Annotated in this window: 210 protein-coding genes and 2 pseudogenes (2 of these 212 cut by a window edge); 131 read left to right on the forward strand and 81 right to left on the reverse strand. The window is 46.7% G+C overall.

Features of this window, described 5'->3' with window-relative positions; genetic code table 11:
- Both LEP1GSC061_RS04805 and LEP1GSC061_RS04810 read left to right on the forward strand, forming a co-directional pair.
- On the forward strand, positions 1–1,254 hold the 3' portion of the coding sequence (locus LEP1GSC061_RS04805; RefSeq protein WP_016544282.1) for an esterase/lipase family protein. Its footprint begins 612 nt before the window's first position; 1,254 of the gene's 1,866 nt are visible here — the last part of the coding sequence; the start codon falls outside the window, past its left edge; the stop codon is at positions 1,252–1,254.
- 377 nt (positions 1,255–1,631) lie between these two features.
- Positions 1,632–1,880 carry a hypothetical protein gene (locus LEP1GSC061_RS04810; RefSeq protein WP_016544998.1) on the forward strand — a complete coding sequence of 83 codons (249 nt, stop codon included), beginning with the start codon at positions 1,632–1,634 and terminating at the stop codon, positions 1,878–1,880.
- An 85-nt stretch (positions 1,881–1,965) separates the two neighbouring features.
- Here LEP1GSC061_RS04810 and LEP1GSC061_RS04815 read toward each other — a convergent pair whose 3' ends face one another.
- Together LEP1GSC061_RS04815 and LEP1GSC061_RS04820 are read right to left on the reverse strand one after the other, a co-directional pair.
- Complete coding sequence (locus LEP1GSC061_RS04815) at positions 1,966–2,646, reverse strand: TetR family transcriptional regulator (protein WP_016544992.1); 681 nt, start codon at positions 2,644–2,646, stop codon at positions 1,966–1,968.
- A complete protein-coding gene (locus tag LEP1GSC061_RS04820; RefSeq protein ID WP_016545058.1) occupies positions 2,624–3,619 on the reverse strand; it encodes an SDR family NAD(P)-dependent oxidoreductase in 996 nt (331 codons plus the stop codon). Before LEP1GSC061_RS04820 ends, LEP1GSC061_RS04815 begins: the two co-directional genes overlap by 23 nt.
- A gap of 222 nt (positions 3,620–3,841) precedes the next feature.
- Here LEP1GSC061_RS04820 and LEP1GSC061_RS04825 point away from each other — a divergent pair, with 222 nt between their 5' ends.
- The 3 genes from LEP1GSC061_RS04825 to LEP1GSC061_RS04835 all read left to right on the forward strand — a co-directional run bounded on the left by LEP1GSC061_RS04825 (position 3,842) and on the right by LEP1GSC061_RS04835 (position 5,558).
- On the forward strand, positions 3,842–4,033 hold the full coding sequence (locus LEP1GSC061_RS04825) for a helix-hairpin-helix domain-containing protein (protein ID WP_016544534.1): 192 nt from the start codon (positions 3,842–3,844) through the stop codon (positions 4,031–4,033).
- A gap of 207 nt (positions 4,034–4,240) precedes the next feature.
- Complete coding sequence (locus LEP1GSC061_RS04830) at positions 4,241–4,645, forward strand: DoxX family protein (RefSeq protein WP_040508176.1); 405 nt, start codon at positions 4,241–4,243, stop codon at positions 4,643–4,645.
- A 208-nt stretch (positions 4,646–4,853) separates the two neighbouring features.
- The gene (locus tag LEP1GSC061_RS04835) at positions 4,854–5,558 is read left to right on the forward strand and encodes a hypothetical protein (protein WP_156844497.1); all 705 of its coding nucleotides are present in this window, start codon (positions 4,854–4,856) and stop codon (positions 5,556–5,558) included.
- An 18-nt stretch (positions 5,559–5,576) separates the two neighbouring features.
- Here the strand turns inward: LEP1GSC061_RS04835 and ispG are convergent, their stop codons facing one another.
- Positions 5,577–7,577, reverse strand: a complete 2,001-nt coding sequence (ispG, locus tag LEP1GSC061_RS04840) for a (E)-4-hydroxy-3-methylbut-2-enyl-diphosphate synthase (protein WP_016544642.1) — start codon at positions 7,575–7,577, stop codon at positions 5,577–5,579.
- A 152-nt stretch (positions 7,578–7,729) separates the two neighbouring features.
- Here ispG and LEP1GSC061_RS04845 point away from each other — a divergent pair, with 152 nt between their 5' ends.
- The 4 genes from LEP1GSC061_RS04845 to LEP1GSC061_RS04865 all read left to right on the forward strand — a co-directional run bounded on the left by LEP1GSC061_RS04845 (position 7,730) and on the right by LEP1GSC061_RS04865 (position 12,554).
- Positions 7,730–8,065 carry a hypothetical protein gene (locus tag LEP1GSC061_RS04845; protein WP_040508067.1) on the forward strand — a complete coding sequence of 112 codons (336 nt, stop codon included), beginning with the start codon at positions 7,730–7,732 and terminating at the stop codon, positions 8,063–8,065.
- A 643-nt stretch (positions 8,066–8,708) separates the two neighbouring features.
- Positions 8,709–10,718 carry an NHL repeat-containing protein gene (locus tag LEP1GSC061_RS04855; RefSeq protein WP_156844498.1) on the forward strand — a complete coding sequence of 670 codons (2,010 nt, stop codon included), beginning with the start codon at positions 8,709–8,711 and terminating at the stop codon, positions 10,716–10,718.
- A gap of 178 nt (positions 10,719–10,896) precedes the next feature.
- Positions 10,897–11,214, forward strand: coding sequence for a hypothetical protein (locus tag LEP1GSC061_RS04860; protein WP_016545022.1), 318 nt, complete (start codon positions 10,897–10,899; stop codon positions 11,212–11,214).
- Between the two features lie 62 nt (positions 11,215–11,276).
- Complete coding sequence (locus tag LEP1GSC061_RS04865) at positions 11,277–12,554, forward strand: hypothetical protein (RefSeq protein ID WP_016544612.1); 1,278 nt, start codon at positions 11,277–11,279, stop codon at positions 12,552–12,554.
- Positions 12,555–12,591: 37 nt separating this feature from the next.
- On the opposite strand, the gene LEP1GSC061_RS04870 is transcribed toward LEP1GSC061_RS04865, so the two are convergent.
- On the reverse strand, positions 12,592–14,118 hold the full coding sequence (locus LEP1GSC061_RS04870) for a methyl-accepting chemotaxis protein (protein WP_016544424.1): 1,527 nt from the start codon (positions 14,116–14,118) through the stop codon (positions 12,592–12,594).
- A 239-nt stretch (positions 14,119–14,357) separates the two neighbouring features.
- Positions 14,358–15,761 (reverse strand): multidrug transporter subunit MdtD, encoded by a 1,404-nt coding sequence (mdtD, locus tag LEP1GSC061_RS04875; RefSeq protein WP_040508069.1) that lies wholly within the window; start codon positions 15,759–15,761, stop codon positions 14,358–14,360.
- Positions 15,762–15,938: 177 nt separating this feature from the next.
- Here mdtD and LEP1GSC061_RS04880 point away from each other — a divergent pair, with 177 nt between their 5' ends.
- The 6 genes from LEP1GSC061_RS04880 to LEP1GSC061_RS04905 all read left to right on the forward strand — a co-directional run bounded on the left by LEP1GSC061_RS04880 (position 15,939) and on the right by LEP1GSC061_RS04905 (position 26,733).
- Complete coding sequence (locus tag LEP1GSC061_RS04880) at positions 15,939–16,541, forward strand: hypothetical protein (RefSeq protein WP_016544962.1); 603 nt, start codon at positions 15,939–15,941, stop codon at positions 16,539–16,541.
- 314 nt (positions 16,542–16,855) lie between these two features.
- Complete coding sequence (gltB, locus tag LEP1GSC061_RS04885; protein ID WP_016544453.1) at positions 16,856–21,343, forward strand: glutamate synthase large subunit; 4,488 nt, start codon at positions 16,856–16,858, stop codon at positions 21,341–21,343.
- Positions 21,344–21,568: 225 nt separating this feature from the next.
- Positions 21,569–23,173: an OpgD/OpgG family glucan biosynthesis protein gene (locus LEP1GSC061_RS04890; protein WP_040508179.1), complete on the forward strand. Its 1,605-nt coding sequence runs from the start codon at positions 21,569–21,571 to the stop codon at positions 23,171–23,173.
- Positions 23,160–23,570, forward strand: coding sequence for a hypothetical protein (locus LEP1GSC061_RS04895; RefSeq protein WP_016544252.1), 411 nt, complete (start codon positions 23,160–23,162; stop codon positions 23,568–23,570). Before LEP1GSC061_RS04890 ends, LEP1GSC061_RS04895 begins: the two co-directional genes overlap by 14 nt.
- A complete protein-coding gene (mdoH, locus tag LEP1GSC061_RS04900) occupies positions 23,567–25,747 on the forward strand; it encodes a glucans biosynthesis glucosyltransferase MdoH (protein ID WP_016544607.1) in 2,181 nt (726 codons plus the stop codon). Before LEP1GSC061_RS04895 ends, mdoH begins: the two co-directional genes overlap by 4 nt.
- Before the next feature lie 71 nt (positions 25,748–25,818).
- Positions 25,819–26,733 (forward strand): bifunctional helix-turn-helix transcriptional regulator/GNAT family N-acetyltransferase, encoded by a 915-nt coding sequence (locus tag LEP1GSC061_RS04905; RefSeq protein ID WP_016544521.1) that lies wholly within the window; start codon positions 25,819–25,821, stop codon positions 26,731–26,733.
- 6 nt (positions 26,734–26,739) lie between these two features.
- Here LEP1GSC061_RS04905 and cfa read toward each other — a convergent pair whose 3' ends face one another.
- From cfa to LEP1GSC061_RS04945, 8 genes are all read right to left on the reverse strand, one after another.
- Positions 26,740–27,855 carry a cyclopropane fatty acyl phospholipid synthase gene (cfa, locus tag LEP1GSC061_RS04910; RefSeq protein ID WP_040508180.1) on the reverse strand — a complete coding sequence of 372 codons (1,116 nt, stop codon included), beginning with the start codon at positions 27,853–27,855 and terminating at the stop codon, positions 26,740–26,742.
- Positions 27,856–27,986: 131 nt separating this feature from the next.
- Positions 27,987–29,102 (reverse strand): glycosyltransferase family protein, encoded by a 1,116-nt coding sequence (locus LEP1GSC061_RS04915; protein ID WP_016544456.1) that lies wholly within the window; start codon positions 29,100–29,102, stop codon positions 27,987–27,989.
- Positions 29,103–29,105: 3 nt separating this feature from the next.
- On the reverse strand, positions 29,106–29,906 hold the full coding sequence (locus LEP1GSC061_RS04920) for a TrmH family RNA methyltransferase (RefSeq protein ID WP_016544551.1): 801 nt from the start codon (positions 29,904–29,906) through the stop codon (positions 29,106–29,108).
- On the reverse strand, positions 29,903–30,775 hold the full coding sequence (locus LEP1GSC061_RS04925; RefSeq protein ID WP_016544386.1) for a class I SAM-dependent methyltransferase: 873 nt from the start codon (positions 30,773–30,775) through the stop codon (positions 29,903–29,905). Before LEP1GSC061_RS04925 ends, LEP1GSC061_RS04920 begins: the two co-directional genes overlap by 4 nt.
- Before the next feature lie 51 nt (positions 30,776–30,826).
- Positions 30,827–32,101 carry a class I SAM-dependent rRNA methyltransferase gene (locus tag LEP1GSC061_RS04930; RefSeq protein ID WP_332248697.1) on the reverse strand — a complete coding sequence of 425 codons (1,275 nt, stop codon included), beginning with the start codon at positions 32,099–32,101 and terminating at the stop codon, positions 30,827–30,829.
- 4 nt (positions 32,102–32,105) lie between these two features.
- Positions 32,106–32,909, reverse strand: coding sequence for an Lp29 family lipoprotein (locus LEP1GSC061_RS04935; RefSeq protein WP_040508071.1), 804 nt, complete (start codon positions 32,907–32,909; stop codon positions 32,106–32,108).
- Between the two features lie 92 nt (positions 32,910–33,001).
- Complete coding sequence (locus LEP1GSC061_RS04940; RefSeq protein WP_016544902.1) at positions 33,002–34,288, reverse strand: citrate synthase; 1,287 nt, start codon at positions 34,286–34,288, stop codon at positions 33,002–33,004.
- Between the two features lie 156 nt (positions 34,289–34,444).
- Positions 34,445–36,700, reverse strand: coding sequence for a lytic transglycosylase domain-containing protein (locus LEP1GSC061_RS04945; protein ID WP_040508181.1), 2,256 nt, complete (start codon positions 36,698–36,700; stop codon positions 34,445–34,447).
- Between the two features lie 57 nt (positions 36,701–36,757).
- On the opposite strand from LEP1GSC061_RS04945, the gene LEP1GSC061_RS04950 reads away from it, so the two are divergent.
- The 8 genes from LEP1GSC061_RS04950 to LEP1GSC061_RS04985 all read left to right on the forward strand — a co-directional run bounded on the left by LEP1GSC061_RS04950 (position 36,758) and on the right by LEP1GSC061_RS04985 (position 45,678).
- Positions 36,758–38,044: a hypothetical protein gene (locus LEP1GSC061_RS04950; RefSeq protein WP_016544291.1), complete on the forward strand. Its 1,287-nt coding sequence runs from the start codon at positions 36,758–36,760 to the stop codon at positions 38,042–38,044.
- Between the two features lie 58 nt (positions 38,045–38,102).
- Positions 38,103–38,873: a hypothetical protein gene (locus tag LEP1GSC061_RS04955; RefSeq protein ID WP_016544440.1), complete on the forward strand. Its 771-nt coding sequence runs from the start codon at positions 38,103–38,105 to the stop codon at positions 38,871–38,873.
- A gap of 466 nt (positions 38,874–39,339) precedes the next feature.
- Entirely contained in the window at positions 39,340–39,798 is a 459-nt protein-coding gene (locus LEP1GSC061_RS04960) for a GNAT family N-acetyltransferase (protein WP_016544977.1), read from the forward strand.
- Between the two features lie 195 nt (positions 39,799–39,993).
- Positions 39,994–40,440 carry a bactofilin family protein gene (locus tag LEP1GSC061_RS04965; RefSeq protein WP_016544363.1) on the forward strand — a complete coding sequence of 149 codons (447 nt, stop codon included), beginning with the start codon at positions 39,994–39,996 and terminating at the stop codon, positions 40,438–40,440.
- Positions 40,441–40,458: 18 nt separating this feature from the next.
- Entirely contained in the window at positions 40,459–41,436 is a 978-nt protein-coding gene (locus LEP1GSC061_RS04970) for a PdxA family dehydrogenase (protein WP_016544273.1), read from the forward strand.
- Positions 41,436–41,900 (forward strand): hypothetical protein, encoded by a 465-nt coding sequence (locus LEP1GSC061_RS04975; protein ID WP_016544238.1) that lies wholly within the window; start codon positions 41,436–41,438, stop codon positions 41,898–41,900. Before LEP1GSC061_RS04970 ends, LEP1GSC061_RS04975 begins: the two co-directional genes overlap by 1 nt.
- Before the next feature lie 393 nt (positions 41,901–42,293).
- Positions 42,294–43,922 (forward strand): FAD-binding dehydrogenase, encoded by a 1,629-nt coding sequence (locus tag LEP1GSC061_RS04980; RefSeq protein ID WP_040508072.1) that lies wholly within the window; start codon positions 42,294–42,296, stop codon positions 43,920–43,922.
- A gap of 22 nt (positions 43,923–43,944) precedes the next feature.
- Positions 43,945–45,678 (forward strand): thiamine pyrophosphate-binding protein, encoded by a 1,734-nt coding sequence (locus LEP1GSC061_RS04985; RefSeq protein WP_016544193.1) that lies wholly within the window; start codon positions 43,945–43,947, stop codon positions 45,676–45,678.
- A gap of 80 nt (positions 45,679–45,758) precedes the next feature.
- Here LEP1GSC061_RS04985 and LEP1GSC061_RS04990 read toward each other — a convergent pair whose 3' ends face one another.
- Both LEP1GSC061_RS04990 and LEP1GSC061_RS04995 read right to left on the reverse strand, forming a co-directional pair.
- Positions 45,759–46,949 (reverse strand): NnrS family protein, encoded by a 1,191-nt coding sequence (locus LEP1GSC061_RS04990; protein WP_016544775.1) that lies wholly within the window; start codon positions 46,947–46,949, stop codon positions 45,759–45,761.
- Between the two features lie 59 nt (positions 46,950–47,008).
- A complete protein-coding gene (locus LEP1GSC061_RS04995; RefSeq protein WP_016544387.1) occupies positions 47,009–47,656 on the reverse strand; it encodes a Crp/Fnr family transcriptional regulator in 648 nt (215 codons plus the stop codon).
- Positions 47,657–47,860: 204 nt separating this feature from the next.
- Between LEP1GSC061_RS04995 and LEP1GSC061_RS05000 the strand changes: the two genes are divergently transcribed.
- From LEP1GSC061_RS05000 to LEP1GSC061_RS05030, 7 genes are read left to right on the forward strand one after another with little or no spacing between them, the layout of a single operon-like run.
- Positions 47,861–48,325, forward strand: a complete 465-nt coding sequence (locus LEP1GSC061_RS05000) for a c-type cytochrome (protein ID WP_016544516.1) — start codon at positions 47,861–47,863, stop codon at positions 48,323–48,325.
- A gap of 12 nt (positions 48,326–48,337) precedes the next feature.
- Positions 48,338–50,257 (forward strand): Sec-dependent nitrous-oxide reductase, encoded by a 1,920-nt coding sequence (gene nosZ / locus LEP1GSC061_RS05005; RefSeq protein WP_016544621.1) that lies wholly within the window; start codon positions 48,338–48,340, stop codon positions 50,255–50,257.
- An 18-nt stretch (positions 50,258–50,275) separates the two neighbouring features.
- Positions 50,276–50,884 (forward strand): hypothetical protein, encoded by a 609-nt coding sequence (locus LEP1GSC061_RS05010; protein WP_016545081.1) that lies wholly within the window; start codon positions 50,276–50,278, stop codon positions 50,882–50,884.
- Positions 50,874–51,299 carry a nitrous oxide reductase accessory protein NosL gene (locus LEP1GSC061_RS05015; protein WP_016544257.1) on the forward strand — a complete coding sequence of 142 codons (426 nt, stop codon included), beginning with the start codon at positions 50,874–50,876 and terminating at the stop codon, positions 51,297–51,299. The genes LEP1GSC061_RS05010 and LEP1GSC061_RS05015 overlap by 11 nt, the downstream gene beginning before the upstream one ends.
- A gap of 1 nt (position 51,300) precedes the next feature.
- Complete coding sequence (locus tag LEP1GSC061_RS05020; RefSeq protein WP_016544853.1) at positions 51,301–52,578, forward strand: nitrous oxide reductase family maturation protein NosD; 1,278 nt, start codon at positions 51,301–51,303, stop codon at positions 52,576–52,578.
- Entirely contained in the window at positions 52,575–53,288 is a 714-nt protein-coding gene (locus tag LEP1GSC061_RS05025) for an ABC transporter ATP-binding protein (protein WP_016544747.1), read from the forward strand. The genes LEP1GSC061_RS05020 and LEP1GSC061_RS05025 overlap by 4 nt, the downstream gene beginning before the upstream one ends.
- A complete protein-coding gene (locus LEP1GSC061_RS05030; RefSeq protein ID WP_016544976.1) occupies positions 53,285–54,070 on the forward strand; it encodes an ABC transporter permease in 786 nt (261 codons plus the stop codon). Before LEP1GSC061_RS05025 ends, LEP1GSC061_RS05030 begins: the two co-directional genes overlap by 4 nt.
- Positions 54,071–54,155: 85 nt before the next feature.
- Here the strand turns inward: LEP1GSC061_RS05030 and LEP1GSC061_RS05035 are convergent, their stop codons facing one another.
- Positions 54,156–54,830 carry a metalloregulator ArsR/SmtB family transcription factor gene (locus tag LEP1GSC061_RS05035; protein WP_016544768.1) on the reverse strand — a complete coding sequence of 225 codons (675 nt, stop codon included), beginning with the start codon at positions 54,828–54,830 and terminating at the stop codon, positions 54,156–54,158.
- Between the two features lie 73 nt (positions 54,831–54,903).
- Here LEP1GSC061_RS05035 and LEP1GSC061_RS05040 point away from each other — a divergent pair, with 73 nt between their 5' ends.
- The gene (locus tag LEP1GSC061_RS05040; protein WP_016544276.1) at positions 54,904–55,479 is read left to right on the forward strand and encodes a class I SAM-dependent methyltransferase; all 576 of its coding nucleotides are present in this window, start codon (positions 54,904–54,906) and stop codon (positions 55,477–55,479) included.
- Positions 55,480–55,527: 48 nt separating this feature from the next.
- Here LEP1GSC061_RS05040 and LEP1GSC061_RS05045 read toward each other — a convergent pair whose 3' ends face one another.
- Positions 55,528–56,343, reverse strand: coding sequence for a sterol desaturase family protein (locus tag LEP1GSC061_RS05045; RefSeq protein WP_016544402.1), 816 nt, complete (start codon positions 56,341–56,343; stop codon positions 55,528–55,530).
- Positions 56,344–56,450: 107 nt separating this feature from the next.
- On the reverse strand, positions 56,451–57,494 hold the full coding sequence (locus tag LEP1GSC061_RS05050) for a helix-turn-helix domain-containing protein (RefSeq protein WP_016544512.1): 1,044 nt from the start codon (positions 57,492–57,494) through the stop codon (positions 56,451–56,453).
- A 159-nt stretch (positions 57,495–57,653) separates the two neighbouring features.
- On the opposite strand from LEP1GSC061_RS05050, the gene LEP1GSC061_RS05055 reads away from it, so the two are divergent.
- The 3 genes from LEP1GSC061_RS05055 (at position 57,654) to LEP1GSC061_RS05065 (ending at position 61,643) form a co-directional block, all read left to right on the forward strand.
- Entirely contained in the window at positions 57,654–58,040 is a 387-nt protein-coding gene (locus LEP1GSC061_RS05055; RefSeq protein ID WP_016544616.1) for a DUF1304 domain-containing protein, read from the forward strand.
- Between the two features lie 108 nt (positions 58,041–58,148).
- Complete coding sequence (locus LEP1GSC061_RS05060; protein WP_016544930.1) at positions 58,149–58,817, forward strand: cysteine hydrolase family protein; 669 nt, start codon at positions 58,149–58,151, stop codon at positions 58,815–58,817.
- A gap of 183 nt (positions 58,818–59,000) precedes the next feature.
- Positions 59,001–61,643, forward strand: coding sequence for a SpoIIE family protein phosphatase (locus tag LEP1GSC061_RS05065; RefSeq protein WP_016545099.1), 2,643 nt, complete (start codon positions 59,001–59,003; stop codon positions 61,641–61,643).
- Here the strand turns inward: LEP1GSC061_RS05065 and LEP1GSC061_RS05070 are convergent.
- The 7 genes from LEP1GSC061_RS05070 to LEP1GSC061_RS05100 form a co-directional block, all read right to left on the reverse strand.
- A complete protein-coding gene (locus tag LEP1GSC061_RS05070) occupies positions 61,627–63,207 on the reverse strand; it encodes a HEAT repeat domain-containing protein (protein ID WP_016544995.1) in 1,581 nt (526 codons plus the stop codon). The genes LEP1GSC061_RS05065 and LEP1GSC061_RS05070 overlap by 17 nt on opposite strands.
- Before the next feature lie 17 nt (positions 63,208–63,224).
- Positions 63,225–63,905: a hypothetical protein gene (locus LEP1GSC061_RS05075; RefSeq protein WP_016544315.1), complete on the reverse strand. Its 681-nt coding sequence runs from the start codon at positions 63,903–63,905 to the stop codon at positions 63,225–63,227.
- An 88-nt stretch (positions 63,906–63,993) separates the two neighbouring features.
- The gene (locus LEP1GSC061_RS05080) at positions 63,994–65,268 is read right to left on the reverse strand and encodes a hypothetical protein (protein ID WP_016544533.1); all 1,275 of its coding nucleotides are present in this window, start codon (positions 65,266–65,268) and stop codon (positions 63,994–63,996) included.
- A gap of 295 nt (positions 65,269–65,563) precedes the next feature.
- Positions 65,564–66,139, reverse strand: coding sequence for a hypothetical protein (locus LEP1GSC061_RS05085; RefSeq protein WP_156844500.1), 576 nt, complete (start codon positions 66,137–66,139; stop codon positions 65,564–65,566).
- Between the two features lie 43 nt (positions 66,140–66,182).
- Positions 66,183–66,422 (reverse strand): hypothetical protein, encoded by a 240-nt coding sequence (locus tag LEP1GSC061_RS05090; protein WP_016544826.1) that lies wholly within the window; start codon positions 66,420–66,422, stop codon positions 66,183–66,185.
- Between the two features lie 17 nt (positions 66,423–66,439).
- Entirely contained in the window at positions 66,440–68,677 is a 2,238-nt protein-coding gene (locus LEP1GSC061_RS05095) for a hypothetical protein (protein WP_016544703.1), read from the reverse strand.
- Between the two features lie 302 nt (positions 68,678–68,979).
- A complete protein-coding gene (locus LEP1GSC061_RS05100; RefSeq protein WP_016544225.1) occupies positions 68,980–69,390 on the reverse strand; it encodes a hypothetical protein in 411 nt (136 codons plus the stop codon).
- 413 nt (positions 69,391–69,803) lie between these two features.
- On the opposite strand from LEP1GSC061_RS05100, the gene LEP1GSC061_RS05105 reads away from it, so the two are divergent.
- The 23 genes from LEP1GSC061_RS05105 to LEP1GSC061_RS05215 all read left to right on the forward strand — a co-directional run bounded on the left by LEP1GSC061_RS05105 (position 69,804) and on the right by LEP1GSC061_RS05215 (position 92,228).
- Positions 69,804–70,982: an MFS transporter gene (locus LEP1GSC061_RS05105; protein WP_016544382.1), complete on the forward strand. Its 1,179-nt coding sequence runs from the start codon at positions 69,804–69,806 to the stop codon at positions 70,980–70,982.
- Positions 70,983–71,414: 432 nt separating this feature from the next.
- A complete protein-coding gene (dapA, locus tag LEP1GSC061_RS05110; RefSeq protein WP_016544637.1) occupies positions 71,415–72,299 on the forward strand; it encodes a 4-hydroxy-tetrahydrodipicolinate synthase in 885 nt (294 codons plus the stop codon).
- Positions 72,300–72,309: 10 nt separating this feature from the next.
- Positions 72,310–73,116: a 4-hydroxy-tetrahydrodipicolinate reductase gene (gene dapB, locus LEP1GSC061_RS05115; RefSeq protein WP_016544748.1), complete on the forward strand. Its 807-nt coding sequence runs from the start codon at positions 72,310–72,312 to the stop codon at positions 73,114–73,116.
- 10 nt (positions 73,117–73,126) lie between these two features.
- Complete coding sequence (gene cdaA / locus LEP1GSC061_RS05120; protein ID WP_016544629.1) at positions 73,127–73,951, forward strand: diadenylate cyclase CdaA; 825 nt, start codon at positions 73,127–73,129, stop codon at positions 73,949–73,951.
- Positions 73,944–75,002 (forward strand): CdaR family protein, encoded by a 1,059-nt coding sequence (locus tag LEP1GSC061_RS05125; RefSeq protein WP_016544494.1) that lies wholly within the window; start codon positions 73,944–73,946, stop codon positions 75,000–75,002. The genes cdaA and LEP1GSC061_RS05125 overlap by 8 nt, the downstream gene beginning before the upstream one ends.
- Entirely contained in the window at positions 74,999–75,379 is a 381-nt protein-coding gene (gene acpS / locus LEP1GSC061_RS05130) for a holo-ACP synthase (protein ID WP_016544667.1), read from the forward strand. The genes LEP1GSC061_RS05125 and acpS overlap by 4 nt, the downstream gene beginning before the upstream one ends.
- A gap of 5 nt (positions 75,380–75,384) precedes the next feature.
- On the forward strand, positions 75,385–75,606 hold the full coding sequence (locus tag LEP1GSC061_RS05135; protein WP_016544217.1) for a tetratricopeptide repeat protein: 222 nt from the start codon (positions 75,385–75,387) through the stop codon (positions 75,604–75,606).
- A gap of 9 nt (positions 75,607–75,615) precedes the next feature.
- Entirely contained in the window at positions 75,616–75,999 is a 384-nt protein-coding gene (locus tag LEP1GSC061_RS05140; RefSeq protein ID WP_016544932.1) for a bactofilin family protein, read from the forward strand.
- A 22-nt stretch (positions 76,000–76,021) separates the two neighbouring features.
- Complete coding sequence (locus tag LEP1GSC061_RS05145; RefSeq protein WP_052006495.1) at positions 76,022–76,282, forward strand: hypothetical protein; 261 nt, start codon at positions 76,022–76,024, stop codon at positions 76,280–76,282.
- A 7-nt stretch (positions 76,283–76,289) separates the two neighbouring features.
- Entirely contained in the window at positions 76,290–77,165 is an 876-nt protein-coding gene (rpsB, locus tag LEP1GSC061_RS05150; RefSeq protein WP_016544742.1) for a 30S ribosomal protein S2, read from the forward strand.
- A gap of 11 nt (positions 77,166–77,176) precedes the next feature.
- Complete coding sequence (tsf, locus tag LEP1GSC061_RS05155) at positions 77,177–77,776, forward strand: translation elongation factor Ts (protein ID WP_016544466.1); 600 nt, start codon at positions 77,177–77,179, stop codon at positions 77,774–77,776.
- A 3-nt stretch (positions 77,777–77,779) separates the two neighbouring features.
- Positions 77,780–78,535 carry a UMP kinase gene (pyrH, locus tag LEP1GSC061_RS05160; RefSeq protein WP_040508075.1) on the forward strand — a complete coding sequence of 252 codons (756 nt, stop codon included), beginning with the start codon at positions 77,780–77,782 and terminating at the stop codon, positions 78,533–78,535.
- Positions 78,525–79,079 (forward strand): ribosome recycling factor, encoded by a 555-nt coding sequence (gene frr, locus LEP1GSC061_RS05165; protein ID WP_016544665.1) that lies wholly within the window; start codon positions 78,525–78,527, stop codon positions 79,077–79,079. Before pyrH ends, frr begins: the two co-directional genes overlap by 11 nt.
- Position 79,080: 1 nt before the next feature.
- A complete protein-coding gene (locus LEP1GSC061_RS05170; protein ID WP_016544990.1) occupies positions 79,081–79,806 on the forward strand; it encodes an isoprenyl transferase in 726 nt (241 codons plus the stop codon).
- Positions 79,799–80,713 (forward strand): phosphatidate cytidylyltransferase, encoded by a 915-nt coding sequence (locus LEP1GSC061_RS05175; RefSeq protein ID WP_016544355.1) that lies wholly within the window; start codon positions 79,799–79,801, stop codon positions 80,711–80,713. Before LEP1GSC061_RS05170 ends, LEP1GSC061_RS05175 begins: the two co-directional genes overlap by 8 nt.
- 7 nt (positions 80,714–80,720) lie before the next feature.
- A complete protein-coding gene (gene dxr / locus LEP1GSC061_RS05180) occupies positions 80,721–81,890 on the forward strand; it encodes a 1-deoxy-D-xylulose-5-phosphate reductoisomerase (protein ID WP_016544211.1) in 1,170 nt (389 codons plus the stop codon).
- Positions 81,884–83,575: a site-2 protease family protein gene (locus tag LEP1GSC061_RS05185; RefSeq protein ID WP_016544200.1), complete on the forward strand. Its 1,692-nt coding sequence runs from the start codon at positions 81,884–81,886 to the stop codon at positions 83,573–83,575. Before dxr ends, LEP1GSC061_RS05185 begins: the two co-directional genes overlap by 7 nt.
- Before the next feature lie 9 nt (positions 83,576–83,584).
- Complete coding sequence (locus LEP1GSC061_RS05190; protein ID WP_016545039.1) at positions 83,585–85,321, forward strand: proline--tRNA ligase; 1,737 nt, start codon at positions 83,585–83,587, stop codon at positions 85,319–85,321.
- Positions 85,322–85,339: 18 nt separating this feature from the next.
- Entirely contained in the window at positions 85,340–86,554 is a 1,215-nt protein-coding gene (gene trpB, locus LEP1GSC061_RS05195; protein WP_016544974.1) for a tryptophan synthase subunit beta, read from the forward strand.
- Positions 86,551–87,354 carry a tryptophan synthase subunit alpha gene (trpA, locus tag LEP1GSC061_RS05200; RefSeq protein ID WP_016544888.1) on the forward strand — a complete coding sequence of 268 codons (804 nt, stop codon included), beginning with the start codon at positions 86,551–86,553 and terminating at the stop codon, positions 87,352–87,354. Before trpB ends, trpA begins: the two co-directional genes overlap by 4 nt.
- Positions 87,355–87,455: 101 nt before the next feature.
- A complete protein-coding gene (locus LEP1GSC061_RS05205; RefSeq protein WP_016544477.1) occupies positions 87,456–89,774 on the forward strand; it encodes an adenylate/guanylate cyclase domain-containing protein in 2,319 nt (772 codons plus the stop codon).
- A gap of 20 nt (positions 89,775–89,794) precedes the next feature.
- A complete protein-coding gene (gene dxs, locus LEP1GSC061_RS05210) occupies positions 89,795–91,708 on the forward strand; it encodes a 1-deoxy-D-xylulose-5-phosphate synthase (protein ID WP_016544699.1) in 1,914 nt (637 codons plus the stop codon).
- A 49-nt stretch (positions 91,709–91,757) separates the two neighbouring features.
- The gene (locus tag LEP1GSC061_RS05215; RefSeq protein WP_016544287.1) at positions 91,758–92,228 is read left to right on the forward strand and encodes a tetratricopeptide repeat protein; all 471 of its coding nucleotides are present in this window, start codon (positions 91,758–91,760) and stop codon (positions 92,226–92,228) included.
- A gap of 256 nt (positions 92,229–92,484) precedes the next feature.
- On the opposite strand, the gene LEP1GSC061_RS20790 is transcribed toward LEP1GSC061_RS05215, so the two are convergent.
- Positions 92,485–93,030 (reverse strand): DUF1353 domain-containing protein, encoded by a 546-nt coding sequence (locus LEP1GSC061_RS20790; protein ID WP_084680465.1) that lies wholly within the window; start codon positions 93,028–93,030, stop codon positions 92,485–92,487.
- Positions 93,031–93,217: 187 nt separating this feature from the next.
- On the opposite strand from LEP1GSC061_RS20790, the gene LEP1GSC061_RS05225 reads away from it, so the two are divergent.
- The 3 genes from LEP1GSC061_RS05225 to LEP1GSC061_RS05235 all read left to right on the forward strand — a co-directional run bounded on the left by LEP1GSC061_RS05225 (position 93,218) and on the right by LEP1GSC061_RS05235 (position 95,993).
- Positions 93,218–93,841 (forward strand): GNAT family N-acetyltransferase, encoded by a 624-nt coding sequence (locus LEP1GSC061_RS05225; protein WP_040508189.1) that lies wholly within the window; start codon positions 93,218–93,220, stop codon positions 93,839–93,841.
- A gap of 104 nt (positions 93,842–93,945) precedes the next feature.
- Positions 93,946–94,920, forward strand: coding sequence for an alpha/beta hydrolase (locus LEP1GSC061_RS05230; protein WP_016545082.1), 975 nt, complete (start codon positions 93,946–93,948; stop codon positions 94,918–94,920).
- Positions 94,917–95,993 carry an alcohol dehydrogenase gene (locus LEP1GSC061_RS05235; protein ID WP_016544368.1) on the forward strand — a complete coding sequence of 359 codons (1,077 nt, stop codon included), beginning with the start codon at positions 94,917–94,919 and terminating at the stop codon, positions 95,991–95,993. Before LEP1GSC061_RS05230 ends, LEP1GSC061_RS05235 begins: the two co-directional genes overlap by 4 nt.
- Here LEP1GSC061_RS05235 and LEP1GSC061_RS05240 read toward each other — a convergent pair.
- Complete coding sequence (locus tag LEP1GSC061_RS05240) at positions 95,959–96,477, reverse strand: hypothetical protein (protein WP_016544215.1); 519 nt, start codon at positions 96,475–96,477, stop codon at positions 95,959–95,961. The two genes, LEP1GSC061_RS05235 and LEP1GSC061_RS05240, sit on opposite strands and share 35 nt — an antisense overlap.
- Positions 96,478–96,479: 2 nt before the next feature.
- Complete coding sequence (locus tag LEP1GSC061_RS05245) at positions 96,480–96,953, reverse strand: hypothetical protein (protein ID WP_232218367.1); 474 nt, start codon at positions 96,951–96,953, stop codon at positions 96,480–96,482.
- A 172-nt stretch (positions 96,954–97,125) separates the two neighbouring features.
- On the opposite strand from LEP1GSC061_RS05245, the gene LEP1GSC061_RS05250 reads away from it, so the two are divergent.
- Entirely contained in the window at positions 97,126–97,812 is a 687-nt protein-coding gene (locus LEP1GSC061_RS05250) for a Rossmann-fold NAD(P)-binding domain-containing protein (protein ID WP_016544222.1), read from the forward strand.
- Between the two features lie 162 nt (positions 97,813–97,974).
- Positions 97,975–98,853: an SDR family oxidoreductase gene (locus LEP1GSC061_RS05255; protein ID WP_016544390.1), complete on the forward strand. Its 879-nt coding sequence runs from the start codon at positions 97,975–97,977 to the stop codon at positions 98,851–98,853.
- Positions 98,854–98,885: 32 nt separating this feature from the next.
- Here LEP1GSC061_RS05255 and LEP1GSC061_RS05260 read toward each other — a convergent pair whose 3' ends face one another.
- Together LEP1GSC061_RS05260 and LEP1GSC061_RS05265 are read right to left on the reverse strand one after the other, a co-directional pair.
- On the reverse strand, positions 98,886–100,043 hold the full coding sequence (locus tag LEP1GSC061_RS05260) for a glycosyltransferase (RefSeq protein ID WP_040508076.1): 1,158 nt from the start codon (positions 100,041–100,043) through the stop codon (positions 98,886–98,888).
- A 28-nt stretch (positions 100,044–100,071) separates the two neighbouring features.
- Positions 100,072–101,658, reverse strand: coding sequence for a glycosyltransferase family protein (locus tag LEP1GSC061_RS05265; protein ID WP_198014241.1), 1,587 nt, complete (start codon positions 101,656–101,658; stop codon positions 100,072–100,074).
- Positions 101,659–101,794: 136 nt separating this feature from the next.
- Between LEP1GSC061_RS05265 and LEP1GSC061_RS05270 the strand changes: the two genes are divergently transcribed.
- Positions 101,795–103,606, forward strand: coding sequence for a PQQ-dependent sugar dehydrogenase (locus tag LEP1GSC061_RS05270; RefSeq protein ID WP_016544858.1), 1,812 nt, complete (start codon positions 101,795–101,797; stop codon positions 103,604–103,606).
- On the opposite strand, the gene LEP1GSC061_RS05275 is transcribed toward LEP1GSC061_RS05270, so the two are convergent.
- On the reverse strand, positions 103,553–105,112 hold the full coding sequence (locus tag LEP1GSC061_RS05275) for a hypothetical protein (protein ID WP_040508078.1): 1,560 nt from the start codon (positions 105,110–105,112) through the stop codon (positions 103,553–103,555). The two genes, LEP1GSC061_RS05270 and LEP1GSC061_RS05275, sit on opposite strands and share 54 nt — an antisense overlap.
- 167 nt (positions 105,113–105,279) lie before the next feature.
- Positions 105,280–107,808 carry a cyclic nucleotide-binding domain-containing protein gene (locus LEP1GSC061_RS05280; RefSeq protein WP_016544704.1) on the reverse strand — a complete coding sequence of 843 codons (2,529 nt, stop codon included), beginning with the start codon at positions 107,806–107,808 and terminating at the stop codon, positions 105,280–105,282.
- Positions 107,809–107,986: 178 nt separating this feature from the next.
- Here LEP1GSC061_RS05280 and LEP1GSC061_RS05285 point away from each other — a divergent pair, with 178 nt between their 5' ends.
- Positions 107,987–109,123: a DUF1343 domain-containing protein gene (locus LEP1GSC061_RS05285; RefSeq protein WP_016544874.1), complete on the forward strand. Its 1,137-nt coding sequence runs from the start codon at positions 107,987–107,989 to the stop codon at positions 109,121–109,123.
- Positions 109,124–109,173: 50 nt separating this feature from the next.
- Here the strand turns inward: LEP1GSC061_RS05285 and LEP1GSC061_RS05290 are convergent, their stop codons facing one another.
- Complete coding sequence (locus LEP1GSC061_RS05290; protein ID WP_016544753.1) at positions 109,174–109,413, reverse strand: hypothetical protein; 240 nt, start codon at positions 109,411–109,413, stop codon at positions 109,174–109,176.
- Between the two features lie 10 nt (positions 109,414–109,423).
- Positions 109,424–110,020, reverse strand: coding sequence for a hypothetical protein (locus LEP1GSC061_RS05295; RefSeq protein ID WP_016545077.1), 597 nt, complete (start codon positions 110,018–110,020; stop codon positions 109,424–109,426).
- 224 nt (positions 110,021–110,244) lie between these two features.
- Here LEP1GSC061_RS05295 and LEP1GSC061_RS05305 point away from each other — a divergent pair, with 224 nt between their 5' ends.
- A complete protein-coding gene (locus LEP1GSC061_RS05305; protein WP_016544980.1) occupies positions 110,245–110,871 on the forward strand; it encodes a CDGSH iron-sulfur domain-containing protein in 627 nt (208 codons plus the stop codon).
- A 48-nt stretch (positions 110,872–110,919) separates the two neighbouring features.
- Here the strand turns inward: LEP1GSC061_RS05305 and LEP1GSC061_RS05310 are convergent, their stop codons facing one another.
- The gene (locus LEP1GSC061_RS05310) at positions 110,920–111,411 is read right to left on the reverse strand and encodes a GNAT family N-acetyltransferase (protein ID WP_016544359.1); all 492 of its coding nucleotides are present in this window, start codon (positions 111,409–111,411) and stop codon (positions 110,920–110,922) included.
- A 129-nt stretch (positions 111,412–111,540) separates the two neighbouring features.
- Between LEP1GSC061_RS05310 and LEP1GSC061_RS05315 the strand changes: the two genes are divergently transcribed.
- Positions 111,541–112,365 carry a hypothetical protein gene (locus LEP1GSC061_RS05315; RefSeq protein ID WP_016544604.1) on the forward strand — a complete coding sequence of 275 codons (825 nt, stop codon included), beginning with the start codon at positions 111,541–111,543 and terminating at the stop codon, positions 112,363–112,365.
- On the opposite strand, the gene LEP1GSC061_RS05320 is transcribed toward LEP1GSC061_RS05315, so the two are convergent.
- Positions 112,366–113,763: a glycine--tRNA ligase gene (locus tag LEP1GSC061_RS05320; protein WP_016544850.1), complete on the reverse strand. Its 1,398-nt coding sequence runs from the start codon at positions 113,761–113,763 to the stop codon at positions 112,366–112,368.
- Between the two features lie 120 nt (positions 113,764–113,883).
- Between LEP1GSC061_RS05320 and LEP1GSC061_RS05325 the strand changes: the two genes are divergently transcribed.
- From LEP1GSC061_RS05325 to LEP1GSC061_RS05340, 4 genes are read left to right on the forward strand one after another with little or no spacing between them, the layout of a single operon-like run.
- Positions 113,884–115,557, forward strand: a complete 1,674-nt coding sequence (locus LEP1GSC061_RS05325) for an energy transducer TonB family protein (RefSeq protein WP_040508192.1) — start codon at positions 113,884–113,886, stop codon at positions 115,555–115,557.
- The gene (locus LEP1GSC061_RS05330) at positions 115,554–116,330 is read left to right on the forward strand and encodes a PrsW family glutamic-type intramembrane protease (protein ID WP_016544293.1); all 777 of its coding nucleotides are present in this window, start codon (positions 115,554–115,556) and stop codon (positions 116,328–116,330) included. The genes LEP1GSC061_RS05325 and LEP1GSC061_RS05330 overlap by 4 nt, the downstream gene beginning before the upstream one ends.
- Positions 116,327–117,238, forward strand: a complete 912-nt coding sequence (locus tag LEP1GSC061_RS05335) for a 50S ribosomal protein L11 methyltransferase (RefSeq protein WP_016544437.1) — start codon at positions 116,327–116,329, stop codon at positions 117,236–117,238. Before LEP1GSC061_RS05330 ends, LEP1GSC061_RS05335 begins: the two co-directional genes overlap by 4 nt.
- Before the next feature lie 34 nt (positions 117,239–117,272).
- A complete protein-coding gene (locus LEP1GSC061_RS05340) occupies positions 117,273–118,268 on the forward strand; it encodes an adenosine kinase (protein ID WP_016544786.1) in 996 nt (331 codons plus the stop codon).
- A 40-nt stretch (positions 118,269–118,308) separates the two neighbouring features.
- Here LEP1GSC061_RS05340 and LEP1GSC061_RS05345 read toward each other — a convergent pair whose 3' ends face one another.
- From LEP1GSC061_RS05345 to LEP1GSC061_RS05360, 4 genes are all read right to left on the reverse strand, one after another.
- Positions 118,309–119,574 carry an LIC11270 family surface protein gene (locus tag LEP1GSC061_RS05345; RefSeq protein WP_016544950.1) on the reverse strand — a complete coding sequence of 422 codons (1,266 nt, stop codon included), beginning with the start codon at positions 119,572–119,574 and terminating at the stop codon, positions 118,309–118,311.
- The gene (locus LEP1GSC061_RS05350) at positions 119,571–120,395 is read right to left on the reverse strand and encodes a hypothetical protein (RefSeq protein WP_016545061.1); all 825 of its coding nucleotides are present in this window, start codon (positions 120,393–120,395) and stop codon (positions 119,571–119,573) included. Before LEP1GSC061_RS05350 ends, LEP1GSC061_RS05345 begins: the two co-directional genes overlap by 4 nt.
- Positions 120,392–121,222, reverse strand: a complete 831-nt coding sequence (gene truA, locus LEP1GSC061_RS05355) for a tRNA pseudouridine(38-40) synthase TruA (protein WP_016544196.1) — start codon at positions 121,220–121,222, stop codon at positions 120,392–120,394. Before truA ends, LEP1GSC061_RS05350 begins: the two co-directional genes overlap by 4 nt.
- 89 nt (positions 121,223–121,311) lie before the next feature.
- Entirely contained in the window at positions 121,312–122,193 is an 882-nt protein-coding gene (locus LEP1GSC061_RS05360; RefSeq protein WP_040508080.1) for a DUF2225 domain-containing protein, read from the reverse strand.
- A 135-nt stretch (positions 122,194–122,328) separates the two neighbouring features.
- Here LEP1GSC061_RS05360 and LEP1GSC061_RS05365 point away from each other — a divergent pair, with 135 nt between their 5' ends.
- From LEP1GSC061_RS05365 to lsa25, 6 genes are all read left to right on the forward strand, one after another.
- Positions 122,329–123,435, forward strand: coding sequence for an LIC11274 family protein (locus tag LEP1GSC061_RS05365; protein ID WP_016544397.1), 1,107 nt, complete (start codon positions 122,329–122,331; stop codon positions 123,433–123,435).
- Between the two features lie 222 nt (positions 123,436–123,657).
- Complete coding sequence (locus LEP1GSC061_RS05370; RefSeq protein WP_016544517.1) at positions 123,658–124,455, forward strand: lysophospholipid acyltransferase family protein; 798 nt, start codon at positions 123,658–123,660, stop codon at positions 124,453–124,455.
- A complete protein-coding gene (locus LEP1GSC061_RS05375; protein ID WP_016544627.1) occupies positions 124,452–125,924 on the forward strand; it encodes an acetyl-CoA carboxylase biotin carboxylase subunit in 1,473 nt (490 codons plus the stop codon). The genes LEP1GSC061_RS05370 and LEP1GSC061_RS05375 overlap by 4 nt, the downstream gene beginning before the upstream one ends.
- Positions 125,921–126,397: an acyl-CoA carboxylase biotin carboxyl carrier protein subunit gene (locus LEP1GSC061_RS05380; RefSeq protein ID WP_040508194.1), complete on the forward strand. Its 477-nt coding sequence runs from the start codon at positions 125,921–125,923 to the stop codon at positions 126,395–126,397. Before LEP1GSC061_RS05375 ends, LEP1GSC061_RS05380 begins: the two co-directional genes overlap by 4 nt.
- Positions 126,398–126,679: 282 nt before the next feature.
- Complete coding sequence (gene omp85 / locus LEP1GSC061_RS05385; protein ID WP_040508195.1) at positions 126,680–128,140, forward strand: Omp85 family outer membrane protein; 1,461 nt, start codon at positions 126,680–126,682, stop codon at positions 128,138–128,140.
- 9 nt (positions 128,141–128,149) lie between these two features.
- A complete protein-coding gene (gene lsa25 / locus LEP1GSC061_RS05390; RefSeq protein ID WP_016544781.1) occupies positions 128,150–128,833 on the forward strand; it encodes a surface adhesin Lsa25 in 684 nt (227 codons plus the stop codon).
- 81 nt (positions 128,834–128,914) lie between these two features.
- Here lsa25 and nadB read toward each other — a convergent pair whose 3' ends face one another.
- On the reverse strand, positions 128,915–130,531 hold the full coding sequence (gene nadB / locus LEP1GSC061_RS05395) for an L-aspartate oxidase (RefSeq protein WP_016544896.1): 1,617 nt from the start codon (positions 130,529–130,531) through the stop codon (positions 128,915–128,917).
- Between the two features lie 56 nt (positions 130,532–130,587).
- On the reverse strand, positions 130,588–132,399 hold the full coding sequence (locus LEP1GSC061_RS05400; protein WP_415751826.1) for a S41 family peptidase: 1,812 nt from the start codon (positions 132,397–132,399) through the stop codon (positions 130,588–130,590).
- A 97-nt stretch (positions 132,400–132,496) separates the two neighbouring features.
- Between LEP1GSC061_RS05400 and LEP1GSC061_RS05405 the strand changes: the two genes are divergently transcribed.
- Positions 132,497–133,450: a hypothetical protein gene (locus LEP1GSC061_RS05405; protein WP_016544471.1), complete on the forward strand. Its 954-nt coding sequence runs from the start codon at positions 132,497–132,499 to the stop codon at positions 133,448–133,450.
- Here LEP1GSC061_RS05405 and LEP1GSC061_RS05410 read toward each other — a convergent pair.
- Positions 133,401–134,156 (reverse strand): pyridoxine 5'-phosphate synthase, encoded by a 756-nt coding sequence (locus LEP1GSC061_RS05410; protein WP_016544277.1) that lies wholly within the window; start codon positions 134,154–134,156, stop codon positions 133,401–133,403. The two genes, LEP1GSC061_RS05405 and LEP1GSC061_RS05410, sit on opposite strands and share 50 nt — an antisense overlap.
- A 112-nt stretch (positions 134,157–134,268) precedes the next feature.
- On the opposite strand from LEP1GSC061_RS05410, the gene LEP1GSC061_RS05415 reads away from it, so the two are divergent.
- The 8 genes from LEP1GSC061_RS05415 (at position 134,269) to LEP1GSC061_RS05450 (ending at position 141,236) form a co-directional block, all read left to right on the forward strand.
- Positions 134,269–134,706, forward strand: a complete 438-nt coding sequence (locus LEP1GSC061_RS05415) for a TIGR02300 family protein (RefSeq protein ID WP_016544646.1) — start codon at positions 134,269–134,271, stop codon at positions 134,704–134,706.
- Positions 134,706–135,602: a tRNA (adenosine(37)-N6)-dimethylallyltransferase MiaA gene (gene miaA, locus LEP1GSC061_RS05420; protein ID WP_040508081.1), complete on the forward strand. Its 897-nt coding sequence runs from the start codon at positions 134,706–134,708 to the stop codon at positions 135,600–135,602. The genes LEP1GSC061_RS05415 and miaA overlap by 1 nt, the downstream gene beginning before the upstream one ends.
- A gap of 15 nt (positions 135,603–135,617) precedes the next feature.
- Complete coding sequence (hfq, locus tag LEP1GSC061_RS05425; RefSeq protein WP_008592014.1) at positions 135,618–135,869, forward strand: RNA chaperone Hfq; 252 nt, start codon at positions 135,618–135,620, stop codon at positions 135,867–135,869.
- Positions 135,870–136,748 carry a hypothetical protein gene (locus LEP1GSC061_RS05430; RefSeq protein ID WP_016544218.1) on the forward strand — a complete coding sequence of 293 codons (879 nt, stop codon included), beginning with the start codon at positions 135,870–135,872 and terminating at the stop codon, positions 136,746–136,748.
- Complete coding sequence (locus tag LEP1GSC061_RS05435; protein WP_016545074.1) at positions 136,749–137,810, forward strand: mannose-1-phosphate guanylyltransferase; 1,062 nt, start codon at positions 136,749–136,751, stop codon at positions 137,808–137,810. It abuts the gene before it with no gap.
- A 289-nt stretch (positions 137,811–138,099) separates the two neighbouring features.
- Positions 138,100–138,831, forward strand: a complete 732-nt coding sequence (locus LEP1GSC061_RS05440; RefSeq protein WP_016544920.1) for a hypothetical protein — start codon at positions 138,100–138,102, stop codon at positions 138,829–138,831.
- 9 nt (positions 138,832–138,840) lie between these two features.
- Entirely contained in the window at positions 138,841–139,305 is a 465-nt protein-coding gene (locus LEP1GSC061_RS05445) for a chemotaxis protein CheW (protein WP_016544467.1), read from the forward strand.
- A complete protein-coding gene (locus tag LEP1GSC061_RS05450) occupies positions 139,302–141,236 on the forward strand; it encodes a hypothetical protein (RefSeq protein ID WP_016544346.1) in 1,935 nt (644 codons plus the stop codon). Before LEP1GSC061_RS05445 ends, LEP1GSC061_RS05450 begins: the two co-directional genes overlap by 4 nt.
- Here LEP1GSC061_RS05450 and LEP1GSC061_RS05455 read toward each other — a convergent pair.
- A complete protein-coding gene (locus tag LEP1GSC061_RS05455; RefSeq protein ID WP_016544784.1) occupies positions 141,230–141,742 on the reverse strand; it encodes an LIC_12238 family plasminogen-binding lipoprotein in 513 nt (170 codons plus the stop codon). The two genes, LEP1GSC061_RS05450 and LEP1GSC061_RS05455, sit on opposite strands and share 7 nt — an antisense overlap.
- 454 nt (positions 141,743–142,196) lie before the next feature.
- A complete protein-coding gene (locus LEP1GSC061_RS05465; RefSeq protein WP_016544181.1) occupies positions 142,197–142,637 on the reverse strand; it encodes a CBS domain-containing protein in 441 nt (146 codons plus the stop codon).
- 344 nt (positions 142,638–142,981) lie between these two features.
- Here LEP1GSC061_RS05465 and LEP1GSC061_RS05470 point away from each other — a divergent pair, with 344 nt between their 5' ends.
- From LEP1GSC061_RS05470 to LEP1GSC061_RS05485, 3 genes are all read left to right on the forward strand, one after another.
- Positions 142,982–144,475, forward strand: coding sequence for an ATP-binding response regulator (locus LEP1GSC061_RS05470; protein ID WP_016544922.1), 1,494 nt, complete (start codon positions 142,982–142,984; stop codon positions 144,473–144,475).
- 106 nt (positions 144,476–144,581) lie between these two features.
- Complete coding sequence (locus tag LEP1GSC061_RS05475; protein WP_016544947.1) at positions 144,582–145,637, forward strand: class I fructose-bisphosphate aldolase; 1,056 nt, start codon at positions 144,582–144,584, stop codon at positions 145,635–145,637.
- 158 nt (positions 145,638–145,795) lie between these two features.
- Positions 145,796–146,776, forward strand: a complete 981-nt coding sequence (locus LEP1GSC061_RS05485) for a cysteine synthase A (RefSeq protein ID WP_016544739.1) — start codon at positions 145,796–145,798, stop codon at positions 146,774–146,776.
- Here LEP1GSC061_RS05485 and LEP1GSC061_RS05490 read toward each other — a convergent pair.
- Positions 146,773–147,771: an LA_0442/LA_0875 N-terminal domain-containing protein gene (locus LEP1GSC061_RS05490; protein ID WP_016544212.1), complete on the reverse strand. Its 999-nt coding sequence runs from the start codon at positions 147,769–147,771 to the stop codon at positions 146,773–146,775. The genes LEP1GSC061_RS05485 and LEP1GSC061_RS05490 overlap by 4 nt on opposite strands.
- Before the next feature lie 144 nt (positions 147,772–147,915).
- Between LEP1GSC061_RS05490 and LEP1GSC061_RS05495 the strand changes: the two genes are divergently transcribed.
- On the forward strand, positions 147,916–148,197 hold the full coding sequence (locus tag LEP1GSC061_RS05495) for an LIC_11321 family protein (RefSeq protein ID WP_016544800.1): 282 nt from the start codon (positions 147,916–147,918) through the stop codon (positions 148,195–148,197).
- A 94-nt stretch (positions 148,198–148,291) separates the two neighbouring features.
- Here the strand turns inward: LEP1GSC061_RS05495 and LEP1GSC061_RS05500 are convergent, their stop codons facing one another.
- The 6 genes from LEP1GSC061_RS05500 to LEP1GSC061_RS05525 form a co-directional block, all read right to left on the reverse strand.
- Positions 148,292–149,314, reverse strand: coding sequence for an LIC11086 family outer membrane transporter (locus LEP1GSC061_RS05500; protein ID WP_232218368.1), 1,023 nt, complete (start codon positions 149,312–149,314; stop codon positions 148,292–148,294).
- Complete coding sequence (locus tag LEP1GSC061_RS05505; RefSeq protein WP_016544548.1) at positions 149,305–150,204, reverse strand: hypothetical protein; 900 nt, start codon at positions 150,202–150,204, stop codon at positions 149,305–149,307. The genes LEP1GSC061_RS05500 and LEP1GSC061_RS05505 overlap by 10 nt, the downstream gene beginning before the upstream one ends.
- A gap of 13 nt (positions 150,205–150,217) precedes the next feature.
- Positions 150,218–151,366, reverse strand: coding sequence for a methanobactin export MATE transporter MbnM (locus tag LEP1GSC061_RS05510; protein ID WP_016544633.1), 1,149 nt, complete (start codon positions 151,364–151,366; stop codon positions 150,218–150,220).
- A gap of 43 nt (positions 151,367–151,409) precedes the next feature.
- Positions 151,410–152,384: an MbnP family copper-binding protein gene (locus LEP1GSC061_RS05515; RefSeq protein WP_016545019.1), complete on the reverse strand. Its 975-nt coding sequence runs from the start codon at positions 152,382–152,384 to the stop codon at positions 151,410–151,412.
- Positions 152,385–152,539: 155 nt separating this feature from the next.
- Positions 152,540–152,983, reverse strand: a complete 444-nt coding sequence (locus LEP1GSC061_RS05520) for an LIC_11090 family protein (RefSeq protein WP_016544934.1) — start codon at positions 152,981–152,983, stop codon at positions 152,540–152,542.
- Complete coding sequence (locus LEP1GSC061_RS05525) at positions 152,980–153,291, reverse strand: hypothetical protein (protein WP_016544378.1); 312 nt, start codon at positions 153,289–153,291, stop codon at positions 152,980–152,982. Before LEP1GSC061_RS05525 ends, LEP1GSC061_RS05520 begins: the two co-directional genes overlap by 4 nt.
- A 127-nt stretch (positions 153,292–153,418) precedes the next feature.
- Here LEP1GSC061_RS05525 and LEP1GSC061_RS05530 point away from each other — a divergent pair, with 127 nt between their 5' ends.
- Entirely contained in the window at positions 153,419–153,961 is a 543-nt protein-coding gene (locus LEP1GSC061_RS05530) for a nucleoside 2-deoxyribosyltransferase (protein ID WP_016544246.1), read from the forward strand.
- A gap of 2 nt (positions 153,962–153,963) precedes the next feature.
- Here the strand turns inward: LEP1GSC061_RS05530 and LEP1GSC061_RS05535 are convergent, their stop codons facing one another.
- Positions 153,964–157,332, reverse strand: a complete 3,369-nt coding sequence (locus tag LEP1GSC061_RS05535; RefSeq protein WP_016544297.1) for a methylmalonyl-CoA mutase family protein — start codon at positions 157,330–157,332, stop codon at positions 153,964–153,966.
- Positions 157,333–157,625: 293 nt separating this feature from the next.
- On the opposite strand from LEP1GSC061_RS05535, the gene LEP1GSC061_RS05540 reads away from it, so the two are divergent.
- From LEP1GSC061_RS05540 to LEP1GSC061_RS05550, 3 genes are read left to right on the forward strand one after another with little or no spacing between them, the layout of a single operon-like run.
- Positions 157,626–158,600: a phosphatase PAP2 family protein gene (locus LEP1GSC061_RS05540; protein WP_016544486.1), complete on the forward strand. Its 975-nt coding sequence runs from the start codon at positions 157,626–157,628 to the stop codon at positions 158,598–158,600.
- Positions 158,601–158,603: 3 nt separating this feature from the next.
- Positions 158,604–159,899, forward strand: coding sequence for an oligosaccharide flippase family protein (locus LEP1GSC061_RS05545; RefSeq protein ID WP_040508083.1), 1,296 nt, complete (start codon positions 158,604–158,606; stop codon positions 159,897–159,899).
- Positions 159,896–161,350 carry a hypothetical protein gene (locus tag LEP1GSC061_RS05550; protein WP_016544988.1) on the forward strand — a complete coding sequence of 485 codons (1,455 nt, stop codon included), beginning with the start codon at positions 159,896–159,898 and terminating at the stop codon, positions 161,348–161,350. The genes LEP1GSC061_RS05545 and LEP1GSC061_RS05550 overlap by 4 nt, the downstream gene beginning before the upstream one ends.
- Here the strand turns inward: LEP1GSC061_RS05550 and LEP1GSC061_RS05555 are convergent.
- The 4 genes from LEP1GSC061_RS05555 to LEP1GSC061_RS05570 form a co-directional block, all read right to left on the reverse strand.
- Positions 161,347–162,246: an ATP-binding response regulator gene (locus LEP1GSC061_RS05555; RefSeq protein WP_016544655.1), complete on the reverse strand. Its 900-nt coding sequence runs from the start codon at positions 162,244–162,246 to the stop codon at positions 161,347–161,349. The genes LEP1GSC061_RS05550 and LEP1GSC061_RS05555 overlap by 4 nt on opposite strands.
- A gap of 103 nt (positions 162,247–162,349) precedes the next feature.
- Positions 162,350–163,729, reverse strand: coding sequence for a PDZ domain-containing protein (locus LEP1GSC061_RS05560; RefSeq protein WP_016544738.1), 1,380 nt, complete (start codon positions 163,727–163,729; stop codon positions 162,350–162,352).
- A complete protein-coding gene (locus tag LEP1GSC061_RS05565) occupies positions 163,726–165,204 on the reverse strand; it encodes a S1C family serine protease (RefSeq protein ID WP_016544658.1) in 1,479 nt (492 codons plus the stop codon). Before LEP1GSC061_RS05565 ends, LEP1GSC061_RS05560 begins: the two co-directional genes overlap by 4 nt.
- Positions 165,197–166,087, reverse strand: a complete 891-nt coding sequence (locus LEP1GSC061_RS05570; protein WP_016544812.1) for an LIC11113 family protein — start codon at positions 166,085–166,087, stop codon at positions 165,197–165,199. The genes LEP1GSC061_RS05565 and LEP1GSC061_RS05570 overlap by 8 nt, the downstream gene beginning before the upstream one ends.
- A gap of 186 nt (positions 166,088–166,273) precedes the next feature.
- Here LEP1GSC061_RS05570 and LEP1GSC061_RS05575 point away from each other — a divergent pair, with 186 nt between their 5' ends.
- Together LEP1GSC061_RS05575 and LEP1GSC061_RS21405 are read left to right on the forward strand one after the other, a co-directional pair.
- Entirely contained in the window at positions 166,274–167,122 is an 849-nt protein-coding gene (locus LEP1GSC061_RS05575; protein ID WP_040508084.1) for a sulfurtransferase, read from the forward strand.
- A 155-nt stretch (positions 167,123–167,277) separates the two neighbouring features.
- Positions 167,278–167,439 (forward strand): hypothetical protein, encoded by a 162-nt coding sequence (locus LEP1GSC061_RS21405; protein WP_156844502.1) that lies wholly within the window; start codon positions 167,278–167,280, stop codon positions 167,437–167,439.
- Positions 167,440–167,459: 20 nt separating this feature from the next.
- Here the strand turns inward: LEP1GSC061_RS21405 and LEP1GSC061_RS05580 are convergent, their stop codons facing one another.
- Positions 167,460–167,672: a hypothetical protein gene (locus LEP1GSC061_RS05580; RefSeq protein WP_016544205.1), complete on the reverse strand. Its 213-nt coding sequence runs from the start codon at positions 167,670–167,672 to the stop codon at positions 167,460–167,462.
- 168 nt (positions 167,673–167,840) lie between these two features.
- On the opposite strand from LEP1GSC061_RS05580, the gene LEP1GSC061_RS05585 reads away from it, so the two are divergent.
- From LEP1GSC061_RS05585 to ccrA, 5 genes are read left to right on the forward strand one after another with little or no spacing between them, the layout of a single operon-like run.
- On the forward strand, positions 167,841–168,848 hold the full coding sequence (locus LEP1GSC061_RS05585; RefSeq protein WP_016544500.1) for a 3-oxoacyl-ACP synthase III family protein: 1,008 nt from the start codon (positions 167,841–167,843) through the stop codon (positions 168,846–168,848).
- Between the two features lies 1 nt (position 168,849).
- Positions 168,850–169,629: an SDR family NAD(P)-dependent oxidoreductase gene (locus LEP1GSC061_RS05590; protein ID WP_016544840.1), complete on the forward strand. Its 780-nt coding sequence runs from the start codon at positions 168,850–168,852 to the stop codon at positions 169,627–169,629.
- Positions 169,630–171,183 carry an AMP-binding protein gene (locus LEP1GSC061_RS05595; RefSeq protein WP_016545083.1) on the forward strand — a complete coding sequence of 518 codons (1,554 nt, stop codon included), beginning with the start codon at positions 169,630–169,632 and terminating at the stop codon, positions 171,181–171,183.
- A gap of 3 nt (positions 171,184–171,186) precedes the next feature.
- Positions 171,187–172,317: a DUF1574 family protein gene (locus tag LEP1GSC061_RS05600; RefSeq protein ID WP_016544787.1), complete on the forward strand. Its 1,131-nt coding sequence runs from the start codon at positions 171,187–171,189 to the stop codon at positions 172,315–172,317.
- On the forward strand, positions 172,314–173,525 hold the full coding sequence (gene ccrA / locus LEP1GSC061_RS05605) for a crotonyl-CoA carboxylase/reductase (RefSeq protein WP_040508085.1): 1,212 nt from the start codon (positions 172,314–172,316) through the stop codon (positions 173,523–173,525). Before LEP1GSC061_RS05600 ends, ccrA begins: the two co-directional genes overlap by 4 nt.
- Here the strand turns inward: ccrA and LEP1GSC061_RS05610 are convergent.
- A complete protein-coding gene (locus LEP1GSC061_RS05610) occupies positions 173,522–174,973 on the reverse strand; it encodes an MBOAT family O-acyltransferase (protein WP_016544666.1) in 1,452 nt (483 codons plus the stop codon). The genes ccrA and LEP1GSC061_RS05610 overlap by 4 nt on opposite strands.
- 117 nt (positions 174,974–175,090) lie before the next feature.
- Between LEP1GSC061_RS05610 and LEP1GSC061_RS05615 the strand changes: the two genes are divergently transcribed.
- The 6 genes and pseudogenes from LEP1GSC061_RS05615 to LEP1GSC061_RS21815 all read left to right on the forward strand — a co-directional run.
- A complete protein-coding gene (locus LEP1GSC061_RS05615) occupies positions 175,091–176,137 on the forward strand; it encodes a 3-oxoacyl-ACP synthase III family protein (protein ID WP_016544573.1) in 1,047 nt (348 codons plus the stop codon).
- 72 nt (positions 176,138–176,209) lie between these two features.
- Positions 176,210–176,620, forward strand: coding sequence for a thiol-disulfide oxidoreductase DCC family protein (locus LEP1GSC061_RS05620; RefSeq protein ID WP_016544376.1), 411 nt, complete (start codon positions 176,210–176,212; stop codon positions 176,618–176,620).
- A 407-nt stretch (positions 176,621–177,027) separates the two neighbouring features.
- Positions 177,028–177,846, forward strand: a complete 819-nt coding sequence (locus tag LEP1GSC061_RS05630) for a M23 family metallopeptidase (protein ID WP_198014248.1) — start codon at positions 177,028–177,030, stop codon at positions 177,844–177,846.
- 5 nt (positions 177,847–177,851) lie between these two features.
- Positions 177,852–178,679, forward strand: coding sequence for an HAD family hydrolase (locus LEP1GSC061_RS05635; protein ID WP_016544884.1), 828 nt, complete (start codon positions 177,852–177,854; stop codon positions 178,677–178,679).
- A gap of 42 nt (positions 178,680–178,721) precedes the next feature.
- Positions 178,722–178,972: pseudogene (locus LEP1GSC061_RS22085) on the forward strand (ribbon-helix-helix protein, CopG family).
- Positions 178,969–179,259, forward strand: a pseudogene (locus tag LEP1GSC061_RS21815) (type II toxin-antitoxin system VapC family toxin); the annotation flags it as partial. The pseudogenes LEP1GSC061_RS22085 and LEP1GSC061_RS21815, both read left to right, overlap by 4 nt.
- A gap of 42 nt (positions 179,260–179,301) precedes the next feature.
- On the opposite strand, the gene LEP1GSC061_RS05645 reads toward LEP1GSC061_RS21815, so the two are convergent.
- Positions 179,302–180,147 carry a Rossmann-fold NAD(P)-binding domain-containing protein gene (locus tag LEP1GSC061_RS05645; protein WP_016544554.1) on the reverse strand — a complete coding sequence of 282 codons (846 nt, stop codon included), beginning with the start codon at positions 180,145–180,147 and terminating at the stop codon, positions 179,302–179,304.
- 29 nt (positions 180,148–180,176) lie between these two features.
- Positions 180,177–180,884, reverse strand: coding sequence for an RluA family pseudouridine synthase (locus LEP1GSC061_RS05650; protein WP_016544445.1), 708 nt, complete (start codon positions 180,882–180,884; stop codon positions 180,177–180,179).
- A 98-nt stretch (positions 180,885–180,982) separates the two neighbouring features.
- Between LEP1GSC061_RS05650 and LEP1GSC061_RS05655 the strand changes: the two genes are divergently transcribed.
- Positions 180,983–181,597 (forward strand): helix-turn-helix domain-containing protein, encoded by a 615-nt coding sequence (locus LEP1GSC061_RS05655; protein WP_016544611.1) that lies wholly within the window; start codon positions 180,983–180,985, stop codon positions 181,595–181,597.
- Entirely contained in the window at positions 181,563–182,606 is a 1,044-nt protein-coding gene (locus LEP1GSC061_RS05660) for a hypothetical protein (RefSeq protein WP_198014249.1), read from the forward strand. The genes LEP1GSC061_RS05655 and LEP1GSC061_RS05660 overlap by 35 nt, the downstream gene beginning before the upstream one ends.
- Positions 182,607–182,646: 40 nt before the next feature.
- Here LEP1GSC061_RS05660 and LEP1GSC061_RS05665 read toward each other — a convergent pair whose 3' ends face one another.
- Positions 182,647–184,122, reverse strand: a complete 1,476-nt coding sequence (locus tag LEP1GSC061_RS05665) for a sodium:proton antiporter (RefSeq protein ID WP_016544845.1) — start codon at positions 184,120–184,122, stop codon at positions 182,647–182,649.
- A gap of 230 nt (positions 184,123–184,352) precedes the next feature.
- Between LEP1GSC061_RS05665 and perRB the strand changes: the two genes are divergently transcribed.
- Positions 184,353–184,805, forward strand: coding sequence for a peroxide-responsive transcriptional repressor PerRB (perRB, locus tag LEP1GSC061_RS05675; RefSeq protein ID WP_016545065.1), 453 nt, complete (start codon positions 184,353–184,355; stop codon positions 184,803–184,805).
- 14 nt (positions 184,806–184,819) lie between these two features.
- Here perRB and lpdA read toward each other — a convergent pair whose 3' ends face one another.
- Complete coding sequence (gene lpdA / locus LEP1GSC061_RS05680) at positions 184,820–186,238, reverse strand: dihydrolipoyl dehydrogenase (RefSeq protein WP_016544343.1); 1,419 nt, start codon at positions 186,236–186,238, stop codon at positions 184,820–184,822.
- A 140-nt stretch (positions 186,239–186,378) separates the two neighbouring features.
- Positions 186,379–187,122, reverse strand: a complete 744-nt coding sequence (locus tag LEP1GSC061_RS05685) for a class I SAM-dependent DNA methyltransferase (protein ID WP_016544444.1) — start codon at positions 187,120–187,122, stop codon at positions 186,379–186,381.
- A gap of 67 nt (positions 187,123–187,189) precedes the next feature.
- Between LEP1GSC061_RS05685 and LEP1GSC061_RS05690 the strand changes: the two genes are divergently transcribed.
- The 4 genes from LEP1GSC061_RS05690 (at position 187,190) to LEP1GSC061_RS05705 (ending at position 191,592) form a co-directional block, all read left to right on the forward strand.
- Positions 187,190–188,251: a hypothetical protein gene (locus tag LEP1GSC061_RS05690; RefSeq protein WP_016544192.1), complete on the forward strand. Its 1,062-nt coding sequence runs from the start codon at positions 187,190–187,192 to the stop codon at positions 188,249–188,251.
- Positions 188,242–188,754: a chemotaxis protein CheX gene (locus LEP1GSC061_RS05695; RefSeq protein ID WP_016544819.1), complete on the forward strand. Its 513-nt coding sequence runs from the start codon at positions 188,242–188,244 to the stop codon at positions 188,752–188,754. The genes LEP1GSC061_RS05690 and LEP1GSC061_RS05695 overlap by 10 nt, the downstream gene beginning before the upstream one ends.
- Positions 188,755–188,813: 59 nt before the next feature.
- Positions 188,814–189,839 carry an alpha/beta hydrolase family protein gene (locus tag LEP1GSC061_RS05700; protein ID WP_016544329.1) on the forward strand — a complete coding sequence of 342 codons (1,026 nt, stop codon included), beginning with the start codon at positions 188,814–188,816 and terminating at the stop codon, positions 189,837–189,839.
- 262 nt (positions 189,840–190,101) lie between these two features.
- On the forward strand, positions 190,102–191,592 hold the full coding sequence (locus tag LEP1GSC061_RS05705) for a DUF342 domain-containing protein (RefSeq protein WP_040508088.1): 1,491 nt from the start codon (positions 190,102–190,104) through the stop codon (positions 191,590–191,592).
- On the opposite strand, the gene mtnA is transcribed toward LEP1GSC061_RS05705, so the two are convergent.
- On the reverse strand, positions 191,576–192,664 hold the full coding sequence (gene mtnA, locus LEP1GSC061_RS05710; protein ID WP_016544640.1) for an S-methyl-5-thioribose-1-phosphate isomerase: 1,089 nt from the start codon (positions 192,662–192,664) through the stop codon (positions 191,576–191,578). The genes LEP1GSC061_RS05705 and mtnA overlap by 17 nt on opposite strands.
- Positions 192,665–192,825: 161 nt before the next feature.
- Here mtnA and LEP1GSC061_RS05715 point away from each other — a divergent pair, with 161 nt between their 5' ends.
- Together LEP1GSC061_RS05715 and LEP1GSC061_RS05720 are read left to right on the forward strand one after the other, a co-directional pair.
- On the forward strand, positions 192,826–193,839 hold the full coding sequence (locus LEP1GSC061_RS05715; protein WP_016544818.1) for a rhomboid family intramembrane serine protease: 1,014 nt from the start codon (positions 192,826–192,828) through the stop codon (positions 193,837–193,839).
- Positions 193,840–193,987: 148 nt separating this feature from the next.
- Complete coding sequence (locus LEP1GSC061_RS05720) at positions 193,988–194,428, forward strand: LIC11177 family protein (protein ID WP_016544727.1); 441 nt, start codon at positions 193,988–193,990, stop codon at positions 194,426–194,428.
- Between the two features lie 5 nt (positions 194,429–194,433).
- Here LEP1GSC061_RS05720 and LEP1GSC061_RS05725 read toward each other — a convergent pair whose 3' ends face one another.
- The 3 genes from LEP1GSC061_RS05725 to LEP1GSC061_RS05735 form a co-directional block, all read right to left on the reverse strand.
- Positions 194,434–195,045 carry a hypothetical protein gene (locus LEP1GSC061_RS05725; RefSeq protein ID WP_016544937.1) on the reverse strand — a complete coding sequence of 204 codons (612 nt, stop codon included), beginning with the start codon at positions 195,043–195,045 and terminating at the stop codon, positions 194,434–194,436.
- A gap of 89 nt (positions 195,046–195,134) precedes the next feature.
- Complete coding sequence (locus tag LEP1GSC061_RS05730; RefSeq protein ID WP_016544875.1) at positions 195,135–196,124, reverse strand: HpcH/HpaI aldolase/citrate lyase family protein; 990 nt, start codon at positions 196,122–196,124, stop codon at positions 195,135–195,137.
- A 99-nt stretch (positions 196,125–196,223) separates the two neighbouring features.
- Positions 196,224–197,159 carry an ornithine carbamoyltransferase gene (locus tag LEP1GSC061_RS05735; protein ID WP_016544220.1) on the reverse strand — a complete coding sequence of 312 codons (936 nt, stop codon included), beginning with the start codon at positions 197,157–197,159 and terminating at the stop codon, positions 196,224–196,226.
- 293 nt (positions 197,160–197,452) lie between these two features.
- Here LEP1GSC061_RS05735 and LEP1GSC061_RS05740 point away from each other — a divergent pair, with 293 nt between their 5' ends.
- Both LEP1GSC061_RS05740 and LEP1GSC061_RS05745 read left to right on the forward strand, forming a co-directional pair.
- Positions 197,453–199,081 (forward strand): peptide chain release factor 3, encoded by a 1,629-nt coding sequence (locus tag LEP1GSC061_RS05740; protein WP_016544463.1) that lies wholly within the window; start codon positions 197,453–197,455, stop codon positions 199,079–199,081.
- An 84-nt stretch (positions 199,082–199,165) separates the two neighbouring features.
- A complete protein-coding gene (locus tag LEP1GSC061_RS05745; protein ID WP_040508089.1) occupies positions 199,166–199,510 on the forward strand; it encodes a DUF4180 domain-containing protein in 345 nt (114 codons plus the stop codon).
- Positions 199,511–200,313: 803 nt separating this feature from the next.
- Here the strand turns inward: LEP1GSC061_RS05745 and LEP1GSC061_RS05750 are convergent.
- Positions 200,314–202,395 carry a heterodisulfide reductase-related iron-sulfur binding cluster gene (locus LEP1GSC061_RS05750; protein ID WP_016544798.1) on the reverse strand — a complete coding sequence of 694 codons (2,082 nt, stop codon included), beginning with the start codon at positions 202,393–202,395 and terminating at the stop codon, positions 200,314–200,316.
- 291 nt (positions 202,396–202,686) lie between these two features.
- On the opposite strand from LEP1GSC061_RS05750, the gene mqnC reads away from it, so the two are divergent.
- Both mqnC and LEP1GSC061_RS05765 read left to right on the forward strand, forming a co-directional pair.
- On the forward strand, positions 202,687–203,787 hold the full coding sequence (mqnC, locus tag LEP1GSC061_RS05760; protein WP_016544626.1) for a cyclic dehypoxanthinyl futalosine synthase: 1,101 nt from the start codon (positions 202,687–202,689) through the stop codon (positions 203,785–203,787).
- A 78-nt stretch (positions 203,788–203,865) separates the two neighbouring features.
- Positions 203,866–204,264 carry an LIC11299 family lipoprotein gene (locus LEP1GSC061_RS05765; protein WP_040508091.1) on the forward strand — a complete coding sequence of 133 codons (399 nt, stop codon included), beginning with the start codon at positions 203,866–203,868 and terminating at the stop codon, positions 204,262–204,264.
- On the opposite strand, the gene LEP1GSC061_RS05770 is transcribed toward LEP1GSC061_RS05765, so the two are convergent.
- The 3 genes from LEP1GSC061_RS05770 to LEP1GSC061_RS05780 form a co-directional block, all read right to left on the reverse strand.
- A complete protein-coding gene (locus tag LEP1GSC061_RS05770) occupies positions 204,212–205,459 on the reverse strand; it encodes a GGDEF domain-containing protein (RefSeq protein WP_016544718.1) in 1,248 nt (415 codons plus the stop codon). The two genes, LEP1GSC061_RS05765 and LEP1GSC061_RS05770, sit on opposite strands and share 53 nt — an antisense overlap.
- Before the next feature lie 183 nt (positions 205,460–205,642).
- Positions 205,643–206,470, reverse strand: a complete 828-nt coding sequence (locus LEP1GSC061_RS05775; RefSeq protein ID WP_016545012.1) for a GerMN domain-containing protein — start codon at positions 206,468–206,470, stop codon at positions 205,643–205,645.
- 58 nt (positions 206,471–206,528) lie between these two features.
- Entirely contained in the window at positions 206,529–207,200 is a 672-nt protein-coding gene (locus LEP1GSC061_RS05780; protein WP_016545037.1) for an HAD family hydrolase, read from the reverse strand.
- Positions 207,201–207,300: 100 nt separating this feature from the next.
- On the opposite strand from LEP1GSC061_RS05780, the gene LEP1GSC061_RS05785 reads away from it, so the two are divergent.
- Genes LEP1GSC061_RS05785 through LEP1GSC061_RS05795 form a run of 3 tightly spaced genes read left to right on the forward strand, consistent with a single transcriptional unit; the run spans position 207,301 to position 210,358 of the window.
- The gene (locus LEP1GSC061_RS05785) at positions 207,301–208,575 is read left to right on the forward strand and encodes a KamA family radical SAM protein (RefSeq protein ID WP_016544286.1); all 1,275 of its coding nucleotides are present in this window, start codon (positions 207,301–207,303) and stop codon (positions 208,573–208,575) included.
- Entirely contained in the window at positions 208,572–209,684 is a 1,113-nt protein-coding gene (locus LEP1GSC061_RS05790) for a D-alanine--D-alanine ligase family protein (RefSeq protein WP_016544410.1), read from the forward strand. The genes LEP1GSC061_RS05785 and LEP1GSC061_RS05790 overlap by 4 nt, the downstream gene beginning before the upstream one ends.
- Entirely contained in the window at positions 209,681–210,358 is a 678-nt protein-coding gene (locus LEP1GSC061_RS05795; protein WP_016544202.1) for an iron-containing redox enzyme family protein, read from the forward strand. The genes LEP1GSC061_RS05790 and LEP1GSC061_RS05795 overlap by 4 nt, the downstream gene beginning before the upstream one ends.
- Before the next feature lie 42 nt (positions 210,359–210,400).
- Here LEP1GSC061_RS05795 and LEP1GSC061_RS05800 read toward each other — a convergent pair whose 3' ends face one another.
- From LEP1GSC061_RS05800 to bfr, 4 genes are all read right to left on the reverse strand, one after another.
- Positions 210,401–210,745, reverse strand: a complete 345-nt coding sequence (locus tag LEP1GSC061_RS05800) for a DCC1-like thiol-disulfide oxidoreductase family protein (protein ID WP_016544542.1) — start codon at positions 210,743–210,745, stop codon at positions 210,401–210,403.
- On the reverse strand, positions 210,745–211,929 hold the full coding sequence (locus tag LEP1GSC061_RS05805) for an acetylglutamate kinase (RefSeq protein ID WP_040508092.1): 1,185 nt from the start codon (positions 211,927–211,929) through the stop codon (positions 210,745–210,747). The genes LEP1GSC061_RS05800 and LEP1GSC061_RS05805 overlap by 1 nt, the downstream gene beginning before the upstream one ends.
- A gap of 19 nt (positions 211,930–211,948) precedes the next feature.
- Complete coding sequence (locus tag LEP1GSC061_RS22090; RefSeq protein WP_084680477.1) at positions 211,949–213,001, reverse strand: THUMP domain-containing class I SAM-dependent RNA methyltransferase; 1,053 nt, start codon at positions 212,999–213,001, stop codon at positions 211,949–211,951.
- A 1,179-nt stretch (positions 213,002–214,180) separates the two neighbouring features.
- Positions 214,181–214,648, reverse strand: coding sequence for a bacterioferritin (bfr, locus tag LEP1GSC061_RS05815; RefSeq protein WP_016544862.1), 468 nt, complete (start codon positions 214,646–214,648; stop codon positions 214,181–214,183).
- 130 nt (positions 214,649–214,778) lie between these two features.
- Here bfr and LEP1GSC061_RS05820 point away from each other — a divergent pair, with 130 nt between their 5' ends.
- From LEP1GSC061_RS05820 to LEP1GSC061_RS05835, 4 genes are all read left to right on the forward strand, one after another.
- Positions 214,779–215,903, forward strand: a complete 1,125-nt coding sequence (locus LEP1GSC061_RS05820) for a thiolase family protein (RefSeq protein WP_016544722.1) — start codon at positions 214,779–214,781, stop codon at positions 215,901–215,903.
- Entirely contained in the window at positions 215,904–216,926 is a 1,023-nt protein-coding gene (locus LEP1GSC061_RS05825) for a glycosyltransferase family 9 protein (protein ID WP_016544951.1), read from the forward strand.
- Between the two features lie 2 nt (positions 216,927–216,928).
- Complete coding sequence (locus tag LEP1GSC061_RS05830; protein WP_016545038.1) at positions 216,929–218,218, forward strand: aminopeptidase P N-terminal domain-containing protein; 1,290 nt, start codon at positions 216,929–216,931, stop codon at positions 218,216–218,218.
- Between the two features lie 241 nt (positions 218,219–218,459).
- Positions 218,460–218,909 carry a hypothetical protein gene (locus LEP1GSC061_RS05835; RefSeq protein ID WP_016544618.1) on the forward strand — a complete coding sequence of 150 codons (450 nt, stop codon included), beginning with the start codon at positions 218,460–218,462 and terminating at the stop codon, positions 218,907–218,909.
- On the opposite strand, the gene LEP1GSC061_RS05840 is transcribed toward LEP1GSC061_RS05835, so the two are convergent.
- Positions 218,906–220,084: a M20 metallopeptidase family protein gene (locus LEP1GSC061_RS05840; RefSeq protein ID WP_016544339.1), complete on the reverse strand. Its 1,179-nt coding sequence runs from the start codon at positions 220,082–220,084 to the stop codon at positions 218,906–218,908. The genes LEP1GSC061_RS05835 and LEP1GSC061_RS05840 overlap by 4 nt on opposite strands.
- A gap of 183 nt (positions 220,085–220,267) precedes the next feature.
- Between LEP1GSC061_RS05840 and LEP1GSC061_RS05845 the strand changes: the two genes are divergently transcribed.
- Positions 220,268–221,494, forward strand: coding sequence for a PQQ-dependent sugar dehydrogenase (locus LEP1GSC061_RS05845; RefSeq protein WP_084680478.1), 1,227 nt, complete (start codon positions 220,268–220,270; stop codon positions 221,492–221,494).
- A 33-nt stretch (positions 221,495–221,527) separates the two neighbouring features.
- Here LEP1GSC061_RS05845 and LEP1GSC061_RS05850 read toward each other — a convergent pair whose 3' ends face one another.
- Positions 221,528–223,102 carry an FAD-dependent thymidylate synthase gene (locus LEP1GSC061_RS05850; RefSeq protein ID WP_016544807.1) on the reverse strand — a complete coding sequence of 525 codons (1,575 nt, stop codon included), beginning with the start codon at positions 223,100–223,102 and terminating at the stop codon, positions 221,528–221,530.
- A 395-nt stretch (positions 223,103–223,497) separates the two neighbouring features.
- On the opposite strand from LEP1GSC061_RS05850, the gene LEP1GSC061_RS05855 reads away from it, so the two are divergent.
- From LEP1GSC061_RS05855 to LEP1GSC061_RS05870, 4 genes are all read left to right on the forward strand, one after another.
- Positions 223,498–223,905 carry a hypothetical protein gene (locus tag LEP1GSC061_RS05855; protein ID WP_156844503.1) on the forward strand — a complete coding sequence of 136 codons (408 nt, stop codon included), beginning with the start codon at positions 223,498–223,500 and terminating at the stop codon, positions 223,903–223,905.
- Entirely contained in the window at positions 223,902–224,339 is a 438-nt protein-coding gene (locus LEP1GSC061_RS05860; RefSeq protein WP_016544428.1) for a hypothetical protein, read from the forward strand. Before LEP1GSC061_RS05855 ends, LEP1GSC061_RS05860 begins: the two co-directional genes overlap by 4 nt.
- A 173-nt stretch (positions 224,340–224,512) precedes the next feature.
- The gene (locus LEP1GSC061_RS05865; RefSeq protein ID WP_016544725.1) at positions 224,513–225,502 is read left to right on the forward strand and encodes an aldo/keto reductase; all 990 of its coding nucleotides are present in this window, start codon (positions 224,513–224,515) and stop codon (positions 225,500–225,502) included.
- Between the two features lie 3 nt (positions 225,503–225,505).
- Positions 225,506–226,102 carry a TetR/AcrR family transcriptional regulator gene (locus tag LEP1GSC061_RS05870; protein ID WP_016544624.1) on the forward strand — a complete coding sequence of 199 codons (597 nt, stop codon included), beginning with the start codon at positions 225,506–225,508 and terminating at the stop codon, positions 226,100–226,102.
- Positions 226,103–226,149: 47 nt separating this feature from the next.
- Here the strand turns inward: LEP1GSC061_RS05870 and LEP1GSC061_RS05875 are convergent, their stop codons facing one another.
- The 3 genes from LEP1GSC061_RS05875 to LEP1GSC061_RS05885 all read right to left on the reverse strand — a co-directional run.
- Positions 226,150–229,446, reverse strand: coding sequence for an efflux RND transporter permease subunit (locus tag LEP1GSC061_RS05875; protein WP_016545001.1), 3,297 nt, complete (start codon positions 229,444–229,446; stop codon positions 226,150–226,152).
- A gap of 126 nt (positions 229,447–229,572) precedes the next feature.
- Complete coding sequence (locus LEP1GSC061_RS05880) at positions 229,573–230,301, reverse strand: class I SAM-dependent methyltransferase (protein ID WP_016544650.1); 729 nt, start codon at positions 230,299–230,301, stop codon at positions 229,573–229,575.
- 19 nt (positions 230,302–230,320) lie between these two features.
- A protein-coding gene (locus LEP1GSC061_RS05885) for an adenylate/guanylate cyclase domain-containing protein (RefSeq protein ID WP_016544306.1) crosses the window boundary here: on the reverse strand, positions 230,321–230,686 show its 3' portion. It continues 939 nt past the right edge of the window; 366 of the gene's 1,305 nt are visible here — the last part of the coding sequence; its start codon lies off the right edge, out of view — the gene reads right to left on this strand; it ends in the stop codon at positions 230,321–230,323.

Consider the following 230,686-nt stretch of genomic DNA (forward strand, 5'->3'; position numbering starts at 1 on the left):
AAAACCGAAGGTTTCGATAACCAGATCAATAAATACGGAATCGGGACACCGTTAATTCTAATCCGTAAGGAATCCGAAAAAGAACCTCCGGAGAGAAAAAAATACGAATTCGTAGCCGGTGTGGGGCAGGCCTATCCTGGAACCGCATTTCTTAGTTTAGAAGATTCTTATTTAGAAAATCGAAATCTGAATCTGAATGCGACCATCCATCTTTACGACCCTGTGCATAGGGACAGAATCCAATTCGCAGGTATGGATCTTCCTATGGAAAGCGATACTACTACGCCTCTCGCATATATGCTTTCCAACGCGGAAGAGAGGGACGGATTTTTCGCGAAATTCGACGGAGAGGCCGGGCTGGAAAGAAAGGGGCTCTATCTTATCTATCCTTACAAAAAGAATAAGATCCCTGTGGTATTCGTTCACGGCTTAGCCTCTTCTCCTTTTATTTGGTTTCCTATGATCAACGAGCTTTTGGCCGACCCTAAGATCAAGGATAAGTATCAATTTTGGGTCTACTGGTATCCTACCGGAACGCCCATGCCCTTGTCCGCAGCCGATCTGAGGGATACATTAAAGGATTTGAGAAACGTGTACGATCCGAAAAAGGAGGATAAGGCCTTCGAGCGGATGGTAATCGTGGGCCATAGCATGGGGGGGCTACTCGCTAAGCTAATGGTGACACGCACTTCCAGAGAGGATTGGCTTCGTTCGGTCAATATACCTCTTTCAAAATACGAATCTTTAAGTCCGGATCTGAGAGAGGAATTCGATCGGATCATACAATTCCAACCCTTGCCGTTCGTGAAAAGGGTCGTGTTTATCGCTACGCCTCATAAAGGCTCCAATCTTGCCGAAGGCATCTTGGGATCCATAGCGAGGATTTTATTCGTTTTACCTAAAGGACTCGCTACGAATGTCGCTAAAGCTTACAAGGCCTTAATACCGGACGGAAAAGACGATTTGAATCTACGGGAATCTTACGGTCTGGATGGCCTTTCGCCGAATAGTTATTTCATGAAAGTAACTGGTCATCTGAAACCCGAAGTAAAATTTCATTCCATCATCGGAAATTCGAAATTTAGAGATTTAGAATGGATCAACGACTCAGTTGTTCCTTACGATAGCTCCCATCTCGACGGGGCCGAATCCGAACTTTTAGTGGAATCCGATCATTCCGTCCAGGAACATATGCCTACGATTTTGGAGATCAAACGGATCCTATTGGAACATATCTCTCAATCGGGAAATTAAGACAAATTTTTCCGATTTTTTTCTCATTCCGTTCGGAATAATTTTCTATCTCCTTCTATATATCCCAATTTGAATATAAATCCGTTCCGATGCGGCCGATATTTTTAGGATCGCGGTCGGTCGTAGCGAAATCCAATTTTGTTTTTAGATTAAATAGGGACAGAGTCTCCCATTTATCCAATTTGGGATATTTGTATTACAAATACATTGTTTATCGAAAATTAATTTAGTTTATAGGATTTTTATTTGCATAGAATGAGGTGCCGATCTTTTGTTTCAAAAAAAATAAAGTGAGAATCTCTATGATTAGATTTTTAGTTTCTATGTTTTTGGTGCTGAGTGTGAGTTTTGCGAGTATCTCGTGCGCGGATAGCGAGTTGAACCCTTTTAATACCAAAGACGATCAGGATAAAGCTTTCGATAATTTTCTGAAGCTTTGGGTTTTGACGACCGCTGCCGCAAATGCCGCAGCAAGTTCTCCTCCCCCATGGTGGACTCCTACTTCCTTCGATTCCAAGCAGGCTAAGGAGGAGTGGAGTCGGTTGGATCCGACTCAAAGAGAGGAGATCTGCGTTCTTGCTTTAGGAAACGGCACGGTTCCTCCGGAAGGTTTCTGCGATAAGTAAAAAGGTATAAGAGGGCGGAGTCCGGTCTTCTTCCTATAGGAAGGGAGTTGCGGATTCCGTCTCGAAATCCGTGTCCAAAAGTTTTTTAACCGGGGAGCATTCCTTTCCAGAGCCAGTCGAAAGATTCGCTTAAGGAATGTTCCAAATCTCCCTCCAGCATCCAAAGGTTTTTGGAGGCAAAGGCCTCCTTGATTTCTTTGGGAGGATTATGATGTTGCCAAAGCATGAGTCCTAAGAAATAAAAACGTAATATGAATTGTCTTGTGACGGCGATCGTCAGCCTCGGCTCTCTTTGTACCCAGGCTCGGGCTAAAGCGTCCATTCCTTCGGAGCTTTTTAGTTTGAACTCGTAGAGAAAATCCGTATCCACATTACTTTCTAGAATCCCTGGAATGATGGATCCTAGAAACATGAATACGTCGTTTTGGGTGAATTGCTTCAGAATCTTCTTCTTTAGCGTGTCTAAGCTATAATTCTTTTCTTGGAGTGCTTCGGCAATTTCTTGGAAAAAAATTTCCGTCTCCCTGAGGTGGAGACTAAGGAAGATTTCTTCCCTAGTCTTGAAGTAGAAATAAATCACGCCTTTCGTGACCCCCGCTTCTTCTGCCACGTCTTGGGCGGTGGGGAGCGGGTGTTTGGATTTTTCCAAGAGAGTCCGCAAAGCGGTCACGATGGATCGCTTTCTGACCTCTTTTTCCTCGGGATTGCGGGCTCTTTTCTTGTCCACTTCCTGGAAACTATACTCAAACGGAGAGTATCCAGTCAACCGTCTCTCGCAGCGAATTTCGTACAGGCATGGGTTTCCATTTGAATTCCTTAGCGAGTCGGTCCGAATTATATGCCTGCTTTCTCTGCAGATAGTCTTGGACGATCTTTGCGTTCACGGTTCTCTCCGCGCCTGTGATCTTATGCTTTAGATAATCCAGGGCAGGCATGACTCGAACGATAAAAGAAGGTAATTCTTTCCCGGTTGTAAATGTCTTAGGTCGGATTTCCTTGATCGCCTGGCAGACTTCGGAAACGGAAAGACTTTCCGCAGTGGCAATGTATCGCCCTTTGGCGGAAGAATTCTCGTATACGTTTAGATGGGCCAGGGCTACGTCTCTTACGTCCACATAGGAGAAAGTCATCTTGGGAGCGAAAGGCACCTGTCCTTGCAAAACGTCTCGGATCAATTTCAGGGAGGAGGTGGGCTGCGAGAATTGAGGTCCTAAGATCGTTCCCGGTAAAACGGTGACTAGGTTCAGTCCTAATTTTTCGGCGAGTTCCCAGGCCAGTTTTTCGGAAAGAGTCTTGGAGATCGCATAAGGCTCCTTTGCTGTGTCGTTCCAGCTGGACTCGTTTAAAGGGGCCTCGTCTTCTCCTACGGTTCCAACGGCGGCTATACTGGAGGTATAGACGATCTTTTTAATTCCGGCTGCATGAGCTTCTTCTAATATGTTTTTGGTTCCTTCGATATTCGGCTTGATTACATCCTTTTGCGGATTCTTCGCATTCAGATCGAATACCGCCGCTACTTGGAAAAGACCGTCCTGGCCGGCCAATGCCTTGCGCAAGGATTCACGATCGTTTAAGTCCGCACTTACCAGTTTTACTCCTAGTTTATGAAGCTCGGCGGTTTTCTTGGAATCGTTCGCATTCCTTACTCCGGCCGTTACGTTATACCCTCTTTCTTGGAGAAGTTTTACTAAGGAGAAGCCCAGATGGCCGCTTGCTCCCGTTACCAATACGTTTTTCATACAGGTCCTCGTTTCTTTAACAATATTCTATTGGACAGTAAATAATATACTAATAGTCAATTAAATTTCAAACCAATTGTTCTTTTATCTTGGAATCATGCCATAATGGCGCATTTGGGTGAAAAATACTGAATTTGGTTGAAATTTTCGGAATCAGACTTCCTCTTTGGCTCCGACCCGCTTGGATAGAGCAGTTCATCTGAAAACATAGGGAGGCAAAAAATGAAACCGACGGAATTTCCCAAAGGAATCCCTGCGCCGGCCTTGAGGGGATTGGCTTCGATCGGAATTCAGCGACTAGATCAACTGATCGGAAAAAAGGAAGAAGAACTACTGGAGCTACACGGAGTCGGGCCGAAGGCGATTCGCTTGATTCGCGAGGCATTACGGACGGAAGGAAAGGATTTATCCTGATACGAGCGATCATTTGAGCCGAAGGTGGAAATTTTCATATTCTATTCTTCTATGATAATTTCATCTATCCAGTGTGAGGTGGGCAACGGAAGGGCGAATTACCGTAACATCCTTCCAGAATGGGATAAGGTTTGCGATTTTGCTTGTCATTCTCCTTATTTTTCCGGAAAATAGTCGGCCGATCGAAATTGCGATCGGAGGATGATTATGACATCTGAATCGATTCCCAAGTGGCAGTTATGGACCGGGAGAATACTCAGCGGCATTTCCATAGCGTTGCTATTATTTGATGGGATTATAAAATTTTTCCTGGATAGTATGGGCCCCGAAGCGAAGGCGGCCGGAGCAATTCTCGCTTATCCTGATAGTGTGTTACCATGGATCGGCACCACTCTGATCGTATGTACTCTCTTGTATGCGTTTCCAAAAACGTCGGTCTTCGGAGCTGTGCTTTTGACCGGATATATGGGCGGGGCAATCGCTTCCCATGTTAGAGTTTTAAATCCTTGGTTCAGTCATATTCTCTTTCCCGTTTATGTGTCTCTTTTCTTTTGGGGGGGCTTATACTTGCGGAGCCCGGAACTTAGAGCTCTTTTTCCTTGGCGCAAATAATCGAACCTATCTTGCGATCGAAGCATTCCTTCGGTCGCAAGCCACGATGAGATATATCAACAAATAGAAATTTAAAATTTTAGAATTCGTTCTTTAGATCGGACCGTGGTCTAACGCATATCGGACTCGGGGATCGTTTCGATAAATTCCTTGAGTTTTCCCACCGGAGTCGAACTCTTTACGTAAATTCCGATAGGCGCCCACTCAAATGAGCCATTTCCTTACCAGGCCAATTTCGTTTCTACTGCCATTATACATGTTCCTACAAGCCTGTGGCGGCACGGATAGCAACCTGGCTAAAAATCTGTTACTACTCATGCAAATGGAAAAATCGAATCCCTCCAGAGGATCTTCCGGGACCACCGATCCAGGAGGAGAAGCGGATCCTACTCCCTCTGCTGTGATTTATATATACCAAGGAGGCTCCACTACCGGAGCTTTTGCCGATTCGTTGCTCGGCGGTAGATGGGGAGCCGATATGAATTGCTTTGAAAATCGACCTTCCTCTCTTCTTGGTATGTGCAATTATTATAAAGCGCTCGTGAGCATAGATACGAACGACGAGATCCGAGACATGCCTATCGTTCATGATGTTCCTACTGATCGTGCCATAACGAGTAAGTCCGGAACCAAGATTGCGGAAAATTGGGCGGACTTACTGGATGGGTCTCTTCCGGTTTCCTTGCAGAGCGCCGGTATTGCCAGCGGGACCGTATGGTGGAGTTTTAGCCAATGGGACGGGCAGATTTATTCGGGAACCGATTCTTTGACATGCAATTTCGGAACCTCGGGCTCTAGTTCCTATAGCGGAAAGCTGGGTCGGTCCGATTCGACGAGTACGGATTGGATCGGAACTTCCAGCGGAAGCGGGCTTTGCAATATAAGTGTACCCGTTATGTGTATTTGCTACTGAAATTCGGGAACGGTTCCGTTAACCGATACTTCCTACTGATTCCCGTTCCGCCCACATTCCGGAGTCCTTGATGAGCTGGACCAGCTTTTCATCCGCTTCCTCGTAAGGCACATTTTTCACCACGATTTCCTTTCCCTTGTAGAGATGAACCTTTCCGGGGCCCGCGCCGACATAACCGAAGTCCGCATCCGCCATCTCGCCGGGGCCGTTTACGATACAACCCATGACTGCGATCTTGACTCCTTTCAAATGTCCGGTCTTTTCTTTGATCCTTGCTGTGGTGGTCTGTAAGTCGAAGAGGGTCCTTCCGCAGGAAGGGCAGGAGATATATTCTGTTTTTGTAAGACGAAGTCGGGTTGCCTGGAGAATATCGAAACCTAATTGCAATACCTGCTCCGGATCGCTATCTAGGATTCTAATTCTTACCAGATCTCCTATGCCGTCCACAAGCATCCCGCCGATCCCGATCGAAGACTCGTACAGTGCTTGCTGGGAATCCGAATACTCCGCAAATAGAACGATCGGATAATCGAAATCGCTCAGGATTCTCGCTAACTTTCTGTAGTCGTGGAGAATATGAGGAGTCTGAACGGAGAATGCGACGGATTCTATTCCGGCCTCTTTGAATAGTTCCGGAAGACCTTTCAGGCTTTCCAGTTGGTAGGATTGCACGCTGAGTTCCGTGAGCCCTCTTCCTTCTCTCTTGGAAAGAAAAGCGATCAGATCGTCTCCGTTTTGGAAATGGTGAAAAGGATCTATCGTCACTTTAGGAAAAGGCAGGAGATCTTCCAACACGGGTTCCATGAGTAATTCGTTTTGTTCTACGATCACTCCCATGGCGACGGGAGAAGATTTGGACGCGTTCAGACATTCTTCTCGGAGAATCTGGTCCGAAGGAAGAGCTACGGATACCATCTCCAAATCCAAAGAACGGAGCTTGGCGTAATTTCGAAGCGAATTCAACGCTTGGGAGAATTGGCTTTCGGATTCGAAAGGAAGATAGGACTCTACTCGAACCGGCTGTGTATCGCCTAATGCAAGATTCGCTACTTGCTGGGCGCGACTATAGAATCTTTGATAAGAATAAGGATTTCTAAATTCGGAATATCCCTGCACCGCCGATTCGGGGAATCGGATTCGATTGTATTTGTCCGCGAGAAGCTTCGCTACCGGAATCTCATGGATCGGATCTTCCGTGAGGGAGACCCGGATCGTATCTCCGAGACCGTCTTCCAGCAAGGATCCGATTCCGATTGCGGATTTGATCCTCCCGTCTTTGCCGTCTCCCGCTTCGGTGACTCCTAAGTGCAAAGGGTAATCCATCTGCAATTCCAGAAAACGACTGCATAGAAGGCGATAGGCTTGCACCATCACCTGGGGATTCGAAGCCTTCATGCTTACTATGATGTCTTTGTAAGAAAGGCTTTCGGCGATACGAATAAATTCAATCGCGGATTCCACCATTCCTTGGGGAGTATCGCCGTAACGATTCATGATGCGATCGGATAGGGAACCGTGATTGGTTCCGATTCTCATCGATACTCCGAGTTCCTTGCAGCGGAGCACCAGGGGAGAGAAGACTTCCGCGATTCTCTCCATCTCTTCCTTGTATTCGGAATCCGTATAATCTCGGACAGCGAACTTCTTTTTATCTGCGAAGTTTCCCGGATTGATCCGCACCTTTTCTACCCACTCGACCGCTTTCATCGCTACGCTCGGAGTGAAATGGATATCGGCTACTAAGGGCACTTTGCTTCCCAATCTCTTTAATTCTTTTCTAATATTGGGCAGGTTATCCGCGTCGGGTTGGGAAGGAACCGTGAGTCTAACGATCTCGCAGCCGGTCTCTTCCAATTCCAGAATTTGTCGCACAGAATTTTCCGTATCCCTCGTGTCCGCCGTGATCATGGATTGGATACGGATCGGGTTGTCCCCGCCGATACCCACGTCTCCGACCTTTACTTCTCTGGTCTTACGTCGTTGGTAGGAAAAGGGGGAATGGTTATAACGGAAGTTCATGGCTTTCTACTCCTATTTAGAGCCGGGCGGAACCCTTGTCATGTACGATTTTTCGGAAAAAATCCGAACCTTCTGGCCTTTTTCCTCCAGGATTTCGATAGATTCCGAGAAGGGAAGTTTCTGGAAACCGTTTAGGATATGGGAGATCAGCAATGAAGGATAGATGCGGCCTATGGATTTTCATCTGCATTTTATTGCATACGGTTCCTATTCTATTGCAGGTCACAGATTCCGGAGCAGGAGTGGCAGACTCGAGTTCTCTAGTCCAAACCACCTTTTTCACCTTTATCTTTTACGGAGTAATTTTGGATCTGTCCGATATTTCCGTTTTCACTTACTTGGGTGTCAGGATGATAAAAGGGCAAGGGCGAATCCAAGGATTCGGGTTGCTTCACTGGTTTCTCTTCGCCTTGTTAGTATTCTGCAATCTTCTTTGGTATCAAAGGGGTTGGCCTGTCAGCTGGATCGTCGAATTCTTACGTAGGTAAAGCTAAGAATCTAACATGAATACAAGGACGACTCGCTGCATTTACTGAGCGGAATTCCATTCCGATTGCTTTGGTATCCAAGCAAATACCCGCGAGCTAACGCTGAAACGCTTTACAGATCCGGAATTTTTGAAGAAAATAATTCGGAATCGAAAAGGATATCACCTAACTACCGTTTGATCCGATCGCTATTTTTATCAAAAAACCGACCTTGGTAGAAAGTCGATACGGAAATAGTTTTGGTAAGAAATGATTCTTTACGGCATACATAATGTTTTCGGGAAATTTCCTTTTTGAAAATTAAGGATTTCTGGTACAAAAAATGCGAAAAGAATCGGAAATCGATTGTAGTGCGGGTAGATTTCGAGATTTATCCGACGAGCTTAGTGTAACGTAATTTCGCTCCCGGATATGTAGTGTCCATTCCGAAACCCGCAGGATAGTCTCGCGATTCGTGGACATTTTTTCCCGGTATTTCGGGATAGATTGAAAGTAGGTTTCCTATTTCACCAAGGAAACGATATGCGAAAGTAATGAATCCGACTAAAGTCATTTAGGGAATGGAATGGGATCCGTTAGAGTTTCGTTATTTATTTTTTTCATATTCTTATCTTTAGCAAATTGCTCCTCGGAGGGAGGAGGGTTGAGTCCCATCGTGGCCCTTTTAGGGGGAGGGGGCACGAATCCCGGAAACCCGGGCTCATCGGGAGCCCCTTCTTGGGTAAAGGCGACGGACGCCGCTTATGCAGATAAGGTCCAATTGGAATGGGAGCCTATCGCGGGAGCGAGCTATCGTATCTTTCGTAGATTGTCCGGGCAGGCCGATTTCCAGCAAATCGGGACTAACGACAATTCCAATTTCACGGATGCGACTTCCGAATCCGGCAAGTCCTATCAATACTCGATCCAATCCGTTTTGGACGACGGAATTTCTTCTTTGAGTTCTTATGATACCGGGTGGCGCGCTTCTTCATCCGGTTGCGCTGCAAAATTGAATCCTTCCGGAATCGTTTCTTCCATGATAGCGAGGTTTAAAGGAGCTTTTAATTCCAATTTGAGTTCCGTCGCGGCCTTCGGGGATTTTTTATACGTAGGAAATGGGAGTAAAATCAATCTATTGAATCGAAACCGGGATTTAGTCGGAGTATGGAACGGAATTGCGTCACTCTCCATTGTTGTGGACGGGGCCGGGAGCGCTTACGCGCTTAATTCTTCTTCCCAGATTTATAAACTTCGTTCCGACTGCGAGGCTACTCTGATTGCGACTCTTCCCGCCGATTCCGTTCCTACGGATCTGGCTATCGATTCCACCGGAAACCTTTATGTAAGCGAATCGAATTTTTCCACCGGAACGGATCGAATTTTTAAATTGAGCTCGAGCGGAACATTGCTCAAGACCTGGGATTTACCGGGAAATCAACAACCTAAGGCGATTTATATTCCTCCTGGGGATACTTCCATTCTAATCGCGGACTCGTCCAATTTCGATTTGGTCCAATACGATATCAATGGGGACCAATTGGATTTCGTAATCTCCAAAAATATCCAGATCGGAACCATCGTGGACATCGCTATGAGCGGAGTTCAAATTCTTGTCGTGACCCATTCTAATACCTTCGGTGCGGATTACGGTCCTAACGTTACCAGATTTCATAGCGGTATCACACAAGGTGCCGCGATCTTCCAATTCAATCCGGACGGTCAAACCACCAATTCGCATCGAGTCAGCGGAATCGCCTTGGATCCGAATACATTAGGTATTCTTGTTACGGATAGTAGCAACGGAACCGTTTATTCCTGTCCCGCGCCTTTGTTTCTAAGTTGCGGAGAAGTGGCTAAATCCTCCTCTCCTATTCGTATGGTAAGAGACGGAGGCGGAAACCTTTACGTATTGCATTCGAATTCCATCTCTAAGCATAATCCGAATGGGGCTCATCTAGCTAGTGTCGCACTGCCCAATTTTTCCGGAACGACGATCTCCGGAAAAGATATGGAGATTGATAAGGATACGTTATACGTTTCCGCAACGAGCGCTTCCGGAGTCGCCGTGCTTTCCAAAATCAAAACGGATCTGGCTTCCTCGCAGACAGGTGCATTTCAGTCCGATGTGGGACTTGGAACCACGAATATAGCCGTATCGAGCGGAACCGTATACAATGATGTTTTAGGATATGGGGATACGGATACGTTCATCTATATAGGTTCCATTCTTCCCGGAGGAGGGGTCGAAAATTATCCCGACTTCACTTTCCGAAAATATTTCCTACTAGATACCTTGGAGTTGGAAACGGACGGGGCGGGGAATCTTTTCTCCTTCTCGGAAGGCTTCAACGAGGATAGCAGTTCCTTTACAGCGGTCGCTAAATTCGATCTGCAAACGACTAGTTGGCTTCCGTTGGCAGACGGTCCTAATTTGCCTCATTTACAAATCGGCACGGATCTGGCGGGCAATTTATATTCCGTGGATATAAATGCCGGGAACACCGGGATGGACCTTGTCCAAAGGGATTCCGGCTTTGCGGAGAAGAAGAGGCTTTCTTTGGGAGCCGGTCTGAATTCAGGAACATTATGTATCGGTAATTCGGATCAGGAAATCTTTTTTGCCAATTCCGACGGTTTGCATAGATTCTCCTTTCCGGTCGCCCTATTCTAAGGGACCGATTTTAGGATATTCGGTCTCATTTCCTTTTTGTATTGGAGCGGTTCTTGTCGGCTGAAAGGAAAATTTCCCAAAGGAAAAAATTTCCTAACTCTCAATTTTAGATCCGGGGGGCCGAGGGCCGATACTTGGGTTATAGGAATCGGGCTTCGATTCCCCCAGAGACGAAGATATGGAATTCTTGGAAAGCAAAAGCCAACTCGAGGACAAATCGTATCGCATCCGTTTAACCGTCGCTATCTATAGAAATAATATCCTTTCCTACAAAAACGATATCGTAGTTCCTTCGGTTTATAATCGCAGAAACGAAGCGAGAGCTCATATACGCAAGGAAGTCTCGGAACGTTTGGCTCATTCTTCTTTTTTTAGATCTCCTCGTCCCGACTACGATTTGGTCCGCTATTCCGAAGAGGCTACCTGTAATACTTTCTTGCGATACAGGATCATCAGCGGAAATCCCAGCGAAGAAAGCCTTTCTCGCCGAGGCTGAGCGGGATTAATTGTCTTGTGTTCCGGTCTACGGTTGGAAAAACTTGACCGCAAATCCGGATTATGGCTGGCCCAGAGAAAAAGGTCATCGAAAGAAACGCTCACGGGGAGAATGTTCTAACTCCCTACGGAGAATTTTTAAGTTATTATCATACTCATATCCAGCTCTTCGGGACTCTGATCTCCGCTAAAAAGATTTCCCCAAAGGACCAAGAGGCTCTTAAGTCCAAAATCCGTTCTTATATTTCCTCGAATATCCAGAAAACGGATCATTTCTTCGATCAGCTCCCCCAATTCGCGCAGTTTCTAGGGATTAGCGCGCAGGAACTCTCTTCCTACATGAATCGGAATTTTCTGGGGGCCTTGAATAAGGTTAAGTCCAAGCTCATCGAGCAGGAATCCGCTCTCGAAAGCACTCCTAGAAAGAAGAAGTTCGCTAAGATCACGGAAGAGATTTTGGACGGCCTTGGTTTCAAGTTCCCGGAAGGCCATAGGTTCGAACAAGAAGAAGGTATCATCTATCTGGTGGAAATCGCCACCGGGAAAAAAAGAGAGGCACAAGGACTTGCGGAGGCCGCAAGAGAAGGGCAACAGGCTGCCGTCGCCGCCAAGCCGGTCGCCGCTCCCGTTAGGAAAGGACCGGAGACTCCGATTCTTTCCGAGATCCTGGCCAAATACGGCGAGTTGTTCTCCGGCAAACCCTTGATCCTTCAAGCGGAAGAATTGGAAGAGGACGATACCCCCGTACAAGTGGGAGATGAGATTCTTTCCGATGTGGACGATCTGCATTTCGACGGGGATTTCGGTTTCGACGATTCTCCTGCTCCTGTAGAACCTCCGGTTAATATTCCATTTTCTAAATATATGGACCAGGTAAATAAGGTCCGCGCCTACCAGAAAGGCGGACAACTGGACGAATACAAACGTTGGGTCGCATCTCTTCCTGTGGAGGAAAACGCGTTAGTCCAACTGCAAGCCTTTCTTCTGAAAGAATCCAAGGGAGAAGTGGTGGAATGGGACGGAGCTCTCGGACAATTGGGTTCCCGAACGGGACTCTCCGAATCCAGACTGAGAAAGGTTTTGGAATTAGGGCGGGATTATTTCAGGATTCGTATCCAGTTGGAAGCTTCCTGGAACAAGGCCAGAACCGCTAGTCCTGCCGTATCCGAATTGGTAAAGAAGGCTTGGCCTCATATTCTTCGCGTAATGGACGAATACCCGGATTTCGTTCTTTTAAAGGGAAAGATGGACCAACTTCTCTCTAGGATACCGGATTCCAGCCAAAGAAAAATTCTTTCGGATTTATTTTTGAATCCGATCCTATCCATTCGTAAAAATTAATATTTAGCGAGGACTCCCGCCGTTCGAGGGGAGATTTCTAATTCAACTCGTTCGCTTCTCGGGTCAACGCCTCTATTTGAACCTGCAATTCTTTCGTGTTTTCCGCAATTTGTAGAATGGAACCGTCTATCACGTGCATTGCATGGGTTACTTCCTGGTTCCTTTCCCTTTGACCCTTGGCTACGTCCTCCAATCTGGAGGAGATTTCCGATAGATTTTTTAAGGCTACAAGCATCCTGGAATTCAGATCGTTCTGCTTTTCGATTTGGGTTTTTAGGCTGAACGCATTCTCGTCTATGCTACCCAATTCGTTGGATTGGAATATCACTTTTTCTGCAACTTCTATGGCGCTGCTATCTCCCGATTGGAGGGCTTTTGCGGAATTTGCAATCGTTTTGGAAATCACCGACGCGTTTTGCGCGGAGCTTTCGGCTAATTTGCTTACTTCTGTCGCCACTACGGAGAAACCTCTTCCGTGTTCTCCCGCTCTGGCGGATTCTATGGAAGCGTTCAGGGCCAGCAGATTGGTTCTATCCGCGATTTCTTTCATGATTGCATTCACTTCCTCCACTTTGCGGAAGGATTGCTTCACATCTTCCAGGGAGAGTTTGAGTTTTTCCACGGACTCGTTGACTTGTTTGGAGTATTCGGAGGATTTTCTGACGCGGCTCGTGATATTCTCCGTATTCAAGGAGGTCTGGTGCAGGATTTTTTCCAAGGAATCGCTTTCGTGATTCAACTCCTCGATCTTTCTATTCTGATCCAACACGAGCGATGTGGAATTTTCTATATTTCTATTGAGTTCCACAAGGGAGGAGCTGATCTCTTGGATGGAGACCGCTTGTGTTTGGACTTGGTGGTTCAATCCTTCTCCGAATTTTTGTAAGGATTCCGCGGAATGCAGAAGTTTCTTAGCTATGGATTCCATTTGCTTTTTTCTGGACTCGGTCAACTCCGCGTTCTTCGCAGCTTCTTTCGCTTTTTCAGCGTCGGCGCTCGTTTCCTTGAGTAGATTTACGATGGATCCCGTGACCATGGATCCTAAAAATAAGAACGCGACTTTGAAGAATTCTGTCTGGATACTTAAGTTAGTGATAACACCGGTCTCCGTATTCTTTCTTACGAAGCCTATGCCCATTTGAGAGGCGAGAACCAAGGCTATCGCGTATACGAATGCGGAATATATTCCGAGAGAAATCGTGATTTTTCTGGAGGCTAAGAATCCGGAATACATCAAGAAAAAGAAAATAGTAATATAATTGATTCCGTTTTTGATCGCTAATGCTCCCACTTCCGGTCCAGAGAATATGCTGGAGACTAACATGAAACCGACCAATGTCGCGTCCGTGAATAGGAAGAATGGAGCGTATTTCTCTCCGATGGAACCCATTTTGAGCAGAATATGCTGTAGGATCGCGAATACGAGAATCATGGCCACGGTTGCGATCGTGATGGAGAAGACGAGAACGGAATAAACTTTGAAAGAGGCAAGGATGGCCAGGAAGAAGAAGGATCCCAGACTGAATCTAATTCTGTTTATCTTATAGGCGCCGCTGTTTTTCATTTTTTCCCTTTCAGTTTCGGGTTCACAAATCGCATTTCAGAGAAAAGGTATTTGCGACCGGTATATTTCCCGTCCCTGATTCCGGGAAAGATTCGTCAGAAAGGGAGCTTCCGGCAAGGATATTTCCTGCGAAAAGGGAATATTTTGGGATTCTTCTCATATCCGAGTAAAGAATAATAAACGAAGAATTAATATTTCAATAATTAGTAATTCCTGTATTTCTGAAGTGCCTTTGCGGATTAGTCCACCAGGGAATCCTTGATGTGGACGATTCTTCCGTCCTCTTTTCTCAATTGCCAGAAGATCATGCTGGAGGAGAGTGTGACGAGTCCCATGCAGGCGAAGGTTCCCTTGAACGCGAGGATCATATTCTCGTTTCCGAATAGATCCGTAAACGCTTCCAGAACTCCGGCGGCTAAAGCTACTCCCATCCCCATCGCTAACATTTGCACCATAGAGAGCATGGTGTTTCCACTGCTCGTGAAATCGTCCTCCAGGTCCTTTAGGGTGAGGGTGTTCATGGCCGTGAATTGCAGGGAATTGACGGCACCGAAGCAGAATAGCTGGACCGAAAGAAACCACCAGTTTCCGGAGGAATCGATCCAGAAAAAACTGCTCATAGAAGTCCCTATTAGGAGCGTATTCAGAACCAGGACGTTTCTATATCCTAATTTATAAATCAATAATGGAGCGAATCGTTTGATCCCTATCCCCGCGATCGCCATGGGAAGTAGCATGAGTCCCGCTCGGAAAGGAGAATAACCCATATTCACCTGTAGGAAAAGAGGAACCAGAAAGGGCATGCTCGAACTTCCTAATCTGGAAAAAAGGTTTCCTAATAATCCGATGCTCAGCGTAGGTACGGAAAATATCTTGGGAGAAAAAAGAGGGCGGGGAGAACGAGCCGCATGGATCCAATATGCCGTAAGACTGGATAGTCCGAAAACGAGTAAGAGCAGCACCCCCGCTCTTTTGAGACCCATGCTATATCCGGCATCCAAGGCCATGGAAAATGCGACCATGCCGAAGGCGAGTAACGCGTATCCGATTGCGTCGAATCGGAAAGCTTCTCTTGGAGAATCGCTTTTCATATATAGAATGGCGGCCAGGATTCCCACCGCCCCCACAGGAAGATTTATTAGAAAAATCCAATGCCAGGAAGCCGATTCGGATAGCCAGCCTCCTAACACCGGGCCGATAAGCGGCCCTATGAGTCCGGGAATGGCCACAAAGCTGATGGCCTGTAGGAACTGATCGTGGGGAACGGATCGAAGTAAGGCCAATCGTCCCACGGGGAGAAGTAGGGCTCCGCCCATCCCTTGGACGATGCGGGACAGAATCAATTGGGTTAGATTCTGAGAGGCTGCGCAAAACAAGGAGCCTATTACGAATAAGGCAAGCGCTCCTATAAAGACCCGCCGGACTCCGAATTTATCCGAGATCCAGGCGGAGGCAGGGATGATCATTGCCATGGTGAGAAGGTAGGCCACTACCACGGATTGCATTTTTAACGGGCTCGTATCCAGGCTCTTGGCAATGGCGGGGAGAGCGGTGTTGACGATCGTGCTATCCAAGGTTTGCATGAAAAAACCGCAAGCCACGAGCCAGAGAAGGGCTTTGGTTCCTTTGGATTCCGTTGTCATAGGTAGTTAGACGGAGGAGACAGGCTTTCTTCTCGGATATACCGAGATCTCGATTCTAATTTTTCACGTTATCGAGTATCACCTCGGCCTCCGTCTTCTAAATTTGCCTAAAATCGAATTTGCCTTTGACTCATTGGAGCAGTACGAATTTCTTATAACCCGTTTTGGGAGGAGCCAATGTTTTCTATCAAGTTTGCGGTTCTTATTCTTTGTTTGGGATTATTCACTTGCAAATCGGTCGGAAAGCCGATTCGAAATCTATTTCGATCCCAGGAATGGAAAGCCGTCGTGAATCCGGACGAAGCCTATATTGTGGGGAACAACGGAGATCAAATCGTCGAGAGGGATCTCAAACAGGCTCTCCATTATAATAAAACGGAAGATCATCCGGAACTTTGCGTGGTGTTTAGCGAAAAGGATAAAAACGTAAAATTCATCTTTTCCGGCACGGATTCCAAGGATTTCAGAGAGAAGCCGTTATTAAAAATCGCAGAATATACGTATTCGGTGAATTTGGGAGGTCGTGAATTCTTCCTGAAAAGATACGTCCATCGGGATAGATTCGATAAGTACGATAAGGGAAGGCCCCAGCTGTTCATAACATCCGATTTGAACGGAATCGATTCGGATGAAGAAGTCATGGAGGCTCTCAACGACGATAAAAGAAAGAAAATCGATACCGATGGATTCCCGTTTGAGACACCGGATATAAGTCGTTGTGCCTGGGAGCTTTATAAAAGGCAGCAATTCCGAGAAGAGTCCAGTCGCTGTTGTCGTTAGCCCTCCGGACCGGAATTCCGAAAGCGATTTAGATTCGGTGGGGGGTTCTTCTCCCAGGTTCCGGTCTTCCGGTTCGTCTTTCTCCGACTTCTTTTCCCTTTGGAGGGAATTATAAGGGAAATCTAGGTCTTCTCCGCCGCCTTACCCCAAAAAGATCGTTTTCAAAGTAAGCACTCGCAAATTTACTGGTCTAAGAATCGGACACGCCGCACAAAAATCCAGCCAAACCGTGCAACAGGGTGGGGCATTCCCCTCTCGTGGACCTAGCTCGCCGTGTCCCGACTCAAACCAACCCTAAAGAGGAACCTTAGCGGATGTTAAAACTCGACGAACAGTTGCGGATCCAAAAGTACTTGGAGGAGAACGGTCTCTATGAGAAGTCCTTCGAGCGCGATAACTGCGGTGTAGGCTTCGTCGCTTCTTTCAAGGGCGAGTCCAGCCATCGTATCGTATCCAAGGGTCTGAAAGCGGTCGCAAGCCTGACCCACCGTGGGGCAGTCGACGCAGATATGCAAACCGGCGACGGAGCCGGGATCATGATCCGTATCCCCAAGAGACTGTTTGCGAAGTACATCGAAGAAATGGGGCACAGACGCCCCGAAGAGGATTCCATCGGAGTAGGGATGGTCTTCCTACCTAGAGAGGACATAGACAAACAGGACGTTTGTCGCAGCCTCATCGAATCCGCACTCATGCAATTCAACTTCAAGCTTTACGCTTGGAGATACGTTCCCGTAAATCCTGAGGTTCTCGGACCTAAGGCGAACTCTTCCCGTCCTCAGATCGAACAGGTGTTGATCGGAAAGCCGGAGGGAATGTCCAACGACGAATTCGAAACCAAATTATTCCTCATCCAAAAGAAAGTCATGAGAGACGCTCTCAAACTTTCTATGAGCGAGGACTTCTATATTTGTTCCTTCTCCTCCGAAAGAATCGTCTTCAAAGGACTATTTAACGGAAATCAGGTCTCTCAATTTTACGAGGATCTGAAAAGCGAGGAGATGGTTTCTCCCTATTGTATCTTCCATCAGAGATATTCCACGAACACATTCCCTAGCTGGGCGTTGGCACAGCCTTTCCGTATCCTTGCGCATAACGGAGAGATCAATACGATCGTAGGGAACAGAATTTGGATGCTCGCGAGAGAAGAGGAACTCGCCTGCGAAAAATGGGGAGAATTCCAAAAAGAAATCCACCCGATTATTCGCCCTCATCTTTCCGACTCCGCAAGTTTGGACAACGCTATGGAGGCGCTGGTACGTTCCGGAAAGGACGTGCTACACGCTAAGGCGATGCTCATTCCGAACGCTTGGAGTAAGAACGTCCAGATGTCGGAAGCTCTTAAGTCTTTTTATGAGTACAATAACACTCTGACCGAGCCATGGGACGGTCCTGCAGCTCTTGCATTCGCGGAAGGCGATTGGGTCGGCGGTAGTTTGGACAGAAACGGACTTCGTCCGGCTCGCTATGTGACCACCGAAGACGGACTCGTGATTATGGGATCAGAGACCGGACTCGTGCATGTGGACGAGGAAGTAATCACTAAGAAAGGACGTCTCGGTCCGGGCGATATGCTCGCGATCAACCTGAAAGAAGGAAAAGTATATTTCAACGAGGATATCAACGGTCTCTTCGAGAAAAAATACGATTATAGAGAATGGTCCAAAGAGAATGTGGAATATCTGGACCAAACCATCGACGAGTCTATCGTGAATACTGTCACGTATTCGGGAGACGAGCTGAGAAGAAGGCAGATTCTATTCGCATATTCTCCTTACAAACAAAAGGCGGTCATCAAGCCTCAGGCTCTTGCCGGTAAGGAAGCGATCGGTTCCATGGGGGACGATACTCCTCTCTCCATCCTGATGCTTTCTAGGATCGGATTATACACTTATTTCCGTCAGAGATTCGCGCAAGTAACCAACCCTCCTATCGACTATTTGAGAGAGAAGGGGGTTACATCGCTTTATACCCGTTTGGTTAAAAAGACCAATCTATTCGCGGACGAGAAGCCACAGAACTGTCTAGTTCTATCCCATCCTTACCTGACCAATTTGGGACTACAAAGGATCCGGGAAAAGGACGGAAAACAGTACAAGATCCTGACTTTGGACGCCACTTTCGAGGCTCACCACGAGGAAGGCGCAGCCAGAAATTATCTGGAACGCGCGTTGGATCAACTTCTCGCGGATGCGATCAAAGCTGCAGAGTCCGGAGTGAATATTCTTATCCTCTCCGACAAGAAACTGAATAAGGAAAGAGCTCCGATTCCTATGGAATTGGCTGTGGCTGCGGTTCATAACCATTTGATCCGCAATAAAAAACGTGCGGCCACTAGTATCCTGGTCGAGACCGGATCCGCATTCGAAATTCATAATGTGGCCGTGTTACTCGGTTACGGAGCTTCCGGAGTCAACAGTTATCTGATCTGGGACACTCTTCACGATCTTTGGCAGAAGGGAGACTTCGATTCGGAAGACGGAACTCGTCCTTCGTTCGCAACTCTTTCCACCAATTACCGCGCGGGAGTGGACGACGGACTTCTGAAGATCATGTCCAAGATGGGAATTTCCATCATGTCTTCCTACGTGGGCGGACAGGTATTCGAGGCAATCGGACTCTCTAGAACTCTGATCTCCAAATACTTCCCGGGAACATATTCCAGGATTTCGGGGATCGGTATCGGCGGTATCGAGCAGAATATTCTTCGAAACCACGACTCCGCATTCAATAAGGAGATCAATCCTGAGGATTTCGTCTCCGAGAAGGACGACCAACCTCATAGATGGTCTCCGAAAGTCGTGAAATTCATCCGTAAAGCCGCGGTGGATAACGACTACGAAGCATTCTTAGAAGCTTCCAAATTGATGGAAGAAAGCGATCCGATCAATATCCGAGATCTTTTCGATTTCGTAGAACGTTCTCCGGTTCCTATCGAAGAAGTGGAAACCGTTTCCGAAATCCAGAAACGTTTCCTCACCCCCGGTATGAGCCATGGAGCTCTTTCCATCGAGGCGCATACGGATCTTGCCATCGCGATGAACCGCTTAGGATCCAAGTCCTCCTCCGGAGAAGGTGGGGAGAATCCATCTCGCTACGTAGTGGACGAGAAAGGAGATCTTGCGAATTCCTCCATCAAGCAGGTGGCGTCCGGAAGATTCGGCGTGACTTCCGAATATCTGAACTCCGCGAAAGAATTGGAGATCAAGATCGCGCAAGGTGCGAAACCGGGAGAAGGCGGACAGCTTCCGGGTAAGAAGAATAACGAGGAGATCTCGACGAATCGCCATACCCCTCAGGGAATCGATTTGATTTCTCCACCTCCTCACCACGATATTTATTCGATCGAGGACCTGTCACAGTTGATCTATGACTTGAAGCAAGTGAACCACACCGCTCAGGTCTCCGTAAAACTGGTCTCCGAGGCGGGAGTGGGAACCATCGCCGCAGGTGTCGCGAAAGCGAATGCGGACGTGATTCTGATTTCCGGGCACGTGGGTGGAACGGGAGCGGCGTCTCTTACTTCCATCAAGCACGCAGGATCTCCTTGGGAACTTGGACTCTCCGAAACGCATCAAGTATTAGTAATGAACGGACTCCGCGACCGCGTGGTTCTTAGAACCGACGGAGGAATCGTTTCCGGTAGGGACGTAATCATCGCTGCCTGCTTAGGCGCCGAAGAATACGGAATCGGAACCGCTTCTCTCGTGGCATTAGGTTGTATCATGGCGAGAAAGTGCCATTTGAACAATTGTCCTACGGGAATCGCAACCCAGGATCCTAAGTTCCGAGCCAAATACAAAGGCTCTCCGGACCAGGTCGCTACACTAATGACTCTTCTTGCAATGGAAGTCAGGGAGTATCTGGCTAAGTTGGGATTCCGTTCCATGGACGAAATTATCGGAAGAACCGATCTTCTGAAACAGATCACTCGTTATGAGCAAGACCGTTTGGATTCCTTGGATTTGAACCCGATTCTGGTTCGTCTTCCTCTTCTCTACGATCCTAAAAAGAAGAAAGACAGATTCGTAAGAAGAGAATCCGTCGGAGAAGTTCTGGACGATCGTATCTTGAAAGATGCGGAGCCTGCATTGGAAGGAAAGACCTCCATGTCTCTTTCTTATTCCGTTAAGAATACGAACAGAACCGTGGGAGCGAAAGTCTCCGGTATCATCGCGCGTAAATACGGATCCAAAGGACTTCCGGGAAAACTGGAAATCATTTTGGAAGGAACCGCTGGACAGTCCTTAGGAGCTTGGCTTGTAAAAGGAGTGCAAATCACTCTGCACGGAGACGCGAACGACTACGTGGGCAAAGGACTCTGCGGAGGAACCATCGTGATCCGCAAACATCGCCGTTCTAAACTGAAAGCGTACGAAAACGTGATCATCGGAAACACCTGTCTCTACGGAGCTACTTCCGGAAAACTTTTCAGCTCTGGCAGAGCGGGAGAGAGATTCGGGGTCAGAAACTCCGGAGCAGACGCGGTAGTCGGAGGAGCGGGAGACCACTTCTTGGAATACATGACTAGCGGAACCATCGTATGTCTGGGCAGCGTAGGAAAGAATATGGGTGCCGGTATGACCGGAGGAAAGGCTTACTTCTTCCAAAAGGATTGGGAGCTGGAGCCTCTGATCAACAAGGAATACGTGAAAATCGTGGATCTTGAAAACGAAGATTACGATATCATAAAGTCTTTGATCAACGAGCACACGAAACTGACCGGGTCCGAATTGTCCGAAGAACTACTTAAGAATTGGGACGATTCCAAGAAGTATTTCGTGAAGGTGACTCCTAAATAAGCCGCTTTCGCGACTCTGCGTAACAGATCCAGGGGCAAGGGTTGGTATTCCGAGGATTCGGAGTGCAAAACACCTTGCCCTCTTTCTTTTTAGCCGGTATATTGGTCCTAACGCTTGTTCTCCGGTCTTTTCGAATCTAGATCGGAGGAACCATTTCGATTCGAAATGGGTCTCACTAAGCCTTCGCCTCTTCGGACGTGGGCGCCTCGAGGAAAGGAAGAACCTGTGTTACGAGTTCATATCGTTTTGGCATTTGTGGCGACCGCCTTATTATTCGCGGTGGCCGATAGACAGCAAAGGAGAGATAGGGAGGAAACCGATTTCTCCTCTTCTCCCTTCTTAAGCGTCATGGAAGGGGAAAAGGACGGGCGTGTACCTCCTCCTACTTTTAAATTCTCCTTCAACGATCTAAAAGTCAAAGCCAGAAATCTTTCCAAGCAGCGTTATTCTCCTCCCAAACTTTCCACGACGGATTTTCTGAAAGGCCTTCCCTGGAACCAGTACAAGAATATTTCCTTTCGAGCGGAGAAATCCATCTGGAAGAAGGAAGGAAATCCTTTCCAGCTACAGTTCCTACATCCCGGGCATCTCTACAATACCAACGTACGAGTGTATGAAGTCAGGGGGGATTACGCCAGGGAGATCGTTTACGATCCTAACGCATTCGATCTCTCCAAACTGAAGGGTGTGGGAGAGTTGCCTCCCGACCTGGGATATTCCGGTTTTAAGGTTCATTTTCCCATTAACACTCAGGAGCATACGGACGAATTCGCGGTGTTCCAGGGTGCGAGCTATTATAGGATCATTTCCAAGAAACAATGGTACGGTCTTTCCGCCAGGGGAATCGCGGTCAATACGGGCATGCCGTATCCCGAGGATTTTCCAGCATTTAGGGAATTCTATGTGGTAAAGCCGGATAAGACGGATTCTTCCATTACCGTTTATGCGTTGTTAGACGGTAGGACCGCTACCGGCGCTTACGAATTCCAGATCACTCCCGGGAAGGTTTCCGCGGTAAGAGTAAGCGCGGAAGTGACCCTGAGAACCAAGGTGGATCGCCTGGGACTCGCTCCTTTGACTAGCATGTACTGGTACAGCGAAACTCGAGGGATTCCGAAAGGCCAGGCATATCCGGAATCTCACGACTCCGACGGGCTTTTGATCCATACGGGAAAAGGGGAATGGGTATGGAGGCCCTTGGATAATCCTAAGAAAAGCACGGTATATTCTTTCCCGGACGAAAATCCAAAGGGCTTCGGGCTGATACAAAGGGATCGAGACTTTCATAATTACCAAGATATAGAAATGAAATACCAGCTTCGCCCGAGTGCCTGGGTGGAACCCGAAACGTCCTGGGGAAAAGGAAGCGTCCAATTATTGGAGAACCCGACAGTCCGAGACTCCGACGATAATATGGGAGCCTTCTGGGTTCCGGATCCATTACCCCAGCCCGGAACTCCATTCGAATTTTCTTATACGGTTCGTTGGCCGGACGCCGATCCCCTTCCTGATTCCATAGCGAAGGTGGTCGCAACTCGTATCGGGGACGCACAGGGAGATCCGGACCTAAAGATGTTCTACGTGGATTTTAAGAGTTCCTCCTTAAGCTCCTTGGATCCCTTCGCTTATATTCAGGCTAGGATAGAGACTGGAGAAAACGCGGAGCTTTCCGAATACTCCGTTCAGAAGATAGAGGAATCCGGGGTTTGGAGATTGACCTTCGGAGTGTATCTAAAAAATCGCTACCGCCCCTCGGAGCTTAGGGCGGCCCTGAACCGGAACCAAGAGATCATTTCCGAAACCTGGAATTTCACACTTGAGCCGAACTAAAAAGAAGATCGAGGAAAGTCCCGAATCCCCGTCTCCCAAAGGGGAGGATATCTCCAAAGAATGGGATCGGCTGGAAATCTATCTGCGAGGAATGGGCGTCTCCAGTAGTTTAGAAATTAATAATGTATTGTCCGGCGTTTTCGATAAGGCGGAAAAATCGGAAGAACCTTTATTCGAGGTTTTTAAACGTGAGGCCGGCGCGAAATTATCCAAGGATTGGGAGACGAATCTTCCTCCTATGGAGCCCGGTTCCATGGTTCCGCGTCCCATCGATTTCGGACCTCTCGCGGATTTGGCCTCTCCTTCCGCGGAGAAGCCGGAGCCTGTAGCTCTAATCCTCACGGCACTGTTCTGGGCTTCCGTATATATTTCTTTGGCGGTCTGGTATTTCTCGTGAGATCCGACGCATTTTCTCCTACCTTGCCCGGTTCCGAGGCGATACTGAAAGAAGCCTTCGATTCTCGCAAGTTCACTTACCGAAGACTCGGTTTCGTAGGTCTCTTGGGACTGATTTCCCTGTTCGGAATTTATTTAGAATATCGTTTTTTACTCATAAATGGGATCTCTCCCCTGGAGTGGGCGACTCTATTGCTATTCTCCCTACTATTTCCTTTATTGGCCTTCGGCGCCACGACGGCCATATTCGGAGTCGCGCAAAGAATAAGAGGAGGAGATCCCACGAGGATTTCCAGGTTGATAAGAGAGCAGGAGACGGAGCCGAAGAATCTTCCTCCTACTGCAGTCGTCGTTCCGATCCACTGCGAGGACGTAGCCCGCGTTTCCGCCGGCTTGGAAGCCATGATGAAATCGGCGGATTCCGTGGGACTAGGAAAGAATTTGGACTTCTTCCTTCTTTCGGATACAACCGATCCGGATATATGGGTGCAGGAGGAAAAAGCTTTTTCCAGACTATCCACAAAACCGGAAACCAAGGGAAGGGTATATTATAGAAAACGTAGGATCAATCTGAACAAGAAATCGGGCAATATCGCCGATTTCTGTAGGAGATGGGGAAGAAGATACAGATACATGATCGTTCTGGACGCCGACAGTCTTTTGACCGGAGAATGTATGCTGAATCTGATCAAACTTATGGAAGCGGTGCCTAACGCGGGGATCATACAAACCGTTCCCAGGCTCGTGAGAGGAAAGAGCCTATTCCAGAGATTGGCACAATTCGGAACCTGGATGGGAAATCCCATTTTCGGCGCGGGATCTTATTATTGGCAGGTATTCTCCGGACCTTTCTGGGGGCATAACGCGATCGTGAGATTGCAACCGTTTATGGAACATTGCGGTCTACCCGGTTTGCCGGGAGAAGGAGCCATAGGAGGAAAAATTCTTTCCCACGATACCATAGAGGCCGCCTTAATCCGTAAGGCGGGTTATACGGTATGGTTCGCCTACGATCTGGAAGGTTCCTACGAGGAATGTCCCCCCAATCTACTGGAAAGCCTGAAGAGGGACAATCGTTGGTGCCAGGGAAATCTACAGCATTTCTGGTTCTTATTCGTAGGAGGACTTAGGATCTCCAGCCGCATCCATATTCTTCTCGGAATATTATCCTACGCCAGTTCTCCTTTGTGGGCGCTGATGCTTCTTGCCACAAGTTTTACCGTGATGGCGGATACGGATTATTTCAGATTAGCATCCGTTCCGGAAGAATGGGCCAAGTTTCAGGAAGGTCTTTACCTTCCTATATTCTACGGCCTCCAAATCTACACCATTCTGATACTCTTTCTTCCCAGAATATTATCTTTTTTTGATGGTCTGTTGTTTAGGAGGAAGGAAAGCGGTATCGGGTTCTTTAGGTATACTCTATCCTTCCTGGCCGAATTCTTCCAGTCCGTAATTTTGGCTCCGGCGTATATGGTGCAGTACAGCCGGTTTCTATGGATGACATTCTGGAATCGTAAAATAGAATGGGGAGCGCAGAATCGTGACGCCGAGAGCGGAATCGATAGGATGAGTGCTGCGAGAGCGCTTTTGCCTCAGGCGTTTTACGGTACCGGTATCTCCGTTTGGTTATTCGTATATTATCCCGTTTTATTCTATTGGCTTCTTCCTATCACCTTGGGATGGTTGCTTTCCTATTTTTGGTCGATATGGACCGCTTCTTCGGAGCAAGGAAATATTTGGAAGAAGGCGGGGCTCCTTCTGGTTCCGGAAGAAACGATGCGTAATCCGATACTAACGGATACCGAGGTCCTGGAGAAAGAATACTCCGCGTTTTTGGGAGATATGGGAGAGGGGAAAGGAATTTTTCTATCCATCGCGGATCCTTTATTACACAGATTTCATACTTCTCGTTTGAGAGCTAGAAAGAAGGAATCCCAAGCCAGGATCAAGTATATGGACGGACTAATCGATTCTTGGAAAGAAAACGGTCCGCAGTCCTTGGATCGAAAGGAGTTGTTAAGACTTCTCTGGGATAAGAGAAGTCTGATCGATCTGCATAATTGGTTCTGGGAGGCGGATTTGGACGGCACCCATCCTTGGTGGAAGGATATGTTTCTGGAATACCAAACGAATATCCGAACGGAACAAATCAGCAGTTGGTTCACAAAAGGGTAAATTTCTATTTTGCCGAGATTTGCCGGTCTTATTTAGTTGCCTAAGTCAACTAAATAGTGTAATATTTTGGCATGTCCGAAAAATCCAAACAGGTCTACATAAACGGAATCCGCGAGTTCAACCGTTATTATACGAACGTTCTCGGTCTTTTGGATAAGAAGTTTCTCGATAGTGACTACTCTATTACGGAGGCCAGATTATTATTCGAGATAGGAAATTCTTCGGGAATCACTGCTAGCGATTTAGCGAAGTTATTGAATATAGATAAAGGGTATTTGAGTAGGATACTGCATCAGTTCGAGAAAAAAGGATTCATAGTTAGAAGCAAGAATTCCCAGGACACTCGGATTCTGAATTTAAAATTGAGTCCCAAAGGAAATCGCGTCTTTAAAGAATTGAATATCGCCTCCAATAAGAGAGTGGGCGGGCTTATAGAGAACTTCTCCCCGGAGGAAGGAACGGAGTTACTTTCGTCAATGTCGAGCATTCGAAGAACTTTGGAACGGAGAGAGAAGAAATTCCTCGTCCGAGAAAGAAAGCCGGGTGATCTAGGATTTATCGTGTATAGGCATGCGGTTCTTTATGAGAGAGAATACGGATTCAATTCTTCTTTTGAAGAATACGTAATACTCGGGATGGCGGATTATTTAAAAAGTGATTCCGGCCACGGTAAGGTCTGGGTGGCCGAGTCCGAAGGAAAGATAATCGGAGCCGTTGCGATCGTAGATTCGGGGGATAGGAATTCTCAGCTACGCTGGTTTTATACGGAACCGAGCCATAGAAATCTAGGAATCGGACGTAAATTATTGGATAAAGCGATCGAATACGGTCGTAAACGATTCTCAAAGATATCTCTCTGGACATTAAGCAATTTGCCCGCCGCTCGGAATTTATACAAACGGAGCGGCTTCGTGCTTGTTGAGTCCAAGCCGAATCGGCAATGGAAAGCAGGCTTAACGGAGGAGAGGTGGGAACTTATTTTTTAAGAGTTTCTAACGCACCGCTTCGTAAACTTCTTCTTTTCCTCCCTTGGAAAATACGAATTGCCATAGCTGGATTTTACGCGAACGAAAAGCACCTGCGCAACTGAGCAGATAGAATTTCCACATTCGATGGAATCTTTCTCCATATTTTTTCTGGATATTCTCCCAACCCGCCTCGAAATTCCTATACCAAGCCATTAAGGTCTTATCGTAATCGGGACCGAAATTATGTAAGTCCTCCAAAACGAAAAGACTCTCCGCGGACTTGGTGATCTGTGCTGCGGAAGGCAGATGAGAATTCGGAAATATGTATTTTTCGATCCAAGGGTCCGTAAAGGTACTGGATTCGTTCGAGCCTATCGTATGGATTAGGACCAGACCTTTTCCTTCGATACATCGATCGATGATGTTCATATAGGTTTTGTAATTCTTATACCCGACATGCTCCATTTGTCCGACCGAGACGACTGCGTCGAATCGTTCGTTCACGTCTCTGTAATCGGAAAAGCGATATTCTATATTCAAGCCCTTGGATTTTTCCCGAGCGAGTTCCAATTGTTCCTTAGATACGCTGATGCCGGTCACTTCCGCACCGTAATTTTTGACTGCGTATCTTGCTAAACCGCCCCAACCGCAACCTATGTCCAATATTCTCATGCCTGGCTGCAATTTCAGCTTTCTGCATATGAGATCCAATTTTTTTTCCTGAGCTGTATCCAGGTCTTCGGCTTCCTTCCAATAAGCACAGGAATAGATCATTTCTTTGTCCAACATGATTTCGAATAGATCGTTGCCTAAATCGTAATGCTTTTCTCCCACTACGAAGGCCCTTTTTTTGGATTGTCGATTTAGAATCAAAGCCTGCAGGTAAAGAGAAATATTGCCCCATACTCTCGCGGCGTTTTGTATACCGTTTCCGAGCAGTCTATACACTGTCTCGTCGAAATGTTCGCACTCGAACCATCCGTCCATATAGGCTTCGCCTAAACCTAAAGAGCCGTCGCTGAGAATCTTACCGTATAGTCTATCGTCTTTTACTTGGATATCCCAATCGGAGTTTCCTCCGAAGCTGACTCCAGCTTTCTCGAATAAGCTTTCCACCTTATCGCGAATCTTATCCCTCATACATTCCTCCCGAGATCCAACGATCGAACTCGAAGAAAATACAGGATTTTCAAGGATCTGGAAAGTAAAATCCGGATGTAGGAAGAAGAAAACGACGGTTAGGCGGAATCCTTTCGGTATCCGCAACGGCTTTAGGAGAAAATAGACTCCAGTCTTGTCAGGATATCCATAACCCCATCCCTAGATAAACGATCGTCCGTTTGGGGAAGTTTATCTAGAGCGGTTCTCGACGCTTTCTCCCATTTAAATGCGTATAACTCATCTTGGGAAAGATAACAAGATCTGAATTTACTCCTCAATTCTCCTACAAGATATTCGTATTCGGGGAAATTTCCTCTGTCTGTGTAAAGAATAGGAGTTCCAGCGTAATAGGCTTCGCTTAGGATCCCGTATCCCGGCTTTGTTAAGACATAATCACAGGCCCGGAGTAGGTCCGGATAATGGCAGTTGCCTACATTCAGGATTCCTAAAGAATATTCCGAAGGAACTTTCCATTCCAGACCTCCGACTACGATTCTCTTTCCTTGAGGATTCCAGGATTTCCAATCGAATCCGGAAGAATCGATACCGTAGGCCCCGAAGGAGAATAGATAGTATTCTACTCCGTCTTCCATTCCGAAATAACGGCGAGCCTCGTCTTTGGAAAGATTCGGTCTTCTTCCTATGAGACCGATATCCTTCGTATTCGGAATCGATGTGACCGGGCAGGAGAGAGGAAGAATGAAACCGAAATCGCAAAGAGAATATTCCTTTTTCATCTCCGTTTCGAAGGTTTGGAATATATCGTTTTCATAATGAGAATAGATAAAATCCCAAGTGAAGCTCCCCAAGAAGAAAGAAGGGATCTTGAATCGATCCGAAAGGACGAAGGGTAAGGACCCGGAATCGGAGAATAAAAGATTCGGTAGGTTCTTTCGGATTTCCTCTTTTTCCGTTTCCAAGAATCGATCCCTGTTGTTTCGAAAGGTCTTGATGGATAGAGCTGTGGCTTCCAAATCCATTCCCAGGGAATCCTTTTGCACGATTCCCACATCGGGAGAACCTTTTCTAAATTTAACCCGATCTTTGATCTTTCCCCAGACGGAATTCGGATCCAAGGTACGGGTAAATTCTTCGGCGCGTTCCGAAACGATAGTCGCCGACCAATCCTCTTTTTTTGCAAGAATGCGGGAGACGGTTTCCATGGACCGACTTACATGCCCGAATCCGTGGCCGCTGATATAAAAGAGCAGATTTACCCGGGACATTTCTTAACGATTTTGTCTGAGGACTTCGTACATTAGGATACCGGCGGACATCGCCAGATTCAGGCTGTCCGCGACCCCTTTCATAGGCAAGGAAACGTATTCGTCGCTTTGGGTTCGGACGAAATGGCTAAGGCCGTACTGCTCGCTTCCGAACACTAAGGCGGTCTTTCCCTTTAGGTTTCCGTCCCAATACAAGGATTTAGCTTCGGGAGTCACCGCTACCGTTCTGTATCCTTGGTTCTTGAATAGAGGATATAATTCCTGAATTTCTCCCTGGTAAACGTTCAATGTGAATAAGGTTCCGGTGGAAGAGCGTATAACGTTAGGGTTCAGCAGATCCAATCTAGGGTCTGCGACGAATACGTTATGAAAGCCCGCTCCTTCGGCGGTGCGGAGGATGGTACCAAGATTTCCGGGTTTCTCGACTCCTTCTATCACGAGAAGGGGAGCTCCGTTCAGCTTCAGATTGACAGGTACCTGAAAGTCGGGAAATTTAGCGGTTGCAATAAGGCCGTCCGGTCGATCCCTGTAAGAGATTTTTTCGAAAATCGATTTAGGAACCCGGATGATTTTTGCGTTTAAGGATCTGACGAGTTCGTCCTCGTTTTCCCCCAGATAGCAGTCGGGGGAAGTAAGAACGAATTCGAATCGAATTCTATCCGAGGCCTTGGCTCTTGAAATTTCGCGGTAGCCTTCTATGAAGAAGTTTCCGGATTTCTCCCGGTTCTTCTTTTCCTTTAGGCCGGAGATATACTTCAGCTTCTCGTTGGAAAAACTGGTAATTTCCAGAATCTCGTTCTTCAAAGTTGTAACCTATCGGAATAAAAAATACAGTTGGAACCTGCGGGATGAATTCTCCCGGAAGACTCGGGGATCGTCAATTCTTCCGTCAGATATTTTCCGGACGTCTTGATCCTTCCTTCCAAAATTCTTCGGAGTGCGAGAGGGCTGAAGCCCGCCGAATGGCAGGTGAGAAATACGAATTCTGGTTTGGAATCGCATAGCTTCATGAGTAGATCCATCATTTCCGGGAGGTCTTTTTCTATTTTAAAGACTTCTCCGCTGGCTCCCCGCCCGAATGTGGGAGGATCCAGAATAAATCCCGCATAACGTTTGTTTCTTCGAATCTCACGATTCAGGAATTTTAATACGTCTTCCACGATCCAGCGAACTTTTTTGTCGGCGAGCCCGGAAACTTGCGCGTTCTCTCTGGCCCATTCTACCATTCCTTTGGAAGCGTCCAAATGACAGGCATCCATTCCTCCGGCTAATACGGATAAGGTGGAAAGTCCGGAATATGCGAAAAGATTCAACACTTCTCCTTGTCCGGCTAATTGGGAGGATACGTTTCTGATTCTCTCCCAGTTAGCTAATTGCTCCGCGAAAATACCCAGGTGCCCGAAAGGAGTGAAACGGATCTTGACAGTGAGAGACGCCACTTGGATGAGAAACTCGTCTTCCGGATCGGGTCTAGACGGTCCTTTCCAACTCCAATTTCCACCGCCTTTATCGCTGCGATGGTATTCTCCGTCGGGATCCTTCCATAAGGAAGCTTGGGTGGGAGGCCAGGCGGCTACAGGAGAAGGGCGGACGATTTTATAGGGACCGACCTGTTCCAATTTTTTGAAATTTCCGGAGTCGATGAGTTGGTATGTATTTTTGGTTGAGTTCATTCTAAGCGCCGAAGCTCGGATGTTTCCGTCCGATATCAATCTCCGAGGAGATTATTTTGCAGGACTTTCTATTTTCCTTATATTATGGTAGATATGGACTTTAAAGTATTTTCCTTCCGGGAATTCCTTTCTGACGGGATGGTCCGGTTCCGGATCCAAACGCTTCCATTCTCCTAAATTCCATCCTTGGGCCCTTAGGGTTTCTCGGCCAATCTTTTCAAATTCGGACTCTCGGATTCTTCCGGAGCAGGAGAGAAGAATAAGATCTCCTCCCGGTTCCAAATGCTCCAAGGCTTTCGAAATCAGGCTTCGATAGGCCTTTTTCGCGGAAGGGAGGGACGCTTGATTCGGGGCCAGATTGGGAGGATCCAAAACTATACACCCGTATTTTCCGCTTTCTAAAAATTCCCAGTCACGGAATAGGTCGGCTCTTACCAGATGATGTTTGCCTAAGACTTGGATCTTATTCTTCTCATCGAACGAGGCGGGTGATTCCGATAAGAAGGAAGCGAATTCTTCCAGAGCTTCCTTACCTCCATCCACGGATGTGACCGATTTTGCTTTCGAATATTCCAGGCAAACGGAAGTCAGGCCGGTATGGGAGAATAAGTGCAGGCATTCCCGATTTTCAAATAATTTAGGATTTTCTAAAATATACCTTCTTAGATTTCTAACGTCCAAGAAGAATCCTCCTTTCTGTCCGGGGAGTCTCGTTTTCCATTCCAAACCGAGTAACCGTATTTTTTCGAAGTAAGGGAGTTCTCTTTTTCCTCTTAAAAAACGGGTGGGAGACGCTTCCTCCTTGCCTCTTCTTTCCGGCGAAAGACTAAGAATATGTTTCGGGACCGGCTCTCCCGCGGAAGGAGCGATTTTATATGCGATTCCCTGGACCAAGCGGGAGAAGGCTTTCAAGGATCGGGAATAAGTTTGCACCACCCAGGTATCTCCGTAGCGATCCAAGGTGATTCCCGGAAGAAAATCGTTTTCTCCGTGAAGAATTCTATACGCATTCGTTTCGGATCTAAGCGGTTTACGAAGTTCTAATGCTTTTCGGACGGTCTCTTCCAATCTTTCCAAGGAAAAGAATTCTCCGATTTGGACGATTCTGATTCCTATCGGACCGGAGGAGGAAAAAATTCCGAAGCCTAAAGTCTCGTTTTTTCCGGATACGAGACGCATCCAATCTCCATCTCGGAAAGCGGAGACGGCTGTGGAAAGATTGCCGGTCAGAATCCAAGGATGGCCGGATTTCAGAACCGCTTCGGAGGTCTTATTGAGTTGGTATCTTCGGAAGCGGTCCCGTTTTTTCAGAGAAGTAGCTCTTATTAGTTTATCTGGTTAGAAATTGGAGAGGATCTGGACCGCTCGTTTTCTGGCCTTTTTCGTAGGCCTCTAAAGTAGGCACTAAAGCGGCACCTAGATCGTTTGCATCCGGGGTATATATCTTTTCGTAGTTGGGTGGTAGATTATAACTGCGCTCTCCCCACCAGGTAAAAATTCGATTAACCTTATAGTCTGCCGAAAAGAATCGCACTAAATTTAGCTTATTGTCATAAACTACGAAGTGATTCAAATAGAATTCGTCTTCCCACAGCGGAATCGTCGAAAGGGTAGCAGCCGCAGGGAACATAGTGAGCAATTTAAGCATCGAAACGAATTTAGCCGAGGATGTTTGCATTTTGTGGCCTTCGATCGGGGTCGGTAATTGGGCTACAATATAATAATCCACATTTCGACGTCTCAGGGTATAAGCGTCCTGGCCATTGGATCCCTTGTGTATCTCGAAAATTTTCTCCAATTCCGTTTTGGCGCTATCCTTATAAATCCCGAACGAAGCTACAAATTTCTTAATATTCTCCGGAGGGACAGACGTATCGGTTCCTGTAGAAGGGATGGTGTCGATTCTCTTCCCATAAGAAAATAAAGAACTCAGATCGGAGGAATAGACGAGCCCCCTCGAGAAAGTGGAACCCTTGGCCTCGGAATAAATGATATGTTCTCGGATCGGATAAAAAGCTATAAGCGCTATTTTTTTACCGGTAGGTGAGGCTGAGTTCGGATAGGTGTTTTCACGCGGAAAATGCGTTATGCACGCGTTTAGCAATAGTGCAAAGAATACTAGGATTTTTTTCATGTAAGATCTTGCTTTTGTAAGCGGGGCGTTTGCGACGGAAAGGAACCCCGATCCCGGTATTAACAACCTGAGATCGGGTCGGAAATGTTACGTTACTTTTTCTTGGCGTCGTCGTAAGATGTGTCGGTGGCTCCGGTATAGATCTGACGAGGTCTTCCGATTTTCATATCGGTCGATTCGATCATTTCTTTCCATTGAGCGATCCATCCCGGCAGACGTCCCATTGCGAACATCACGGTGAACATGTTTACCGGAATTCCTAAGGCACGATAGATGATACCGCTATAGAAGTCCACGTTAGGATACAGCTTTCTTTCCACGAAGTAAGGATCTTTGAGAGCGGCTTCTTCCAATTCTTTGGCGATATCGAGAAGAGGATCCTTGACTCCTAGTCTGGAAAGGACCGCATCGCAAGCCTTCTTAATGATCTTAGCGCGAGGATCGAAATTCTTATAAACCCTGTGTCCGAATCCGGAAAGACGGAAAGCGTCGTTTTTGTCTTTTGCCTTTTCCACGATTTTTTTGACAGGAAGACCGGAAGCTTGGATTTCCAAAAGCATTTCCAATACTTCTTGGTTGGCTCCTCCGTGACGAGGCCCCCAAAGAGCGCAGATACCTGCCGAGATCGCTCCGTATAAGTTCGCGAGAGAGGAACCCACCAGACGAACCGTGGAGGTGGAACAGTTTTGTTCGTGATCCGCATGTAGGATCAAGAGTAGGTTGAGCGCCTTCACGATTTCAGGGTCGATATAATAATCTTCGCTAGGAACGGAGAACATCATGTTCAGGAAGTTGCCGCAATAATCCAGATGGTTGAGCGGATGAATCGTAGGTTGTCCCAGGGATTTCTTATAAGCGAAAGCCGCAATAGTGGGGAATTTGGCCAATAGACGAATCAAGGAAATCTGTCTATGTTCCGGATTTTCGGGATCGTAAGAATCCTGGTAATAAGTGGAAAGGGAACCGATCATGGTGGACATGATCGCCATGGGGTGACCGTCTTTAGGGAATCCGTTATAAAGACGTTTCAGATCCTCGTGGATGAGGGTATGCATGGTCAGTTCTTTGTCCCAATCCTTGAGCTCGGTCTCGGAAGGAAGATGACCGTAGATCAAAAGGTAGGCGACCTCGGTGAAGGTGGCTTTTTCGGCTAATTGTTCGATCGGAATTCCACGGTATCTTAAGATTCCAAGCTCTCCGTCTAGAAAGGTAATCGCGCTCGTGCAGGCTCCGGTATTCAGATATCCGTTGTCGAGGGTGATATATCCTGTCTGTTGTCTGAGTTTGGAAATGTCGATGGCCTTTTCGTTTTCGGAACCGACGATGATGGGGAGTTCGTATTCTTTACCGTCGATTTTTAAGATTGCGGTGTTTGCCATTTCCTTCTCCTAAAGGTTGAATTTTAAAGATTTATAGGACGGGTCTTTTCTCGACCCGAAGACTAAGATCGTTCGGGTTCGGGAAGTTTCGCTTAGTACTATCCTATGAATCTGAATATCTAGACAATCCAAAAAAATAGGAGGCCTTGCATCTTCTCAGCGGTTTTTATACTGCCTGAGACTTTGGTAATTATAGTAGTTCGACGTTACGATCCTGCAATAATCACGGGGTTCCTTGAGAGGAAGTTCCTCCAAGAAATGGTTAAAATCTCCGTGATAATGGTTTCGTTTCCATTTTCTGAGATTTCCCGGTCCTCCGTTATAGGCGATCGACGCCCATTTCAGATCGTTTTCGTTTGAGGAAAGAAGATATTTCAGGAATTTCGCACCCATTTGGATGGAGATTTCCGGGTCGAATAGGGAATAAGGTCCGAGCCCCAATCCTTGGGCGAGCCCCTTTCCGGTAGGTCCCATAATCTGCATGAGCCCTCTAGCGTTGGAAGAAGAGACCGCATTCTCCTTGAAAAAGGACTCCTGGCGCATGACCGCGTAAACGATATCCTCCTCGATTCCGAACGCCTGAGAGTAACGGGAAACCAGATCCCTATGCGGGCGAGGATAGATTCTGGACGCGAGTTTGGAGGGGAGAAGGATCACGTCGTCCGGGATTCTTCTTTTTTTCATAAGGCTGCGAGTATGAAAGACAGTGAGATATTGATTGCCGGATAGTTCTCCCAAGGCCGCGAGAATCTCGTCTTTTTCCTCCTCGGAGGTTCCGTTGGAAAGAGCGTATTTGTCCACCAAGGAGTTTGCGAAGGCCATTTCTCCGATTTCCAGATATTCTTTAGCATTTTGTAATAAATGATTTCCGCGAATTCGGCTATGAGCGGAATCTATGCGAACATCGAGCTGGAAGGAGTCGGGAAAATAGGCGAATTCCAGATCCCTATCCAGAATTTTTCCGGAATATTTGGGGTCTCCCGAGGTCAGGGAAAGGTATTCGAAAAGGGAGTCCTTGTTTCTGAGAGGATTGTCCGGTTGTGGAATGGAGGATATTTCGGAGGCGAATTCTTCGCGAATCACTCTCGTGTAATAGGAACCCGGAATGAACTTGTAATAGGACTTGAGCCAATTTACGAGATCCGATTGTCTTCCCTTGGATTTTAGGTTTCGGAGATACCAGTATACCAATCTTCCCTTTACAGGAAGATTCGGGACCCTTTGCAGGGCTTCCTTCCAATAATTCTCCTCCAGGAAATGGGACTGGTCTCCTATGAGTAAGTCTATTAGCTCGTCTTGTCGGATCAGATTATACGGATTCTTTTCGAGGGAAGAGAGTAATTTATGGAAATATTTATCCTTATCCCCTAATCTTTTATACGCTCTTGCATAAGCGTATTCGATTTCTTCGGAAGAAGGTAGATTTGATTTTTCCAAAAGATCTATACCTAGGCGGCCTAGATTCTGATTGGAGAGCTCTCTGGAAATGGAGGCGGTGAAATCGGAGAAATACTCCGCAAAATTTCTATGCCTGTAAAAAAGGGAGGGGACCCTTTCCGGATAGAATGCGACTAGGTTTCTTGCGGCCGCCTTCCAAGACTCCGCTTTCTCGAAAGAGGCGCCTCCGAAATAGGAATGCTCGGATAGATAGGATTTACGATCCGCAGTACCTAAAAAGGAAAGAAAGAGAACCCCTTTGTCCAGGGAAAGATTTTTATAAAAGGATTCCCCCTTCCAGGTATGGAGATCGGTATAGATATCCTTTTTAACATAGGAAGGAACGTTGGGATCTTCCATGAGGGAGTAGAATAAATTCTCAGCCTTGGGAATTTCTCCGAATTTGTAGAGAGCCTTCGCATATCTATAATAGGCCATGGCGCCGAAATATTCTTTGCGGTCTTTTTCGGAAAACGCTTCCGCATACTCCTTGGCCTGCTTGAATTCTCCCGACTCGTAATGGATTCTTAAAATTTCTCCGATCGTGTTCCTGTAGATCGGATCGTATTCCGGAGGAATTTTTTTGAGGTAGGCGATGAGGTCCTCTGATCCGAGACTCTTTCGTTTTACCATTTCCTCATATAATTTCCAATAACCGACCTTTGTGATCGCGTTCAAAGGGGGGAGAGGGTTTTTAACGATTTCCTTGAGATCATCTCGACTGACCGATGCGACCATTTTGCCTTTTAAAAGAGAGACCAGGTATCTCGTCCTGGAGTTCTCATCCCCGTCCGGATGGGTTTCGTGGAAGCGAACCAGGGCGAAAACTTCGGATTCGGTGGAAGGATGCTTTTCACGGAAAATTCTACGTATTTTTTCCAGGCTAAAGGATTTGATTAGGTATTTTAGATCGCTGTCCGCGTTCAGGTTGCCGACAACTAGAAATAGGAGAATCCCTAGGATCGTTTTTTTCATGCGATTCTTCTCTCTTAATCCGCCCGAACGAGGGTTCAACTCCAAAAAGGAGTCTTTATGCAGTTATCGGTAACAGAAACGGAATGGCCTGAAATAACTTTACGACACCCCGACTGGGATAAGAAGAATGTGGGAGCTCCCACATCGGCGTCCTCCGCGGAGGCTCTAAGGATCAAGGCCAAAATCCTGGATAATTATAGCGGTAGCATTCTGACCCATCTGAAACCGGGTGAATGTTTTAGAGCGGATCTATTCGGAAATTTCGTATTTCGTTCTCCTCGCTTCGATTGGATCAACGAGGAAGGGATCACGGAAAGAGAAGAAAGACTACTTAGGCTTTTCTTCCAGGAACTATTGGAGGAATTGAAGGGTAAGGTGGTATGGGATTCCGAATTATTCTACCTATGCTCCGCTTTCCTATTATGCGAGGAGAGAATCCAGGAATACAAGGATCTTTTGGATTCCTTCGCCGAGGGCTTGGAAGAAGCCAAAGAAGGAAGAAGATTACTTTTCTATTTAGGACTTCTCCCCCAGGGAGAGATTCCTAAATACGAAGGAAAGGATTTAAAGGAGAAATTCGCTTACGCGCACAAGACTAGAGGATTGAATCCCGAGGAGCAGAACGAGCTCTTCGACAAGGTGGTTTCTTCCGAGACCACCTCGTTATTGGGTCTGGCTTTTCATTATTTCCGGGAAAAGACGACGGGACTAAGAAATGTATCCGTACTCGAGACTATGATTGCCCGTAAGATTCGAGCCTTTAAGGCTCCAGAAAGAGAAGTCTTTCTCCGCCAATATGAGGTCCGGCATTCCATCTGGGACAGATTCTTTCTGATCAAGAAGATCCAACCTAGGGACAAAGTGACCGAATGGGTTCGGAACGAGAAGAAAAGAAACGGAAGAGAAGAATTGTCCGAAACCCTAAGGGATTCAATCCAGGAAGGAACGGACGAGTCCTTATATGAAAGATTTCGCATATTAAAGGAACAGGGACTTGCCCACACACTCCGTCCCTTCGAGCTATTAGTAATATGGAATTCCACACTGGCCTCCGATTTGGACGCAGAACTCTTGGGTCTGAGATCCCAGACTGTATCTTATTTAGGAGAAAGAGCCTTGGCGGTCCAGGCCTTCAAGGACAAGAAGTTCGAGGTTTTCCAGGAAAGGTCCTTATCGACCGGAAGATTCCAGTATTCTCCAGAGATGATCTACCTAAAGGCGATTTCCTTTTTGGAAACCGGAAAGGTAGAGGAAGGAGTCCGGCTCATGGAATCCTTGGTGTATAAATTTCCACAGTCGGATTTTCTTAGACTCGTGCTGGATCGATATAGAAAGAAGAGCTAATAAGATCCGGAATTTTCTTGCTTCGGCAACCAGGTTTTCTTAAGATCAGTTCGGCATCATGGCAATCACCCAGGAACAAATTCTAGAATTACAAAGACACCAGAAGATGATCCTCCAGTTGGAAAAGATTCTGAGGCTGTCCAAGAACGACGAACAGAAATATCGGGTGACCCGGGATCTGGAAAAATACCGAACCAAGATGAGGGAAATTTCCCCGGAAGGGATTCCGGACAATCTGGAAACGGCCGCGGAGCAGATCCGAATGTTCCGGGAAAATCCGGAGGCCGCCGGCAGAATTCTCGCAAAATATCCTATCATGAAAATCTCTCCGAATTCCAACGATTCGGAAGTGAATCAAATCGGAACCTGGATCAATGTTCTGGATAGAGAATATCTTCCTATTCTAAACGAGACTCATATCCGCTTCGACTTCTCCCACGGAAACGAGAAGGACGGAGTCGTGAAGCATATGGAGAATATTCGCAGGAACATCAAGGTTCTTACGGAGACCATAGAGGAATACCAGGCCGCGGAGAAGCAGGAATTTAGGGAACAGTTGAGTCGGATGAAGAATAAGCAGACTCGTATCTTCATTGCGGAAGCATTCGAGATGTTCCAAAAATTCAACGAATTCCTCACAAAGGTCTTGGGAGAATATAAGGCCGGAGGAGGAGTGATCATGAACATAGAGGACAGGATCACATTTAACTCTAGGTTCGAAAAAGCCACGGAACTGGAAGGTAAGTCCATACCGGACGCCCTTGAGGAATTTAGAGAATTCACTGTCGAAGTCCTGGATCGTATCAACGTCCCGAATATTAAGCATTAGGAAATTATTAAACGATTTCGAATCCATGGCAAGCAAGACCCGCGTTATTTCGAGGAGCGGGGGCTACGGAAAAAGCCGGAGTTTAACGGGGTATAAAGAGAAGGTATGCAGTGCGGAGTCTGATTTTTTATTGCTTTTCGATTTGATTTTCTTTTAGTTCCGAAATTCTGAACGGAAATTCCGTTCCTCCGACGTGTTCAAAACGGGCCCCCGCCCGAGTTAGGGTGGAGGAGGCGGGCTTGCGGGAGAAGGGGGGCGATTTTCCTTTATCAGAAAAGTCCCCTTTTTGCAATCCGAAAAGTTTTGCGGTTTTTCTGTAGGAACTAGCAAGATCTTGACTAAGATTCGAGTGAAATCTCTCCGAGGATCTCCGCTCGTTTTTTTTCCTATCTTGTGCTTTTTCGAATCCTTAATTTAGAAATAGATTTCCTACATTTTCCTTCCTAAGAATCGTATCGATCGACACATGCCCATTTTTCGAAGACTCAGACCCGACGAATCTCCATCCATACATCTTCTACTCTTGGCAGATCCAAGCGAGGTAGAAATTCGCTCTTACTTGGATAGATCGGATTGCTATGTGCTGGAAAGGGAAGAGGGAGAACGGATAGGTCAGGTTCTGATCCTCCGAAAAGATGAATCGAAGATGGAAATCATGAATCTTGCCGTGGAGGAAAAATTGCAAGGCCAAGGTTTCGGGAGAATTCTTCTAGAAAATTCGATCCAAGTCGCGAAGGACGCCGGAGCTCGGACCCTTACGATCGGGACCGGAAATTCAAGCCTCTCTCAATTGGGCCTCTACCAAAAATGCGGGTTCGAGATATTCTCCATCGATAAGGGATTTTTTCTCCGGAACTACAAGGAACCGATTTGGGAGAATGGAATCCGGTGCAAGGACAAGATTCTGCTACATCTGGATTTGTAGGAAGTCCTACAAATCAAACAAAAGGACGGGTCTTAAAGAATCGGGGCGTTGGAATTCCCCGAAAAAGGGGACCGAAAGACGAAACTCGGAAAAACCCGAGGAGATATAAAAAATTCCTTTTCCTATGCCCTGGGCCCGTTTATTTGTGTTTACACCGGATCTTTCCCGATCCGAGGCATATAGGATTCTGAATTCATGGCACTTGTAAAGAACTCTTCCGAAGTTACCAATTCCACAATCGGCGAAAATTCCTACTTTAACGGAAAATTCTTTATCAACGGATCCTTAAAGATCGACGGTAAATTCGAAGGAAAGTCCCTACAGGCGGAACAACTTTATATCGGAGCTTCCGGAAAAGTCCGCACTAATATCACCGCAGCCAGCGTGATCGTAGAAGGAATCGTAATCGGCAATATCACCGCAAGAAACAGAGTGATGCTTCTTCCTACTTCAAGGATTCTCGGAGATATCCGCACTCCTGAGTTGATCATCCAAAACGGAGTGGTTCTGGAAGGACGTTGTATCATCTCCAGCGACCTCAAACATTCCAATAAGGACCATATCGAGCTGGAATACGCTAAAGATTCCCTTACTTTGGAAAGACTTTTCGGAAAGCAAACGGCTAGCGCAAGGGAAGCCTAAACTTCCCGGGTTTAGGCCTTGGTCCCTATCCTAATCACAGAAGGAGATCCCTGCGGGATCGGTCCGGAAATCCTAGAATCCTCTCGAGAGAAACTCGAAACCTTAGCCAGGGATCGGGTTTTTCTTTTTATCAGCTCCCATTCTTCTAAATCCTATACTGGCTGGAAGGAAGTCTCGGATCCCAAGAACCTATCCGGTCCGGGGTTGTATCTTTGGAGAACTTCCGCTCTTTCCGGATCGGAGGAGAAGAAGCTGGAGACCGGAAAACCCAGTGAGGTCTCGGGAAAGTCGGCATTCAAGACTTTGGAAGCAGCAGTGGATCTGCAAAAGAAAATCGGCGGTAATCTCATTACGCTTCCTTTAAGTAAGGAATGGGTCTTAAAGTCCGGAGTAAAGGGATTCCGAGGACATACGGAATATTTGGCGGACCGATATAAGCGTCCCACCTATATGTTGATGGCAGGTCGACAATTATGCGTGCTTCCATTAACCACTCACGTGCCCTTGAAAAAGGTGCCTTTCTACTTGAAAAAAATCCATATTCCCAGTTTAATCTCCGCGATTCGATCCGCTCCTCTTCGCAAAGGAGGAGAAATCGCCTTCTTGGGTTTAAACCCTCATGCGGGAGAAGGGGGGAAGGTGGGAGACGAGGAGAAAAAGATTCTCTCTCCCATGATATCCAAGATGAGAAAGAAAGGCCTAAGCGTTACGGATCCGATTTCCGCCGACGGAGCCTTTAGCGAGTCGGGTAGGAGTAAATATTCTCTTTACTTGGCATGCTATCACGACCAAGGATTGATTCCTTTCAAGATGTGGGAGGGAAAGTTCGGCGTGAATCTCACTTTAGGGTTGGATTTCGTGCGAGTTTCGCCGGACCACGGAACCGCTTTCGATATTGCGGGTAAAGGAAAGGCTGATCCGGAGAGTTTGATCCAATGTTTGGATTGGGCCTCGGGCGTTCATTCTTCCGAAGATGATCTCAGGAGGTTCTACTAATGTTTCTTGCCCAGGCGGCTCCCAGTTTCTTGGATCAGATCGTTTTTCCTATCTTTCTACTTTGGTTCGTGGGCCTTACTCTTGTTCTCATCCGAAACGATATAGAGATCATTTGGAAAATCGCGACCTTCTTCGTTTTCGTTTTCTATTTTTTCCAATTCTTTCCGGAGCTGAAGGAATCTTACGGAAGATTGTCCAAATCTTATCCTACCGAAATTCTAAATTGGTTCTACGGGGTTCCCAGGGCGGTGTATTTCTTTTTGCTATTCGTTTGGCCCATCGCGGTGATTCGGATGTATTATACCGCTTCTCCTACCCTAGCCAACCTCTCCGCAAAAATGCTTGTGGGAGCCACTTTGGTTTATTGGATCCTATTTCTCGCTTACCATCAATTTACGGCACCGATCGATGATTTCCTTCGAGTCAAGTTCGTGGATTGGATTACGATTACCGGCGGTAAGTGATCGCGTAGGATTTGCTATAATCCCTTTAAAAGAGGCGATTGAGAATAGCCGAAAATAAGGAAGTAAAACTAATAACGATTCCTTCGCCTATGACGATGATCCGGATTTCCATTCATGAAAAATTCATATTAGTTTCGTAAGTCCCGCATGCCGTGCTGCCTTTGCAATTGATGCGGCTTTGACTTTGATTGATTCTAATAATTCTTCTAATCTTATCTCCCTCTTACATTCCCCTTATCGAGATGTATGTCCGCTTGTGCGAAGTTTAGAGAACCCTCCCAAACTGGGAAACATTGACATATATTAATAAATATTTAAGTACTATTTCGGCCCCAATTTGATAAGCATCAATTGGAAGATTGGGGGATTCCGTTATATAATTCTGCGGATATCATGCAGAAAAAGAACCAAAAGAGAGACACTTACGTATCCGATACAGTGATTATCGGCGGAGGGCTTGCCGGAATCGTGGCCGCCTTGGATTTATTGGACGCAAATCGTCGCGTTCTACTCGTGGATCGAGATCAGCAGGAAAGGCTGGGCGGACTTGCGAAGCTTTCCTTCGGGGGTATCTTTATGGTGGACACTCCCGTCCAGAGAAGGGGAGGGATTCGGGATAATGTCTCGTTGGCTTTATCCGATTGGAGAGCCACAGCCGAGTTTTCCGCAAAGGATCTTTTGCCCAATCTATGGGCGGAGAATTATATTCATCGTTCTAAAGAGGATATCTATTATTATCTTCGGAGACATTCCGTGAACTTCTTCCCAGTCGTCCATTGGGTGGAGAGAGGATTGTATAAACCCGGCAATAGCGTTCCTAGATTTCATATGGTATGGGGAACGGGCCATGGTCTCATAGAGGCTTTGGTCAAAAAACTTTTAGGTCATAAAAATCGGGACAAGCTAGAGATGGTTTTCCATACCCGGGTCAAGAGTTTGATTCGATCCGGTAAAAGAGTATGCGGTTGCGTGGGCATCGATGTGAAAACGGGGAGAGAATCCGAATTTCATGCGGAACATGTAGTGATCGCTTCCGGAGGGATCGCAGGGGATCTGGAACTTGTTCGTAAATACTGGCCGAAGCATATGGGCAAGGCTCCGGATACATTATTGAACGGATCGCATCCGTTCGCTTTGGGAGATCTTCATGTCGAGGCCAAGAAATTAGGAGCGAATATCACTCATCTGGATAAGATGTGGAATTACGCTGCGGGAGTTCATCATCCCGATCCTAAAATGGAACACCACGGACTGAGTTTGGTTCCGCCCAAGTCCGCTCTATGGTTGAATTCTTACGGAGAAAGAATCGGTCCCCAACCTTTGATCACGGGTTTCGATACCAGATTCTTAGTAGAAGAAGTCTGCAAACAAGGAGAAAAATACTCCTGGCAGGTATTGAATTGGAAGATCGCCGTAAAAGAACTGGCGGTCTCCGGTTCCGAATTCAACGACGAAATACGTAATAAAAACTTAATGGGATTCTTGAAAACGGTGGTTTTCGGTAACGAAAAACTCGTGAAGACTTTGACGGAGAATTGCGTGGATTTCGTGACTGCGGATTCGATTCCCAGACTCGCGGAAAAGATGAACGCTCTCACCGGAAAGGATTCCGTGCAACCCGAAGTTCTGGAAAGATCCGTACGGGCTTACGACGATATGTTGGATCGGGGCCCCGTATTCCGGGACGACGATCAGTTGAGAAGGATCGCCCAATTGAGAGCGTATCGCGGGGATAAGATCCGGACCTGCGACTTCCAGAAAATCGTGGATAAGAAAGCGTTCCCGCTCATCGCGATCCGAGAATTCGTTCTGACCCGAAAGTCCATGGGAGGGATACAGACCGATCTGAAATCCAGAGTCTTGGACCAATCCGGCAAGACGATCCCTGGTCTATATGCCGTGGGAGAAGCGGCAGGTTTCGGAGGAGGGGGAATCCACGGCAAAGGCGCCTTGGAGGGAACTTTCTTGGGAGGTTGCATTCTCACTTCCCGATCCGCTGTTCGGAACATTTTAGAAAATTAGAATATTTATTGGATGTAATGATATGAAAAAGACCGGCGCTTCTTTAGCCGTATTCGCATTGGAACAAATAGGGGTAAAATATACGTTCGGAATTCCGGGCGTCCATAATACCGAACTCTACGACGAATTGAATAATTCCGATAGCATCACGCCGATTCTAGTGACCCACGAAGGTGGAGCCTCTTTTATGGCCGACGCAATCAGTAGGTCGACGGATTCCATCGGAACCATAGTCATCGTTCCCGCGGCGGGTATGACTCACGCGTTAAGCGGAATTGGAGAGGCTTTCTTGGACGGGATCCCTATGCTCGTAATTTCCGGCGGAGTGAGGACCGATTCCGGAAAAAAATACCAACTCCATCAGTTGGACCAGGCGGAGATTCTTAAAGGAATCACGAAGAAAACGTATTATATACGGGAACATCGAGAAATCATCCCTACGATTTACGAGGCTTATAAAACCGCGACCACGGACGAATGCGGTCCGGTCTTTGTGGAAATTCCGGTAAATATCCAATTATTCCGAGGAGAGGTGGATTCTCTCCCGACCTTCCGAAAGGAAGTTCAGGAGAAGAATGCGGATCGGGAGAAGATAGAACGCGCTTGTGAGATTCTTGGCTCTAGCCGATCTCCCGGAATTTTTGTAGGATGGGGAGCGAGAGACGCAACGAGAGAATTGGTGAGAATTTCCGAAATTCTGGACGCACCGGTGGCGACTACATTGCAGGGACTCAGCGTATTCCCGGCAAATCATCCGAATCATACTGGCATGGGTTTCGGGACCTATTCCGTTCCTGCAGGAGAAGAAGCTTTTGCGGATTGCGATTGTCTACTTGCGATCGGGACTCGCTTTTCTGAAATTCCTACCGGAAGTTTCGGAATGCAGGTGCCGAAGAAACTGATCCATATCGATATCAATCCAGAAGTATTTTCTAAAAACTATCCTGCGGAAGTCGGCATAGAAGGGGACGCGAAGTATGTTCTATCCCAACTGATCGAAATTCTGGAAAAGAACAAGGATCTACCGAAACGAAAGAATAAGATTGCGGACTTAATCCAAGAAAAGAAGAAGAGCTACGAAAAAGAATGGGAAGCTCATATCGTACCGAATCGAATCAATCCATCTCTATTCTTTAAAGAACTGAGAAAGCAGATGGAAGCCTCCGACATTTTGGTCGTGGACGACGGAAACCATACCTTCCTTGCGGAGGAATTGTATCCCGTCTACCAGACTAAGACATTCTTCTCCCCTACGGATTTTAACAGCATGGGATACTGTGTGCCGGCTTCGATTGCGACCAAAATGGCGAATCCGGAAAGAAAGGTGGCCGGTATCGTAGGAGACGGCGCATTCCTAATGACCGGACTGGAACTTCTTACCGCCTCCGCTCATTCCGTAGGAACAGTAATATTCGTATTCTATGATGGAGAATTGTCCCAAATCTCCCAAGGACAGGAAATCCCTTATAGAAGAAAGACATGTACCATTCTAGGCGAATTACAATTAGAAGGGATTGCGAGAGGGACGGGAGCCGCTTACGTATCTTTACAATCCAACGATCAGATAGAAAGAACGATCCGGGACGCGTTCCTGATCGCCGATACGGGACGACCGGTGATCGTGGACGTAAAAATCGATTATTCCAAAAGAACACGGTTCACTAAAGGGGTGGTCGGAGTGAATCTGGGAAGATTCCCATTGGGAGAAAAATTCCGATTCATCGGACGGGCCTTGGTCCGAATGATCACCGGTTAACGCGGATTAATTAAAAAGAAGTGATTGAATGGGAGCGGAGGAGTCTTTAGGACTTCTCCGCTTTTTTTAATCGGGAAGGATTAAACTCTGGGCTTGGATTGGAAATCCACCCTAGGTCTGATCAGTATTTTTGCATATTGAAGGAAGAATATTAAGAAAGAAACGATCCAGAATATTGCCGAAAAGAAATACGCCTCCCTGTATAGATTCCAAATCGGTAAGAATACCCGAGTGATCACCGCTAAATTAATCAGCAGATACCCGACAACTGTCGCTTTAGAGGCACGGATCAATCTTCCGGTGTGACCCAGGGAAACTCTAGTGATCATGCCGTAGATAAAAACGCCTATCGCTCCCGCGTTGAATAGGTGGAACGCCGAGGATGCCGACCAAACACCCAAGTGATAGAGACCGAACCCGAAGAATCCGAAACATAACCAAAAATATCCGCTATGCAAAATCCAAAGAATCGGAGTGCGTACCGATTTCCAAGGTTCCCAAAAATACCAGCGTGCGAAGTGCAGTATGGACAGAAAGAAGCAATAAACTCCCACAAAAGGAACGATTCCCGGATTGGAATGCGTTACGGTTTCCAGAATCAGAAATATGAAGCCCGAATATTGGATCGCCGTCTCTAAATGAGGAAACCTTCGAGGGTTGGAGCCCGCGACAGCCACGGATGTGAAAAAGGGTAGGATCCTTCCCGCGATGATCGCCACGAATTGTAGGACCACGAAAATGGAAAGATGGATGAGATGCATGCTCCAGTCACTTGGAACCACACCCAAAAAGGAAAATGCTGTAAGAAGATGCAGTAAGGAGAATAGGAAATACGTTATTGCGACGACTCGGTTATGCTCTTGTCCTTTTTTGAATAGGGCGGGGAGAATATAGAATAAAACGAGTATATCGAAATAAAGATCGAAAGTAACCGCGGCATAGGAAAGCGCCGGAGAGGCGAGAAAGCTGAATCTTCCCAAGAACCAAAGGGAGAACAAAAACGCCAGGGCCTTTCCTTCGATCAAAACGCTTTTGGTCCAGTATTGTCCGGCTGTGAAAATAAAGCCGACTACGGCCGCTCTCCCGAACCCGTACACCATTTCGTAAGAGTGCATTTGAATGCCGCCTACCAAAAAAGGAGAAGGAATTACGGAGAATAGGATGAGGACCCAGATGAGAAGAGCGAAAATCGCATGTAACGAAACGGCTAGGAAGAAGGGACGAAACGCCACCGTCCATACGTCGGAGCGAAATTGGGGAATGAACTTCATATTTTCATGATAACCGAAAACATGGGCAAGTCTTTGATCTGAGTCAAAAAAAATTAAGTTTACTCTATAAATTTTAAAAGTCCTTTTCGGTCTATAATTATGATTTCTCCCCTCTTAGGATCTATGATATTTAGATCCTTCAGTTGTCGCAAAACTCGGGAAAAAGTCTCTGGCCGAAGGAAAAGCATGGAAGCGATCTGGACATGGCTGAGCGGGGGATAATTTTCCGGTAAGTGGTATAAGAAATGGGCCACTCTCTGCAACGCCTCCATCGTGAGTCCACGGTTGATCGTCATATTAAGGATCTGTATCTTCTGATAAAGCGATTGGATCAGAAGATGACAAAGTTGAATATTCGAATTAACCTTTTTCTTAAATAAGGCGATGGGCATTCGAAGTACGACCGAGTCCGAGATAAAGCGTCCCGAAGCGGGATAATGGATTCCGTTCATGAAAGCCGACTCCGCCACCAAAGAATAAGGAGAGAAGAAATTTAAAGTTATCTCGCTGGAGTTCGCGTCGTATTTGAAAATCTGCAAGCCTCCTTCCACGAGTAGATCGAGAGACTCCGCCTTATCTCCCTGGTGAAACAGGAATTCTCCCTTTTTGTATTTCCTTCTTTTTCCGTCGGAGAAGATGCTGAACAACTTCTCTTCCGTAACTTCCTCTAGTATCTTCGGGCTCATCGTATCGGCTCTATCTAACATTTTCCTATATCCTAACGTACTGCATGTGCCTCTTCGAATTCATTTTAGTTTATTCCGTTTGACAATTATCACTCGTGCATTCGGGCGCAACTTGATCCGGATCAAGGAGAGTAATCGACTTATGAACTCTGATACTTGTGTCGGGTAGAAAACGTTAAGCAAAGCGAATACGCTTCGTCTCGGCAACAAAGGAGATACCGCATTATGAATCTAAAGTTATCGTATGATATTTTTACGGAAAGGATCGCGAGCGGGGTCGCTCTGCTTCTCCTTCTTTCCACGACTCTTCTTTTTTGCGGAAAAGAGAAAACGAACGAGGGAGAGGCTGCAGCGGGCCCGAGCAAGGGAATCGGACCGGTAAGTTCCGTCGTTTTAGGACCTATTGATGCGGCTTCCGCCGAGAAAGGAAGAAAGCATTTCGAAATGAAATGCAGCGCCTGTCATAAGTTCGAAGAGAAGGTCGTAGGACCTGCGCTAAAAGGCGTTACCGAAAGAAGGACTCCGGAATGGATCATGAATATGATCTTAAATCCCCAGGAGATGACTCAAAAGGATCCGATTGCGATGGAGTTGCTGGCCGAGCACCTCACTCAAATGACTTTCCAGAACGTGCAAGAGTCGGAAGCCAGGGAAATTTTGGAATATCTGAGGAAATTGGATAAAAAATAAGAGAGGTTGCGTATGAATATTAGAATATTAAAAATCGTTACTGTAACCTCCTTAGTGCTGTTTGGGATTTTGTTCCTGACCTGCGGTAAGGGGGCTTCGACTGCGACTTTGGCTTCGGATGCGGCTAAAAAGGTCTATGTAGCACCGGGAGAGAAAGACGAAGTATATGCCTTCCTTTCAGGCGGTTTCAGCGGACAGATGTCCGTCTACGGAATCCCTTCCGCAAGATTGTTTAAGATCATTCCCGTTTTCTCGGTCTTTCCCGAAAACGGATATGGTTACGACGAGGAAACCAAGAACATGCTCCGTACCACTTCCGGATACGTACCTTGGGACGATAGCCATCACGTGGAAGCTTCCATGACCGATGGAAAGCAGGACGGTAGATGGTTGTTTTTAAATGCGAACAATACTCCTAGATTGGCTCGTATCGACCTGAGAGCTATGGAGACCAAAGAAATTTTGGAAATTCCGAACAGCGCGGGAAACCATGCATCTCCTTTCGCCACCGAAAACACGGAATATCTGATGGCAGCCACTCGATTCTCGATACCGATTCCTCAGAAGAGCGTGCCTATAGAGAATTTCGGCAAAGAGTTCCAAGGAACCGTAACTATGGTCAAAGTGGAGCCGAAGACGGGAAGACTTTCCATAGAATTGCAAGTTCTCGTTCCCGGTTTCGACTACGATCTTTCCCACTGCGGTAAGGGTAAGTCCCACGATTGGTGCTTCTTCACCTCCTATAACTCCGAGCAAGCTTATAAGATGTTGGAAGTCGGTGCCTCTAAGAACGACAAAGACTACATTCTCGCTTTCAATTGGGTCCGTGCAAAACAATGTCTGGATCAAGGAAAGGCCACTAACTTTGGAGGAGAATATTACAATAACTTCCTACCTGAGAACAAGCCGGTCGTTTCCGAGAAGTTGAGCGGAGTGAAAATGCTCCTACCGAAAAATTGCGAAGGCATGATGTACTATATGCCTACTCCTAAAAGCCCTCACGGAACCGACGTGGATCCTACGGGAGAATATATCGTAGGTGGAGGTAAATTGGCTACGGTGATTCCGGTCCATTCTTTCAGCAAACTGATCGAAGTGAAGGATAAACCGGAACATAGAACCGGAGAGATTATGGGAATCCCCATCCTCAAATACGAGTCCACTCTTGCGGGAGAAGTTAAGAAACCTTGCCTCGGGCCTCTACATACGGAGTTCGACGGAAAAGGATACGCTTACACTTCTTGCTTCGTAAGTTCCGAAGTCGTAAAATGGGAATTGGGAACCTGGGAGGTGGAACAGCATCTACCTGCATATTATAGTGTGGGACACCTTTCCATCGTAGGAGGAAGTTCCAAGGAACCTTACGGAAAATATCTGATCGCTCTCAACAAGATTACGAAAGACAGATATTTGCCGGTGGGAATGGAGCTGCCTCAGAGTGCTCAGCTTTACGATATCTCCGGAGGCAAAGCGGAATTGCTTTCCGACTTCCCTACGGTGGGAGAGCCTCACTATTCTCAGATGATTCCCGCAAAACTCATCATGGATAAGATGGCGAAGATCTATCCTTTGGAGGAAAACAAACACCCTTACGCGGTGAAATCCGAAAAAGACGCGAGAATCGTACGTGAAGGAAATGTGGTCCGAGTTTATATGGCTCAGATCAGATCCCACTTCAAGCCTGATACCATCGAAGTTCGGAAAGGAGATACGGTCTACTTCCACGTAACCAACCTGGAACAAGACTTCGATATTCCGCACGGATTCGCGGTAGGCGGAGCGCCGGAAATGCCGAACCTTCTCATCATGCCCGGACAAACCAGAACGTTTAAATGGCAGGCTGCGAAGGCGGGTATCTATCCATTCTACTGCACGGACTTCTGTTCCGCTCTTCACCAAGAGATGCAACAGTATATTCGGGTAACTCCCTAACGGAAGGCGGATAGAAGAATGAAAGAATTGCTTCTTCATAAACTATCCGCCAGAAACCGGCTCCTAATATTAGGAGTCGGTTTCGCTTTGGCTGTGATATTTCTGGTACCTATCTGGTATATTTCGCTTGCGGCGCCTCAGTATCCGGAAGGATTGGGGATGAAGATTTGGGTCCATAAGTTGACCGGGGCTGCCGAATACGATTTGCAGAATATTAATTTACTGAACCATTATATAGGAATGCACGAGATAGTGTCCGATTCGATTCCGGAACTGCTCTTTATGCCGTATGTTCTGGGATATATGGTGTTCGGCGCGCTTGTCACTTTCTTCCTTCCAAGGATATTCATGGCCGCCTTGGGTATTTTTAATTTCGTGATTCTGGGAATCGCAGGACTTTACGATTTTTGGAGATGGGAATACAACTATGGTCATAATCTGAATCCGGAAGCTCCTATCGTAGTTCCCGGAATGAGTTACCAACCGCCTCTACTCGGTTGCAAGGAAATGTTGAATATCACAGCCTGCAGTTTCCCCTCATACGGAGGATGGATCCTGTTTTTGTGTCTTGCGATTCTTATTTTCATCATCTGGGAAGAGAGGAGGAAACTGCGACATGGAATTTAATCGGATCGTATTGTCCTTGGTTTTGATCGCTTTTACCGGCATATCCTGTGTGCGTAACGAACCGATTCTTCCGGAAACGGGAAAGGAACATTGCGCACATTGCTCCATGGCGATTACAGACAATAAATTTCATTCGCAGATTCTAACATCCAAGGGTCGTAGGATCTATTTCGATTCCCTGGAATGTCTACACGCGTACGTAAAGGAAAAACGACCTTCGATTCAATCTGCCTGGGTTGCGTTATACGATTCTCCCGGAAAGATGGTCTCTATAGATTCGGCGAGTTATATCCAATCCGAGAATATTCGGACCCCTATGGGAGAGGGTATTGCTGCTTTTTCCGATCGCTCCTCCGCGGAAAAATATTTGAAAGAACATAAGGGAAAATTGCTAGGAAGGATATTAGAAGAATAGAATGGACTATATTCCGAAACGAGGCTTCCAGGCTTTTACCCGATCGAGTTGGATCGCCGTCTTCTTTTGTCTCTCCTACTCGATTCCCTCCCGTCTAATCGCCCGTGAAATAACCGTCTGTCCCGAATGCAAAGTCTCCAAAATCTCCCAAGCGTTAGATCTATCTCGCGACGGGGATTCCATTCTTTTGGGCAAAGGCTTGTACAGGGAAGGCGGCCTTATCATTTCTAAGAAGATAGGAATTCGCGGGGTCCCAGGAAGCATAGTCGACGGAAATAAGGAAAAGCACGTGTTCGATGTCCGTTCCGATGGAGTGAGCATACTAGGGTTGAAAATCGTAGGGAGCGGAATTTCGGACATTACGGAGTATGCGGGGATTCATGCGGAAGGCGTTCAAGGCTGTCGATTCGAGGAGAATACTTTCGAAGATACGGCTTACGCCGTCTACTTGGCGAATGTGGACGGATGTTCCATACTCGAAAATACCGCGATCGGTAATGCATATAACGAGGTGTCGGGAGGGAACGGAATTCATCTTTGGTCTTCCAAAAACGTCCTCATTCGCGGAAATAAGATTCGAAAGCATCGGGACGGTATCTATTTGGAGTTTTCGTCCGGATTGAAGATGGAGGATAACGTTTCCGAATACAATATCCGATACGGAATGCATTTTATGTTCTCTTCGGATAACGATTTTAGAGGAAACGAATTCTCTAATAATTCCGCCGGGGTCGCGGTGATGTACAGCAAGAACATCCTGGTGGAAAATAATAAATTCGTAAATAACTGGGGAGACGGAGCCTACGGACTCCTACTGAAGGAGATATCCGACGGCATCTTTGTGAAAAACGAATTTTATGGAAATACGGTGGCTATTTTCTCCGACGGCTGCAATCGGAATTATTTCACTCACAACAGAATCGGTAACAACGGTTGGGGTATTCGAATCTTAGGAAACAGCGATTCGAATACGTTTGCAAAGAACGATTTTCGGGACAATGTTTTCGATGTCAGCACGAACGCCAAAACCACCAGTAATCGGTTCTTACAGAATTACTGGGACAGATACAAAGGATACGATTTGGATAGGGATACTTTCGGAGATACTCCTTATAAACCGGTGCACTTCTTCGGATACTGGGTCGCGGAATATCCATTTTTGATGATATTATACGAATCCCCGGTCGTTCTATTTCTACAAGGGTTGGAGAAGGCGTTTCCGATCGTTACGCCATTGGACTTCGAGGATGCGACCCCATCTATGCGGGAGATTTTATGATATCTGTGGAAAATTTGGAAGTTCGTTTCGGAAATACGAAAGTGTTGGATAATATATCTTTTGTCGCTAGGCCTGAAGAGATCGTTTCCGTGATCGGGCCGAACGGATCCGGAAAAAGCACGTTGCTCAAAAGTATTCTGGGACTCGTAAAGCCTTCGGGAGGAGGAGTTCGTTGGAACGATCAGGATGAAGGCCTTTCTCGCGAGCTCGATGTTGGTTATATGCCCCAAACACCTTTCTTTCCTAAGAATCTGACCGTTTCGGAATTGATATCTTTCTTCCGAAAATTGGAGGAGTTCGAGGAGGAAACCTATCATAATCTCTACGAGACTCTCGGGCTCAAAGCGGAGGAGGGAAAGAAATTCGGATCTCTTTCCGGAGGAACAAAACAAAAATTGAATATACTCCAATGTTTTTCGGTAAAAAAGCCGGTTTACTTAGTGGACGAGCCTACGGCGAGTTTGGATCCGTACGTATCCCATATATTAAAGGAAATTTTAAAAAAGAAAAAAAAGGACGGAGCATTACTCCTATTCTCCACCCATATTCTGAGCGAAGTTGAGGAAATTTCGGACAGATTCCTACTTCTGGCGGAGGGCTCTCTTCTCATAGACGATTCTCCCAGGAATTTCGTAAAAAAGGGGGGATTCGAGAATTTGCAAACATCCCTCATGGAATTCTGGAATCGGGAATACGAGGAGGGGAAATGAAGGAGATATTACTTTTCGAGATCCGTGAAAATATAAGAAATAAATGGATCTTCGTGTTCTCCGGATTCTTGACGATCAGCGTCTCGATTCTAAATTATTTCGGAAACGAGAACGGAATCAGATTGATCACTAGCCTCATGAACGTGGTCCTACTTATCGTTCCTCTTTTTGCGATCACGTTCGCCGGGCTGTCTTTTCTGGACTCTCTTCCTTTTGCCGAAGTGCTGCTTTCCAAATCGGTCACTCGATCCGGATATTTTTGGGGAAAGTATTTGGGAATTTGCGCCTCTCTTTCCTTGAGCCTGGTCGTTGGTATCGGGATTCCCGGCTTTTTATCTTTCTATACGGATTTAGGTTTTATTCTTTTATTCCTGGAGTTGATCGTTTTCGGGATTATTCTAGTGATGATCTTCGTGGCCTTGGCGTTTCTTTTGGGTTCTTTTTTTAAAAAAGGAGAATTGATTCTCTCCGGAGCCTTACTCATCTGGTTGTATTTTTTCATCTTATTCGATTCTTTCGTGTTCGTATTGAGTCTTTATCTGGGAGAATATCCGGTGGAAATTCCGGTTTTATTCGTGGTTTTATTGAATCCGATCGACCTGATCCGGATCGCATTGGTTTTGCAGACCAAGACTTCCGTTCTTCTAGGTTTTTCCGGCGCATTTTTATTGAAAACACTCGGAACGATTCCGGTGCTTTTTTTGAGCCTGACGGTTTTGGCGGCTTGGATCGTTGTTCCGTTTACGATCTCTTATCGCAGATTTTTGAATCGGAATTTCTGAAGGAAGAATTCGGTAATATCTACCGGCGGTCTTACCGCATTGGAGTGAAACCTACTTAGTTTTCGTAAAAAAAAGAAATACTAAATTAGGGTTCTTTGCTGAGTTTCACTCCATGGTTTGCAAATTCCAAAGGGCCTTCGGATATTCTGTAGGCCTGGAAACCTTCCGATCTAAGGATTTTTACTGCTTCCTCGGAAAGAACGCAGTATTTTCCTCGGCAGTACGCGAAGATCTTTTTGCGTCTAGGTAATTTAGCCAATTTGGATCTGAGCTCTTTCAAGGGAAACGACAGGGAACCGGGAAAATGTCCTGAGTTGTATTCGTTCTCGGGTCTAACGTCGATGAGAACGACTTCCTTAGAGATTACGCTCTTTAAAAAATCCTTATATTCCAATTCCTTCCATTCTTGTTCCGAATCGAAGAAAGCGTTCATTTCCATTTTAATCTCGGCGTTGAATTCCTCTCCTGCGGAAGAAATCGTATCGAATATCCGAATGCCCGCCCGGTCTATCTTATAAAAGATATTTCTGCCTTCCCGTCTATCCAGGACGAGTTTGCATTCTTTCAGAATTTGTAAGTGATGCGAGGTTGCCGCCATGCTCATTCCGATCCCTTGAGATAGCAGCTCCACATTCTTTTCGGATTGGATTAAGAGATCCAATAATTCTATCCTTTTGGGGTCTGAGATTGCTTTTCCGTATTTCGCTAAACCGGAATACACCAGATTCTTAAATTCTCTGCCCGTTTTTTTAGATTTCATAATTGCTCAAATATTCAAATATATATTTGAATATTGATTTGACTGTGGGTCAAGCCGATTTTGCATATGGGATATGAAGGTGAGAGATAGCGGAATGCCGGATGCGAAATATTGGGATTCTCTTTTCGATTTACCCTTAGTTCTGGAAAAAATGGATCTTTTGAACGTAAGGGGGAGGATAGTGGAGTTCGGATCCGGATACGGGACTTTTACTTTTCCATTGGCTAAAGAGAATAAGAGCGAAATTTTAGCGTATGAAATCGAAGAGAGTCTTGTCTTCGATCTGGAAAGAGATGCGAATCGACTCGGCTTGGATAATATCCATCCCATCAAAAAGGATATAGTAGAAGAGGGAACGGGACTCGGAGGCGACTTCGTTGATTACGTCATGATCTTCAATTTATTGCATCATGAAGATCCGGTTTCGATCTTAAGAGAGGCCTTTCGAATCCTGAAACCCGGCGGTAGATCGGGTTTGATGCATTGGAACTACGACCCGAATACACCGAGAGGTCCTAAAATGGAAATCCGGCCTAGGCCTGGGAATATTTACCTGTGGGCAAGGGAGGCAGGATTTAGAATCGAGTCGGAGAAGCCGATCGATTTGCCCCCTTTTCATTACGGATTCGTAGTCAAGAAACCGATATAGAAAGACTCGCACCTAGACGGATGCGAATCTTTCCAAGGCTTATCGCGATTATACACTCTCTTGTAGTTTATTTTTTTCGGCGCTCCTAGTCGTGATCTCGGCAAAAGTTCTTTCATACTCCGGATGGATCGTCCCGAAAATGGAATCCCAAATCGTAGTATAGAGTCCGTAGTTATAGCGGAAGCTTTGGTGGTGCATATCGTGGTTAGTATTCGTATTAACCAGTTTTAATATTTTATTAGAGAGCATCCAGCTCGGAAATATCTCGTAACCGCTATGACCTAATACGTTTCGTGCGATCTGGATCGTCATGAAGATCATAAGAGCCAAAGGGTGAACGGGAAAAAGCGTTGCCACAATAGGCATGATGAAGGAATGAATCAAGGCCTCCCAAGGACTGAAGGAGTATGCGGTCCAAGGAGAAGGAGTCACCGATTCGTGATGTATCTTATGTACTCTTTTATAAAACCAAGCGGTATGCATAAGCCTATGAGTCCAATAAAAGTAGAAGTCTTGGATCGCTAAGATCAGTAAAACGCTAAGTATTAGGTAACCCCAGCCGTAGTCCTCGATTCGCTCGTAAAAACGAAAGAATCCGTATTTCCGAAACAATAACACTACGAGAGTCACCGCAGTATATACGATCACGGAAAAGAGAGAATATAGAAATTCCCTTTTGAATTGGGACTTTGTCGCGCTCTTGGTTTGGATTTTTCGATGTTGAAACGGATGTTTCCAAACGTAGAACACCGAAAAAGCCAAGCCGGCGAATATGAGATATCTTACGAAATCTATCAGAAATATCGCCGGTATCTGATGGACCAGATCCGAAGCATATTGAAGTAATTGTTTATGGAAGCACATAATGTCCTTTTTCTCCTTTAGAGGATTGGATGGATCATTTAAGCACGGCTTCGGTTTATATTCCGATGGATATCCGACAAATGCTGATCGATTCCGGATTCGATCGATTATTTCGTGGAATTTCTCCTCTTTCTGAAATCGCTAGGGGTCATTCCCACTATTTCGCGGAAGGCCCGATTGAAAGGAGCAAGAGAACCGTAGCCTAAATCCATGGCAATTCTAAGCACTTGAAAATCGTCTTTTGATGTATCGGAGAGGATCGTCTTGGCCTCTTGGATCCTGAAATGATTCAAGAATTCGTTAAAATTCCTATACCCCATGCCCTTGTTGATCAACTTTCTTACCTTCTTTTCTGGAACGCTCAATTGGTTGGCAAGGGATAGGATCGTTAGGTTTTCCTGCAGAAAAATCTTTCGGTCCTTTAGGAGGGAATTCAGACTTTTTAATAATTCCTCGTCAATCGGTTCCTCTTCGATCTTGGTTTCGGATACAGGAAAGACGTTTTTTCTGAATTCGAAGATTCGAAAAGAAATGAAAAACACCAGTACGAAAATAAAGGAAGAATTGATCAGATCCAGTTGCGTGGAGTATTCGGATTTTTTTGTGATCACTTCCATGAGTACGACGGATAGACTGTACATCCCCGTCACCCAGGAAAATATCACGCGAAAGTCCCGTCTATACTCCAGTAAGTCCGCATTCTTATCCTTTAAAACTTTCGCCAATGTGAATAAGATCAGGCTAAGATATACTACCTGAGGCATGCTGAATAGAACTTGGGAAAATACGGAAGTTTCGTTTTTCAGATCGGATATTAGAAAAATATAAAAACAAAACGAATTAACGAATAGGAATAAGAGTCCGTGTCGAACTTTAAATTTGAAATCGTCTTCGAATAGGCTGGAAACGAATAAATAGAAGAATACGGATACGGAAAAGCATCCTGTATGCACTAAGACGATCCAAAACAAATTGGACGAATGATCCAAAAGTGGACAAATAAAATACGCGATCAGGGAGGCGGAGAAAAGGCTTCCTAAAACGCTTTGGTAGCCGATTTTCACCCGCACTAGAAAGTTCAAGATAAGAAAACTGAGCTGAGCTATCGTGGCCGCCTTTAAATATTGAATCGAGTCCGTTTGAGTAAACATTCGTACTTATAGAGAGGGAAATTGCGAGATTCGATACTTCTCCGCGATTCTACTCCTCTTTCAATCTAAAATTGATTCTTATATGGATTCGTCTTTACAAAACAAATTCATTCTGATACATTCCCAGGGCCGATCTAAAACGAAATTTGGAGAGAATGCATGATAGTAACGGCAAGAATACTAGCTACACTCGTAGGTTTATTGCATGTTTGGATTTTCATTATGGAAAGCGTCCTATGGATGAAGCCCAGAATCCACAGAAGATTCGGAGTCACGGACACTAAGTCCGCGGAGGCGATGAAAACCGTATTTTTAAACCAGGGATTTTATAATTTATTTCTGGCAGTCGGAGCCTTATTCGGTGCGATCTTTTTCGATTCGTTTCCGTCTTACGCGCCTGCGATTCTTATATTCTCCTGCTTATCGGTGTTCGGTGCAGGACTCGTGTTGGTCGTTTCCAAGCCTGCGATGGCTAGAGCCGGGATCATCCAAGGATTACCTCCTTTGATTGCTGTGATCTTGATAGCTCTATCTTTACAGCAGTAAACCGAATCTAAGCGGGATCCGGTTATCCGGAGTCGGCTCTGGGCTCTATACCTCGGTCGCTTCTTCCAAAATGGATGACGGAAACTTCGGAAATGTTAAGCTTCGATCATGTTTCGTATTTCAATTCTAACTTTGATCGTCGCTTTCCTAATTCCTTTCGAGGAAAATTTAAAGGCGGATCCCAAACCTTCCTTGGATCCAGGAAAGACCGCCGTTTTGATCATGGACTACCAAAACGCGATCATTAACGGCGGCTATGTAAAGGACCCGAGCCAACTTGTAGAGAAGGCGAATCGGGTTCTCTCCGTCGCCCGCAAAAAGGGTTTACCGGTCATCTATATCGTCGTAGGATTCCGTCCGGGATATCCGGAGATTCATCCGAATAATTCGATGTTCGGTGCGATCAAGAAATCGGGCGGCCTAGGAGGAAAGGATCCCAAGGCGTTGGATATTCATCCCGGAGTTTCCCCCCAAGCGGAAGATATCATCGTCACCAAACATAGGGTAGGGGCTTTCCTAGGAACCGACCTGGATATGATTCTTAGAGCGAAAGGAGTAAATACCTTGGTATTCTTCGGAATCGCCACCAGCGGGGTGGTTCTTTCCACCGTCCGGTATTCCGCGGATGCGGATTACAAAAATATAATCCTAACGGATCTATGTTCCGATCGGGATCCGGACGTGCACAGGACTTTAATGGAGAAAGTCTTTCCGAGACAGGCGGATCTGATAGGTTCCGACGAATTTCTGGATCTTCTCTCATCTTCTTCCAAATAAGAGTATATTCAGGGCGGCGGGATTACGAACTCGATTGGGAAGATACCAACTTGTAATCCTGCAGTTCCGAAATTTGCTTGTAGTAAAATCGTAAAAATAGGAGTTAAAAGCCTAACAATACTTATTCGAAAACGATTCCATTATCCGAAAAACCGAACGGCGTTCTTTTAAAAAGAAATCGCCATGCTAAAAATAATCTTACTTAAGGGGTCCTCGATGTTCGGTCGTCTCGGAAAGTTTTCCGCTCCTTTTATCCTTCCAAGAATTTGTTCATGGAGTTTTGTCTCTCGAACAATTTTATACCTTCTTATTCTCTTTCTAATCCCATTTCCGATTTTTTCGGAGAATATTCAAAAAATAGAATCTTTCGATCGGATCGTGAGCTTGGATTCGGATTCGAATCATTCTTGGGAACTTTCCGAGGAAAAACTAAATCCAAAAGAGTATTCCGATAGATTTCTGGAAGGAGAAGCGAATTCGATAAAAACGGAGGCCTACGAGGTCCCGGGTGTGCATCTTGCCACTTCGGAATCCGTGGAAAAGGTGTATCTCATTAAGAAATTCGTCGCTCCCGAAACATGGAAGGCGGCAGGTCTATCCGTTCGTCTGGGCACTCTTAGCGATAAGGATAGAACCTATCTAAACGGAGTTCTAATCGGCGAGACTGGGGATATGAACTCCTCGTTGCCTCAGGCATATGATAAAATTCGGATCTATCCGATTTCCCCTTCTTTGATTCGGAAGGGTAAAGAGAATATACTGATCGTGGAAGTGAAAAAGTTCTTTCATCCCGAAGTGGGGATAGAACAGGATCGGACGGAAATCGGCGACACCGAATTGATACGAAAGGATTATTACGGTACGGAATATTCGAAAATCGCACTTTTGATGATCTACCTGACCGTAGGAGGGTATTTCCTATTCTTATTCCTGAGAAGAAGAACGGATACCGAGAACCTTTATTTCGGACTATTTACGATATTTCTAGTTCTTTATCAATTTTTAAGAAACCAATTAAAATACGAGCTGGGAATTCCGTTCTTATACATGAAAAAGACGGAATATATTATCCTGACGGCTCTGATTCCGATCTTCGCAAATTTTATCAGATCGTATTTTAAGTTTCCTAGAGGGAGATTCGTCAACCTTTTGGATGGAATCTACGCCGTTTTTGTTCTTCTTTATGTATTTTCAAACGATGTGATATTTTATGATAAGCTCAATAATTCGGTCGTGCAATACGGGTGGGCCACGTATGTAGCGCTCATATTTAATTATCTCGTTCGAAAGATCCGTAATAAGGACAGAGATGCGATTCTGATCCTATTCGGAGTATCCATAGTGGTTCTTTCGGCGCTCTTGGATACGTTGTCCACTCGAAATATTTTGGTACTTCCTAGGACCGTTGGGTATACTTTCTTTTTCTTTATTATCAGTATCGCCACGATCCTGGCTAACAAATTCGTCCGTCTGAACGAGCAGGTGGAGGAATTGAACGAACATCTGGAAAACAAGGTGGAAGAGAGAACCAAGGAGCTAAATGAATCTTTGGAAAACCTGAATCGTTTGAAAACGCAACAGGATGGGGATTATTTTCTCACTTCTCTTCTTATCCAACCGTTGTTTACAAATAAAAGTTCGAGCTCATACCTTAGCGTGGATTTCTTTTCCAAACAGAAAAAATCCATACGATTCAAGCAAAAGAATTACGAGATCGGAGGAGACATCAGTATCTCCGGAAATATCTCCATTGGGGGAGATATGTATACCGTATTCGTGAACGGAGACGCGATGGGAAAATCCATCCAGGGAGCGGGGGGCGCCTTGGTAATGGGGACCGTTTTCCAATCCATCCTAAGTAGGACCAATCGAAATGGTGGATATTCCAGATCTCCCGAGTCCTGGTTGAGAGAATCCTTTTTAGAATTGCAGAGTATTTTCGAATCTTTCGACGGCTCCATGTATATTTCCACCGTCATCGGATTGCTGAACGAAAAGACTGGTGGATTATTCTATATTAACGCGGAGCATCCCTGGCCCGTACTTTATCGGGACGGTAAGGCCGATTTTATGGATAGCGAATTGACTCTCAGGAAGATAGGGATTCCGGGAAATGAGGAGAGCTTTAACGTTAAATTCTTCCAATTGAAAAAGGGAGACATTTTAATTTTGGGCTCGGACGGTAAGGACGATATCCTAATCGGAAACGACGAACGGGGAAGAATTGTGAACGAAGACGAAAGTCGATTCCTAAGAACGGTGGAAGCGGCGGACGGAGTTTTGAAGAAAATCTACGATGAAACGGTTCAATTCGGGGAATTAACGGACGATTTCACGTTAGTCAGATTGGAATATCTGGCGGAGCCCCAAGCCAAAAATTCCTCCTTGCGGGAGGTTTTGGACAAGGCGCGGGATTTATACAAGAATAAATCCTACGAATTCGTAAAGACCTATCTGCAGGGATTTTCGAGCGTTTTCTCGGAGGAAGAGGAGTTCCTACTCATGTTGGGGAAATCCTATTTGAAACTTAAGGATTATCCTTCCGCATCGAGGACGTTCGAACGTGCGGCCGGTTTAAAACCGAAACGTTTGGAATTGCAATATTATGCGTCTTATTCTTACAAATTAAATAAGGATTTCCTAAAGGCGGAACATTTCGGAAAAAACGCCTTCGATCTGGACAGCCGCCTTTTGCCGAATCTAATCAATCTGGCGGATATTTATAAAAGCCTAAATCTCAACGAAGAAGCGAAGCGTTTCGTTAGGAAAGCGGAAGAAATCGATCCGAACCATCCGGGGCTTCTAAGACTCAAGGATGTTTTTTAGAATTACTTAATGTATACCAATTGATCCATTCGTTCTTCGAGGAATATTTCAAGCCGGTCACGGATTTCAAGGCGGATAGAATCAATTTCCTATTCCTGGAAGGATTTTCTTCCTGAAGGAGCCTGATCAATAACGGGACGCTAACCCGGTCCTTTCTCGCGCTCAATTGGGAAACCGCCACTTGGTGCAGGTTCGGATTATCGCTTTCCGCGTATTTTTCCAAAATCGATCTAGCTTCGTCGCCCGGAATAGAGGCGATTGCGGATAATGTCACGGAAGCCAAATCCGGAAAGTCCTGGGTCTTTTTATCCAAAAGAGAAAGGGATTTAGGGGAAGCGATCATCCCCAAACTTTCGGAAGCGATCTTGGATAGTTTTCTGTCTTGGGAAAGGCATGCTTCTTCCACATACGGTAAGGCATCTTCCGAGCCAATTGCGCCTAAGGCCCAAACCGCTCCGTATTTCGCTTCTCCCGGATCTTCCCTTAGGACTTTTGCGAGTATGGGAATGCTTCTTTTATCCCCTAAATAGCCCAAGGCCTGGGCTACGATTTCTCTGTCAGGAACATTCGAGTCGGTTATGATTTTCTCCATCTTCTCCCTTGCGGACAGATACTTGAGTCTTCCGAGTACATGGGAGGCGGGCGCCTTGGAAGAAGGGGAGCCTTTTTCTAAGACTTCCATAATCTTAGGTAGGAAGGAGGTGTCCGAAACTCCGATCAGGACGTCGGCGGCCCTGTATCTTACTTCTCGGTTCGGATGTTCTAAGATCGGTAGAACGAGTGGAAGAGATTTAGGATCCTTGATTTCCACCAGTGCGAGCGTGGAATTTTCCCTGCCTTTCTCGAAATCCGCCTGTAGAGCTTTTACCAATACGGGAACGGCGTTCTTACTTCCGATTTTTCCGAGCGCCAAATATGAGGCCGCCAGAGTAGGGCCCGGTTCCGAATTTCTAGCCAAATCCAAAAGATAACTCTCGGACTCTCTAATATTCAGTTTTCCTAATGCCATCGCGTAGGTTTTCGCTTTTTCCGGATCCGAGTTCGATTTAGCCGCGGATAAGATCGCCTTTCCGGAGCTTTTTGCTCCGATTCGAACCAGGGTGTCTACTGCGAGTAAGCGCAGAGTGGCGTCCTTGCCGTCCAGAAGGGAGGCCACCCTATCTCCTGCGCTTGGGTCTTCCATTCGAGCTATGGATTCGAGTACGGTTCCCGGGTCGATTCCTGAGTCGGGTTTTAGAAAATCTAGGATTCGGGAAAGGGATGCTCTGTCTTTCCATATTCCTAAGGCAAGGATTGCGGGGGCTCTGGTAAGTTCCTCGCTTCCGGGCTTCATCCAATCTCTTGCGAGTGGAATGTGCTTCCTTTCGTCCCTTCTTGCGAGCTCTAAAATCGCTTGGGCCCGTAATCTGGGGTTCTTATCCTGTAGATCCTTTTCCAATTGCGCTATGCTCGGAGGCGCTTCCTCCGGAGTTTCAGGCAGCAATTCGGGTCGGGGAGGCCCGGAACAGAAGGATAGGAATAAACAAAGAATAAAGGGAAGGTATTTTATAAAAAAATTATACATGAACTATCTCTTAAGAATCAAGGAACGGATTCGGAAACTTGGCGCAATTGTTGTAATTCTTTTTGCCAGGAGGAAATATCCGAATTGGCTTGGGGAATTTGGGAAGCGTCCATTCTTCCCTGTTGGATCGCGTATTGCACAAGTTGGATCCTGGATTCCAATTCGGAAATTTTATAGGAGAAGTAAGCTTTTTGTTCCTCAGGACTTACGTTAGGATCGTTCGGGCGGCCCGGAACCGAGCCGGGTTGAGCGTATCGTCCCGCATTTCTGGACAATGCGAATTTAGCCTCGGCCGAGGAAAACTTGTCCAATTGTTCTCTGGCTTTCTTTTCGTCCTCTGCCGTCTGCGGTGGACGAAATTCTTGGGGTATATAGATATTATGCGGGAAACGAAGGGCGAATTCGACCCATTCTTCTCGAATTTTCTCCTTTTCTTCCTTGGATTTCTTTTCTCGGAATGCGGAAGGCCAAAGACGTTTTGCGTGACCTTCTAGATCCGGATCTTCTTCGAAGGGATGCGGTGCGTCCGGAAATTCAATCGTTTCCGAACCGTATTTTCTTTGAACCGCTTCGGTGGCTTCTTCTCCGAGACTTGCGGATCCTTTCTCGGCTTCCGTCCTGAGAAAAAGGATGATTATGGTAAGAATAAGAAGAATACCCACTAAAAACCAGGGCCAAAATTTGGAGATAAAGCGCATGATAGGAAACAAGGGAAGAATATTAGAAAATTAAAATATATTCGATCCCCGTTCCTAAGGTTTCGGAACGGGGAGTTTTAAGAAAGGGTTAAACGAAAATTCCGATTACCCAGGAAATGAACTGGCCGAACAAGGTGTCCGTCAGGAATTTTTTCAGGTCGATAGGATTACGATTCAAGGAATCGTAATACCAGGCGGTATATTCGCTAACCTGAGGAATGGAATATCCGTATTTGGAATTGATCGCCTTGATCAGCTCGTTTGCAAAGACCGAATGACCGTACATATTAGGATGCACTCCGTCCAGACCGAAAATTCCGGGTTGGCCTGGTAGAGGCCAATTGGCCTTCGCATAACCTGGGCTATATCCGGATGGACTTTGGATCAATCTGCCGTTCTCTTTCAAGTCGTCGAAAAGCACTTTTAGATCCGCCAGAGCGAATCCCATGGCGACCGCTTGCGACTTCACTTCGTTATTTAGAGAAGTCAAGAAGTTGGTGATAGTGGCTACTTCGTTCTTATCAAGAACTTGGGAAGGATCCGAAACAGAAGAACGAAAGAACGCCTTCAAGCCGGAGTAATTGGCTCTTCCTTGAGGATCGCTATAATTTTCCAAAAACGCGATTGCGGTCACGTTGGGAACGGTGAATAAAACTCCGCCCTTGATGGATCCGATTGCGGCCATTTTGGACATGGTGCTTCGAATATCGTTTAGGAATCTGGTTTGGTCCAAACAATCCGTAGAGGTACTCAATGCGGTGCAAAGAACATGGTTGGCTGCTGCGGTTCCGAATAAGAAAGTAGGCCTAACCGATTGCATGACCTGTAATTGGGTCCCGGAATTACGCAGGCCGAATTGGTGGAATTTGTCCGGAGATTGGCAATCGGGGACTTGGACCCAGCGATAAGTATACCAGTACCAGGTCGCCCAATACCATTCTTTGGCCCAGGTGGTGGCGTTGATATTCTCACATTGGCCGGAAGTCTGTAAAACGGTGGTGTAATCCGCACCGGTGATTCCCGCATGTGTAGGAAGTCCTACGGTCGCTCCGTTGCCCCCGATGATCGAGGAGGCGATACAGAATACTCCGCAATCTCCTTTTAGTACATCCTCTAAGTTTATGTAAGGTCCTTTTAAGACATTATAGGTTACGTTGGAGCCGGCTTGCTTGGAAACCAAAACCGGGTAGGCCCAGTTTTGGGTCTTTTCTTCTACGGTAGCTCCGTAAAATCCTTGGCTTAAGGAATCGCCGATCACTCCCGGTCTTGCAAACATTTGCGCTTGGCTTTGGGCCGATATTGCAGAAGCCGATACGATTAAGAAAAATCCGCAGAGGATCTTCCAGAGGTTTTTATCTTTCATTTTTAAATTCACTCCGATCTCTAGAAAGAGATCTCACTATTCTCTTCGAGCCATACTTTGAAAACGCGTTCCACAAAGTCAATTTCCAAAACGATTCCGATTTTTTCTATATTGAACATTTGTAATGTTACAATGAAGAGGGAATGAATCCGAACATTGTTCGGAACTCATCAGAGTGTATCCATTGATATATGATAATATTTTTATAATATTTCTAAAGGCATTCGCATAATGTCCTTTAGGGGATGAAAAAGCTGTATTCTTTTCGAACAGTGTTCGTTTATAGAAAATCGCTTTAGTCGGAATAGAGTTCTTTCAGTTGAGCGGATCTTTCTTTTACGAATTCATAAGAAGGATCCGAATTCGTTTTTAGCGCCTCCATTCTACGTTTGGACTCTTTTAGATTTTTTTCCTGGAAGTCCCTGGATTTTGCAAGAGATCCCCGGATTTGTTCTTTAGCGGATTCTGGAAATTCCGGATCGCTTAAGAATTTTTGAAAGTTCTCCGCATATTTAACATTTGCGGATTCCATTTCTTCTATCAGTTTTTCCGATTTGTATAAATCGTAGAATTCTCGGATTTGGAAATGAAGAATGGCGAATTCGCCATAAGAAGAGAATCCATTCTTCTTTAATATTTTTTCCCATGAGATTCCGTTCGCCGATGGAGGAAGTTTATACACCAATCTGGGATCCGGAGTGAAGAAATGCGATACGGAAATCGGATCCGATGCTTTCAATTCTTGGAATGCGATAATATAAGCCTCTAATTTTTCTTTTTCGAACCGGGGAGGTCGGATCAGGGAGCAAGCCAGGAATTCGAGGCCCGACAGAAGGAATAATATTGTTATTTTAGAATATATTATCCGCATATGCGCTCCTTTTTTGGATTTCATTTTTTTGTGTAAGTCTTTTTTAGAATACCGCGTTCACTTCCATGCTCTCGCAGGATTGGAATAATAAACCGGCCTGCAATAATAGATCCTCACATTTTTTGCCTGGAGAATCCTCTTGGCATAAAGCGTAGAATTGAATCAAGCCGGCCACGTTATTGCGACAATAGTCCCTTCTTGCGATTTGATCTTGTCTTTCTCCGCAATGTAGAGACAGAGAGATAAAGAATAGGAAGAGACAGATTTTACGAAATGTGAGCATAGAAAATTTTCTCCCGATTACCATTCGATCCAGATTTCCTTAGTTTGTGTGGTCCCTACGTTGGTAGCGGCTTGTAAATTCACGCTTGCGTTTCCGTGCAGAGCAAAAATCGTCCAGCCTACGATTGCACGGAATCGGAGGGGAGAAATAGGAAAAGCGACCGTATTTCTGGTGCCTGTGATTAGCCAAGGAGCCGGTTGGGGAGGAACACAATTCGGATCCATAGAATAGACTTGGAATTCCATTTCTATGGTTCCATAAAGAGGAATGCCTGCAAACCAACCGTTTACGACGACTCGGGTAGGAGCTCCTACTGCGCCGATATCCGGCGCTGCCGCCATCGATCCTGGATAAGAAACGAGAAGATGTATGCTAGTAGAATTTTCGTCTTCGTCCGTGAGTTTGAATCGAACGGAATCCTCCCACCACCATTGTCCCCAGAATTTTCCTTTATATAGAAATTTGTTTTTTGTCCCAGTGGAGAATACGATTCCGTTTCCGGAACTCGGCTGGGATTCCAGTTCGATGCGAACCGTATCTCTTTTTCCGTAGGGATCTTCCCATTCTATCCGTATCGGAACCTCAGCATTGGAAGCCAGGGTGCAGGTATTGTGGATGACCGGAGTTTCTTGGATGGCGTATCCGATCGGAGGTAGTTTATAGCTGGGAGGAATTTCCCAATTCGGAACGCTCAGATCCGGAATATAGGCAGGTTGCTCGTTTTGGGTCACGCCGAAGAAATGATTGGGTTTGGATATATAGAATAAATTATGTAAGAGTAAAAAATCTAATCCATGACTTTGTGTTACGTATCCGGTCGGAATTTTATCATGATCTTCTTTCCTTCGGATGAATCGATTTTCGGAACTCCATCCTCCTTGGAATCCTATCGTTCCGGTACCCGACCAAGGAACCGATTCCAAAAGAGAAAGAATTTTGGCTTCTAAGCCCGCTGAAATCTGATTTTCAGGATGCAAGACGGCGTTCAAGAGAGGATATAGATAAAAATCGTGTTGAGCAGCCTGGGTCATTAAAACATCCGGGGTGATCTCTCCCCAAGAGTTTCCGATAGCGGCTAAGCCCATAGTCATGTGAGAATTATCCGGAGTGCTCATGGCTCCGACTTCGGAAAGTGCGGACCAACTTACAATTTGGGCCGGAGAAACATACCAATCCTTATCGGTGATCCATTTTCCTGCCTGCTGGAATCCCATTGCAAAGAAGCGAGCATCCTGACCTCGAGTCACGAGTCCTATATGATCCGGATCCAATGGATGGAACGGATCGAACCAGCCAATGCAAGCCGGACAGGATCCGAACCAATTGACCTTGGGGGAGACAGGATTTTCGATCATCCAGGAAAGGGAAGTGCTACCGATCGGAACTCCGAAAAGTTCCAGAGAAACCTTTCTGGAATCATAAACATAATCCACGAGTTTTCTGGCATAACTCCTGGCCTGGTTTTTAAAATTCATTCCTTGGTAAGTATAATTTTCCGGAACCAAATGCTTGATGATGGAAAGTCCTAGAAGAAGATGAACGACCTGGTCCTGACTCATCTCCCGATTATAAGGAGGTGTAGGATATCTTTCGTTGCCATACCAATTCTCGGAATCGGATTCTCCGCCGTTCAACCGGAGTTGTTCCATTACTCGAACAGTCATATCGTCTCTGATGAAAAATCCGGGAGTATCCGGCCAACGGTATCCTTCCGTTCCGGGAAACTTGGATAAATAAATAGGATGGAATTCCCAAATACTCTGTTCTCCGAAGCGATCCAATCTTTCTAGGGCGATAAATGCGCAGAATAATTCTCTCATTGCATTCTGGAGATCTGTCGCTTCTCCAAAACTCGGATAGGAATCGGAGCGTGAGAGAAGATGCAATTCCGATCCCAAAACTCCCAAGTACCATCCCAATTTGATCGTAGAATCTCCCCATTTACCGATTCTCAGATCCCCCAAAATTTTCACTTCTTCCATGGGGAGACAACCCCCCTTTTCGGTAGAGAAGAGCAGGAAATCGTTTCGGAGACGGTTTCGTAGATTCCAGTACTTCTTTACGTTTTGGTTGGCTTGTGTTCCGGAAAATTCCTGACCGGGCACTTGAGAATAAGGGAATTTCTGGGAAGTGAAATCCAAGGATTGCCAGACTTGGGAAGCCCAAGAGAAAATTCCCGAGTCGCTTTGCGCGTAGAGAACGTTTCCGGAAAGTACAGTGCAAACAAAGATGAGAATAGGAATTCTGATTCGCATTAGGATCCTCGTGGGTATAGTATCCTAAAATGGGATAATGGAAAAGTGCGGATTTTGTCAACTCGCATTCTTGGAGAATGAGCGGAATATGTATTTCTAAATTATAATATTTAGGTGGTTTCGTGTATCGTATCGGATGGAAAGTTGGCTATACTGGAGAATTTACCTTCATAATAAGCAGTATAGAGGCCACAAATGCGATTTTGGAATAAAATTTCATAATCTTCTAAAATAGATTAGAAGAAGAGATAGAAAGGTAGAATCTCTAAAAAAGAGGAAATTCGGGAAAGGAGGATCTTTTTTCAGTCCGGCTTGCAATCCACTTCGAATCGAGTGAGTGTGTGGCCTCCAATGAGAATGCAATTGCTGGATACGGATGCGGTATATCTCAGGTTCGTATTAACGGTGCGGGTAAGTGTACAAGAGGGAGGATCTGCGGGAAGATGGGAGGCAGACATGAACAAATCCAGATCTCCGTTTTCCGGAAATAGATAAGGAGAAGTGCTGGGAACGGTCCCGATCTTAAGATAGTAGCCTCCGGCAAAAATATCCGTGGGCAGATTGATCCGTATTCCTTTGCCCGAAGAGTTATCCGCATCGCAAGAAACCACAGGTATATTGTCCCGATTGAACCCGTCGAAGGAGAGATTCGCCAGATTGGTTCCCGATGGGCCTAGGTCGGCTACTACGGTCTCGAAGAGTAGAGAGCTCATATCTTTTTCCGGACCTCTTGAACATGCGTTCAGAATAAGTAATGCAATCGTAATCGAGTAGGCGGTGGATTTCATCCCTATATTAACAAATTAGGATTTTCGAATTGCTTTCTTTTTCGGCTAAAAATAAGAAAAGCCGACTCGATCCGAGCGATGAATGATTGAGATTCCTCAATCTACTTGAGCCTCGGTATTATCGGATTTCGGAATTCCGACGTTTAGGAGCAGGGGAGTTTCAGGATTTCTTTCTCCGTATTTTGGATAACGTAAGGCGGAGTTTTCGAGCGAAAGGAGCCGAGAGGAGTGAAAGAATGTCCCGACTGGAACGCGGGATCCTCGTTGAATTTTGAAAAAGCCTCCGGAATGGAGCGAATTCGGATTGCCTGGAAAAGCGGGGACGGAGTCTATACAGAGTGATTTTATTCTATTATATCTCCTCCATTTTGGGGCTTTTGGCCGGGAATATGTTCAATTATACGGCTATTATCCTCGCCCAAAGCATTTCACCTTCTGATACTTTTTCCGGTTGGGTATTCTTTTGCGTTTGCGCGCCCCTGCTTTTCTTGAGTTTTACTGCCGGAAGATTTTTGGATAAATATTCCCGAAAATGGGTATTGGCGGGGGCCCAATTGTCCATGGCTTTCGGATCCGGGTTCGCCGCATTGGGGCTGGAGTTCGGATGGATCGGTCCCGAATCTCCCTATCCGCTTCTAGTTTCATCCGTGCTTTCCGGCATAGGTCTTACTTTCGTGATGCCTGGTAGATTTGCGATACTCGGAGATTTGGTGGACCATTCTAAAATAGGAAAGCATAGCGTTTGGTTGAACACTCTTGTACTCTTCGGTTACGGATTGGCGCCCCTCGTCGCAGGATTCTTGCGCCATTCTTTTCCTTTTCCCGTGGTTTTTTTAGGAATCGGTTCCGCCTATCTAACGAGCGTATTTCTTTTACTTTTACTTCCGATTTCGAGCGGAGACAGAAAAACTTCTTCTAGGATCGGACTAAAGGAGACCTGGGAGTATTTGGAGAGATCGGAATTGGTGAAACAGTTCCTACTCATGATGGGAACCGTAGTCTTGTTAGTCGGTCCGGTTCAGGTACTTCTTCCTAAATATGCGAAAGAAATTCTAGGTTTGGGAGAAGCGGAAAGGGGGGCAATCCTGACTTCCTTGGGGATCGGCTTGGTTCTTGGGGGAATGTTGACTTCTTTCCTTCATAGTTTCCGCAGAAAAGGGCATATTCTTTTCGGTGCGGCCCTCGTAAGCAGCCTACTTTTTTCTCTTCTTCCGTTTCTTTCCGACAGCCTTCCTTTTACGGCGGCGCTTCTTTTTGTATTCGGTTTCTTAACGGGAGTGATCATCACTCTTATCCCGGTGGGAATCCAACAACATACGGAAAATCATATACGAGGCAGAATTCTCTCCATGTACAGTCTCGTGTTTTTGATCGTCCCGGCAGTTACCGGAATTCTATCCGGCTTCTTCTCGGACCGGATCGGAATTCCTTCTACTTTCGTGTGGGCGGGTTTTCTGGAAATGGGGGCCTTGATCTATATGAGCTGGAGAATGGACCAGATACGGGAAAGATACTGATCGTATCAGAATGTATCCGGACGGAAGACAAGAATTTCGAAGGATCAAATCGATTCTTCGCTCGGATATCTCATAGTGGAGGGAAAATACTAAGCCCAAATCTATCGGTCTTGTAGGAACTCTTGTGCGGAAACAAACGGGCCCCCGCCCGAGTTAGGGTGGAGGAGGCGGGTTTTGTGGGAGAAGCCTGGGATGTTCTATACCAGAAAAGTTGGATAGATGCAACATGGATCTCGTTTTGACGTGGAATTATGGTTCCAAATAGTCAATATCTCTTTCTTTACAGGGTTACCCGCCTTTTTGAATACCTGAGTGCAGGATTGCAAATAGATCTTACTTTTGATTGCCCGGTCCTTGGTCCGCCATTTGGAAGAAGGAAATGTCCGCGAGAAAGTGTTGCCAAATCGCCCTAGGATCAGGAATTTACATATTATGTTTCGAGGCGTATTTACTGCCATCATCACCCCCTTTAAAAACGGAAAAATCGATTACGATGCGTATTTTTCCCTTCTGGACAAACAGATCCAGGCGGGGGTCAGCGGGGTGGTTCCTGCGGGAACCACGGGAGAATCTCCTACTCTTTCTCATGAAGAACACGCGGAGCTGATCCGCGAAACCGTAAAGCATGTCAAGAAGCGCATTCTAGTCGTAGCGGGAACCGGATCCAATTCTACTCGGGAAGCGGTGGAACTCACACAGGCGGCCTGCAAGGACGGAGTGGACGGGATCCTTCAGGTCAACCCTTACTATAATAAGCCCACGCAAGAAGGACTTTTCCAACACTTCAAAGAAGTGGCGGACCATTCTTCCGTTCCTGTCATGCTCTATAATATTCCGGGCAGAACTTCCGTGAATCTTTTGCCGGAGACGGTGCTTCGCCTTTCCGAGCATCCTAAGATTCGTTCTATGAAAGAAGCCACGGGAGATCTGGGCCAGATGTCCAAATTGATTTCCTTGGTGGACGACAAGTTTACCGTACTTTCCGGAGACGATAATTTGACTCTTCCTCTTCTTGCATTAGGCGGGGCGGGCGTGGTTTCCGTTATCTCCAATATCTTTCCGGGGAGTTTGGTCAAACTCGTAAACTCTTTCCAAAACGGGGATTTGAAAACGGCCCAAAAGATCCATTACGATTTCATTGACTTCTTCTCTCTAGCATTCTTGGAGACCAACCCGATTCCTATCAAGGCGGTCATGCATTGGAACGGTTATTGTTCCGGGGAGATCCGACTTCCTATGACCGTTTTGAGTTCCGGGCCGGGCGCGGATAAACTGAAAAAGACGGTTTCGGATCTATTAGCGAAAGGTTATAATTAAGGAAATCGTTTTGGCAAATAAGAATCGAGTCTCAGTCGTAGGAGCCTCCGGAAGAATGGGGAAGGCGATCATACAAGTGCTTTCCCAATCCAAACTCTCGGAGCTTTCCGCAAGCGTAGTCGGCAAAGGCTCGGTTTATCTGGGAATGGACTCCGGACTCCATTCCGGACTAAAGCAAAACGGAATTCTTTTCACGGAAGATCTTGCCAAAGCGGTTTCGGAATCGGATACAGTGATCGATTTCTCCATTCGGGAAGTTCTTTCCGACGTATTGGACGTATGCGTAAAAGCCGGAAAACCTTTGGTCGTAGGTACTACAGGCTTAATCGAAGAGCACAAGGCTCTCTTGAAGCAGGCGTCTAAAAAGATTCCCATCGTATATTCTCCGAATATGTCCATAGGCGTGAATCTTCTTTTCAAGCTGACCGAGATCGCCGCCAAAGTAATGGGAGATCTGGCGGATATAGAAATCCAGGACATCCATCACAGGCATAAGAAGGATGCTCCCTCCGGAACCGCGGAGAAATTAAAATCGATTCTTCTGGAAACCCTAGGACGCAGCGAGTCAAATGTTATACACGGTCGTCATGGAATTCTTCCCGAAAGGGACCCAAAAGAAATCGGAATCCATACATTGAGAGCCGGAGAGGTGATCGGGGATCATACGGTTTATTTTTTCACTCCCGAAGAAAGGGTGGAGATCTCTCATAAGGCCCAGGATCGCAAGACTTTTGCGGTAGGTTCCGTAAAAGCCGCCGAGTTTCTGGTAGGTAAGAAACCCGAATTGTATGATATGTTCTCGGTATTGGGTCTATAAGGTTTTTTGAATGGACTTTTTGAAAAACATACCGCTTTTTCAAAATGATAAATTCGGGATCAACGTGGTCCTGGATATCCTGATCGTAAGCTTTCTCATTTATCAGTTCTATTCCACTATCCGTAGAACCAGAGGGGTCCAACTTCTACTCGGGATCGGGTTTATTTGGCTTTTGGGAATCTTCGCCCAATTGCTGGAATTCGAACTCTTGGATTGGATCATAGATAATATCCGCCCGGCTCTCGTATTCGCAATCATAGTTCTTCTCCAGCCGGAGCTGCGTAAAATCACGGGAGATATGGCTCGCTTGAAATTCTTCAAGCCGTTCCTATTGAAAACCGTAACGGATTTGGACGAGATCGTGGAAGCTGCCAAGATTATGGCTAAGAATAAGACGGGATCCCTGATCGCGATCGTGAGGGAAAACAGCCTAAAGGATATCGCCGAACAGGCGGTGCAGTTGGATGCGATTCTTTCCACCAGTCTCCTTCTTACCATATTCAAGAAGAATACGGCGCTTCACGACGGAGCGGTTATTATAGAGCAGAACCGAATCGCCTGTGCGGGAGCATTCTTGCCCATGGCCCAAAATCTGGACGATGCCCGCATGGGAGCTCGCCATAGAGCCGCCTTAGGTATCGCTGAAGAATCCGACGCAGTGGTGGTGGTCACCTCGGAGGAGACAGGAGAAATATCAGTTTGCTACGACGGAGAAATGATCCATCCGGTCAAACCGATCGAGCTTAAGAATCTTCTGAATACCATTCTTCAGGAAAAGAAATCCTCCGGAGAAAAGAGACCGGAAATCGAAGAGAAGGAGGACGCGGGTGCTTAAGGCTTTATTGAATAACTGGCAGGCAAAGCTTGCGTCCGTGGCTCTCGCCACCCTCTTTTATTTTAATTTACAGAATTCTAAAATTCTATCCAAAGAAGTGAACGTTAAGATCGAGTATCCCAAACTTTCTTCGGGACTCGTGGTTTCCAAATCCTCCGACCAAACCGTACCTGTGAAAGTGGAAGGGGTTCGGGAATACGTGAACTTCTATTCTCCTTCCTTGAAGGCCTATATTCCCGCGGTGGATTTGCGTCCCGGGGAGAATATAGTAAACGTCACTCGTATCGGAGGCGCTCCCGCCGGCCTAAGGGTGACTCTTCTTAGAAGCTCCGTCAAGGTGATTGTGGAGTCCAATGTGAGCCGCACCGCGGAGCTGGACCAGAAATTCGTCGGAGAACCTCCCAAGGATTATGTGAAGTCTTCCCATTTCATTTCTCCCGCGAATTTAGTCGTGGTAGGAAATCCTTCCCAATTCGAAAAACTGGGAAAATTATCCCTACCTCCGATCTCACTCAAGGATAAGACCAAGACCTTCGTCACAAAATACAAGGTTCCGGATCTTCCTCCGGGACTAAGATACAGGGATAATATCAAAGAAGTCACGGTTACTGTGAATATCATCGCGGATTCTTCCACTCCGGGGGAGAGCATTGTACTCGGGGTTCCTGTCAAATGCGATAATTTGGACAAGAATCTGGAGGCGGAATTCTCCGAGCAGGAAGTCTCCGTGAAATTGCAGTCCAAGACTCCTCTTCGTAGTATCCAAATCATCAAGGGCCTGTCCGCCAGAGTCGTTTGTTCTCATAAATACGATCCCAAGACCAAGAAGATCCTTCCGGACAATAAGCCGGTCATGGCAAAGGTGCGCTTGGATAAGGACAATAAGAGTCTGAAATCCGTGGAGATCCAGGGAGTTTTTCCGGATAGAATTTCCATTCTTTACAGAGTGCGTCCGGATCTGGGCCAAAATGGAGGAAACGGTTCCGACGGTTCCGATGGAAATTCTGATTCCGGATTGGACGAGCCTCTGCCGGAGCCGGAAGAAGAATGAAGATCTCCGTCGGAAACGATATCGTGGAAAATTCCAGAATCCGGGATCTTCTGGACAAGCACGGAGAAAGATTCCTGAAACGGGTTTTTTCCGAAACGGAAATCGATTATTGCTCGGGCAGAAAGGATCCGGTTCCTCATCTAAGCGGAAGATTCTGCGTAAAGGAAGCCTTTATCAAGGCGATCGAGCCGGGAGATAAGGTCTCCTTGGATATGAGGGAAATCGAACTTTTCGGGAAAGATTTCGGAAAAAAAGAATTGGTACTTCACGGAAAATCGAAAGAATTGTTCCTCGAGAAAGGTTATAGCGGCGTCTCCGTTTCCATCAGTCATGCGGAGAATTATTCCACTGCCGTAGTCGTTCTTTATAAGGAATAAGCCCTATGGTCACCGAATCCCTCAAAGAAACTTTGAAATTCTATAACGAAGGTCTCCAGCTCTACAAGAACCGCAAGTTCAAGGAAGCCTGGGAACTGTTCAAAAAGGCCGTGGAAATCACTCCGAACGACGGGCCTTCCAAAAAATACATAGGACGTTGCGAAGCTTTCATCGCGAATCCGCCTCCGGAAGATTGGGACGGCGTATTCGAAATGAAGACGAAATAATCCCCACACATGTCTAAAAAAACCGCTACTGCAGTTAAACCCAATCGTACCGTTACAGAATACGGAACCATAGCCACCGTTCTGGGAAAGGAGACCTCCTTTTCGGGAATTCTGAATTTTAGAAAACCTCTGGAGATCTCCGGAGAATTCCAAGGAGAGATAGAATCCGAAGGATTCCTACTCGTAAGCGAGGGCGCCAAGGTAAGAGCCAATATCAAGGCGGGGATCGTGATCGTGGCCGGGGAAATCACCGGTAACGTAATCGCCACCCAGAGACTGGAAATGCTCCCCAGCGGAAAGGTGAACGGTAATATCAAGACCGCCAAATTGCAGATCGCCGACGGAGTCGTCTTCGAAGGGAACTGTGAAATGATCCTTCCTAATAAGGATTGACCCCTAGGGCAGTCCTGCAACATTGGTATCTACCAGCCCGAAACGACCTATGGATAGGGGAAAAGCGGGAAAAATCGTCTTAGCCGTCTTCCTGGGATACTTGGTGGGGGCAGCAGTCGGTTTCTTAATCGACCGCCCTTTGGGGGGTCCATTCTTCTCCGCCTACCTTCTACAAGAACCGCTTCGGCTGGAACTGTATTTAATTAAAGTCGAAGTACAAGTTACCCCTGCGAGTCTGATTGGACTTGTGGCGACATTGTTCTTCGTACTAAAAAAGGGGTAAACAACTCATGTCAGTAATTTCCATGAAAAATCTTCTGGAAACCGGAGTTCACTTCGGCCACCAGACCAGAAAATGGAATCCGAAAATGGCTCCCTATGTCTTTACGGCAAGAAACGGGATCCATATCATCGATCTTCAGAAAACCGTCCAAAAAGCGAAAGAAGCTTACGACGCTCTGAAGCGTATTACGGGAGAAGGTAAAAAAGTTCTCTTCGTAGGAACTAAGAAGCAAGCCAGAGGAGCCATCGAAAGAGAAGCGCTTCGTTGCAATATGTTCTTCATCAATAACCGTTGGCCGGGCGGACTCTTAACCAACTGGAATACGGTAAAAAAATCCATCGCCCGTCTGAAAAAATTGGAAGGGATGGAAACCGAAAATAGCTTCGAAAAAGAAGTTAAGACCAAAAAAGAAATCCTTTCTCTTCGCCGCGAGCTGGACAAACTCCGCAAGACTCTGGGCGGAATCAAGGACATGAACAGCATTCCTGAAATTCTTTTCGTGATCGATCCTAAGAAGGAAGAGATTGCGGTTAAGGAAGCTCGTAAACTTGGCCTGAAAATTTTCGCAGTAGTCGACACCAACTGCGATCCCGAACTCATCGATTATCCGATTCCGGGTAACGACGACGCGATTCGCGCCATCTCCCTATTCTTGGAAACCATGTCCAATGCAGTCATCGAAGGAACCGGCGGTGTGGTCGAGCAGCCTCGATTCAGCGAGGATCTGGATTCCGAAGCTCTGGCTCTGGAATACCAAGGAGAATACGACGAGAGCGGTAAGTTCATTATGGACGATGATGTGGACAAGCGTAAGAAAGACGACACCACCGCAACCGCTGCAACTGAATCCGTAGCCAGCATCGAAATCGACAAAGCGGAGTAAGGGGAAGGACAATGTCAGCATCTACTACCGACCTGATTAAGGAATTAAGGGACCGCACCGGTGCGGGACTCATGGATTGCAAAAAAGCTCTCCAAGAAAATAATAACGATCTCGATAAGTCCATGGATTGGCTGCGCGAGAAAGGAATCGCGAAGGCCGCTAAGAAAGCCGGAAGAGTGACCAAAGAAGGAAGAACCGTCTCCTATATCCACGGGGACGGAAAAATCGGAGTTCTTTTGGAGCTCAATTCCGAGACCGACTTCGTGGCTCGTAACGAGGCATTCGAGGCTCTCGGAAAGGAGATCTGCCTGCAAATCGCAGCCATGTCCCCTCTCTACGTAAGCGAAGACCAAGTTCCTGCGGAAGACATCGAGCGCGAAAAGAAGGTCATCGAAGCTCAATTGAAAGAAGAAGGCAAAAAACCGGAGCAGATCGAGAAGATCGTTCCAGGTAAGGTTAAGAAGTATTTCTCCGAAGTAGTGCTTCTGAATCAGGCCTTCATTAAGGACAACACCAAGACCGTAGACGATCTGGTAAAAGAAGCCATTTCCAAGTTCGGTGAGAACATCACCGTAGCTCGCTTTACCCGTTATCAGGTAGGCGGTCTGTAAACCTTGGCCCAGCAGGAAACCGCTCAGTACAAGCGAATCCTGATTAAACTCTCCGGCGAAGCTTTGGCCGGAGAGGGTGAGTTTGGGATCGATAGCAATAAGGCCCATTCCTTAGCGGAAGAAATCAAAGAAGTCCATTCTTTAGGTGTTGAAATCGCCCTCGTCGTAGGCGGGGGAAATTTGATCCGAGGCGCGAGTCTCGCAAAGGTGGGAATGGACCAAGCCACCGCGGATTATATGGGGATGCTTGCCACCATCCAAAATGCCCTGGCTCTGCAAGATGCATGCGAGAAGAAGGGCCTATACACAAGAGTCCAATCCGCAATAGATATTCATTCCATAGCGGAGAGTTATATCCGTCGCAGGGCGGTCCGACACCTGGAAAAGAAAAGAATCGTGATCTTTGCAGGCGGTATCGGAAATCCTTATTTTACCACAGACACCGCCGCAAGCTTAAGAGCTGTGGAAGTGGGCTGCGAAGTCATTCTGAAGGCTACGAAAGTGGACGGAGTCTACGACGCCGATCCCAAAAAAGAGCCGAACGCAAAGCGTTATACCCGTATTTCCTTTATGGAATCCATCAAAAGAAGATTGAAGGTCATGGATTCCACCGCGCTTAGCCTCTGCATGGAAAACAATATGTCGATAATCGTATTTGACATTTTTAAGCGAGGCAATTTAAAAGATTTGGTCGTCGGTGGCAAAAAAATCGGCACCCTGATCTCGAACTCGGAGGATATACGGATCGATGGCGAATGAAGAAGCAATCAACGCGATGAAATCCAAGATGGACAAGACCGTGGAACTTCTGAAAAAGGATTTCGCGGGGGTCCGGACCGGTAGAGCCAATCCCGCCCTGGTGGAAGACCTGAGGGTGGATTATTACGGAGCTCCCACTCCTATCAATCAATTGGGAAATATTTCCGCACCGGAGCCGAGACTTCTTGTGATTTCCCCTTTCGACAAAGGAATCATCAAGGATATCGAAAAGGCCATCCAAGCCTCCGGTTTAGGACTCCAACCTACCAACGACGGGGTCGTGGTTCGGATCTCCATTCCCGAATTGACCGGGGAGAGAAGAAAGGAACTCGCAAAGGTAGTCAAAGCCAAGTCCGAGGAGAAAAAGGTAGCCGTCCGTAATATTCGTAGGGACGCACTGGAAGATCTGAAAAAACACGCGGAAGGAATTTCCCAGGACCAACTGAAGACTCTCCAAGACCAGGTGCAAAAAATCACAGACTCTTATATAGATAAAATTTCCGCGGTCACAGCCGAGAAAGAGAAGGAAATCACTACGGTCTAAAGTGGTTTCTTCTAAGAAAAAAACGCCTCGTCATATCGCCGTCATCATGGACGGAAACGGTAGATGGGCGACCTCCAAAGGACTTTCCCGGTCCGAAGGACATAGGGTAGGTGCGGACGCGATCGATCGATTGATGGATGCAAGTCTCGCCGCCGGTCTGGAAGTCGTCTCCCTCTACGCATTCTCCACGGAAAATTGGAAACGTCCCATTACGGAAGTTCGTTCCATATTCAATCTTTTGGTGGAGTTCATAGACACCCGATTGGATAGAATCGCTTCCAAGGAGATTCGAATATTACATTCGGGTTCTAGAAAGCGACTCGGTTCCAAAGTTCTTTCCAAAATCGATTCCGCGATAGAGAAGACTCGCAAGAATCGGAAGCTCACGGTGAATTTCTGTCTGAATTACGGATCTCAGGAAGAATTACTGGCGGCCTTCGGTCGATTGAACGAGGAAAGAATTCGAAATAAGGTCTCCTTGCAAAAGCCGATCTCGGCAAAGGAACTAGAAAAATATTTGTATACGTATCCCCTTCCACCGGTAGATTTATTGATTAGAACCGCAGGGGAGAAGAGATTATCCAATTTCCTTCTCTGGCAATCGGCTTACGCCGAGTTGTTTTTTACGGATACTCTTTGGCCCGAATATTCGGAAAAGGATCTGCAAGAGGCTTTGGATTGGTTCGGAGGAAGGACCCGAAAATTCGGAGGTTTAGAGAATGGGTGAGACCACAAAAAGAATCCTTTCCGCGGCAGTACTCGTAGTCCTCTACTTGTTCATGATATTCTACAGGGATTTTTATTATCTGCAGACCCTGGCGATTTTACTCGTAGCGGGAGTTATCGGGCTGACCGAATTTTACAGACTCGCAGATAGAGGGCAGGACGGACGTCCTTTCAAGGGAACGGGGATCTTCTTCTTCGTGTTGATCGTTCTTTTATATTATTTCCGTTTCGTAGCCTCTCAGAATAAATTCGAACCTCCGATTTTCTTCCAGCAATACTTCAAGGTATTCGTTCCGAATTTCGACGCCGTCCTTTTCGCTTTCGTTCTTTTGTTTTTCTTCAGTTTCTTGCTCCAGATTCTAAGAAGACCCCTGGACGGAGCCATCTTTTCGGTGAGTTCCACGATACTCGGGGTATTCTACGCATCCATACCCCTCGGGCATCTATTGCTATTGTTGGGAATGAACGAAGGAATCTATTACGTTTTCCTTGTATCCGTCGCCACCTTCTTGACCGATGTGGGAGGATATTTCGGGGGTCGTTGGTTCGGAAGAAATCCGGCAGGACTCGCAATCTCTCCTAAGAAAACCTGGGAAGGATACGTTTCCGGAATCATAGTCGCTATTCTCTCCGTATTCTTACTGAATTATCTTTGGGAAAGATTTGCGGGAGTGAAGCCTTTGGTGGGAGGAGCCGAGGTATTCTTGGTCAGTCTTATTCTTTCCATTGTGGGAGTCGTAGGAGATTTACTAGAGTCCGCGATGAAACGCGACGCCAAGGTAAAGGATTCGGGCAATTTGATTCCCGGTCACGGGGGAATTTTGGATAGAGCGGATGCTCTTCTTCTTACCGTGCCTATTCTTTATTTTTATCTACAGATCAAGGCCGCTCTAGGATTTTCAGTCTAATTTCAATATGAGACGAGGTGTCTGCATCCTAGGAGCCTCCGGTTCGGTCGGAGAATCCACTCTCAAGATCCTAAGATCTTTTTCGGAGGAATTCCAACTTCGTTCCTTCAGCGTGCATTCGAATTTGGAAAAGGCCAAGAGTCTCGCCTTGGAATTCGAACCCGCTTACGTTTGCGTAAGTTCCGAAGAAGCGGACAAATCCGTACTCGGGACCAAAGTAGGAAAGACCCAGGTCTTATACGGAAAGGAAGCCCTTTGCGATTTAGTCCGGGATTCGGAAACCGAGACCGTGGTCACCGCGGTGGTGGGTGCGAGCGGTATCCGCCCCACAGTTGCGGCCATCGAAGCGGGAAAAAAGATCGGAATCGCCAACAAGGAAACCCTCGTCAGTTGCGGCCCTTATATCCGATCTCTATTAGAAAAATATAATTCTTATCTGGTTCCTGTGGATTCGGAGCATAATGCCCTCTATCAGCTGTTGGAGAATATGAAGAAGGGGACTGCGGATCGGGTGGTCCTCACCGCTTCCGGCGGACCCTTTCGTAAACTCCCGATCCGGGACCTTCCGAACGTAACGATAGAACAGGCCTTGAAACATCCTACTTGGAATATGGGGCCTAAGATTACGATCGACTCCGCAGGGATGATTAATAAGGGATTGGAAGTCATAGAAGCGCATTTTCTATTCGGATTTTCCTACGACAAAATAGGAGTAGTGATCCATCCTCAAAGCGTCGCCCACGGGGTTGTGGAAACCAAAGACGGCGCGAGTTTCGTATACGCTTCCTATCCGGATATGATTTTCCCCGTGGCCCACGCGTTATTCTATCCTAAGTCGGTGCCTTCTTCGCTGAAGAATCATCCCGCCACCTCCTGGGGAAGTCTGGAATTTTCCGAGGCGGATCCGGAGAGATACCCGGGATTAGGGTTGGCTTACGAAGCGGGAAGAGCCGGAGGGTCGGCGCCTTCCATATTCAATGCGGCGAACGAAATCGCCGTGGAGTCTTTCTTAAGAGGAAAGATTCTGTTTACCGAAATTCCTTCCCTGATCCGAAACGTACTCGAAAAGATTCCGAATACGTTTCCGGAAGAATTGGAAGGTTACGAAGAAGCGGATCGAAAGGCGAGAGAACTCGCTCTCAGTTTTTCCAAGAACAAGGTAGTGCATTTATGTTAGCGAAAATCCTAGGCATAGTCTTTATGCTGGCTCTCTGTATCTTTATCCACGAGTTGGGGCATCTTGTCATGGGTTGGCTCGTAGGAGTCAAGGCTCGTATCTTCTCCATAGGTTACGGAAGAGGCATTTGGAAAAAGAAAATAGGAGAGACTACCTTTCAGGTCACCGGAATTCCTTTGGGCGGTTACGTTCTTTTCAAAGGAGACGACGGTCTCGCGCTAAAGGGAGAAAAAGGAGAATTCCTTTCCACTCCTCCTTTGAAACGCATGATCCCCGTGATCGGCGGGCCCCTATTTAATCTCATCCTTGGGTATATTATAATATTCAGTTTATATACTTTCGGTTATAGACCCACTGGAACTCGGATCTATCTGGAACCTGCATACAACGAATTTTCTCCCGGATACCAGGCGGGACTTAGAAGCGGAGATAAGATCGTAGAGGTGAACGGCGCTAAAACCGAGACCAAATACGAACTGTTATCCGAGATCGGTCTGGCAAAGGGACAGGATATCCATATCAAAGTGGATCGGGACGGAAAAGAATTGGATTTCGTATTCTCCGATCCCCAAATAGGAATCGATTTCGCGGGAGAAAGAAGGGTAGAAGTCACCTTCGGAATCAAACAACAACTTACTCATTGGTTCCAATCCAAGATTTCCTCCTTGGACAAGGGAGGGGAGGCTTCCCATTATATGCAGGAGAGAGCGGAAAAAACCGTCGCCTCGGATAGATTCTCTCCTCGGGAACTCGCCTTGATGGAAGCCGAGACCAGAAAAAAAGCCCAGGAGTCCAGGGCCATGGATTTTCTGAACGACGGAGACAAGATTCTTTCCGTAAACGGAATCGAAGTGCATTCCGTTCCCGAGTTGCAATCCACTCTGGGAAAATTCCAAAACGAAAAAGTGAAACTGGTCGTGGACCGGAAAAAATATCCTCTCCTGAATCCTTGGACCAGAGAAAAAGCCGAAGCGGAGATGACCGTTCTTCCAGCTTTCGTTGTGGAACTTAAGAATTTGAAAGATAAGAAGTATCCGGAAATTCCTATCAGTACGGTCAGTCTACAGAGTCACGACGCCGAGATCAAACTCAAGCTGATGAGCATGAAGATCGACGGCAAATCCTTCGCGAGCACAGAGGAATTACAAAAGGAAGTGGAATCCAAATTGGGCAAAAGAGTCCAGTTGCAGGTGGGAGACCAAACCTGGGAGGCGACTCTAGGAATCCGAAAAATCGGTCTTTTAGGCTTTATCGCAAGTAGATCCGTGCAAGAGGAACAATTGGATCGAAATCTTTCCTTCGGAGAGATCTTCATCCAATCCAATAAGGATATAGGCAAGATTATCTCGGATAATATCCGAGGACTGGGAATGCTATTCTCCGGAAGAAGTCCGGTGAAAGACAGCGTAGCGGGGCCTGTGGGACTCGCAAAGGCTTCCGGCCAATTTTTGGAAGAGGGGCTGTACTCCTATTTCCAATTCATAGCTTTTATTTCGATCGCTTTAATGATAATGAATTTACTTCCGATTCCCGTGGCGGACGGTGGACATATCGTTTTTTTCACGTATGAGGCGATAGCCGGTAGACCTCTGCCTTTGGCGGTTCAGGAGCAAATCCTAAAAATCGGATTCTTCTTCCTATTATTCTTGGGCCTCTATGTGACGTATCACGATGTCTTACGATAATCGAGAGTCATGAGAGCATCCAAATATTTAGTACCGACGGAAAAGGAAAATCCAGCGGACGCGGTGGTCGCGTCCCATAGATTGATGGTCAGAGCGGGGCTGGTGAGAAAGTCCGGTTCCGGTTTTTATTTTTTTCTCCCCCTGGGACTCCGTATTCTTAAAAAAATAGAGAATATCGTCCGCGAGGAAATGGACTCCACGGGAGCTTTGGAATTCGAACTTCCTATCCTGACTCCTTCGGAGTTTTGGGAACAATCCGGTAGATGGCCGGTCATGGGTGCGGAAATGTTCCGTGTCAAAGACAGGCACGACCAATGGTATGCTCTAGGGCCTACTCACGAGGAGTCCTTCTCTTATCTGATCAAGCCTCTTCTAAAATCCTATAAGGATCTGCCGATCAATGTCTACCAGATCCATACCAAGTTCCGGGATGAGATTCGCCCTAGATTCGGAGTGATCCGATCCAGGGAGTTTATTATGAAAGACGCATATTCTTTCCATCTGGACGATTCTTCTCTGGACGCTACCTATCAGGATATGAGAAACGCATATCGCAAGATCTTCCAGCGTTGCGGACTCAAGACCATTCCGGTTCAAGCGGACTCGGGTTCCATGGGAGGATCCGCTTCCGAGGAATTCATGGTGGTTTCTCCTATCGGAGAGGAGACTCTTCTTCTTTGTTCTAACTGCGGATACAATTCCAACAGCGAGAAGACTCCCTATATCGACTCTGAGAAATACGTTCCGAACGGCCCGAAGGAAAAGAAAGAAGTTCCTACACCCGGAAAAAAATCCATCCAAGAGGTTGCGGAATTTTTAGGAGTCCGTCCGGAAGATACGATCAAGACGGTCGCACTTAAAAACGGAAAAGAATCCGTATTGGTTTTCTTAAGAGGAGACCTGGAATTAAACGAACATAAATTGAAGTCCTATCTGAAATGGACGGACTTGGATCTGATTCCGGAAACGGATTTGAGAAGCCAGGGTCTGGTCCCGGGATATATAGGACCTTCCGACGCAAAGTCCGGATTTAAGCTCATTTTGGATTCTTCCGTGAAGAAGGACGGAGCCTATATCGTAGGCGGGGGCAAAGAGGATTTCCATATCCAAGGTTATGTTCCTGCAAACGAACTCAAATCGGAATACGAGACCGCGGATGTGGCCATCGCGAGAGAAGGGGATCCTTGTCCGAATTGTTCCACTTCTCTAAAGGCGGAAAAGGGGATAGAAGTAGGACATATCTTCAAATTAGGAGATAAGTATACCAAGTCTTTTCAGATCCAAGTGTTGGACCAGCAGGGTAAGGCAAAGACTCTTACTATGGGTTGCTACGGGATCGGAGTCAACCGAACCATGGCCACTGTGATCGAGCAATGCAACGACGATAAGGGTATTTACTGGCCTATTAGTATCGCACCTTTCGAGATCGCACTCGTGACTCTCGCTAAGGGCGCTGAGCAGGAATCCAAAGCTTTAGAGTTTTATGAAAATCTAAAGAATGAAGGCTTCGAGGTCTTCTGGGACGATCGCGATCTCGGACCGGGCTTCAAGTTTAAGGATTCCGAATTGATCGGATTTCCGATTCGGATCACTGTGGGTAAAAAATTCTTCGAAACCGGAGAAATTTCCATCTACGATAGAAAACGGGACAAGGACGAATCCTTCGCTTTCACCGATTTCGATGATTTGAACACGAGAGTCGAAAACCTAAGACAGGAATTATACCAGGACTTATTAGGGGAATAACCTAAGGAAGGAACCTCTATGGCTAAAGAGCGCAGCTTTACGGAAAAGGAAGGCTATTTCGGAGATTTCGGGGGGAGATACGCTCCCGAGATTTTAACCGAGGCCTTGATCGAACTGGAAGGGACTTACGAGAAACTTCGCAAAGACAAGAAGTTCAAGAAGGAACTGGAGTTTTACCGTAGGAATTATATCGGAAGACCTTCTCCTGTTACCTTCGCCGAAAGGCTGACCCAGGCTTGGGGCGGCGCTCGAATTTGGTTAAAAAGAGAAGACCTGAATCATACGGGCGCTCATAAAATCAATAATACTATCGGACAGGCTCTTATAGCCAAGGCCATGGGAAAACGCAGGATCATCGCGGAGACTGGAGCGGGGCAACACGGAGTCGCAACGGCTACTGTGGGGGCCATGTTCCAATTCGAGACCGCAATCTTCATGGGAGAAGAGGACCTTCGTCGCCAGAAGCTGAATGCGATCCGTATGGAGATGCTCGGGGCCAAGGTGATCGGGGTCTCTTCCGGGACCGCCACTCTCAAAGACGCAACCTCGGAGGCGATGAGAGATTGGGCATTAAACGTTTCTAATACGCATTATATCGTGGGGTCCGTGATCGGTCCCCATCCTTTCCCGACCATAGTTAGGGACTTCCAGAAAGTCATCGGAGAGGAGTCCAGAAAACAATTCCAAAAGGAAAACGACAAACTTCCCGACGCGGTCGTGGCTTGCGTAGGAGGAGGTTCGAACGCTATGGGAATGTTTTACGGTTTCTTAAAAGACAAAAAAGTGAAGTTATACGGAGTCGAGGCTGGAGGAAGAGGCTCTTCCCCGGGAGAACATTCCGCGACTATGCTTTTCGGAAAAACGGGATTCTTGCATGGAACCAAAACATTGGTGATCCAGGACGAGGGAGGACAGGTGGTTCCGGCTCATTCCGTTTCCGCCGGATTGGATTATCCGGGAGTGGGTCCCGAACATGCCTACCTCCATTCTTCCGGAAGAGTGAAATACGAAACCGTTTCGGACGAAGGCGCCTTGGACGCATTCATGGAAGTATGTAGAATAGAAGGTATCATCCCCGCATTGGAAACGGCTCATGCCTTCCATTTTGCCAAAGAATTAGCCAAGGACTTGGGAAAGAAAAAAGACATTCTAATCTGTCTTTCCGGAAGAGGGGACAAGGATGTCGCAGAGGTGGCTAGACTAGTCGGTCTCTCTAAAGGAGAATTACTTTGAGCGCCATTCGCAGCGTATTTTCAGAGAATAAAAGCGCTTTCATCCCGTATATCTCGTTAGGCGATCCGAGCTACGATCTTTGTGTGGATTGGGCGGATGCGTTGATACGCGGCGGTGCGGATATTTTGGAGTTGGGAATTCCCTTCTCCGATCCGGTCGCGGACGGTCCCGTTATTCAGAAGGCTTTCAAGCGGGCCTTGGGAAATCCTTTCTCTATGGAAAAGATTTTAGAAACGACCGAGAAAATCCATTCTCTTCATCCTCATATTCCTTTGGTGTATCTAACGTATTTCAACCCGATCCATCATTACGGTTTCGAGAGGTTCGCGGAGAAGGCCAAGATCGCAGGTATACAAGGTATGATCATACCGGATCTTCCTTACGATACCCCGGAAACGGACGATCTCTTTAAATCCTTGAGAAGAAGGGGTGTGGATCTTATCCATCTTGTGACTCCTGCCACCGCCGTTTCCCGTATGAAAGGAATCCGGGATTTCGCCTCCGGCTTCATTTACTATGTTACTTCTTACGGAGTGACCGGGGAAAGAAAGGCGGTTTCAGACGGATTGGAAGATAGGATCCGGTTGACCAAGAGCATTTTTTCTCTTCCGGTGAGCGCAGGCTTCGGGATCTCAAGCCCGGACCAAGCTTCCGAGATTTCGGAATATGCGGACGGAATCATCATCGGTTCCGCCGTCCAGAGAATCATAGAGGAAAACGGAAGCGATCCGAGCGTGTGTAGGAAGAAATTGGAAGAATATGCTCTTTCCATTTCTCGATCTCTCCGGGGAAACAAATAAAAAGTTTTTCGTAGTCGATATTTTCTTTCCCAATCTTGGAAGAAAATTGACGAAACCCTCCCGGGGGAGAGAATCCTTCCAGTTTCCATTCGGAGGAAAGAATGAGCGAGTCCAAAACCGCCTCGAAAATTACCTTACTGGATATTGTCTTCGGGGTTACCACCTTACTCGGGATCCTAGGTCATCTTTATTTCGCCTTCTTCCCCTACGCTCCGTATTCGGATGCGATGATTCTCTTAGGGGCATTGCTTTTATTCTCTTCTTCCTATTTCTTCTATAAAACCATCGTCAAGTTCGGTAAAGACAGGCAGGCCATTGGGAGTCTTTGGTTAGCCGTAATCATCGCCTTCGTTTGGTTCGATTTATATTCTTATTTCGATCCCGCAAGAAACGTGGAGGAAGCTTCGATCTCCTGGAGATTCTATCTGAGATCCAACGATAACGCTAGAAAGGAATCCGAGAACGAAGAAGGCCGGATGATCATCAAACGGGTTCCTTATCCGAAAGCGCGTAACGATATCAATATCATAGGAATTACCACGGAGTCCTTGGAAAAATTGGGCGGGGTCTGGCCTATTTCCTGGGAATATTATGCAAAAATAATTAATGCGTTTTCCGAATCGACGAACCATCTCATGTTCGACATTTTCTTGTTGGATTATAAGCCCGGACAGACCGAGGCCATGGCCAAGGCTTTAGCCGGCAACCCAAGGGTAATGTTCGACTATCCGATGGAGACCAGTTTGGAATCCAGAGGAGCCATTCAGAACCTGGACAAAAGGGTGCAGATTCTCCAGAAATTCCGTCTGGAAAACGTCCAGGACGATAGCTCCGGCTCCTGGCTCCGTTTCCCTCAGCCTCCGATAGAACCGATCGCGGAAAAAGCCTCCGGTCTGGGATTTGCAAATATCAAAAAAGACGCAAGTGGTCTGAACCGAAAAATGCCGATCGTAGCCAGAATCTACGAATCGGGAAAAGGGGACGAGGCCACTTATTATCCCTCCATCGACCTGATTATCGCCTGCAATTATTTCGGAGTCGACGTTAAGAAGGATACCGAAGTGGTGATGGGGAAATACGTTAAGATCAAGAATATTCCCCAAAAAACGAAATCATTCTTCGATCGTACCACTTTGAAATGGGTCTCCGAAGATATCATGGCCGTTCCGAACGAAAAAAGGGAGATCACGATCCCCATAGACGATGACGGACAGATGGAGATCAATTTTCCCGGCGGATTATTCGCGTATAATAATTTTGAAATCTTCGACGTTGCGGAGACCTGGGACAAGGAGACTCCGAAGCAGACGGACAATAATATCTATCTGGTGGCCATGTATTACGCTACAGGTAGAGGTACCGCAAAGGATACCCACTTGTCTCCTTTCGGAGATATGTCCGGGATCGAGCACCATGCTCATGCGATCAATACGATCCTAAATCAGGACTTCCTTTGGGATATGCCCTTGGGTGGAAATTTCCTGATTTATCTTTTCATGGCCTTCCTGATCGGTCTCGTTCTTCCTAGACTCAAGACTTCCTGGGGATTCCTATTCATCATTCTGATCGCATTGGTCTACTCCGTGGCTTCCGCGGTGGATTTCCTCGTTCTAAATATTGTGCATCTATTTCCGACGGTGGTCTTCGAGCAATTCTCTATCTTCGTTGCGATCATCGGTTATAAGATTCTGACCGAAGAAGAGAACGTAAAATATATCCGCACTACATTCTCCAAATTCGTTTCCAAAGACGTCGTGGACGAATTGCTAAAAAATCCGGAGAACCTGAATTTAGGCGGATCCAAGAAGGACATCACCATATTCTTCTCGGATATACGAGGCTTTACGACCATGTCCGAGAAAATGGGGCCGGAGGAACTGGTCCAATTCCTGAATCAATACCTATCGGAAATGACGGAGATTATCATCGAGTTCAAGGGAACGATTGATAAATACATGGGGGATGCGATCATGGCTTTCTGGGGGGCTCCGGTTCCTCTGGAAGACCACGCCTATTATGCCTGCGCGGCCTCCATCGCACAGATGAGAAGGCTCGCCGTCCTAAAAGAGGAGTGGAAAAGCAGAGATCTCCCCGTTATGGATATTGGAATCGGTCTCAATTCCGGACCCGCGGTAGTCGGAAATATGGGAAGTTCCCATAGGATGGACTATACTTGTATGGGAGACACCATTAACCTGGGCTCCCGCTTGGAAGGATCCAATAAGGAATACGGAACTAATATTATTATTTCGGAATATACTTACGAAAAGGTTAAGGATCGCATAATTGCCAGGGAGTTGGATTTGGTCAAGGTTAAGGGTAAAACCAAGCCGGTCCGGATCTACGAACTGATCGACTTAGTGAACGAAGAAGACCTAAAACTTCTGAGGAGACCTTTGCAAGCAATCGAGCAATCCTGAAGACCGTAAAAAGACGGAACATGCAACAGGAATATTCGATATTAAACGGGATCCGCCTTCCGGCGGATCTTAGAAAATTGCCTCTTGAGGAACTGCCGCAACTCTGTTCCGAAATCAGAAATTACATTATCGATACTCTCTCAGGAATCGGAGGGCATTTCGCCAGTAATCTGGGCGTGGTGGAATTAACCGTTGCCCTCCATTACGTTTTTGAGACACCCGCCGATCGTTTGATTTGGGACGTGGGGCACCAAACCTATCCTCATAAGATTCTCACGGGAAGAAGAGAAAGACTCTCCACCGTTCGCAAATTCAAAGGTCTATCCGGATTTCCTAAAAGGGAAGAATCCATTTACGATTTGTACAACACGGGTCATGCCGGAACTTCCATATCCCAGGCCTTGGGAGAAGCAGTAGCTAGGGACCTGACCGGTAAGGATTATAAGGTGGTTGCGATCATTGGGGACGCATCCATCGCAACCGGAATGGCATTGGAAGCGATGAATCACGCGGGGCATCTTAAGAAAGATCTTCTAGTCATACTAAACGATAATTATATGTCCATCTCCAAAAACGTTGGGTCCATATCGAATTATCTGAATAATATCATCAGCTCCCATTTCTATCGGAATTGGAAGAGAATATTTTATACTTTTCTAAAATGGTTCCCGATCGTGGGTCCGGCTATGGAGAGCTTTTTCAAAAGGGTGGAGAAGGGCTTCAAGGACGTATTTACTCCCGGCGGACTTTTCGAGGATCTCGGTTTCAGTTATATAGGTCCTGAAGACGGGCACGATGTGATCCGTTTAGTGAAGATGCTTCGAAAATTGCAGAATATGAAAGGGCCGGTTCTCTTTCATACGATCACCCAGAAAGGTAAAGGATACGTTCCGGCGGAGAAGGATCCGATCAAATACCATGGAGTTACCCCTTTCCGTAAAGAGGACGGAGCCATGGATTCCGGAGACGCTTCCAAGATCTCATTCTCCAAAATCGTAGGAAAAGTCCTCTCGGATCTTACCGAGAAAAATCCTAGAATCGCCGCGGTGACTCCTGCAATGATAGAGGGTTCCGGTCTGGGAGAATATGTTTCCAAGTTCCCGGACCATGTTTACGACGTGGGGATAGCGGAGCAGCATTCCGTGGCTTTTGCGGGAGCGATGACCAACGGGGATGTGATTCCCTATATGTGTATTTATTCCACGTTCCTGACACGAGGTATGGACCAGCTCGTGGAGGATGTATCCTTAATGAATCTTCCGGTTCGGTTCGTAATCGATCGCGCCGGTTGCGTAGGCCCGGATGGGGAGACCCACCAGGGATTATTCGATCTTAGCTATCTTCTTTCCTTACCGAATATGGACGTTTTCGTTCCGTCTTCCGGCCAGGATCTAATCGATTCTCTTCGATACATGGAGTCTTACGATAAGTCCCCTATTGCGATCCGATTCCCCAAGGCTTCCGTGGATTTAGCCGACCTAAACTTCCAGTCCAATCCGGATCTAAGACCAGGAAGTTTTCGCGTATTAAAAAGAGGAACGGATATCGCTCTTCTATCCATCGGATCCATGTTGGACGAAGCCAAGAAAGCGGCTAGCTTCCTGGAAGAGGACGGATATTCCGTGACTCTCGTCGATTTGGTCTGGCTTAGACCTCTAGGGAAAGAGTCCCTGGACGAGGAACTGTCTCAGGTGCGGCATTTTGCGATTCTAGACGAAAGTTACCTGGATGGGGGAGCTTCCGGATACCTACTCAATCGGATTTCTCCGGAATACTTGAGCCGATTTACTAAGACTTTTGCCTTCCCTTCCGAGATAATCCACCACGGGGAAAGGAAGGAAATCTTCCAAGAATACGGACTAGACGCCAAAAGTATCGCGAAGTCCCTTTCGGAAATCGTCAAGAAGGAGGTCCTACACGGAAAACGGAATTAAGCTCCTGAGAAGGTCTTCCGAAAATGAAAATAAAAACGGGTAGATTTAATTGGAAAACCTGACTCCTGAAGACAAACTCGAAGCTGCAAAATTTTTCTATAAGACCGGCGATCTGGATCGTTCTGAATTTCTGCTGAAAGCCTCCTTGGAAGATAACGATAGTCATGAGACCTATTTCTTCCTCGGATTGATCGAAAACCAAAAGCATAATTGGAAAAAAAGTCTGTACTATTTTTACAGATCCGTGGAAGTGAATCCGGAATACGGAAACCCTTGCAACGAGATCGGAATCCTTCTGCTTCGTATGGGAAGAGAAAGAGAATCCGTTTTCTGGCTTAAAAAATCCCTTCGCTGCACTTTGAACGACGCTCCCCATATCTCCCTCTTTAATCTGGCAACCTTATACAAGATCTGGAATCGTCCGGAAAGATCTCTGCAATATCTGCATAAGGCAATCGTGATCAAACCGGATTTCGAAGAAGCTAAGAGATTGAGAGAAGAATTGAATTCCGCTATCTAAAGTTCGGATTCCGATCGGATTGACGTTAAAAAGGGGCAGGATTGCCCCTTTTCGTTTTTAGAAGGAGTTCCTTCTTTCCTAAATTCCGCTTCTTGTTCGGAGCTTTTTCTTATTTCAATTGCGATCGGAAATTTCGTTCCTCCGTCCCATCGTAAAAAGGCGCCCCGCCCAGTCGCCGACTTCAGTTACTGCTAATTTGAGTGCATTGAGTTTGATAGCTCGGCTCACTGCGGTTGAGCAAGCAGTGTAGCGAAATCTATACTTCCTTTCGAATTATCGAATCGATGGAATCTAAATCCGAACCGTCGATGAATTTCGCACTCTTCTTTGCAACCTGCCAAAATAGGTTTTCGATTTCTTTGATTTTCGGATTCCTCTTTAATTCCTCTTCCTCGAGCCCTGCGAATGAATTTCTTTTTGCGTTGTTGGATTTCGACAGGAATGTTCCGATAGAAACTCCGATGTATAGCAAGTTGGCTAATCGAATCGAGCAACCATCCGTAAGACAGGCTTCATGAAACATTCTATCCGCTTTCCATCGCTGCTCTTTTGTAACGCTTGGATTTCCGTTTTCTCCTACCGCAACGTCATGCACGATCGATGCCCGTCTATATTTTCCGGTATAGGGAGAACCTATTGTAGACCAAAGCTCTTGTGGAATCGTTGCTCCATTTATACAGCTTCCTTTAGGGGCGAGCCATTTTTTCTCGTTGCTATCTATATAATAGAAATCCTCTTCAAGATACATCAAGCGTTCGCCTGTCCATTTGGTGATCGGATCTCCTGAAAACCCTTTGCTCATCGGTTCGGCCTCTTTACGATTAAATTACTAAAGAATACTAACCTAATATTTTTGTGCTATCCACTTAGAATTTTCGAAAATCCTTAAAACTGAACTTCGAGATCGGCTTTTCCGACTTATAAGTTTGTTTTTCTCCCGAATTTTCTCTTCCCATTCTTCTAGAGCTTTTTTAATTTATCCATTCGTGATGAAGAATTTAGACCTGCATATCCGCCCAGCCAGACCCGAAGACGCCGAAGCGGCGGTTCCTTTGATTTATAGTTCCGGCCCTGCCTCCTGGGATTTCGTTTTTAACGAGGGTCGGATCACCTCTAAGGAATTTCTTACCCGCTCTTTTCGAGGGACTCGTAATACGATCAGTCATAAGAATCATTTCGTGGCGGAAAAAGACGGGGAAATCGTGGGAACTATCGTCATTTATACTTCTTCCCGATTTCTTCTATGGAACGCGGGAACCGCCGGAAATATCTTCCGAACGTACGGATGGAGAGCACCCAAAGTTGCGATTCGAGGATTGACTATGGAGGGAATGATCCAACCTCCGAAATCGGGACGTTTGTATTTAGGGCATATCGCGGTCCCAGTCTCCTGGAGGAAGAAAGGAATAGGAGAGGCATTGATACGGTTTGCGGTCTCCACGTTTCCCGAATTCTCCAAGATATCTCTGGACGTATCCCAGGAAAATCCGGGAGCCAAAAGCCTGTATGAAAAGGTCGGCTTTAAGATCGTAGAATCCAGAAAATTCTCAGGCCCGAAAGGAAAAGTACCGGATCATTATTATATGGAGGCGGACCGCTCCGCATTCTCTTGAATTTTCGATTTTTATTAAATTCGGTTCTCATTCTATAATCTGGAACGACAAGGAGCTTCTTTCCGATTAGAATTTCGCATTCTATTTTCTTGCAGGAGAATCGGATGGAATTCGCTCCCGAGATGCTCGCATACGCCAATCGAATCCAAACCTTAGGTCTGACCGGATTCACACAAGGTACCGTTCAGGAGCGAAGGGACGGTTATTCGGCTATCAGGCAGTTATTGGGAGAGGGACCCGAGATGAAGGAGGTCGTGGATTCCAAAATTCCGACTTCAGGAAGAGATATATTCGTAAAAAATTATATTCCTAAGGGCAAGCTTCTTTCCCGAATCTTATATTTTCACGGTGGCGGCTGGGTCGTAGGGCGATTGAGCGATTTCGATCCTTTTGCCAGAAAGCTTGCTGAAGGAACTTCAAGTATCGTTTCCATGGTGGATTATCGACTGGCTCCCGAGTTCCCGTATCCTCTTCCCTTATCGGATGCCTACGACTCTCTTCTTTGGGCGGATTCTTCCAGGGACGAAGAACCTTGGAAAAATCTGCCTTTGGTGATCGCGGGAGATAGTGCGGGCGGAAATCTCGCCGCGTCTATCGTCCTTAGAGCTCGGAACGAGTCCGGCCCTAAAATTTCACTACAAATCCTGATTTATCCAGTTACCCAGGCTTTCTGCAATACTCAGTCTTATTCAGAATTCGAATTCGGACCGGGACTTACCAGGAAGGATATGGAATGGTTTATTTCCCAATACCTGCCTTCCGAATCGGATCGTAAAGACGTTTCGGCTTCTCCCTTATTGAATCCGGATTGGTCGAATCTTCCTCCAAGTGTAATTTTCACCGCCGGAATAGATCCTCTTCGGGACGACGGAGAATTGTATTACGAATATCTAAAAAATTCCGGAATTGAAGTTAAATGGAAAAGATTCGAGGGGTATACTCACGGCTTCTTTACGAAGGTGAACGCATTAAAAGCCCCGGAAGAAGGCATTCGGATCATTCGTAAAGAATTAGAGAGAATCGTTTCTCGCCCCGAAGATCCATCCTTGCGATCGAACGGAGTCGGTGAAAAAGTATGATCAGTTTACGACTAGCTGAGTTCGGTTCCGCATTAAGCAAAGAAGAATCGCCGGACCCGGAACCTCGAGGATCGGAAGTATTATTGGAGGTCCTGGCCTGCGGCGTTTGCCATTCGGATCTGCATTTGCGGGAAGGATTCTATAAGATCGGATCGGGAGAAAAATTATACGTGAAGGATAGAGGAGTCCGTCTTCCTTTGACCCCGGGACACGAAGTTGTGGGTCGAGTGAAATCCTTCGGGCCTGAAGCGAAAGGAGTATCGATCGGGGCAACGAGGCTTGTATATCCCTGGATCGGTTGCGGTGTCTGCGAAGAATGCGAGTCCGGTTTGCCTCATCTTTGTTCTTCTCCTAGGTCTCTAGGAATTTATAGGGATGGGGGATACTCGGATCGTATTCTCGTTCCCGATCCCAAATGGCTTTTAGATACCAAAGGCCTTGAGCCTGAGTTTGCTTGTTCTTATGCCTGTGCCGGTTTAACCGCTTACGGCGCCTTAAAGAAGGCTCTTCCTTTAAAGAGTAAGGATCATTTAGTCGTCATAGGCGCCGGAGGATTGGGATTATTCGCTGCTCAATTATTAGGTTTATTGACGGAGGGTAAGGCGATCTTTCTGGACCTGGAAGATTCCCGTTTGGCTAAGATTAGGGAACTCGGTTTTGTTACTGTAGATTCTTCTAAAGTAAATCCTTCGGAGGGAGTTCGAAAGATTTCAGGTCCGAACGGAGTCACTTCCGTGATCGATTTCGTTAATAATTCCGCGACCTCTTCCCTAGGATTCTCCTTACTCAAAAAGAACGGTCGCTTGATTTCGGTAGGACTTTTCGGAGGAGAGATCCGAATACCTGCTCCTATCATTTCATTACGCAATATTACCGTAAGAGGGAGTTACACCGGTTCACCCGTGGAACTGGAGGAACTCTTGGCCCTGGTTTCCGAAAAGAAGCCTTCTCCCATTCCCGTCCGCAAAAGGGATTTGCAGGAGGCTAATTCGAGCCTGGACGATTTGGCCGAAGGAAAAGGGATTGGGAGAACGGTTCTTATTCCGAGTCGAAACGGTTGGAAGGATTTCTAAATTCGACGGGTAGGGAGACTTCGGGGCCTTGATTGGTTTCCGGAATAAGGAATTCGTATTGAGAAGTTTTAAGTCTCATCCCGGCAGGTGAATCTTGTATAAATTCGGAAAGGCTCGTGGCAACATTCCTCGCCAGTTTGTATTTTAGAAGTTTATGATTCTTTTTTTTGGCGTATAATTCCCCTTCTCTGTCCGCTTCCAGATCTAGAAAGTCCAAGGGTATTTCTTCTCCTGCGTCGCTTAAAAAATAGAGCTCTCCCTCCTCTTCTCTCACTCGGATCAAGTTTAAGGGATAACCGAATATTTCCAGATATCCGTTTTCGGAAAATTCTCCGAAATGATTGTCTATGAATACTCCGTCCTGGGATTCCTTTAAGTTTTTTCTAAAATACTCTAGTATGTCTTTTTGTTGGATCGGAGAGCCTCGGAAAATCCAGTCTCCGTTTTCCATCACCTTGATTTCGCTATCCAATCTACGGGCCATTCTTATTCCTCGTGTCTATCCCGGTAACGAAAGGCCATCGCCTCGATCACTCTCGCATCCTTAGCGATCTCTGCCATATTGTAACTATAGCCTTCGGCTGAGCCTGCCTGGAAAATAGTGGGGGGAATCGGAACCATACCGGAATTGATCACATACATTCCGTCCATTCCCTTATCAAAAAGTTCTTTCTTAATCTTATCGTAATAATACTTCTCGATCTTACCTTCTCCGAAATTCCGGATGATCAGTTTGCCGAAGACACGATAGTTCTTTTTTTTGGGAGAATTCTTGAGAATTTCTATCTGTTCCCAGTTCTTTTTGTGGGAGATCAAAGTTTCCTCTTGGGAAGGGGCTTCGGGGATGAATTCTATGGAAAAACAAGTGGTTAAGCCGAAAAGCAGCAGAAAACGGGCGCTTTGCGCGAACGGAATGATTATTCCTTTCAGACTATTTAGAAATGGGAACGGAAACCGCATTCTCCCCCTATTCAAGGAGCGCAACCCCGGCGGACAAGCGGTTTTTTGCAAGGCCAAAAGATGGCTTTCCAATGGCGGATTTTTTTTATATACTCTCCCTCGACCCCCGGTAAATTCTCGCGAAATTAGGAACCCTCGTTAAGCTGGTCCCTCCGGGCCTCCTGAACTTTCCATGGAAGATATAGATCTAAAAAAACGCGCGAGAGAGAATGTTCTCAAGATCGGTTATTGCACCCTAGATGAATTGGAAGAAAAGGTAAAAGCCTTCCGGGTGATGAACCAAAACGCGGCCAAGAAAAGATATTTAATCACGCGCGAGCCGATTATAGATTCCTCCGGAAAAGTCTTGGTTCCTAAGGCTGCAGAGATCGATATTTCCACCGCAAAATTATTGAGACGTCATTTTAAACCTACCTCGGAATTCAAAACCTTTCAACCGGACGAGGGGATCGTGATCATCTCCGATATGACTTCCGCCGAAGGCGTATCCTTTACAATGGATATCGTGACGCAGATCATGAACCTGGGTGGGGGCGCCTACGAAGGTTTTATCGATAGAGTGGACAGTTTCGGGGACTTCATCAATCTTTTAAAGAAGTCCCTTTTTCCCAGACTCATCATTATCGGCTATATCCCTGCGGATAAACTTCAGGGAGAGCTATTGAATTTCGTAAGAGTCAAGAGAGTGGATAATTATCTGAGAGCCATGGAGCTGACTCATACGGCCTTTAAACCCCAGGCATATTTTCCTAAGGTCCGTCAAATCGAGATTTCCCAAGAGGATCCCAAATCTTGGGGTCGCTTCGTAGTGGAGATCGTTCGAGAATACACAAGACCTTATCTCTTGGAAGAAGTTTAATCCCCTAAAAATCTTAGAAATCGGTCGATTCGCTTTATCATCATTTTTTATTTTACTTGTAACTTTAATTGTTTCAAGTTGTCTAAGAAATGAATTCAGAATGGATCGAGCGAAAGTCCGGAAGATATATCCGTTCTTTCCGCATTCGGTCGGAGGATCCCAATGAGTCAAATTTCCGAAACAGTACTAGTCACAGGAGCGTCCGGCCAATTAGGTCGTTTGGTATTGGAAGAATTATTAAAGAAAGGTCATAAGAATATTATCGCTACCACAAGAAAGCCGGAGTCTCTCGACGATTTCGCTAAAAGAGGGGTAATCGTCAGATCAGCAAGTTTCGGAGATCCCAAGGGACTCGCGAAGGCTTTCGAGGGCGCGGATAGAGTTTTGCTTATCAGCACGGATAATATAGGAAATCGAATCCAGGAACACGGCAATGCGGTTGACGCCGCCGTTCGGGCGGGAGTGAAAAGAATTCTTTATACATCCATGATAGATCCGGATCATGCGCCCGTTACGTTCGCTTCCGAACATGCCGGAACGGAGGAAAAGATCCGTAAGAGCGGGTTGCATTATACGATTCTAAGAAACGGGCTCTATTCGGATTATTTAATACCAAAATTGCAGCACGCCGCAACTTCGGGAACACTCGCCGGTTCCGGAGGAGAAGGCGCCTGCTCCTATGTGACTCGTCTGGACTGCGCGAAGGCGGCGGCCTCCGCATTGGTCGCTCCTTCTTCCGGAAACCTCGTTCTGGACATCACGGGGCCCAAGGCTTGGACGTATTCGGAACTCGCAAAGCTGACCGGAGAATTGACTCATAAGAACGTTTCCTACTTGGATCTTCCTGCGGAGGAATTGTCCAAGGGGCTCGTTGGAGCCGGAATACCTAAACCGATGGCGGATGCGTTGGCATCTTTCGACGTTTCCATCCGGGAAGGTTATATGAAGGGCGTCAGCACCTCGGTCAAAGACCTAACCGGAGAAGAACCGGAAGACGCAAAAGGATATCTGGAAAAAAACAAGAGCCTGCTTCTCTCCTGAATATGAGAAGAATAGGAACTCCTCGGGAAGTTCTAAGAACGTTTTCTCGAGGGGTTTAGCCAGGTGATATTCGAATTCAGGAAATAATTCGTAAACATAGCCACGGCGATCGCGGTCAGATCGCTTAGCAATCTTGCCTCGAAATTCTGCGGGACTCCCAATCGAGGCAGAAATTTGTGGAATAGCAATTGAAAGATTCCCAATTGCACGAGTATTCCTAAGGCGCTTACTCCCGAAAAGATGACGAATCCACGTATCGCGGCCCACTTTTCGTATCTAGTTTCATAAAAAGTAAAATAGTTATTCAGGATGAAATTGCTCACGATGGACAATTCTATCCCGAAGAATACGGAGGCGGGAAATAGGGGAAGAATCTCGAATCCTGTAGAAACGTCCTTGATTCCCAGACTTTCGAATAATACGAAGCCGAATAGATTTACCAAGACTCCGCTTATTCCAACTATAGAATAGAGCAGAAAGGTGGACGAAACCCATTTTCCGAATCTGAGATCCAATACGCTGACTAAAAAGCTTCTCGCTATGGAATTATTGAGCTTGGTTTCTCCGTGCAATCTTCTGCGAAAATGGAAAGGAACTTCCTTGATTTTGAGATCTCCTTCATATCTTCCGATGAGTTCCAGAAGTATCTTGAATCCTCCGGGATTGATCTTTTCCCCGCTCTTAAAGAATACTTCTCTACGTATCGCAAAAAATCCGCTCATAGGATCGGAAATCCTGATGGGCAATAAGAATTTTGCGAATGCGTTTGCGACCACGCTTAAGAACTTTCGAATCCAATTCCATTTACCCGTGGAGCCTCCGTTTGCGTATCGGGTTCCCACTGCCACGTCGGCTCCGTTTTCCAATTCTCGGATCATTTCGGGAAGAATGCTTTCATCGTGCTGTAAATCCGCATCCATTACCAGGAAGAATTCTCCCTCCGCTACGCTCATTCCGGATACGATAGCGGAAGAAAGCCCTCGATCCGTCATTCTGCGGATCAATTTGAGTCTGGGGTTTACTTCTCGGATCTTTTCCACAATGGACCAGGTCCCGTCGGGGCTATTATCATCTATTACAATAATTTCATATTCTTCTTTTTGGAAGATTCGGCCCAGGTTGGAGAGGCAAATTTCGATATTTTCGGCTTCGTTGTAGGTCGGCAATAGTACGGATACTTTAGGTCGCATTCTTCGCTTTTGGAAAATCCTATTTTTTTTAGAAGGTCGGAGTTCCGGAATCGGAAACTGCGTCTCCTTTGGGTTGCTTGCAAAGTTGGAATTGATACAGGTATAGACTGGATCTTCTTTTGTTCTTATTCGGATTCAAGGATACCGCGAATTCCTCCAACGGAGAAGAACCGAAGCTAGTAACCAGGATCCAGGGAGGTTCCGGATCGATTCCTCCGAGTACATAATCCTTTCTTACGACCAACACCGCGGAGCAGGATTTATAAGGATCGAATTTATCGATCCTAGGTTGCTCGTTTTCGTCCAACGTATCCACGGATTCGAATCTCTCCAGAGGGGTCCTATATGCGTAAGACACCGGAAGATGTGTGATTGAGTCCTTGTAAACGTATAGTTCCTTGATTTCGGTATGGAAATTCAGATAGCGAACCAATTGGATGGAATTGTTTTGGATCGTGAAAAAACAGAGAAGGTCCAGTAATAGAAAATTCGTAAGTAGAAATAAGACTCTTCGAACGGAGATCTTTTTATATCTTCCGCCGTGCCAGTAGGCGCAAAGAGGCGCGAGTAAAACCAAGAGTAACGGAAGGACGGGGAGTAGAAATCTCTCTTCCTTATGGGGGATCGCCGAATGAACGATTAGAAATAGACCGGAGAAGAGTATCGTAGGAATTAAAGGAGAATAAACCGATCTCCAACCGAATCCTTCGTATTTTCCCAAAAAGAAAGGAAATAGGGAAGCGCCTAAAATCGCGGGTAGATATGCGAACCAAGGAGAGACCCCGTATTCCGCCGAATGATTTAGATTATACGAAATATAGGATCGAATCGAGGAATGAAAACTTCCCCTGAAGATCAGATCCGGTATTCCGGTAAGAACGAGTAATGCGAGAGAGAAGCCGGCAAATAGATAGATATCCTTCGGACTTCTATTCTTCCAAGAGCGATATGCTACTAAGGAAAATAGAGCAACGGCGCATACTCCCGCCTGGAATCGGAATAAGGAGGCGATTGCGAGTAGAGTGATCGATAATCCTAAATCCTTGTATTTTCCCTCCTTCCAATAAACGGAAGCGAAGAAGGTTCCTCCGAGTAGGAAGGGCGCCGACATGGATTCAATCAATGCCCTAGTGGATACGAAAGGCATCAGAAAATGTAAGGAAAGTAAAAAGGCCCCTGAAAGAGGAATCCATTGGGTATAATTTTCCTCTTCAGGATTCTCGGAAGGAGGATACAAGTATTTTAAGAATCTATAACCGATCCAGATCGTAATCGCGGATAATAATCCTAGACAGGCAAATACGAATTGGATCTGGTGAAGCGGATCGTCGAATCCTATAGTATAAGCGATTTTTGCGAACAGTCTAACGAGAGCATCGGGTAAGAGAGACCGAATTTCCGGGACAGCTTGTACGGAATCCACTAAGGATAAGGATTCGGATTGGGCGGGCACCGCGAAAAATAGAATATAATAATCGTCCAGCGCGAGATATCCGCTATTCAATACTGCGGTCGCTATTCTCACCGCGACTCCCAAAAATAGGATCGCTTGGAACCATTTGCGTTCCGTTCTTGCATTCAGCATGCTGTCGATCATCGCGGTTTTTAATTTCAAAAAGAAAGCAATACGATTACAGAACAATGAATGCCAGAAGATCTGGACGATTACTATCCGTAGATGTTTTCGTTCTGTAATACGGGTCGTGCGCTTTTTGCTTGCTCCTTTCATTTTCTAAAAAGCCATTGTCGGCATGCAAACGATAAGAATAGGAATCGTAATCTTAAGTTTTATTACATTCATTCATCCCGGATCTCTTCTCGCTCAATTCTATACGAGCAAGGGAATCCAGAATAACGCTGGAGAAAAGAACGCCGAGTGGAAGGTGCAGGAAGGATTCACCCTTATCGAAGACGCGGGAAACTTCACCACTCCGGTAAGCGTCGCATTGCTTAAGAATCCGGGAAAATCGACGGAGGACGTTCTATACGTCGTGAGCGAGTTGAGAGGAGGGATTCGAGCGAGGCTTAGAAACGGAAACGTAATACAGATCGGAGAGGACGAGGATATATCCAAGCCTAGAAAAGAACTTCCCGATTTTCAAGGAGAGATGGGGCAAACGGGAGCCTGCTTTACTCCTGACGATAAGACTCTTTATACTACCGCAGTTTACCAACAAGGTTGGGGGAGAAGTAATAAGATCACTAAGTGGCGCTCTGTAGGAACTCGTCCTTGGACTAAGATTGAAAAAGTCGAGGTCTTCGACGCTCCTTTCCGCGGAGATACTGCTGGCTTAGCGCATCAGATCGGCCACTGCTTCGTGGATTCCAATTATCATATTTGGGTCGGGACCGGAGACGGTCAATCTTGGACAAGTTCTCATAAGAAGGATAGCAGTAACGGAAAGCTACTTCGTTTAAAATCGGATTTCTCCCAGGTGGAATCCAACCCTTTCTTTACCGGAAAGAAATCCGACCCTCAAGGTTATATCTTCTCTATGGGATTGAGAAATCCTTTCGCGATCGCTAAGTCGGAAGGTGGAGAGGTTTACGTTGCGGATAATGGACCCGAAATAGATCGTTTGGTAAAGGCGACCAAGGGCACGGATTTTCCCTGGGATAATACGAATCCTAGCATGACGTATAATAATCTCATGACCTTTCCCAAATCGGTCGGACCGGCGGATATGATCTACGTTCCTAAAAATCATAAATTGGCCGCTCTGAGAGGGCACCTTGTGATCGCGGCTTCTCATATCACGTCGTTGCTCGCCGTTCCGGTGGACGATAAGAAAGGAGTCGTGGGAGAACCTTGGTGGGTCATTCTGCCTACGAAATACGAAGAGGAAAGAAGAGCCGATTTTACGGGACTCGCGTTGGGCGATGACTGCATTTATATCTCCCATATACGTATGAGAAAGGACGGAGGATTATTGCCCGCACCGGTGCTGAAGCTGGTTCCTGGAAGAATCGCCGCCGAAAAGATGAAGTATACGGGAGAACAACTCGTAGAAGTAAAAGGATGCCGTAGTTGCCATACTTTAGGAGGAGTGGGAAGTAATGTCGCACCGAATCTGGATTCGGTTCATTCCAGATTGAAGGAACAATTCGAAAAAGGAGAATTCCTAAAGCAGATCTCTGAAATGCAGTCCTACGCTCAAGAACCGGAGCATGAAAAATGGAACGCAGTCAGATCCAAACTCGCCGATCCCAACTTGGATCCGGATAAGAAGATCGAATTGTATATCTCCTCCAAATTACAGAATCCTAAATTTCTAAACCCCGTTAGCGGCATGCCGAATCTGAGTTTGAACCAGGAAGAGATAGAATCCTTAAAGGAATTTCTGATAGAGATCTCCGATGGGTCCGTTCGTTACCAAGGACTAGACAAATGGGAATACAGTATCGTAAAGCAATTCGAACAGAATCCTAGGATTTCCTTGGTGCTTTCCCTTCTCGTCGGGATTTTACTCGGAGTATACGGAAAGAGATTGGGCCCCCTGTTCGGATGGCTATTCGCTAAGATTTCTTCCCGATTCGGAAGATCCGGAAGCAAAGCTTCTTAAAAAGGATTCAGCGAAATCCCGGCTCGCGATTTCGGAGGCGGAATAGGTAAGATGGTGGGGATCCAAAAAGGATTGTTTCCTAGGAAAAAGGTCCCCTTTATCCACGAATTCGTATCCGTCTTCTCCGAGCGTTCGTAGGAAAGATAGATAACCTTTATACCATGGGCTTTTATCGTATTCTTTTTTCTCTTTCGGATTTTCGGGAGAATGGATTAAAATTACCCGGATATTTTTTTCCAGAAGATAACGGACCCCTTTTTTTAGATAATCCATCTGTGACCAACTTAAGAATTGCTTTCGTTCGGAGAGGATTTTCTTGCCGGTCCTTAGCTTCTTGAATCGGCTCAGAACGTCTTCGGTATCGTTATTCCTGTATATTCTGAAATTGTAATCCTTGTCGTAATCCGAATCGGACATGGATTCCACCCGGGAATCGTCGAAGCCTGAAATTCTAGAATAGGAAATGCCTTCCCTGAAATCCGCCCTACAGAAATTTTGCGAGAGTCGGATTCCGTATTCTTCTTTCGATCCGAAGATTCTATCGTCGACTTCTTTGGAAGAAGCGGTTTTATCGGCCTCGAAGCGAAGAGTCGTTTTAGTAGGAGAATCGGAAAAAGGAATCTCCAGATAATACCAACCCTTCTTCTCGTATTTTTTCTCGAACACGATTTCTTCCTTGGGCATAAGCCTGGAAATTCTAAGAGTCGTTCCCGGCTTTTGGATAAATACGCTGTCCTTCCAGACTTGTTTTCCGATCTCGCAATCGATCTCGAAATTCTTTTTGGTCCATCCTCTTAAATAGATCCCCTCCTTGGGTCGTATTCCAGTATAATAATGGTAGGATCTTCCCCAGCGGAAGCGGTGCATATACCAAGCCACTATCGGATCGTAAAAGAAACTCCTATAACGCACCGCATAGGAGAGAAATTTCGAAGCGAATACTTCCGCTTCTGATTTTCCGATATAAAGTATCTCCTTCCATCTTTCCAAAAAGAAACGATCGGGGTATAGAAGTCGATTTTGGTGTCTCGTATGGACCGAATCGGCGAAAAAATCTTTTTCGTCGTATTGGGCACCGTTAGGATTTTGTTTCAGATATTCCAATTGGAAATCCGCAGGATTTATAATATAAACGATCGCTTTAGGTTTCTTGGAGGCGATATCCTCCTTATAATAATAGAAATCCGAAGGGGTAAGAGACGGATGTGCGTAGAATTCGGCTCGAATCTTCTTATCGACAGAAAGACTCTCATTCACTCTCTCTTCGAATTTTTCAGGAAGCACGGAATAAAGAGCGACGCTGCTTCCCAATAGAAGCACTCCGTTTTCCCGATCTGAGAAACGGATTTCGGATCTCTTTCTTAGAAAATTATACCAGGGAGAAGTATCCCATTCCAATTCGTTGGGTATTCTAAATAGAATCTCGGGAAAAAGGAAGCGGTCCAGAAATAGGAATATGGATAAAGAGAAGAATACTGTGAGTATGATTTTTACCCGGATTCGCATGCGATCTTATAAGAGACGGAAGCTTCCGGCGCCTAGGATCGGACCGAAGTCGGATCTGTCGAATCATCCTTACGGTAATTATATGAATTCTATCGATTCGGATTTGGTAGAATCGTAATATAGAATCACGAGATCGTAATCATCCGAAAGAATCCGGACTAAGAAATTTATACCCGGTAGAATTCCAGGTTTTCCCGCAACGGTTCGGGTAGACTTCCTAAGGCGTTGATATATTTCTTATAACGGTTTTCTAATTCGGTGAATTTACGGGTACGAATATTGATGAAACGGTTATTGATTTCCGCGAATGCGGGCATCTTGGCCACTTTTTCCCGAATCTGACGGGAGAAGGGGATATGTCTGTAGAATATGCTTCGGACCACCCGGTTCAATCTTTGGACTCCTTCCGCTTCATACTTGATCCACATCTGGTAGTCGTTCGCGAAAATATCCCTCTCGTTTCGGAAGCGTTTGAATTCCGCTGCGAGCTTCTCCTTGATTTCGATGGAGAGATCCTTATTCTTCTTATAGAATTGAACATAGTCCATATAATCCGCGGTGATGGACGGGTTACCCACGTTATTCCATTCCGGACCCAGAATACTCTTGCATAATTCCCAACGGAACGCGGCGAACGCGTCGATGAGCAAGGACTTCAGGTCTCCTTGCACGAAGATAGGAAGCACGATTCTGCCTCGGCTTTCCTTGGAACCGGAACCTCGATGTATGGAGAGTTCCTGCCACATCATGATCTTACTTCCTATCGAGGGCACTATGACGAAATCCGGGATCACCGCTTTCTGGATGAATTCCTTATTGATTCCCATCTCCGGATTATTATAGATCACCTCCCGATTGAACACGGAGAAATCCGCGCCGAGAACCGCGTGTATCGCATCCGTGAGCATCTTTTTGGAAACGTAGGCTTTTCCGAGAGGAATTTGAGAATGGTACTTGGTAAGAATAGGCAGATAGGTAGCCAAGGAACCCGTGGTGAGTCGAACGTTCGCTTCGTACATGGCTCCGAATTCGAATTTCAATCTGGCTTCCGGATTGTCTATATCGGGAGGTAGATCGGACTCTTTCTTATAAACCGCGTTGCGGTTGTCCATCTTGACCTTATCGAAAAAGTTTTGTCCAAGCTCGTCCAAGGAGGTCGGAGTCTCTCTGCGATAGATTTTTTCCAACCATTCGGTTCCGTAATGGATCGGAATATCCGAAACGCTGGTGATTGCATCCTTATAAGTGGACATGAATACCAATTGGGAATCGTCGAGCATTGTCTCGTCGAAATGACCGTATTTCAGCATCAGTTCCACGGGCTTAGGCACGTTCTTGTTGCTGTTAATGTATTTCTGGAAGCAGGCAGCGTAAATATCAAAGTAGGTTTTTGTAATGGACCTACGAAGTTTTCTGGTATCGTTATCGGAATCCAAAGGATTCTTGAGGGATTTCAGTTTTACCATCATCGCGGAGAATTCCTTGATGGCGTCTCCTCCTAGTCCGGAGAATTGAATGATGGTCGAGGCTGAATTGGCTAATTCCTTACGGATAGCGGTTGCGTCCGCCGAGGAATCCACTGAGATTCCTCCGTTATTGGAGGCGGCAGCCGGAGCGCTGGATTCGAATTTTTTAGCGAGTCCCGCCGTTTTTTCTAAGAAGGCCTTGGTGTTCGGGGAAGGATTCGGCAGCGCGGATCCGAATAAGGATTGGTGACCGGCGAGTGCTCTTTCGATTTTTTGGGCGACGATCTGGAGGATGGGAACTACGAATTCGGGAGGAGCGGTAGCGTATCCATTAGCCGTCATATCAAGAATCAGGTAATATTTTTCAGTGAGACTTTCCGGTCCGCCTACGAGCAAACGAAACGCCTCATCCACTTCTTCTAGTAATCCCTGGGAGGTTCCGGTAAGATCGCTTTGCACTTTCCCTAATTTTTCGCAGGCATAGGAAACCATACTCGGATCGGATGCGAACAGTTGAGCGAGCAAATTCGGATCGGCGAGAATAATCTTACGAACGAAATTGAATTCTCCGTCTTGGAATTCGATTTCTTCCGGATAGTATTTTCCCAACTGTTGGGAATGATCTTCGTCCACATAAATGGAAGTCGGTCTTTCCGGAAGGATTCCTCCGTTGTCGAAGAAATGTTTCAGATTCTCCCTAGAAAGTCGCAGAACCGGGTCCACGATTTCGGCGCTAGGTTCCGCGATCGGTTGACCGGGTTTGATATCCGGAAACACGCTCGGATTGAATTGGTAATATAACAGGGAGAGGTTATCGTTCGTCCTTGCCATGTCGGAAGCGATCTTTCTGAGCTGGTTCGTTTTTTTGAATAACTCCGTGATTTCCCGAACTAAGGAACGCCCCACCATGATTCCCAGGGAACTCCTTGCGGCAAGAGAGCGACCTACGGTAGCCTGCGACATGACATAAGTGGAAAGAACGCAGTCCTGTTCCGCAAGTATCGTATAAGGATAGCGCCCGGTCGTGAAGAGTGCGGTGGCTCCCGGAGTGAGATTGGCTCCGGAAAGTTTGAATAACTCCAGTTTTCTACCGCCCGGAGCCTCGCCGATATATTTCAACGCTCCGCTATGCAAAACATTTAGAGAGTTGGCCGGAGAACCTTCGGAAAATAGGACGCTGCCTGCTTTGACGGAGACTTTTTGATTGGGTACGCTTGTATCTAATGCCATACGATCGCTATCTGGGGCAAATTAAGAAGAAAACTATCCTTCGTCGATAAGGGAAACTCTTTTTCTAAGCTTTCCGCCAAAAACGGACTTCGGAAATCTTTGCGAAAAACTATGGCGGCTTCCTCTTTTGTGTCTTGCTTGACTCGCGGAAGATCCGCGAGAAAACTCCAAAATCAAAATGAAGAAAACGGACTCTCTCTTCGGGGGCGCATCCATAGGAATGCTTACCAACCAAAGCGCCTACGGTTGGAACCACGACTACCATTTCCGAAGCATCCAGAAAAAATACGGACTAAAGAAACTCTTTCTTCCGGAGCATGGGCTCTTCGCGGAGTTGCAAGACCAAATTTCCGGGTCCGGACTTTTGTACGATTTGGGAGAAACGGAAATATTGAATCTCTACGGAGATACCGAGTCCAGCCTCGTTCCCAACGAATCCGCTCTATCCGGGTTGGACGTTCTATTCATCGATATCAGAGACGTAGGGGCCCGTTATTATACCTTTCTGACTAGTGCGCTTTACGCGATGCAGGCGGCCGATGCGATCTCCCGTTCCGGCAAAGGAAAAATCAAGATCGTCGTGGCGGATTCTCCGAACCCGGCCGGAAAAAAAATGGAAGGAACTCCTCTGGAGACCGAATACGCCTCGTTTGTAGGAGTGCAAGGGACCTTGCACAGACACGGCCTTTCCACAGGAGCTCTGTTGGAATATTATAAGGATCGCTTTTCCTTGGATTTGGAATTGAAGCGGTGGAAGATTTATCCGAAAAAATTCGATCCATTCCTTTGGGTTCCTCCTTCTCCGAATATTCCGGCCTTGACCACTTGTTTCGTTTATTCCGGACTCTGTCTTCTGGAAGGAACGAACCTATCCGAAGGAAGAGGCACCACTCGTCCCTTCGAAACTTTCGGCGCTCCTTATATAAACGATCTGGATCGGAACTTGTTGGATAAGTTGGAGGAGAAGCAGAAAGGAAACTTCAGATTACGTCCTCTGAAATACATGCCCACCTTCCATAAGCACGCGGGAAAAATATGCGGCGGATACCAAATCCTATTGGATCGACCTAAAAAATTCCATAGTCTTTTATTCGGTCTGCATTTCCTAAGAACGATCCGGGAAACGTATCCCGAGGATTTCGAGTTCCTACAAGGACCTTACGAATTCCGGTCCGATCTGCCTGCGATCCAACTTTTGGTAGGAGATAAGTTCCTACTGGAATATTTGGACGGAAAAAGAAGTTATTCCGAAATCCGGGATTATACGGAAGAGGCGGAGAGAAAGTGGGAGAAGGACACTTCTTCCTATAGATAGACTCGGCGCTTAAGGAAGAATAGGAACCTTCCGATCGAAACCGGTTTCTTTTAACCGATGGGAAGATTCTCGAATTCTTTCTTTAGTTTTTGCAGATCTCCCAATAAATCCGTAGGGCTAGGTTTTACATTCTTAGCCAATTGTAGAGCGTTTCCGATCAGATCCAGGATCAGTTTTCTTTCGGTAACTGCGCGCACCTTGGGCATATCTCTCCAATCCTTTTTAAAGAGACTAGCCTTATCGTCCACTATGGCTACGATTCGATTCAGAGCCTGGATTTCTTCGTTCATTTCATTTCCCTCAGAAGTTTTGTATCTCCAAAGAAATCGATTTGCGATCCTTAGAGACCTGCATTTCCATTCTTCTCTGCTTTTCCTTTTGAAAGGCTTTCGTAATATTATTCCACATGGATTTCTGAGCGACCTTGCATTCGGGAGGAAGGGCGGCTTGTTTGGACTCGTCGGGAGAATAACGAAAATACTCCGTGCTTCCCGGTTCGATCCTTCTCTCCGAAAAATGTAGGACCTCCGACAAACAATTCAGTCCGTCTCCGGCGGAGATCCTAAGGCTCAGGGATTCTTCCTTGGAAGGAAATTCGCGAGAAACCTTACCTTGGTTTTTTGCGAATAGAAAGAATACGGGTAAATCCTTACCCGCCTCTCGGCTGGAAGTAACCCTAAGTTGGAGTTCTTCCCAAGGAACTTCCTTGGATTCGGTTTGTCCCGTGAAGGCGAGGGGGTTTAGTAGTCTTGCGACCACCGCGAAAATGAAAAGTAGAAGGATCACATCGAAGAACAGAATCAGTTTGGATCGATTCTTGCTTTTACCGGCTTCCCTGGATTTTTTCAGGAATTCCTGGAACTCTTCGGGAGAGCGAGAATGATAACCTTTGCTCATCGATACTACCTAATTGGTTACGGGGATTTTTCGGAGAAAATCGATCCGCTATGGCTAAGAATAGAACGAAGCAGTACAGAAAGCAAGCATTCCGATGTGGTATTTTCCATCTTCCTTAGAGTAAAAAGAATATTTCCTTTTATTTATTTTCCATCCGTGTAGGATGTTCCCGAATTCGCATTAGGCATAAAACGCTAAGCTTAGGAAAATAGAGGGGGGAAAGTATGGAAACAGTTCCGGGTAAGGACGCGACCATTCTATTCGAGGGAAAGAAGTGCATTCATTCTCGCCATTGCGTCCTGGATCGGCCCGACGTATTCGTTCCGAATGTGGAAGGAGAATGGATTTATCCGGATAAAGCTAGCGTGGAGGAAATACGGGCTCTGGCTCAGAATTGTCCTTCCGGCGCCATCCAATTCAAACCGGTGGATCCTAGTTACGCCGAGATCGCACCTTTCGTAAACGTGGTTCGTATCCGAGAAAACGGACCCCTCGCGTTTCATGCAGATATGGAATTAGTAGGAAGTCCTTCCGGATTTCGATTCACACTTTGTAGATGCGGCGCTTCCAATAATAAACCCTTTTGCGATGCAAGCCATGTGGGGATAGGATTTAAGGCCACCGGAGAGCCGGAGTCTCTGGATGCGAAACCGTTGGAGAATCGGAACGGAAAATTAAGGATCAAGCCCGCTCTAAACGGTCCATTGCATGTAACGGGCAATCTGGAAATCTGTGCAGGAACGGGGAGGGTTACGAATCGTACCACGGACACTTATTTGTGTCGTTGCGGCGGATCCTCCAATAAACCCTATTGCGACGGAACCCATAAAACGAACGGATTCAAATCCTAGGTTCGGAAAGAATATTAGAATTTTAAAAATTAGCTTTTCGAAAAAAAATTATCGGTCGCCTACTGATTTGCGGAATCGGATATAGAACGGATCGAAACCCATCTTTTTCCAAAATTCGACCGCGCCTTCGTTCCGGGTTACTGCTCTGAGTTCCACCGCCTGGATTCCGTTTTCCTTGGCCCAACGAAAGGTCTCCTCGACGAGAGGCCTCATGAAACCGGACTTCCTTTTTCCTTGCTTGGTGACTGCGAGGTCTATGAAAAGATTCTTCTCCTCTTCTAGATAGGGTTTCTCTTCCACTCTTGCGATTAGAATGGAAACGAGTTCCTCCTCCAGAAAGCCTCCGATAAAAACGATTTTTTCCGTGCCCCTTAGCTTTAAATAGATATCCACCATCTTAGTGGCGGCTCTAGGGCGGACTCTAAAAATTCCGTCCAAAGGAAGTTGATTCAGCATCCTAAAGAATTGGTTCACAATTTCTATGGTTTCTTCCCTATGTTCGGGAAGAATGGGACGTACCGTAAACGAGGGATTTTGCATCGTTAGAATGATTTTTTGGAATACGTTCTTTGGGGAGCCTTTTTCTTTTGCCGTTTTTGTTTACGAAAGAAAAACAAAAAAAATTGCAAATCGACATCGTCTATGTGTTATAAGAAGGCGAAGGTATAAATGCTTTTTAGGTTTCCGATCCTGATTCTCCTGACTTTTTGTATAGCCTGCGATACAAATAAAAGTTCAGAGTTACCGCCCGCAGTATACCAATATATCGCCATCGATTATCTGATATCCCAGGATCCGGACAGGTCCTCGGTCTATTTCTCTTCGGTGCGGGATGTGGGCGTGGAAGTCGCTTATGAAACGGGAGCGGAACCCTATACTGGAGTATTCGCTTATCCGGGCTCCTATTCTGTTTGGAGCGTCACTTATAAGAATCTTGCCGATATTTTCGCGGATAGATCGTATAACGTGGGAGTTACGGTTCCTACGGATCTAAGCGATATGACCGAATTTCCCGACCAACTAAAGACGAGTTGGACGATCCCTCAGCTCTTGGCTTTGGAGTCCTCGTATAGAAGGAAATCTTCCAGCTTTTCCACCGCTAATTTTTTTATCGCATTCGTTCAGGGACATCTGGACGGATCTCCCGGAGTGATAGGAGTGACTATTTCGGGAACCCCGGGTTTGAGAGCACCTGCGATTTTCCTTTTTAAGGAAGTCATTCAAAACTATAACGATTCACTTTCTCCCGATAAGGTAAAAAAGGCGGAGCAGATGACCGTAACGCACGAGCTATCTCACGCTTTAGGTTTAGTCAATTCCGGAATCCCCATGTATACGGCTCACCAGGATACCGCTCACGGAAATCATTGTACGAATTCTCTCTGCGGAATGTATTGGGGCCTGTCGGATACCGCAGTAAATCTGATGAATCCTTCCAATCCTCTGATCTTGGGGCAGGAATGCAGGGACGACGTCCGGCATTATAAACCTTGATTAAAGGATTCTTTCCGCGAAATACGCCTTCAGATTCTGAACGGGAACCCTTTCTTGATTCATACTGTCCCTTTCCCGAACCGTAACGGTTTGGTCCTTTAAGGAATCGTAATCTACCGTGATGCAATAAGGGGTTCCGATCTCGTCCTGTCTTCTGTAACGCTTTCCTATGGCGGCCCCCTCGTCGTATTCTATATTTCCTAGTTTGGAAAGATCCGCGAATATGGATTTGGCGAGCTCTGGGAGTCCGTCTTTTTTCATAAGAGGGAAGATCGCGATTTTTACGGGAGCGACTTGGGGAGCGAAACGTAGTACTGTCCTAATCTCTCCGTCGGGAAGTTTTTCCTCAGCATACGCGTCCGTTATGGTCGCCAAGAAGAGTCGGTTGAGGCCGAGCGCTGGTTCCACGACGTAAGGAATGTATTTTTTTCCTGCGACCTGGTCGTTATACTTCAGGTCTTCTCCGGAGAATTTTTCATGTTGGGAAAGATCGTAATCCGTGCGGGAAGCGATACCCCAGAGCTCTCCCCAACCGAATCCGTATTTGTATTCGATATCGGAAGTCGCTTCGCTATAAAAGGAGAGCTCCTCTTTTTCATGCTCCCGGATCTTTAGGTTTTCTTTTTTGATTCCCACTTGTTCCACTAGGAACTTCACGCAATAATCCACCCAATGGGAGAACCATTCCTTTTGGGTCCCCGGTTCGCAGAAGAATTCCATCTCCATTTGTTCGAACTCTCTGGTGCGGAAGACGAACTGTCTCGCCATGATTTCGTTTCGGAAGGACTTTCCTATCTGGGCGATACCGAAGGGGACTTTGTTACGGGTGGTGGAGACCACATTCTTAAAATTGATGAATATACCTTGGGCGGTTTCAGGACGAAGATAAATGTCCTGTGCATCCTCCGCGGAGGCTCCGTGAGAAGTCTTGAACATCAGGTTGAAGTCGCGGGCTTCGGTAAAGTTACCTTTGTTTCCGCAGGTAGGGCAGGGAAAATTTCCGGCCTTGATTACCTCGTTCATTTTTTCCAGAGTGAGTCCGGTGGCGGCGCCTTCTCCCTTCTGGTCCTCTAAGAATTTGTCGGCGCGTATCCTTGCCTTACAATTTTTACAATCGATGAGAGGGTCGTTGAAGTTGGAAACGTGACCCGAGGCTTCCCAAACTTTGGGATTGAGAAGAATGGAGGAGTCCAGACCGACCACATCTTCCCTGAGATGGACGAAATGTTTCCACCAGAGTCGTTTTAGGTTATGGAGAAGTTCGGCTCCGTAAGGGCCGTAATCGAAAGTGTTGGAAAGTCCTCCGTAAATTTCGGAACCGGGATAAACGAATCCTCTTCTTTTACAAACGGATACGATGTCCTTCAGGGAGGAATCTAAGGTTTCTTTTTTCTCCATAGTCCATAGATTATCGAATAGGATTCGCGATAAAGTATTAAATTCCCGAAGTTATCGCCAATTCTTGTTTGCGTTCGGAACGCAATGAGGTCCAATGGACAAGGGTGCTTGAGACAAAAGATGGATGAATCCCAAAAACGAAAAATCGTAGCCTGGGGGGTCAATTTTCTCTCCTGGATCTCTCCCTTCGTAGGTTTCGGTATATTCTTTCCGATCGGAGTACTCTTCGCCTTTCCTAAGGACAGGGAAATCCGCCGTAACGCCTTCTCCTCGATCGTATTACAAATCGCGATCTCATCGGTTCTCATTCCGTTGGAGGTCCTACAGATTTACTCCTCGAACTTCGAGCAAATCTTAAGCCTACTGATCCTCGTAATTCCGGAAGAGTCCAAAGCATACGGATCCTTGGTTCTAGTTCTTCTTTTTTTCATCGGACTATTTATTCTCACCGGACAATATAGATTCGTTCGTTCCCGTCTGAAGACCGGAGAACCGAATCCACCCATTTTGAATCCGATTTTTATCCTACTCGCTTTGGCCTGCGTCCTAGTATTCACCTCCTTATTATCGTATAACGTGAAACTCCGGGCAAAGATGGCTCCTTTTCTTGCGTTCTCCGACAGTCTTTGGATTTTCTTTCCATGGTTGATCGCCGTGGCGGGAATGATGTCCGCAAGACGGCCGGTGTTTTTATTCCGAAGACCCTGGGCCTGGTTTGTAAAGCAGGTCCGAGTTTCCAGAGCCTCCGAGACGGGGGATAGTTTAGACGCGGCAAAGAAAAGAAGATACGCCAAGATCCGGGACTTTCTTCTCCCGGGTTGGGGACATGTTTATTGCGGAAATTTGTGGAGAGGATTTCCGATTCTATTCGTTTATCTTTTATTTTGGCTATTCTTCGCGACCTTCTTCTTTTCTTGGCTGGAGCCGGCATTCGGAATCCGATTCCTAGCCGCTCTGGGTTTAAAACCCGGGATACCCGATAAGAAATTCTTCGAGACCGCCGCTTCCTTTATTCCTTGGGCCATCGCCTTGGCATTCATTATCGCTACGATCGGATTTTCCGGATGGCTTTTAAGAAGGTCTTTCCTCACTCAACTTCCTTCTCGCGGTTTGCGTCCGGGGTTCGCGAACAACTTGGCATTCAGCGTTCTCGTCCATCTCATTATTCTCGCACTCATATTGATCATTCCCACTATGATGGTGAGGCAAAAGGATTCTTCCAAACAGGATAGGCCGGATAGTCATTACAATCCGGATAGCCATGCGGAGTTTTATTTTATCGACCCGAATATTCCGGACGAGGTCTCCGGACTGAACGGAAGCGTGATCACCGGCACGGAGACTCCTACCACCCGACAAGGGGAGAAGGTGCCGAACGAAAAACCCGCCGACGAAGGAAGAGTCAAGGGAGAAGTGAAGCGCATCAAAGGGAAGAAGCTTCCTCCTACGTATTCCAATTATATTTCCGCGAAAATGAGGACCTACGAATCCTTTATGGATTATTGGAAAAGCGCACCTCCGAATTATTCCTGTGTAGTCGCTTATACGATCACACCCGAAGGCGAGGTGGTGGATGTGGAGCTCGTGCAGCATTCCGAATATCCGGACCAGGATAGAAGGACATTGGAGTTGATAGAGAATCTTTCTCCAATGATGCCGCCTCCAGGCACGAAAGGATATATCCGAGTGACGGAACTTTTTTGGAACGGGGCCATCAATCCGGACGCTATGCCTACCGACTTGCAAAGAGACCTGGTGATGATGTTCGACGGTCGTTATATGGAGGAGCTATGAGCGTAGAACTACTTGCCATAATCAGTATTCTCCCCTGGGCCTTTTATTTGATCGTTACTCATCCTAAAAAGGATTTTCCTAGATTGATTTTGGTCGTTCTGGTCGCCTTAGGTTTGGGTTGGGCCTCTACGGAACTCGTCCTCAAATTGAATTCCATTCTATGGCCGACAGAAGTTGCCGAAACTTCCAAGAAAGCCGTTAAGTCTCTACTTTCCCAAACCGCTTTTCTCGCCTTCGTTCAGGCTGGAATGATGGAAGAAGCATGCAAATCGATTCTGATTCTGGGATTTTCCCTGATTGCCGCCTTCGACAGGGAGACTTCCCGGTTTCGCCCGGAAGCGTTTCTCGTCGGAGGATTTGTGGCCTTGGGTTTTGCGGGAGTGGAAAATTACCAATACATCGGCAGAGCCACCGATAACGAAAGAATCACAACGTTTATTAGTAGGACGTTGATGTCGTCTAACGCTCATTTGCTGATCAATCTTTGTTTTTCCATGTTTTTGATTAAGAGTAACGGAAAACCTCTAGGAGAAAGGGTCTGGTATCTTACCAAAGCGTTTTTCCTCGCGGTTTCACAACACGGCTTATTCGATTTTTTCGTGTTTCCCAGCGGCCGATTCGGATTATGGATCGCAGCGGCCTTATTCGTAGGGATCTGGGTTTGGATCGTCAAGGATAGAAGAATGTACATCGAGAATAACGAACCAATGGACGTGGAACTCCTCGGCGCAGAAGAGTCCTACAGGTCCGAATTACCCGGGACGGCCCGGTGAAATATAAGGAAGTAAGGGTTTCCATTCCCAAAGATTTTGCCGAAGAATTTTCCGCCTATTTGGACGAATGGCAAGTTGCCGGATATTATGAAATCCTGTTCGATCGGGAAGAGGCGCGTAAACCGGGAGAGGAGATCATATCCGATCACACTCCGATTCGAGTTTATCTCGCGGAGGACGATCACAATTCAGAGGCAAAGATCTGGGTTTATCTCCAGGCAGTAGCCGCCGGAAATTCCTTTGCAGAATCCCGTTGGATAGAAACCAAAGAATACGAAGAAGCTTATAAAGAATTTTATAAACCGTTTTCCGTCGGAGTCTTTTGGGTGGTTCCCACCTGGGAAAAAGAGGATTGGGAGAAAAAATCCCCTTCTCCTACGGAGACTTCCGTTCCGGTCTATATCAATCCGGGATTAGCCTTCGGAACCGGACACCACGAGACTACAAGACTCGTTCTTTCCCGATTAGGAGATCTGGATTTAAAAGGAAAACGGATCGTGGACGTCGGAACAGGTTCCGGAATTCTTTCCGTTGCCGCTTCCAAGCTCGGCACTTCCGGTATACTCGCGGTGGATATAGACCCGAATGCCGTGCGTTCCTCGGTATTCAATCGGGATGAGAACGGAATTCCGGAAAGTATCCTGTTCGTGGACGAGGGCGGTTTCGATTATCCTGCGGTTCAGGAAGAGAATTTCGATCTGTGCATTGCGAATATCACTTTCGCGGTATTAAAGGCGAATATAGAGAAGATTGCTTCCATTCGCACAAAGCATTATTTGTTCAGCGGGGTCATCACCGAAAGGAAGGAGGAATTCCTGGAACTTCTGGCCACTCATGTGGGAGGATCCTTGGTGTACGAAGCGTCTTGGAACGGATGGGAACTCCTGGAATGGGTACGCCCCGAATAAAATAAGAATCTAATATTCGAAAATTGGAGATAGAATGAAACATTACGACGTATTCGGCGTTGGAAACGCGCTAGTGGACATACTCGCACTGACCGAAGAATCCATCTTGAAAAAACTGGGTTGGTCCAAAGGAGTGATGACTCTGGTGGATGCGGAGACCCAAGGAAAGGTCCTCACCGAACTGGAAGGGATCAAAAAAGAACTTCGTTCCGGCGGAAGCGCGGCGAACACGATGATTTCGATTGCGAATTCCGGAGGAACCGGTTGCTATACCGGAAAGGTCTCCGAAGACGCGTACGGAGAATTCTATAAACAGGATATGGAGAAGGCGGGGATCGTCTTCGAAGTAAAGCCTTCTAACGAAGGTCATACGGGCACTTGCGTGATTCTGACGACTCCGGACGCGGAAAGAACCATGCTTACCCATTTGGGAATCTCAAGCACTCTCACTAAAAACGATTTGGATTTGGATAGACTCAAAGTTTCCGGGTATTCCTATCTGGAAGGTTATCTTTGGGACGGTCCTTCCACCAAAGAGGCATGTCTTGTCACAATGGAGGAATCCAAGAAAGCGGGAGTCAAAGTTTCCATGACTTATAGTGATCCTTTCTGCGTGAATCGTTCTCGGGAGGATTTCATCCGACTGACCAAGGATTATTGCGATTTAGTTTTTTGTAATGCGGAAGAAGCGAAGGCCTTGGCCGAGACGGAATCCAAAGAGGAAGCGCTTAAGTTCATCGCGGGACTTTGTGATACGGTCATGATGACGGATAGCGCGAACGGAGCCTTCGTTTCCGAAAAGGGAAATATCCGTCATGTAAGCGGCTTTCCGGTAAATAAGCTTCTGGATACGACCGGAGCGGGGGATTCCTTTGCGGCAGGGGTTTTATACGGACTCACTCATGGATATTCTTCCGAGAATTCCGCGAAATGGGGAAATTACGTGGCTTCCCGTATCGTTCAGGAAATCGGACCGAGACTTTCTGTCCGACTCATGGGCCGTCAAGAAGAGATATTAGGAAAACTTTAAAGATATCGCGCCGTCGTCGTTCATCCGGCGGCGCCAAGGCTCAAGGGCAGGAATAAGTAAGAGGAATCGTGTTCATGTTCCCGTTTTCCGGAACGGAGAAGGTGAGGGGGGTTCCTACGATCGTATCCGGAAATCCGTCCACATAGGAAGTATCCGATAAACAGTAGAGTTTGTGGATTCCAGGATTGATATATTTGATTTTCACTGTTCCGCTTCTCGCGGGAGAGGCAGCTAAGGGAAGTTTTTCCAGAATATCCGTTTCATTTTCCCTATAGATTGCGAAGTAATGCGTTAAGTTTCCGGATCCGCCGGTAATCGAGAGAGAGGATGCCGAATTGGGATAAATGGTCCTGGAACGGGAAAGTAAGCCCCCTCCCATATCGGATTGTCCCGCGTGGTTGACATTCCAGTCGCTTACCGAAATCAGAGAGGCCGCCGTACTTCCGTCTGCGGCAGTGATAGAATGGACCATTAAGTTTTCTTTAAGATTCATTCTTACCTCGAAGATATAAGGCTCGTATCCCGGTTTGAATTCCATATCTCCTTCTCCCTCCTGAACGGAATAGAGAAGAGGAAAGATCAGGGGATAAGTGGACTTGTCCGTAGTTCCCGGCTTATAGGCCATCCTCGGAACTATATTGAATCCGTACACTCCGTAGTTGTCGAAGAAAGTCACCTTGGTCAGGTCCACTCCCGGAGAATTTCCCCATCCGGTAACCAAGGAACGGATATAGGTTCCGGTATAATAGTATTGGCTGGGCAATCCGTTGGAAGTTCCGGCAGTAGGATCGTTGGAAGGAAATTCCGCCCCATCCCCGTTGAGGAATTGCACCATTTTGAATTCACCGTTTTGTTGGCGGCAAGTATTGGAATTCACCGTATACGGTTGCGTACAATAGACTTCCCGGTTCGGAGCGATATTGTCCCAGAATTCCTTAGCGGCCTTAGCGGTACGGATCTGGGAAAGACCTCCGAGTCCGTCCTGGTATTTGGAGGAGATTCTAACTTCTCCTATGTCTATGTAGATCGGAAGAGCGGACGCTTTAGGGAGACTCGTTAGGTTGAAAGTAGGATCCCCGGTTGGATCCTTGTAAAAGTCTCCCGTTCCGTTATTATACTCCGAAAAATCCAGAGGATTATCCGTAGCGTAAGTCCCTTTCATGAGTAGAAGCATACGGTTATTGAATAACGTACTTACTACGGGATCATCCGTTGCATTTCCCCACCAATGACCTACCTTGCATCCTTCGGAGGAAAGGACTAAAGCGAGAAGTAGCGCGAATCTGCCGAAATTTTTCTGACTCATAGGAACAAACTCACCATCAAACCGAAATGGAAGAATTCCGTATCCACTTTATTATAGTAGTACGGGTTACTCAATCTGGGATCCACGCTAGGACCCAAGTAAGGATATTTGGTCTCTGCGGGTGCTTCCAAATCGGATTCGTAGATCTTATTGTAGTCCAAACGGATTCCAATCCGAATTTTCTTTCCTGCGATGAAACTCGCCTCGAGTCCGGCAAATAAAGACTTATCCCAGCGTGCGGTATTCGCGGGTCTTGCGACCACATAGGTTTCTCCCCCTCCCGCCTTTACGATGAATGTAATGGGAATCTCCAGGGGAAGTTTATAACATAAGGCTCCGTAGACCGGAATCGTGGTGAGAGCCCTTTCCGATCGGGAGAGATAATTGGAGTAAGATCCTCCGAATTCCAAATAGAAAATCCAAGGCCAGGGGATCCTATAAAAAAGACCTCCTCCCAGAGTCGTATCCAAATATTTTTGTGCATCCGAGCCGGGCATAGGATTCGAGGCGCCGATCCAAAACCCGATTTCCGGTTTGCGGTTATCGTAAAAGCTAGGGAGTTCCTCCTCCTCTTCTTCTTCTCCGTCCGCATTCTTATTGTCTTTCTTTTCCGTTCTGGTCAGACCGGAAGAAGGAAGATTTCCCGCCTGGGCCAAGAGTTCTCCGTTACGAAAACTATTTCCCATTTTAGGAAAAGGACTGGGGCCTTGGATTTGGTTCGCTCCTAGATATTTCAGAGCCTTGGAGTCCAATTGCTCCGGGACAGCGAATAGGGACGCCCAAGGGAGAAAGGTGATCGCGAGAAAGAAAATCCGTTTCATCTCGGGACTCCTTGGAATTCGTCCCTTTCCCGGTACATTTTGTCGATTTCGGGGAATTTTTCGTAATACGCTCTTAAAAAGTACAATCCGTAGGGAGGAAGCGTGGTGCCCGCGATCGTTCTGTCTTTGGAGGAAAGTACTTTCAATATATTCGTCTCTTTGCGCTTCTGTATCGCAATTTCGAAAAGCGTTCCGGTCAATATCCGGATCATATTATGCAGGAATCCGTTCGCCTTGATCTTCAAGCGGAAAAGCCCCGGTTCCTCTACGCTTTCTTCCAGGCTTGCATCGTAAATGACCCGAGTCGTAGTCCTTCGGTTCCTCATCGAAGTGGCTTTGGCCAGGCTTCGAAAATCGTGCTCACCTTTTAATAGTTCCAGTTCTTCTCTTAAGCGGGAAACGTCAATCCGATGTTGGGACCAGAAGGCTCTGTTTTTCCAAACGGGACGCGGAAATCTGGCGTTTAAGAGCAGATATTCATATTCTCTCGCAGTGCAGGAGAATTGGGAATTGAACTCTAAGGGAACTTCCGTGATTCCTTGGATGGACAGACCCCGGTCGGTGAGTGCATTCATGCCTAAAAGGAACTTGGAAAGATTTTGTATGGGAGTTTCGGTTTTGAAATTTACCACCATTCCTTTCGCATGTACACCCGTGTCCGTTCTGCCGGCACCCCAAATGCGTACGGATTTCTTTAATAGAATAGCGAGAGCCTTCTCCACTTCTTCCTGAACCGTGGGAGATTGTCTTTGGCTTTGGTATCCGAAGAATGCGCCCCCGTCGAATTCCAATAATAATGCGTAGTTTCTAGGATATTCTGTCGTCATCGTATTCTAAAAATCTAATCCTAGAGTCCGAAGGCGGTTCGGAGAGAAGGGAACGCGGTAAGGGAAGAAGGAGCCGAAATGCAACGGGCCTATTTTTCTCCGCCCATCTCTTCGATGATTTTATTGTACTCGTCGTAGAGTTCCTTGGCCATGTCTATGATCACGGAAGGTTTGGATTTGGAGGCCTTTCCGGAACCGTAGAGTCTGGAAAGAGTTCTCTTAGCACGGATGAGAAGGTTCAATTTGGAAGCCGCGTCGGAGGCGAGTTCTTCCTTGAATTTCATGGTAAGATAGGCGGAAAGATAAATGACTCCGTCGAAACCCCAGTTCTTGTCCGTATCCGGACCTAAAAGATAGGAAGCCGCGTCTACGGGTTCGGAACCGGATTGCATGATCTCCATGGTGTCCGTGTACCAACCTGCCGATTTTTGGTAGAGAAGGTCTCGGATCTTGTCGTAGCCCATCCCTGGAAATTCGGCATTCACATCGTCGAAATACCAGGCGCCGCGTACCGCGCAGACCGCTTTTTTAGGAGTAGGAGCTACCGTAACCTTTCTGGCTTGGTAGCATTCGATGGCTAGTAGATAAGATGCTGCTCCCAGGATCAGATTTCTATCCTGGTAAAAATCGGTAGGTCCCATGATGGACTCTATGTTTTTACGTCTGCTCTCCGCGGATTCTCTCAATTTTGCGAGTTCATCCGCATCTAAAGTAGACCAATCTTTAGAAAATGAAGTATAAAGACAACGGGGACAAACGCTCAGAACATAATCGTTGGGGGAAACTCTACCGAATTTTTTGTTTTTTTCGTATAAGCGACGTAATTCCTGGGTGAGTTTGCCTGCAATTAGCCTTCCTCCGCCTTGGAACATACTTTCCCTTTGGTGGACTTCGCTGCAAATCGGGCAAACGGTGTCCTCCTTATTCCGGAAGGAGATTTTCTTGCCTTGTGCGAGTGCGGTTGCTGTCATAAGAAGAATTTCGGGAAAAATCGTCCCGAAAGCGTCAATTCTCACCGTATTCTAACCGATAGACTAAGAAGAAAAGCACGATTTTCGGGTTGAACCCGGTCTCCCAAGGGGAGATGGTAAGGAAAAGGTCCGCCAATGAAAAAATTGATCGTTTTCATGATCGCGATGTTAGTCGCCCCAGCTCTATTACACGGCGAAGCCGTTTCTATGAAATCGTACAAGAAGAGAATAGAGCTCTTAACTTATCTGCGAGCGATAGAACCTATCGTTAAGAATTATCCTGGAGAAGCCAAGCAGGCGGCAGGAGGGCAGAATCAACAAAACCAAGCCCAAGCGGAAGGAGATCGGCTCGTAAAATATAAGGAGCTGAAGCGACTTTACCAAGAAGGGCTCCTGTATTTCTTCGAGGGCAACCATGTGAATTCCTACCGACGCTTCTTGGAAGCTCAGTTAGGAATGGAACTGCTTCTGGAAGAACTTTCCCAAGCGTATGTGGAGAGAACCGAAGAGATCCTTAAGACGGCCATCGAGAAAAAGAATCCGAATAATCCTACCGATAGGGCTCTCGTAGACATCTCCGTGGAATACGGTAAGAACAGTTATATCCGTGCGGACATCAAAGAAAATAGGGAAGCGCCTTTTACTCGCAGAATGTATAATCCGAGAGAATTCCACTATGTGGTGAACAAATACACCATCGAGAAGAATATGGAACTCGGTTACCAATTCCTGGGCGAAGCTAAGGACGCTAGAAACAACGCGCTCAAGATAGAAAAACATTTGGAGAAACACCAGAAATTACAACCGGAGCATAGAAAGCACCGTATCGAAATGTATCTGGGAGCGATCGGACTCTGCCGCGACGCGAGAGCCAACGCCATGAATATCTTCAAACTCAAATATCCTTATGACAATTACTATCTGCAAAGATCGGATGCCAAGACCGAAGAGCTCAAAAACGAGTTAGGAGACACTACTCCTGCGGAAGTGGTCTCCGTAGAAGGCGTAACTTACGATTTCTCCACCAACCCTCTTGTGAGAACCGACGCTCGCATGAGCCCGGTGTTCGATAAGAGAATTCCGGACGATTATCGTAGAGACGCAGTGGATATACTCGGAAGGGTCTATGACGAAGAAGTGGATAATAAACTCTATCTGCGCTGGGATGCGGAAACCCGTAAGAAACTACTGGGAGACAAAAAGCCGCCGGGAAGTAAGAAATCCCAAGCGCCTGCAAAATAAATAAGTAGGTTGCGAAGAAAGCCGGTCCTTACGACCGGCTTTTTTATTTCTTAGGCTTCGAGCGAACGATGTATGTTATGGGAAGGTTTGGAAATTTCTTAACTCGGATGTCGAATGTTCGCGTTCTAATTTTACGATTCCGTCTTGGAATTCATTCTTCGTAACACCGTCTCTTTAGAAATTGCTTTCCCAAACTGCAGGAGTACCGAAGGATAGCCTTGCATGAGTCCTTTTAAGTTTTTGGAAAGCCGTCTCGGCAGATTCTCCAAAGCATACCGCAAGCTTGTCTTAAAAACCTATTTGGTAACGCTCTGGCTGGTTCTTACCAGCGCCTTTCCCGCTATGATAGTCGGGATCTTTTACGCAATCATCGGAAATCGTTCCAAGCAATACTCCGCCTTACTAAAAGGTTCGCGTATCTGGGGGAGAAAAGTGATTTCCATGACCCGGACGGAATTGGTTCTAAAAAACGAGATCCAAGTTCCTGAGACAGGTCATATGATCTTTTTAAACCATGTGAACGAGATCGACTTCCCTTACGATTGTTTGGTCGTGAGCAGACCCTATTTGGCGAACCAGGTAATTAAGAAAACCTTAGTCGCTTACTGGTGGATGAAGGCCATGGGATCCCAGGTGTTTGATACAAGTAAGGCCACTACGATCGCAGTATCCGTGCGTAACGTATTGAAGGGTCTCTCTACCACGTCTTATATCGTTTATCCGGAAGGTCATAATTCCTACTCCGAGATTATTCAGCCTATGCAAAAGGGGATGATCAAGCTCGCTTATGAGAACAAGATCCCTGTGGTAGTGATTCTAAAATCCGGTATCACACGATATCAGACGGAACCTATGTACACGAAAGTAGGATACAAGATGATCGGCAGATACGAACCTTGGTCCTACGAATCTTGGGAGAGTTTCCGCGATTTCCTTTACGAGACCATGAGTCGGGAAAAGATTCTACTCGACGAGGAGATCGGAACCGTAAGAGAACCCCAAGTAGCCGGCAAAAAGTGATTCATACTCTTCTAATCGCCAACAGGGGAGAAATCTCTCTTCGAATCCAAAGAACCTGCAAAAGACTCGGGATCAAAACCGTTGCCGTATATTCCGATGCGGATAAGGACTCGCCATTCGTAAAATCGGCGGATTCTTCCTACTACATAGGAGAGTCCGAACCTTCCCGTTCTTATCTTTCCATTCCTAAAATTCTGGAAGCCGTAAAAGCTACCGGGGCAGATGCGGTGCATCCCGGATACGGATTCTTATCCGAAAAAACGGAATTCGCCCAAGCCCTGCAAAAGGAAGGGATTCTATTTTTAGGACCCAAACCGGAAACCGTGGACCTGATGGGAGACAAGATACGTTCTCGTATCGCTATGGAGAAGGCAGGCGTTCCCGTAGTTCCGGGATATGACGGAGATACCCAGGACAAGAACGTACTTCTTTCCGAAGCCAAACGAATCGGATTTCCAGTGATGGTCAAGGCCAGCGCCGGAGGAGGCGGAAAGGGAATGAAGCGGGTCTTCTCCGAAGAGGAGTTCCTGCCCGCTTTAGAATCCGCTCAAAGGGAAGCGGGAAATGCTTTCGGAGATTCCAGAGTCTTCTTGGAAAAGTATATTATAAATCCTAGACATATAGAGGTTCAGGTATTCGGAGATTCCAAGGGGAATACGATCCATCTATTCGAAAGAGAATGTTCCATCCAAAGAAGACACCAGAAAGTGGTGGAGGAATCTCCCGCTCCTAATCTTTCTCCGGATATTAAAAAAAGAATCTGCGAGGTGGCGGTAAAGGCGGCCTCTTCCATCGGTTATTTAGGGGCCGGCACCGTGGAATTCATTTTGGGAGAGGACGGTTCCTTCTATTTTCTGGAAATGAATACCCGCTTGCAAGTAGAGCATCCTGTCACCGAATCGGTGACCGGATACGATTTGGTGGAATGGCAGATACGTATCGCGGAGAATAAGACTCTTACCGAATTGACCGGAGGAAAATCTCCGGAGCAAAAGGGTCATTCCATAGAAGTTAGGCTCTATGCGGAGGATCCTGAAAACGAATTCTTACCTTCTATCGGAAAGATTGAACTCGCCAGATTTCCGGAGGACGTTGGTATACGTGTGGATTCCGGAGTCGTTTCGGGTTCCGAGGTCTCCCTGTATTACGACCCCATGCTTGCCAAATTGATAGGGATCGGTAAGGACAGGACCGAGGCTCTCAAGAATCTGGTATCCGCGTTGGAAGAGACCGTGATTTTCGGTCCGATCACCAACTTGAATTATCTGAAAGGAATATTAGAACATCCTGAATTTATAAAGGGTAAAACGGATACCCATTTCTTGGAACGCCATAAGATAGAATGGGAAGCTCCGGGAGAGGAAAAGGAGGCTTTAGCTAAGGCCGCTTCCTTTCTGGCGTCGCGACAGGTGAAGGCCGCTTCCGTTTGGGACGTTTTAGGCGCCGAATCTCTATGGGGGAATCCATGAGCCGTTTCTACAGACTTCGCTTGAAGGAAAAAGAATACGCAGTGGAGCTGGGAGATATTTCTTCCAGAATATTCGATCCTGAAAACGGATGGGAGTCTATACTGACTCATTATAGCTGGACCAAAGAGAAGGAAGGTCATTATTCTCTGCCGGACGGATCTCTCGCCTTGGTGAAAAGCGGCAAACTATACATCCATACCCGAGGCAAGACTTTCCAATTCGTATTGAAAGGAAAGGATTCGGTCAGCGGAGAAGCCGCTCAGTTCGAAATCAAAAGCCCCATGCCGGGTAAGATCATCAAGATGGAAGTGAAGAAGGGCGACAAGGTCCGTAAGGGACAAACTCTTGCGGTGGTGGAAGCCATGAAGATGGAGCATGCCTTGAAGTCCGGATTGGATGCGGAAGTGGAGGAAATTCTATCTTCTCCGGGAGAGATAGTTTCCCAGGATCAAATGCTTCTGAAACTCCGTTGATTTTTTACTGTATCCATTCCGAACAACGTTTCGATTTCAATAGCATTAAATTTTTTACCGTTATTTCGAACGATTGATTTGGAAAGTTTTTGACTTAGAATGTACCGACCCTAGTTGGAGTGGAAAGGTTCCGGAATAAATTTGACATCGCTTCTCACCCTATTATAACTTGCGAATTCCATAGAAAAATCGGGTTTTTGCATGAAGCATTTCCTCAATACTTTGGGCTTGTTTGCTATATTGGCCTTAGTATTCACAAACCAAGCAACCGCTGATAGTGTGATCGACGGTTGCGAGAAACCGCCGGAACGAAAAGATCTTCCGTTTTACATCAGCCAGCAAAGACAACTTTGTAAGAAGGATCTGGAAAAGAAGAAGGAGGGTTGGTTCCCCACAGGACTTCCTCTTTTGAATTCCGACCCGAATACGGGCGTAGGTTACGGAGTTCGTGTATTCGCATATAATAATGGGACCAAAGACGATCCGTTCTTCGAATATACTCCTTATAAATTCAGAATTTATGCGCAGTATTTCAATACCACCAAACAGCGCCAATACCAGGATATCGCTTTCGATGCTCCTTATGTGTTCGGTACCCAATGGAGATTGAGAGGAGAGGCGGTCTACGACGCGAACCCGAACACTCTGTTTTTCGGTTTGGGAGAAAATTCTCTTCAGACTCTTAGCTACCATGACCGCGGACAATCCGGAGGGGACGTTTTTACCAACTCTACTTTCGATGCGCAGCAAAGAAACTTAGCTTACCAAAGACCGGGAGGCCCTGGGGATCCGGTAATGATCAACGGAGGCGTATACAGCGGCTTCCAATCGCAGAACGGATTCAATGTCACCAATACGATGTACAATCGGTATAATTTGATTTCTCCGACTGCCAACTTGAGCGGTGAGAGATCTTACGTGGGAGGAACGGTTCGACTCGTAGCTGGCTTACGCGTTTCTCAAAATATAGTGCGTTCCTTCGACGGAACCCTAGTGAGAGCGACCAGTCCCATTCTAGACGGAGCTCCGGAGAACACCGCAGAGTCCGCGTTGAATGGAACCGGACAAGCCTTCAACGGGACCACTAAAATCACGGAAGATCATAATGCCGGAAAGATTCTAGGTTATCACGGCGGTATCGTGAATACTCTCCGCTTGGGTCTCGTATACGATACCCGGGATTTGGAACCGGATCCCAACCAGGGCGTATTCTTGGAAGCCACGTATGAAAAATCCGCTAAAACCATCGGATCTAATTTCGATTATAGTAAATACTTCGCTCAGGGAAAATTCTTCTGGAGCCCGTTTCCTAAAGTATTCGACAAATTGGTACTTGCAGGAAGAGGCGGGATCTCTCTTACCGAGGGGGACGCACCATTTTTCGAATATAGAAACATGTGGGGAACCGAAGGAGTCATCTCCGGTTTAGGAGGTCGTACCACATTAAGAGGTTATAAACAGGACCGCTTCGTAGGCCGAACCATGGGTTGGGGTAATATCGAACTTCGTTGGAAATTCGCTCAGTTCACGGTTCTTGGGCAGCATTTTGCCTTGAATTTGGTGCCTTTTATCGATTTCGGCCGAGTCTGGGACGACGAACATAAGGTCAATCTGAAGGATTATAAGTATTCCAAAGGGATCGGATTTAGGATAGCATGGAACCAAACCACGATTATCATTCTGGATTACGCGGTTTCTAGAGAAGACAAGCAGTTGTTCATCAACTTCAATCACGCATTCTAAGGAGAGGTCATGAAAAGAATATTTCGAAATACAAACATAGTATCGCTTCTCCTTTTGGCATCGTTAGTGTTGAATTGCGAAGAGAAGTTGGATCATAATAAATACGGTTTTGCGCCGGAAGACGATAACCAGCTGATAGCCGGAGCGCTCTTCTTCCAGAATTTTATCCCGAATAGCGACGGAACGGTCTTGGACATGACGAGTGGTCGTATGTGGAAGATCTGTAGCCAAGGTCAGGTATTCGTAGGAACTGCGAGTTCGTATAGTTGCCGCGGCGTGAGCGGTGGCGTCTCGAATCCTGCGAGCTACGGAGCGAAGGAATTGCAGTATTGCAATGTGGACTTAGCGTCCTGCAATACATTAGGACTTCCTCAAACACTTACGAACGTATCACCGATATCGGTTGCTGGTAGTTCGGAGGCTTACGATTCTTGTGCGAACGATAATACGGGAGGGCACACGGATTGGCGAGTAGCGAGCTTTCTTGAGTTGAAATATTTGAGTTCGACGAGCCGTAACTTTCTAATACTGAAATTTCCTGACACGATAGAGGATTTTTATTGGAGTTCTACGGCGAACGAGCAAGACGTAACGACGAAGACAGCGCGAGCGGTATCGTTTGGTAGGGATCGTTTTGGAGAAGATGAAAGCTTTTCTAAAACCAGTCGTTATTTCGTGAGGTGCATTCGCTAACTTGCGCTTCTCTCGATACAAAACTCGCGCAAGAGAATAGGGGCGTTGTCCCGAGTCGGCGCGAAGTGCCATATCGAGGGGTCAGAGAGGCGCTTGCAAATCTCCGTGAACTAAATCGTTCCTGAGTACCGTATCGTGGCGGGAAGGGGAACGATTCTCCGGATAATCTGTGGAATAATGCAGTCCGCGACTTTCTTTTCTGGCGAGGGCGGAGCGGATGATAAGTTCTCCTACTAGGACCAGATTTCTCAGTTCCAATAACGGATTCGTTACGATGGTACGGTTATAATAATCTCTTACCTCATTATAGATCAGGTCCATTCTTCTCAGAGCTCTTTGCAGACGCAGATCCGATCGGACGATCCCCACATAGTTTGCCATGGTGTTCTTGATTTCGGAAAGATCATGAGAGATAAGAACCCATTCTTCCGTATTCGTGAGTCCTTCCTTATCCCAGGCAGGGATTTGATCGTGTTCCGGCAGGAAGTCCGGCGGATTTTTACCTATGTCCTGCGCGATCCGGTTGGAAAAGACGAGACATTCCAATAAGCTATTAGATGCGAGCCGGTTCCCCCCGTGAACTCCGGTGCAGGACGCCTCTCCGGCAGCATATAGATTTTCTATATTTGTTTTTCCTAATAGATCGGTGGAGATCCCGCCGCACATGAAATGGGCCGCCGGAACCACCGGAATCGGATCCGTAGTGATGTCTATCCCTAGTTCCAGGCATTTTCCGTAAATGGAAGGGAAGGCGGTCCGGATTTCTTCCGCGGGTTTATGGGAAATGTCCAGCCATACGTGAGGCTGTCCGTTCTTCTTCATCTCTGCGTCTATGGCCCTTGCTACTATATCTCGTGTCGCCAGGTCTCCCATAGGATGGTATTTCTTCATGAACGGTTCTCCGTCCATAGTGAGAAGGACGGCGCCATTTCCTCGGACTGCTTCGGAGATAAGAAAGGATTCTCCCTTTTCGTGATACAGTGAAGTGGGATGGAATTGGTAGAATTCCATATTCTTGATTTCTGCGCCGGCACGGTAGGCGCAGGCTACTCCGTCCCCCGTAGCAATCTTCGGATTCGTGGTATGAGAATATACCTGTCCCGCTCCTCCGCTTGCGATTATCGTCTTTTTAGCGAGTATTGGGATGATCTCTCCCGTGTGATTGGAGAGAACATATGCTCCGAAGCATATGAGTCCCTTCTTCTTGAGGTGGTGAGGGGTGATCAGATCTACGACAGTATGGTATTCTAATATTCTGATATTAGGATTCTGTTTGACGATTTGTAGCAGCGTCTTCTCTATCTCGTGCCCGGTTCTATCGTGAGCGTGGACGATCCTATGTGTGCCGTGCCCGCCTTCCCTGTGGAGATCGAATTCTCCCTTCGGGTTCAGATTGAACGGTACTCCATATTCCAAGAGCTCTTTTACGAGAGGGGGGCCTTCTTTCACGAGGACACGGACCGCTTCCGGATCGCAAAGACCGGCCCCGGATTCCAGAGTATCCCTTACGTGATCCTCGAATTTATCTCCCTCAGCGAAGACGGAAGCGATTCCACCTTGGGCATAATTCGTATTGGATTCATAATCCGATTTTTTGGTGACGATTACCGTTTCTCCGAAGGGAGAAAGTTTTAGAGCTTGGAAAAGGCCAGTGATCCCGCTGCCTATGACGAGAAAATCGGTTTTGATTCTTGGCATCGTATCCTATGAGAATGCCGCCGCCGGAGAAATTTCCGGCGACGAGTCGTTTGGTCCTACTTACGTTTTGCGTTCGTGTTTAGAAGAGCATCCACGTAATCGATGGAGCGTATCAACTGGAAGTCGGGTTTGATCGGGTCGTTCTTATGTTCTTGGATGAACTTTTCCCCTTTTCCGTTTGCCTTAACCCAGGCATCCAATTTCTTCACATCGAAATGTCCCTTCTCCTCTGCGGCCGAAGGCAATTCGGGAAGGTGGTTCCACATATTCTCCTCGCGATAATGGAACGGAAAACTACCGTCTTCTTCTCCCGAGATTTCCACATCCGGTTTTACGCCGACTACTTGGATGGTATTTCCGGAAGGGGAGTAATATCTGGATTGCGTTAGTTTTATGTAATATGCGTTGTTTCCTCTCAGCTCTTGCAGCTTTTGAACGGTGGCCTTTCCGAAGGATCTTTCTCCCAGGATCAAACCTCTACCGTGGTGTTTAAGGGCCGAAGCCACGATCTCGGAAGCCGAAGCTGATTTTGCGTTGATGAGGACCGCTACAGGTAGATCGGTCAGATCCTTTTTGCCTGCGTTGGAATCTTCGGGGCTACGATTGGGGCTTTTTACGGAAACGATGAGACCGTTCGTAACGAACATATCCGCTAGATCAATCGCCAGATCCAGATAACCGCCTGGGTTGTTTCTTAGATCCAGGACGAGGGCCTTCAGCTTGGTTCCTTTGGCAGCCGAGAGTTTTTCCAGCTCTTTGAACTGCTGTACGAATTCCTTATCTACGGAGGGATCCGATTTCACAAAACCGGTCAACTTGATGTATCCGATATAAGGATGATTGTCTATGAGTTTGCTTGTGATATTTTTGATCTCGATGGTGTCTCGGATGACTTCGATATTCAGGGTACCCGAGACGCCTTTTCTTTTGAGAGTGAGAACGACTTTGGAGCCTTTTTTGCCTTTGATCCTTTCCACGACTTTATCTAGGATCATTCCTTTTACGGATTTTCCGTCCACGGCAAGGATCACGTCTCCGGATCTGACTCCTGCAGTTACCGCAGGACGTCCTTCCAAAGGATTTTCTACGATGACTTCTTTGTTCCCGCCTCCGCTCAAAATGGCTCCGATTCCTTCGAAGCTTCCGTCTTCTATCTTAGCCATGGATTCTTCCCAAGCGGCTTTCAGGAATACTTGGCTATGAGGATCCAAGGAGGAAAGATAACCGTTTGCAGCGGCGAGATAAACGTCTTTGATGGAGAAAGGTTCTTTGTCCTTGGTGTCTTCCTCTCCGAACGGATCTTTGAGTGGAGGAGTGCTGTAATTAGGAAGACTCTTTTCTATATAAGCGAGTACCCGATCGAAATCCTTTTTGGAAAAATTCGTTTGTTCCCATTTTGCGGACAGGACCTTTTTCCTGATTTTTTCCCTTTCCACCAATTTCAAGACTTCGTCGCTGGAAAGCTTAGGTTTATTGGATTCTTCTTTCAACTTGCGATCGCGGATTTTTTCCACTTCTTTGTAGTCGGGATCGAATAATACGAATTTGTCATCGGGAGAGAGCTTGAAGGTCTTTCCTGGAAAGATATCGTCCGCTTCTTCGTATTTGGCGCGATCGTTGAAATAGCTTTCCGGGTAGAGATAGAGAGCGTGGGGCAAAGAGAATAGAGCGAAGACGGCTGCGTCCTTATAGGCTCTGTTCTTATCTATATTTTTATCGATGTAGTTTCCCTCAACGGTCTTGACTACACTGTCAAAATCTTTAAGAGTGAAATCTGCAGTAGTCTTGGAGTTCCCCGAAGAAGGCTGACAGAAAAAGATGCTCGTAGATAAAATGACCGAAATACAGGAGAGGGAAAGAGATCTCAGGCTTTTCAAATCGGGTCCTCTTTACACAAGGTTGATTTTCGATCATTTTCCACTTCGAACAGGCATTGTCAATCTATTCCCCCGAAAACTGGTCCGGATGAGCCTTTCTGAGCTTCTTACTTTCGTAGGAACTCCTACGTTTTTTTTTCTAAGCTTTTGCCTGATTTTAGGTTCCTCGGGAACTTTTTCCTGCACCTCCGTATCGGTTCCCGGAGGAGGTAGATTCGGTGCGGAGCTGATCCAGGAGCAGGCCATTCTGGATTTTTACGGGACAGAAGAGGAAAGAAATTCCGCTTTGAAATTACTCAAATCCGCCTGCAAATCCCTGAGAAAAGACAGGGGTCTCGCTTGTTATAATCTATCCGTTTTATACAATTCTTTGGGCGATATTCCTTCCGCTTGGGAATACGCCAATGCCGCTCGCAACGGAGATCCCAAGGATCCTCTTTACCAAGAACTCGTTTTTTCCGTTTCCGTCCAATTGCAGGCGGTCGATTCCAAATCGGAAGAATCGGAGGACCAACTTTTTAGACAGGCGATCGAAGCCTGTAAGTCCGGAAAGAAGGAAGAGGCGAATTCTTATCTAATTCGTCTTGTGGATTCGGGTCTCTTGTCCAAGGAAGCGCTGACGAAAGGAATCTTTTCGGAATGCGGAGCGGACCCGAGCCTAATCGCCAAGGCCAAACCGAATTCTGTCAAACCCGGATTGGAATATTATAAAACTCTGGAAAAGAATCATCCTTACCGCAAGGTATGGGATCTTTCTGGAGAATTCGGTAGGAATTCCAAAGAGACTTCCAAAAATAAGGCCACTCAATCCTGGAAGGAACTTCGAAAGGCCGTATCTTCTAGGGATTCCATCTCGGCTCGCAGGTTTTTAGGCGGTTTCAAGGAAGGTTTGGAGGAACTTTCCAAGGAGAGTCCTCAATCTGCGCATCTCGCCTCCAATTTAAGGAAAGCGGCGTTTTTACTCCTGTCGGAAGACTCCAACTATTCCGGTTTTAAGGATTTGGCGAAAGAGCTTTCAGATACTCCTTCACAGACGAAGTGATTCCCACTTCCAAAGCATAAGACATGAGTCTATGACCTATGGACACTTCTTCCAAACCGGGAAGAGCGGAGAATAGGGGAAGATTGAACTGGTCTAGATCGTGTCCTGCATTGATTCCTATCTTTTCTTTTTGTAGGAACTCCGCCGCCTTACGAAAAGAATCGAAACTTCTCTTGCCTTCTTCCGGAGAACTGTCGTAGGCCTGGGCGTAGGGACCCGTATAAAATTCCACTCGATCCGCACCCGTTTCTTTTACGAGTCCTAGATTCTTGAGATCCGTTTCCATGAAGATGGAGACACGTATACCCGCATTTTTGATTTTCTGAATGTATTTGGAGAGTTCCTCGCCGTCTCTGGATAGATCGAAACCGTGATCGGAAGTGATTTCTCCCGGAGTGACTGGAACAAGAGTCGCCTGGTCCGGATTCGCCCGTAAAACCAGGTCCAGGAATCGGGGGGAAGGTTCCCCTTCTATATTGTATTCTATTTTTTTTTCCTTTCTCCGATTATAAGATTCTAAAAAAGATTTTAAGTCGAAAACATCTTCGGTGCGGATATGTCTTTGGTCTTCCCTCGGATGAACCGTGATTCCGTGCGCACCTGCCTCTAAAATCAATTCCGAAATCGCCAAAAGATCCGGATGATTTCCTCCCCGGGAATTTCGTAGAGTTGCTACCTTATTGACGTTTACGCTCAAACGGACCATGGAACCTCATATTTGTTTCCATATTGGGATGGATCGCCCTTTCGGAAACTAGATTTCCGGAACGTTTTTCTGCTTGAATCGGAATATGTGTCTCTCAGCATGGTCAATTCCGATGGCAACAGCTAAGAAAACGGCTAAGAAAAAAACAGCACCGAAGTCTAGCGCTTCGGCCAAAAAGCCCGCTCCTAAGAAAAAAGCGCCGGCCAAAAAGAAGGAGAGCGCATCCTCGCCTAAATCCGCGACGACCAAAAAGTCTTCGTCCGGGTCCAAAGCGTCTTCTTTAAATCCCTTAGGTAAGAAATTCACCTGCCATACTTGCGGAACGAAATTCTACGATTTAAATAAAGAAGAAAAGATCTGCCCGAAATGCGGAGCGGATCAGAACAAACGCCCTGCTACCAAATCCAGGGTTCGTCCTAGGGTGGAAGAAGAAGAGTTTCCGGAAGATACGATGGAAGAAGATGCTGATGTTGGCTTCGAAGATGAAGAAGGCGGCATCGTTGAAGAGCCTCTGGAAGAAGAGGAGGACGAAGAAGAGGAGGAGGAATAATCTCCCCCTCTCGTCCCATTCTCATCATCGCAGCTCCCACGGGGGCCGGTAAAACGGCCCTGGTGAGGGAACTGGATCCTTCCCGTTTTGAAATCATTTCCTTCGATTCCAGACAAATCTACCAAGAGCTTACGATCGGCACAGCTGCCCCGACTCCCGAAGATCTAAAAAGAATCCCCCAGCATCTCACCCATCTTATTCTTCCTTCGGAATCCATCCACGCCGGTAGATACGTTCTGTATGCGGAAGAAGCCTTGGATGATATTCTTTCCCGAGACAAGATTCCCGTTCTCACTGCAGGAACCGGTTTTTATTTGAATGCATTCTTATTTGGAATGTATCCGGTTCCTCAGATTTCTCCGGAAATCCGGGCCAAGGTGGAAGCTTTGTCCATGGAGGAAAGGATCCGGGAATTGCAACTCTTGGATCCCAAAGCCTTGGAAAGAATTTTCCCCAACGATAATTATAGGTATGGGAGGGCTCTGGAAGTGAATTGGTCCGGGGCGGTTTGGTCCGAATTAAAGGTGGAAGAAGGGGAAGGTGCCCTGGTTTCCCGGAATTTAAAGATCGCGGGAGCCTACTTTCTGGATTTGGATCGGGAAATTCTTTATCGCAGGATCAACGCTCGAGCGCGGGAAATGATCGAATCTGGAATGGCCGAGGAGGCGAAAAGGGTCGCCGAAAAATACGGAGAGGATTGTCCAGGGCTACAGTCTTTAGGTTATAATTTCGCGCTTGAAAATATTAAAGGAACGTCCAATCTTGAGACATTCTTCGGGAATTTAAGCCAATCCCATAGGAATTACGCCAAACGTCAGATTACTTGGTTTCGAAAGCAAAAGTTTCTGGAACCGATCGATCCGAGTTCAGTGTACAAAAAGATACAAAATATATAAAACGGATAAAAATCTATGTCTGCTAAAAATAATATACAGGACCAACTTCTCAACACGGCTAGAAAAGAAAAATTGGAATTAACCATCTACCTTCTAAACGGAGTACCCTTGAAGGGAAAAGTGGTGAGCTTCGATAATTTCACCATCGTCCTGGAACAGGAAAACAAGCAGAGTCTGGTTTACAAGCACGCAATCTCTACGATCATTCCTTCCAAAGTAATCAAACTTTACACGGAAGAAGCCGCAAAAGAAGCTCCTTCCGCGTAAATGTTTCGAAAAGTCGGCCGAGCGCTTTTCATACTATTTATTCTAGCGGGAGTTGCGGTTTTATCGTATCCCGTTTTTCTAATTAGCGAAGGAGAGGCCTTGGTCGTCTGGGAAAAAGACGGCCGCCTAATTTCGTTTATCCGAGGGCCAGGATTCGTATACGAATTCGGAGTCCTACAATTCTGGGAGAAATCCGTGGGCAAGGAGCCTTTGCATTCCTTGTCTTCCGTCCTAGAATTGGAATACGATCTTTCGGCAGGATTATTCCCGGAAGGCTCGAACGAAGGCAAGATCAAAAGTCGTTTGGACGTTTCTTATCGTCTGGAAGGAGAAGAAGCCCGTAAATGGTTTTCCTCCGGAGGAAGATCCGAAGCGGGTAGGACCAAGTATCTGAGCGGGGTCCTGGTTTCTCGATTGAGAGCGGCCATCGAGGACGAAAAAACACTGAACTTAACTAGGGACTCGATCTCCGGTTTTTTGCGAAAGGATCTAGGCCCCGAAATCGACAGGGAACTAGGATGGCTCAAGGTGGAATCCATCCGCATTCTAAGTCTGGACGTTCCGGAACCTATCGTAATCGCGAACCTATTTCGAAATCCTAATTTTATACTGGCTAAGAAGTCGGAAAAAATAGAAGCCCTGAAAAAGGCGGAACTATATCTCATCCAAGAAGAGGCGAAGCTTTCGGCTTCCAGAAAAAAATGGGAGCAATATAAGGATTTTTTAAAGAAGAATCCGGACATGAAGGACTTCCTGCTGTACGACAATATCGGGGACAATGTGGACGTGATCCTTTTGCCTTCCGATTCCGTCTTCGGCGATCCCAAATCCTTGGCTAAGAAAAAACAATCCGCCCCCAAACCCAAAGAGGTGGAATAAATGAGTCAAGAAAAACCCGTAGTATTGATTATGGCGGGAGGAAAAGGGGAAAGATTCTGGCCTAGGTCCCGGATCTCCACTCCCAAGCAGCTACAAAAAGTATATTCAAAAAATACGTTACTCAGAGAGACCCTGAATCGCGCTTATACGATCACTACCCCGGACCGGATTTTCATAGGAACCAACGCGACTCTAAAGAAGGCGATTCTCGCTCAGGAAAGGAATTTTCCGGAAAACAATTTCATCATAGAACCGGAAGGTAAGAATACCGCACCGATCATCGCGCTCGCTTCCTTGCATTTCCGGGAAAAATTCGGAGATCCTGTGCAAGTGGTACTCTCCGCGGATGCCTGGGTGAATTCGGATAAAGAGTTCGCCAAATCGATTCAGAAAGCGTTGTTCGAAACCAAGGAACATCTCGTATTATTGGGGATCAAACCCAATCGCCCCGAGGTGGGATACGGATATATCGCTTCCGGAAAACCCACTAAGCACGGATTCGAGGTGAAATCCTTCTTCGAAAAACCGGATTACAAAACCGCGTTAAAGTATATTAAGAAATCCAATTTTTATTGGAATCCGGGGATCTTTCTCTGGAGGACGAGTCTGATTCTGGAGGAATTCGAAGCCTATTCTCCTAAGATCCTAAAGCCTCTTAAGGACAGATTTCCTTTCAAGAAGATGGGAGAATTAGGAGAGGCGTTCAAGCTTCTTCCTTCGGAACCCGTGGATATCGCTATCATGGAAAAGAGTTCCCGTATCCGAATGGTGGAGGCGAGCTTCGCATGGGACGATGTGGGTTCTTGGCTTTCCTTGGAGAGAGTTCTTCCGGGAGACACGAAGGGCAATCGACATATAGGTAAAGAGATTCTATTTTATAAATCCGAGAACAACGTCACCCAGACTAGAAAAGAATTCACCGCTCTTTTAGGAGTGAAGGACATCGTAGTCGTGGAAGAAGAAGACGTATTGTTCATCGCATCCAAGGAAGGAATCGGTGATATCAAAAATATGGTCGCCGAGATCCGTAAAAATAAAGGTTTACAAAAGTACACCGAGTAATTTCCTGGCAGAGAAGATAGGAGAACCGAATGCCTTCCGGTAAAAAAAGAAAGCGAAGAAAGATCGCGACTCATAAGAGGAAGAAAAAAAGAAGACTGAACCGTCATAAGAAGAAAGGCAAATAGATCCGAGGCAGAATCGGATTCATAAAAGACCGGGGAATCCAAAAAGGCTACCCGGTCTTTTCGCCTAAAACTCCCCACCTAGTCGGGAATTCTCCCGAAAATCGGAACAGCAATCATAAACAGGTCCTAAAGCAAAAATCGAAAACCACCGATAGTTTGCTTGTATGGCCTCCTTCCAGGATTATTCCATTCTAAGGCGTTGGTGGAAACCCGAGTTTCCTCCCGCCAAAGGATATACGAAATCATACCAAGCCAAGACTCCCGACGGAGATATACTCCAAGCGGACTTTCATTTTCACGATCGTAAGATTCGTCTGACTTTGGAGGCGGCCGGAGAAAACGGACGAATCTATGTGTCCACGATCCGAGACGGTTCCATCCAAAAAGAAACCGATCTCACCACAGGAAGATCTTATCCTCTTTATTCTAGATTTGCTCCCTTTAGAGATCTGATCTCCTCACTTCCGGATGCCGACGCCTTGCATTCTTTGGGAGGAGTGTACGGAGTTTCTCCCGAACCTTTGGGAGGACCGGAGAGAAAGGAACCTCGTCCTTGGGAAGTTTCCACCAAGTACGATCATATTTTCGGAATCCGAAGAGGTCCTTCTTATTGGCAGAATCTATTTCGCAGGGAACCCAAAGAGCCCTTATGGAACAGAATTAAGACCCGTTTTTGGGGGGACTTTCACGATTTGATTTTGGGAGCGGGTTCCGCGTTCGGGATCTGGTACACTTACCTGGATTTTTATTTGCTCGGTTTTTCGTTAGCGGTTTTCGGTTTGCTTTTTGGCGGATTGGACTGGATACTGAGGAAACGCGATCCATTATTCTCGAAAGTAATGCTCTTTCTGGGTTCCGGATCGTATTTCTATTATTACGGATACACCCGTTTCTAGGGAGGGGGAATGTCCGCCGAGATCGAACACCAATACATTCTTTTTAGCTTAGGGGAAGAGGAATACGCTCTTCCGATCGTGCTAGTGGATGAGATCATAAAGATCCATAACCTGGTTAAAGTTCCTCGTTCTAAAAATTACTTCGCAGGGATCATGGACATCCGGGGCAAAGTGGTGAAAATGGTGGACTTAGGCGTGAAGTTGAATATTCCCCACACTCACGAAGGCGGATACGACCGCGCCATAGTCGTAAAGATCGGAGGGGAGTCGGTAGGAATCATCGTGGACAAGGTGGCTAACGTTGCACTCTTCCCGCCCGAGACTATCAATCCTCCTCCTCCTTCTATAAAAGGCATTTCCTCCCGTTATATTACCGGAGTCGGAAAGAAGGACGATCGTTTCATCATCCTAATCGATATAGAGAAAATCCTCGGATCGGAAGAATTAGCGGAGTTGGGTAGCGCGGCAAGATGATCTCCGTCCGCCTGAGAAAGGGCCTTCTTCTCCTTCTGCTCTTCGGAGTCGGACGGGTCGGTCTTCTCCAAGCGGACGAACAAGACCAAAGACTCGATCCTGCGGGGATTTATAAACTTCCACACGAAGTCATTCCTCCCGAAAATCTGGCCAAACTGAAAGAATCCCTTTTGAATTCGGAAGCCGAAGGTGGGGATGGAATCTCCGCTATTCGCCAGCTCTTGGATCCTTATTACGCTCAGTTCGTAGATCCCAAAAGAACCGAAGAAGAGAGAAGGTTAGGTAGGATCTTTACCGAGAAAACGGATCGAAACACTCTCAGACTTCTCATACTGAAAATGATGGGAAAGATTACTCAAGCCAACCAGCTCAGGGATTCTCCCATTCTATACGAACTACATCTGCTTTTAAGTAAGGAATACTCGAAAAAAAAACAGAACTCCAAGGCCTTGGAAGAAGCGATTACCGCATTGCGTTATAGGGATTTCTCCCATACCGAGGATTATTTTCCCAAAGAAGACAGGCTGAAGGAACTCTACGATACGAACGAAATCGGTAGAGCTAAGTCCCACGCAGGCGCCCGCAAGGATTTGGAGAGAGCCAAATCGGATTGGACTGCGGCGAAGGACAGAGTACATCTATTGGAAGCAGCGCTTGCTCGTTCCCAGGAATTGATTTTCGAATCCGATCCAGGACCTAGAAAGGTCGGCCAGGCGGACGTGAATCTGGCTAAACAGCAATCCAAACAATCCGAGGAGAATCTGAGAAAGGCCGAAACCGCTTATAAGGATTCCTTCGAAAATAATTATTATCCTTTCTTTAAGCGAAAATCTAGAGAGGACGCGGAGACGGTATTCACCCTCGCAAAATATGTGAAGGATTCGGAAAACGAAAATAAGGAAAGGCTGAAGGTGGTAAATAAGGCCTCGGTCAGCGGGCAGGGGATCTTCGTATTATTCGATTATAAGAGAAACACCGATTTTTTCGCATATTCGGCCCTGCTTGAAACCGCTTTCCGATTGGATCCTGAATATTCCGCCGTGGTCTTGGCTCTTGCGGAGGAGCTTCGTTCTTCGGGGAAAAAATCCAAGGCCTTGGATTTTTATCTCAAGTATCTTTCTTTAGCATTGAAGGAGAATCGTCCCGCTTCAGAGGTCGCTCCCGTTTATCGCGCCATAGCGGCCTTGCATACGGAACTTAAACAGTACATTCTCGCGGGAGAATATTACGAAAAATACTACGAGTCGGAGCCGGATCCGAAGAAGAAAGGAATGTACGCCTTCGAACTGGGTTCTTTCTTCGATACCAAAGTAGGAAATCTGGAGAACGGTAAGAAGTACTATTCGGATTGGTTGGAATCCTGGGAAAGGGAGAAGGCGACCGCTTCGGAGTTATCCTATCCGGATTCCCAGGAGAGAATTCGCATGGAGGTACTCGCCCACCAAGGGATCTCCAAATTATACCGCTATGAAAAAAAGCCGGAAAGGGAAAAGGAATGGCTTCTAAAATCCTTGGGCGCCTATAACCGTCTCCGGACGAATCTAAAACAGGAAGAAGATAAATATTCCGAAGGAAAGAAGGAACTACTTCTCATCAAGAAGGGACTCTTGGAAAGGACCAACGATCAGGACATGGCACAGTATAGATTGAAGAGCCTGGAGTTGGAAGAGTCCAAGGAAAGAATCGATATCATACGGACGAAATTGGATTCTTCTCCGGGGCCCAGGGTGCTGCAAAGACTCTCCGTATTGTACGAATTCGAAAAGGATTATTCCGAGTCCAAAAGAATGAACCAGGAAATCCTGAAGGTGGGAAACCAGACGGAAATCAATCTAGCCTTGAAAAATCTGGAAAGGATCAATAAGATTCTGGAAGACGGAATCGCAAGAGATCCGTATCCTCGGGATCCATTGGCGGGGGATACTTACTGACCCCTGTTTTTACCTTTGGTGTATTTTTCTATATCGTCGGCCCCGTCGTCCTTTTCTTCTCCCTCTAACTCGATCCCTTTCGGTTCTATGATCCGGAACTCCACATTATCTATCACATCCCCTTCGTAAGAAACCTTTAATAGATATTTTCCTTCCGGTAAGGTTCCGAAATTACCCGTGATGGTGGAATTGGACAGATCCGGCCGTTTTCTTTTTACCTCGATCTCGTTGAAGCCTACTTGGAATCTGCTTAGGCTTACGTAAATCTCCGCTTCCGGATTCGGAGTTCGGGAGAATTTATACAAGTATACTAGAGTCTTATCCGTCGGAAAAACCAGCTTCTCCCTGGTAAGAGTGAATTCGCTTGCGGAAGGAAACTTCTTTTCCAGAGGGCCTAACTTGGTTTCGTCGACTAGGGACCAGCCGAACTCACCGGTCATACCCAGGCAGGAGACTAGTAAGATCGGGAAAACCCAAGGCAGAATACGGAGAGAAGAGACCTTCATAAGTTATTTACTCTCCTTTACCCAAGACCCGGGCCTTGTCGGAAATATCCTTTTCCCTAGGCGTTTCTTCCGAGTCCGGAAAAATCACCCGAAATCCCTCGGTTCTACGGGGTTCCTGTGGAAAGAACGCGGTTCTTATGAATCTGAAAACAAAATACGCGACGACTATAATGAGGATGAGTTTCATATCTGACGATTGCGGAATACGCATTCCAAAATTTGCAAGCTCGGAACTACCGCTAGGTTCATACTGAGCGGAAAAGTCATTCCGGCAACCTGAATTCTGAAAAACAAGGTTGCGGAAACGGGTAACAGTATTACTTATTTATTCATTGCGGGAATACCCCGAATGTGAGCCACTCAATATCCCGGTGGGGAGCCTATTTCCCCGTCGGGTCTTTTTTTAATGAAAATTCTAAAAAGAAAAAGGGCGAAACTTTCAACGGAAGTCGGCTTAGATGAAGCCGGATTCGCTATATATGTAGTTTTTGAGATTCTTATTCTCTTCTTCTGTTTTCGCTATTTTTGCTTTTACGGCGTCCCCGATGGAAATAATTCCCACAAGTCGATTCCCGTCCAAAATCGGCATATGCCGGATTCTTTTTTTTAGCATAATGGAAAGCACTTCATCGACTTGGTCGCTTGGTTGCATGGTGGTCAATTGCGTAGACATCAATTCGGAGAGGGTCTTATCGAAAACCGCCTCCCGGTCCGTAGATGCGAAATGCAATAGATCCCGTTCCGTAAAGATTCCGGCGAGTTTGCCTCCGTTCAGGACGATCACCGAGCCGATATCGTACTTGGTCATAAACCGAATCGCTTCCCAAACCGTGGTATTCGGTTCCAGCGAAAGGATTTTTCGGTCTTTTTTCTCCAAGATATCTTTTACGAGCATGGTCACCTCTAACTCTGGCCTGAAGTGTAGATCCGAGGGACTACCCGTTCAAGGATTTTTTAGAAAAAGGGTGGGGTGGATTCCCGAGCTTTTGGTCGGGAATTGGGGAAAACCGTGACGAAATACCTATAAATTTCGGGAATTTCCAAGGCAAAGCAAAGGTAAACATTGAGGTTTATCGTTCCGGAAAGGTCTTAAGTTCCTAGGGAAGAATTTCGATCAGGAAAATGAGTCAGAATGAACACTCTAATTAAAAAAGGATTTCCTAATTACTTCCTAAATGGGAGCATTACGGTAGTAGGAACCGTTTCTATCACCTAAGGTATTTCGACACGTAGAATCGTATGAGTTCCATTTCTTCCGAACAGCCTAATATCCTTATCGTGGAAGACGAGTGGCTGCTTTCTTTTAATCTTCAAAAAACCCTCCAAAATCTGGGTTATAAGATCGCCGGTGTTGCGGCCAACGGACTAGACGCTCAATCCTTGTTTAAGGAAACCAATCCGGATCTGATTCTTATGGATATTTCCATAGAAGGGGACATGGACGGAATCCAAACCGCCCAAAGTATCCAGAGAATCAGGGAAGTTCCGATTGTATTCATGACGGCGTATACGGACGATTCCACTTTTATGAGGGCCATGGACGCCACTTCCACGTACGCTTATATTACAAAACCCTTTCAGAACCACCAACTTAAGTCCTCCATAGAGATCGCATTACGCCAGCAGAAACGTCTAGGCACTTTGAAGGAAAGTGGAAAGGAATTTAAGAACGTTATCCAAAGCATTTCCGAGGGTGCGGTATCTTTGGACGGAGAGGGAAAGATCATCTTCCTGAATCATGCGGCGGAGGAATTGACCGGCTGGACTCTCGCCGAAGCGTTGGGTAAACCGGGAGATCTTATTCTTTCCTTTATCCAAACTCAAGTAGTATCCGAGCACCCGGACGATTTAGGTCATAATCTCAGATACATTCCCGCAGTTCTTGTCCGTAAGGACGAGAAAAAAGTCCGCGTAGGCTTTCGGGTCTCTCCCATACGAGACGAAGGAAATCATATCGTGGGCAGCATCGTAACATTCTCCGAATTGGATCTATTGTCCGTTTCAGAGAAGAGAATTTCCGAAATGGAGAAGGTGATCCAATCCGAGATGCGTTTGGAATCCATCCAGAAACTCGCCGCTGGGATTGCTCACGAAATTAATAATCCTCTCATGGGCGTGATCAATTACGGAAATATAATACGCAATAAGAAGGACCTAGAACCGGATATCCGAAACTATGCTCGGGTCATTATCGAGCAGGGAGAGAGAATTTCCGGAATCATCCGAAACCTTATCCTATTCTCCCGATCGGATAACGAGGAACCTAGCTGGGTTCGTATAGAAGAGCTCGTATTCGGGGTGGAAGGGATCATATCCGAACTTCTGAAGTCCAAGAACCTGAATGTGATCAAGAATATTCCTTCCGATTTCCCGGAAATCCTACTCAAGCAGAATCAGATCAAGGAAGTCATATACTATTTATTGTACTTCTATGTGGACGGAATCGGAGGGGAGACCAAAGGAGGCACTATCCATTTCCAATCCAAGCTAGGCAAGGGAGAGGAGGGAGAAGGACCGTTTTTGGAAATCAGGCTATCGGGTTCCATGAACGGAGAATTGGATCCGGAAAACGCTTTTCAGCCTTTCGAAAGGATACAATCGGACGATACCCGGATCGGAATGGGGCTCTCCGTTTGCTATGGTATCATCCAGTCCAATCATGGAAAGTTAACTGTCCAAAAGTCCTCCTCCGGGACGGATTTTTGCGTGCGGCTCCCCGTCCAGACCAAGTAGTACATCCGTTCTACTCGAATCGGTTTTTAGCCCGAAAATCGATGGAAATTTTGGGCTTTTCCGCAAAACTAGTCACCAGATTGAAAACCAATAAGGTACAATAGGAATGTTAGATAAAATTAAGAGCGCTCTGGGTGCGGAAGCCGATTCCCTTCTGAATCATGTCAGCAAAACGATCCCTAAGGAAACCCTGACCATCCCCGGTCCGAACTACATCGACGATATCTTCGCAAAGACCGACAGAAACAATTCTGTTCTCAGAAATTTCCAGTCCATTTACAATACCGGACGCTTGGCAGGAACCGGTTATCTTTCCATTCTTCCCGTGGACCAAGGGATCGAGCATAGTGGTGGCGCTTCTTTCGCTAAGAATCCCGCTTACTTCGATCCGGAGAATATCGTAAAACTCGCAATCGAAGGCGGCTGCAACGCTGTCGCTTCCACTTTAGGCGTATTGGGATTGGTTTCCCGCAAATACGCTCATAAGATTCCTTTCGTAGTGAAGATCAATCATAACGAACTTCTAAGTTATCCGAACAAATTCGATCAGATCCTTTTTGCCAACGTCGAACAAGCCTTCGATATGGGAGCCGCAGCGGTAGGTGCGACCATTTACTTCGGTTCCGACGAGAGTTCCAGACAGATCCAAGAGATTTCCGAAGCCTTCCACAGGGCTCACGAACTCGGACTAGTTACGATTCTTTGGGCATATCTCAGGAACGATCATTTCAAAAACGATAAGGCCGACTACCATGTGGCGACCGACTTGACCGGCCAGGCTAACCATTTGGCTGCTACGATCGAGGCGGATATCGTGAAGCAAAAACTTCCGGAAACCAATCTCGGGGGTTTCAGAGATCTGAAATTCGGTAAGAAAGACGACAAAATGTATACCGATCTTAGCTCCGATCATCCGATCGATATGGCAAGATACCAAGTGGCCAATTGCTATATGGGTAAAATCGGTCTGATCAATTCCGGAGGACCTTCCGGATCCAACGATTTGGGCGACGCGATTAAAGCTGCGGTTATCAATAAGAGAGCCGGCGGTATGGGACTCATCTCCGGAAGAAAGGCTTTCCAAAAGCCGATGAAAGACGGAGTGGCTCTGTTAAACGCGATCCAAGACGTTTATTTGTCTAAGGACGTTACCATAGCTTAATTCGAACCGATTTCGAATTTTTGAAAATCAAATTCTCCGAACAAAACAAATACGGAGGATCCGAGGGGAGAGTGATCGAAGAAAACGATTCGGTCGCTTTCCCTTTTTTTTTGTGGTAAAACGAGGGGAATGTATCAAGAATCTTTAAAGGAATAAGTATGAATATCAAGAAAGGCTTCGTGGGCACCATCGGAAACACTCCTCTCATACGTTTGAATCATTATTCGGACCAAACAGGTTGCGAGATTTTGGGTAAGGCGGAATTTCTGAATCCGGGCGGTTCGGTAAAGGATAGAGCCGCATTATTCATTATAGAAGAGGCGGAGAAGAAGGGACTCCTCAGGCCGGGCGGAACTGTCGTGGAAGGAACCGCGGGAAATACCGGAATCGGTTTAACGCATATTTGTAATGCGAAGGGTTATAAATGTCTGATCGTGATTCCGGATACCCAGTCCAAGGAAAAGATCGACCTACTTAAGACCTTGGGTGCCGAGGTCCGGACGGTGCCTGCGGTTCCCTATAAGGATCCGGGCAATTACGTAAAGGTCTCCGCAAGAATAGCCGAGGAAACTCCCAATTCCATTTGGGCGAACCAATTCGATAATGTGGCCAACCGATTGGCTCATTTCCATACCACAGGTCCGGAGATCTGGAGCCAGACGGACGGAAAAGTGGACGCTTGGTTGGCGTCTTTGGGGACCGGGGGAACTTTCGCAGGTACCGCCTTATTCTTAAAAGAAAAGAATCCCAAGATCAAAACGGTCGCCGCGGAACCCTACGGCTCTGCGATTTATAATTTCGTAAAGAAGGGGGAACTCAGTTCCGAAGGTAACTCCTTCACGGAAGGAATCGGTAACGGTAGAATCACGGAGAATATGAAAGACGCTCCTTTCGATGATGCGATTCGGATTTCCGACGAGGAATGTCTGGAGACCATTTATACTTTGCTTCGAAAAGACGGTTTGTTTTTAGGGGGATCCACCGGGATCAATGTGGCGGCAACGGTCAAATTGGCCAAGAAACTAGGACCGGGGCACACTCTAGTGACCGTACTTTGCGATAGCGGTGCGAGATACCAGTCCCGTCTTTACGACAAGGACTGGCTGGCTTCGAAAGGTTTTTCGATTCCGGAAGTTTAGAAAGTACTCACGTATCTTAGGTCGGTGCGGTATTCCCAAAGAGAACCGCCGCCTCCGGCCGCAAGAGGACCGTAAGTGCTTTTGAAATTCAATCCGGGCGATACAGATTCTCCGGAGGGGGTCTGGATGATGTTTTGGACCGCCCAGGTCTTACCTAAAAAATAACTTTGGGCCAATTGGGCGATATAAAGTCCGATCGCCAGACCCAAACCGTTTTGGCTATAAGAATGGTACTGATGTTCCCGATTCTTGGCGGTATTCATTTCGCTGATACTATCCGCCTGCATTTTACTTACTAACAGGGAAGCGCCCGGAACTCCGGAGGATAGGATTTGCTGGTGTATATTCGGTTCTTCGAATAGAATCTTGGATAATTTGTTCTCGGCTTTATTTCCTTGAACGGTAGAGGCCTGGCTACCTCCGATCGCGACGATTACGGAGAGACCTATCAATACCTGGTAGGTAGTCGCATAATTTTCGTGCCTCATAGTAGAAAGGCCCCAACCAGGCAGAATGGCCGATTTCCAAACCGGTTCCCAAGGATTTCGTTTTGCGGAGATGTATTCTTCCCATCCACCGTCTCTCTCATCGATGTATTTTTCGATCAAAGCGAGTCTCTTTTGGACGACCTTGTAACTATTCTCCTTGATCATTTGTTCCAGCATCAAGGTGTCTAGTTGTTCCTCTTTCTCCGTCTTCTTGCCTTCTTTGTTCAGTTTCTTTTTCTCAGCTTCGAAGATCTTTCCTAACTCCGCTTCGTCCTTGATATCTTTGAAGATAATCTTAAGGATCTGGGATTTTGGAACGGTTTGTCTCTTGTTTTCCCTTAAGAGCACTACGGAATCCGTAGATTGATCGATCACGGTTCCGTAAACTTTTTCGCCGCTTTTGAAAAGTACGGTCTCGGCTCCGAGAGATGCGAAGGAGAGAAGGAAGATTAAAAGTCCGATTAGGCGAGATGCCTTATGGTTAGGGAAGGAGAACGATATTTTCATCTGGTTTCCTGTTTTTCTTTTACGGTTGATTCCCTTTTTCACCTTCCGAAGGCGGGCGAGTCAACGCAAAAAACGGGCTTAGGTTTTTAGATCCATAAGATTTTTCCTTGCGCTTTACGTTTTCAAAACGGATAGAATAGGGATATGACGAGAGTCGGTGCTTTTTCCTTCGGTTTGCTCCTCGCCTTTTGGATTTCCGCAGGAGAAACTTTCAGTCAGGACCAGGCTCCCAAAAAGGAACCCGGTTCTCCCTCCGTTCAGAGTCCTAAGAAAAAATCCGAACCCGCCAAAGGATGCTGCCGTATCAAATACGAAGGCGGAGGTTTCGACTATTTTCCATCCACCGAGGAAGAATGCGTTTCCAAACCCAATTTCGATAGTTTCCAAAGAGACTCCGCTCTTTGCTTCCAATCTCTCTGGGATTGAGTTTTTTTTAAACAGTGTATCCATCTCGGAAATACACAAATGTATATTTACCGGATCGCAGCAGTCCACACGATTCCGCCGACTTCCGCTTTGGTCACTTCTTCTCTAAATCCTCGTCGTTTTCGAAATCTTCCGCTTCCTTTTCCTTCTTCTTTTCCGATTCCGACTTCCATTCGGGAATCTCTATCGAGATGGAAGTAGTGACCGCATAATCGTAAAGTCGGATCTCGTGATCTCTGGTCAAAGGCATTCTGCCGGAAACGGTTAAGAAAGTTCCCTTAGTCAGTCCCCAGTTGAATCCTGTGCTCACTTCTTTGAAAGCTTTCGGAAATTTCTTTTGGGTCTCGGCATCTTCTTCCAAGAGGCTTCCTCCTCCGATCACGTTCACATAAGGAGTTCTGTAGAGGAATCCTCCGAAAAGACTGAAGTCCTTATTTAGAAAGTAGGTAGCATATGCGAACCATTGGGATATCTTTTGGATCTTCATGTGTTCTTCGCTGCCGGTAGTGGAGGAAGGACTTTGGGCCCAGTAAGGAAGTCCACTCTGCGTATTCTCGGTCGCGTAGTCCCTGGATAAGGGGAAAATTCCGGATCCTCTTACGACAAAAAGCCATTTTCCTAATGTAGTCCCTAAGGTTATATTCGCGATGCCTGAATAATAATCTCCGCCTGCGAAGCGATCGGTATCCGCCCCGGAAGGGAATCCGAGTCTGCCCTCCAGAACGAAGAAGAATGGCCAGTCCTTATCTACGAGCGGACTCCATTTGGCTCCCAAATAAGCTTTTCCGTATCTGGCTGCGTCCGCTCTATCCTTCTGTTCGTAATAAATCCATGGAATACTGAAGTTCATCGCGAATTTTCCGCCTGCGAAGTTTGTCTCAGCAAATAGGGTGCTTGTATGCAGATTAGAATTATCTATGGTTCCTTTTTGGTAATCCTGGGTGAATAGAATATAATCGGAAGGTTTCTCCCTCTTGCCCGTAAACGGATCTATGAAGCGGGTGGAGGAGGCCATACTCTGTCCTTCCCCCGCGTGGTGGCTCCATAGAATCGTAGGAAGTAAGAATATTATGAAAAGTAAATATTTCGATCGAAACTTGAAGGTTTTTATAGACATGAATAAAATACCAATACGTGGCCCGGTTCGTCCAGGTTGGAAAGAACTTCCGAATAAAGAGTAGAGTTCTGGAAATTATTGATCGTTATCTCCGAACCGGAAAGGGAGAATATCGCATCCAGAAGCGAGAAGGAGGATCCGGGACGAATGGAGAGTAATCCGTCCGTTCTAAACCCGATCGAGAATGGGGTCGATTTGGTATACGGAATCGCAAGCTCGCAAGAGGGCTCGACTTCGATTTCCGCTTCCCTCAATTCCAGATGCAGGGTCTTAGTCGACGAGTCTGACTGTCTTTGGACCGTGAATGTGAGAAGGATCTCGGAATATTCTCCGAAAATATGCGCTAAGGTTCCGTAAGGAACGGGTGGAAAGGGACTCAAGGATTGACTACGAACCGGGCCGGCGGGCGTGACCAAATCCGAAGCGCTTATATCTCCCGGGTCGAAACTTCCTTCGATTCCGTATCGAACCGCATAAGATCCGGTTCCGACGGGAGTGGAACCCCCGTCTCCGGAATGGAATGCAGTATATTCTCCGGAAGATAGGGTTGCGACCGTACTTGAGGTTCCGAAAGGTAAAAGAGAATCCGGAGGACTGAATAGTAAGGATAGACTTTTCAAGGTCACGGAATTTGCCGTTAGTTGCACATTGTAAGAGGTGCTTGCGCCGCTAACCGTGAAGTCTCCCAGATTCGCATCGGCTTGGTCGTCAGAATAATAGATCCAAGGAGAGATGAATGTCCTTCTTTCGTCGGAGATTTTATACAACGCCTGCCATTCGGCCGCGCGGTCGTTTGTGGAGTTTCCTATGGATCCGAACGTGCAATTGGCTAGGATGAGAAATCCTAGCGCAAGCACCGAATCGAATTTAACGTGTTTTAAGTATTGCATTCGTATAATATTCCTAAAATGGGCTTCGGAATTTCGGGTCCGTGACAAAATCCTGGTCCGTAAGACTTTTAAGAAACTCCACCAAGTCCGCCTTTTCCGATTCCGTAAGAGAAAAAGAACGGATCAAAGAGTCCTTGTTCGGATTCGTGATTCCATTTCCCGATCCTCCCGCTGCGTAATGGTTGATTACCGATAGTAGATCGGGTAGGGAGCCGTCGTGCATATAAGGAGCTGTCAATTCCACATTCCTGAGAGAAGGAGCTCTGAATTTACCTCGATCGGTTTCCTGATACGTGAATTCGTACAGGCCTCCGTTTGGGCTTACGAAATGGGAGGAATCCAACCCGTTATTGTGAAATGTAATCTCCTCGAAAACTGTCCCGGTATGCAATACCGTATCGGTGAAATTGAATCCCGCATGGCAGTGGAAACATTCCGCTCTTTCTCCGAAGAATAGATTCTTGCCTCTTATGGCCGAGGCGCTCAATGCGGAACTGTCTCCCGCCTGAAACCGATCGTAAGCGGAATTTCCGGAGATCAGAGTTCGCTCGAAGGAGGATATAGCTTTCGTAATATTCCGTATAGTGAATGGATCCGATTCTCTCGGAAAGGCTTCCCGGAACATAGGCGGATAAATCGAATCCGACTTCAATCTTTGGACGATCAAATCCTCGTTATCCTTCATTCCCAACTCGACCGGATTATCTCCGAATATGGGGACTAAGGCCTGGTCTTCCAGATTCTTTAAAACAGGGTTCACCCAGGTCTGCCTTACGTTATATACTACATTCGAAAGATGCTGCGCGTTCCTGGGATGATTCTGGCCGGTTGATCCGATCGAAACTGCTAGTCCGTCCGTAAACGCTTTATCCGGATGATGACAACTTCCGCAGGATTGGGTTTGGTTTTCGGATAGTTTCGTATCGAAGAATAGGAATCTACCCAACCGAACCTTCTCCACGGTCATCGCGTTATCCGACGGAATTTTCGGACTAGGAAACCCTGCGGGAAGATCGAAGACATACGGGGTCCCCTCCGAAATCGTAGGACTTACGAATAGAAGTGCGAGTTCCGAATTCGAACTTCCCTTTTTGGCCAGCCCCAATTCTTCGCATCCTATCAGAGGGACGAATAATAGTATTAGATAAATATAAACTTTCATAATTGAATACCGTCCCGACTCCTTGCGGAATCGGGACCGAAAATTATTTGGAAACCACGTTGAATACGGTCTGCTCTGCTGTGCCGGCGTTTCCGGTACCGTAATCCAATCCGAAATTCGGAAATACGTCCGCACAGGCGGCGTCCATGGCCCCCATCGAATGGCAGGTCTTATTTCCCGAGGAAATGCTCCAGCCGGCCCAAGTCGTAGGAGATCCTACAGGAGAGGCGGCTACGGCTTTCTTAAGATCGAACTGGATATTCTGAGTGTAAGGATTGAATCCTCCGCTGGGACTCAGGCTGATTCTGGCGCGATTCGCATTGGTGCAGGAATAATTTCCGGGAGTAGGTTCCGTGCAGCCGGTGGATCCTATATGCAATTGAGCGTAATTGCCCGTAGTGGCCGCATCCATGGATACGAACTCTCCCACGAAGAATCGGTAACCGGAAAGCCAGCTCCAAGCCATTCCGGAAATATTCAGGGGACTAGGCGCAATCGAAGAGTTTCCATGGTTTAAGCTTTCCGGTATTCCCAATGTAAACCGAACCGTCTTGTAGCTCTTATTCTCCAATACGGTCTTTACGATTTTATTCGTGGCAGTGGTGCCGGTGCAGCTTCCCGTTTTATTCTCGAAGTCCAAGAGAGTGATTCCGGAATATTGCCATACTCCGTCGTCCGGAACGTTTGCAGTGATGATATTATCATCCTCGTCCACCAGTTCGAATTCGGAGACGTAGAATCTCAGGTCTCGCAGCCCGATCGGCATGACTCCTGCAACGTGCATAATGGTCACAGTCGAGCTGGTTTGTGCTTCTCCATGTCCCGTAATTTCACCACCGCAAACAGCAAGGCTACTTCCCACCACAGCCTGGAAAGTGATTCCTGCGGGTTCCTGAGAAACCGGGGAGGCCGTCGCAAGTGCCAGAAGGCCTAAATTCGAGGGTTCCGAACCGCCGTCGCAATTCCAGAACGAAAGCGTAATGAACGCTATTATAGCGTACTTATATAATAATTTCATGATATTCTCCTGCATTACAAATGACGGACCCGAAATCCCGTAGGGTTTCGATATTGTATTCGGGTCCGGGAAAAAATCCCGAGAGTACGGACCTACCCCTTGCGGGAACGGTTACAGTTTAAGCTCGGGATTTCGTCGACCGTTAGGCCGCTAAATCAGGAGAATCGAGGAGGTCTTTCCAGGAAGAGGGGGATTTGGACTCCGATAGATTCGGAGAAGGGGGCAAGTAATTCGGAGCCGACTGCTTTCGGGCCGGTGTATTCGGAGTTCGGAGAAGAATAAAACTGAGCGCAAATGGATCCGCTTAGCGCGGAAGCCTTGTCTTTCGCTTTTTTACAGGAACATTTATGGGTTTCTCCCGATTTTGCGGAATGGCAATCCGGCAGGGAAGAATGAGAGTGCTCTTCGTCTCCGTCTTCAGAGACAAGTTTGTTTTCGAAACGGGAATCCTCCGCCGCGGCGTGCTTTTCTTTTTTGCTTCCGTGGTTGCATTCGCAGAGTTTGATCTCTCCCGCGAGTAAACCGCAGAACCAACCGCTACCGAATACCAGACTTTGGAATAAAAAGCAATGAGCCAGAATGAGAGAGATACTTTTCATTGCAGGGAGATCTTTAGGCGATTCAAAACCGTTTTGAGGCCTTCGCTGGTTTTGATTTCCACCGGGACTCCTTTGGATTTCAATTCGGCCAATAATTTGAGGATTCGATTTAGGATTAGGGAAGGAATGGCGACTACGCTTTCCAGATCCAGCTCCACCTGATTCGGTTGCACTTCTTGGATCTTATGTAGTATGAGGCCGATTTCTTCGGTTTCCACCGCGCATACGTTTCTCACGAAAACTACGCGAAATAGTTTCTTGTCCGCATAAACATGGGTTTCTGTGAATTGTATCGCTGCGGAACTCATGGCCTCTGACCAAATTTTCTCTCTTAAATTTCTAAGGGAAACAAAAAAAGAAAGTTCCTACGGGATTTGTCTCAATGACTATACCTGAAGCTCGAAATGCAAAACCATTCGTTTAAAGAGAATCTGGATGAAAAAGACTAAGAAAATCTATCTCGCGGGCCCAGAAGTGTTCCTACCGAACGCATTCTCCATTTTGGAATCCAATAAAAGACTCCTGGAGGAGAAAGGATTCTCGGCCTATTCTCCCTTTGACGGTAACGTTTCTCCCGAGGAAAAAAGGGATCTCCGTCTGGCAAAACGCATTTTCGAAGAGAATTGCAGGTTGATCCGAGAATCAGATCTGGTGCTCGCAAACTGTAATTTCTTTAGAGGAGCCTGTGTGGACGACGGAACTTCTTTTGAAATCGGTTATGCCTTTCATAGCGGAAAGCGCATCTACGGATACGGGGACTCCGAATTAGCTCTGTATCTGGAAACGGAAAGAAAGATTCCAACGAAGGCTCATGAGAGCGGTTATAGGATAGATGAGGAAGGCTATCTACTGAACGAGGACTTCGGAAATCGGATCAATCTCATGTTGGAATTCTCCATCTTGGAATCGGGAGGAAGATTAGTCCGAGGTTCTTTCTCGGACCTAGCGGATCGACTCGCCGAATGGGAATCCGTTTAGGATCACATACTCCTTCTGTACTGTCCGCCCACTTCGTACAAGGCGCGGGTCATTTGTCCCAAGGAGCAAACTTTTCCCGTTTCCATAAGAGCGTCGAACGCGTTCTTTCCGGATACGCAGGCTTCTTGCAGGGACCTAAGAGCCTTCTGAGATTCTTCCTTATTTCTAAGTTGGAAGTCCTCCAGTTCGGAGATTTGCGCCTTCTTCTCCTCTTCCGTGGAACGGATCACCTCGTCGGGAAGAATAGTAGGGGAGCCGTCTTTTCCTAAGAACGTATTTACACCGATCACGGGAATTTCTCCCGCGTGCTTGCGGTGTTCGTATTCCAGGGATTCTTCCTGAATTTTATTTCTCTGATACATTCTTTCCATGGCTCCGAGGACTCCTCCTCTTTCCGAGATCCTACGGAACTCGGTAAGAATGGCCTTTTCCACCAGATCCGAAAGTTCCTCTATGATAAAGGAGCCCTGGAGAGGATTCTCATTCTTAGCGAGCCCCAATTCCCGATTGATGATGAGCTGGATCGCCATTGCCCTACGAACGGATTCCTCCGTGGGGGTCGTGATTGCCTCGTCGTAAGCGTTCGTATGAAGACTATTGCAATTATCGTAGATAGCATATAATGCTTGTAAGGTGGTTCGGATATCATTGAACGCGATTTCCTGCGCGTGCAGGGAGCGTCCGGATGTCTGGATATGATATTTGAGCATCTGGGAGCGCTCGGCCGCTCCGTACTTATACTTCATGCTCTTTGCCCAGATTCTTCTCGCGACTCTTCCTATGACCGCATACTCAGGATCGATTCCATTGGAAAAGAAGAAGGAAAGATTCGGAGCGAAGTCGTCTATCTTCATCCCTCGGGATAGATAATATTCCACGAAAGTGAATCCGTTAGCCAGCGTGAAGGCGACCTGGGTAATCGGATTGGCTCCTGCTTCGGCGATATGGTACCCCGAGATGGATACGGAGTAGAAGTTTCTGACCTGGTTACGTATGAAATTCTCCTGTATGTCTCCCATAAGTTTGAGCGCGAACTCCGTGGAGAAGATACATGTGTTTTGCGCCTGGTCTTCTTTTAGGATATCCGCTTGTACGGTTCCTCTCACGGAGGAAAGCGTTTCCGCCTTGATCTTTTGGTAGATTTCCTGAGGAAGCACCTTGTCTCCCGTCGTACCTAGTAGCATCAATCCGAGTCCGTCGTTTCCTTGGGGAATGGCTCCTTTGTATACGGGAACCGGAACTCCTTTAGAAGAATAGAGACTTGCGATCTTGGATTTTATCTCTTCAGTCTTGCCTTCCGAGCGGATATATTTCTCGCAGGATTGGTCCACGGCCGCATTCAAGAAGAAGGACAAAAGCATAGGAGCCGGTCCGTTGATGGTCATGGAAACGGAGGTGGAAGGTTTACAAAGATCGAAACCGGAATAGAGTTTTTTCGCGTCGTCCAACGTAGCGATACTCACACCCGAGTTTCCGATCTTACCGTAGATGTCCGGCCTGAGTCCCGGGTCCTCTCCGTAAAGAGTCACGGAATCGAATGCTGTACTCAATCTTTGGGCCGGCATACCCAAACTCACATAGTGGAATCTTGCGTTGGTTCTTTCCGGTCCGCCTTCTCCCGCGAACATTCTGGTAGGGTCCTCTCCCGTTCTCTTGAATGGGAAGACTCCCGCGGCGAAAGGAAATTCTCCCGGGAAATTCTCCGTGTAGGACCATTTCACGATTTCTCCCCAGTTCCTGAATTTAGGAACGGAGACCTTGGGGATATCCAAATTGCTTAAGGATTTCGTAAAATTCGAAACCTTGATTTCCTTGTCTCTCACCTTATACGTGAAGAATTCTCCGGAATATTGCGCTACTTTTCCGGACCATTCCTTTAGGATCTTTCTTGTATCCGGATGCAGTTTGGATTCTCTTTCTTCGTATTCTTTTTTGAGATCGCTTACATTCTTGGATCTTTCTTCCAGGATTTGGATGGTTCCCGCGATTCTATATAGAATTTCCGCGGCCTCGCATTCTTTTCGAACGAATTCCTCGTATTCATCGCATTCTTCCGAGATCTCGGAGAGATATCTTTGTCTTTCCGGAGGAATGATATGGATCTTCTGGCTGGATTCCCGGCTTTTGGAGTAGGAACTTTTCCATCCCAGAGAGAATTTCTGATTTAGAGCCTCGATGAGCGCGACGTATAGGTTATTCGTACCCGGGTCGTTGAATTGCGATGCGATGGTTCCGAAAACCGGCATATCTTCCGGAGACTTATCAAATAGTTTTCGGGATCTCTGGAATTGCTTTTGCACGTCCCGGATCGCATCCAAGGCCCCTCGCTTATCGCATTTGTTCACTGCGATAATGTCCGCGTAATCGATCATATCGATTTTTTCCAACTGAGTAGCCGCTCCGAATTCCGGAGTCATGACATATAGGGAAAGATCCGACACTTCCGTGATTTCGGAATCGCTTTGTCCTATCCCCGCGGTTTCCACGATAACCAGATCGAATTCGGAGCTTTTCAGCACTTCCAGACTCTTCTTTACGTTTTTATTAAGTGCGATATTGGCTTCGCGAGTTGCGAAAGAGCGCATATAAACCCGAGGATGGGAGATGGAATTCATTCTGATCCTATCTCCGAGTAGCGCTCCTCCGGTTTTGCGTTTGGACGGATCCACGGAGATGATGGCTACTGTCTTGTCTTCGAAATCTTGAATGAAGCGTCTCACGAGTTCGTCGGTAAGGGAAGACTTGCCGGCGCCTCCCGTTCCGGTAATTCCTAATACGGGAATGGCCTTTTGGGGAAGTGGGAATTCCAACTTCTCCGGTTTGGGTTTGTTTTCTTCCGATAGGGAATTTTCCACCATGGAAATGGATTCCGCGATCGCGATCGGGTTTTTTACTTTTAGTTCGGAGAATAGGTTTCCGTTGAATCTATACGGAGGAATGAAATCCGATTTCAGAAGCAGATCGTTGATCATTCCTTGGAGTCCTAAGGATCTACCGTCGTCCGGAGAATAGATTTTCGCGACCCCGTATTCTTCCAATTCCTTGATTTCGCTGGGAAGAATGGTACCTCCTCCTCCTCCGAATACCTTGATATGTCCGCAGCCTTTCTCTTTTAAAAGATCTATCATATATTTAAAATATTCCACATGGCCGCCCTGGTAAGAGGTGACTGCGATCCCTTGCACGTCCTCCTGGATGGCGCAGTCTACGATCTCTTGGACGGATCGATTATGCCCCAAATGAATGACCTCCGCTCCGGAGGATTGCAATATCCTACGCATGATATTGATGGAGGCGTCGTGGCCGTCGAAAAGGGAGGCGGCTGTCACGAATCTAAGTTTGTTATGAGGGACATATATTTCCGTTTCCATATTCGGTTCTCCTAATGTTTCGAAAGAGGGATCGATCTCGGAGGACCGATTCGGTGGTGGGCGGCTTCTTGATTCTTTCGAGAACGATCGTTCAATAATTTCGTTGTCTAATTTTCATCTTATAATCGGAATCCATTAGGATCAACCGAGATTTTATCCTTTCGGAAGGAGAGTCCCTAGTGCATTATCATACCGAACGGCTTTAGGCTAGCGATTGTTCGGAATACGGAAACTAGGGATTCGAGGAGAGAAAAACTTTTTACAGGGTTCCTGGCCTTTGCTATTCTCGCAATATGACTTGGGCACAAACTCTCCATGCGGAGATTCTATTTTCCAACTCCCCTTTGGAGGCCTTGCATATTCCTTTTTTAAAGGCATTGTTGGATCCGCTTTCCGTATTATTCCATTATTTAGGCTCGACCCTATTCTTCATGGCGATCGTTTCGTTCGTATATATCTGCGTGGACAGACGTTTGGGGATCAGAATCGCCTTGGCTTTATTGGTGGCGGGTATCTTGAACGGCACCTGCAAGGCATTGCTCGCATACCCTAGACCCATCGGCTTACCTTATCCTTCCGAGTTGGGTCTGATGGAAGGTTCCTACGGTCTTCCCTCCGGACATGTGCAGACCGCGGTTGCATTGTACGGTACGATCTTCCTACATGCGAGAAGAGTTTGGGTGCGATGGGTGACCGCATTTCTGATCTTATTTATGCCGATCGCGAGAATGTATGCAGGACTGCATTTTTTGGGCGATGTGATCGGAGGAGCCTTACTCGGACTCCTAGTTCTACTCGGTCTGGAATTATTGCTACGCAAGTTTCCTTTCATTTTGGAACCCGGACCGACTCCGGAATTGTTTTCGGACGAAAAAAGATTTAAATCTTATATTCTCGCGATCATTGCGGTTACGATTCCTAGTGTTCTTTTCCAGGAATCGGGACAACCGGAATCCACGACTAAATCTTGGGAGCAGGTGATCTCCGCATCGGGGGCCCTGGCGGGGTTCGGCATCTCCATTCTACTGAACCAAAAAGCGGGAAGAGATTGGAGTCGGGCTTCCGGCTTCACCGAGTTTGCGGTTCGTCTCGGGATTGTGATCTTGGGAATCCTGGTATTTTACCTGCTCTTGGGGAAAATTCTGGGCTGGATCGCTCCGGAAAATCCGGTTGCCAGATACTTTAGGTACGGGATCGTATGCTTCTATATCGGCTACCTCTCTCCCTTTCTCCTGAAGAGAATTCGCGGAGGAACCTATCTGCAATAGAGAATGACCCACCTATCGAAAGCGTCCAAATTCGTATCGGAGACATTCCTCCGTCTCAGAGCTTCCGGGTTCATTCGTAGTTTTTTTTCGGTAGGGTTTTCCAAGGTAATCGCCTCTCTTTTGAATTTCGTATTCATGGTGTATTCCGTTCGGATTCTGAGTAAGAACGAGAACGGGATCTTCCAATACTACTCGGGTTATTTGCCTGTACTCCTTGCAATAGCGGAATTCGGGCTTCCCGCCGCTCTCGTGAAATATTTATCTCCTTTGACGGAGGATAAGCGTAAGATAGGTGTCCTTCTTTCGTCTTCTTTATGGATCAAATGGGGCGCTCTTTTTGTTCTGATATTGGTGACGGGATTCGCTTCCTTCTTCTTGAGAGAAAATGCGTTAGCCGCCTTTTTGCTCGTATTCGGTAGTTTTGTTCTCTCTTTCAATTCCTATTTCGAGAGCATTTTCATCTCTTTCGGTCAATACCAATCCTTATCGATCTGGTATCCTTTGCCCAACCTGATCCGATTGGTTCTTTTATACTTTGCGGACCAGTTCCATTCACAGTCCCTGGACAATTTGGATATTCTCGCGGTATTCACCGTTTCACCGGTCTTTACGATCGTGCTTTTCTTTTTCCTTTTTCCTAGGGGAAAACTCAACTGGGCTGGGGACCAAGAGGAGGTTCGACAACAGACTCGGGACTTGGCTTCCTTCAATCGATACGCTTTTCTTGCTTCTTTATTCGCGATCATTTCGGATAGAATGGAACTTTTCTTTCTGAACAAATACCATTCTACCGAATCCGTTGCGGCATACGGAGTGGCCTTACAACCTTTCAGCGGTTTCGTGATCTTATTTTCCGTTTTGAATTCCATGATATATCCCAGACTTTCCCGTCTGACGGAGAATAAGGAATTCGCGAGCTATCTGGGAAAATCCATGCTAGTCGCGGTTGCGTTCGCAATGGTACTAAGTCCTTGGGTATTTTTAGGAGATTGGTTTTTCTCCGTATTATTCTCCGGAAAATACCCCGAATCCGTTCCGGTTTTCCAATTACTGTATCCTAATTATCTACTGCAATTGATCTTCTCTCCTTTGGGCATGGCGTTATTCGCTTTAGGCCAACCCAGGATGCTTGCATTGTTAGCTCTTGTCAGACTAGGTTTCGGATTGGTATTGGACAATTTGCTGATTCCGGAATACGGTCCCATGGGAGCCGCCGGCGCTTTCTTTTTAGGACAGATTCCTTCCTGGCTTCTTTTAAGCGGTTACTTTCTGGCCTACTACAGGCCTTCTACCAAGTGAGCCCGAAACGAGTACCTAAATTCTTAATATTCTTCCTTCTTTCCGCATTTTGGAGGGGAATATACGCAGAATCGTATTCCAATTTTAGAATGGACGATTCTTCCTTATTGAGGGACGGAGTGATTCCGGTTCGCTCTCAGGGAAGAGCGAGTTCCGCCTCGGAAAACCCACCCAAATACAGGACAGATTCCGGATTCTATTCTTCCCTATATGCTTGGGCCAAGGGCGATTCCCAAAAAGGAGGAGTCCGAGAGGACCAGGCTCGCAAATCTTACGGGAGAGCTTCGATCGCTCCGGAATTCGGTTGGTTCCGAGAATCCGAATCGAGTAGGGTTCTTTTTTTAATTTCTCCTATTTTTACCTATTCGGAAAGGGACGAATCAAAAAGGGAAATTTTCCGTCTCCAGGACGGAGAAGCCATTCTATCCTTATCCAAGGATATAGGATACCTACGAATCAGAGGGGAAGCGGGAAGGGGCTTCCAAAGATTGGACGGAATGGGATTCCTATTTTCGAATATTATGAATTATGCAGAGATTGGCTGGGAGATTCTGCCTTGGAAATTGAGAGGGAGCCTTATGGGGGGCGAGTTTTCCTCCTCTGTCGCATATTCCGATAGGGACAGATCGGAATCTCCGTTACGCATACTAGGAGGCGATTTGGTTTGGGAACCGGAAAGCGTTTTGAAATCCATGCGCCTCTACCATTACCAGTACGGAGAACCCAGACAGGAGGCCGTAAAAGCGGATCTCTACCGGAACGAGGAACCTTTTAGAGCCTACGGTTACTTCCGGTATTCCGGAGGAGAATGGGAATCCAGAGTCGTGGGAAAAACCAAACTGGAGGCCACCGCGATTCATGTGGAGGGTAGAAGGGAAAACGCTACGAATCCTCTTTATTCGGATAAATCCAGACAAACCACGAATTCCTGGATGGGAACCCTGGGCGTCACATGGAAGGAAGATACGGTATCTTATTTCGTGAGAACCTTTTATTCCAAAGAAGATCAGAATTTCAGGATCGATAGAAATTCCGACGGTTATTCTCCGATCAAGGGAGATCCGCGAGGACTTCTTGCTCCTTTTTCTATATTACTTTTACGTGATTTTTCTTCCAAGGAGGAGACCGTATTTTTCGGAGTCGATTCTCCCCGCAAACCTGTATTCGAAAATTCCGGAATCCAATATTACCAGTTCGGGGCCTCTAAGGAATGGGGAGGAGGCTGGACGAGCACTCTTGCGGGAGGATTCGGAATTTCTTATATAGGTAGGGGATTGGAATGTATCGCCACCTCCGGATGGAAAGGAGAATCCGGATATATTGTAGGAGGAATCGCCTATGCCTGGGTGGATCCTGAGAGAGACGAATCTTATATCATAGACGAAATTCGACGTCCTGTAGCGAACCGGGAATATTTTCGTTGGTATGCGAGCGGAGGAATCCGGTTTTAAACGGCTTCCACTTTCGGACCCCGTAACTTCTTTACGAATGTGACCCGGTTTCCCTTATCGTTATAATCGAGAGAGTCCACGTTCATTTTCACTAGAAAGATACCCCGTCCAGATAATTGGCTGGCGTTCGGATCCTGGACGGGATCGGGAACTCTGGCTGGATCGAATCCTTCTCCTCCGTCTTCCAATATCACTCTGACTTCCGTATCGTCGTAATCCACTTGCACCGTTACCCATTCGTCCCTGGTTTCGCAGATCTTGTCCACATAGGAGAAGTAATCGTTTTCCTGGAACATTAAATCTTGCTTTTGGTGATAAGTGATCCGAGCACAACCGTGTTCGATTGCGTTTCCGATGAGTTCATAAAGCGCCACTTTCAAGGAAAGATGATCGTCGTTATGCAGTCCAGGAAGATGCGCCAATGATTTTAGGATCAAATGCACGTATTGGTTCAGGTTGGCAAGTCTAGGCAATAAGCCGAATTTTTGTCTGGATTCCCGGACCTGGAAGATCCTCTTGTCCACCAGATCCTTTCCCGAGTAGAAAAGATTTTTAAAGCGAAGAAGGGAATAACGGATCGCCTCCATGCGAAACGGTTTCAGGAAGAAATCCACTGCCCCCAAACGGAGAGCGTTAATTGAGATCTGTATATCCTGGTTTCCGGTAATAACTATGAAGGGAGTGTCTATGCCTTTTTCCCTTAATTTGGTGATGAACTCGATTCCGTTCATTCTGGGTAGGCGGATATCCGTAATGATAAGATCGAAATTTTCGGATTCGGCTATGCTTAGGCCCTGTTCGGCGGTGCCCGCTAAAACGAGTTCGTACTCGCTGCCGAATATTTCCTGAAATAAGTCTCGGATGACTTCCTCGTCGTCGACGAAAAGGATTTTCATAATAAATTCCTAATTCACAACTTCCGAATCCTTCGGGGGTTATGAAAATCTTGCCTTGGAAACAAAAGAAAAACCGGAAAAGCGAATCCAGTCAAGAATTTTGTCAGCGAATATTATCCAAGGAATCCAAAGAATATAGGGACTTGATTCGTTCGTCCAATTGTCGGAGTTCCGCCTTATCAAAGACCGCAATCTTATTTCCGGAGAATCGGAAGACTAAGAATTCGCCCTTATTTTCCTGAATGGCGATCTTGAGCCCCTCCACCGAATCCACCAATTTCTCGTTCACGGATTCCAGGATCAGGTCCTGGAATTCCTGGTAGGCCCGATTCTTTTCGTCCGGAAAAGTGCGGGAGAGTAGGACGATCCTGGATCTTTCCGGATGCATTTTTCGGGAAAAACTTTCGGCTAGATAGACTAACTTTCTATCTCCAGCGGATTTATACTTCTCTCCGTATTCCTTCAGATAGGTCTTGGTGAGTTCCGTGAAAAGTAGCCCTCCCGAGATCAGATATTTCGGGGCCGTCCTGTCGGAACTCTCCGGAATCAGGAAGGAATCCTCAGAGTAGGGGCGGAGTTTATAACGTATCTCCCTTTTCTTTCCGTCCCTATAAAGACTCAGCTCTACGGTTTCTCCCGCATTGAGGGCGCGTCCTTTTTGGGAGAGTAGTAGATCGTATAGGACTTGCTTTTGTTTAGAGGCCACGGGGATTCCGTTCACCGCAATGATCGCGTCTCCCGGGAAAAGATTATGAGCGGGACCGATGCCGGGGAATACTTCGGAGACCACCGTTCCCACGCTTCCTTTAGGAAAATAATAATCCTCTTCGGCGGGGGTAAGAGAAGATTCCGCCAAGAAACCCGGATGAGGAAAAGGAGAAGCTGAGGCGAATCTACTCGCGAAAAATCTTTTTAGAACGTCGGAGCCTACGTTCCAGGAGCCGTCCGTGAAACCGCATACCTTCTTTCCTCCGAATAGAAAGCTTCTATTGCCCTCCGTATTTTCCTTTCGGTTCAATTTGGAAAGAGAAAGAATTGCTTTAGAAAATTCTAAACTACCCCATTCTTGGTTAGGGAAGAAAGAGGAGCAGGAGGCGAACGATCTGGGAGAATCCTCCAGACTCGCGATAGGGAAAAATCCCTTGGACCTACCGAAGTCCTCCGGCAAAAGAAGAATGCCGAGACCTGTGTCCACGTCCACTTTTTGGAAATAGGCCTTTCTGCCCGCGGATTCTTCAGGGTGCATTTCCGCGAATAGCGGGACCTCGCCCGGTTTCAAGAGTGCAATCGCGGACCTTTCGTCCAAACGGATCGCGGGAATTTTTCTTTGGTAAGGAACTCCCTTTTGGAAAGGATTATGATGGGAGTATTTTCTGAAATGCACAAGAACCGAAAATTCGGGATCGCTTCCTTTTGCCTCCGAGTTTGCGAAAGAAAGAAATAGGAAAACATAAAATACAAATGTTCTAATGGAAGATCTCATTTTTTCTCCTCCGCATATTCGTCGGACTTCACGTCGAATCTCTTTCTGACGCGAGCGTCTATGGTTCGAACGGTCTTGCTGTCTAGGATTAAGGGAAGTCCCACTCCTCTGAATTTCAGTACGAGAGTTCCGTTCGAATATTTCTTCCAGAGATTCCTGAAATCCTCTATGTTCGTAGGAGTTTTGCCGTTGATCGATTCCAGAATCTTGAATCTATAATTCATATATTTGGAATTCAAGGGATCCGGAAATAGGGTGGTGAGAATGAGATCCCTTTCGGTGAATTTGAACAGATCGTCCTGTATGAAATAACTGTAATGGTAGCGGAGAGCCGTTTCCACTCTCTGGCTTTCCTTTCCGAAGAGGGCACGGTTGACCGGTTGGAATAATAGTCCTGCTCCCAGAAAGCTACGGACCTGTCTTTCCCTATACAATTCGAGGGAATCCGTGCGTTTCAATTCCGCTTGGACCTTATAATTCTTCCCGCCCCTGTAAAAATAGAGAGTGAGTTTTTGACCCACGAAACCGGGCTCTATGAGATCGACTACCGTCCTTCCGGTGAATTCTAAGAGTCCTCCTTCATTATTGACAAAGGCATCGTCTATCTTATAGAGATAATCTTCGGTTTGTAGAGTGTCGGAGAAGGAAGAATTCGGATATACCTTATTGATCAGAATTCCCTGCAGACCTTCGGGGATATTCAGGTATTTCTTAACAGCTTCCGAGTTTCCGTTCTGGAACGTGAAACCGACGAAAGGAAATCCGTCGTAACTACCGTCCTGGACGTCCTTTAGGAAATGTTGGACCACTTCCGGAGGAATGAGATAGGCGGTGCTTCCCTGTACCTGGCTGATTTCGAAGATGATTCCCGCCACTTTTCCGTTTTGGATGGCAGGTCCCCCGGAGTATCCGGGAAGAATATTAGCTCCCACACGTATTACTTTTCTGTAATCTAATCCCGTGAAGGAATATCTCAATCTTTCGATCCTATTCACGAGACCGTTTTCCAAGGTGAGATTCTCTCCTCCTTCCGGATATCCTAACATAAGAAGACCGCTTCCCAAAGAAGGGGACTCATCGGAGATTTCCAGAGGCTCCACACCCGCGAAGAATTCCTCGTCCTCCACTTTGATGAGAGCCAGATCGCAATCGAATCCCAGGAATTCCACCTTGGCGTCGTAGTATTTGCTGCTATTGAAGCGCTTTACTTTCAGATATTTTGATTCTGAGATCACATGCGCGTTCGTGAGGATTCGGTTTCCTGCCACTATGAATCCCGAGCCTACGTCCCTGGAAAGATCCTGGTCTCCGAATTCCAAAGGATCGGAGGGATCGGGATAGCTATCGCTGCGAACGATTACCACGCTTCCGAGTAGATTCTTCAGATCCGGATTGACGGAGTTTTGGGAGAATCCGGGCCTATGGAAGAATACGAACAGAAATAGTCCGAAGAAAAGGACCTTGCGATTATTCATGAAACAACTCCGCATCCGACCATACGATCTTGTCCTTTTCGATGGCTAGTAGTTTTAATTTCGCCAGGAAGCGTTCTCCTTCCTGCAGGCTCTCGGCGGGCTTATCGTCCACGAGTACGTTTCCTCCCGCATCCGCTTTGATACGGATCCAGGAATAAGGAGAATCGGGAAGACAACTGGCCTGGAAGGAAAAATACAAAGCCTTGTCCCAATAGAAGTCAGCGTCCTTTCCTAAATAGAGAAGGGGACAAGAAGAATCGAAGAAGATCTCCTTGCCTACGGGAGCGGGTCTATGCGCCGGGTGCTTTGCTATACTAAGGAAGTACTGCAGTCCGAAATTCTCGGTAGAGGTCTTAGCTTCGATTTTGGATTGTTTGGAAATACGATTCTCCGGATGGAGGCCTGCGTTTCTCGCTTCTTCTCTTGAAAAAGAGATCTCCCAATAGACCGCCTTTCCGATTTTTGTAGGACCTTTTACATGGAAGGAACGGATTTTTTCGGCGAACCGAATCTTTTCTTTTCCAGAATAAAAGAATCCTTCTAGTTTTCTGTCAGGACAGGAGAGGTGGAGATACTGCACTTCTTCCGAATCTTGGTTTTTATGAAAGGTGCAATCGCCTACGGAGAGTTTGGGACGGGATCGGAACCAGGATTTTAAGGGTCTAGCATCCTTTTCCTTGGAATATTTTCTCCAACCTTCGTCGAATTCTTCCCCTTCCAAGCGAGTCCACGAGGAATCCAAAGAAGAAGTCAGAGATTCTTCCGCATTTACTTCCAAAAAAGAAAGAGAAAGCGTGAAGAATAGCGCCGTTAGTCTGAGAATAAAATGCAAGTTCGGCAAAGTCGGATCTACACCTGGAAATTTTCGATTCGGAAGAAACATTCTCTATTAGTATCGGATTTAGAAAAACCGGATTTTACAGATCTTGGAATAGATCCGGAATTTCCGTGGATTCTTTCGTATTATGTCTCGAATTCTTAAGAATACGAAAAAAAAGTTAAACTCTGAAACGGGACTGGGAAATATGGTTAAATCAAAGCTCAAAAAATATAGAAACGGTAGAGTATCTTGTCTAACTGGAGTTTCCTCAAAACAGACCCGAACGAGCAGGACTTGTTCGTCGACTGCCGCTCCCAAGCGCAGTACCAAGAATCCACCCTTAAGGGTGCGTACTATTTTCCATTCGTAAAGAAGGCTTTCGCCTCGGATCCCGATTCCCTAAAAAAAATCTTGGGTCCTGTGGACGAGATTCTCGCTCTCGCTAAAAAGGAAAACAAATCCCGTATCCTCGTTTTCGACGAAGGCATGGGAATGTTCGCCGCTAGGCTGACTCTTCTTCTTAGAGCCGCCGGTTTCCAAAACGCTTTCATACTGGGACAGCGTTGGCCGGTAGAAGCCGCCAAAGAAAAGGGGACCAAGGAACTGGATATAGGACCTTCTTCTAAATTAAGAAAATTGGAAGGAATCGTGGACAAGGCCTTCTTGGAAAAGAACCTGACTCGCCTCCAAATTTTCGATACCCGTACTCCGGAAGAATACGAAGGCAAGATGCCGAGACTCACGGCTCCGGAGCCCGGTAGTCTCTGCGGTCGTTTACCCGGGGCGTTTCTCTGGGATTGGAGAATGCTTTACGACGCGACAGGCGAACTCGTGGACAAGACCTTCTTCAATAAAAGATTAAGAGCTTTTCCGTTCATGCCGGAAAGAACCACCGTTATCTACGATTACAACGGTGCAAGGTCTTCTCTTCTGGCGCTTATGCTCAAGGAAGTCGGCTATAACGACGTGAATGTTTACATCGGTTCCTGGTTCGAATGGAGAAAATCCAGTCTACCAAAGCAAGCGGTTAGCGTTTACGGACAGAGCGGCGCGAGTGCAAGCGCTCCTAGAGTCGGCGGCGTAGATCGCAAGGCATAAAAAGAAGAAGACAACCGAATTTCCCTCCGAAAGACTTCCGTAAAATCCGTCCGGGATCTTACGATGAAGTCTTTTCCTTTCGCTCTCTTTTCTTCTTTTCTGCCGTCTAGTTTCGAAACGATCGCGCCTGTTTCCCTTATCGTCCAAGAATTCGATTGGGAAAAGGAATCAAAGCAGTTCTGCTACCGAGTGAACTCTTGTTCATCGGGTCCACAGGAAGAATACTGGAATTCGATCTGGACTATTCTTTCCTCTCCGTCGCTAAAGGAGAACAGATCGTAGGATATCGCAAGGCTATTTCTAAAATCAAAGACTAGATTTCCCTTACCTGCAATCGTCAAACCGTCGATACGCTTAGAATGCAATCCGGTTCCTTGGTTCTGAAGGCCCGACCGGAAGGAAAAGATTGTGCGCCGGAATATTCGATAACATTCATATCCGAGAATGTATCCGCGCTTTCTCGGAAGGTGGAACTTTCCAACAAAGAAAAGATTAAGTCATAGGAATGCGTTCTTTTTTTCCTTGCTAATTTAGTCGAACGGTTTTTCATTCTGGCATCTTTCCTTGGGTGCGATAGGAGGGATTCTTTTTGCTAAAATCCGTAGGAGTTCCGACCGAAACGGATTCAAAAAGGATATATTAGGAAATTCAATATTGCCTTCGTTCCGCGTTTTCGTTTTCTGAATACTGCGGACTTACGGCACCGGGATAATCGAAAATGAAAACTTCGGATTGGGGCGTAATCATCAAGGGATCGGGGAGATATCTTCCAGGAAACCCCGTCTCGAATTCGGAATTGATTCGAGTTTCGGGTTTATCCACCACCGAAGAATGGATCTCGGAAAATTTGGGGATTCGCCAAAGACATTGGGCTCCGGAAGGGATCGCCACTAGCGATATAGGAGCGGAAGCGTCTAAACTCGCCTTGGCCGACGCAAAGGTAGATCCCAAGGAACTCGATCATATTCTTCTTTGCACTTCCACCTCGGATTGGACCTCTCCCGCGGCGGCGTCTAATGTGCAACGTTTGATCGGTGCGGATTGTCCCGCCGAAGACAAGCAGACCGCCTGCTCCTCCTTTCTTTTCGGTTTAGATCACGGTGCAAGGCTCATTGCGACGGGATGCGATCACGTACTGGTCGTAGGCGCGGATGTGAAGTCCCGCTTCGTAAGACGGGACGATCTGAGATTGTTTCCCATCTTTGCCGACGGCGCGGGTGCGGTCGTTTTAAGTAAAGGTAAAAGAGGAGAAGGATTGCAAAGTTCCGTTCTATGGACGGACGGCTCCAGACTCGATCATTTACTCACTCCGGCGGGAGGTAGCGCCATGCCTGCTACGGAAGAAACGGTTCGGTTGGGGCTACATGCGACTCGAATGAACGTGGACGGCAGAATGATCTTCGATGACGCTGTGGAGATTATGACGAATCTTGCAAAAGAAGCCTGCGAAGAATCCGGGTTGGGTCCCGAAGACGTGGATCTACTCGTTCCCCACCAAGCAAATTTAAAAATCATGAAGAAGGTGGCATCCAATCTGGGAATTCCGGAATCCAAGGTAACGATCACTATCGATCATACAGGAAATATCGTGGCGGGAACCGTTCCTTATACCTTGGATTTTGCGCGCAAGCAGGGGAGAGTAAAACCAGGAAACGTCATACTGATGATCTGCGCCGGAGCCGGCTATTCCGCGGCGGGAGCCGTATATCGGGAGCCGAAGAATTAGAATGTCCCAAACTTCAAGCGATCGATTTACCGGATTAAGAGTCTTTGTGGCCGGAGCGAGTCAGGGAATCGGAAAAGCTTCCTCTTTATTATTCGCAAAGGAAGGTGCGAAGGTTTTCGGAGTTGCCCGGAACACTTCTCGTTTGGATTCGCTTTTAGCCGAGCTTCCAGGTGTCGGTCATAAAATGGAAACCTGCGATCTTTCGGATAAAAATTCCGTTCAAGCGATTCTATCGACGATCCGAGATTGGGGAATTCCGGATATCGTTCTTGCCAATTATCATTCCCGTAAACCAGCCAAGAGACTCATACGTTCCGATTGGGATGAGGAATTATCTTCTTCAATGGGGTATCTGTATCTTCTTTTTCCTCTTTGTTTGCCGGAGCAAAGAGCTAAGGGTTTCGGCAGGTGGATAGGAGTGAGTTCTCTCGTTTCCGAGTTTGCCGGCCCAGGGCAATCCGCCTATTCTATTGAAAAAAAATCCTTAGAGGCTTTGTTTAGAACCCTGGCTCTGGAGGAATCCAAATACGGAATTACGGCGAATACTGTTCTGCCCGGTTTCGTGGATACTCCCGGAACCAGGGAAAATTACTCCGAAGAAAGATTCCAAGAATTAGAAGGTTTAAGCGTTTTAGGAAGAGCGGCTCGGCCCCAGGAAATCGCCTCCGTGATCGGTTTTTTAGCGTCTCCCGAGGCATCCTATATCACCGGCACTAATCTGTATGCTACGGGCGGCGCACATTTGAATTGGCCTTTGCGAAATAAAATCGGAGAGAATTGAATGAAGACCACTTACGAGAATATTCCGGAACTGATGCGATATAGGGCCTCCGTTCACGGAGATAGACCCGCATTGTATTTCGAAGGAAGATTCTGGTCCTATAAGGAATTGGAGTCCGCTTCTCTATCCGCTTTTGATTTTTTAGATTCTCATCATATACGAAAGGGGGAGAGATTCTCGGTATTGGATTATAATTCTCCCGAATCTTTATTCCTATTTTTGGGAGCGGCTCTTTATGGAGCGGTTCCGGTGATGATCAATTGGAGACTCACTCTTCCCGAGATAGAATTCATCCTTAAGGATTCCGGCTCGACTCTATTGTTTTTAGGAAAAGACTTCGAGGAGTATAATATTTCTTTAAAAGAAAGAATGCCCGAACTCAAGATTTCCGAAATTTCTTCGGTTTTGCGAGCGAATCCAAATATTTCCGAATTTCCTATCCCTCCTAAAAGGGAAGATGTGGTGGTACAACTCTATACTTCCGGAACCACCGGATTCCCCAAAGGAGTGCTACTCACTCACGAGAATCTACTGGAGACTCTCCGGAATCTGGCCTTGGAGCTTCCCGGATTCGGATCGGATTCCAGAAATTTGGTTTGCGGACCGTTCTATCATATCGCAGGAGTGGGATATACAATGCTCGGATTCATTCCCGGAGGAACCAATTATCTCACAAAGAAATTCGATCCTTCGGAAGTGATGCATCTTCTGCAATCCCAAAGAATCACGAATGCGTTACTCGTTCCTGCGATGATTCAGGCAATCGTTTCCCATCCCGAATCCTCAAAATTCGACTATTCTTATTTGAGAAATATCCAATACGGAGGTTCCGGGATTTCGGAAGAGGTTCTATTTAAGGCGGTGGAATTATTCGACTGCGGGTTCACTCAGGCCTACGGTTTGACGGAAACCACGGGAATCGCCACGCTTCTCAGATACGACGATCATATTCGAATATTAGAAAATGCAAAAGATCCGGTTTGGAAAGAAAGAAGGAAATCCTCGGGTAGACCAGTCCCGGGTATGAGAGCTAGAATCGTCGGAAAGAACGAGCAAATTCTACAGAACGGAGAAATCGGAGAAATCCAATTAAAAGGAGTGAATGTTGGCATAGGATATTGGAATCGTCCTAAGGAAAATTCCGAAACTTTGGGCGAAGACGGTTGGTTCAAGACCGGAGACCTGGGATCTATGGACGAGGAAGGTTATATCTATATTCTGGATCGAAAGAAGGATATGATCGTTTCGAAAGCGGAGAATCTTTATCCAGCGGAAATAGAAAGAGAATTATTCGGTTATCCCAAGGCTTCGGACTTGGCCGTTTTCGGATTACCGGATCCGGAATATGGAGAAGCAGTATCCGTTGCAATGGTCCCTAAGCAAGGAGAATATCCTTCTTTGGAAGACCTTTGTGAATGGGCCAAGGGAAGACTGGCAGGCTTCAAGATGCCCAGAAGATTTTTTATAGTGGATTCGCTTCCCAGAAATCCTTCCGGAAAAGTGCTACGCAGAGAATTGCGATCCAGATTTTCCGAGGAATCCGTAGAGGTTTGATGTTTGGATCTCTTCCGGAATAAAGTCCTATTATATCCGATTTTTTTGGGGTTCGGCGTTTGGTCGGTGCTAAGGCTTTTAGCGACTTCTCCCGTTCTCGCCTTGACGGTCCCTTATTCCAATATTGAAAGGATCGTATTCGATTCCAAGATTCTAATATTCCAAGACCTCGAGAAGAATATCCTTTCGAAAGAACCCAAGCCCTACGGAATCGTTTTCGGAACCTCCAAGTCCAGCGCTTTCGAGCCGGAGAAAGTCCGAAAAGTGATAGGAGAAAAGGACTTACTTCTCTATAGTTTTAACGTGCCAATGGGGTGCCCTTCTTATTACTATTATTGGTGGGAAAAAATTGAAGCGCTATCCTATAAAACGAGAAAATATCCTAAATTTATAATATTAGAATCGGATGTGTTTCAATTCGGGGAACAATCGGTCCGTTTCACTCTGGATAACTCCTATGATTCAGGCTTCATTTTGAGGGGATTTTGGAATCGGCTCTTGGATTTAAGCCGTCCAGGATGGAATTTCGAAGAAACGGTATTCTATTTTAGTAGGGTGATCTTTCCGATTTACTCCTATACGATCAGCACGAAAGGGATTTCGGAAAATTGGAAATATTTCGATACTTCGGAGGGAAAGAAAGAACGGGCCGTATTTCTAAAGGAAAAATTTAGGAAGGAATTTTTGGATAGAACTCTGGCGTTAGGAGGTTCCTATCCGAATCTGTATTTGGGAGATACTTCGTATCAGGCGTTGCATAGGCAGACAGAGGAGGGAATTTCCCGTTATTTCCTGGGTTACAAAGCTTTGGATGGCCAACAGAAGTATTATAAAAGCCTATTGGATAGTTTTGCCGAGAAAAAAATCCCCACCATAGTCTATTGGCCTATTTTTCCGGATCGTTTTGCGAAGGAATTGGACAAGCTATCCCATATCTCCCAAACCAAGAAAGCCCTCTTGGAAATCGTTTGGGAAACGGGGAGAGAAAACCCGGATTGGAAATGGAGGATCGCGGATCCCCAAGAGGAAAATCGGGTTTCTTGTAGGGCATTTTCGGACGTTTACCATCTAAGCGGAGGTTGTTTTCCGGAATTAACCGTCTATCTATTGGAAAAAGAGGTCCTTGAAAAATGAAGTTCCTCATATCCGACACTTTGCCGTTAGGCGAAATACCTTCTCCGGATCGTATTCCCAAGAGAATGCTCGCCCAAGTGGTGAGAAGGAGTAGATACGGAAATCCGGATCAAGCAATTAGGGAGGAGGAAATTCCAGTCCCTGAATTAGAGGAAGACGATGTGTTGATCGCGGTAATGGCGGCCGGGCTGAACTATAATCATGTTTGGGCGTGCTTAGGATATCCATTGGATGTGATCTCTTATCGCAATCGATCCGGAGAGAGAGAGGACTTTCATATAGGAGGATCGGACGCGTCCGGCATCGTAGTCAAAATCGGAACAAAGGTGGAAGGGGTGGAACCCGGAGACGAGGTGATCGTCCAACCCGGATATTTCGATCTATCGGATCCCTGGATTCTAGGCGGGGGAGATCCTTGTTTTTCGGAGACGATGAGAGCCTGGGGCTTCGAAACGAATTACGGATCCTTTGCGCAATTCTGCAAGGCAAAGGCTTACCAATGCCTACCCAAACCTAAAAACTTAAATTGGGAAGAATCGGCCTCCTTTATGCTTACGGGAGCCACAGCATTACGTATGCTCACTCGTTGGGAGCCGAATGTATTACAAAAAGGAGATACGGTACTCGTTTGGGGAGGAGCCGGAGGAGTCGGTGCGATCGCAGTACAGATCGTTTCGGCCTGGGGAGGTTTTCCCATCGCAGTCGTGAATCATCCCGATAAGGCCGAGTTTTGCCGGAAACTAGGCGCCAAAGAATGTATTATCAGAACGGAATATTCTCATTGGGATCTTTCATACGAGCATCCGCTCTTTTTGGAAGAGATCGGAAAAATCCGCTCCAAAATATCGGACGCAACCGGATCCGATCCTAAAATAGTAATCGAACATTCCGGAGAAAGAACGGTTCTTACTTCTATGGAGCTATGCGCCAAGGGAGGCATGGTCGTTATCTGCGGAGGAACTACCGGATATCTAGGAAGCTTGCCTTTACGAGGCTTCGTTTCTTCCCAAAAAAGATTCCAAGGTTCCCATTTTGCAAACCCAGAGGAATGTTCCCGCCTACTTGGACTTTTTCGCGACCGAATATTGGAACCTAGAATTTCCAAAGTCTATTCTTTCGAAGAGATTCCAATCGCGCATAGGGAGATGATGGAGAATCGCCAACCTCCCGGCAATCTGGTGGCAAGAGTCGGTTCAGTCTCCGTTTAAAATTGGAAGTAATAAAAATCTGTTCTTCCCGAAAGAAACTGAGTCATGCCTAGCGCGACAAGAATCGCTGCTATGGGTAGCAACCAATATTCTATTTTTTTAAAATACACCAGACTTTCCGGGTATTCTTCGGCTAACTGGAAAAGAAATACTGCAAATACGGAGAGTAGAAAACCTTCCGGATTCGGTAAGTAGATTCCCGCTTCCTGGGAAGAGAATAGTCCTCCGGTCATTTTGAGTATGGCTTCCCATCCCCAGGAAGCGTTAGGTGCGAAGAAGAATACTCCGGAAGAAAGATAGAGAAACCAAATTAGGATCCTATGAAGAATTTTGGAGTATGGAGTCTTGAATTCGTACATCTGCCTTTTGCTTAAGCTTGCTTCGATACTCAAGAAGACTCCCATGCAGATTCCCCAAAGTGCGAAAGGAAGTTTGGCTCCGTGCCATAGACCTCCTAACAAAAAGGTAAAGGTTAGATTGAGCCAAAGTCTTCCCTCGGAGACTCGGCTGCCTCCCAGGGGAATGAAGATATAATCTCGGATCCAGGTGGAAAACGTTAAGTGCCATCTTTTCCATAAGTCCCCGAAGGAGGAGAATAGGAAGGGCGCCTTGAAATTCAGCGGGAGCTCGAAACCCAGGAGTTTACCGAGTCCTCTGGCCAAATCCGAATATCCGGAGAAGTCCGCATATAGCATGACAAGAAAAGAGAAGGAGAGAAGCCAAAGAAACCAAGGAGAGAGTTTGCCTACGGATTGGATCTCGGGAGAAAATACCGGTTGTATGAACCTAAGCAATTGGTCTGCGATAAATATCTTCTTTATGATTCCGGAGAGAATAAGCCAGATCCCGTCCTGAACGGATCCTAAGCTGGGAAAAGGAAGACTTCCTTCCTTTAGTTTACGGACTTGAGGAAGTAGGTCCTGGGAGCGGACGATCGGTCCGGCAATCAACTGTGGAAAAAAAGAAATAAATAGAACGAATTCCCAGAAGCTATGCTTTGCGGTGTAGGTTCCGTTTCGCAGATCGAAGCCGTAGGACATGACTTGGAAGGTGTAAAAACTGATCGCAAGAGGGAGTAGGATTTCGTATCCGATCGTCCTATGGCTTTCTCTCAGAACTGTTTCAGAGAGTCCCGGCAAGCCGAGGAGATCGGAAAGAAGATCCGAAAAGAAATAGAAATATTTGAAGAATGCCAGATTGAGAACGTTAGTCGCTTGGATAAAAATAAAGACAGCTTTGCTATTTCTTTTGCGATAGGCCTCCCAACCGAAATAATTAAAAGTTAGAATTCCTAATAAATGGAATAGAAAAGGAATGCTCCAGGTGCCGTAAAATACCAGGGAAGATGCTAAGAGAAAGTAGAATCGGAAACTACCCGCGGGCAGGATCCAATAGATCAGATAAACGAAAACGAAGAAAAAGAGAAATTCGAAGCTGACGAAGAGCATGCTTGCTCATAAGTTTTCGGAAACGGATTGCGGATTACAAGAGCTTTTTCAAAGTTCAAAAGACGAGACGGATCCGGGAACGAATTCCCGGAAGAGAAAGAAGGAAAAACGGTAAGAATGAAAAAAAGCGGACTCAAAGGCGGAAGAATTCCCGGCATTCATATTTCCGGAACGGGGGCCGCCTTTCCGTCGAAATATGGAAGAGTCTGGATGAACGAAGAAATCCATATTCTGAAATATGGGGCAAAATGGAAGGAAGTCTTTAGCTCCCATTCTTGGGATCCGGAATATTATAAAAAACGATACGGATTTGAAAAGAGATATTGGGTGAGCGTTCCCGGAAAGGCTCCCGAGAAGGGGGAGGCGACCTCGGCCGATCTGATGGAAGAGGCCGCAAGAATCGCATTAGAAGAAGCGAAACTTCTACCGGAAGAGATCGACCTTCTTATCTGCGTTAGCACGACTTCTCCCAAATATACGACTTCTCTAGGAGCGATCCTTGGGGGTAGATTAGGGATTCGTTCCGCAAGTCTGGAGATGAAGGCGGGATGCTCTTCTTCGATATACGGTATGGTGACCGCTTTCCAATTTTTGAATTCGGGAGCGGAGCATGTATTGGTTTTGGCGGGAGAAACTCTTTCTAAGGTTGCGAATCTGGATCCTACGGTGCTATATTCCGCGTCGGACGGAGGAGGTGCTGTGGTTCTGAGCAGGGATAAGGAAAAAGATAAAGGCGTTCTCTCCTGGTGCTTGGATTCCGACGGTTCTCATACGGATGCCATGGGAGTTCCCGGGATTCTCCCTCCTAGAGGAGAGGTCCGAAACGAAGAGTATCAATTTAGATACGGAAAGATTCCCGAAGAGTTCCTACTAGAAGCTTGGAAGAAAGCCGGGAATTTTTGGAAGGAAGACGGAAGTCCTGCACCCGATTATCTCATTCCTCACCAAGTGAATCGCAATTTGATCCGAGTCGCGGCGGAAAGCGCCGGGATCGAAGAGGATAATATTCTGGATTTGGTGAGCGAGGTCGGGAATTGCGGATCGTCTAGTATTTTAATCGCCTTGGATCGTTATCGTAGGAGTTCCAACGGGGAGAATCGAAGGATACTCTTGTCCGCGGCGGGCGGAGGGATCGCTTGGGGTGGAATTCTACTCCAGACCTAAATTCGAATTTTATAAAAGAATCGAAAAGGTTTTTCGCTTTTCTAAAAATTCGGGCGTTCCAGTCTAAAAGGTATGAATCCCACCGGTCCTATCGTTTTGTTCGACGGAGTCTGCAATCTATGTAACGGAACGGTGAACCTTCTTTTGGACTTGGATAGAAAGAGAGTCTTACGATTCGCGAGTCTGCAGTCCGAATATGCAAAAAAGTTGGTATCCGACAACGGGCTAGAGTCGCAGGTCGAGGCTGTGGATAGCATTCTCGTCTGGGACGGCAAAGGTCTATTCTCCAAATCGGATGCGGTCTTAAGGATCACCGGCTATTTGGGTTGGCCTTGGAAGATTTTCCGATTAGGGATCATTCTTCCCGGAAGGATCCGAGATAGTCTTTACGATTTTATCGCTAAGAATCGATACAAATGGTTCGGTAAAACCGAGGCTTGTAGGATGCCTACTCCGGAATTGAAGGAGAGAATCTTAGGCTGAAGTTCCGACTGGACCGATTTTAAGAATTCGGGCCAAAAAGAGGGGATTTTGGACCCTTTAAGTATGGGGGTTTATGTCTAAAGACGATAGAAGAAGGGGAAGGGCAATAGACGGAAACTTCTTCCTTTTTCCGAAAACTTTTAGAAGAAACAGTATTTTTTACCTTACCCCTTAAGTATTTCTTTTGATTTTTTCTAAATTCTGCCAAAATCATCCAAATTTGGCTGATATAGATTGAAAATGGATATTATCGTTAATTTTCGTTCAATATCCTTGGAATTCGTAATTTCTCAAAGTTTTAGTTGGTGAAAAATCCTTGTCCCAAGATCGTGGACAAGGAGGATAGGTTGAACTTTCGGAATTTTTCCGCCGATCATAAGAACAGACTCGGTTTCTTACGAGAATTTTTGGCGGCGCAACAAGGAAAGAACCAAATGAAAAGGAACACGACTCGGATCGCGATTGCTGGAGCCTCGGCTCTGTTGATTCTACTTTCCTGGAAATCCTTCGCGAACACAAATTTGGAAGAAGTAAAGGTGGATAACGAGTTTATCCAAACCTACCAATCTAGAGAAGGGATTTGGATCGTTCCCGGTAAGGTTAAGGAGTCCTTAGAGGACTTATACCATAAATTCGGCACTTCCGATCGGGAAGTGAGGCTCCTAAACGGGATCCATGACGGTAGCAAGATCGCTCATTCCGAACCCATCTTCTTTCCCTATAACTCCAATTATGTACGCAATCTTCTTTTAGAGGACAAAGGTCGTGAGATCTTCACTTCCGATTCCAGAGAATTGATTTGGCCCTTGAGTTTCAAATATTCCAGGGTGACTTCCCGATTGGGAAGACGTTGGAACGCTCTCCATGCGGGAGTGGATATCGCCTGTCCAAACGGATCCATAGTGATCGCTGCCGCCGACGGAGTGGTTGTGGATTCTAAGAGGGACGGAGGCTATGGTCTAAGAGTCGTTCTGCAACATTCTCAGATCAACGGAATCCAGACTTTATACGCGCATAATTCTCTTCTGTTCGTGAAACAAGGAGATAAGGTAAAGAAGGGACAGGTTCTAGCCCTTTCCGGAAATACGGGACATACCACGGGACCTCACGTGCATTTCGAAGTGAGATACCAAAACGTGGTTCTGAATCCGGAACATTATCTTCCTCCGTTCTTAGCGGATAAAGAAGCGCAAGTCGCGATCGCGAAAGAAACCATCCAACAATAATCCAATTGCTCCCTTCTTCCGACTGGTCCCCAGAAGTCTTTTCGTTTTTAGAAGAATATCTGACCGGTCGGAGGGATAGGTCCGTAGTATTCGATTTCGATAATACTCTTGTCCGAGAGGATTTCGGAGAAGCGGTAATGTGCGAACTTCTTTTCGAAGGAGTTCCTTGGGTTTCGGATCTTTCTCCCTTCTTTCCCGAACCGGGCAAGGCGGAGCAGATGGAATCCTTGAGAAGATCGGACACGAAAGAGTTTCTCGCGGAAATTTGGAAATATTACGGATCCAAGATAGAGAAGGGCGGTCTCGAAGCGGGATACCGTTGGTCCACTTGGATTTTTTCCGGAAGACCTGCATCCGAATTGTCCAAGACCGCTTCTATCGTTTGGAAAAGACAGCAAGAAAGCGATTCTATGGAATCCGTACAAGCTTATAAACCAATGTTCGAACTGGTTTCCGAATTGAGAAGAATAGGCGCCGATATCAAAATCATTACCGCCTCTCCGGACCTGGTCATACAGGAAGTTTCCGAACTCTGGGGTATATCCAAAGAGAACGTGCTAGGAATGCGCCTGAAAGAAAGTGGCGGAGTTTTGATTCCCGAATTAAAGGAACCTTTTACCTACGGAATCGGAAAAGTGAAATTGTTCCGAGAGGCAAGCGGACAGGATCGTTTCGAACTAGCCTTCGGGGATTCCGAAAACGATTTTCCTATGTTAGAAGAAGCTTCTATCCGAGGGATCTTCTTGGATAGAGGTAAGAAGAAGATTCCGCCCCAAGGGACCCTTATCCAAAAAGTATCCGACTGGAAAACGGTTCCGATAATTCTGGGTTGATAAAGTATTTTTGTATTATATATGTAATACAAGAGCGTTTTTATGATTAGCCTTAGGTTGCCTCCCGATTTGGAGAAAAAATTGCCGAAGTCGCCGAGCTCGAGAATAAGAGCAAATCCGAAGTAATCAAGGAATCCTTAATATATTATATCGATAATGTCTCCCGAAGGCCTTCCGCTTACGAATTAGGCCGGAAATATTTCGGCCAATATAAAAGCGGCAAGTCGGATAAGTCCGTAAATCACCAGAAGTATATCAAAGAGGCCGTAAAGAAAAAGAGTAAGGGCGAATGATCAAGGCGATCATAGATACGGGTCCGATCGTTGCCTTTTTCGACGAGTCGGATTCTTATTGTAATTCGATTCGTTCCTTTCTTAAAGAGTTTAGGGGTAGACTCTTTGCTAACTTGGCCGTGGTTACGGAAGTTTCTTATCTATTTTCGGATAATAAGAAAATCCAAAACTCGCTAATCGAATGTATCCAAGACGGAGCGATCACGATGCTAAATCAGGATAACGAGCATTTTCCGCTCATTTACTATTTTATGGATAAATATCCTGAATGCCGAGAAGATTCGGCACTAAGGATATTCGCGCTTCCTTTTCTCGCTCGGAAAAAATCCCTATCTTGCCAGCAAATATCCCGGCATGGAAGGAAGTTTATCCTCCGTCCAGGACCAGTCGCCCACCAAGGATACGATAGGGGCTTTCTCTCCATCTAAAATTTTTAATAGAGCTTTCTTGAGATCTTCGGGTTCCGTCATTCTATAGGGAGTATTCGGAAAATTCTTACCGAAGCTTTCCTTTTCTCTTTCCTGAATATAATCCAGAAAGAAATCCGGAAACTTTTTGCCAGAATTTTTTTGTTCCTCCATCAATCTTTGCAGGTCCGGATGAGAAGCGGATTTCGCGAGTCTCTGTAGGATGATCGTGATTCCTCTTACGCTTTGGCTGAAGAATGTACCCGCCCGAATGATTTTACGGGACTGGGGTTTCTCTATCGCCCATTCTTCCATTTTCTTTTTGATGAAAGCTAAGGATCCGTAAAAGGTGAGTAAGTGGGGAAGATAATAATATGCCGAATAACCGATCGTCAATCTGGGAGAAAGTTTCTTCTCCAGCTCGACCATGGGATCGAAACAAAAATGCATCCCGGATTTGATATCCGCATCGGGAGTATCCTCCACCGGATAACCCAGATTTCCTCTGGCGGGAGTGTATATTAGAATATCGATTTTTCCGGATTCGCTCTCCAACGCTTTTAGAATAGAGGGAATCGATGCGCCCGGATCCTCCAACTGAATGAAAGGAATCGTTCTGTCCGATCCTTTTACCGGATTCTCTCCGGACGTAGTGGATAAAATCCTCCACGTTCTACCCGATCGTTTTGTATCTTCCCGAAAGGCTTCGATTGCGCTCTGTCCGGCCGCACCCGAACCTCCTACGATCAATGCAAGCGACTCGCTCATACATCCCTCCAAACGAGGAACCAGCATACTCAGATTGGCAGATGTATTCCAGAAAAAAAGGAAAGATAAGAAGAGAAATCCTTGGGAATCGGAGAGTTAAGGGAGATTTCTTCTCCGAATTCGTTTTTGAATTTGAGTAGGTAAGAATGTAATAGAAAGCGATCCGGCATCTTCCATCCCGATTTCTTCTTAGGAGGGTCGAACCCGTACGTTTTATCTCCCAATATCGGAATCCCGATGGAGGCCAAATGGAAACGGATCTGGTGCCTTCTGCCCGTAACCAATCTGGCTTGGATAAGTGAAAGTCCTAGTTTCGGATTTGTTCCTAAGGTTTTGAAATCGGTAATCGCTTTTTTTCCTCCCGACCTTACGGAGATCATTCTATCCTTTCCTTCTTTCAGGAAACACTCTACTCTAAATTCTTCCTCCTCTGCTACTCCTTCCGTTATGCAAATATACGTTTTCTCGGATTCGGAAAGAATGCTATCCGCATCCTTATTCCTTTCCGGATCCGTGCAGAATAAAACGAGTCCGCTCGTATCCCGATCCAATCGATGGACTAAACGCAAATACGGCAATTTTTCCTGCTTTAAAACCAAGGCCTCGAAATTCTCTCTCTTAGGATCCAATGTGGCATGGATCGGAATTCCTGCCGGTTTATCGGCCGCGAGCAGGAATCCTTTTCGGTATAGAATCGGGATGGAAAAACGGCTGCCGTCGGTTTTAGCGGAGGACATACTGGAAATCTTACAGAACTAACGGATTCTTTTCCAGTCTGTCCGGAAAGCTCTGAAATTCGATTGACACTTCTTCCGTTATATTGGATGAATCAGGTATGAAGCAGGCCGATGCGGAAGAGCTGGACGGAAAAGAACTCATCTCCAGCGAACATATTACAGAAGTCGTTAAAGAAAACCTAAAATTAATTCGCCATACCAAGGGACTTTCCCTGGATAAACTGGCCTCCCGTTGCGGAGTCAGTCGGGCCATGCTTTCCCAAATCGAGCAGGGAAAAAGTGTTCCTACAATCGCCGTTTTATGGAAGATCGCTACGGGCTTGAACGTTCCTTTCAGCGAATTGTTAAAGGAAAAAGGGACCGAGGGAGTTTTTCTTCTCAAAGCGGAGAATACCAAAGTCTTATATTCCAGCTCCAAAGTATATTCTAGCCGGGCCCTCTTTCCGTTCATCGGAGGGAGAAGGGTGGAATTCTACGAATTGATTCTAAAACCGGGTGGGATAGAAGTTGCCGAGCCTCATAAGGCGGGAACCACCGAGAACCTGGTCGTGGTCCAAGGAAAATTGCGCCTCAGAGTGGGCGACAAGGTGGTGGAATTGGATGCTAAGGATTCTGTTTACTTTAGAGCGGATGTTCCTCACGAGTATATCAACCCGACCGATACCGAGACTCTCATGTATCTGGTCATGGAATACACGGACGAAGCCTCCTAAATCGGGGCTTCTCTCTTTCCTTTTTTTCCTCTCACTCATTCTTTTTAATCTTTCCGTATTCGGAGAAGATGCGGAAACGAAACCTCCTAGTTCGGGATATTTCGGCCCGGATCGTTATGAAGAACAGATATCCTGTCGTCCGGAAGATTGTGTCCGCTATACTCTCACGGAACTGGAATCTAAGGGAGGACGATCCGAACTCAAAAGACTCCTGGGAGAAAATGCCGGCAAGGTATTGATAGACGTCTCCGAAAAACCCTTGAAGTTAGGAGACGACGAACTCGAGGACCTAAGGGACTTTCTATTAGAAATTTCTAAACGAGACGGAAGGGTTGCCGTCGAAAAATTGCATATCGCAGTCCGAAGTCTGGATTTGCCCGAACCTCCCGTATTGAAGGAGGTAGGTTTCGTCGGATGGAACGTGGTGAGAAGAATTTACCGCGGAATCTATTTCAAGCCGACGGGAGAATATAACGCAAAAGTACTGTACCATCCCGGCAACGGAAACATTCATCTCATATTTTTAGTTCATAAAAGATACGGAGATATCTGCGAAACCGTATTCTCTCGATGCAACGAAGTGGAGTATCTGGACGAGGATACTTTCGATCTGCAATTATCCACAGCCATCAAAGAGTCTAGAGAAAAATCCGTTCCTGTCCGAGTGAATTTTCGCCAAGTGGAGGCGAGTCTTCCGGAAACCAAATTGGAATGGGAAAATGTGAAGAATATTGGACGATCCGCGAGAATGTACAAATGGCTTGCGATTCCTAAGGAAAGGGAGCTGAAACCTCTGAATAAGTCCCGCTTTCTTCCTTTTCAGGTCGCAGTTACTGTGATCGATTATTCTCTCTCCGTCTACGATTGGGTGAATCAAATCCTAATCTACAAACCGGCTAAGGACACCAAGGCCGAAGTATTGTATACGGAGAAGATTTCTAAGGACGGAAAATCCTCTTATAGATCCTTACATTCGGTGGTATTCACTCCGATCAAAGAAGAGGATTAAATTCTCCGTCCTTTTTTCCGGGACGGAGAATCGGATGTTCCTACAGGAAGAATATCGCGGTAAGAAGAAGGAAGGTGGGGATGAGTAGCAGGAGGGAATACACAACATATCCTCCGAAGCTTGGCATCTTCACATTATTCTCCTCGGCTACGGATTTCACCATGAAGTTCGGTGCGTTACCTATATAGGTAAGAGCCCCCATAAATACTGCTCCCACGGAGATCGCCTTCAATAGTTCTTCTCCTACAGGATCCGCTAAGATCTGTCCCATCGTGGAGAATCCTAATAGACCTTTTGCCAAGGATACGAAGGTGAGGTAGGTTGGAGCGTTATCCAGTACTCCGGAAAAACCTCCCGTTACCCAGAAGAATTGCCATTTTTGGGTGATGCCCAATTCTTTTCCATGGTGTTCCAATAAAAGAAGGGCCGGAATCATAGTGAGGAAGATACCGATAAAGAGATAAGCCACTTCTTGGATCGGTCCCAAGGTGAACTTATTCTTCTCTCTTAGTTTCGGATCCGAGGTCACCTTGGACAATGCGATGAGTCCGATTAGAACCGCTTCTCTCACGAATCCAAGATAAGGATTATCGGCGATAGCAGGGATATAGTTTTGGTTCAGGAATGCTACGGATAGAATGACACCCAATAGCCAGAGGAAATTTACCTGACCTTCCAGACCGATGGGTTGTCTATGAGAACGGTCGTAGCGAATATCCTTCTTGGTTTCTTTTCCGTGAGCGATCGTATCCCATACGAAGTAGATCACGAGTAAAAGCCCGGAAGCGATCAGCATTTCCGGAAGAAGCTTAAAGGTCCAAGTGAAAGGAACTCCCTGCAAATAACCTAAGAATAGAGGAGGATCGCCTAAAGGAGTCAAAGACCCTCCGATATTGGATACTAGGAAGATAAAGAAGATCACCGTATGAACCACATGCTTTCTCTCCGAGTTCGTCTTTAAGAGAGGACGGATAAGAAGCATGGAGGCTCCCGTCGTTCCGATGAAAGACGCGAGAAAGGTTCCTACGATCAAAAAGATCGTATTGTTTACGGGAGTGGCTTCGATATCGCCTTTCAGAACGATACCTCCGGAAATATAAAAGAGCGCTCCCAGAAGAATGATAAAAGGAATATAATCGAAGACCATGGTATGGAAAATCTTTCCCCACCAACCGTGAGCCATGAGTAGTCCGAAGGAAATTCCTCCAAGAGCTAAGGCGAGAAGGAGCTTGTTATTATTATGCTCCCACCAATGCGCCGTGGTATGGGAAACCAAGGGGAGAAGGGCGATACTGAGCAGGATCAAAACGAATGGAATCACCGACCAAATAGGTAAATCCTCTCCTTGCACATCGTGGGAAGAAGCTTGGTGTTCCTGGTGATCCGCTCCTCCGTGCTCCGTGGCGGATTCGGATTGTGCCAGATTCTGCGGGGTTTGGGTCTCGGGTTCCGCTAAAAGAGAAGCCGTAAAGACCAGGGAGAGAAGAAGAAGTGTAGTAAAGAATTTGTTTCTCATCGTTCTCTGCTTTTCAAAGATTTTTCGTCAGGTTATCGATATTCCGATACGTTTCAAAGGAAAAACCCTTCTTTTCGAGGTTTTTTATAAGGGTTTTTGTATTGCCGAATTCTTTACCCGGATTAGGATTTTCAAAAGGAATCCGCCGAAGGAGTTTTTTACTCCATTTTCACGCTTGGGAAACCGTCAGATAATTAGAGGCTTGGACCAATGTAGGTCCGAATACGACGATGACCGACTTTCATAAAAAGAACCGATACTGCCTAACACCGGACGAAATCGAGAACCGTCTAAAGTCCGTTTCCATCCAACCTACTATGCAAAGGATATCCATTTGCCAATACGTTCTTTGCGAAGCGGACCACCCCACTGCGGAGGAAGTCAAGGAATGGGTGGACCAACGCTCCTTAAAAATGAGCCTGGCTACGGTTTATAATACTCTAAACGTATTAGTTTCCGCCGGCCTATTAAGAGAATTTAAATTTTCCTGTCTGGGTAAATCGGTGTTCGACAGCAATATAGACGATCACTACCATTTCTTCGACGAAAAGACCGGGAAATTCCACGATTTAGATGCGAACCTTCTCACTCTGGATTCCAAACTTCCAAACGAATTCAAGGTCAATAAGGTGGACATTCTTTTTTCCGGTACCATGGAAGGCAAGGCGTCTCGCGTCGACTGATTCGGATTAGGCGATCATATATGGATCGCCTCTCCTAATGCCTGGGCAGCCGCTTCCATCACCGCTTCCGAAAGCGTAGGATGAGAATGTATTCTACCCGCAAAATCCTTCAGAGTCAGTTCGGATCCCATTCCCAAACTCAATTCTCCCAAGAGTTCCGTTACGTTCGGACCTATCAGATGGGCGCCTAAGATCTCTCCGGTTTTTCGGTCGGCTACGATCTTGACCATTCCTTCGACTTCTCCCAATGCCTGAGCACGACCGTTCGCGCGAAAAGGGAATTTTCCGATAACCACATCGATTCCGGATTTCTTAGCTTCTTCTTCTTTTAGTCCAACGGAAGCGACTTCCGGGTGGCAATATGTACATGCCGGAATTTTTTGGTAGTCTATCGGCTCGTATATTAACGAATGAGGGTTTCCTTTTTGGATGGAGATCGCTTCCACGGCCTTGATTCCTTCCTGGGAAGCCACATGAGCGAGAAGGGGGGCTCCTATGCAATCCCCGATTCCATAGATATTCGGGACTTTGCTCTTGAATTTAGTGTCTACCTTTACGAAACCTTTTTGTAGGAAGACACCTATCTCCTCCAGTTGCATTCCTTCCGTATTCGGGACCACACCGATTGCCACTAATGCTTTGGAGAAGGATCTTCTTTCTCCTTCGGCTTTCAGCCCTTCTCCTTTGAGAAGAAGGGAGACTCCGTCTGCTTCCAATTTCGGTTCAGAGACTCCCACGCTCGTTAAAAGTTGGATCCCTCTTTTTTGGAAACTGCGGTTGAGAAGATTGGATATTTCAGGATCTTCTAATGGAAGAATCCTATCCTGCATTTCTATCACGGTTACTTCCGTGCCCATACTGGAATAAAAATCAGCAAACTCGATTCCTATCGCACCCGCACCTATGATCGCCAGACTCTTAGGAGGAGTATCTTGGATCATCGCCTCCTTACTGGAAAGTACCTTGTCCCCATCGAAAGGTAGGCCGGGCAATTCTCTGGGACGTGCTCCCGTGGCGATGATGAAATAATCGGATCGGATCTCTTCCTTCGAGGTATCCGGTAGCCAGATCGTATTCTTATCCTTAAAGACGGCGCTTCCTTTCTTTATGGAAATCTTATTTTTCTTCATGAGGAAATCCACGCCGTTGGACATAGTATCAGCGACCCCGCGGGATCTTTTTACGATTCCCGGAAAATCGGGTTTTACTTCCGGGATTTGCAGGCCGAAAGAGGAGGATTTGCGTACCGTTTCCAATAAATGCGCGGATTCCAAAAGTGCCTTGGTAGGGATGCAACCCCAGTTCAGACAGACCCCGCCTAATTTATCTTTTTCGACTAGACAAACGTTCAAACCGAGTTGGGAAGCACGGATCGCAGCTACATAGCCACCGGGCCCTCCACCAATCACCGTTACGTCGTAGTTTTCGGCCATTTGATTCCTCCGGGATCCAAGTTTGGATCGGACAAGAGAGTATAGAAAGAAGTTTTCGGATCTTCCGAACTCTTTTCTCTAGAATTTTGTAGGAACAGTTTTAGGAAAAAAAGGAAGGATTCCCGGAAGAAGGAAGTCCCTTAAGCGCTTTTCTTTTTTAGGACGACGATCATTCTACTCGCGTTACTTCTGAATTTGATCTCGTTGTAATTCGAATACACCTGTAGGATTTCCATCCTATGTTTGGAGAGCATTTTCTGGAATTCATTCAGGAAATACGCGCGCATCAGATGCTTGTCCTTGATCTCCTTGGAATTCAGATTATAGATATAGTTCACTTCTACTACGGTCGCTTGGTCCGCTCTCACGAGCCGAAATCCGCGATTCCTTTGGATGGTGGTATTGCGCGCCTTAATTTGGGAGACCGGGGTGATCGCTTTTCGTTTGATCTTGCGCAAAGGTTCCGCATTCCAAACTTCTAATACCGCAATACCCGCCGGTTTTAAATTCGCTTCCAGGTTCTTGAGAGCCGATTCCACTTCTTCGTTGGTGAGTAGATAATTGAAGGAACCGAATAGGCTGATGATACCGTCCCATTGTTCGCCGGATTTATAAGATTGCATACTTCCCACTTCGAATTTACAATGGGAGTATCTCTTCTTGGCGATTTCAATCATTCGATTGGAGGAGTCCACTCCTCTGGATTTATAACCCAAACCCTGGAAATGGGTAACATGCTCTCCCGTGCCGCAGCCTAGATCTAGGATGTTCTTAACCCTATGTTTTCGAAAAAGGCGGTCGATAAATTGGGTCTCCAATTCGAATTTTCTAGCGCTTCTTTCTATATCGAAGTAGTATTCCGCCAATTCCGAGTAGAGTTTCATGGAAAAATGTTTGAGCTAGGCTTCGGAAAGCCCGTTACATATAGTAACGGAACGGAGTCCGGTAAAGATGCATTATTTCCCCGCTTTTTTTAAAATTCTTTTCGATTTCCAACCCGCAATTTTGCCTAGCTCCGTTTGGATAGACGGAGAGGTATTGGCCTTGGGTAGCGTATCTTTGGCGCTTCTGTCTCTTTTCGGATACGTAGTACATTCTCAGATCGATCGGAAATCCGTTCCGGAGGAACCGCAAACCGTTTCCGATCCCGAAGTAGATACGAAGGTTTCCGAACTTCCGGTTTTCGAGTCGGTGTCCGAAGAGACGACGATTTTCGATTCCAAAACTTATTTCGAGAAAGAGGAGAATACGGAAGAATACCACCATTCCTTTTATCTACCCATCCATGGAAAGACCTTGGAGGCGGTTCGAACGTTTTTAGAATCGATTCCTTCCGGCTCGGATTCTTGGGAGGTGCTTCTTCGTTCCTCATCCGGCAAGCTGGAAATCGTCGCCACAAGATCCGGTAACCTTTTTATATTTCCTTCCGAAAGGAAAGAGGCTTTGCCGGCGGAACCGGGGACCATGGTTTGGCCGTTGCAATGGGAGTCTGCTTCTTTGGGAGAATTGCGCAGGAAGAACGAGATAGATTCCGTTCTCCCCGATCTCAATCCCGCATTAGATCGCCTTATCGAAGGATTGATTCTGGGTGGAGAATCCCAGGATACGGAAACGGGTTGGGGTTCTTATTCATTTTTCGCACAGACTTGCGAAAGGGAAAAGGAAACCGGAGAAGAACCGAAAATCCTAATCTTCTTAGAATTTACGAAATCAGGAGACCTCGCTGTGGAGTTTCGTAGTTTCGGAAGATGGTGGAAGGAGAGATTCGGAGATTCGAACCCCCTTTCCAGAGTGAGAAAAAACCGCCTAGCCGCGATACTTTCTCCCGAGGATTGGATCCGTTTTCAGGAATCTCTTTCCGGATTGATGGAATTTTTGGGACCGGATAGGGTTTCCTTGAACGTCGGGGCCTCGGTTCGAATCAGAAGATCGGATTCGGAGTGGGAACCCAAGGCGAAACGTGCATTACATTCTTCTAAAGAAGAAGGACCGAATCGTTTGGTATGTCTATAAATCTAGATCCCTTATTGGATGAAAAATTCATCCTAACCATATCCCAGATTTTTCCGGAGTTTTTGGAAAAGAACCTGCATATACAAGCGGTTCGCGAGGCTTTCGGGCCTTCCAAAAACGAGGGGCTTTGCTACGAAAATTGCACTTCCGTGGAGTTCCAAGGCGAGGCGACGGGGAGACTCTTTTTGGGAATGGACGGTTATACCAAACTGAAGCTACTTCCCAAGATTGCCAGATCCTTTCATATCGATCCTACCATCAGAAGTCATGCGGCTTCCATCATGCTGGAGTTCGCGAATCAGATCTGTGCGGAACTCATCACCGAAATGAAATTGGGTCGGTTCCAGATGGATATACTACCTCCGGAAAATCTGAACAATAAACTAGTGCCGGTGGATTTAGAGCAGTACAGACAGTACATTCTAATCTATTTCCTGAAGGATAAGGACGCGCGGGAATATCTGGGAAGAGTCTATCTCATTCTTCTCATGAAAAAATACTGAGTCAAAAAAGGCTGGAAACGAACGGAAAATTTTCAACACTCGTCATCTAATTCTTTCAGATGATCCGATACGCAGCCAAAGGACTTTCCTTTCTTTTAAAATACGCAGAGCTAATCGACTCTCCTTCCGGGGTATTCCAGGAAGGGAAAATCCAAACCGAGGACGGAAAGACGTTCCGATCCAAGCTTCTTTTTTCCGGGCCGAATTCTCCCACGGTTTATATCCAGCATGGAATGAGCGCTCGCGGGATAGACGACCCTAGAATTCTGACTCTCGCCACCCATATCAAGAATAGCGGCGCCAATGTCTTTCTGCCCGAACTTCCGGAGATACAAGGACTTAGAGTGTCCACCGAAACCGTTCCCAATATCCGAGGACTCTTTCGTTCCATTGCGGATCGGGCAGGAGGGCCGATCTCCTTTTTGTCAGCAAGTTTTTCCGCCGGGATGGGGATGGTTGCGCTTTCCGGTCCGGAAGAGCAGCGTCTTTTGAAGGCCTGTTTACTCGTAGGAGGATATTCCGATTTCAGTCATACTCTTCCTTTCACTCTTTCCAATTACGAATCGGATCCGTATGCGGTACATGTTCTACTTTATAATTTTATTGGAAAGATGCGTCCCGACCTAAAAGGTTTGGAAGAGTTCTATTTTGAGACCGCCTTGGACAACGGCTTGCATAGAAGCGGATCCGAGGAGAAGGGGTCCTTTCTTTGGGAAGGCTTAGGAACGGAAGAGAAGGACTTCGTTTCGCGGGTTAAAACGGATGCGGATTTTCGTAAAGACCTGGCTATCGGGATTCTGGATAACCTTCCTCCCAATTTCATTTTTCGCAACTCTCCCAGTAACTTTTTACAGGCTTGGAATTCTCCCTTGGCTTTACTTCACGGTTTCGACGATCCGGTCATATCTCCGGACGAATCGGAAAATCTATATTCTTCCTTGCTGGGGCTCGGAAGAGAAGAGACCGTCCTTCTGAAGTCCAGGCTTATCACGCACGGGGACCATCTGCCGTTTTATACCCAATTGGGGGAGATTCCTAAATTGGCCGGTCTTTGGGGATTTTTTCTCAAAAAAACGGGACTCTAATAGAGTTTACGTTATTTTTTTCCAAATTATTCCGTCCTTAAGTGTAGGCCCCCTTTCGTCTTTTTTACGGGTTAGGTGAGAGTTCGTTTTTCCGAACCCTATAACGGCGAGTATGGGTTATACTTAAAAACGCGAAAAGGAATAACCTGCTCGTTCCGTTCCGAAACCATTTGGGAAATATTTTATTCCCCAAATTTTGGCCTTTGTTCCGCATCCAAAAAAAAAGCGGAGGAAGGTTGGACTGGATTGTTAGCTAGGTAGTATGGTTGTGAGTACAGAACAAACTCCAGGTGTTTCAGATCAGGAAACAAGTTGGGAAAGCGTATTTTCTCTTAAGATCGCCTCTGACGGTTTATCGGCTGATTTGACGATTCGTCCGGGTATGATCAAAGGCCGTGCCTTATCCACGAGTATCATTTTAGAATATTTGCATAATAAGGATATTTCCCAGGAAAGGATCCTTGGCGACAATATCTATAAGGCTCTCAAGCAACTCCAAACCGCCACGTCCAAAATGGACTTCTCTCCGTTGTCCGCTCCCGTGGCCCAAGGCTTTCCTCCAGTAAAAGGAGAGGACGGTTGGTTGAAATTCTATCATCCCCAGGCCCAAAGGGTAAAGATCGGGGAGGACGGACATGCAGATTATAGAAATATAGAAAGGTATATCTACGTAAAAGGCGGAGATAAACTCGCGACCTTATTCGAAGGAATCCCAGGCAAGCCGGGAGTAGACGTATTCGGTAAACCTATCGCTCCCCCTCCCATCAAAAGACCCAAGCTTACCGTCGGTAAGAACGTGCAAGAGAAGGGAGTGGTCCTGGACGGAAAACCCCTTATCGAATACTTCGCTACTTGTAACGGGGCTGTTTTCTCCACCGAGACATCCGTGACGGTCGCCCAAGAATTGCAGATCGATTCCAACGTAGGTCTCGGAACAGGAAATATCAATTATGACGGAAACGTTTTAGTCAAGGGAGACGTGGAAGCCGCAACCGCCATCAAGACGAACGGAAACCTGATGGTGAAAGGAAACGTCGAGACTTCGGATCTGACCATAGGAAGGGACTTGGAAGTCAGCGGTGGGATCAAGGGAGACGGAAAGACTACGATCAAGGTAGGCGGACATCTCTACGCTAAATTCATCGAGAACGCCGAGATCGAAGTCGACGGAGACGTCGTGGTCGAGGGGTTCATTCTGAATTCCAAGATACATTCTCTCGGAAACGTTATCCTAAACGGCTCCAGCGGAAACTTGGTTTCTTCCACCGTCTCCACCTTCATGGGGCTTACCTGTGCAACCCTGGGGTCTCAGGCGGAACTGGACGTAACCGTAGAATTAGGTTTTCATTTTAGAAACGAAAGAGCCTTCGAAGAATTGACCAAGCGTCTACAAGTCGCAGAGAAGGATATGGAGAAGATTCTTCCCAAGGTCCAACAGATCAAGCAGATGGTCCAAAGGTCCAGGGGACAGATTCCAGAAGATAAGAAGGAAGGCTATAGAAAAGTCTTCGAGGAATACAACCAAAAGAATAAATATATCGAGCTTGCAAAGCAGAAGATAGAGGTATTAAAGTCCTCCCGTTTCAATGCCGGGGAAGTGCAACTCGTTGTAAGAAAAGGCGCCTTTAAAGGAAGCATTATCAAATATAGAAGGCAGGTGGAAAAAGTGGAAAAATTCCAGTCCGCCTTCATGATGCGTTTCCAGCCCGGCCAAGACAAGGCCGTTATGGTGGCTATCAAACCCCAGAAGTGAATTTCTCCCGGATCTTGTCCGGAGGAACGATTCCTTTTTCCGTGATAAATGCCGTGATCAGTTCGGCGGGAGTAACGTCGAAGGAAGGATTCAAGGCCTGTACTCCTACGGGAGCGATCACACCTTCTCCTAAGATAGGACTTCCGTCCTCCTTTTTCAAAAAGTTCAGTCTTGTAACCTCGTCAGGAGTTCTCATTTCAATCGGAATATGGGCTCCGCTTGGAATCCTAAAATCGAAGCTTTTCTCAGTCGCTGCAATATAGAATGGGACTCCGTGGTATTTTGCGACTATCGCCAAAGGATAGGTTCCTATCTTATTCGCCGAATCTCCGTTAGCTGCGACTCTGTCCACTCCCACGACGACCGCATCGATCTTTTTCGTGGCCATAAGCCAACCAGCCATGCTATCCGTGATTAGATAACTATCTATTCCTTCTTCCATGAGTTCCCAAGCGGTAAGTCTCGCACCTTGCAAATAGGGTCGGGTCTCGTCCGCAAATACGGTTAGATCTCTTCCCGCATTTTTTAGGGAGCGGATGACTCCTAGTGCGGTTCCGTGTCCGGCCGTGGCCAAGGCTCCCGTATTGCAATGGGTGATGATTTGTATTTTTTTGGATGCGTCCGGGAAGAGGGAGAGTCCGTTCTCCGCGAGCGCGGTATTATTGCGTATGTCTTCTTCGTAAACGGAGACTGCGAATTCTTCCGCTTCCTGTAGGAAGTTTGCATAAGAGAGGGACTCATATTTTGACTCGGGGAATTTTTCGGAAAATTCTTCGAAGGCCTTTCTGAGATTTACGGCGGTAGGACGGGATTCTATGATTCTTTGATGAACGGATCGTATTTCGGAATAGCTGGGCTTATCGGCTCTGCTTTTATGCTCTAAAACGGCCCCGAATAATCCGGTGATCGCGATTGCAGGCGCTCCTCTTACCACCATTTCTCGGATGGCGAAAATTGCGTCCTCGGCTCCTTTCGCTAGGAACCATTCTTTTTTGCCGGGAATTTGTCTCTGGTCGAGCAAACGCAGAGTTTTTCCTTCCCAAAACATGGGTCGCAAATTTTCTTTTTTCATCGTTTTTCCTCCCGGAGGGCTAAAGGGGACCCGGTCAATTTTCGATTATTAAACTGTGATTGAAATCATCCACCAACTCCCTGGGGATGGGGTCGACCGGGGCTGATCGGCCCCGGGTTTGCCTACTTGACTATCTTACTAGTTCCTTTAAACCTTACATAATGGCAAAGAGAAATCCGGCCGCAGGTCCGAAGCTTTTCGGATTCTCGATCGTTCACCCTCTCAATCTGATCCTTTTCACCAATATTCTAGTTTGGGTTCTACTCATGTTGGAAGGCGGCAAAGGGATACTCACATACTATTTCGGTCTGAACCCTAGTTTGGTTTTAGAGAAGGGAATGTACTGGCAGGTTTTCACGTACGGATTTTTGCATGCCGTGGGGGAGGATTTGTTTTCTTCCCTTTTGCATATCGGTATGAATATGTTCGGACTCTATACCGTCGGTTTTTGGGTCTGTCGCTATATCGGTGCGGCCAAGTTTTTGGCCATTTATCTTCTCTCCCAGTTGGGAGGGGGACTTTTCGTTCTCAGCTTTTCTTATATCGGAATACAGTCGGGTCTTGTACCTGCGTACTCCATTTGGGACAGTTACCATTCTTCTACGATTGGAGCCAGTGGGGCGGTATTCGGAGTTCTGGCAGCATTTAGCATCCTATTTCCGGACGCTCAGTTCGCTTTTCCTCCGGTGAGAGCGAAATACGCTCCTTGGCTTTTGGTGGCGGTAGGATTTTCCTTCGACGGATATTCGTTATTACAATTTCATAAGAGCGGAGCCAATGTCCAAAGCTTCTTCGGTATGATGAGCAATTCCGGCCATTTAGGCGGAGCCGTTTTCGGATGGATTGCTCTTTTAGGAATCCGTAAGTTTTGGGGAGAGGATAAGCCTCCTCTTTTCATACAGCGCAAAACGCACAAAAGGGAGAATCCGAAGGAGAAAGATCCGACCGAAGATCCTTTCGAGGCCCAGATCCGTAAAAACCGCGAGTTACTGAGCAGGCTGCACGGCCTCTCCGGGCAGGAAGAGAAGGAAAAGATACTTTTACCTATGCAGTCAAAAGACGCAAATCTATGTCCTCCTCACGATTACAATCCCCAGGATATGTTTTGTTTGCGATGCGAATGGTTGCAGAACTGCGAGCTTCGGAAATTACGGGGTAGTATTTCGAACACCTAAAATATTCGGTAATCTTTTCCCGTTTCCGAGCGTCTACCTAAACAGAACGAGAGAATGCCGGAAATTTCTGGACATAAATTTCACGGATGGATAGGATTGTTATCGTTCGAGATCTCGAACCAAAGACTCCATTAGGATTCCAATCACCTTGGCGGATAAAAAGAAAACGGTTCTTCCCGACATTCTAAAGAGGGAAAAATTGCAGAAAGTCGCACTCAAAGAAAAGGAGAACGCAGCTCGTATCGTGGGTTCGGATAAAGGCGATGGATCCGATTCCAAGAAGGACGACGGGCCGGGATCAAAGATCTATAAGGCCATGGACGAGTCCATGTCCGATTTACGTTATTATTTCTTAGAAGGCGAATACAGAGACAAGGTCGGCGAGCTCTTCAATAAGAACGAGGCTCAATTCGATCGTTTGGGAATCACTCCCAGAAGGTTTCTGGATTTCGCGCGAGAGTCCTTTGACAGGTTCAAACAATTACAGAAGAAAATGCCTTTGGAACCCATGAATAAAAAGGGCTGGGATTATCTGGAGCGCAGTCTACTCGAATTGATCGGAAAGTTGAACGATAAGTTCAATAAGTAGAATTCTTACCAGCTCAGATAGAAATAATCCAACCCTCCGAATTTCCAGACGAAAGCGAGTCCTCTCTCCGCACCGTGAGTCCAGGTTCCTGTGAAATGGATACGATCTCTAAAGATTCCGTTCTCCAAGGATAGATTCGAAATTTTCCAAATTCTTGTTCCAGGCATTTGGTTTTCCGTTTCCAAGAGATATGCCCACTCGATCTTTTCCCTTTTTCTATAGGCGAGGATCGGTCCGGAGATCGGATCCGATTCTAAAACGGCCAATTCTCCCTCGCGGAAAGGAACGCTTTCATTCTGGGTAAAGCTAACGCCTTCCAATGATATCTTTTTTCCTCGGAACGGTCCGTCGTCGAAACCGGCCTCCCAGAGTCTTGCAAAGGCAAGAATCAAGATGGAAAAGATGAGAATTCCGAATAGGAAGCTATATAAAATACCTGGTCCGAACCCGAAAGGGATTCGTTTTTTATAATAAAGAAGTACTGAGGCGAAAAGAATAGGGACGAACCAATACGCATAGGTATCTATTGCGAGAGCTATGAGAGAAATTCCTAAGAATAGAAGAAACAATGCGAATAGGCAGAATAGGAATAGGAGGAATTTTAGGAATTTGCGCATCTATATCTCTTTATCTTTCGGAACGAGAAGAGGGACAAAAAAAGCCGCGATCTCTCGCGGCTTTATCCTTTTTAAGCGAATGGAAAAGATTAGAAGAATCTTTTGGTAGCTTCTTCCGAAATTGCGATTCCGGTAAGCTTTGCTTTTTGAAGAACTTCCCAGAAATAACGGTAGGTTGCTCTGTCGTGCAGATCTCCGTCGTGCTGGATAGGACCCCATTCTGCGTCTTGCGCTTTGATCAGAATCGCAGCGGAAGTTTGGACTTCGCTGTAATCCGGAGCCATTGCGTCCAGGATCGCTTGGATTTGAGTGGGGTAGATGGACCACATACGAAGGAATCCGAACTCGTCGTGAGCGCGTTTTGCGTCTTTGTAGGTTTGGTATTGGTTTTTGAGGTCCAGGGTGACGTTATGAGCCGGGATGACTCCGTGAGCGAGAGCTGCCGCAACTACGGTCGCTTTAGCTCTTCTCAATAATTCGTGGTCGAATTGTCCCGGGCTTTTCATGCAAGAAGCGGGAATCGCTCCGTGGTGTCCGGAGATGAAGTCCATGAGACCGAAGTCCACGACTTGCATCCAAGGAAGAGCGGCGATTTTTTCGACTTCTGCCAGTGCTCCGTGAGTTTCGATGAGGACGTGGATTGGGATTTCGCGAGTGATTCCGGCTTTTTTAGCCACACCTTGGATATAGGTGATCATTTCTTCCACTTGGGAAGCTTTGGTAGGTTTAGGAATCGTGATGTATGCGATCTTGTTTCCCGCACCCGGAACGATAATATCTACGTCTTGTTTCCAATATGCGTTGGTATAGTCGTGGATCCTAACTCCGCTCATATTGTGCTTGTTCAGCTCGGAATTCTGGATACGGACGATCATCTCCGCGTGTTCTTTTTCCTTACCGGTTTGGGCACCGTCTTCGCAGTCCATAGTGATGTCGAAGAGTCCGCCCAGTTTATTTTGGTGTTCCAGGGCTTTGGTGATCAGTTTTTCGGATCCGGCGAAGTGCTCGCAGGCGGGAATAATGGGGAAGGGTTTCTCTCCTTCGAATAAGGCATCCTTAGGATGGGGAAGTTTGGACATACAAGTACCTTTGTTTCCGATTTAATGGCCGTCCGGCCTTTCTGGGAACAGGGTTTTCGGGAAAGGCCTTCCCGGCAACGGATTTTTGGAGCTTAGGTCCTAGGCCTCTAAGAGCTGTAAGATCACCGCTTTCTGCGCGTCTAGGCGATTCTCAGCCTGTTGGAAGATAATGGAACGGGGACTTCTCACCACTTCTCTCGTGATCTCGTAACCGGAATGAATGGGCATATCGTGCATCACTTTTGCCTTTGTCTCCTTCAAGAGAGCCTCGTTGATTTGGAAAGGCATCATGAGTTCCAGACGAGCCTTCTTCTTGTCGGCGAAGGCGGGATCATTGAAGAATTCCATATCCACCCAAGTATCGGTATAGATATAGTCCGCATTCTTGACCGCAGGGATAAGATCCGTCGCCCATTTTAGGGTTCCCTTCTTCTTGGCTCTTTCTACCGCCTCCGAGTCTATATTTTCCTTCTCCGCGATAGGAGTGAGGAGGGTAAGCTCCATACCCAGAGCGGAGGTGATCCCTATGAGTGCGTTCACAACGTTATTGTGAACTCCGATATAGGTAAGCTTTACCTCATGTAAGGGTTTTTTCGGATTGTCTTGGGCGATGGTAAGAACATCCGCCAGAGATTGACAGGGATGGAACATATTATCACAACCGTTGATTACGGGGACCTGGGAGCCGGATTTCAATTGAAGAAGGTCCTCGTTCTTTCTCATCCGAGCCATGATGACGGATACGTTTCTGGAAAGATATTCCGCCTCTAGATCGATGTCGGAGAGTTGGAAATTGGAGGACATCCAGTCCAGATAAATGGCATGGCCCCCCATTTCGGTCATGGCGACTTCAAAGGAAACCCTGGTTCTCGTACTGGTTTTTTGGAAAAGCATGGCCAGGGTACGTCCGGTCATATGTCCCAGATAATTGGCGCGGTGGTTTTTCACGTGGACCGCAAATTGCAGGAGGTCCAATATTTCCGCGTCGGCCCAATCGTTCCAAGAGATAAGATGTTTGATTTGGGGACTATTCATGATCATGTTCCGGATTCTAGTCGATAAAATCATCCCGTATGGATTCGACAATCTGAAAAACCGGTTAGGAAGAAGTGGGAAAAATAGGAGGGAGCAGGAACTCCCTCCTGAAGTGTTTTCCGGGGAAAAAAGCAAGTTATATTGCCCTAGGGAAGGGACAAGAGGCGTATAAAGTATATCCGAACGGTTACGAAGGCTTTACCGAAGCAATACGAAACCGTGAATATTTATCCCGGGTTTTCGTGCTGACAAGGTCCCTTCCTTAAAAAACGTTTCCTTAAGAGAGGCAAACAGTGTCCGAAACAGCCCTAGGCCCAAAGTCCATCGAAGAAGAAACGAAACGTAGGAGGACCTTCGCCATTATCGCTCACCCGGACGCGGGAAAGACGACCCTCACCGAAAAATTGCTGCTCTACGGAGGCGCGATCCAATTGGCCGGAGCAGTTAAGGCCCGTAAGAATAGGAAGGCCGCCACCTCCGACTGGATGGAGATGGAAAAGGAAAAGGGGATTTCCATTACTTCCGCGGCTCTCCAATTCGAATATCGCAATCATGTATTAAATCTTTTGGATACTCCCGGCCACGAAGACTTCTCCGAGGATACGTATCGTACCCTTATCGCGGCGGACACAGCGGTGATGGTACTCGACGCGGGTAAAGGGGTGGAGCCTCAGACTATCAAACTCTTCAAGGTATGTAGGGACCGAGGAATTCCCATCGTTACATTCGTGAACAAGATGGACCGTCCCACCAAACAGCTTTTCGAGTTGTTGGACGAAATAGAGAAGGTTTTGGGAATCACCGCTATTCCTATGGTGTGGCCGATCGGAACCGGAGTGGATTTCAGCGGAGTATACAATCGTCTGGACAAGAAGATTTATACTTACGATAAGACTCCGGGAGGGTCCCAAAAATCCGCCTTCCAAAGTTCGGGAGTCGACGATTCCAGTTTGGACTCCATGTTCGAAGATTGGGTACTCAAGCAATTTCGGGAAGAAGTGGAGCTTGTGGAAGACGGGATCGGAAGTTTTACCTTAGACGCTTTCTTGGAGTCTAAAATTACTCCCGTGTTCTTCGGATCCGCTGTCAATAATTTCGGAATCCAGCTCTTCCTGGATCATTTCTTGGAGATCGCACCTCCTCCTTTGTATTTCCCTTTGAGAGATGGGGAGAGATTGGATCCGATCACTACTCCTTTCAGCGGGTTCGTATTCAAAGTGCAGGCAAACATGAATAAGGCTCATAGGGACCGTATCGCATTTCTAAGAGTATGCTCCGGAAAATTCGAGAGAGGACTGAACGTTAACCACGGAAGGTTAGGGAAGCAAGTGAAGCTTTCCTCTTCTTTTGCATTCTTCGGTCAGGATAGGAACACGGTGGATGAGGCATATCCGGGAGATATCATCGGGCTTGTGAATCCCGGCACGTATTCCATCGGAGACGTGCTTGCGAGCGGTAAGGTTCCGGATCTTAAGCCTCTGCCGGTATTCGCTCCGGAGATTTTTGCGACCCTCTCCTGTGTGGAGACGGGAGCGCTCAAGAGTTTTAGAAAAGGAATCGAACAACTCGCAGAAGAAGGAATTTTGCATCTATTCACTTCCCAGGTTATCGGAGGTGGACTTCCGGTGATCGGGGCCATGGGGCAATTGCAATTCGAAGTTTTCAGAAGAAGACTCCAAGACGAATATGGCGCTCCTTCGAATATCAATATCCTTCCTTACCAAGTCTCTTGCTGGTTACCGGAAGAGGATATTCCTAAGGTTCCTCCGGGATCCAATTTAGTTACGGATAGCCTAGGTAGAGCGGCGCTTCTGTTCGATTCGGAATGGGAAAAGGGTTATTTCCAGAAGAAGAATCCGGAGATCCGTTTATTGGATTATCCTACCCAGGATGTTTCGGAATTGAATCAGCAGGAATATTAAAACGAGCCTCTTAGAAGCCGAATATCCTATTTGTCCTCTAAGAGCCGACGCTCTTTGCGCGTAGTCGGCTCAATTGCAAAAAGTATGAAATTTGAAATCGTGCAAACGGAAAAAGGCGAACTTGCGCGATGCGAACTCGAAGGTAAAATCGAGTCTGCCTCCGACTTTTTGGATCTTCTTTTTAGTTCTCCTACGGATACCATCGTTCTTCATAAAGAGGATCTTCCGGAGAATTTCTACGATCTTAAAACAAAATTTGCGGGAGAAATTCTCCAGAAAATTGTCAATTACGGAAGAAGAATGGTCGTCTTGGGTGATTTCGAAAATTCGGATAGCAAGTCCTGGAAGGATTTCGTATACGAATCGAACAAGCAAGGCAAGTTCGTATTTACCTCTTCGATCGAAGAGGGAATTTCTCTTTTGAAGTAGGCATACTTCCCGCCAGGGATGCGGAGCGCTTGTCCCTTCGCTTTTCAAAAACTCGGTTATATTGTCTAAGAAATTCCGGCGAAGGGATGAGGGCGAATGCCCGAACGCGTAGCAGCCCGGTCCGAGCGTATGCGAGGAGGCGGCCCGATCAATGAGAAAGAAAGATCTCATTCGCCCTTAAGGGATATTCTAACGTTGTTAGGTTCCCGCTCCGAAGGTTTATTTTGTGAAAATAATTAATTTCCGGTGTTGCCGGACGAATCCGCATCGTCGTATATATTGTATTTGCACCAGATGATTCAGGGCGGGATGGAGACATTCCGCTATTTTTTTGCCCTGAGAGATCGTGGATTCGATTCTATTTGTAGGGTAATTGGCTTTTCAGGACCCGGAAGAATATAGAAGTCGGAGGCTGCTCCGAAAACCATCGTTTGGACCTGTAACATGCACTTGGAATGAGAATTCCACCTGAATTCAGAATCTCAGGCGACGAATTGAGCAATTTCTGATAGAGCAAATCCCGGCATTCTCCCGCTGAGCCCGCCTCCACCACCCGAACCTGGGAGGGGGCGCGCTTTTTACAAGACGGAGGAATAGAATTTCCATTCCGCAATAATTTGAAAGGATCTTAAAGCGGGGAAGGGGTCTCTCTGCGGCCTGAGGGCGTGTAAAGCAGCATTGTAAAATGGAATTAGGATTTCGAGTAAACCGCCGGATTCTCTTCCGGTTCCAAAAACAAAAAGGCCTCCTTTTTGAGGAGGCCTTTTGCTTCGATTTTCGAAGGAGTCTATTACGGTATTCTTTTACTTTAAGTTTTCCGCAACTAACTCGGCGATATCTTTCACCTTCACTTCTTCGATCTTTCCTTCTTGTTTTACCCCGTCAGTGATCATAGTGATACAGAAAGGACAAGCGGTTGCGATCGTGGTCGCTCCGGTCTCGAGTAGCTGATTGGATCTCTTGACGTTGACCCTCTCTCCATGCTCTTCCATCCACATCTGAGCTCCACCTGCTCCGCAGCAGAGTCCTTTGCTGTGGTGGTCAGACGGCTCGGACAATTTGCCTCCGGATACCTTTTTAACCAGGTCTCTCGGATTCTCGTAATTGTCGTTATAACGTCCTATGTAGCAGGAATCGTGATAAGTGAACTTGCCTGCGTTCGCATCTTCTGCGACTCCCACTTCGATCTTGCCTTCTTTCGCGAGATCGTTGATGAACTCGGAGTGGTGGATCACTTCGAAGTTTCCTCCGAATTGAGGATACTCGTTTTTAATCGTGTTATAGCAGTGTGGGCAAGCGGTTACGATCTTTTTCACATTGTATCCGTTCATCGTATCCACATTCGCTTGAGCTAATGTCTGGTAAAGATACTCGTTACCGCCGCGTCTTGCGGAGTCTCCGGAGCAACCTTCTTCGGTTCCCAGGATTCCGAATTTCACGTCCGCTTTTTGTAGGATCTTTACGAAAGATTGAGCGATGCGTTTGTTACGATCGTCGTAAGCTCCTGCACATCCCACCCAGTAAAGAACGTCCACATTGGAATCTTCGGCCAGAGTCTTGACTCCCAATCCTTCCGCCCAATCCGCTCTGGAGTGCGCCGCGACTCCCCAAGGATTGGAGTTGTTTTCCATGTTTACGAACGCGCCTTGTAGTTCCGCAGGGAAACTGGATTCTACAAGAACCAAGTGTCTACGCATCTCCATGATCGCGTTGACTTGGTTGTTTCCTACAGGGCAGGCTTCTACACAAGCGTAGCAAGTGGTACAACCCCAAAGAGCTTCTTCGGATAGTCCTTCGTATTTCCCGATGACTGCAGTGTCGAGTGCTGCGACCGCATCTGCTGCTCCTTCCGGATTGGCTTCACGGGTTTTCACAACTTCCGGCATCTTGTCCATAAGAGCGTGCTTGAGATCCACTATGATCGCTTTTGGATTCAATACCTTACCGGTCCGATTCGCAGGGCATTGCACTTGGCAACGTCCGCACTCGATACAAGAAAGTCCGTCGAGTAGGTTCGGCCAAGGGAAATCTTCCGCACGAGTGACCCCCCAAACCGCTGTCTCGTCTTCCAGATTGAGTTTAGAAAGCGCTCCTTTAGGAGTATCGGATTGTAGGAAATAGTTGAAAGGTGCGAAGATTAAGTGCGCGTGCTTGGAAGTAGGCACGTATAGCATGAATGCAAATACGGAAAGAATATGCAGCCACCACATGATCTGGACTACTAAGTCTGCGGAAGAATATTCCACTCCAATGGATTGCCATACCCAACCGATCGCATCGGCAATAGGTGCGGCTCCGTGATAAGGATCGGCGTAAGCAGCTCCTACGGCTTTGGCACCTTCTCCCAATAGGGTGGAGAGCATCAGCAGGGAAATCATTCCGATTACGATAGCGGAAGCCGGAGAATGAACGTCCAAGCCTTTCGCTTTTTGGATCCAACGTCTCCATGCGAAGAAGGAGAGACCTACTAGAACGAGAATGGAAACGAACTGGAGAGCATACTCGTAAACATAGTTAGCGGTTTCTCCCAGAACGGCTCCGACCAGGGTAAACTTATAAGGGTCTTCCATCCCGTATCCGAAAACTCCGGAGATGAACTGGCTCGTGGTATGCAGAAGGTAAGTCACGAATCCGTAGAAGATGAATGCGTGCATGATTCCACGTAACGGTTCTTTAAAGTTTTTCTTTTGAAGAATTACGTTTACAACAAAGCTCTTGATTCGGAAGCCCCAGTTCGGATGTTCCCGGAAGTCTTCCGTTCCTTGAGCTTTACGAGCGTTGAAAACCAGTTTAAGGCGATATAATACCGCGCGAACGAATACGAAATTCGCGACTGCGAATAGTACCGTAAAGATCAAATGGAAGGCGATTTTGGAAATGGCCATAGTTTTTCAGGTTACCCTTTGTATTTGAATGGTCTTTCGTAGCACGCTACCAGGAGGAACCAGCCTGTCCAGGAAAATACTAGCCCCTCGATACGCTTCGCTACTTGGGACAGGCCCCTGCGATTCCTTGCGGATTCTCCAGAGTGTATTCCGAGTGATTCTCCCGAAGGGAAAATTGTATCGAGGAAAGCTGCGACTCTGTCGCAATAAAGAAGAACCGAATCTAAAAAGAACGTGCATTTTTGGCAAAATAGAAAATCTTGAAGTATTAGGACCCGACCTTTTAACCGCATGAGCCAGATATTCCAAAGACAATCCACCGATTCCATATTAGAAAAGGCCTTGGACGGAGAAAGAATCTCTCCCCAAGAAGCCTTGGAATTGTACGAGCATGGGGACCATCTCAAGATCATGGCGACAGCAAGGGCCCTGAGGGAAAAAATTCTCCCTCATACTCATGCAAGCTACACCATGTTTCGGGTCGTGAACTACACGAATTATTGCAATGTAGAATGTAACTTCTGCTCCTTCATGGATGAGATCGGAAACGGTAAGGGTTACGTACTCTCCAAGGAAGAAATCTTGGAGAAGATGGATTATGCGGTCTCCGAAGGCGCGGACCAGATGTTCCTACAAGGTGGGGTCTATCCGGATCTTCCTTTCGACTATTATCTGGATGTGATCTCTTCGGTAAAAAGTAAGTATCCAGATATGCATATACGTGCCTTCTCTCCTGTGGAAATCATCAGCTTGGAAAAGATCACGGGCAAACCTTTGTCGGAGGTACTACAAATTCTTAAGTCCGTAGGGTTGGATTCGGTTCCGGGAGCGGGCGCGGAGATTCTTACGGACAGAATGCGCAATATCATCTCTCCTAAAAAAGCAACCACGGAAGAATGGGTGAGAGCCATGGAGACCTGCCACGAAGCGGGGCTTTTGGGTAGCGCCAATATCGTTTTCGGATCGGAAGAAACCAAGGAAGAGGTGATCGAACACTTGACCGTAGTTCGCAATTTACAGGACAGAACAGGCGGGTTTCTTTCCTTTATCCCTTGGACCTTCCAACCTCAGACCAAGAGATTCAAGGTGAGAGCGGTTCCTACTACGGAATATTTGAAAGTATTAGGAATTTGTAGGATCTTCCTGGACAATATCAAACATATTGAAACCTCCGTCATGGTCCTCGGAAAAGGGGTGGGGCAACTCGCATTGTTTAGCGGTGCGGACGATATCTCTTCCGTTGTGATCGAGGAGAATGTGCTTCGTTCCTTCGGGCTCAAAACCGAGAAAGAAGCCGTCAAATTCCTGAAGGAAGGGGGATTCATTCCCAAGAGAAGGGATTTGCTTTATAATTACGAAAAATACGAAGGCAGGGAACTGTCGGCGGTCTAAGACTTCGACCGGAATTTTTTAGGCGGTCGTCCTTCCGTCTCCACCGGACAGGAAATATATAGATCAGAGGGAACTCGAATGAGGAAATCCAAAACCACTAAAATTCTTTTCTTTACGGGAGCGGCGTTTTGCATTCTTCTCCTGGCAAATTGTTTCGGTAGTCATAAAGAACGCGTGCATATGGATACCGGAGTGAACGTTAAGGTTCTCGGCCCTCATAAATACCAATTCATAGGACTCGGAAAAGCTTCCGTCTCATCCGTCGAAGACAACGACGTCTTCAAGATGAAAAAGACTTCCTGCGAGGCCGCAAAATTACAGATCACCCAAAAGCTGGACGAGTTGGAAGCGGACCAAAAGCATAGACTCTTTTTTCTGGAACAGAAAGAGCAGAAGTATTTCGGAGACGGAGAATACTGCGAACTTACTTATATATACGAACTTCCCCCTGCCAAGAAGGGGAAGGATCCTGCCTAGGACTCCATTTAGTCGCCTCGACGATGGAAACCCTGTTTCTTCCCGAGGCCTTGGAATGGTAAAGACCCGAATCGATCGATTGGTATAAATCGTCGAAATTCAGATCCTCGTCGGGAGAAAGCATGGTAGCTCCTATCGAAACGGTGATGGACACCGGCGTTCCTTCCGGAGTGGAATAGGAAAGAGTCTGATTCTCGACTCCCTTACGAAGAGATTCGCATAGCATCTTGAGTCCCTTGCTATCCACCGAATCCAAAAGAACGCAAAATTCGTCCCCTCCGATTCTGGCACAGATATCCGTGGAGCGGACCCTGGATTTCATGACAGCCGCCAAGGTTTGCAAGGACTCGTCTCCCGCCATATGTCCGTACTTATCGTTGATCTCTTTTAGATGATCCAGATCCAGGATAATTAGACCCATATGGAATCGATGGCGTTTAGCACGTTTTTTGAATATATCGAATTGCTCTATCAGAAATCTACGATTGTACAGATCTGTGAGATCGTCCAGATTGGAGATCATACGGATCTGTAGATTTTTGGCCTGCAATCGGAGAACCGCTCGGGAGAGCTTATTTTTATCCCTGTAGTCCATGGTTCTCCAGTAGTTCATGACCACGTTCCCGAAGGTTCCTACGACTAGATAGGTGAGAAGAATGGGAAATTCCTGGAAAGCCTCTACCGGAGAGTCCCCTATATAACAGATCCCGAAGAATAATAGACAAAAGGCGAGATTGGTAGCGACTGCAGTCGTGGTAGTCAACCAAAGTAGCAGATTCATGCTGAGTAGAATGGCGGACGCTTGGTGAAGATAAACATCGTAATGGAGTCTATCGAAATAAAGAAAAGGAAAGAAGGAGATGAGAAGTGTGGAGGAGGTCCAAACCTTATAGAACTCCAGTTTTTTAGGAACCCAGTCCTTTTTACGGGCATGTCTCCAGAGAAAAACAAGAGAGAGAAGAACGATGGTGATCCTGCTCGCCTGCAGGAAAGGAAGATAATTTCCATTCGTCCGGGAATCGGGAAGAAAGTAGGCGATAAGGCTGATCAGAATACAAAAGGAATAATGGGCGACGAGGGACTGACGAATCTCGCTCCAATTCGTTTCTAAAAATCCTATAGGATACTTATTAAAGAAGATCCGCTTAGATAGAAGCTGGATTCTTCGGTCGATACCGGGGAACCATTTTAACATTCGATTTCATTTCCGCATGGAAGGGACCCATGCAGGAAACCTCCATCATAAGACCACGCTGCGAGCATAACGTGTCTAAGAGCAAGAAAGATTCCGAAGCAAAGCAAAAAATTTCCGGCCGAAGATTGTCTTCTTTGTCAGAACGAAGACAATCTTGCATTATAAGATTGGAATTCTAATTACTTAAAGGGTGGCGATCTTACGAGGGTTCTTAGTAAGAACTTCGGGTATGGGCAATCCCACTCCTCCCAGGGAGCGGACTTGTTTTCCGTTGATATAGAGACGGATTCCTTTCAGATCCAGATTCTCCAAAAGGCTATAGCAGATCTGATCCACTCTATCCTTGAGTAATTCAGGGCCCGCGCCTCCTTCGAATTCTCCTCCCAAGGACAATTTTAGGACTCCATTCTCCACGGAATATTCTTTGGAGTATTCCATGCGGACGGGAAGAGCGTTCAAGACTCCTTGGCTCTTCTCTTCTTCCGAAGGTCCCTTGGTCAATTCTTTCAGGATGAATTGCACCTTGTCCCCGGACCCATGTTTGCGTTTCACCTGCACGAGTCTAGAATGACTCTTGTTTCCTTTTCCATAGAATTTTAGGAAGTAGAGTTTTACTTCACCGGGATCGTGGCGAAGCGTTTGATTGGAAGATTTAGGAATTCTATTCTCCGTTACCGGATTCTCCACCACAGGAATAATCAGTTCTTCCGGATCGGAGGAATCGTTTTGGTTCCATTCTTCCGGTACCGAGTTTCCCCCGTTTTGCATGAGTTCCGCTATGATTTCATCTTCTGCGGCATCCACGATCTGTTCGTGAGTTTGTTTTCCCTGAGAATTCGGGGCCAGAGGTTGGTTCTTACCGATCGTGTTGAATCTGGAAAAGAAAGAGGAAGATTCGGGACTTCCGGGCGAAGAATTGCCGGAACCGGTGGCCTTATCGAAGAGTAGGAGTACGAAAAGGGTCCCGGTCAGAATATATACAAGAGATTTGAGTTTATCCGATTCGGGCACATTTTGATTTTCGGAAGTTTCCCGAGAGGTCCCTCCATTTTTCCGGACGGAAACCGGATTAAAAAACGGAATCCAGATCGGAAAGTTTGGCCAGGACTACTTCCCAATCGGGGATTTCTCCCTCGGGGGCATGGCCAAAAGCGCAGAATGCAAAAGGGGATCCGTTCTTGCGGGCAGCCTCGTGGTCCGAATTTCTGTCTCCTATCATGAGAAGTTCGTCCGGTTCCAAAGAGAGGTCTTTCAGATATTTTGCCACCAGGTCGGCTTTCGTATTTAGGCCCTGGTTATCCAGGACCAGGATGGAATCGAATAAGGAGAGAATCCCGGAGACTTCGAAAATGGTTTCGATATAAGGTCTTCGGCCGTTGGAGGCTGCAAGAATCAGATAACCTTTTTTCTTTAAAGAGGAGACGGTCTCGTAAACGTTCGGGTAGAATTCTCCCTTACCTGACTTGATTTTGGAAACCAAGAGTTCCAAGACGGAGTCGGAGATTTGGTCCCTTTCGGATTCCTTCAATTGGGGGACCAGATTCAGGAAGATGGTTTTGACCGGTTTGCCGATTTCCAACATGATTCTATCCCGATCCGGGATCTGGATCGGTGTGCCTGAAATTTCGGAGAATCTGCGGATCGCTTCCGCATAGGTTTCTAAGATGATTCCTTCGGAGGAGAATAGGGTTCCATCCACGTCGAAGGCGAGAGCGCGGATGCGTTTCGGGTTCCAGTCCATGGGAAATGTCAGTCTTCCCTCTACCTAATTCGAGGCATCCCTTTTTTGCTTCGCTTGCTTTTCCTCGGCTGGAGACAATCATGGGAAAAGGTATCTTAAGATGGGAGAATCGGGAGAAAACCGGACGGTCCTAGGAATCTTATCTCCGGAAGAATCTAGAAAAGAATTGGTATCCGCAACCGTTTGGTCGGATTACAAAAGCCAATTGCAACATAGGGTTCGGTCCGAGGATCTATATAAATATTTCAATCTTACGGATTCCGAAAAAGAAGGAATCCAAGAAACCGTTCGTCTGAATGTGGGCGCCACTCCCTATTACCTTTCTCTTTCCGATCCGAACGATCCGGAATGCCCTATCCGAAAGATGATCGTTCCTAGAAGAGAAGAGTCCTTCTTCTCTCCCGAAGAAGCTTCCGACCCATTACACGAAGAAGGTCTCTCTCACGTAAAGGGACTCACTCATATGTATCCGGATCGCGCACTTCTATTCTCCAATCATGAATGTTCCGTGTATTGCAGACATTGCATGAGAGGGAGAAAGGTCTCCGATAGTTCCGAGAGAATGGAGACCGCCGACCTGGAAAGATGTTTCGAATACTTGCGCAATCATACCGAAATTTCCGATGTGGTCGTGTCCGGAGGAGATCCTCTGAATCTTTCCGATTCCAAGCTGGATTGGATTCTGGAGAATCTGGAAAAGATCTCTCATATCAAGATCTGCCGTCTCGGGACCAGGAATCCTGTCACCCTTCCTATGAGAGTCCATTCGGAGCTATGTAGGGTCATAGAATCCCATAATACAGATCGTTTATCTATTTTTTGTAATACTCAATTCAATCATGAAAAAGAATGCACGCCCGAGGCCAAGGAAGCGATTCTAAAATTGCTGAAGGCAGGGGTGAGCGTGGGAAACCAATGCGTGATCCTAAAAGGAATCAACGACGATGGAGAATCCATGCTTAGATTGCACCGGAAACTTTTGGAGATGAGGGTTCGAGCTTATTATATGTACGACCCGGAACTCATTCCCGGATCCAGAGGCTTTAGGACTCCTCTTGCCAAAGGGATCGAGATCGTGGAATACATGAGAGGTAAAATTGCAGGAATGGGAATTCCGCAATTTGTGAACGATCTTCCGGGAGGGGGAGGAAAGATTACGCTCGGTCCGAATTGGTATCTGGGCTTTCATAAAGAAACCCGCAACCATGTATTTCGCTCCGCCGTCCGAGGGACCTACCATTTGAGTCCGGAACCTGTAGGTAGTACCTACGACGATTTCTATCCGATTCTTCCCGAATTGGATTGGGAAAGAATTCAGAAGAATGCCTACTCCAGTTCACGGGGGCTTCCTCCCATCCAAAGAGGAGAAGAATGAACACTCATTCCAAAGTCAGCGTGTTCCTCGTGGCCGATATCCATTCCGAAGATCTGAATCCTAGGCTTGTTCAAGAATGGGAAGGAAGACCTTCCGTCCAAAAGATCGCGGAGGTCCTGGAAGAATCCGGGGAGAATGTGGAAATCCTGGAATCTCCGTCGAAGGTACTACAAAAAATCTCCGAGTATTCCGCTCTGGTTCCCGAAGAGAGGCCTGTCCTATTCCATCTAGTGGAAGGATTTCTTTCCCGGAACAGAGAAGCATTATTACCCGCACTCGCGGAATATTTCGGATTTCCTCATACGGGATCCGATGCTTATGCGCAAGCCCTGAGCCTGGACAAACACGCCTCCAAACTCTGGGCCCAATCGATAGGAGTTCCTACCGCCTCCTGGGGAATTTGGGAGAGAGATGTAGTACCTTCTACTCTTCCAAAAGAAAAGCAGGAGATATCTCATTCTCAGGACGGCTTCTTAGGACACCGCTTGCCTATGGAGTCTGAATTCCCGGTTTTCTGGAAGCCTCGCTATGAGGGATCGAGCCTGGGGATAGGAGAGGAGAATCGAATCACGGACTCTTCTTCTCTTGCAACTTTTCTTTCTACAAAAGTAAAATCGCATTCTTCTTGGATTTGGGAATCCTATTTACCCGGAGAAGAATGGACTCTGGCCGGGATCGGTTCTTCCGCGGAGGGTTATGAGACTAGTTCCGTGGCCCGAATCGGGCTCGAGCGTTCGGAAGAATCCGTCTATGGGGAAAAAACCAAAACCAAGGCCTCCATGCCGGAGGTACTACATTTCGATCTGGATCCGGAGAGGGAGAATCGGATACGTAGATTCTCGGAGGAATGTTGCCGTAGTATAGGAACCTCCGGTGCGGTTCGTTTGGACTGGAAGGCGGACGAGAAAGGGAATCCGAATTTCCTGGAGTGGAATCTGACCCCGGGGCTTTCTGCGTATTACAGTACTTATCCGATCTGCTACTCCAGAAGTATAGGGACCTATTCCGAATTAATGAACCGACTCTTGAAAATCGCTCGGGAAGAATTCCGGACCGATCGCTTCGCATATACAAAATTAATGAGAGAGGCTTTTTCGCTTCGAGTATGAAATCGTTTCGACAAGAATTGATCGACCAAGTTTCCGAACATCCCGTTCTCACCTCCAATCGATGGTTGGAGGAAAAAGAGGAACAAATGACTCGGGAAGACCTTCTTCTTTGGCTCCGTCAGGAGTATTTCGTTTCCGTCGCCTTTGTAGAATGGTTTTTGAATACGGCGGCCATCTCCGATTCGGTTTCCTCCAAAATCGTACTCGTCCAGAATATCTGGGAAGAATTAGGAGAAGGTAAAGAAGAAGACGCTCATGTATCGATCCTCAGGAAATTCCTGAAGGATATGGGAGAAACGGTCTCTTCCGAAGATTTACTTCCGGAGACGGGTGCTTATCTTTCCCTTATGCAGAAAATCACCACCACGGATTTCTATTCCGCATTGGGCGCGCTTGGTCCAGCCAACGAATTCCTTCTCAAACTGGAATATTCTAGAATGTATCGTTCCTATTCGGAACTCAAATCCAAGATTCCTCTTCCGGAGGGAAAATTCTTCCAAGTGAATCTGGAAGCGGACGAATCCCATGCGGAGAAAATGTTTCGTTTGATCGAATCTGTGGCCACCGATTCGGATAAGATGGAGCGAGTAAGGGAAGGGAATCGCCTGGCTCTGGACGCTAGACTCGTATTCTACGAGGGCCTACAAAGAATTTCCGGTCCTGTCCCTCTCTGATTTATAGATAGGATTCGAAAATCCGGAAAGAAAGACTTGGAGTTATCTGGTTTTCCAGAATTTCAGAAGACTCATGACTAGGATTCCTAGCAAGGGAACCAAGGGCAGATAGAGTAGGGGGGAAAGATATCTCCAACCTTTTAAGGAATGGGAAAGCTTTCGGACCGCGAAGAACCCCGGAAATCTTTGCTGCTCTAGGATATATTGCACATTGCCTTGGACTAAATTCTTGTCCAAGCTCGGGTGGATCTTTTTTAATTCTTCTTCGGAGAGGTTGCGAAAGCTGCGAAATTCTACTTCCGGATCCAGGCATCGTTTCTTTAGACCTTCCGCGAGTCCGGAGCAAAAACTGCAATCTCCGTCGAAGAAAAAAATATTAAGGCTCATTAGGAAACCGTTTCGATTTCCTTTTTAGATTCCAGATCCACGGGAAGGTTTCTTAAAAAATCGCAGACCAGAGGAATTTCCGAATCCTTAAGACCGATCCAGAAATAGATCCATATCCCTTCCTTCTGTAATCCGCTACATTCCTTGGTGTACCATTTCGAGATTGTATTCTCTGCCCTGGCTCTCCAGAAAAGTTTAGGGGCCTTGGCAAGCATCTCGTCCCAGATATCTCTTCCCACTCCTTCTCCCCTTGCAATTTCGTTCACCGCGAATTTGGAAAGGAAGGTTCCCCAAGGAGTGTCTTGCAGTAGAGCGCATCCTTTGTATTCGGATTCTAGGACGATTCCGGAAAATTTTTGGTTCCAGAATCCTTCCTTTAAATCCCTCCGAAAAGAATCTTCGATGAGATCGTTGAGTCTATTTTTATCGATTCCTTGGAAATCGGAATGGTATTCGATCCTATTCTTTTTGCGGACGAGGGTTCCGCTTCCTTTGATCGTGAATAATTCCTTAAGAAGTCCCGGCGCCGATGTGATTGCGATCTGCAAATTCGGATCTTCTATCGTCTTGAAGATCCCTTTGCATTCTTGGAAAAGTTTTTCGTCCTCTTCTTCCAGGATTTCCGGAGATTCGAAATCCAGAATGGAGATCTTCTTATTCTCCTTAGAATACAATCCTCCTTTTCCGTTCAAAAGGATGAGCTTCTTGGTCTTCAGTTCCTTGCAAAGATTCGCTAGATAAGGATAAATTTCCGAGCCGCTTTGATCTGTTACGAAAACCGGGATTTTATTTTCCTTTAAGGAAGAAAGAACGGAATCCATCGCTTGGCTCGGGTTACGAAACCACTTGGCGGGAAGGTTTCTGGATCCGGGAAGCGTGCTGCCTTCTTCCAAGGAGTCCTTGACCGAGTCCAAGCTGACCTTGGAGGCGGGAGATCGATAGAATAGGTTAGCGTAGGAGACTCCGTCCTTTTCTAAGACCACCACCGGAAATAACTGCAGTCTCTGGAGAAGTTTGAGATTATAAAGAAATGCCTCTGCGGATTCGGTGAGGGTCTCGGATCCCGCATGAATGATTGCAAACTTTTCCGGTTCCAAGGACCGGAAAAGTTTTAGGAACTGGACGCTGTCCTTGGAATTCTCGGTGACTTCGAGTAACTTAAGTAGGATCTCCTGGGGATTCATCTCTTCCCGGAGTCTTAAGTCAGTCGATCCTATAAGCAACCAATTTTCCTTTTAGTTTCGCAATCGTAACGGATTGCTCCTTGTCCGACTTGAGTTTCAAGTATCCCAAAAGGGAAGGATCTCCTGCTACCAGACTTACATATGTGCCGGAGAATTTAGACTTCAGAGCTTCTCCCCAAGCGGAATAGAGTTCGGAGACGGATTCCCTGTCTCCGATTCTGATTCCGTAAGGAGGGTTGGTTACGATTTTACCGGAAGTAAAGGCGAAATCTTCCGGAGGATTTTCCGCAGGAAAGGTTCCGAAACGGATGAGATCGGCGACCCCCGCTTCCTTCGCATTCTTTTTGGCGAGATCCACCGCTTCTTCGGAAACGTCCGAACCGAAAAGAAGGATACCTTCTTTGGATTCGATATCCTTGGCTTTGCAAGGCCCGAAGAGTCGAGTGAAAATGGTGGAACGGGAAAGGCTTTTATAATTGATCCAGCCTCCGTTTCTCATTCTCAACGCTGCCTCGATCAAAAGAGTTCCAGAACCGCAGAACGGGTCGTATAGGGATTCTCCCGGTTTCCATCCGGAAAAGCGAAGTAAGGCCTGGGCTAGAGTTTCACGGAGGGGAGCTTCTCCTCCTTCTCTCTCGTGCCCTCTTCTTTGCAGCGGTTGGGGATGCAATGCCAGGAATAATTTAACCTGGTCCATCCGGGAGCGAATATAGAATAAGATCTCGGGTTCTTCCCTGTCCGCTTCCGGCAACTCCAAACCTTTGGCGCGGAATCTATCGAAGATCGCATCCTTCAGTCTATAAGTCGCATAACGTGAATCGGGGAGATTGTCCTTCGTGGTCGCGTCGATTCTGAATTTCATCCCGGGAGAAAGAAGTTTTTCGAAAGGATACATGGCTGCGACCTCGTAGAGATCGTCCGGTCCTTGGATATCGTTCCAGGAAGAAAGTTCGAAACTGATCCCGGAAGAGATTCCTGAACTCAAGCAGAAATCCCTTACTTTTTTGGCCGGACCTCTGAAGAATACTCCGCCTCTGTTCTCGGAAACGAGTTCCAGGCCCGCGTCCTCCACTTCTTCCTTAAGAAGAAATGCGAGTCCGTCTCCGCAGGAGGCGTGGTAGGTGAGCGCCTCCGGACGATCGAATTCGCTTAACGATAACTTGGCGGATTGCCAACCGGCGCGAATTCCTTCATGATGAGAATCCTCGTCGAATCCGGAACGAAGTCCTCCTCTGCGTCCCTCGTTTTGAGATTGGGAGTGAAAAGGTTTTTGGAAATCGGAGCCTTTATCCTTGGAGAAAGAACCTCTTCCCCCTCTCGGGCCTCTTCCTTCTCCTCGAGAGAAGGAATCTTTTTCTTTACGGAAACCGCCTTCTCCTCTTTGAAAATCGGAAGAAGAGAATGGCTTTCTATCTCCTCTTTCTTTGCGATCTCCGAAAGGCTTTTTACCTTCTCGGTCCGATCTGGGAGAATAGGGTCTACGATTGCCGTCGGAGGAGGATCTTCCTCCTTCTCTCTCGCCCCTGGATGAATAGGGCCTACGATTTCCTTCGGACGAGGATTCGTCTCTGCGTGAGTATGGTTTTCTGTTACCATCGGAGGAAGACTCGTCTCTGCGAGAATAGGGCCTACGATTTCCTTCTGAGGAAGACTCGTCTCTGCGAGAATAGGGCCTACGATTTCCTTCCGAGGAAGACTCGTCTCTGCGAGAATAGGGCCTACGATTTCCTTCCGAGGAAGATTCGTCTCTGCGAGAATAGGGTTTGCGATTTCCTTCGGACGAGGATTCGTCTCTGCGTGAGTATGGTTTTCTGTTACCATCGGAGGAGGATCTTCCACCTTCTCTCTCGCCCCTGGAAGAATACGGTTTACGATTGCCTTCGGAAGGATAAGGGCGTCTATCTCCCTCTTCTCGGAAGGGTCTCTTGGAATTTCCTTCGGAGCGTCCTTGTCTTCTGCCTCCGGATCTTTCGGAGTCTCTGGAATTACCGAAGGGTCTTGGGCCTCTTTCTTCTCCGGAGCGGAACGGCTTTTTGGAAGGGCCTCTATCCGAACTCCTACCTTCCTCTCTTTCTCGTCTAGGTTTGCGATCCCCGTCTCCTTCCTTGGAACGGAAAGGACGATCTGCTCCTTCTTCGGAGCCTTTGGGTCTATGCGGTTTTTTGAATGCCGGGCCGGATTTACCGGGCCCCTTTCTTCCTCTCTCGGAAGAAGGGGACTTTTTTCTATCGGGTTTTTTGGGGTTCAAGTCTTACGAAATCTGTTGGGCCAAATAGTTTTGGACGCCTATGGTTCTGATGATCTCTATCTGGGCCTCGAGCCAGTCGATATGCTCCTCCTCGGAAACGAGGATCTTCTCGAGCAATTCACGGGTGCCGTTGTCTTTATTCTTAGTTGCGATTTCAATTCCTCGGTTTAGACGTTGCACGGCGTCATATTCTACGTCTAAATCGTTTTTAAGGATACTTTCGATATCCTTGCCTACATTGATCTTCATGTATCTTTGAAGATCGGGTACTCCGTCCAGAAAAAGAATGCGCTCTATGATTTGGTCCGCGTGATTCATTTCTTCAATGGATTCTTTCTTCATGTAGCTTGCGAGCTTCTCGTAACCCCAGTTTTTATTCAGCTTTGCATGAATAAAATACTGATTGATTGCGGTGAGCTCGGCGGAGAGCACTTCCGCTAAGATATCGAGGACTTCTTGGTTTCCTTTCACGTTCGTTTCTCCTACCGCAGATCAATATAAACCGAAGCCGCTATTTTGAAAAGCCCGTTTCCAAAATTCGGACCATTAGACTTTTGTTTTTGAGTTTGCCCCAGACAAGGATCGGGAATCCTAGTAGGAAATGAACTCGGTCTTTCTGTTAGATTCGCATTTGAGTAAATTCGGAAGGACTGATTCCGATTATCAATCGCTCTCCTATGAGACTGCGAATCATTTACTTAAGAGAAACCCGGGATTCAAGCCGGAATTCTTAATCTTCGCCTCCATGGCCCCGGAGCGTTATACGGGAGAGATTTTTCTACCCGCAAAGATCAAAGAGGATCTGGGACTTCCTTCTCTCTTCGCAGTTCGCTCGGAAACCGCATCTTCCAGCGGGGCCTCCGCTCTGCATTTGGCGAGATTTCTATTGCTATCCGGAAAATTCGCAAGGGGACTCGTAATCGCGACGGAGGTTATGAGTCGCTTGCCTAGAGAAGAAAACAATCTACTCTTAGGTTCCGTTTTATCCGAACGACAAAAGGCGTTTGCCATGTCCATGGCCCAAGGAGGCGCCTTGAGCGCTACGCGATATCTGAAGGATTTCGGATATACCAGAAAGGAACTATTTCATTTATCAAAAAAATTGCATGATAACGGAAGAGAGAATCCGATCGCACATATTCAAAAAAACTTAAGCGAGGAGGAGTATTTCTCCTCTCCCATGTTCTCCAGTCCTCTTTGTCTTTACGATATTTCTCCTCTCTCCGACGGATCCTGCGCCATTCTTCTGGAAACGGACAAAGGCCGTCTCCCTAAGGATCGGAGAAAAATCTCCGTCTTAGGAACGGGCCACGGGCTCGGACAGGTGAACGGGGTTCCGGGCGGACTCAGTTTTTTCGCTTCTAGGGAGGCTTTCTCCGCAGCTTATAAGGAATCCGGTAAAAACCCGAAGGATATCCAGGTCGCGGAATTACACGACGCGTTTACGATTTTCGAAATCGTAGCCTCCGAGGATGCGGGTCTCTTTCCGGAAGGCAAGGCTCTCGGAGCTGTCTCGGAAGGAATCACGGATAAATTGGGACGTCTTCCTATCAATCCTTCGGGAGGTCTAAAGACAAGAGGCCATCCGGTGGGAGTATCCGGGCTCGCACAAATCGCGGAGCTATTCCATTATTTACAAAAGAATGATAAACATACCGCACTTTCCCTTTCTATAGGAGGATTGGGAGTAAATAATTTTGCGACGATTCTCGGGGCCGAGGACTAAATGAAAGAGAATATTCTTCTCATACAAACCGCATTTTTAGGGGACCTCATTCTCACGACTCCTCTTTTTAGGGAAATCAAGAAGAAGTTCCCGGATTCTAAACTCACTGTGGTAGTGAATAAAGGAACCGAATCCGTTTTGGAAGCGAATCCATGGATAGACGAGATCCTTCCCTTGGACAAGAAAGTGATCAAGGCGTCCTTCTTCGGATTCTGGAACTTCTGCCAAGAATTAAGAAAACGTAAATTTACTCTCTGCATCAGTCCCCATTTTTCTTTTCGTTCCTCCATCATGGCCTGGAGAAGCGGAGCCAAAAGAAGGATCGGATACAAGACTGCAGGATTCTCCTTTCTGTTGAACGAAAGAAAACCTAGGCTTTTACGGGGCCCCCACGAGGTGGAAAAACTCCTCTCTCTTATTTACACGAAAGAAGAATACGAGAAGGCCCCCAAACGTCCGGAGTTGTATTGGAAGCCTGAGTCTGTGGGAGGAATCCGATCGGAACTGGATAGATACGGCTTGCAGAAAGGAAAATACGTCCTAGTTTCCCCATCTTCCGTTTGGGAGACCAAGAGACTGCCGGGAGATAAATTCCGAAAAGTTGCCTCCGCACTCGCGGAGAAGACCGGATACAAGATCGTTCTCACCGGAGGCAAAGGGGATATACAACTTTGCGAAGAGGTTGGAGCCGGATTCGGAATCAATTTGGCGGGCAAGACGAGTCTTCCGGAAATGAGTTACCTGATGAGCGGCGCGGCATTGCTCGTCACAAACGATTCTTCTCCTATCCATTTCGCATCGGCGTTCAATGTTCCTACGCTCGCTGCCTTCGGTGCGACGATCCCGGCATTCGGCTATACCCCACTCGCGGAGAAGGTATTTATCTCGGAAGTGTCCGGACTAGACTGTCGTCCTTGCGGAATCCACGGGGGTAGGGTTTGTCCCCAGGGGCATTTTCGTTGCATGTTGGATCAGGATACGGATCGTATGGTGGAAGAAGGAATTCGTCTAATCAAAGGGTGAGCATGGAACTAAGCATATTTCGAACCAGAATCCGTAATGTCCAAAACCTTCTCAAAGAGTCGGAAGTTCTTCTCGTTTTTGCCGCTCCGCAAAGAATCCGAAACAGGGACGTGGAGTATAAATTTCGCCAGGACTCCGATTATTATTATCTCACCGGAGTGGAAGAAGAGGACGGAATTCTTGTGCTCCGTAGGGATTACTCGGCTCATTTCGCTCTTCCTAAGGATAAAGAAAGGGAGATCTGGACGGGAATCCGTCTCGGAAAATCGGAGATCCAAAATCGGTTAGGTCTGGACGAAAGCTACGATCTGGGAGAATGGGACGCAAAGATTCCAGGGGTTCTCACGAACCAATTCACACTCTATCATTTCTTCGGAAAAGACAGGGAGAGAGATTCCAAACTGCTGGATCTGATCTCGAATCTAAACGCTAGGCTAAGAGAAGGAAAATTCGGACCACAACGTTGGGAGATTCCGAACTTTCTGCATGAGATGAGAATGTTCAAATCTCCGGAAGAGATCCAAAAATTGCAGGAGTCTTCCCGGATCACTGCATTGGGTCACGAAAGACTTTTTAGGGAAACCAGGGTGGGGATGTTCGAATTCGAGTTGGAGTCCATTCTTGAATCCGAATATTTGAAACACGGCGCTTGGGGGGGAGGCTACGGACATATAGTCGCCTCCGGAAAGAACGCGACCATTCTTCATTACACGAGTAACCGTGCCAAAATCGGAGAGAACGAAGCGATCCTGGTGGATAGCGGCGCGGAAAAGGATTATTACACGGCGGACGTTACACGCGTTTTCCCTTCCGGAAAAAAATTCACTTCTGAGCAAAGGACGATCTATCAATTGGTTCTGGATGTTCAGAAAAAGGCGATCGCCGACACCAAGGCGGGAACCGAATTCAACGCCGTACATGAGAAAACCGTAAAGAATCTCACGCAAGGACTTTTGGATCTGGGGTTATTGACCGGAAGCTTGGATTCAGTAATCGAGAAGGGAGAATTCCGCAAATTCTATATGCATCGAACCGGTCACTACCTGGGCATGGACGTTCATGATGTGGGACGATATTTCGAGAATGGAAAAAGTAAACCCATGCAAAACGGACTCGTGGTTACCGTAGAACCGGGGCTTTATTTCGATCCTACGGACGAGACGATTCCTTCCGGATTCCGTGGAATCGGGGTCCGAATCGAAGACGACGTATTGGTCCAAGGTGATACACCTTTGGTTCTCACTTCCATGATTCCTAAGGAAGTGGATGAGATCGAAGCCCAACGCGGTTGATCTGCAAAATACGATTCTTATTTCCTATCTGAATCGGAATTCCGTTTCCAGAACAGTAAAATAGAATTTTTTATATTCTATTTAGATTTCTGAAGCATTCGGATTAAGTCTCCAAACTCTATTTCTTATTTCGAATAACGGAAATAAGGCGAATTATTTGCAAAAAAATGCATATAGTTTTTGATTCCATCTTGCCGCCCATTCGTTCAGTTGGAAATCCCTCTCCATTATCGGAGGTAATATGAAATTAGATCAGGCCATATTGGCCAAAGTTCGAGAAGGAATCATCCAAGTGGATTGGAGAATTCCTTTGGATCTGGAAAGGGCATGGAGGGACGGCATCCTGGAGTTCGGGGATCCCAAGGATCTTGTCCGATATTTGGTAAAGGAATTCAAGGAGAGGAAGAGAAGGGGGAATCTTCCTAACTATGAATTTCCTAAAGTGGGAGGAGGGGATTCCAGAAAAAGAATTAGAGTCTATTATTCCGACTATTGGGAAGCGGAATGTTATGCCAACGGTTTTGAATTGGCGACGAGTCGATTTCTTTCCGCAGTTCTGGATTTCGAATGGAAGTCGGGAAGGTTCCGGTCCCTAGGAGAGAAGGGCGCTCTTTTAAAAGCGAGGAGCTCCAACGAAAAGGTCAAAGACTTCCCCGTGCAAAAGGGAAGTCTTTTGGGAAAGATGGCTTAGTTCTCCGCCAGGTAGGAACGGATCGCCTCTTTCATTACCGCGAGGCCGATGGGAAGGGAGGCCTCGTCCAAATCGAACTTGGAACTGTGGTGAGGATTCACGAATCCTTTTTCCTCGTTCATGGAGCCTATAAAAAAGTAACAACCCGGCACTCTCATAAGGAAGGCGGAGAAATCCTCTCCTCCCATGGTCTTTGCATGTTCTTCCGTCACGGATCCCGGACCGAGTATCGTTTCCGAGGCTCTGCGAACTAAATCGGCCATGCCAGGATGATTGATGGTCGGAGCGTTCGTTCTTTCATATTGAATCACAGCTTTGGCTCCGAAAGCGCTCGCAGTATTTTCCACTACTCTGCGGAAAAGTTCCGGGGCCTTATCGAACATTTCCTTGGTGAAAGTTCGGATCGTACCTTTTAGTTCCGCCGTCTCGGAAATCACGTTAAACGCATGCCCTGCATGGAAGGCTCCTACGGTAACCACGCAGGAATCCAAAGGATCCGTATTTCTGGAGACGATACTTTGCAAGGCCGTGACGATATGAGAGCCGACTAGGATGGGATCCACAGTGTGCTGGGGCATAGCGCCGTGACCGCTCACACCCTGGACGGTGATTTGGAATTCGTCCGCTGCTGCCATCATGGGACCGTCCACCACTCCGATTTTTCCGACGGGAATATGATTCCAGACATGGAGTCCGAGCGCCGCGGATACATCGTATTTCTCTAATATTCCTTCCTCTATCATTTTGTCTGCGCCTTGTCCTCCTTCTTCCGCCGGTTGGAATACCAACAACACTCTTCCTTTGGGGATAATGGAAGCGATATCCTCCTTCAATTCGGAGGCAAGGCCCATAAGTACCGAGGTATGCGCGTCGTGTCCGCAAGCGTGCATGACTCCGGAATGAACGGAAATATAATCGGTAGTGTTTTCTTCCAGGATGGGAAGAGCGTCCATATCGGCTCGGACGAGTAGGGTCTTTCCCGGTTTTCCGGAATCGATCAGGCAAGCGATTCCGGTTTTTGCGATTCCTCCCTGGAATTCGTATCCGAGAGAAGTGAGATGTCGGCTTACATATTCCGCAGTACCGACTTCCTCGTATTTCAGTTCCGGATGTTTATGAATGAATCTGCGGTAGCGTACTAATTCTTCGGTTCTTTGAGGGGATACTGTTTTCATAGGCGGTTATAAGGATGGTCTACCCCCGAATCGGTTTTTAGTCCTCCCTTTTTTATAAGTAAACGGCACTTCTATCGCTCTTTCCTTAGGGTCCTGCTTTTCTATCGTTTTAAAAAATATTTTCCAAACAATAGAGAAGAACGGATGTACGATTTGTTTTTCTATAAGAAGCGGCCGATATATATGAACTCCAAGAGGAAAATTCTAGGATTCGCGACGATATGGATTCTTTCCGTCTTCGTACTTCCTTTCTGCAAGCGAGAGGGGAATTCTGGCATTCTTCCAATTCTTCCTTCCTCCGTTCCTGGGACAACCTGTCTTCCCGGCAGAGTTCCACCCTGCCTTAAACTCACGGAGATCGTTAGCGGATTAAACTCACCCGTATTCGTAGTTTCTCCCACAGGAGATATTCATAGACAATTCGTTGTGGAGCAGAATGGGAAGATCAGGTTGATCTTAGACGGCGTTCTGCAATCCGATCCTTTCTTGGACTTAGGAACGGAAGGCAGTGACCTTGTGTATTTCTCCGGAGAAAGAGGGCTTTTGGGGTTAGCGTTGCACCCGAATTATAATGCAAACGGAAGGTTTTGGGTGAATTACTCTCGCAAATCGGACGGAGCAACGGTCGTCTCTGAATACGCTCGTTCATCGGGAAATCCTAATTTAGCGAATTCTACCTCCGTTGGAATCGTATTCACCGTGGACCAACCTTTCTCTAATCATAACGGAGGCATGTTGGCTTTCGGTCCGGACGGATATTTGTATATAGGTATGGGAGACGGGGGAGGAAGCGGAGATCCGAATAATTACGCTCAGAATTTGGAGTCCGCGTTGGGTAAAATTCTTCGTATCGATGTGGATACTTATCCTAGTCCTGCGCCGGGAAATAGAGCCGTAAGCGGTTTGGAAAATCCGCATGTATGGGACTGGGGATTTCGCAATCCTTGGAGATTCAGTTTCGATAGAAGCACGGGGAATTTATACATAGCGGACGTGGGCCAGGCGGGATACGAAGAGTTGGATATAGAGCTCTCCGGACAAGGATTGAAGAATTACGGATGGAGGATCACCGAAGGCAACCATTGTTATAATCCGAGTTTAGGATGCAATACTACTGGACTCACTCTTCCCAAGTTAGAATACGATCATTCGGTGGGAACCTGTATCACCGGAGGATATGTGTATAGGGGATCCGGTCTTCCCGAATTAACGGGAAGGTATTTTTATGCGGATTTTATAGCGGGTAAGGTCTGGTCCTTAGTATTCTCCGGAGGAAACGTACAGGATATCCTGGAGCATACGGGCGAGATCGGAGGAAGTTTGAATATCTCTTCCTTCGGTGAGGATGCGAACGGGGAGATATACGTTGTGGACTACGGAGGAAAAATCTTTAGGATCGAGGAGCAATAAGATCTCCCGAACCTGGATATAGATTCTGAAATCTTAAAGCGTTCTGTCGTATTCGTCGAGTTCTCTTTTCCAGACCTGGGTTCCGCAATAATGGTCCCCTTCCGGGCAATACGGCTTCACGTCTCCTTGGAGTCGGATCCAGCAAGGAGCCTTGATCCATTTTGCGATTTCAGGATGCACTTTTTGGAGATCCGTGAGTTCGTTTACGGAAGCCTGGAAAATTTCTTCCTGAGCGTTATAGCAGGTTCTCGCCCTCCATTTATGGTGGAGGTTCAATAGATCCCCGCTTTCGTAGAAACGGACCGGGAAAGCGTTCGGAAGAAGGTAGGACGCATATTCCGGACTGCCGCCTTCTTCGATAAAGCGGTTCAGGTGCTTGAATATCCCGTCCATCTTGGTTCTATACGTTTCTTCTAATTGAGAATATTTTAATACTACTTTAGGAACGATATAGTCGGGCATTCCGGTGTATTGGGTCATAAGGACCGGTCGGGAACCGGGGACCATTCTATGCCTTTGGTCTTGGCTGTCCGCGCTATGGGAAATCCTTTTCTTGAAGGAATAATGCACATTGAACATGGATCTTGCGATCGGACTCATAGTCGTTTCGTTCAGGGTGGAGGTGAGATGCTTGTTCTTGGAAGGATCCAGGACGAGACGGATCGCGTCCTCGTCGCTCAAAGAGGACTTAGAGATTCCCAAAACGGAACGAACCGAAGAGGCAAGCACTTCCGAACCGTTGGAAGAATAGGAGACCAGACGAGAATATCGATTGTCCAGGTCTTCGTCGAATTCTCTTACGAAATTTTTGGCAGATTCCGGGCGATATTCCAGGCTTCCGTCTTTATAAAACTCGGTGAAGAATCTGTATTCAGCGGTTTCTTCCAGAGGAATCGGATCGTCCATCTCCTCCACATACAAAGGATCCGCTTCCCGGACCTTTTCGATCATTGCCTCCACGACAATTCTCTGTTCTTCGGGTACGTCGAAGGAATTCATCAAACGATGGTAACGGTGGAGAGTGAGTCCGTTTACGGAATGATACAGATAAGTGTAAGTTCCGAGAGGGAGAAGATATCTTGCGACCTCTAGGCATTTTTTCTTAATCGGTTGCTGCCATTTTTCCGGATAGCTGGCTCTCGCCTTGTACACCAAGAAATACTCATCCTGGATGAAAGGATGCAAAAGCTCCACGAATTCGAAATATGCGTTAGACGCATATTCGACCGCTTCCAGATATGATTCTCTTTGCTTTCCGGAGAGGGAAGAAGGAACGTAATAATTCTCCTTCTTGACCTCCACGTATCTTTGGCTGACCTGCTCCGAGTTATAATAGGGGTGGGAATGCAGAAAAGACCAAACGAATTGTCTGGAAACTTTGTCCAGGGTAAAGATAAAATGAGGGTGTTGTCTAGTGGTGAGGTGGCCCGCTTTCTTGGTGGATTTGGCTACCTTGTCTCGGATCTCCAGGGATTTTTCCGTCTTTACCATATCTTCCGGAAGGAGGATCCCTTTAGAAGAATAGCAGGTCCTGGCCGAAGCGATCGCCAAATTGAAAGGCTCTCTCGTGGCGTCTATAAGTTCGATAATCGGTTTCTGGCTTTCCATGGGACTACAATGCTACTCCGGAGGCACTAGGTTGGAATCGGACCGAAAAGGGAAAAGCGTTTTTCCGACATAATCAGGATCTTATGTCTCATAAGATCCTGACCCTGAGTTCCCAAACGCCCGGAATTTCAATAGAATTCTGACAAGTTTGCAGTTTTTCTTTTGTTTTTAAGAAGAAGGCATTCTAACTTGTCTGCAATTTATTTGCCGACCGCTTTATTCTTTAGTCCCCCTCATCCTACCGGAAATCTTAGGAAAAGGAATTTCGGATCATATTTTGAATTCGCTTGGAGCGGATTCGAAATCGAAAAGTAATTTAAAAAAATAGAATGGATGGATATATGAGCGGATTCGGAAAGAAGAACGGGAAGAGTTCTCGGAGAGGCGGGAGGATTTTGCTATTTCAGATTCTTCTCTCTATATTCTTTCTTTCCTGTTTAATGTTACTGCTAACCGGAGACGATCCTTGCGGGGAACCTTGTCCTACAAAGGGAGTTCCTAGTTTTGCAATCTGGCCGGTTTCCCAGCCGATTTCCGGTTCCTCATGCGTATTAGGGAACGATTGTATCGATTATCTCCAGGCGGAGAATCCCGAAATGCAGAAAGATCTTTGCAGGGTAGCAGGAGGGAATTTCCTGGAAAATTCTCTTTGTGCCACCGGCTCCATGCTTGCAGTCTGTAAGATCGTCGGCACGCAAAGCTATAATTCCGATATCCGTTATTATTTTTCCTCCGGTTGGAATCTAAGCTCTGCCGAATCGAATTGTGAAACGAATTGGAAGGGAAGTTTTACAACTCTATGAATAGAATTCCTTCTAATCTCGGCGGATCTAGAATTTTCGCACCCGGCATCCTATTTATTATTCTTTTCTTATTCGGACTTTGGAGCCGACCTCTAGGAACCTGCGAGTCTTGCGAACTGATTCCGTTTCCGGATGCATTCTTTTTATGGAAAGAAGGCCAGGATGCCTCGGTAAGAAAAACATTCTCCTGCCAAACCGACTCTTCGGCTTCTTGCTACGAAGTATACCGAGGGCTCGTATTCGATCCGGATATCTTTTGTTCGCTGTATTTTGGAGACGGGGTCTTGGTTTCTTCCTGTCCGGAGATTAGAATCGGAGTCTGTAATTTTTCCTCCACCTTGACCCAAAAGATCTACCAAACGTCAGGGAGTATAACCTGGGATTCGAGTAGCGCCCAAGCGGACTGCACTTCCTTAGGGGGATTCTTCCAATAGGGGGAGGAGTTCCTACCCACCAGGAGGGCCTCGGGTCTTGAAGATCGAATTATGTCGCATGAAATAGGATTTCGGAGAAGAATATAGGCTTTCTACTGAGCTCCGGGATTTTTTGCTTGCGTTTAGTTACAAATAATATAAAATGTAAATTGTAACTAAACGGAGGAATCCAGATGAAAATGAGAAGATTAGGAGCCGATGGGCCCACAGTTTCCGAGCTCGCATTGGGTTGTATGGGAATGTCCGATTTCTACGGATCCAAGGAGACCCGAGATAGAGGGGAGGCGATTGCGACCATCCATGCCGCCTTGGACTCAGGCATCAATTTACTGAATACGGGAGATTTTTACGGGATAGGTCATAACGAACTTCTGATTTCCGAAGCCTTGAAGACTCGGAAAGACAAGCCTTTGATCAGCGTGAAATTCGGAGCCCTTAGGACTCCCCAGGGCGGATTTATCGGATACGACGCGAGGCCCGCTTCTGTGAAGAATTTCGCCGCCTATTCTCTTACTAGACTTGGAGCGGATGTGATCGATATATACCAACCTTCTCGCGTGGATCCGTCCGTCCCTATAGAAGAGACGGTCGGCGCCATCAAGGAGCTGATCCAGGAAGGGAAAGTGAGATATTTAGGAATGTCGGAAGCTTCTCCTGAAAATCTAAGACGCGCTCATAAGGTGCATCCGGTTACCGCTTTGGAAATCGAATATTCTTTGGCAACTAGAGTCTTGGAAAGAGAGCTCTTGCAGACCTGTAGGGAATTGGGGATAGGAATCGTTGCCTATGGAGTAGTAGGGAGAGGACTTCTGACCGGAAAGATAGAGAGTATGCTTGGTACTTCCGATTTTAGATCCAATTCTCCCAGGTTCCAAGGAAAAAACCTTGAAGCGAATCTGCAGCGTGTGAGTGTGCTGGAAGAGCTTGCTAAGAAGAAGGGCTGCACTACCGCGCAACTCGCCATAGCTTGGGTTCTGCATCAAGGACAAGATATCGTTCCTCTGATCGGTTCCACAAGAAGGGCTAGTCTGGCGGAAAATTTGGAAGCGCAGTCCGTTCGACTGAGTCCGGAAGAATTAAAAATCTTGAATGAATCCTTCCCCGAAGGAGCCTTTCATGGTGATAGATATCCGGCTCATGGGATGCAGCTCGTAGTAAAATGAGCAATGCCTAAGACCGGTCTAACACCGAAAGAATTACAGCAAAAAGCGCTCGATGCCGCCGAAGAAGAAATTCGTAAAAACGGGGTCGAGCGTCTGAAACTTACCGACGTGGCCAGAGAATTAAATCTAAGCCATGCGGCTCTTTACAAACATTTTTCCGATAAGGAAGCTCTTCTGGATTCCGTATCTAGTCGTTGGCTGGATCGTATCGATACCGCTTTGGAGAATGTGACTTCTCTAGAAGGATCTCCCGAAGCTCGTCTTACTGAATGGTTTTTGACACTCCATAGATTGAAGAGGGAAAAGATTCTCGCGGATCCTAAGATTTATTCCGCATTCAATATGTCCGCGGAAAAGACGAGACCTTTCGTGCAGAAGCATATCCGTACCATGTATTCCCAATTACAAAGGATGGTGGAGGAGGGGATCCGGTCCGGAACATTTTTCTGCAATACTCCCGAAGAAGGAGCGAGGATCTTATTCGAAGGAACCGCGGCGTTCCATCACCCTCGCTTGGTATTCGAAAATATCCAGGAAGAGAGAGAAGGGTTTCTTCTCTCCTTGATTCGTAACCTTCTCTCCGGCTTAAAAGCCAAATAGAGTCTTGCGGACTCGAAGAGTTTTATAAAATTAGAATTTAATAAATCCTATTTTCTGGATTTTTTAGATCCCGATTTTACTTTTTTGGTTTTGGGCGTTTCCTCTTCTTCCGATTCTTCGGAATTCCAGGAGATCTCCTCGGTCTCTTTGTGGGAATCGAAATGGAAAATCGCTCTTTCCTGGGCCCTCGAAGCCTGGAACTCAGCTTCTAATTTCTTTTTACGTAATTGCTTTCTTCTTTCCTGATCTTGGTAGAGATTCAGTAGGTATTCCATCACGATAGGAAGGAGCACCCTAGATAGAACCGTCGCCACTATGACCCCGAAGATCACCACTGTAGCCAAAGGTCTTTGCACTTCCGCTCCCGCCATCGTGGAAATCGCCATCGGAATGAATCCCACCGCCGCTATGATTTCGGTGGTCATTACGGGTCTTAGGGAATGGAGCCCCGCGAGTATTACCGCCTCGGATACTGCCACTCCTTTTTCCAATTCTTCCTTCAGAGTGGAGGCGTAGACCACACCGTTCAATACCGCAATACCGCTCACTGCGATGAATCCTACTCCCGCTGGGATACTGAATGGAAGACCCCGTATGACGAGTCCTATGATTCCTCCTGCCACCGCGAGCGGAACCACGATGAACACTCCCGCTGCGTAATAGATATTTCCGAAGGCGGCTATGAGCATTACGAAGATGATCGCAAGAGCGATCGGAACCACGAGTAGCAGCCTATTTTTGGCTCGTGTGAAGTTCTCGAATTGTCCTCCCCAATCCGTTCTGTATCCTTCCGGGAGATTTTTCTCCAGATCGGCGGTGACTTTTTGGGCCTCATTCACGAATCCCACCAAGTCTCTTCCTCTCACGTTGGTTTCCACCATGATCCTACGCTTTAAGGATTCGCGATATATGGCCGCCGGTCCTTCCACGAATTCTATGGAGGCGACTTGTCCCAGAGGTATGGTGACCCCTCCGGAGGTCATGACGGGTATATTTTCCAATTTATCCAAATCGGATACGTCCAACTGGAGTCGCACTACCAGATCGAATCTCTTGAAACCTTCGAAAACTTTTCCGGCACGTCTACCGATACGTAAGGATTCCACCGTGGTAAGAATCTCTTCGGCTTCTACTCCGTAACGCGCCATCTTCTGTCTATCCGCTTTGATCTCTATGAGAGGAAGTCCTAATACTCTTTGCACTCGTAGATCCGCCGCTCCAGGAACCTTGCGGATCTTATCCGCGAATTGAGCCGCGGTATCCTTGAGCGTTTTTAAATCGTCTCCGTAGATCTTAATCACCACGTCCGCCTTGGATCCCGAAAGTAGTGCGTTCACGCGGTTCTCGATCGGCTGAGAAAGGGAAATCGTACTGGAAGGAACGGATTTTAAGATCGCTTCCTTCATCTTATCCATGAGTTCGTCTCGGGAAGAGGCACTCGTCCATTCTTTGGCGGGAACGAGCTTCACCATGGATTCTCCCTCTTCCGTTCCGATCGGCTCCGCCGCCGATTCTCCCCGTCCCATCTTGCTTACTACGCTTTTGACTTCCGGAAACTTGGAGAGCACCTTTTCGATTTCCGTATTCGTCTCTCTGGAATAATTCACCGACGTGGAAGGAAGTCGCTTTATGTCGATGGCGAATTCTCCCTCGTCGATCCTGGGAAGGAATTCGGACCCTAAAGTGGAACCTAATATTAAAGAAAGTGCAAATACTCCGACGCCCGCTCTTAGGAAAAGTTTCTTGTTCCCCATACCGAACGCCAGGAGTTCCTGGTATTTCTCGGAGGCTATATCCCAGAATTTGCTATGATGAAATACGGGCTGTTGGAAAAGTATGCTCGCCGCTGCGGGGAAGGTGGTGAGGGCGAAAAGAAGAGCCATCGCCAAGGAGATGGTGACCGTGATCGCCATCGGTTTGAACATTCTTCCTTCCACGCCTTCGAGGGACATTAGGGGCAGATATACGAGTAGGATGATCCCAACGGAGAATGCCGCGGCTCTTCCCACTCGAAGGCAGGACTCCGTGATGATTTCCTCCGCCGCGAGCTTCCTATCTTCCTGCGAATTCTGTAATTCGTAGAATGATTTTTTCAGGATGAATCCATGCAAAACGGATTCCAGCATCACGATGGTTCCGTCCACAAGGAGTCCGAAGTCCAAGGCTCCTAAGGACATCAAATTTCCCACGATACCGAACATTCTCATGAAAATGGTCGCCGCAAGCATAGGAATCGGGATGGATAAGCTTACGAGTAACGCTCCCTTAACGGTTCCTAGAGCGAGAATGAGAACGATGATGACTAAGACCGCAGCCTCTGCCAGGTTCGTGAAAATGGTTCCTAACGTTCGTCCGATGAATTCCGAACGATCGTAGAATGTCACGATTTGCATTCCTTCGGGCAGTCGACCTCGTAAGACTTCTATCTTTGCCTTCACGAGCTTTACCACTTCTAGAGAGTTCTGTCCCATGAGCATCATCGCGGTGGCTCCCACGACTTCTCCCTTGGCGTCCTTGGTCATGAGTCCGAATCGGAGAGCCGGTCCGGTTTCCACGGTCGCGATCTGCCCTAAGAGAAGAGGAACTCCGTCTCTCTCCGTCTTTACGGCTACGTTACGTATCTCTTCTACGGTTTTGAATTGGCTTTCTCCCCGGATCACGATCTGTTCGGAGCCTTTGGAGATATATCCTCCACCGGTGTTCTGGTTCGCGGATTCCAATTTTTCGCAAAGTTGGGAAAGCGTAATATTATGAACCGCTAATCTTTGGGGATCGATTTTGATCTGGTATTGTCTGGATTCTCCGCCTATGATGTTTACGTCGATGATCCCTTCCGTAGACTTGATTTCCCTCGCGAGTTCCCACTCTAGATAGGTTCTGAGTTCCTCCGGCGAATGTCTATCGCTCGTGAGCACGAATTCGTAGATATCCCCTAAACCGGTCGCGATAGGGGAGAGCTCCGGAGAACCGTAGCCCTTGGGAATCACGGCTTCAGCGGCTCTCAACCTTTCGTTGATGAGCTGTCTTGCGAAATAAATATCCGTCCCGTCCTTGAAGATGGCGGTCACGCTACTCACTCCCGTACGGGAAATGGAACGGATCTCCGTCACATTCGGAACTCCGGTCAATTCCATCTCTATCGGATAAGTGATGAATTGTTCCACCTCTATGGGAGAGAGTCCCGGAGATTGGGTAACCACCGAAACTTGAACGTTCGTAATATCCGGGATGGCGTCTATGGAAAGTTGATACGCATTATATAGTCCGACGATACTGATCCCCGCGGTGAGGATGAGTACTAAGTATCTATTCTTAATCGAGAGTCGTATCAGTTTATCAATCATGTAACGGTTCCGGGCGGGGATACGTACAAGATCCAAGCTCGTTCGGAGGTGTCGAATGGTTTTTATAAGAAAGAGGTTTGGGAAAATATTCCTAAGTAGGAACCGTATGCCATTAGAAAGGTCTAATCAGGACTTTTCGGCCAGAATATAACGCATTCCTTTCTTCTCTTCTTCCGTTTTTAAGCTAAAGCCGTATCGATCCAAAAGAATTAGGAAACGGTCGAGAGGAAGGTTTAATTTATTATACGAACTCGCCGAAAAAACCCAGGCTCCGTCCTTCCATTCTTGGAAAATATCGGTGACTTCGGTTTTCTCCTCTCCAAAACGAAGAATACAAGAAAAAATCCGATCCCTTTCCGATCTAACATTGAATCCGAGAGTATTTCCCTGTTTTCCGTAGCTCAAATCTCTATAAGCGATCGCTAATAGAGATCCGGGCCTTAGGAAGGAGGACCAGATCGAAACTAAGTTCTCCACCTCCGGGGCGGAATCCAAATGGGGGAGAGTGTCTCCCATGCAGACCAATAATTCCGGGGCCTCTCCCCGGTACAATTCCGGGTTCCTGATATCGATTGTCTTAGTACGAATCTTAGTATCCGGTTTTCGAAGGGAAATTTCGGAGAGAAGCTGATCGCTTAAGTCCAGAGCAAGAACGTCGAAACCTAACCTTTCCAAAGCCAGGGATTGCAGCCCGTTTCCAGCGCCCAGGTCCCATGCGAGCCCCTTGCCTTTCGGCGCAAGGCCCCAGGTCTGGAAGAGGTAGAATTGCTCTTCTTCTTTTTCCTTCCAATCACCTAACATCCAAGCGTATTTTTCGGAGAGAAAGGAGTCGTAATGTTCTTTGGGACTTTTCATGAATGGCGAGAATCCGATATCAAACTAACCGATAGACGAAGACTTCTTTCTCTCTTCCTTTTACTTTTACGGGAGGAAGGGATTCCGCTTCTATCGTATGCTTTACTTCTTCGAATACTGAATCCGTAAGAAGGATCTCCGATCCGAAGTCCTTGTTCAACTGCTCCACTCGGGAGGCAAGATTGACCGTATCTCCGATGATCGTGTATTCCTTTCTCTGGGAAGATCCTACGTTTCCGGTCATCGCCTCTCCGGAATGCAGCCCGATTCCGATCTTGGTTTCGGGAATTTTTCCGGATCGGTTCAACTCTCCGACTTTACGCTGGATCTCGAGCGAGGCCTTTACCGCATTTTGTACGTCTTTTCCTTCATCGGAGAGGGGAGC

Source organism: Leptospira wolffii serovar Khorat str. Khorat-H2 (genome assembly GCF_000306115.2).
GTDB classification, from domain to species: domain Bacteria; phylum Spirochaetota; class Leptospiria; order Leptospirales; family Leptospiraceae; genus Leptospira_B; species Leptospira_B wolffii.

Bases quoted from the DNA above. Each gene is read 5' to 3' on its own strand.
- lpdA (WP_016544343.1), bottom strand. From the start codon at position 186,238: ATGGCCGAAAACTACGACGTAACGGTGATTGGTGGAGGGCCCGGTGGC.
- LEP1GSC061_RS05510 (WP_016544633.1), bottom strand. From the start codon at position 151,366: ATGAAAGTTTATATTTATCTAATACTATTATTCGTCCCTCTGATAGGA.
- LEP1GSC061_RS05655 (WP_016544611.1), top strand. From the start codon at position 180,983: ATGAAGCAGGCCGATGCGGAAGAGCTGGACGGAAAAGAACTCATCTCC.
- LEP1GSC061_RS05310 (WP_016544359.1), bottom strand. From the start codon at position 111,411: ATGCAAAATCCCTCGTTTACGGTACGTCCCATTCTTCCCGAACATAGG.
- LEP1GSC061_RS05770 (WP_016544718.1), bottom strand. From the start codon at position 205,459: ATGTTAAAATGGTTCCCCGGTATCGACCGAAGAATCCAGCTTCTATCT.
- LEP1GSC061_RS04835 (WP_156844497.1), top strand. From the start codon at position 4,854: ATGAGCCATTTCCTTACCAGGCCAATTTCGTTTCTACTGCCATTATAC.
- LEP1GSC061_RS05580 (WP_016544205.1), bottom strand. From the start codon at position 167,672: ATGAAAAACCGTTCGACTAAATTAGCAAGGAAAAAAAGAACGCATTCC.
- LEP1GSC061_RS05705 (WP_040508088.1), top strand. From the start codon at position 190,102: ATGGTTGTGAGTACAGAACAAACTCCAGGTGTTTCAGATCAGGAAACA.
- ccrA (WP_040508085.1), top strand. From the start codon at position 172,314: ATGAAGTTCCTCATATCCGACACTTTGCCGTTAGGCGAAATACCTTCT.
- ispG (WP_016544642.1), bottom strand. From the start codon at position 7,577: ATGAACTTCCGTTATAACCATTCCCCCTTTTCCTACCAACGACGTAAG.
- LEP1GSC061_RS05765 (WP_040508091.1), top strand. From the start codon at position 203,866: ATGAGGAAATCCAAAACCACTAAAATTCTTTTCTTTACGGGAGCGGCG.
- LEP1GSC061_RS05050 (WP_016544512.1), bottom strand. From the start codon at position 57,494: ATGTTTACTCAAACGGACTCGATTCAATATTTAAAGGCGGCCACGATA.
- LEP1GSC061_RS05695 (WP_016544819.1), top strand. From the start codon at position 188,242: ATGTCTATAAATCTAGATCCCTTATTGGATGAAAAATTCATCCTAACC.
- nosZ (WP_016544621.1), top strand. From the start codon at position 48,338: ATGAATATTAGAATATTAAAAATCGTTACTGTAACCTCCTTAGTGCTG.
- LEP1GSC061_RS04820 (WP_016545058.1), bottom strand. From the start codon at position 3,619: ATGAAAAACGTATTGGTAACGGGAGCAAGCGGCCATCTGGGCTTCTCC.
- LEP1GSC061_RS05350 (WP_016545061.1), bottom strand. From the start codon at position 120,395: ATGAAACGGATTTTCTTTCTCGCGATCACCTTTCTCCCTTGGGCGTCC.
- LEP1GSC061_RS05405 (WP_016544471.1), top strand. From the start codon at position 132,497: ATGAGCCTTTCTGAGCTTCTTACTTTCGTAGGAACTCCTACGTTTTTT.
- LEP1GSC061_RS05260 (WP_040508076.1), bottom strand. From the start codon at position 100,043: ATGCGACCTAAAGTATCCGTACTATTGCCGACCTACAACGAAGCCGAA.
- LEP1GSC061_RS05560 (WP_016544738.1), bottom strand. From the start codon at position 163,729: ATGAGATCTTCCATTAGAACATTTGTATTTTATGTTTTCCTATTTCTT.
- LEP1GSC061_RS04905 (WP_016544521.1), top strand. From the start codon at position 25,819: ATGTCCGAAAAATCCAAACAGGTCTACATAAACGGAATCCGCGAGTTC.
- LEP1GSC061_RS04880 (WP_016544962.1), top strand. From the start codon at position 15,939: ATGTTTTCTATCAAGTTTGCGGTTCTTATTCTTTGTTTGGGATTATTC.
- cdaA (WP_016544629.1), top strand. From the start codon at position 73,127: ATGGACTTTTTGAAAAACATACCGCTTTTTCAAAATGATAAATTCGGG.
- LEP1GSC061_RS05820 (WP_016544722.1), top strand. From the start codon at position 214,779: ATGAACTCGGTCTTTCTGTTAGATTCGCATTTGAGTAAATTCGGAAGG.
- LEP1GSC061_RS05445 (WP_016544467.1), top strand. From the start codon at position 138,841: ATGTCCGCCGAGATCGAACACCAATACATTCTTTTTAGCTTAGGGGAA.
- LEP1GSC061_RS05285 (WP_016544874.1), top strand. From the start codon at position 107,987: ATGAAGAAAACGGACTCTCTCTTCGGGGGCGCATCCATAGGAATGCTT.
- hfq (WP_008592014.1), top strand. From the start codon at position 135,618: ATGTCTGCTAAAAATAATATACAGGACCAACTTCTCAACACGGCTAGA.
- truA (WP_016544196.1), bottom strand. From the start codon at position 121,222: ATGACGACAGAATATCCTAGAAACTACGCATTATTATTGGAATTCGAC.
- LEP1GSC061_RS05100 (WP_016544225.1), bottom strand. From the start codon at position 69,390: ATGAGCTCTCTACTCTTCGAGACCGTAGTAGCCGACCTAGGCCCATCG.
- LEP1GSC061_RS05410 (WP_016544277.1), bottom strand. From the start codon at position 134,156: ATGGTCCGTTTGAGCGTAAACGTCAATAAGGTAGCAACTCTACGAAAT.
- LEP1GSC061_RS05270 (WP_016544858.1), top strand. From the start codon at position 101,795: ATGCAAACGATAAGAATAGGAATCGTAATCTTAAGTTTTATTACATTC.
- LEP1GSC061_RS05540 (WP_016544486.1), top strand. From the start codon at position 157,626: ATGACTTGGGCACAAACTCTCCATGCGGAGATTCTATTTTCCAACTCC.
- LEP1GSC061_RS05240 (WP_016544215.1), bottom strand. From the start codon at position 96,477: ATGGCCCGTAGATTGGATAGCGAAATCAAGGTGATGGAAAACGGAGAC.
- dapA (WP_016544637.1), top strand. From the start codon at position 71,415: ATGTTTCGAGGCGTATTTACTGCCATCATCACCCCCTTTAAAAACGGA.
- LEP1GSC061_RS05830 (WP_016545038.1), top strand. From the start codon at position 216,929: ATGGAACTAAGCATATTTCGAACCAGAATCCGTAATGTCCAAAACCTT.
- LEP1GSC061_RS05520 (WP_016544934.1), bottom strand. From the start codon at position 152,983: ATGAAAAGTATCTCTCTCATTCTGGCTCATTGCTTTTTATTCCAAAGT.
- LEP1GSC061_RS04825 (WP_016544534.1), top strand. From the start codon at position 3,842: ATGAAACCGACGGAATTTCCCAAAGGAATCCCTGCGCCGGCCTTGAGG.
- LEP1GSC061_RS05020 (WP_016544853.1), top strand. From the start codon at position 51,301: ATGGACTATATTCCGAAACGAGGCTTCCAGGCTTTTACCCGATCGAGT.
- LEP1GSC061_RS05535 (WP_016544297.1), bottom strand. From the start codon at position 157,332: ATGGAAACGGAAATATATGTCCCTCATAACAAACTTAGATTCGTGACA.
- LEP1GSC061_RS05190 (WP_016545039.1), top strand. From the start codon at position 83,585: ATGAGAGCATCCAAATATTTAGTACCGACGGAAAAGGAAAATCCAGCG.
- LEP1GSC061_RS04990 (WP_016544775.1), bottom strand. From the start codon at position 46,949: ATGAAGTTCATTCCCCAATTTCGCTCCGACGTATGGACGGTGGCGTTT.
- LEP1GSC061_RS05715 (WP_016544818.1), top strand. From the start codon at position 192,826: ATGGCAAAGAGAAATCCGGCCGCAGGTCCGAAGCTTTTCGGATTCTCG.
- LEP1GSC061_RS05255 (WP_016544390.1), top strand. From the start codon at position 97,975: ATGAGTCAAATTTCCGAAACAGTACTAGTCACAGGAGCGTCCGGCCAA.
- LEP1GSC061_RS04935 (WP_040508071.1), bottom strand. From the start codon at position 32,909: ATGAAAAAAATCCTAGTATTCTTTGCACTATTGCTAAACGCGTGCATA.
- LEP1GSC061_RS05545 (WP_040508083.1), top strand. From the start codon at position 158,604: ATGACCCACCTATCGAAAGCGTCCAAATTCGTATCGGAGACATTCCTC.
- mtnA (WP_016544640.1), bottom strand. From the start codon at position 192,664: ATGAAAAAAGAAAATTTGCGACCCATGTTTTGGGAAGGAAAAACTCTG.
- LEP1GSC061_RS05825 (WP_016544951.1), top strand. From the start codon at position 215,904: ATGAAAGAGAATATTCTTCTCATACAAACCGCATTTTTAGGGGACCTC.
- LEP1GSC061_RS04915 (WP_016544456.1), bottom strand. From the start codon at position 29,102: ATGTCCCGGGTAAATCTGCTCTTTTATATCAGCGGCCACGGATTCGGG.
- LEP1GSC061_RS05045 (WP_016544402.1), bottom strand. From the start codon at position 56,343: ATGTGCTTCCATAAACAATTACTTCAATATGCTTCGGATCTGGTCCAT.
- LEP1GSC061_RS05315 (WP_016544604.1), top strand. From the start codon at position 111,541: ATGCTTTTTAGGTTTCCGATCCTGATTCTCCTGACTTTTTGTATAGCC.
- frr (WP_016544665.1), top strand. From the start codon at position 78,525: ATGGCGAATGAAGAAGCAATCAACGCGATGAAATCCAAGATGGACAAG.
- LEP1GSC061_RS04925 (WP_016544386.1), bottom strand. From the start codon at position 30,775: ATGAACTCAACCAAAAATACATACCAACTCATCGACTCCGGAAATTTC.
- LEP1GSC061_RS04870 (WP_016544424.1), bottom strand. From the start codon at position 14,118: ATGAAAAACAGCGGCGCCTATAAGATAAACAGAATTAGATTCAGTCTG.
- LEP1GSC061_RS05175 (WP_016544355.1), top strand. From the start codon at position 79,799: ATGGGTGAGACCACAAAAAGAATCCTTTCCGCGGCAGTACTCGTAGTC.
- LEP1GSC061_RS05245 (WP_232218367.1), bottom strand. From the start codon at position 96,953: ATGCGGTTTCCGTTCCCATTTCTAAATAGTCTGAAAGGAATAATCATT.
- LEP1GSC061_RS05505 (WP_016544548.1), bottom strand. From the start codon at position 150,204: ATGCAATACTTAAAACACGTTAAATTCGATTCGGTGCTTGCGCTAGGA.
- cfa (WP_040508180.1), bottom strand. From the start codon at position 27,855: ATGAGGGATAAGATTCGCGATAAGGTGGAAAGCTTATTCGAGAAAGCT.
- LEP1GSC061_RS05000 (WP_016544516.1), top strand. From the start codon at position 47,861: ATGAATCTAAAGTTATCGTATGATATTTTTACGGAAAGGATCGCGAGC.
- LEP1GSC061_RS05530 (WP_016544246.1), top strand. From the start codon at position 153,419: ATGAAAAAGACTAAGAAAATCTATCTCGCGGGCCCAGAAGTGTTCCTA.
- LEP1GSC061_RS05845 (WP_084680478.1), top strand. From the start codon at position 220,268: ATGAACTCCAAGAGGAAAATTCTAGGATTCGCGACGATATGGATTCTT.
- LEP1GSC061_RS05380 (WP_040508194.1), top strand. From the start codon at position 125,921: ATGAGCCGTTTCTACAGACTTCGCTTGAAGGAAAAAGAATACGCAGTG.
- mdtD (WP_040508069.1), bottom strand. From the start codon at position 15,761: ATGACAACGGAATCCAAAGGAACCAAAGCCCTTCTCTGGCTCGTGGCT.
- LEP1GSC061_RS05305 (WP_016544980.1), top strand. From the start codon at position 110,245: ATGGAAACAGTTCCGGGTAAGGACGCGACCATTCTATTCGAGGGAAAG.
- mqnC (WP_016544626.1), top strand. From the start codon at position 202,687: ATGAGCCAGATATTCCAAAGACAATCCACCGATTCCATATTAGAAAAG.
- LEP1GSC061_RS04955 (WP_016544440.1), top strand. From the start codon at position 38,103: ATGGCAATCACCCAGGAACAAATTCTAGAATTACAAAGACACCAGAAG.
- LEP1GSC061_RS05035 (WP_016544768.1), bottom strand. From the start codon at position 54,830: ATGAAATCTAAAAAAACGGGCAGAGAATTTAAGAATCTGGTGTATTCC.
- LEP1GSC061_RS05570 (WP_016544812.1), bottom strand. From the start codon at position 166,087: ATGTTTCTTCCGAATCGAAAATTTCCAGGTGTAGATCCGACTTTGCCG.
- LEP1GSC061_RS05590 (WP_016544840.1), top strand. From the start codon at position 168,850: ATGTCCCAAACTTCAAGCGATCGATTTACCGGATTAAGAGTCTTTGTG.
- LEP1GSC061_RS05785 (WP_016544286.1), top strand. From the start codon at position 207,301: ATGGGAGAATCGGGAGAAAACCGGACGGTCCTAGGAATCTTATCTCCG.
- LEP1GSC061_RS05040 (WP_016544276.1), top strand. From the start codon at position 54,904: ATGAAGGTGAGAGATAGCGGAATGCCGGATGCGAAATATTGGGATTCT.
- LEP1GSC061_RS05330 (WP_016544293.1), top strand. From the start codon at position 115,554: ATGAGCGTAGAACTACTTGCCATAATCAGTATTCTCCCCTGGGCCTTT.
- LEP1GSC061_RS05645 (WP_016544554.1), bottom strand. From the start codon at position 180,147: ATGAGCGAGTCGCTTGCATTGATCGTAGGAGGTTCGGGTGCGGCCGGA.
- LEP1GSC061_RS05025 (WP_016544747.1), top strand. From the start codon at position 52,575: ATGATATCTGTGGAAAATTTGGAAGTTCGTTTCGGAAATACGAAAGTG.
- LEP1GSC061_RS05475 (WP_016544947.1), top strand. From the start codon at position 144,582: ATGTTAGATAAAATTAAGAGCGCTCTGGGTGCGGAAGCCGATTCCCTT.
- LEP1GSC061_RS05515 (WP_016545019.1), bottom strand. From the start codon at position 152,384: ATGAAATTATTATATAAGTACGCTATAATAGCGTTCATTACGCTTTCG.
- LEP1GSC061_RS20790 (WP_084680465.1), bottom strand. From the start codon at position 93,030: ATGAGCAAAGGGTTTTCAGGAGATCCGATCACCAAATGGACAGGCGAA.
- LEP1GSC061_RS04945 (WP_040508181.1), bottom strand. From the start codon at position 36,700: ATGAAAAAAACGATCCTAGGGATTCTCCTATTTCTAGTTGTCGGCAAC.
- LEP1GSC061_RS05295 (WP_016545077.1), bottom strand. From the start codon at position 110,020: ATGAGCAAAGGTTATCATTCTCGCTCTCCCGAAGAGTTCCAGGAATTC.
- LEP1GSC061_RS05070 (WP_016544995.1), bottom strand. From the start codon at position 63,207: ATGTATAATTTTTTTATAAAATACCTTCCCTTTATTCTTTGTTTATTC.
- LEP1GSC061_RS05085 (WP_156844500.1), bottom strand. From the start codon at position 66,139: ATGCGGATAATATATTCTAAAATAACAATATTATTCCTTCTGTCGGGC.
- LEP1GSC061_RS05595 (WP_016545083.1), top strand. From the start codon at position 169,630: ATGAAGACCACTTACGAGAATATTCCGGAACTGATGCGATATAGGGCC.
- LEP1GSC061_RS05290 (WP_016544753.1), bottom strand. From the start codon at position 109,413: ATGAACGAAGAAATCCAGGCTCTGAATCGAATCGTAGCCATAGTGGAC.
- LEP1GSC061_RS05795 (WP_016544202.1), top strand. From the start codon at position 209,681: ATGAAATCGTTTCGACAAGAATTGATCGACCAAGTTTCCGAACATCCC.
- tsf (WP_016544466.1), top strand. From the start codon at position 77,177: ATGTCAGCATCTACTACCGACCTGATTAAGGAATTAAGGGACCGCACC.
- LEP1GSC061_RS05865 (WP_016544725.1), top strand. From the start codon at position 224,513: ATGAAAATGAGAAGATTAGGAGCCGATGGGCCCACAGTTTCCGAGCTC.
- LEP1GSC061_RS05880 (WP_016544650.1), bottom strand. From the start codon at position 230,301: ATGAAAAGTCCCAAAGAACATTACGACTCCTTTCTCTCCGAAAAATAC.
- LEP1GSC061_RS05090 (WP_016544826.1), bottom strand. From the start codon at position 66,422: ATGCTCACATTTCGTAAAATCTGTCTCTTCCTATTCTTTATCTCTCTG.
- dxr (WP_016544211.1), top strand. From the start codon at position 80,721: ATGAGACGAGGTGTCTGCATCCTAGGAGCCTCCGGTTCGGTCGGAGAA.
- trpB (WP_016544974.1), top strand. From the start codon at position 85,340: ATGGCTAAAGAGCGCAGCTTTACGGAAAAGGAAGGCTATTTCGGAGAT.
- LEP1GSC061_RS05225 (WP_040508189.1), top strand. From the start codon at position 93,218: ATGAAGAATTTAGACCTGCATATCCGCCCAGCCAGACCCGAAGACGCC.
- LEP1GSC061_RS05435 (WP_016545074.1), top strand. From the start codon at position 136,749: ATGAGTCAAGAAAAACCCGTAGTATTGATTATGGCGGGAGGAAAAGGG.
- LEP1GSC061_RS05835 (WP_016544618.1), top strand. From the start codon at position 218,460: ATGAAATTAGATCAGGCCATATTGGCCAAAGTTCGAGAAGGAATCATC.
- LEP1GSC061_RS05745 (WP_040508089.1), top strand. From the start codon at position 199,166: ATGAAATTTGAAATCGTGCAAACGGAAAAAGGCGAACTTGCGCGATGC.
- LEP1GSC061_RS04995 (WP_016544387.1), bottom strand. From the start codon at position 47,656: ATGTTAGATAGAGCCGATACGATGAGCCCGAAGATACTAGAGGAAGTT.
- LEP1GSC061_RS05205 (WP_016544477.1), top strand. From the start codon at position 87,456: ATGAGCGAGTCCAAAACCGCCTCGAAAATTACCTTACTGGATATTGTC.
- LEP1GSC061_RS04965 (WP_016544363.1), top strand. From the start codon at position 39,994: ATGGCACTTGTAAAGAACTCTTCCGAAGTTACCAATTCCACAATCGGC.
- LEP1GSC061_RS05430 (WP_016544218.1), top strand. From the start codon at position 135,870: ATGTTTCGAAAAGTCGGCCGAGCGCTTTTCATACTATTTATTCTAGCG.
- LEP1GSC061_RS04865 (WP_016544612.1), top strand. From the start codon at position 11,277: ATGGCTGGCCCAGAGAAAAAGGTCATCGAAAGAAACGCTCACGGGGAG.
- LEP1GSC061_RS05735 (WP_016544220.1), bottom strand. From the start codon at position 197,159: ATGAATAGTCCCCAAATCAAACATCTTATCTCTTGGAACGATTGGGCC.
- LEP1GSC061_RS05860 (WP_016544428.1), top strand. From the start codon at position 223,902: ATGAATAGAATTCCTTCTAATCTCGGCGGATCTAGAATTTTCGCACCC.
- LEP1GSC061_RS05250 (WP_016544222.1), top strand. From the start codon at position 97,126: ATGGAAGATATAGATCTAAAAAAACGCGCGAGAGAGAATGTTCTCAAG.
- nadB (WP_016544896.1), bottom strand. From the start codon at position 130,531: ATGCCAAGAATCAAAACCGATTTTCTCGTCATAGGCAGCGGGATCACT.
- LEP1GSC061_RS05320 (WP_016544850.1), bottom strand. From the start codon at position 113,763: ATGGAGAAAAAAGAAACCTTAGATTCCTCCCTGAAGGACATCGTATCC.
- lsa25 (WP_016544781.1), top strand. From the start codon at position 128,150: ATGAAAAGAATATTTCGAAATACAAACATAGTATCGCTTCTCCTTTTG.
- LEP1GSC061_RS05850 (WP_016544807.1), bottom strand. From the start codon at position 223,102: ATGGAAAGCCAGAAACCGATTATCGAACTTATAGACGCCACGAGAGAG.
- dxs (WP_016544699.1), top strand. From the start codon at position 89,795: ATGCAACAGGAATATTCGATATTAAACGGGATCCGCCTTCCGGCGGAT.
- LEP1GSC061_RS05140 (WP_016544932.1), top strand. From the start codon at position 75,616: ATGTCTAAAAAAACCGCTACTGCAGTTAAACCCAATCGTACCGTTACA.
- perRB (WP_016545065.1), top strand. From the start codon at position 184,353: ATGACCGACTTTCATAAAAAGAACCGATACTGCCTAACACCGGACGAA.
- LEP1GSC061_RS05620 (WP_016544376.1), top strand. From the start codon at position 176,210: ATGAATCCCACCGGTCCTATCGTTTTGTTCGACGGAGTCTGCAATCTA.
- LEP1GSC061_RS05665 (WP_016544845.1), bottom strand. From the start codon at position 184,122: ATGAGAAACAAATTCTTTACTACACTTCTTCTTCTCTCCCTGGTCTTT.
- LEP1GSC061_RS05585 (WP_016544500.1), top strand. From the start codon at position 167,841: ATGAAAACTTCGGATTGGGGCGTAATCATCAAGGGATCGGGGAGATAT.
- LEP1GSC061_RS05750 (WP_016544798.1), bottom strand. From the start codon at position 202,395: ATGGCCATTTCCAAAATCGCCTTCCATTTGATCTTTACGGTACTATTC.
- LEP1GSC061_RS05095 (WP_016544703.1), bottom strand. From the start codon at position 68,677: ATGCGAATCAGAATTCCTATTCTCATCTTTGTTTGCACTGTACTTTCC.
- LEP1GSC061_RS05495 (WP_016544800.1), top strand. From the start codon at position 147,916: ATGACGAGAGTCGGTGCTTTTTCCTTCGGTTTGCTCCTCGCCTTTTGG.
- LEP1GSC061_RS05345 (WP_016544950.1), bottom strand. From the start codon at position 119,574: ATGAGTCAGAAAAATTTCGGCAGATTCGCGCTACTTCTCGCTTTAGTC.
- LEP1GSC061_RS05500 (WP_232218368.1), bottom strand. From the start codon at position 149,314: ATGTCTATAAAAACCTTCAAGTTTCGATCGAAATATTTACTTTTCATA.
- LEP1GSC061_RS05340 (WP_016544786.1), top strand. From the start codon at position 117,273: ATGAAACATTACGACGTATTCGGCGTTGGAAACGCGCTAGTGGACATA.
- LEP1GSC061_RS05450 (WP_016544346.1), top strand. From the start codon at position 139,302: ATGATCTCCGTCCGCCTGAGAAAGGGCCTTCTTCTCCTTCTGCTCTTC.
- LEP1GSC061_RS05030 (WP_016544976.1), top strand. From the start codon at position 53,285: ATGAAGGAGATATTACTTTTCGAGATCCGTGAAAATATAAGAAATAAA.
- LEP1GSC061_RS05485 (WP_016544739.1), top strand. From the start codon at position 145,796: ATGAATATCAAGAAAGGCTTCGTGGGCACCATCGGAAACACTCCTCTC.
- LEP1GSC061_RS05455 (WP_016544784.1), bottom strand. From the start codon at position 141,742: ATGAAGGTCTCTTCTCTCCGTATTCTGCCTTGGGTTTTCCCGATCTTA.
- LEP1GSC061_RS04985 (WP_016544193.1), top strand. From the start codon at position 43,945: ATGAAAAAGACCGGCGCTTCTTTAGCCGTATTCGCATTGGAACAAATA.
- LEP1GSC061_RS04960 (WP_016544977.1), top strand. From the start codon at position 39,340: ATGCCCATTTTTCGAAGACTCAGACCCGACGAATCTCCATCCATACAT.
- LEP1GSC061_RS05065 (WP_016545099.1), top strand. From the start codon at position 59,001: ATGCTAAAAATAATCTTACTTAAGGGGTCCTCGATGTTCGGTCGTCTC.
- LEP1GSC061_RS05685 (WP_016544444.1), bottom strand. From the start codon at position 187,122: ATGAAACTCTACTCGGAATTGGCGGAATACTACTTCGATATAGAAAGA.
- LEP1GSC061_RS05690 (WP_016544192.1), top strand. From the start codon at position 187,190: ATGCATTATTTCCCCGCTTTTTTTAAAATTCTTTTCGATTTCCAACCC.
- LEP1GSC061_RS05360 (WP_040508080.1), bottom strand. From the start codon at position 122,193: ATGACAGCAACCGCACTCGCACAAGGCAAGAAAATCTCCTTCCGGAAT.
- LEP1GSC061_RS05565 (WP_016544658.1), bottom strand. From the start codon at position 165,204: ATGAATAATCGCAAGGTCCTTTTCTTCGGACTATTTCTGTTCGTATTC.
- LEP1GSC061_RS05555 (WP_016544655.1), bottom strand. From the start codon at position 162,246: ATGAAAATCCTTTTCGTCGACGACGAGGAAGTCATCCGAGACTTATTT.
- LEP1GSC061_RS04845 (WP_040508067.1), top strand. From the start codon at position 7,730: ATGAAGGATAGATGCGGCCTATGGATTTTCATCTGCATTTTATTGCAT.
- LEP1GSC061_RS05280 (WP_016544704.1), bottom strand. From the start codon at position 107,808: ATGGCATTAGATACAAGCGTACCCAATCAAAAAGTCTCCGTCAAAGCA.
- LEP1GSC061_RS05135 (WP_016544217.1), top strand. From the start codon at position 75,385: ATGGTCACCGAATCCCTCAAAGAAACTTTGAAATTCTATAACGAAGGT.
- LEP1GSC061_RS05790 (WP_016544410.1), top strand. From the start codon at position 208,572: ATGAACACTCATTCCAAAGTCAGCGTGTTCCTCGTGGCCGATATCCAT.
- LEP1GSC061_RS05725 (WP_016544937.1), bottom strand. From the start codon at position 195,045: ATGCGCAAATTCCTAAAATTCCTCCTATTCCTATTCTGCCTATTCGCA.
- LEP1GSC061_RS04980 (WP_040508072.1), top strand. From the start codon at position 42,294: ATGCAGAAAAAGAACCAAAAGAGAGACACTTACGTATCCGATACAGTG.
- LEP1GSC061_RS04830 (WP_040508176.1), top strand. From the start codon at position 4,241: ATGACATCTGAATCGATTCCCAAGTGGCAGTTATGGACCGGGAGAATA.
- LEP1GSC061_RS05730 (WP_016544875.1), bottom strand. From the start codon at position 196,124: ATGTCCAAACTTCCCCATCCTAAGGATGCCTTATTCGAAGGAGAGAAA.
- LEP1GSC061_RS04940 (WP_016544902.1), bottom strand. From the start codon at position 34,288: ATGGCAAACACCGCAATCTTAAAAATCGACGGTAAAGAATACGAACTC.
- LEP1GSC061_RS04950 (WP_016544291.1), top strand. From the start codon at position 36,758: ATGCAGTTATCGGTAACAGAAACGGAATGGCCTGAAATAACTTTACGA.
- LEP1GSC061_RS05525 (WP_016544378.1), bottom strand. From the start codon at position 153,291: ATGAGTTCCGCAGCGATACAATTCACAGAAACCCATGTTTATGCGGAC.
- LEP1GSC061_RS05015 (WP_016544257.1), top strand. From the start codon at position 50,874: ATGGAATTTAATCGGATCGTATTGTCCTTGGTTTTGATCGCTTTTACC.
- LEP1GSC061_RS05465 (WP_016544181.1), bottom strand. From the start codon at position 142,637: ATGCTCGTAAAAGATATCTTGGAGAAAAAAGACCGAAAAATCCTTTCG.
- LEP1GSC061_RS05230 (WP_016545082.1), top strand. From the start codon at position 93,946: ATGGAATTCGCTCCCGAGATGCTCGCATACGCCAATCGAATCCAAACC.
- LEP1GSC061_RS05800 (WP_016544542.1), bottom strand. From the start codon at position 210,745: ATGAGCCTTAATATTTTTTTCTTCGACGGAGATTGCAGTTTTTGCTCC.
- acpS (WP_016544667.1), top strand. From the start codon at position 74,999: ATGAAGATCTCCGTCGGAAACGATATCGTGGAAAATTCCAGAATCCGG.
- gltB (WP_016544453.1), top strand. From the start codon at position 16,856: ATGTTAAAACTCGACGAACAGTTGCGGATCCAAAAGTACTTGGAGGAG.
- LEP1GSC061_RS05325 (WP_040508192.1), top strand. From the start codon at position 113,884: ATGGATGAATCCCAAAAACGAAAAATCGTAGCCTGGGGGGTCAATTTT.
- LEP1GSC061_RS05055 (WP_016544616.1), top strand. From the start codon at position 57,654: ATGATAGTAACGGCAAGAATACTAGCTACACTCGTAGGTTTATTGCAT.
- rpsB (WP_016544742.1), top strand. From the start codon at position 76,290: ATGTCAGTAATTTCCATGAAAAATCTTCTGGAAACCGGAGTTCACTTC.
- LEP1GSC061_RS05010 (WP_016545081.1), top strand. From the start codon at position 50,276: ATGAAAGAATTGCTTCTTCATAAACTATCCGCCAGAAACCGGCTCCTA.
- LEP1GSC061_RS05235 (WP_016544368.1), top strand. From the start codon at position 94,917: ATGATCAGTTTACGACTAGCTGAGTTCGGTTCCGCATTAAGCAAAGAA.
- LEP1GSC061_RS05415 (WP_016544646.1), top strand. From the start codon at position 134,269: ATGGCAACAGCTAAGAAAACGGCTAAGAAAAAAACAGCACCGAAGTCT.
- LEP1GSC061_RS05875 (WP_016545001.1), bottom strand. From the start codon at position 229,446: ATGATTGATAAACTGATACGACTCTCGATTAAGAATAGATACTTAGTA.
- LEP1GSC061_RS05365 (WP_016544397.1), top strand. From the start codon at position 122,329: ATGAAAAAATTGATCGTTTTCATGATCGCGATGTTAGTCGCCCCAGCT.
- LEP1GSC061_RS05870 (WP_016544624.1), top strand. From the start codon at position 225,506: ATGCCTAAGACCGGTCTAACACCGAAAGAATTACAGCAAAAAGCGCTC.
- LEP1GSC061_RS05840 (WP_016544339.1), bottom strand. From the start codon at position 220,084: ATGAAAACAGTATCCCCTCAAAGAACCGAAGAATTAGTACGCTACCGC.
- LEP1GSC061_RS05610 (WP_016544666.1), bottom strand. From the start codon at position 174,973: ATGCTCTTCGTCAGCTTCGAATTTCTCTTTTTCTTCGTTTTCGTTTAT.
- LEP1GSC061_RS05075 (WP_016544315.1), bottom strand. From the start codon at position 63,905: ATGCGCTTTATCTCCAAATTTTGGCCCTGGTTTTTAGTGGGTATTCTT.
- LEP1GSC061_RS05650 (WP_016544445.1), bottom strand. From the start codon at position 180,884: ATGTCCTCCGCTAAAACCGACGGCAGCCGTTTTTCCATCCCGATTCTA.
- LEP1GSC061_RS04975 (WP_016544238.1), top strand. From the start codon at position 41,436: ATGTTTCTTGCCCAGGCGGCTCCCAGTTTCTTGGATCAGATCGTTTTT.
- LEP1GSC061_RS05440 (WP_016544920.1), top strand. From the start codon at position 138,100: ATGGCCTCCTTCCAGGATTATTCCATTCTAAGGCGTTGGTGGAAACCC.
- LEP1GSC061_RS05490 (WP_016544212.1), bottom strand. From the start codon at position 147,771: ATGAAAATATCGTTCTCCTTCCCTAACCATAAGGCATCTCGCCTAATC.
- LEP1GSC061_RS05275 (WP_040508078.1), bottom strand. From the start codon at position 105,112: ATGCGAATCCGGGTAAAAATCATACTCACAGTATTCTTCTCTTTATCC.
- LEP1GSC061_RS05780 (WP_016545037.1), bottom strand. From the start codon at position 207,200: ATGGACTGGAACCCGAAACGCATCCGCGCTCTCGCCTTCGACGTGGAT.
- LEP1GSC061_RS05615 (WP_016544573.1), top strand. From the start codon at position 175,091: ATGAAAAAAAGCGGACTCAAAGGCGGAAGAATTCCCGGCATTCATATT.
- LEP1GSC061_RS05185 (WP_016544200.1), top strand. From the start codon at position 81,884: ATGTTAGCGAAAATCCTAGGCATAGTCTTTATGCTGGCTCTCTGTATC.
- LEP1GSC061_RS05080 (WP_016544533.1), bottom strand. From the start codon at position 65,268: ATGAAAGATAAAAACCTCTGGAAGATCCTCTGCGGATTTTTCTTAATC.
- LEP1GSC061_RS05470 (WP_016544922.1), top strand. From the start codon at position 142,982: ATGAGTTCCATTTCTTCCGAACAGCCTAATATCCTTATCGTGGAAGAC.
- LEP1GSC061_RS05700 (WP_016544329.1), top strand. From the start codon at position 188,814: ATGATCCGATACGCAGCCAAAGGACTTTCCTTTCTTTTAAAATACGCA.
- LEP1GSC061_RS04860 (WP_016545022.1), top strand. From the start codon at position 10,897: ATGGAATTCTTGGAAAGCAAAAGCCAACTCGAGGACAAATCGTATCGC.
- LEP1GSC061_RS05370 (WP_016544517.1), top strand. From the start codon at position 123,658: ATGAGTCCTTTTAAGTTTTTGGAAAGCCGTCTCGGCAGATTCTCCAAA.
- LEP1GSC061_RS05060 (WP_016544930.1), top strand. From the start codon at position 58,149: ATGTTTCGTATTTCAATTCTAACTTTGATCGTCGCTTTCCTAATTCCT.
- LEP1GSC061_RS05805 (WP_040508092.1), bottom strand. From the start codon at position 211,929: ATGAATCCCCAGGAGATCCTACTTAAGTTACTCGAAGTCACCGAGAAT.